The following is a 230,686-nucleotide window of genomic DNA, read 5'->3' on the forward strand; positions in this document are numbered from 1 at the left end:
GTTGGTAGAGCAATCGGCTGTTAACCGATCGGTCGTAGGTTCGAGTCCTACTCAAGGAGCCAGTTTAATGAAAACACCATTCACGCAAGTGAATGGTGTTTTATAGTTTTTAAGGATTTTAGAATGATAAGTTATGATTGCGGTCTTTTTACTATTATTGTACAATAATAGTAAAATCGATGATATAGTAAAAGATGGATTTTTTATATAAGCGGGGTGGCAGAGGATGACGTATAGTGGCTTTAAATATTGTCCTTTTTGTGGTGAAGAGTTGCCGCAAAATCATATGATGAAATTCTGTCCCTTTTGTGGAAAAAAATCTTCACTAAATGATAAGATAGCTTTAGAGGTTGCTCAACATGAAGTTATAAAAGAAAAGACGTTATCAAAGAATGTTGACCGAGAGAAAAAGATAAAGAATGAGATTTACATGAGGGATACCTTACTACAACAAATGGATGATGAATATTATAGTATTATATTAAAGTATACGACAGATAGAATGAGTCTAATAAAAGTTTTAGAAAAGATACTAGTGAGGAGTGCCTTTGCCGTTCGCTTGGCTGTGGATAATATGCCAAGTCTTATTATCTATAAGGCTAAAAGAGAAGATATTGTAAACTTACATACTGCTTTTGTCCAAGGTCAAGCAAGCGTTAGTATCATTCCCGGTGAATTTAATAATAATCCTTCATTAAAAGAATTATTTCCCATGTTTGGTAAGTTGAATTTACAAATGCGAAAAGATATTGAAAGCTTGCCAATGAAATTGTGGATAGGCGATCAAATTATCAATGTCTTTCCTATAAAATATGGGGAAAGTAAAAAAGGGATTTTGGTTATAACGAATAAAAATATATACATTATATATAAATATGCGGTTATGACAGAATTTCGATGGTTGGTAATATCCTATACATTATTATTGAAAGTTGTGAAAGACAATAAATCTCTTGAGTTCATTTATAAGAACAACAAAGTAGAACGCATTGAGTTTATTACTAATCGGGAATTAGTTGAGGCTTTTGAAGCAATTGAACATGTAGTATGACAAAAATAAGGAAAGACTTCAGTTTTATTCAAGTCTTTCCTTATTTTTTATAATCGAATTGACTAAAAAGTATTCATAAAAAAAGTCGTAGCTGTGGTACAATAAGGGATATGTCGGGGTGCAGAAGGAGAAAAAAATGACTTTTAATGTACGTGTCTTAGGAATAGATAATCTAAAGCAGGCTGAGATGGAATTAGCTAGGATAAATTATGATAAGACTAGCATTCCGGTTATGGATGATAAAGTTGTATTTAGGGTAGTAAAATTAGAAAACATTTCAACGAAAAATGCTAATCTTTTAAAACAAACATTTTTGGTTAACGGTGGAGAGGTCGCTATAGGGAGAAGCTCAATGGATCTTGGTACTGCATACGCAGATGTTTTGTTGTGTGCAACAATAAAACAATTTCAAATGGCTATTGCCCAATTGAAGATAGAACCATGGGGATTACCTACAATTGCAGAGGCTATTGAGAGAACTTTAAATAATATTGAGAGTTTTCCTCAACGCTCATATGATTGGCAGCATCATTCGCTAAAGATTATGCCAAGGCGCACTTTAATAATGGGGATTTTAAATGTTACACCAGACTCTTTCTCAGATGGCGGTAAATATAATACCATCGACAAAGCGCTGTATCATGTTGAAGAGATGATACAGTGTGGTGCCGATATTATTGATATTGGTGCTGAATCTACCAGACCCTATTTTGGAGCTGAAAAAATATCAGATGAAGAAGAAATGAATCGATTAGGTCCCTTATTAGAACGAGTCTTATCGATATCTACAGTGCCTGTTTCGGTGGATACATACAAATCCAACGTTGCGCTGGAGGCGTTAAACTTGGGGGCTCATATGATCAATGATATATGGGGACTGCAGCAAGATCATAATATGGCGAAGGTAGTAGCTGGGTACAATGTGCCTATTATTATCATGCATAATCAAGATACTACACATTATCAGCAAGACATTATGTCAGAAATATATAATTTTTTACAAAAGAGCATCTCTATAGGCATTCAAGCAGGCATTGATCCTAACAACATTATTATTGATCCGGGTATTGGATTTGGGAAGACGCCGGAACAAAATTTGATAGTAATGTCTCGTTTAGATGAGTTAAGATCATTAGGCTGTCCTATATTACTAGGTACTTCCAATAAAAGATTTATTGGTGAAGTGTTAGGCCTGCCAGTAGAAGAACGGGTAGAAGGGACAGGCGCTACCGTGTCTGTTGGAATAATGAAGGGCAGTAATATTGTTCGTGTACACAATGTACAAGCAATGGCTAGAATAGCAAAAATGACAGATGCGATGATGAGGAGTGATATATGATGAAGGATACAATACTATTAGAGAATATGGTGTTTTATGGGTTTCATGGTGTTTATGAATATGAACGTGAACAAGGGCAGCGTTTCTATGTGGATGCCCAAATACATGCGGATCTAAGTGAGGCAGCTAAAACGGATAAGCTCACTGATACAATTGACTATACGATGATTTACTCTCAAATCAAAGACGTTATGGAGAATCAAAGATTCCAACTATTAGAAGCAGTTGGCGGACATATTGCAGAATTAATTTTAAAGACAAGCATTGCTACGAATGTTACTATAAGAATTCGCAAGCCTGCTGTACCCATCCCTGGACCGCTAAATTTTGTTCAGGTAGAAATCAGCCGGAGTAAATAAGGTAATGATTATACTTGGATTAGGTTCTAATATGGGAGACCGCGAAAGTAATATAAAGTCGGCGATTTGCGAATTAAATAAGCAGAGTAAAATTACTATTAATAACATATCATCCTTATATGAAACAAAACCTGTTGGTTTTGTAAATCAACCTAACTTTTTAAACTTAGTTATTAGTATTAATACTATATTAAATCCCTATGAGTTGCTAACAGAATGTCTACATGCAGAACATCAATTAGGCAGAGTCCGTAAGCAACGCTGGGGTCCTAGAAATATAGATATTGATATTCTTGTTTATCACAGTCATATTATCCGGGATGAGGTGCTGCAATTACCTCACCTTCGCTTACATGAGAGAGCCTTTGTTCTTATACCGTTGCAAGAGATTGCTTATGATCTTCCTGTATATCAAGGATTAACTTCTAAAGAACTATTGCAAACAATGAATGACATTGATGATGTCGTATTCTATAAAAAAATGAATTTAGATTTTTTATAACGATAAGATAGGAGGCTAACGAAAGTTGGCTAAATCATGTAAAGTGTTATTTATTAGTGCTCCAATAGGGGCAGGCCATATAAAAGCAGCCCAATCAATTGCTGAAGTAATGTGCCGACAATATAATCACGTTGAAACTAAACTAGTAAATGTATTTGATTTTTTAAATATATTTGTTGGTAAAAATATGTTAGCTATTTATTTCAAAGTATTAGAATTATTTCCTAAAATGTATGGGATGGCCTATGGCTGGGGAAATGAAAGTCCGCTTGCATTAGTAGGTCGTCAGATCATTAGTCGCTATTTGGCTAAAAGAATGGAACAATACATTTTAGGGTATAATCCAGATATTATTGTATGCACTCATGCCACTCCTGCTGGGCTTATCTCTTCTTTATTAAAAGATAAGAAAATTGCCATTCCGGTAGTTGGTGTAGTTACAGATTTTGTTGTACACCGCTTGTGGGTTTATCCTGAAATTCAACATTATGTTATTGCCAATGAAAAAATGGGCAAATTCTTATTTGACCACGGAATAAATGGTAATGGTATAAAGGTTATGGGAATTCCTGTTGGTGAAAAATTCTCACGAGTATCTGATAAAGAAAAAGTAATGCAAAATTTACAGTTTTGTAGTGAGATAAAAACAATTCTTATTATGGGTGGCGGAGCAGGACTTCTGCCCATGGATAAAATTGTTCAATGTTGTGAAAATATTGGCATTCCATTACAAATGATTGTTGTTGCAGGCAAAAATAAAAAGATGTACCAGAAAGTGATGAATTTACAGCCTAAGCTGCGCAATAAGGTACAAGTTTTAGGATATGTTGATTATGTTAATGAATTAATGGCAATTGCAGATCTAATCATTTCGAAGCCAGGAGGAATAACGTGTGCAGAAACATTATGTGCAGGCATACCGATGCTCATTTATCGACCTATACCAGGACAAGAAGAAGCAAATACAAATTATTTAATTGAGCAGCAAGTAGCTTTGAGGGCAGACTCTTTATTCGATATACAGCTAATCATAGAAAGGTTGTTTATAGAGCAGCCTGACGAATTAATAAGATTACGACAAAATTCTTTGAAAATGGGACGTCCTCAAGCTGCTGTGACTATAGCTGATTACATTTATTCTCAAGCTGAAATGAGAAGGAATTGTTGATATATGTGTTAGGGTTTTTCAAATTGACATTTTTTGTTGGTGTGTATTGTGGAAGTGTGCTATAATTACCATTATTTTATACTGATTTTCCTGAATAAATATATGATTAGGTAAATGTGATCATGTTGGAGGAAAAATGGAAAAAATATACTTAGCAGCATTACAGATGGTAGCTGGAATTGGCAACGTACGTCTTAAAGGATTGGTTTCTTTTTTTGGTAGCGCTCAGCAGGCATGGCTGGCTAATAAGCGTGATTTATTGTTATGTGGGCATTTAGATGAAGCAATCTATAATAAATTACTCATACATCGGGAAAAAATAGATATATATACATTAGCATGTGATTGGGAAAGAAAAGGAATTCGGATTTGTTCTCATAATGATTCCGAATATCCTAAGCTGCTTCTAAATACTTACAATGCGCCTCAAGTTTTGTTTTATCGTGGTGCATTGCCAATTACTGATCATCTTATTGCCATTGTCGGGGCGAGGAAGGCTACATCCTATGGGAAAAATGTTGCACAGTTACTAGCAGCGGAGCTTAATGAAGCTGGAGTATGGGTAGTGAGTGGTGCTGCCCGGGGTATTGATACAGCTGCTCATCAGGGTGCATTATTGAAAGATGGAAATACAATAGCAGTTCTTGGCTGTGGAGTGGATATTAACTATCCACCGGAAAATGGTAAATTGATAAACCAAATTGCAGAGAGTGGTGCTGTAGTTTCTGAATATGCTCCTGGTACCATGGCGCATCCTGGTCATTTTCCAGCGCGAAACAGAATTATTAATGGCTTGTCCCGTGGGGTGGTAGTGGTGGAAGCTGCAGAAAGAAGCGGAGCATTAATTACAGCCGATTTTGCCTTAGAAGAAGGACGTGATGTTTTTGCTGTGCCTGGCAGTATTTTTTCACCATCTAGCAAAGGGACACACCGACTTGTAAAACAGGGTGCTAAACTTATTGATAGTACTGCTGACATATTGGAAGAATATGACATTATTGTTAAAGAGAAAGAGACGCAAAGAATCGACCTCACTAGCGAGGAAGCAATGGTTTATGATATTCTTACATATGAAAATTCTTTAGGGATTGAAGACATTGTCATGAAAACAAAGCTGAGTACCGCAGTAATTACATATATATTACTTCAGTTTGAATTACGTGGTTTAGTGACAGAGAATAGCGGGAAACGCTATTTGCGCTGCGCTAAGGAGGGAGTTAAGTGAGCAAAGCATTAGTTATAGTTGAATCTCCAGCAAAAGCAAAAACGATTGAGAAGTTTCTTGGAAAAAACTACACAGTTAAGGCTTCTATGGGACATTTAAGGGATTTGCCTAAGAGCCAATTTGGTGTAGATGTAGAGAACAATTTTGCGCCTAAATATATTAATATTCGCGGCAAAGGCGATCTTATAAAAAGTCTTAAAAATGCTGCTAAGGCAGCAGATATTGTTTATTTGGCATCTGACCCTGATAGGGAAGGCGAAGCGATTGCTTGGCATTTGTCACATATATTAAATATTCCTCAAGATAAGGCCTGTCGAATTGAGTTTAATGAAATTACAAAAACTACAATTCAAAATGCTGTAAAAAAACCTCGGCCTATTAATATGGAGAGGGTTGATGCGCAGCAAGCCAGGCGGTTATTAGACCGAATTGTTGGTTATCAATTAAGCCCTCTGCTGTGGAGGAAGGTAAGAAAAGGTCTTAGCGCAGGACGAGTGCAGTCTACAGCTGTAGGAATTATCTGTGATAGGGAAAAAGAAATCCAAGCGTTTGTCTCAGAAGAATATTGGACAGTGGTTGCAAAGTTGCGGGGAATGCCCAAAACTGCATTATTTGACGCCCAGCTTATTTTAATTGATGATCATAAGGCTAAAATCGATAACGAAGAGCAAGCTCAAAGTATACAAGAAGAATTAGAAAAGGCTGAATTTACGGTAGCGGACGTGAAGCGGCGAGAAAGGCGGCGTAATCCTGCTGCACCCTTTATTACCAGCAGTTTACAGCAAGAGGCATCACGCAAATTGGGCTTTACTTCTCGCAAAACAATGATGGTGGCTCAACAATTATATGAAGGGCTAGATCTTGGCAGTTCAGGTCCAGTCGGACTTATCACTTATATGCGTACTGATTCGGTGCGTTTAGCTGAGTCAGCTCAACAAGAAGCCGTTAAGTACATTGCAGCAACATATGGAGAAAGCTACTTACCTGAAAAGAGCCCAGTATATTCTTCGAAAAAATCCCAAGATGCACATGAAGCCATTCGTCCTACTAGTTTAGAATTTCCTCCAGAAAAGTTAATCAAGTATCTTTCACGAGATCAGTTGCGATTATATACTTTAATTTGGGAACGATTCATTGCCAGTCAAATGGCACCAGCAATATATGATACATTAACCATTGATATTGCTGCTAGTCGTTTTTCTTTACGAGCAACAGGTTCGACAGTTAAGTTTCCAGGTTTTATGGCTGTATATACGGAAAGTAAAGATGGGGAAGAAAAAGAGAAAGATATTACATTGCCTAACTTGACGATTGGAGAGAAATTAAAGGTTAGTAAGATTACTCCTAAGCAGCATTTTACAGAACCACCGCCTAGATATACAGATTCCAGCTTAGTAAAAGTACTAGAAGAAAAAGGGATTGGTCGCCCAAGTACCTATTCACCGATTGTTGAAACCATATTAGCACGAGGTTATGTAATTAAAGTAGAGAAAAAATTTCAACCAACAGAATTAGGCTTTGTCGTTCTTGATTTGTTAAAGCAATATTTTAAAGCAATCGTAGATGTTGAATTTACAGCTAAAATGGAAAATAGTCTTGATGAAATTGCCGATGGCAAAGGTTCCCGCATTGATTTATTACGAGAGTTCTATGCTTGGTTTGCTGTAGACTTAGAACAAGCAGAAAAAGAAATTGGTCATGTTGAACTTCCTGTGGAAGTATCCGATGTACCATGTGAGAATTGTGGTAGATTAATGGTGGTAAAACATGGCCGTTATGGTGATTTCTTAGCATGTCCTGGTTTCCCAGAGTGCCGTAATACAAAGCCAATTTTAAAAGAAACAGGAGTACAATGTCCCAAATGTGCTGGAAGTATTGTTGAACGGCGAACAAAACGCAGTAAAACCTTTTATGGATGTAAAAATTATCCTGCTTGTGACTTTATGACATGGGATATGCCTTTAAAAGAAAATTGTCAGGCTTGTGGTGCCTTTATGTTACGGCACAACTTAAAAAATGGAAAATTTAATATCATATGCAGTAATGAATCTTGTCAAACACGTCAAAATGATATTGAGAAAAAAGCGAATGATAGTACAAAAAAAACAAAAGATGCTAAAAAAAGCAAAACAACTTCAAGAAAATCTAAAGGTACGACACTAACTAAAAAAACTAAATCAGAATAAAAGATATAATCGGAGGAACAATCGTGTCTAAAGTAACTATTATCGGAGCAGGCTTAGCTGGCAGTGAAGCAGCTTGGCAAGTTGCGGAGGCGGGATATGAGGTGGAACTGCATGAGATGAGACCCCATGTTATGCCACCGGCTCATCATACAGATCAATTTGCAGAGTTAGTATGCAGTAATTCATTGCGGGGGGCTGCAATTGAAAATGCTGTTGGATTACTAAAGGAAGAAATGCGAAAAATGAATTCTTTAATCATGAAAGCGGCGGATGCAAGTAAAGTACCAGCGGGTGGAGCTTTAGCCGTCGATCGTGATTCATTTAGTAAATATGTAACAGATGCTCTTATAAGCCATCCAAAAGTAACAATTGTAAGTGGTGAAGTGACTGACATTCCTCAGGAACAACTACTAATTATCGCCAGTGGGCCTTTAACATCTCCAAGACTATCAGAAGCTATCGGAAAAATAACAGGTAATGAATATTTGTATTTTTACGATGCTGCGGCTCCGATCGTATTAGGGGACTCTCTTGATATGAATAAAATATATCGCGCCTCTCGTTATGGTAAAGGTGATGATGACTATTTAAATTGTCCCATGAATAAAGCTGAATATGAACGTTTCTGGCATGAGTTGACTCATGCAGAAACGGCTCCTGTCAAAAATTTTGAGAAAGCAATCTTTTTTGAAGGATGTATGCCGGTAGAAGAAATGGCGAGTCGTGGTATTGATACATTACGTTTTGGACCATTGAAACCAGTTGGGTTAGAAAATCCAATTACCGGTGAAAGACCTTACGCGGTAATACAATTACGCCAGGATAATTTTGCTGCTACCTTGTATAATATTGTTGGATTTCAAACACATTTAAAATGGTCTGAACAGGAGCGCGTTTTCCGGTTGATACCTGGTTTAGAAAAAGCAGACTTTGTTCGCCTAGGTGTTATGCATCGCAACACATTTATCAATTCACCTAAAATTCTATCTACTACATTGCAAATGATTACAAACTCCAACATATTCTTTGCAGGACAAATTACAGGTGTGGAAGGATATGTGGAGTCCGCTGCTTCCGGATTAGTTGCAGGACTTAATGCAAGTCGTTTATTATCAGGACTTGAGCCAGTGGTATTCCCCAAAGAAACAGCCCATGGAGCTTTGTGCCACTATATTACGAATGCCGAAATAAAACATTTTCAACCCATGAATATAAATTTTGGGCTATTACCACCTTGGGAGGAAAAAATACGAGATAAAAAAATAAAAAATCATTTAATTGCTCAACGCTCTTTAATTGCTATTGATAAATTTAAAGAAGAATTATACAATAATCTTGCATAATTAATGTTATTGTGCTAGTATGAATTAATAAATTTTCCTACATAGCTTGACAAACGAGAGAGCCAGTTTTAGTAGTGTTTCATGCTTCGACATATTTTAGAATCATATCATTGTTATTTCGACAATTGTACTATTTATCTTATATTTGAAGATTGAAAAGAATGCCTCACAGCACTCTGTAATGAATTATTAGGCAGATATCGAGGGATTTGTCGAATTTGCTAAATTACAAAGTGTTGAGGAGGTTCTTTTTACTCATGTAGCGAAAGAAAAATTAAAAACAGTCTATCATAATGCATATATGGTGCATAGGAGGCGGTATTTATGTTTCACGCGACAACCATTGTTGCTGTAAAAAAGCAAGGGAAAACGGCAATTGCTGGTGATGGTCAAGTTACTTTTGGTGGTAATACGATAATGAAACATAACGCTAAAAAGGTTCGACGTTTATATCATGGTCAAGTGTTAGCTGGCTTTGCCGGATCTGTGGCTGATGCATTTACCTTATTTGGAAAATTTGAAGTAAAGTTGGAAGAGTTCAATGGTAATTTAATGCGAGCTGCTGTTGAATTAGCCAAAGAGTGGCGTGTAGACAGAGTATTGCGTCGCTTGGAAGCTTTACTTATTGTTACAGATGCAGATCATATGTTAATCATATCGGGAAATGGTGAAGTTATTGAACCAGATGACAATGTTATGTCCATAGGTTCAGGTGGTCCTTATGCCTTAGCAGCAGCTCGGGCTTTAGTAAAACACTCTAATTTATCTGCTTCTGAAATTGCTCGAGAAGCGCTTCAAACTGCAGCAAGTATTTGTGTGTATACAAATGGTAATATTACAGTTGAAGAGTTATAAAAAGGGGTGACAGTATGATTGAGATGACACCTAAACAGATTGTTATAGAATTGGATAAATATATTGTGGGACAGCAGCAAGCAAAAAAATCAGTGGCGGTTGCACTTCGTAATCGTTGGCGCAGTAAACAATTAGCAGCAACCTTACAAGATGAAATTGTTCCTAAAAATATTTTGATGATCGGACCGACTGGTGTAGGCAAAACCGAAATTGCAAGGCGTCTGGCTAAGTTAGTCAATGCACCTTTTGTAAAGGTGGAAGCCACGAAATTTACTGAAGTCGGCTATGTAGGCCGTGATGTTGAATCAATGGTCCGCGACTTGGTAGAAACAGCTATTCGTATGGTTAAGCATGCGAAAATGCTAGAAGTAACAGAAAAAGCACATCAGTTTGCAGAAGAACGTATATTGGAGTTTTTTGTTCCATCGGCTAAAAAAGAAACACCGCGTAATCCTTTTGAAATATTATTTGGTGGCACAACTTCGAACAACGATGCAGCAGCAAATAAAGTAATCGACGAGAAAATTGAGGCTCCGATTTTAAATCGGGAATATTGGAAAAAACGTTTAGATAATGGTGAATTAGAAAATGAGTTTATAGAGATAATAGTAGAAGATTCTGTAAATCCTATGATGGGTGCATTCTCTGGTGCTGGCATTGAGGAAATGGGTATTAATATACAAGATATGCTTGGAAGTTTTTTGCCCAAAAAACAAAAAAAGCGAAATGTAACAATCGCTAATGCTCGTAAAATTTTTATTCAAGAAGAAGCGCAAAAGCTTATTGACATGGACGAAGTGACTAGCATCGCGTTAGATTTAGCAGAAAACTCCGGGATTATTTTCTTAGATGAAATTGATAAAATCGTAGGTCGTGGAAAATCGTCTGGTCCCGATGTATCACGGGAAGGTGTACAACGCGATATTTTGCCTATTGTAGAAGGATCTACTGTAGTTACCAAGCATGGTCCTATAAAAACGGATCACATATTATTTATGGCTGCAGGAGCTTTTCATATGGCAAAGCCTTCCGAATTGATTCCTGAATTACAGGGACGCTTTCCTATTCGAGTAGAGCTAACGAATTTATCTAAAGCTGATTTAAAACAAATTTTAACAGAACCAGCAAATGCCTTAATTAAGCAGTATATGAGCTTGTTAGAAACAGAAAATGTAAAAATTCAATTTACTGATGATGCTATTGAGGAGTTAGCGGAAATTGCTTTTGAAGTAAATGCTCAAACTGAAAATATTGGTGCTAGACGTTTGCATACTATTATGGAAAAATTATTAGAAGATTTAGCGTTTGAAGCACCTGATATAAATGAAAAATTGGTCTTAATCAATAAAGATTATGTCAAGACAAAATTAGCGCATATTGTAGTGAATCCAGATTTAAGTCATTTTATATTATAAACTAGGTTATATAACCTAATGAAGGGTAGGAGGCAGTATTATGACAACGATGTTAGAACGTACTCGTAAAATTAATAAATTATTGCAAAAATCCGAGAAAGTGGAATATGATGAAATTTCTCGCGTGCTTAGTACAGTGATGGAAGCAAATGTGTATATTGTTGCTAAAGATGGTAAAATATTTGGATATGCTTTGTTAGGTGATTTTGAATGTGATTTAATGCGTGATAAAGTGCTATTACAAGGATGTTTTCCTGAACGGTATGTAGAATGGCTACTGCGGGTTAATGAAACATCTCCAAATCTAAGCCTTGAGGGAGGTCTTTGTTCCTTTAGTGAAGAGACGGGGTGTATATTCACAGACAAATTTACCACTATAGTCCCTATTCACGGTGTAGGGGAACGAATTGGCACATTAATTGTTGCTAAATTTCATACTGAGTTTCAAGATGAAGATCTTGTTTTGGCTGAATATGGAGCAACTGTTGTTGGTATGGAGATTTTAAGAGATCGTAGTGGAAAAATTGAAGATGAAGCTCGTAAGAAAGCCACGGTGCAAGTAGCTCTTGGTACCCTTTCTTATTCTGAACTTGAAGCTGTTATTCACATTTTGAATGAGTTAGAGGGTAATGAAGGCTTATTAGTTGCAAGTAAAATTGCTGATCGTGTTGGTATTACTCGTTCCGTAATTGTTAACGCCTTACGTAAATTTGAAAGCGCAGGGGTTATTGAATCAAAATCATTAGGAATGAAGGGTACTTATATAAAAGTATTAAATGAGCGCTTATTTGAAGAACTGAAAAAACTTAAAAAGTAATATAAAAATAAAAGAACTGCTGCTATTGAGAGATGTTCAATAGCAGCAGTTCTTTTTTATCTCATGTTGTTATTTAAGAAATAAAATGATTGTTGTAAAAATTTGTAGATAGAGGGATTTCTATATCTTTTGGTAGATGTGCAAAAGAGAAAAGTATTATATCATTAACAAGGATTGATTTTTGATTATGAAGGATTTTCTGTCACTTTATAGAATTATAAGTGTGTTATAATTGTGTAAAATTTGTTGGAAATAGTATTTTAACAAAGGTATTTGAAGGGTTTTATAGAATAATAATGCTTAGTTCTACATTTTGTGTAATAAAATGTAATTATGTTACATGTAATATATAATACTGGAGGATTGTGTGTGTTAAATTCAATTCTAGCGTCGCCGCGAGTGTCTGTGTTAGAGCAAGCTTTATCAGCATCGTCTTTAAGGCAGAAGGTAATTAGTAATAATATCTCCAATGTTAACACGCCGGGTTTTAAGAAGAGTGAAGTGGTTTTTGAAGATTTTCTGCAAAATGCCATAGACGGCGGTAAATTACAGATGACAAAAACAAATAGTCAGCATTTGCCATTGCAAGGAAAAGGGATTCCAACTCCTGCAGTAAAGGTAATTGATAAAACTTCTTTTAGAAGTGATGGTAGCAATGTAGATATTGATATTGAAATGGCGAATCTGTCGAAAAATAATATCTATTACAATGCAGTGGTACAACAATTAAGTGGTTATTTCACAGGGATTAAGTCCGCGATAAAAGAAGGGAGAGGATAAGTATGGGAATGTTTGGTGCTATTGATGCAGCAGCGTCAGGTTTAACAGCAGAACGACTTAGAATGGATGTAATCTCTAATAACATTGCTAATGTTAATACCACTCGTACTAGTCAAGGAGGAGCTTATCGACGTCAAATGGTTGTGTTTTCTCCGCGAGAAAATCAAGCAACGTTTTCCCAGGTTTTATCTGAAAAGTTAGGTGCTGATGTTGGAAATGGAGTTAGGGTGGTTGGAATTACCGAAGATACTTCTGCAGCTCGCTTAATTTATGATCCCGCACATCCCGATGCAAATCAAGATGGATATGTGGAAATGCCGAATGTTAACGTTGTATCTGAAATGGTAGATATGATTACAGCTACTAGAGCTTATGAAGCAAATGTCACTACGATTAACACCGCGAAAAGTATGGCTCTTAAAGCATTAGAAATTGGAAAATAATGGAGGTTGACATTTGTGCGTATAGAGGCACTTAAATTAACGCCAGTAAATTCGAGTATGGTTGAAAAAGTTACACCTCAAATAGAAGAGGGTAAGAAAAACTTTGGAGAATTCTTAACAGAGGCGCTTGGGGAAGTTAATAGTTTGCAGCAAAATGCGGCAAAGGCTTCGTTTGATCTGGCAGCAGGGAATTTGCAAGATATTTCTCAAGTGACGATAGCGGCAGAAAAAGCAACAATCGCAATGCAGCTAACGATGCAGGTCCGTAATAAAGTGGTTGACGCATATCAAGAAATTATGCGTATGCAGGTATAATTATGACAATATTTTTGTTGATTTGAAAGGGTGGAGACAATGGCAGATTGGAAAGAGCAGTCTCTGCGCTTGTGGCAAAACCTGGGTAAAAAAGAAAGATATATGATTCTTGGCTCGGCTATACTTATATTTGCAATTATTTTAGCGTGGAGTTTTTGGTGGGGTGGTCGCCCGGATCTTGTACCTTTATTTACTGAGATGGAAGCTAAAGATGCTGGTGAGGTAAGCGCAAAATTAAAGGAAATGAAAATTACCCATGAAATTGGTGGTAATGGAAATGCAATTATGGTTCCTGCAAAAGATGTTTATCGCATACGGCTGGATTTAGCTAGTCAAGGTTTGCCACGAGGCAATAAGGGCTTTGAAATATTTGAACAAAGTAAGTTTGGTGCTACTGAATTTCAAAATAAAGTGAATTTGGTGCAGGCATTGCAAGGCGAATTAGCTCGTACAATTGAACAATTATCAGAGGTGGAAAAAGCTAGGGTACATATCGTTCTTTCGGAAGATAGTTTGTATAAGAAGAATGAAAAACCTGCAACAGCTTCTATTATGCTCAAACTGCGTACGGGGGCTCAATTATCAAAGGAACAAATAAAAGGTATTGTTAATTTAGTAGCTCATAGTATACAAGGGTTAAAACCTGAGAATATAACTGTGGTGGATCAGCTGGCTCGTGTACTTAACGAAGAGAATGACGCTAATGGAGTCTCTGGAGCAAATGTAACATTAACGCAAATTGAAATGACTAAAAAAGTACAAGACGGTTTGCAGAAAGATGTGCAGTCTCTGCTGGAACAGGTTTTAGGAGCTAATAAAGCTGCGGCAAGGGTAAATGTTGAGTTGAATTTCGATCAACGTGTTCTAGATCGACAAACTTTTGAACCAGTAGTAGATGACAAAGGAATTATACGCAGTTCTCAAGAAATGAATGAAAATTTTACAGGCAGTGCACCAAATACTCCAGGCGGAGTGCCGGGAACGACTACAAATGTACCTGGCTATGTGACGGCTAACACGAATCAGTCCAATTATGAGAAAAAAGAAGTAATCCGCAATTATGAAATTAATGAAACAAAAGAAAAAGTGGTAGCAACTCCAGGGTCTATAAAGCGACTTACTGTAGCAGTCTTAGTTGATGCTAGTGTGAATCGGGCACAGCAAGATAGCATTCTAAGGACTGTGAGTTCTGCAATTGGCATTAATAATGCAAGAGGCGATACTGTTTCCGTTGAGAGTATAACCTTTAATACAGAGGCAGCAGATAGGCAGCGCAGAGAAGAAATGGAAGCTGAAAGTCAACAAAGGCAAGCTTTATGGTTGAAGATTGCATTGGCCGCAGCGACGGTTCTAGGAATTCTATACATTCTTCGTATGCGTAGTCTTCGCAAAAGGCAAGAAGAAGAAAGAATGGAAGAAGAAATTGCTGCTGCAACTGAATCAATGTCAATAGAAACGCCTGAAATGACAGCTCAGGAAATACAATTATCTGAACAGCGTAAAGAACTTGAAAGGCTGGCCAAAGCTAAACCTGAAGAGGTAGCGCAGTTAATTAAAGTTTGGTTGTCCGAAGAGTAGAGCGGGGGTAAGTATGTACCAATCAAATGAATTAAGTAATAAGCAAAAAGCGGCTATCTTATTGATAGCCCTTGGTCCCGAGGTTTCTTCTCAGGTTTTTAAGCATCTTAAAGAGGATGAAATGGAGAAGCTTACTCTAGAAATTGCTAATCAGCGAAAAGTAACACAGGAACAGAAAGAAAAAGTGTTAGCTGAATTTCATCAAATGTTAGTGGCAAATAATTATATTTCTTCTGGTGGCTTGGATTACGCTCGTGAAATCTTGGAAAAGGCGCTTGGTGCAGAAAAAGCGGTATCTATTATTAATAGATTAACTTCAAGTTTGCAAATTAGACCTTTTGATTTTGCACGAAAAACAGATCCGGGACAATTGCTGAATTTTATTCAAAATGAGCATCCGCAAACGATTGCTTTAATCATGTCATACTTACAAGCGGAACAATCAGGAGCGATTTTGTCATCTTTACCGCCGGATCGGCAGGTTGATGTGGCAAAACGGATCGCAACGATGGATCGTACATCTCCTGATGTACTAAAAGATGTTGAACGCATTTTAGAACGTAAATTATCAGCTATGGTTACTCAAGATTTTACGTCTGCTGGTGGTGTTGATTCCATTGTAGAAATACTCAATCGAGTTGACCGATCAACAGAAAGAACAATTATGGAAAACTTAGAAGTACAAAATCCTGAGCTTGCCGAAGAAATTAAACGCCGCATGTTTGTCTTTGAAGATATTGTATTGTTGGATGACAGATCCTTGCAATTGGTACTGCGTGAGATTGAGAGTAAAGATTTGGCATTAGCGCTTAAAGCATCCTCAAATGAAGTGGCTGATAAAATTTACAAAAATATGTCAAAACGTGCTGCTGACATGTTGCGTGAAGAAATCGAATATATGGGACCTGTAAGAATAAGAGATGTTGAAGAAGCTCAACAAAAAATTGTTAATGTTATCCGTCGTCTGGAAGAATCCGGAGAAATTGTTGTGGCACGTGGTAAAGGGGACGAGATCATTGGCTAATATTATACGATTTGCTTGTATGCAAGTGGAACCTTTGATTATAAATAATAATATGGTTATAGTTGAAGAAGTTGAAGCAACTAAAGAATTAAACGAGGTTTCAGTAGATACTTCCGTGGCAGATGAAATAATAGCTTCCGCGAAAGAAGAAGCGGCTGTTATTATTAATAGAGCTAAGAAAGATGCAACTCAATGCATAGATGAAGCAAACCGGCAAGTGGAGCAATTAAAACAACAAGCTCATGATGATGGCTATCAGAAAGGCTACCAGCAAGGAATTGAACAGGGAAGACAGTCAGGATTAGAAAAAATGCAATTGCGGATTGATAATGCTGTTGAAAAAACGCAGCATATGCTAACTCTTGGGGAAAAAGAAGCTAAAGAAATGATTTTGGCTGCAGAAAGACAGATAGTCGAAATTGCACTGGCTGTTGCTGGTAAAGTGTTGGCTTGCCAAATTGAAGAGAATCCTATGACTGTACTTCCTATTGTCAAAAATGCGTTGGAGAAAGTCAAGGATCAGGAGCAAATTGTTATTAGAGTAAGTAGTAATGATTTTGATATCGTATTGCAAGCGAAACAAGAATTCCAAAAAATGGTGGGATGTGAGCAGGCGCTGACAATTGTAGCTGATCGTACGATTACAGCAGGCAGTTGTGTAATTGATACATCCTATGGTCTGGTTGATGCTAAAATTGATACTCAGTTTGATGCACTTCGCAAAGCATTGCAAGGAGTGTTGCCATGAAGTCCTTTAATAATGAGAAATACCTAGATGTCATACATAGCGCTGAGACAATGAAAATAGCTGGTAAAGTAACACAAATTGTCGGTTTAGTGATTGAATCCCAAGGTCCTAGTGTTAACTTGGGCGATTTATGCTATATAACTCCTCGAAATGCGGGAGGCGCAATTCCTGCTGAAGTCGTTGGATTTCGTCATAATAGGGTTTTATTGATGCCGATTGGTGAAATGCAAGGAATAGGACCGGGATGTGAAGTGTTTTCGGCTCATCAATCTTTAAAAGTTAATGTAGGCAATCATTTATTAGGACGTATCCTGGATGGCTTAGGTAATCCTATGGATGATAAAGGACCTTTAGCGATAAAAGAAGAGTATCCATTGCATAGTGCTCCGCCTCATCCTTTATCTCGCAGGCGTATTGAAAAAAAGTTATCAGTAGGAGTGCGGGCGATTGATGGTTTAATAACCTTAGGACGAGGGCAGCGAATTGGCATTATGGCAGGCAGTGGCGTTGGGAAGAGTACGCTGTTAGGTATGATTGCTCGCAATACGGAGGCAGATATTAATGTTATTGCTTTAGTTGGTGAGCGGGGAAGAGAAGTTAGAGAATTCATTGAACGAGATTTAGGAGAGGAAGGACTAAAGCGTTCAGTCGTTGTTGTTGCTACATCTGATCAACCTGCTTTGGTGCGTATCAAAGGTGCGATGACTGCTACAGCTATAGCAGAATATTTTCGTGATCAAGGTTTAGATGTTGTTTTAATGATGGATTCGGTTACCCGTTTTGCCATGGCACAACGAGAAGTTGGATTAACCGTTGGTGAACCTCCTGCTACTCGTGGTTACACTCCATCGGTTTTTGCGATGTTGCCCAAACTGCTGGAACGCTCTGGGACAGGTGAGAAGGGTTCAATTACTGGTATTTACACGGTTCTGGTAGACGGTGATGATATGAATGAACCCATAGCGGATGCTGTACGCAGTATTTTAGATGGACATATTGTATTAGACCGTGGTATTGCTGCACAAAATCATTATCCAGCCATTGATGTTCTGGGAAGTGTAAGCCGGGTAATGTTAGACATTGTAGAAAATGAACACTATAAGGCAGCGCAAAAAATGCGTTCCATTATGGCTACCTATCGGGAAGCTGAAGATTTAATTAATATTGGTGCATACGCAACAGGCAGTAATAGTAATATTGACAATGCGATTGTTGCTATTGATTCTGTTAAAACTTTTTTGCAACAGGATGTTTACGAAAAAATGTCTGCAGATGAAACAATTGAAAAATTGCTATCGTTAACATCTTAAGTGTAAGACTTTGAGGTGTGAAATAAGATGAAGTCATTTAAATTTCGATTAGAAGCCTTACTTAAGTTTCGCAAAATGCAAGAAGAACAGGCACAAATTTCATTTTGGCAAGCTACGAATCAATTCCGAATCGAAAAAGAAGAATTGGCAAAGTTAGAAGAAAATGTACTGGAAAATATGAATTTGCTGCGCAACTTTCAGCAGAATTTATTATCGATTGAAACCTTTAAGTCCTTTCATCATTATTTTGATAAAATGAAAAAAGAAATTCAACAGCAAAATGAATCTGTTAAACGTGCTGATGAATATAGACAAGAATGTTTAAAGAACCTTGAAGAAGCAGTAAAAAGTCATAAAGTTGTAGAAAAATTTCGCGAGAAAAAAATACAAGATTATCAAGCAGAATTACTAAAAGAAGAGCAAAAAATATTAGATGAAATAGGATTACAGCTTTATGTAAGAGAAAAGTAGGGTGAGTAAATGGAGAGTATAAGCAAAGTTTTACAACGGATTAATACCATTGAACAACGATTTAATCATTCTTCTGTGAGTGGGCATGATTTTTCTGCTGTGCTGTCAGGGGCTCAAGCAAATGACTCTATACATGGGAAAAACTTTGCTTCCGATGATATTAGTAAAATTATTGATTATACAGCTAAAAAATATGGAGTCGATTCTAAGCTGGTTATGGCTGTTGCCAAAGTAGAGTCTAATTTATCACCGGATGTAGTTTCATCGGCTGGCGCTGTGGGTGTAATGCAATTAATGCCTGAAACTGCGCAAGGATTGGGTGTTCGTAATTGTAAAGATCCACGTGACAATATTGATGGTGGTGTTCGTTATCTGAAGCAATTAATTACCTCTTTTGATGGTGATATAACGAAGGCAGTAGCTGCTTATAATGCAGGACCCCAGGCCGTAACAAAATATAATGGTATTCCTCCTTACACAGAAACAAAAGATTATGTAGCTAAAGTAATGGCATTAGTGAAATAACATGAATTACATGGGTGAAACAGTCTTCAAAGGTAGGTAACAATATGGCAAAAAAAGTGACGCCTAATTCTCAAATAAAAATAAATATGAGTACGCCTGAAAAACCTAAGAAAAAGCTAGGAACAATAGTTAAAGTATTAATTGCGATCATAATACTGTTATTCATAGCTGTCGCTGGCTTTGCCCTAGGAGTTTATTTGAATTTAATTGATATGAAGGGCATGACTGAAAAATGGAAATTAAATGAATATCCGGTGATTGGACAGTACTTTCCTCAGCCTAAAACTAATTTTGAGACTGTTGAATTAGAGGAACAAAACCAAGTGGAAACTCCTACTGAGGCAAACCTAGTGGTGCCGCCAGCAGCAGTCCCAAATCTATCTCCTGCAGTGTCGGCAATTGTGGATGACTCTGAACTGCAAAAGCAGACTAAGATAAGGCAGCAAGAAGAGGCAAAACGTATTTCTAAATTGGCAAGATTATATGGTGGGATGAAACCTGGCGAGGCCGTTGTTATTTTGAATCAGTTAGATGATCCTTCTGTATTGGCGATTTTAAATAAAATGGAAGATGAACAAGTTTCAAAAATCTTACCGTTATTTAGCCCGGAACGTGCTGCTATCCTTACTCAAGCCATGCTTAGGGGTGGAAATTTGAATTAACTTTAGCAGGTAAGTAAGTAGTGAAAGGAGGTGAAAAAAATGGCTATAATGGCAAATACAATTCCCATAGAGATTAAACCTAACACGTCCTCGCAAACATCTACGAGCAAAAAAAATAATTCTTCTAGTAATAAGTCTGGAGTGGATTTTGGCAAGGTATTAAACAATCAATCAGATAAAAGCGAAAAAGAAGACGCAAGCACTAAAAAGGATTCTGCTGCAGCCCAACTAATTTCAGGAATGATGGGCTTAAATGCACAGGTTAATGCTGTTCCAATTCAAAATAATGAGAACCTTATTGCAGAGCTGCCCGTAGATGATGTTGGAGGGCAATTGGGTAATGCCAATCAACTAACTGAATTAATAGGAAAGAATGTTATCCGATTAGATGTAGCTACTGGTATGAATACTTCTCAAAAACAATTGGCAGCCTTATTGACAAAAGGAACAGATGTAAATATGGCAGCAGGCAATAATAATACTAAGCAATTTACAATGCAGTTACAAGAAATATTGCAAAATAAGCAGCTGACAGAACAAACGCCGGTTAGTGATCCTTCTTCAAACAAAGTAAGCGCAACAACTAATAATGCATTATTAGAAACAGTACCTTCTTTTGCTCTTGTAAACAGTAATGCAGTAGGAAAAACTAATAATATGCCACAAGTTGATAACAAGAAAACAACACCAACTCAAGCAGGAGTTGCGACGCTTGATAGTACTCAGTTGCTTGATTCAGTTGATGCAAAACCGGTCATAACATCTCCCTTATTAACTAATGTTGTTAGTGCGGTGGAGAATATGAGTGAAAGCGGTACTATGTTATTAGGTGGTAAAGAACAATTAAGTGTAGAGAGTCTACTGCCAAATCAAACCACAAATACCACAGAGACTTTTGCAGGTGCCTTAAATCAGCAGACAATAAAAAATGAAAGTCAAGTTGCTGTTTCTGATGGAAAACAAGTAGCACAGCAACCAGTAAAGGATTCTTACCATGTTGCATCACAGATTGTTGATCAGGCTCGCTTAATTTCTGGTCAAAAGAATACAGAAATGATTATCCAGCTAAAACCAGAACATTTGGGAGAACTGACTCTTAAAGTAACCGTGGAGAGTGGTGTGGTTAGTGCGAGCTTCCATTCGAATAATAGTGAAGTCCGTAATATTATTGAAGCATCTCTTCCGCAATTAAAGCAAGAGTTATCGAATCAGGGATTAAAAATTGAAAATGTAGATGTATATGCGGGTTTAGGAGATTTCTTTTCTAATGGACAACATGAAAGCCGACAAAAGCCGGAAGTGAAAGTACAAAATAAAAAGATTGAAGAAGATTTTCTTGATGCACTAGATGATTCTACCGGTATAGTGGAATCTACTTCAGAGTCTGGCGTAGATTATCGTATATAAAAAGGAGATGATGTTATGTCCAATGTAATTAATAGTGCAGCCAATACTGGTACATCTACCAGTACAACAGCGGCAAGCTCAAATAGTTCTTTAGGAAAAGATGATTTTTTGAAATTGCTTGTTACACAACTTCAATATCAAAATCCGTTAGATCCTATGGATAACACAGAATTTGTTGCACAGATGGCGCAATTTTCCAGTCTGGAACAGATGCAAAATTTAAATGCTACTATGGCTAATATGCATGCCAGCAATCTGATCGGCAGTACTATCAATTTCTCAAATGACAGCGGCAATTTGATTACAGGAATAGTGGGAGGAACAAGCACCTCTTCTGGAGTGACTAGTTTGGTTGTTGGAGTAGATGCTGTACAATATCCAGCTTATCTTCCTACCACAACAGGCGACTTAGTTAATTGCGCAGTTAGTTGGACTGATAGCAGTAAGGTTTCTCATTCAGGGGTAATTCAGAGCGCAACGGTTGACAGTAATGGAACTGTGCAGATTACAGCAGTAGAAACAGATTCAAGTGGGACAACAACAACGAGTACCTTTGCATCACAGCAAATCACTAGACTGGTTGTTCCAACTACCGTTGCGCTAAGCAAAGTAACAGAGACTACAAAATAGCTAAGTTGACAGGAGGTAAAAGACATGACTGACAATAGTATATACCGCCTGCAACAGTCTATGACTCCTGTAAGTCCGATTGCTGGAAAGCTAATCAATAATGCAAAAAATAGTCAAGGGAAACAAAATATTGCACCTTTTGAACAAGTTTTATCCCAAGAGTTAGCAGGTGTAAAATTTTCTCAGCATGCTCTGCAACGGCTGCAAAGCAGGAATATTAAACTGGGGCAGACGGAGTTGCTTAAATTGAATGAGGCTGTAGAAAAAGCTTCACAAAAAGGTGCGAATGAGTCTTTGGTGTTTATGAGTAATAGTAATCTAGCTTTAGTAGTGAGTGTAAAAAATAAAACTGTGATTACAGTTATGGATGGTGCAAATACCAAAGATAATGTATTTACGAATATTGATAGTGCAGTAATTGTATAAGGCTGGACCTCTGATGGAGAGCCTTTGACTGTTGACTGATTGATACAGTCACAAATTTAAAAAAGTGAGGTTGATTTATTATGATGCGTTCTTTGTACGCTGCTGTTTCTGGTTTAAAAGGGAATCAAACTTATATGGATGTCATTGGTAATAATATTGCTAATGTAAATACAACAGGTTTTAAAGCGTCTAACGTTACATTTCAAGATATGCTGAGTCAAACACTTCAGGGAGCCTCCAGTCCTTCAGGCACTCAGGGAGGGACAAATCCCATGCAGGTAGGTCTGGGTGTGGGTGTGGGCAGTATTAGTACCAATTTTACTGACGGCAGCACACAGTCAACTGGTATATCAACAAATCTAGCGATTTCAGGTGACGGATTCTTCGTTGTAGGTACCCCTACGAATCAAATGTATACCCGGAGTGGTGATTTTACAACAGATCAGCAAGGAAATTTCGTTAATAGTGCAGGCTATAGTGTATTAGGCTGGCCGGCCGATGCTTCTGGCGTTGTTGATACTACTCAGCCAATATCAGCGTTGCAGATTCCAGTAGGTTCAACGATGCCAGCTAAAGTATCCACCACAATTACCCTTGCTGGTAATTTGAATGCTAGTGCCACGGCATTAGATCCTGCAGCAGTGGCAGCAGATGCTGCAGTTGTAGCGACTGACGCTACGACTGCAGTAACAGAAGCTACTAATGCAGTTACAGCAGCAAATACATTAAAGGCAGAGGCAGATGCAGCAGTTGCTGCTGCATCTGCAGGGGCGCCTTTAACGGCCGCATTAGCTGCTCAAGCCGCAGCTAATGATGCATTAACTGCAGCTAATGATGCTCTAACTGCAGCTAATGATGCTCTAACTGCAGCTAACGCGGCTAAAACAGCAGCAGATGCGTTGGTTGCTGGTACTGGTACTGCAGCTGAAGCTCTAACTGCAGCTAATGCATCTGCAACAGCTGCAACAACCGCAAAAACTAAAGCAGCCGCTGTAGTAACAGCAGCAACTGCAGCAGCAGCAGCAGCAACTGCATCGGCAGCTGTAACAGGCGCTGATGGAACTACTACAGGTAATGTTGTTACAGCGGCTGGAAATTTTTCTGCTGTTGCAGGTACAGCTGTAACAGCAGCTACGACACTTTCTGATGCTACAAGTACAGCTGTAACATCAGCAACTGCTGCAGCTAACAATGACTCAGCTCAACCCATTTCCTATGATTTATATGATACCCAGGGAAATAAATATACACTAACTGGTTCCATTACCAAAACGGGAGTGAATACCTGGACATTTACACCATCATCGACAATCATTGGTGGTACGGATGGGAAAACCGTAGTTGCCAATGTTAGTGGGGGATCGTCTACCATTAAATTTAATGCAGATGGCACCTTTGATACCAGTACGGTATTTAATGCCTTAACCATTGATCCAACTGGCGGTCCATATGAAGGTGCAGGTGCTTTTACCGTGCAGCCTAGTGGTTCGACGATGACTCAAAATGGCAGTGATTCTACTGCGAAAATTAGCAATACTGATGGTTATGCTGCTGGTACTTTAAATGGAAAGACCATTTCTTCTACTGGTGAGATTATTGGTAGCTTTACTAATGGTAGAACACAAGCCATTGGACGGGTCGCTTTGGCTGTATTTAATAATCCTGATGGTTTACTTTCTGCGGGCGGTAACTTATATACAAAAACCACCAATTCAGGAGAGGCTCAAATTGGTTCGGCAGGTACAGGGGGACGTGGTACATTTACTCCTGGCAGCTTGGAGATGTCCAATGTGGATTTGGCACAGCAATTTACCAATATGATTGTTGCGCAGCGTGCATTCCAGGCCAATTCTAAAATTATTACGACTGATGATAATATGTTGGAAGAACTTGTAAACCTTAAACGTTAATATTAAATAAGGGGGGTAGAAATCCCCCCCTTCTATAAAATTGGAGGATTTTTTATGATAAAAGTAGCGCGTCTTAAATCCCAAGAGGAATTTGTATTAAATGCGGAATTGATTGAAACAATTGAAGAAACTCCTGATACCGTAATTACCCTTACGAGTGGCAGAAAGTTGATTGTAGAAGAAACCATGGATGAAGTTGTGCGTAAAGTAATGGATTATCGCCGAGCTATTTTTGGTAAGTTTAGATAGATACCTATTGGTAAAGATATGATCTTTTTATCACGAATGAAAATTATATGATAAATAAAAGGTTTATTGTCATTTTAATAAGTTAAAGGATAAGTAGTAAGAGTTTGTAGTTAAATATATTAGTATTAAGTTAACTTAATGTACAGTCTAAAATGGGGGTGTAACAGTGGCTGATGGTCAAAAGAAGTTTCCGATGATGCTTATGGTAGGGATGATTGTGTTTGGTTTATTATTGGCTGGGGGAATTTCCTACTTTATTGCGACTAAAATTGTTGCTGATAAAGCGGTGGATAAGAAATCTTCCCAACGTGAACCAGGTGTTTTTGTAAAGTTGGGTGATGCAAAAGATGGGCTGCTGATTAATATTGGTGGTGCAAGTAGTGGACGTTACTTGAAAATTGGACTTATTGTAGAGTTAAGACCTGACAAAAAGGCTACTACAGCAGCTGCTACTGGAAAAATGCCTTCACCGGAAGAAATAAAACTTGCAGATACAGCTGTTTATGTATTACGATCTTTAAAAATCGAAGATTTTGATCCTCTCAAGCAAGAACAGTTAAAAGAACTTTTGAAAAATGAAATTAATAAGTCTTTTGGTGATGACCGCGTCTATGACGTATATATTACCAATTTTGTTTTGCAGTAGATTTAGAATGTATGCCGTATTATAATATGTAATAGAGTGGTGGAAAGGAGAGAACGTATTGGCAGGTTCAGATGTGTTATCCCAATCTGAAATTGATGATCTGTTATCTGCATTATCTACAGGTGTAGTATCAGCCGAAGAAATAAAAGATGAGCAGAAACAAAGAAAAATAAAAGTATATGATTTTAAGCGCCCAGATAAATTTTCTAAGGATCAAATTCGTACCTTATATATGCTGCATGAAAATTTTGCTCGTCTTATGAACACTTACCTTTCCGCACATCTTCGGACACTTGTACATATTGATGTAGCTTCTGTTGATCAATTAACGTATGAAGAATTTATTCGTTCATTACCGAATCCAAGTGTTATTGGTGTTTTTCAAATGCGCCCTCTTAAAGGGAATGCGATTCTAGAGCTGAACCCGAATGTAATTTTTTCAATTATTGATCGCTTATTTGGCGGTCCCGGCTTACCTCCCGCCAAAACAAGATCATTAACTGATATTGAAGAAGCGATTGTTAAAAGAGTAATAAACAAAACGCTAGAATGTTTTTCTGATGCTTGGAAGCAAGTGGTTGCGATTGAGCCCAAGTTAGAAATCATCGAATCCAATCCTCAATTTACTCAAATTGTTCCGCCTAATGATATGGTCGTTATTATTACATTACATGTGAAGATTGGTCAGGTAGAAGGATTAGTTAATATTTGTATTCCATATCTAGTACTTGAACCCATCATGTCGAAATTGACGACTACCTATTGGGTTGCTTCTTCCGTTGCGAAACAAGCATTGCCTGAGCATATTAATGCAATACAGCGTAAGCTAGAAAAAGCTTTTATTCCTCTATATGTAGAATTAGGAAGAACGACGGTTACTGTGCAGGAATTATTAGGTTTAGTAGTGAATGATGTATTGCAGTTAGAGAGTAAAATAGAAAATGATCTGAATGTAATTGTAGGTCAACGCGAAAAGTTTAGAGGGAAGCCAGGACTCTCAGGACATAAGGTTGCATTACAAATAACACAAGTAATTTCAGAAGGAGATGAAAATTATGACTGAAGGCTTTCTATCCCAAGACGAGATTGATGCCTTACTAAGGGGAGAAGCTACTTCATCCTCTTCAACACCTGAGTTATCCGCAATGGAACAAGATGCCCTTGGTGAAATTGGTAATATTTCTATGGGAAGTGCGGCAACTACATTGTCTGTATTGCTTGGACGCCGGGTATCTATTACTACACCACGTGTATCCGTTTCCAATTTAGAAGAGATCAAGGGGCAATATCCTTTGCCGTACTTGGTTATTGAAGTTGGATATACACATGGCATTGTAGGGACTAATGTTTTAGCGATTCGAGAACAAGATGCATTAATTATTGCAGATTTAATGATGGGAGGGGACGGACTCAATCCACCTACCGAATTAAATGAATTATACATGAGTGCTGTGAGTGAGGCTATGAATCAGATGATGGGTGGAGTAGCGACATCCATGTCAACTATGTTCCGGAAGAAAATCGACATTGCTCCGCCCAATGTAAATTTAATTGATTTTGCAGTTGCTTCCAGCATTACGAATGCTGTTGGAACCGATGATAATATTGTTCGTGTTGCTTTTCGCATGGAAGTTGAAGATTTAATTGATAGTGAAATTATGCAAATTTTACCGATTGATGTAGCAAAAGAAATGGTGGACAGCCTTATGAATGCCGTACAGCCACCACCAGCAGCTGCGCCAGTTGCAGAAGCTCCCAAGGCTGCAGATACATCGGCATCTCAGGACCAGACTGCAAAAGCCCAGCAGCAAGTGGCAGCTGCTTCAGTCGCAAAACAGCACATACAGCCTGTTAATGTACAACCTGTACAATTTGCTCCTTTAGTACAGGGGACGATGCCGGTCACGGATACGAATATTGATCTTATTATGGATGTGCCATTACAAGTGACGGTAGAACTTGGCAGAACTCGTAAATTAATTCGTGATATTCTAGAATTGGCACCTGGTTCAGTAGTAGAGCTGGATAAACTAGCTGGTGAGCCTGTAGACATACTAGTGAATGGGAAGCTGATTGCCAAGGGGGAAGTTGTAGTAATAGATGAAAATTTTGGTGTAAGAATTACTGATATTATAAGTCCATTAGAGCGGACCTATAATTTACAATAGTTATGATTGTTGATAATGGATAATAGAGTAATCAGGAGGAGATAAAATAATGGCGACTAGAGTATTGATTGTTGATGATGCTGCATTTATGCGTATGATGGTTAAAGATATTTTGAGTAAAAATGGATATGAGATCGTAGGTGAAGCGGAAAATGGAGTAAAGGCGTTGGAAAAGTATCAAGAACTAAAACCAGATCTTACGACGATGGATATTACTATGCCAGAAATGGATGGTATCACTGCAGTGAAAGAAATTAAAAAAATTGATCCTAATGCAAAAGTCATTATGTGTAGTGCTATGGGTCAACAAGCAATGGTTGTTGAAGCGATTCAGGCAGGTGCTCGCGATTTTATTGTTAAGCCTTTTCAGCCAGATCGAGTATTGGAAGCTGTTCGCAAAGCGGTTGGTTAATAATGAATAAGAACAAATATCGAGTTTTTTGGAGGATTTTCCTACTGCTATTTTGCATTGGAATCTTTTTTAATGGACAAGTTTATGCGGCAGAATCCAATGGCGACTATTTACAGTACCAAGAGCCTAAGCCTGCGAATTCAACGTCTTGGATTTCTACGGTTTCTTATGTTTTTTCTTTACTAATAACCTTTGCAGCTGTTATTGGTCTCGCATATTTCGCTTCCCGTTTTTTAGGAAAAAAATTGGGAAGCTTATCTGCTAGTGGCAGTAGTAGAGTCATTAATACATTATCATTTGGTGCAAATCGAGCTGTTTATACAGTGGAAATTGCAGGGAAATTTTTGGTGCTGGGTGTTACTGATCATGGGATTACTGTATTGCAGGAAATAACAAACCCCGAGGAAATTGAAAAAATGAAAGTAGAACAAGAAGAATTAACAGTACCCATAAATCAATTCGATACTATTTTTCAAAAGCAGCTTGCTTCTCTGCAACGATTTTCACAAACTTTTCCTACTGCTTTTGGTGATTTGCAGAGTAAACAAAAACATGAAAGTGGGAAGAGGTAAGTGGCTAAAATTCGAAATGCTATGATTGTTGTTACTGTTTTCATTAGTTTATTTGTTATACCAGCATTGGCAAATGCCGCACCTTTAGTTCCTCTTCCTAATATTAATGTTGAAGTAGGGGCTGCTACTGAGCCTAAGGATGTTGCGCTTAGTTTGCAGATTTTACTTACGATGACGGTATTAACGTTAGCTCCGTCAATTTTGATTATGATGACCTCATTTACACGCATCATTGTTGTCTTGTCTTTTCTGCGCAGTGCCCTTGCGACACAACAAATGCCGCCAAATCAAGTTCTGGTTGGTATGGCATTATTTTTAACTTTTTTTACAATGTCTCCCTATCTTGAGCAGTCAAATCAAAATGGGCTGCAGCCATATTTAGCTGGCAGCATTACTCAGGAAGCAGCAATGACGGAAGTTTTAAAACCAATGCGTGAGTTTATGTTTAAGCAGACACGGGAAAATGATTTGGCTTTGTTTGTAAATTTATCAGAAGGTGTTCGGCCTAATTCACCAGAAGATGTTCCGACAACTACGTTAATACCTTCTTTCATAATTAGTGAGCTAAAGACGGCATTTCAAATAGGATTTTTGATTTATATTCCTTTCATTGTTATTGATATGGTGGTTGCAAGCACATTGATGTCCATGGGGATGATGATGCTGCCTCCAGTCATGATCTCTCTGCCATTTAAGTTATTATTATTTATCTTAGTGGATGGTTGGCACTTGATTGTTCTCTCATTAATTAATAGTTTCCACTAAAGGAGGAAATATGTCAGGTGATTTAGCAATACAAATTGGCCGTGAGGCATTAACCATGGTAATGCTGATTGCTGCTCCCATGTTAGGATTAGGTTTGTTAGTGGGGATTTTAGTAAGTATTTTTCAAGCGACTACTCAGATTCAAGAGCAAACCTTAGTATTTATTCCTAAAATTATAGCAATTTTTATCGCGATATTGGTCTTTGGCCCGTGGATGTTAAGTTTGATGGTTGATTATACCCGCGAGATTTTTATCAACCTACCAAACTTGGTACGTTAACGTAAGGAGTAATTATTTGTGGATCTTTTTGCACTTCTGCAAAATCAAGTAGCTTTTTTCTTGTTAATTTTTGTTCGTATAACTGGCATATTCATGATGACTCCTATCTTTGGCAGCCGAAACATTCCAGTTAGTATTAAAGCTGGTTTGTCATTAATCCTTACCTATATATTATTTCCGATTGTTTTTAATGATAGTGCTGTGATACCTAATGATTTCCTTCCTTACATGTTTATGGTAATAGGAGAGCTTCTTATCGGATTAACCATAGGCTTTTTAAGTTCATTGGTTTTTTCTGCTATACAAATGGCAGGACAATTACTGGACATGCAGATTGGATTTGGAGTTGTTAATATTATTGATCCCCAATCTGGCGGTCAAGTACCTTTAGTTGGTAACTTCAAGCATATGCTGGCGTTGATTATTTTTCTAGCAACAAATGGGCATCATGTGTTACTATCTGCTTTGTTTGTCAGTTTTAAGTTAATGCCAGTCACTGGTGTGGTAATTAAAGCGGCTCTAACAAATTTTGTAGTTGATATGGTGGGAGGTACTTTTATTATCGCCATGAAAATTAGTTTGCCTGTACTTATTTCGGTGGTAATAACGGATGTAGCTCTTGGTATTTTGGCCCGTACGATGCCGCAAATGAATATATTTGTGGTTGGTGTGCCAGGGAAAATTCTTGTCGGTTTATTTGTTCTATCTTTAGCATTACCTTTTTATATATTTTTTTTGGAGATGGCGTTTAATGGGATGTATAAAGATATTTTCCGGTTTCTTTCCATGTTCTAACAAAGCACAGTTACAACCCTTTTCTAAGAGTGTATCTTTCGATTTGCAGCTGTTTGCCGGAGAAAAAACAGAAGAGGCTACAGCTAAGCGAAAGGGAGAAGCTCGTCAAAAAGGACAAGTTGCTAAAAGTACGGAAGTTAACTCGGTATTTATTATTTTAGCAGCATTTTTTACATTAAAGCTAATAGGTTCTTATATTTATGATGAGCTTACGAGATACATGCAACTTAGTTTTTCTAATGTTGCAACAGCCGATATGACGATTAATTCCATTCGGGAAATATTCCTTGGTTTTGCTATCGTGTTTATTAAGACAGCATTGCCAGTTATGTGTGTGATTTTGATTGTGTCACTAACGATTAATTTTATTCAAGTTGGCTTTCTTTTTTCTTTTGAGCCTCTTATGCCTAAACTTAGTAAACTTAATCCTATTGCAGGATTTGGACGTTTATTTTCAAAACGCTCATTAGTGGAGCTCGTAAAATCGTTATTAAAAATAACCATTATCGGCTACTTTATTTATCGATTTATGAGAAAACAAATTGAGCAGATTCCTGGCTTAATCAGTGCTGAGCTCATTGATTCGTTACATATAGCAGCATCCTTAATTTTAAATCTGGTATTTCAAATTAGTGCAGTAATGCTTGTCTTGGCTGCATTTGATTATTTTTATCAATGGTGGGAACACAAGGAAAGTTTAAAGATGAGTAAAGATGATATTAAACAGGAATTTAAGCAATCGGAAGGTGACCCACTGATTAAAGGGAAAATAAAACAGCGACAGCGAGCAATGTCCATGCAGCGCATGATGCAGGAAGTTCCAAAAGCAGATGTCATTGTAACCAATCCTACTCACTTTGCTGTTGCCTTAAAATATGAAAAAGCCATGGCGGCTCCCATTGTCGTAGCAAAAGGCCAAGATCTAATTGCCCAAAGAATTAAAGAGATTGCCAAAGAAAATAAAGTAATAATTGTTGAGAATAAAGTTTTAGCAAGAGCTTTATATGCGGCAGTAGATATTGGTTATCCTGTACCGCCAGAATTATATCAAGCTGTTGCAGAAGTTTTAGCATATGTTTATAAATTAAAAAAACGCTTGTCCTAAGTTGTAGAAGGAGTAAAAAATGGCTACGCAAACATCGCCTTTTCCAGGTTTAAGTAAACTAACTAAATATAGTGATATTATAGTAGCCCTTGGAATTATCACCATTGTTATTATGATGATCATTCCTTTGCCAACATTCTTATTAGATTTATTGTTAGCGTTAAATATTTCCTTAGCTCTTGTGATTGTAATGATTGCTGTTTACAATGTAGAACCATTGCAATTTTCAGTGTTTCCTTCTTTATTATTGATTACCACCTTATTTCGTTTAGCGCTGAATGTATCTTCTACCCGGCTTATTTTGCTGGATGGTTATGCTGGTGAAGTGATTATGGCATTTGGTAATTTTGTTGTCGGTGGAAATGCCATCGTTGGTTTTATTGTGTTTGTTATTCTCATTATTATACAATTCTTGGTAATTACTAAGGGCTCTGAGCGTGTTGCCGAAGTTGCTGCCAGATTTACATTGGATGCTATGCCTGGTAAACAAATGAGCATTGATGCTGACTTGAATTCTGGTGCTATTACCGATAATGAAGCGCGGCAGCGCCGCGTTAAGATTCAGCGGGAAGCTGATTTTTATGGCGCTATGGATGGTGCCAGTAAGTTCGTGAAAGGTGATGCGATAGCAGCAATCATTATTATTGTGATTAATATCGTTGGTGGTTTCATCATCGGTATGGTTCAGCGGGATTTAGGCGTGTTAGAAGCTTTACATAGTTACACGTTGTTGACGGTGGGGGAAGGATTAGTGAACCAGATTCCCGCGCTTTTAATATCCACAGCAACAGGTATCGTAGTAACAAGAGCTGCATCGGAATCCAATTTAGGTCACGATCTTGTAGGACAGATTTTTACGAATCCACGAGTATTTTTTATTGTTGCAGGGGTATTGGCAGTGATGGGTTTTGTTCCAGGTTTGCCTCTAATTCCCTTTATAAGTCTTGGTCTTATTTCTTTTGCAGTTGGTTATATATTGGAAAAGACAATTCAATATAAACAAGATTCACAAGAGACGGATTTAGAGGAAAAGGAAAATGAAGAAGTTCGAAATCCAGAAAACATTGTATCATTGTTACAAATTGATACAATGGAGTTAGAGATTGGGTATAGTTTAATACCGATGGTTGATATTTCTCAAGGGGGAGATTTATTAGACCGGGTAGTTATGATTCGTAGGCAATGCGCTCTAGAATTAGGACTTATCGTACCTACTATTCGCATTCGGGATAATATTCAACTAAAACCGAATGTATATGTAATAAAATTAAAAGGAATCGAGATCGCGAAAGGCGAATTATTATTAGATCATTATTTAGCGATGAACTCAGGCACTGTTTTTGAAGAAGTGAATGGGATTGAAACAGTAGAGCCGGCTTTTGGTTTACCAGCTTTATGGATTCAAGAGGCGAATCGTGAACAGGCTGAGCTTGCAGGATATACGGTAGTAGATCCTGTGTCAGTGTTGGCCACTCATTTAACAGAAGTTATTAAATCCTATGCTTTTGAGATTTTAGGCCGTCAAGAAGTTCAGACTTTAGTTGATTCTGTAAAACAACATAATCCTGCAGTAGTAGAAGAGTTGACGCCTGCCTTATTATCCATTGGCGATATTCAAAAAGTGTTAGCAAAATTATTGCATGAGCGAATCTCTATTCGAGATATGGTAACTATTTTTGAAACATTGGCTGATTACGCTCAACTTACTAAAGATACTGATATTTTAACAGAATATGTGCGTCATGCATTAGCTAGGCAAATATCGCGGCAGTATGCGCAGAATAATATGCTAACCTGCATAACCGTTGATCCGCAGCTGGAAAATCTTATCGCAGGTGCAGTCCAGCGCAATGAAAGTGGTTCTTATGTAGTACTTGAGCCACAGGTACTGCAGAGCATTATATCGAGTATATCAAAGGAATTGCCCAAAATAACAAACATCGGTTATCAACCCATTATTCTTACCAGCCCTGCAATCAGAACGTATTTTTACAAATTAGTTGAACGCAGTGTGCCTAATTTAATTGTTTTATCTTATGCGGAGCTAGAGACTAAGGTTGATGTGCAATCATTAGGGATGGTGAGAGTATAATTGAAAGTTAGAGTGTTTACTGCTGATTCTATGCAAAATGCTATCGCCCAGGCAAAAGGTGCTTTGGGGCGTGAGGCTATTATTTTACATACACGAAAATTTCGTAAAGGCGGTCTTTGGGGGTTCTTTTCTAAGGAGGAGGTAGAAGTTACAGCAGCTGTTGATACTTCCATTGCCACTATACCTCCCCAAAAGGCAGAGCCTTATGTTGAAGAAGAGGTTGCTGTACAATCTGAACTTGCTAGTATGCGTAGTTTACTTGAAAAAGTAATATCTAAAATGCCTCAAGGCAGTGAACATTCCTCTATTCTTGATCTGTTAATGAATAATGACATTGATATAAAGATTGCAGAGCAGATTATAAATGATTTACCAATGGATTATTCGCATTTTGACGTTGAGAGCCCAGAACTGAGACAGCTGCTTATTACACAGATCCAAACTTGTTTCAAAAATGTAGAAGGTATTAAAATCCCTGAACAAGGTAGAAAGATAGTGGCGTTTTTTGGACCAACGGGGGTAGGTAAGACTACTACCATTGCAAAATTGGCAGCTAAATTTGCGATTCAAGATGGATACCAAATTGCGCTAATAACCGCTGATACCTATCGTATCTCTGCTGTAGAGCAATTAAAGACGTATTCTGATATTATGGGGATACCTATTCATGTGGTGTATGCAGCTGATGAACTTAAAGCGGTATTAGATAGTAATCAGGACAAGCAGCTGATATTAATAGATACAGCTGGACGAAGTCCTCATAATGATGAGCAGTTAGACGAGTTGACAAAACTTTTACATATCGATGATGTGATTGAAAAATATTTAGTATTAAGTGCTACTACTAAGTATAAGGATGCATTAGATATTGTAAAAAAATTTTCTATATGTGTACCTCATAAAGTCATTTTCACAAAAATTGATGAAACACGAAACATTGGCACTATTGTGAATCTATTGTACCAGTTTCCAATGTCACTTTCATATGTAACCAACGGGCAAAATGTTCCCGATGACATAGAGTTAGTTGATATTAATAGGTTAACGCCACTGATTTTGAGAGATTTGTGATGATGTGGGATCAAGCGGAAAAATTACGAAAAATGGTGCAAAGTTCATCTGGAAAAAAAGGCAGCTCCGTTATTAAGGCAAATCGTACCAATGCGAGGGTTATTACGGTTACTAGTGGTAAAGGTGGTGTTGGTAAAACTAATTTTACCGTGAATTTAGCACTGGCACTGGCTAAATTAGGACAAAGAGTGTTGATCATAGATGCTGATTTGGGAATGGGGAATGTGGATGTAATATTGGGGCGTTCAACACCCTATAATATTCTGCATTTGCTAGATGGCGGATTTTCTTTAATGGATATTATAACAGAGGGGCCTCTTGGGATAAAATTTATGTCAGGTGGGTCTGGGCTTTATAATTTAGCAAATTTAGATGATTCACAGCTTACGCGTATTATTAATAAAATTACGTTATTAGATGATTTAGCAGATATCATTTTGATTGATACTGGTGCAGGCATCAGTAAAAGTGTAATGAATTTTGTAGTAGCTGCTGATGAAGTAATTATTGTAACAACTCCAGAACCAACGGCAATTACTGACGCTTATGCGATGGTGAAGACCTATGTAAGTCACTCTGGAACTGCTGTATTAAAGCTAGTGATTAATCGCGTAATGGAGCCTGATGAAGGAAAGATTGCAGCCGATAAGCTGATTAAAGTAGCACTTAAGTTTTTGGGATTAACAATCAGCAGCCTTGGTTTTGTTTATGAAGATAGTAATTTGGTTAAATCTGTAAAAAAGCAAACACCGTTATTATTGGCATTTCCTAATACTGCATCAGCACGCTGTATCGAACAGATAGCCAATCGTTTATTAGATAGGGTTGCTAGTAGTAAGACTACAGGCGTTAAGGGTTTCTTTAATAAGTTATTAGGATTAATGCGGTGAAGTTTGTGATAGTAAGGAGGAAAGAGTTATTAGCTTGGAACAGATAGTAAAAGTAAATCAACGTTTGGAAATTATGTTATCCCAAAATAGCAATACTCCACGTTTTACTAGTCGTGTTGAAGAAATCACTTCTAATGAGATGGTAATTGCCATGCCGATGCAAAAGGGACGGCCAATTTTTCTAGAAAGCGGACGTGGGTTTTATGGCAAAATCATTACTGAAAGTGGCGTTTATATCTTTAAAAGTAAATTTCTGAGTAAGAGAATGTATCCTTTACCAGTATGGATCGTTACATTGCCTTATGAAATTGAAAAAACACAGCAAAGAGCTTTCGTTCGTTTTGATGTATCTCAGCCTTTGCAGATAGAGTATTTTTTAGATGATGATTCGGAGAATGCTATTACTCTTAAGGTAATGACTCGGGACCTTAGCGGTGGCGGATTGCAAGCTATATGCGAGCAATCAATAAAAATAGGGACAAAGGTAAATATGACGCTGACTCTTCCAGAAGAAGGTGACCTTGAGGTAGACGGTGAAGTTATCCGAGTGCAGAAACCACAAGAAGATCGACAATTATTTTGGGTCAGTATCAAGTTTGTCGATACCCGTAATATTGTACGTGATAAAATAAGTAGATTTATATTTAGAAAGCAGTTGGAACATCGTCAAAGAGGTCTCTAACTTACAGGAGGTAGAATGATGATCAAAATATTAATTGTTGATGATTCTGCTTTTATGCGTAAGCTATTATCTGATCTATTTTCTGCTGAGTCAGATTTTTTGGTAGTTGGTACAGCGCGAAATGGTAAAGAAGCTGTAGAGAAAGTAAAACAATTTAAACCTGATGTAATTACCATGGACGTTGAAATGCCAATTATGAGTGGGTTGCAAGCACTAGAAATTATTATGAAGGAAATACCAACGCCTGTAGTGATGCTTAGTAGTCTTACTAGTGCTGGAGCAAATGCAACGCTAAGTGCTTTAGAGTTAGGTGCAGTTGATTTTGTGGCAAAGACTGCAGGCGTTATTTCTAATATAGCTGGTATTGGTACTGAAATAGTAACCAAAAGTCGAGCGGCAATTAAAGCAAATGTATCACAATTAAGTAAAGTAAAGGTAACAGTACCATCTATGACGAATCTTTCATTTCAGTCTTTTAAACAATCCACAAATGAGCCTATTTTAGCGATTGGTACATCTACGGGAGGTCCTAGGGCTCTCCAGGAGATTGTTACTAGATTGCCTGGTAACTTACCTTGCGGTGTAGTTATTGTTCAACATATGCCTCCAGGATTTACGCGATCCCTAGCTGAACGTTTAAATTCATTATCTTCTTTGACGGTGAAAGAGGCTGAACACAATGATATTATACGTGAGGGATTAGTTCTAATCGCCCCCGGTGATCACCATATGAGCATCGAGCGTGAAGGTAATAAAAAAGTTGTGAAATTGAATCAAAACCCTCCTATTGGTGGGCATCGACCAGCAGTAGATCCTATGATGGAATCTGTTGCCAAGGTTTATGGAGAGAGTGCTGTTGGTGTAATTCTTACGGGGATGGGTCATGATGGTGCTAAAGGTATACAGGCTATCAAGCAAAAAGGCGGCTACACTATTGCCGAAGACCAATCTACAGCGGTTGTATTTGGTATGCCTAAGTCAGCGATTGAACTAGGCGTGGTTGATAAAGTAGCGCCACTTTCAACTATTGCTGCAGAAATTGTGAAAGCTATTGTCAAATAATTATGGAGGTGGAAATGATGGATACAAATCAGTATATGGGAATGTTCTTGGAAGAATCTCGAGAACATTTGCAAACGCTTAATAGTTGTGTATTAGATTTAGAAAATGATCCTGAAAACCTATCTGTACTTAGCGAAATTTTTCGTAGTGCTCATACAATAAAAGGCATGTCAGCTACTATGGGATTTACAACCATTGCAGAGTTGACACATGAGATGGAAAATATTTTGGATTTATTGCGTAAGGGTCAATTAAAGGCAAGTCATGATATTATTGATACTATTTTTAGATGTGTTGATACGTTAGAGCAACTGGTAGAAAGTGTTGCATCAAATAATGAAAGTTCTATTGACAGCAAGCCATTAATTATTAAGCTTAAAGCCTTAGCTAAAGGAGAGGCTGTTTTAGCTACTTCTGTAAAAGCAGAAGCCATTAGCATAGCACCAGTGGCGTCTTCTTCAATCGAGCTTAGTGATACAGAAATAGCCGTTATAAAAAAAGCACGTGATCAAGGTATGCAGGCATACGAGGTACAAGTTTCTTTGCGAGAAGGTTGTCTCTTAAAGTCTGCCCGATCCTATATGGTTATGAATGCATTAGATGAAATTGGTGAAGTAATAAAAAGTATCCCGGCAGTAGAAGAACTAGAAAAAGAAAATTTTTCCCTTAGCTTCCAAGTGATTGTGATATCGGGTAGTGAGGCAGAGAAAATTCAACACACGGTATTATCGATTTCAGAGATTGACCAAGCGGTTGTTTTGCCATGTGTATTGCCTAATGATACTAAGGGAGAAGTCAGTGTTCCGAAATCGATAGAACCAATGATAAAAAAAGATGACGAAGCTGAGAAAGCCGGAAATGCCCTTGTACATACCCAAACCACTGTAGAAAAGAAAAATAAAAGCGGTCAATCAGTGCGTGTGGATATTGATAAACTAGATACCTTGTTAAATCTTGTTGGTGAGTTAGTAATTAATAAGACTCGACTGGAGCAAATTGGTCTTACCCATAAGCTAACAGATTTAGTAGAAACAATTGAACAAATGGATCGAGTAACCACTGATTTACAGGCTGTCGTCATGAAAGTGCGGATGGTTCCTGTAGGTCAAGTTTTTAACCGTTTTCCAAGAATGGTTAGAGATTTGTCTCGCGATCTTAATAAGGAGATCAATCTTATCATTCAAGGTGAAGAAACAGAGCTTGATCGTACTGTTATTGATGAAATTGGTGATCCACTTGTTCATTTATTGCGCAATTCCATTGATCATGGTATTGAGCATCCAAATGAAAGAGAAGAAAAAGGTAAAAATCCTATTGGTGAAATTCGCCTGATTGCTCGTCATGAAGGTAATAATGTAATTATTATGGTTGAAGATGATGGCAAGGGGATTAACGCTGATATTATTAAACGTAAGGCTGTTGAGAAAGGTCTTATCTCTCAAGGTGAGGCTGATGCCATGGACGCCAATGAAGCTGTTCGTTTAGTATTTCTGCCAGGTTTCTCTACAGCTGCCGTAGTTACGGATGTTTCTGGGCGCGGTGTAGGTATGGATGCTGTAAAAAATAAAATTGAATCCCTTGGTGGTATGGTCGATGTTGAGACCAAGGTTAATGAAGGCAGCAAGTTTAAAATTCGGTTGCCGTTAACACTAGCCATTATTCAAGCGTTGTTGGTAAAAGTTTCAGAAGAAATTTATGCAATTCCGTTAGGATCAATTGACAGTACTATCAATATTGTACCTTCTGACATTAAAACAGTACAAAATAAAGAAGTGATTCTGCTCCGAGGGCAAATTATCCCTATTGTACGTTTAGCAGATGTGCTTAACATACCTGATTCTGACAACAATCAGCACACGGAAGAAGAATTGTTTGTGGTTATTGTACATATTGGAGAGCAGCGTGCCGGAATTATTGTTGATAATTTAATAGGGCAGCAGGAGATTGTAATAAAATCCTTAGGAAAACTTTTAGCCGGAATTAAAATTATTGCTGGTGCAACTATTTTGGGTAATGGTCAAGTGGCACTTATATTAGATATCGGTTCATTAATCCAATAAGGAGGAGCAGCGTATGTTGGAAAAAAGTTATGCAAGCAGTGAAGTACAACTAGTTGTTTTTAAACTAGGTAAAGAAGAATACAGTGTTAGTATTTTGCAAGTGCAAGAAATAAAACGGATTACTGATATTACAAGAGTCCCTCATACACCAGATTATATTAAAGGTGTAATTAACCTGCGCGGCAGTGTTTTACCAGTTATTGATTTAAAGAAACGCTTGAATTTGCCTCAACAAGTTTTGACAGAAGATACGCGGATTATTATTGTCAAAGTAGATGAATTATCGGTTGGTATGATCGTAGATGCTGTCTCAGAAGTTATGACAATTGACCAGGAAAATATTGATTCACCAGATGTTGTAGCGGGGAGTGTAGCAGCAAGCTATCTCAGTGGAGTAGGCAAATTGGACAATCGATTACTCATTTTATTGAATTTAGAAGAGATTATTGGTGTTGGTCAAGAAACAAAAGTAGTGTAATTATTGAGTTTAAAATGAGGTGGAACTATTGTCTGATGAAATATTAAAACTATCAATGTTGCAGCTTGATGCATTAAGAGAAATTGGCAATGTTGGTGCTGGAAATTCCGCCACAGCATTATCACAAATTATTAATCGTAAAATTGATATGACAGTCCCTAAAATTGCTATTCTTCCTCTCGGGGAGGTGCCAGATGTAGTTGGTGGTCCAGATGCAATGGTTGCAGGTGTATATTTACGCGTATTTGGTCCTGCTCCCAGTAGTATTTTGTTTTTGTTACCTCGTGACAGTGCTTTTTATTTAGTCGATATGCTAATGGGGAGAGAGCAAGGGCATACAACCTCATTAAATTCTATGGATGAGTCTGCGTTGATGGAAATCGGTAATATTCTTGCAGGTGCTTATCTCAATGCGTTGTCCCACTTTACCTCTTTGACCCTATTACCGTCGATTCCAGCCTTGGCAATGGATATGGCTGGAGCTATCTTAAGCGTTATTTTGATCCAATTAGGACAAATGGGTGATCATGCACTCGTAATTGAAACCGAATTTACCACTGAGAGTGATGGCGTAAAAGGACATTTTTTCTTGATCCCTGATCCTGGTTCGTTAAATACCATTTTGGCGGCAATAGGGGTGAAGGAATAATGTCAGAACTAATAAAAGTTGGAATGGCTGATTACAAAGTTGGTAGTAACCCCTCTAGTCTTATAAGTTATGGTTTAGGATCTTGTGTTGGCATTGCACTATATGATACAGCTGCTAAAATTGGTGGCTTGGCTCATATTATGCTTCCTGATAGTACACAAGCACGTTCAGCTGAAAATCCAGCTAAGTTTGCAAATACGGCTTTGCCTTTGATGTTAGATGAAATGATCAAATTGGGCGCTGCAAAAAAACGTGTTTTAGCTAAAATTGCTGGTGGAGCTCAAATGTTTACCTTTGCAAATGCAACAGATGTTATGCGTGTTGGTGAGCGTAATACGGAAGCTGTACGTATATTATTAAAAAAAATGGATATTAAAATAATTGCAGATGATACTGGTGGGAATTATGGGCGTACTGTAGTGTTACATTTGGATACAGGCATTTATCTCATAAAAACAATTGCTAAAGGTGAAAAAGAACTATAATCAGGGAGGAATGAAGGTGCTTAAGTTGCGTACTGCTTTGTGCTTAGCACTCATTGTTGGTACCCTGACACTACTAAATGGTGTGTTGCAAGGTGCTAGGTTAGAAACGATTATTTATCGTATCATTGTCTCAGTTGCTATTTTTGGTTTTATTGGCTATGGCATAGGACTTATAGTGGAAAGATTTTTAAAAAATATTGCTTTAAAGAAGTTAGAAGAAGAGTCTCAAAAGGATAGGCTACAAGAAAATGAATCTTCAGATGACATCACCGACAATTCAGAATTTGCTCCTTTTACCTCTACTAGTTTTGAACAAATAACGCGCCCCAAAGAATAAGATATACGTGGGTTTATGGGGGTAATCATAGATGTTAGATAATAAGCAAGCTAAATTAGAAGAAATTATGAAATTGTGGTTAGAATATCAGCAAGGTAGAAAAGTGGAAATACGAGAAAAGCTGATTGAGTACTACTTATCCTTAGTTAAGTTAGTTGCGAGTCGCATTGCGATTAGCTTACCACAATATGTAGATAAAGACGATTTAATTAGTAATGGTTTTTTTGGTTTACTTGATGCAATTGAAAAATATGATCCGATGCGGGGAATTAAGTTTGAAACTTATGCTGTTGTTCGTATTCGGGGTTCTATGCTTGATGCTATTCGTGCACAAGATTGGGTACCAACCAGTATTCGCCAAAAGGCAAAACAATATGAACAAACAGTATCAAAGCTTGAAAATCAATTAGGGCGTGCTGCTACTGATAATGAAATTGCTGAAGCTCTTAGTATTTCAGTTAATGAACTATATGTTTTATTAAATCAGCTCAATGCTAGTACAATTATGCCTTTAGATGAATTTATAAAAACAGAAACCTCTTCCGCGCACCTTACGAACCCTTCTGAGCAAATTGAAATAGAAGAAGTAAAGCAAGCCTTAGCCAAAACAATTGATAAATTACCTGAAAAAGAAAGATTAGTTGTTTCTTTGTACTACTATGAAGGATTAACGTTAAAAGAGATCAGTTTAATTTTGAAATTGTCTGAAGCGCGTATTTCACAGCTGCATACTAAATCAATTTTCCGATTAAGAGGAGCATTATCACGGATTAAATCAAGTTTTATTTGACACCGTTAAGGGGGAATATCAAGCTATGATTGGTGATGAACACGTTGAAGTTCAAGATGGACAAAAAAATGATAAAATTCCTGGATTTTCAATTGATATCAATGATAGTGGTGTATTTGTAAAAATACATTCTATTGCAGATGGCACATCTGCTGTAAACGAAATAGCTATATTTGAACAATTAAATAAGCAGGGGGTAACGGATTATAATCGTAGTTTAATCATTACTGCCATAAGAGCGGCGGATGATCAGCCGGTAAAGGTAGCAGAAAAGCCTATAGTGGAGCCTCAGCCTGATCCAGAAATCCAGGTGAATTTGGCACGTGATAAAATGGAAGCAACTCTAGAAATTGTATTGCCGCCACGATGTACTCCTTTAACCATGGAATCGGTACTTGAGAAAATCAAGACTAGTGGCATTGTTTTCGGAATTGATGATAAAGCCATTCAGCAGGCCTATGAGTCTCCTGGTACAAAAGTGACATTTGCTTATGGTCAACAACCAATCCATGGTACAAATGCCCAAATTAAACATCATTTTATACTGGCTGCAAAAAGTCGTCCTCAGGAAATGGAAGATGGTAGTGTAGACTTTAAAAATTTAAATTTGTTTACGACGGTGCAGCAAGGCGATCTTTTGGCAGAAAAGATTCCAGCGACACCAGGAATTGCTGGAATGGATGTATTGGGTAATAACGTTATTGCAAAACCGGGCAAAGATATGCTGCTTCCCATAGGGAAAAATGTAAGTGTTGTAGATACGAATACCATAGTGGCTGATATAGCAGGACAAATTCTGATGATCAATAATAAAATTAATGTGATGCCCATTATTGAAATTAAAGAAGATGTAGATGTTTCGACAGGTAATATTGAATTTATCGGTAATGTCACCATACGTGGATCTGTGCAGCCGGGATTCTCAGTAAAAGCTGAAGGTAATGTGGAAATTTTTGGCACTGTTAGTGGCGGTATTGTAGAAGGAAAGAATGTAGTGATAAAAATGGGCATTCAAGGAATGCATCGCGGTTACGTTAAAGCGAAAGAAAACGTAGTTGCTAAGTTTATTGAAAATGCTACTGTTCATGCAGGAGTGGATATTCTGGTTAGTGATGTTATACTTCATTCTCGGATAACTGCGGGTAAGAAAATATTAGTAGAGGGACGCCGTGGTTTGATTACTGGTGGGACGATTATGGCTGGAGAAGAAATCCGCGCTAAAGTGATTGGCACTCAGATGTCAACGAGTACAGAACTAGAAGTTGGTGTAAACCCATCACTGCGGGAAGAATATCAACATATACGTCGTGAAATGAAAAAAGTTGAAATTAACCTTGAACAGGCACAAAAGGCGTTGAGTATTTTGCGATCAATGGATCAACATACGATACCTCCTGAGAAACGAGAAATGCTTTTGAAATTAACAAAAGCCCAATTTCATTTAGTAGGACAAGTTGAAACAATGCGTACCCGAATGGTAGCTATTGAAGGTGAGTTCGAAGAAATGCGTGCAGGACGCATAAAGGTAGCTGATATTATGTATCCTGGAGTTAAAGTTGTAATCGGTACGTTGGTTAAGCCAATACGGGATAGTTTAAAATTTAGCTCTTTATATGCAGAAGATGGTGAAATAAAAATCGGTACCTTTAAATAATAGTATAATTGGATTTTTTGTATCACGTATAAGGTGGTGGGAAAATGTCTATTAATCCAATAGAGTTGCAAGTGTTGATTCCAAAAGCTACTGAAGTAGGTAAGGCTCAAAATCTTGCCAATCGTCAAGAGACTCTACAGCAGCAACATGTTGCTGCGCAATGGAATGATATTTCTACAAATCGTCAGCACCAGGTACAAAGTACAGCTAAAAATGAAGGCGGTAAAGTTGGACGCGAGAAGGAATCTAAGGAAGAGAAGCATTCTCCGAAGGAACAAAGCCCTAGGCAGAATGATGAGAGCAGTACTGAGAAAGACAAGGTAAATCGGGCTTCTAATAATGATCCCGTTCGGGGTCATAATATTGATATAAAAACATGAAACAATGTTGTTGTTATCGAGAACTGATGAGGTGAGAGTATGTTTTCTAATCTTTTTATTGTTGTACTAGTTATTATATTTCTTATTGTTTTTGTGTTGTATAAGCGACAAATGCTGTTAAACTTATTTTCTCTTACGGTTGCATCTTCTGCGACTCAATTTCAAGAGCAGATAGAAGAAACAGCTGATGTTGTCATTCAACGACTGGAAGAAAAAATTCGTTGCTTAGAAGATATTTTATTAGCTGCTGATGTAAAGATTGCGGGATTAGATAAAAAAATTATGATGGCGGAAAAGCTTTTAGATGAAGAGATTAAGGATGATCATTTGTTTCGAAAGTTGTCGAATTTTTCAGAAAAAAAGAAAGAAGAAAATATAGAAATCTTTTCTCATCAACTAAATCCAATACAAGAGCCTATAGATAAAAACGATAAGGTGATAGATAATGATAAAGAAATCATGCGTAACCATAAGCGTAGCTCTGTATTAGCTTTGGCTGAACAAGGATATAGTAGCGTTGAAATTGCAAAAACGACAGGAATAAGTAAAAGTGAAATCATTCTGCTACTGCAGTTACATAAAAAGTAAGTGAAATATTAAAAAAATACAAAGATCTTGTATAATATCTTGTTATATAAAAATAACTATGATATAATGATTCGTATTGTAAATCCACACGCAATCCAATTTTATTTACTGTGCTAACAATAATATGTTGGTGATAAATGAAAGATGCGGATTGCGGCGGTAATTTAACAGGAGGTGTAAGTATGTCAGTAATTTCTATGAAACAGCTTTTAGAAGCAGGTGTTCATTTCGGACATCAAACTAGAAGGTGGAACCCTAAAATGGCTCCTTATATTTTTACGGAGCGTAATGGTATCTACATAATTGACTTGCAAAAAACAGTCAAGAAAGTGGAAGATGCCTATAATTTTGTGCGTGAAATTGCACAAGATAAAACAATTTTATTTGTTGGAACAAAAAAACAAGCTCAAGATGCAGTAAAAGAAGAAGCAGTTAGAAGCAACATGTACTACATTAATGAAAGATGGCTCGGTGGCATGTTGACAAACTTTCAGACCATTCAAAAACGTATTGGACGTTTAAAAGAATTGGAGAAAATGGAAGAAGAAGGGCTGTTTGAAGTACTGTCTAAAAAGGAAGTTATTACTCTTCGTCATGAGATGGAAAGATTACAAAAGTTCCTTGGCGGTATTAAAAATATGACTAAATTACCAGGAGCATTATTTATTATTGATCCTCGTAAAGAACGCATTGCTGTTGCTGAAGCAAAGAAGCTTGGTATACCTATTGTAGCGATTGTGGATACTAATTGTGATCCAGATGAAATTGACTATGTCATTCCAGGCAATGATGATGCTATTCGTGCTGTTAAATTGCTTACAGCTAAAATGGCAGATGCTGTTTTGGAAGCTAGACAAGGTGAACAAGTAGAAGAAGCTGAGTAATTGTATTTAGATAAAGGTAAGGGGAAAAATAATACTTTTCCCTCTTACCTTTAATAATAGATAGGGGGACTTTATATATGGTAACTGCTGAAATGGTAAAAGAATTGCGCCAACGTTCTGGTGCAGGCATGATGGATTGCAAAAAAGCCTTAACTGAAACAAAAGGTAATCTTGATGAAGCCATTGACTATTTACGTGAAAAAGGCTTAGCAGCTGCTGCTAAAAAAGCAGACCGAATTGCTTCGGAAGGTGTTATTGAGGCTTACATACATGGTGGCGGACGTATTGGTGTAATGGTTGAAATCAATTGTGAAACTGACTTTGTTGCAAAAACAGATAAATTCAAAGATTTAGCAAGAGATATTGCAATGCAAATTGCTGCTACGAATCCCACATGTGTACGTCGTGAAGAAGTACCTGTAGAAGTGTTAGAGCATGAAAAAGAAATTCTTAAGGCTCAGGCTCTAAATGAAGGTAAGCCTGCCAATATTGTGGAAAAAATGATTACAGGCAGGGTTGAAAAATATTACAAAGAAGTCTGTCTAATGGAACAAGTTTTTATTAAAAATCCAGATCAGACAATTACTCAACTTATTAATGAAAATATCTCTAAAATTGGTGAGAATATCTCCATTCGCAGATTTACCAGATATCAGCTTGGTGAAGGCATCGAGAAAAAAAGCAATGATTTTGCTGCTGAAGTAATGGCTGCTGTTAAAAAATAAGAGAACACTGCAGTGTTCTCTTATTTTTAAGGAATCAGAGTATATTAAATTTTGATTTCAAATGAGGAAGGACAAAGCTTATTTCTATATCTTATCAGATAAGGTAAAGGCTTTGTCTTTTCTTAAATGTATTAGAGGATTTAGTGCAGTTTTGTAGAATTCAATGGAAGGATGGAGGGGTATGTTTGCTTACATCAAAATATAAGCGTGTAATTTTGAAGCTTAGTGGTGAAGCTTTGGCTGGGCAGCAGGGATATGGTATTGATCCAGTTATTGTTGACTCTATCGCTCGCCAAATAAAAGAAATTAGAAATACAAACTTACAAGTTGCAGTGGTCGTTGGTGGCGGAAATATTTGGCGTGGCTTGTCTGGAAGTGCTAAAGGAATGGATAGGGCTGCTGCTGATTATATGGGAATGTTGGCTACTGTAATGAACTCTTTGGCTCTTCAGGATGCTTTAGAACAATGTGATGTGGACACTCGTGTGCAAACGGCAATTGAAATGCGTCAAATTGCTGAGCCATATATCCGTCGTCGGGCTGTTCGCCATTTAGAAAAAAATCGTGTAGTTATTTTTGCTGCAGGTACTGGTAATCCTTATTTTTCTACGGATACAACAGCTGCGCTTAGAGCAGCGGAAATTGAAGCAGATGTAATTCTTATGGCGAAAAAGAATACGGATGGTGTATATGATTCTGATCCTCGTTTAAATCCGGAAGCTAAAAAGTTTAAAGAGTTAGCATATATTGAGGTTTTAAAAAGAGGTTTAGGTGTTATGGATTCAACTGCCACTAGTTTATGTATGGATAATAAAATTCCCATTATTGTGTTTAGTATTGACGAGCCGGGGAATATTTTAAAGGCTGCCCTTGGAGAAGATATTGGTACTGTTGTGGGGGGATAAAAATGTTAATTAAAGAAATATATGATAGTAATACCGAAAAAATGAAGAAAGCAATTGATGCTTTGCGCAGAGAATTATCTACTTTGCGTGCAGGGCGAGCTACGCCTGCATTGTTAGATAAGATTACAGTCGATTATTATGGTACGCCGACACCTATAAATCAAGTGGCAAACATTGCTGTACCTGAACCACGGATGATTACAATTCAAGCATGGGAAAAATCGATGATTGCTCAAATTGAAAAAGCAATTTTAAAATCAGATTTAGGACTTACACCTAACAGTGATGGAGTTGTCATTCGCTTGAATATACCACAGTTGACGCAGCAGCGTCGTATAGAACTTGTGAAAGTTGTTCATAAGAAAGCTGAGGATAGTCGAATTGTGATTCGTAATTCTCGGCGCGATGCAAATGATGCAATAAAAAAACTTGAGAAAGATAAAGCGATATCCGAAGATGACGTAAAGAAAGCTCAGGATGATATGCAGAAACTGACTGATAAGTACGTAAAAGAAGTTGATGCGATTATGAATGCTAAAGAGAAAGAGATTATGGAAGTATAATATGATAGATGTAGTGGCAAAATCCTTATATGCAGCAGAAAAGCAGCTAAATGAGGCACAGATACAATATACGGTAATTGTGACTCGTCCAACACGTCACATATCGGCCTTAACAGAGGATTGCTTTTATGTTATACGGCAGCAGTTTCATGATGGCGTGTATCATCTGGTTGCTGCTGCTAAGATGGGGAAAGAAAGTGTTAAATGTTAATTTGTAGTGATAAACACAACATAACTTTGAAAATTGTTAAAAAGTAACTTTTTCTGTAAGTATATGTTTTGAATGAAGGGAATGTCATATTTACCATTTTAGCAAAATGTGTAGAATGCGGTGCCTGTGCGGCGGTTTGCCCTGTTGGTGCTATTTTGGCTCCATGACTGGAACCCCCTCGCAAGAGGGGGTTTAGTTGCTTGTTAGATTATCTTGGAGGTCATAACATGTGGGAAAAATGGTTTAACAAAAAAAATGAGAAGATTGATGTAGACAAAGTAGTGGAACAAGGAAATTTACCCCAACATGTTGCTATTATCATGGATGGAAATGGGCGATGGGCAAAACGAAAAGGATTGCCGCGCACTCTTGGCCATCGAGCAGGTGTAGAAAGTTTACGCCATATTGTTACAACGGCTGTTAATATAAATTTGAAGGTATTGACGACATATGCATTTTCTACTGAAAATTGGAAAAGACCAGAAGATGAAGTGAACTTATTAATGCGGTTATTTTCTGAATATCTTGAAAGCGAAATAGATGAATTGCATCAAAAAAATGTGCAAATTCGTTTTATTGGTAAAATAGATGAATTAGCTACTGCATTACAGCAAAAAGTTGAAAAGGCCCAGACGTATACTGAGAATAATACAGGGTTAGTTTTTAATTTGGCAGTCAATTATGGTGGGCGAGCAGAGATTGTACGTTCTGTTCAGATGATTGGTGAGAAGGTTGCTAGAGGCGAAATTTTACCTGGCGATATTAGTGAAAAAAACATAATGGAAAATTTATACACTGCCAGTTTACCTGATCCTGACTTGATCATTCGACCTAGCGGTGATTTTCGAATCAGTAATTTTTTATTATGGCAATCAGCGTATGCGGAATTCTGGTTTACTGATATTTATTGGCCTGACTTTAAGCCTGATCATTTTCTACAGGCTATTGTGGATTATCAGAAACGAGAACGAAGATTTGGGGGATTAAAAAAATAAGGCTACAGGTAGGTGCTTGAATGCTGGGAAGACGGGTTTTAACGGCAGTAATAGGTATACCTATTACTATTTATGTAATTCATTATGGTGAGTGGTTATTTGCTGCTGCTATTTTGATTCTTACATTATTGGCATGGCATGAATTTTATACAATGCTGGGTAATAAGAATGTAAAAGTATTTTATAATTTGGGAATTATAATGAATGCTTTGATACTAGGATGCGCCTGGTTGGGCAACTCTCAGGAAATGACCATGACATTGGTTTTTGCTGCTCTATTATGTCTAGTAAATATGGTAGTGTCAGGAAATAAGTCTACTGTTGTTGATGTAGCTTTTTCTATACTTGGCATAATTTATATTGGAGTAGGCTTTTCCCATTTATTGCTTTTAAGATATACGGATAATTCTTTATATATAACGACTTCTATGGGGACGTTGTCTATGGGAGCGAGCTATTTATGGCTAGCCTTTATTGGAACATGGGCGAATGATACGTTTGCTTATTTTGTGGGGTCACGTTTTGGACGGCATAAGCTATGCTCAGCAATCAGTCCAGCAAAAACAGTAGAAGGTTCTATTGGGGGACTCGCTGGCAGTATTTTAGCAATTACCCTGTTAGGAGTGTTATTTAAGTTACCAGTAAGTCATAGTATAATCATGGGTATAGTAGTTGGTGTTATTGCGCCTATTGGAGATTTAGCAGAATCTGCGATAAAACGTTTTGCAGGAGTAAAAGACTCTGGAAAATTACTGCCGGGGCATGGCGGAATTTTAGATCGGTTTGATAGCATATTATTTACAGTGCCTATTGTCTATTACTATATACATATGTTTCTATTACGTTAATTTATTTTTTATTCTAGTGTATAATTAAGTAGGTTAAGGGAGACTTTTACAATGCAATCTATAGCGATTTTAGGCAGCACTGGTTCTATTGGCACACAATCTTTAGAAGTTATTGCAGCTAACCAAGATCAATTTTGTGTAACTGCATTAGCTGCTTATCATAATGATATTTTATTAGAGAAGCAAATTGAATATTTTAACCCCAAAATAGCTGTATTGGTAGAGAAGAATGCAGCAGACAGGCTTACTAGAAGGTATTCGGGGTCAACAGTTATTTTAACTGGTGAGGAAGGATTATTAGAAGCAGCTATTCACGACAATGTGAATACCGTATTGACATCTTTAGTTGGGTTTGCTGGTTTAAAACCTACTCTGGCAGCAATCAAGGCTGGCAAACATATTGCATTAGCAAATAAAGAGACATTGGTAGCTGCCGGTGAGCTGGTAACTCAGCTTGCACAAGACAATCATGTAAGGATTCTTCCCGTAGACAGTGAACATAGTGCAATTTTTCAATGTCTGCAGGGGGAAAGTAGAAAAAAGATCAATCGCATTCTTCTTACAGCTTCGGGCGGTCCTTTTTATGGTTTGAAAAGAGAAGAATTAGAGCATGTTACTATAGAGGATTGCTTACGGCATCCGAATTGGTCAATGGGGAAAAAAATTACAGTGGATTCTTCTACGCTAGCCAATAAAGGATTAGAAGTAATTGAAGCTCGATGGTTATTTGATGTCCCATATTCTCAAATTGAGGTTGTTGTACATCCTCAAAGTATTGTTCATTCCATGGTTGAATTTGTAGATGGATCTGTTATGGCTCAGTTAGGAAAACCGGATATGAGAGTGCCGATTCAATATGCCTTTACTTATCCTGAAAGAGTTGCTGCAGAGTATCCTAAACTTGATTTTACAACACTATCTGCATTAACTTTTTCCGCACCTGATATGGTTAACTTCCCCATATTACCACTTGCTTTTGCTGCAGGGAATACAGGAGGAACATTGCCATGTGTATTCAATGCAGCCAATGAGGAAGCCGTTTATGCCTTCCTGCAAGGAAAAATTCGTTATCTTGATATTTTCTTGGTGATAAAAAGTGTAATGGAAAATCATAAGGTCACTATGATGCCTGATCTAAATGACATTTGTAGTGCTGATTTGTGGTCGCGCGTAAAGGCTCAAGAAATTCTAAAAGCTATTAAATAGGTTTATAATAAGAAAATAGGAGTGATTCTATTGTTGATGACAACCGTTGCTACCATTTTTGTATTTGGACTGTTGGTATTTGTTCATGAATTAGGACATTTCGTTACCGCAAAAATGACTGGTATGCGAGTAGACGAGTTTGCGATTGGCTTTGGTCCTAAAGTAATTAGTTATAAGCATGGTGAGACGCTATATTCTTGGCGTATTATACCATTAGGCGGTTTCAATAAAATTGCAGGTATGGATCCTGATGAGGAGCAAGATGAGCGCTCTTTTAATGCAAAATCAATTCCTGCCAGGATGTTAGTAATTGTAGCTGGATCAACAATGAATTTTGTGTTGCCAATCTTATTATTCTTGACAATTTTTTTGAGCTCAGGTATTGATACTCCTTCAAGTTCTCCCATTGTCGGTAATGTTTTTGCTGATAAGCCTGCAGCGCAGGCAGGATTATCCCTTGGTGATACAATCATTGCAGTAAATAATCAAGAAATTACATCATGGAGAGAATTTGTAAATATTGTACAAATAAATGCTGGTAATAAACTATCATTAAAATATCAACATAATGGTGAAGTTAAAACAACGGTAGTAACTCCGGAATTTGACGAAAAAGCCAATCGAGGCATTATTGGTGTGATGCCGCAAATTGAAAAATATCATCCCGGTTTTATTGAAGCATTTGGCTTAGCTGCTAAGCAAACATATGTAGTAGCGAGCAGTATGGTGGTTGGCATTGCCCAAATGATTACAGGAAAGGTTGCTGCTGAAGTAGCTGGACCAATTGGTGTGGCGCAAATGGCGGGTGAAGTAGCGCAATTAGGCTTGATTCCTCTACTGCAGTTTGCTGCATTTTTGAGCATTAACTTAGGACTGATTAATTTGTTACCAGTACCCATGCTTGATGGCGGGCATCTTGTAACCTTAGTTGTAGAGGGATTAAGAGGGAAGCCTTTAGAGAAAAAGCATATGCAATTTATACAAATGATTGGCTTTGCCTTATTAATGCTTTTATTTTTAGTAGCTACCTTTAAAGATATTTCCAGATTAAAGATTTTCTAAGAATGAGATAACTTTTTAGAAGGATAAAATCAAGGCTGAATTTAAGTAATTGCTGCCTAGATCGTAGACTTTGAGGTGAAGAAATGACAGAATTTATGCAACGAAGAATGACCAATCCTGTATATGTTGGCAAGGTAATGGTTGGCGGCAGGGCCCCCATATCTGTTCAATCCATGACAAATACTAAAACCGATGATGTAGCAGGTACAGTAGCTCAAATTATGCAGCTGGGTTCAGCAGGGTGTGATATAGTACGTTTAGCGGTACCCGATATGTCAGCAGCACTAGCAATAAAAGAAATTAAATCAAAAGTACAGATACCTCTAATTGCAGATATACATTTTGATTATCGTTTTGCAATTGCTGCAATGGAAAATGGTGTTGATGCTCTGCGAATTAATCCTGGCAATATTGCCGATGCAACTCATGTTGCAATCATTGTGAAAGAAGCAAAAAAACGAAGCATTCCGATTCGTATAGGGGTGAATGCTGGCTCTTTAGAAAAAAGCATTCTAGAGAAATATGGCGGGCACCCTACGCCTGCTGGCATGGTAGAAAGTGCGATGCAGCATATTGCTATCTTAGAAAAATTAGACTTTCGAGATATTAAAATATCGTTAAAAGCCAACGATGTTCCTATGACTATTAATGCGTATCAGTTGATGTCTGAAACAGTTAACTATCCTTTGCACTTGGGAATTACGGAAGCTGGAACCATTAAATCGGGAATGATTAAATCAGCGGTAGGTATTGGTGCTTTATTAGCACAAGGAATTGGCGATACCATTCGTGTATCCCTAACAGGTGATCCAGTGGAAGAAATAAAGGCTGCAAATGAAATATTAAAGTCTTTAGGATTAAAGGAATATGGACCAACTTTAATTTCATGCCCTACTTGTGGACGGTGTAATATCAATTTGGCAGAAATTGCAGAACAAGTTGAGCAAAAACTTAGCCAAGTACGTAAGCCATTTAAAGTTGCTGTTATGGGATGTGTTGTGAATGGCCCTGGTGAAGCAAAGGAAGCGGATGTTGGAATTGCAGGCGGCAAGGGGCAAGGATTGGTATTTCGTAAAGGTGAAATCGTAAAAAGAGTTTCAGAAGATCAGTTAGTAACAGCATTATTCACAGAAATTGACAAACTCATCGAGGAGGACAATTAACTATGCTTGTATCACAATTATATGCTCCCACATTACGGGAAACTCCAGCGGAAGCCGAAATAGTAAGCCATCAGCTTATGCTGCGGTCCGGTATGATTCGCAAAGCGGCTGGTGGAGTTTATACATATATGCCATTGGCTTTGAGAGTACTTAGAAAAATTGAAAATATTGTGCGCCAAGAAATGGATGCTAAAGGAGGTCAGGAATTATTGATGCCTATTATCCAGCCAGCAGAAATGTGGCAGGAAACTGGGCGCTGGGATGTATACGGTGATGAAATGTTCAGGTTGAAGGACCGGCATAACCGGGATTTCTGTCTTGGGCCTACTCATGAAGAAATGATTACTACATTGGTACGCTCAGATGTACGCTCGTACCGGCAATTGCCTTTGAAGCTTTATCAAATTCAAAATAAATATCGTGATGAACGACGTCCCCGTTTTGGATTAATGCGTGGTCGCGAATTTATTATGAAAGATTTATATTCCTTTGATAAAGATGAGGACGGTCTTGCCAAAAGCTATGATCAAATGTATGAAGCCTATACTGCTATCTTTAATCGTTGCGGGTTAACCTTTAGGGCTGTGGAAGCTGATGGTGGGGCAATTGGCGGCAGTGGTACGCATGAGTTCATGGTTATTGCTGATTCAGGTGAAGCTGCTATTGTATATTGTCCATCATGTGAATATGCAGCTAATGTAGAAAAAGCGGAATTAGAAGCGATCTCAATACCAAAAGAGGAATTAAAAACCTTAAGTATCGTTGATACACCAGGGACCAAATCGATAGAAGCCGTAACAACTCTATTAGGAATTACCGCTGATAAGGTAATTAAGACTCTTGTGTATAATACTGATAAGGGAGTTGTAGTAGCCTTAGTTCGTGGTGACCATGAAGTCAATGAAATTAAATTGCAGAATCTAGTGGATTGTTTAACAATTGAGTTAGCAGATGAAAAGACAATAGTGGAAACCCTGGGTAGTATTCCGGGCTTCATTGGTCCTGTTGGAATAAAAACTCCAATGCTGATTGCTGATTCTACTGTTATGAACCAATATAATGCTGTTTGTGGGGCAAATACTTCTGATAAACATTACTGCAACGTAAATGCTAAACGTGATTTTTCTCCTACGATCATTGCTGATATTCGTTTAATTCAGGAGAATGATCCTTGCCCTCATTGCAGCTTACCAGTGAAAACTGCCAGAGGGATTGAAGTCGGTCAGGTATTCAAACTGCATACTAAATATAGTAATGCATTAAAAGCTACCTATCTAGATATGAATGGCAGAGAGCAGCTTATGGTTATGGGGTGCTACGGCATAGGCGTGAGTCGCACTATGGCTGCAACAATTGAGCAAAATAACGATGAGTATGGAATTATTTGGCCAGCAGCGATAGCACCATATCATGTTGTCATTGTACCGATTAGCTCTAAAGATGAGGCACAGATGTCTTTAGCAAATTCAATCTATAAAACGTTAAATGCGTCAGGTATTGAGGCTGTCTTTGATGATCGTAATGAACGACCTGGAGTGAAATTTAAAGATGCTGACCTGATTGGATATCCTTTAAAAGTTACTGTTGGACCTAAAACAATTAATGAAAATATCATTGAAGTGAAAGTAAGACGTACAGGAGAAGTATTGTATTTCGATGTAAATAACTACTTAGAAGAAATAAAATCTTTATTGGCAAGATTATAAGCAAAATTATTTTCCTGCCTTGGTTATCGAAAAGAATATAAAAAAGAGCCACAAAGGTGCTGTCTTTTACATGTTACTCATATGAGCATCAGGTAAGATTGCACCTTTATGGTTTCTTTATTAGAAAATTAGTGGTTTAAGCTTGCCACTGTTTCCAAACCTCGGGACAGTATCCAATTGTTGCAGCCTTTGAAGTGTTTCTTACGATAGGTGTTTTAAGTAATAAAGGATTGTTTAGTAAAATATCCTCTGTATTATGGATGATATATCTTAAATTACTTGCCTCATATTCTTTACTTTCCGTATTAATTAAATCCTTCAAAGCAATAAATCTTTTTATACTGCTTAACTCTCCCTTGCTTAAGGCCTTTAAAGTTAAGTCAATGAATTGATAGGGGATTTTTCGTTCTTTGAAATATCGTTCAGCTTTACGAGTATTTTGGCATTTTTTTGTACCAAAGATTTGAATGTTCATAAATAGACCTCTCTTTATGGTTAGTATCTATATAATAAAATATCCTATTATACAGAGAAAAGCAATTATAACTAAATCAATAGGTTGTTTTAAGAATGACCTATTACATGGGGTAAAATAGCAGAAGTAGCTCAAATGGAGAGTGAGATCATGGCTGAAACGGAGTTTAAAGCAATTGTTCTAAATAATGAAATTAATTTAAATAAAATTTCTCAACATTTTGGTAGTAATCGTAAACTAAAATGGGAAGAATATTTAATATTAAAAGGTACTGAATTACAAGGCATTGTTCGTGAAATAGAAATGAAAAGAGTCTATTTATTTCATTTTGGCAGTATTGTATTTTTAAACTTTCAATATCATGAAATTATGGATGTTATCAATTATTTAAAAACGATTGAAAACGGTATACATGATACAAATACATTTAAGTATGTTGATGAATATAAGATTGAAATTAATTCAGAAAGTGAATCGGCTATTAATAATGATTATATGGTTACGAAGCAAATAGCCGAATATCAATTTGATATTGTTTCTACGGTATTGGCAAAATCTGTAGCTTTAGAAAAAATTGAATCTGATATTTCTCGGGTTTTAGATGAGATTGAAGAAGTTGTCAATAATTTATACCGTGGAGAGTTAACAGTATCAGATGAAAAACTAGCAAAAATGTCAGCGAGTATTTTAGAATTTAAGTTAAGCACCATTTCGTATGTTATGTTATTGGACAAACCAGCAATTACTTGGAATAATGAGGAGGCTAGCGAACTATTTGATGAACTTACCATATTATTTGAATTAACGGATCGTTATGAAAAACTTCGTCATAAAATAGATACATTAATGGATATTATAGAAGTTTTTTCAGGATTGGCTCATTCCAAAAGGGGAACTCGCTTAGAATGGGCGGTTATCATATTAATTGGTATTGAAATTTGTTTATCCTTATTCGCCTTATTTTTTGAAAAATAATCATAGGTTGACCAGAAATACCCAAAGGTAATATAATGTAAGTAAAAGTTAATATAAGGAGGTAAATCTTTGAGTAACATTGACACTATGCTAAACTTAAAAACTTGGGCAGTGGTTGGAGCAACTGATAATAAAGAAAAATTTGGATATAAAATCTTCAAAGTAATGTTAGAGGCTGGAATTGAAGTATATCCTATTAATACTGGTGTTGCAGAGATCCTTGGACAAAAATGTTATCCAACACTAAAGGATTTGCCAATAAAGCCAGAGGCTGTAGATATAGTAGTACCTCCTAAAGTTGGCGAAAAAATTATGCATGAATGTGCAGAAATTGGTATAAATAATGTTTGGTTGCAGCCTGGAGCAGATGCTCCTCAGGTTATTCAAGCAGCAGAAGAGTTAGGACTTAATGTTGTTCATCATGCATGTGTCATGGTAGAAATGAGGAAAAAGGAGGCATAATCAATGGCAAATGTAATTCATGTGAATGAGGAAAATTTTCAGAGTGAAGTAATGGAGTCAAAATTACCTGTATTAGCAGATTTTTGGGCACCTTGGTGTGGTCATTGTACGAAGTTATCTCCAATACTTGACGAATTAGCTGCTGATTTGGGAGATAAGGTTAAAGTGGTAAAGATTAGTGTAGATGAAAATAGAGCACTGGCGCAGCAATATAGTGTAATGAGTTTACCCACTATGATTCTAATTAAAGATGGAGAAAAGGTGGATAAATTATTAGGGTTTATGCCGAAAGCTGCTATTAGTGATAAAATTTCATCAATATTATAAAGTAGGACAACCAATAACAGTAAATGCTGTTATTGGTTGTTTTTTTGTTCTAATTATGTTGCTGATGGAATAGACAATAGCAACATAATTTTTAAGAGTGGGGGGCCGGAACTATTGGCAAAAGTAGTTTTAGTTGGTTCGCCTAACGTTGGTAAAAGTGTAATATTTAACTACCTAACTGGTCAATATGTGGCAGTATCCAATTATCCAGGAACCACAGTTGATATTTCTCGGGGATATAGCAAAATAAATGGAAAAGTATATGAATTTATTGATACTCCGGGTATGTACTCTCTTATACCCATTACAGAGGAAGAGAGAGTATCACGAATGTTATTGTGCCAGGAGAAGCCGGATATTGTATTACATGTAATTGATGCTAAAAATATTCGTAGAATGCTACATCTTACGCTGCAGCTTATTGATATGGGCTTCCCTGTTATATTAGTTGTAAATTTGATAGATGAAGCAAAGAAAAATGGTATTTATTTAAAACTAGAGTGTTTATCTGAAATTTTGGGAATTCCAGTTATTGCTACCATTGCCACAAAAGGTCTTGGTCTAGGAAAGATTAAAGAAGAAGTTCAAGAGTATTCGTGTGGTAAACCTCGCTTTTCTTTACTGTTTTCTCCTAATATAGAACAAGCTATTCATTCTATCAGTGCTAAAATAAAAGGAGAGTATGGCTTATCTCGTCGTATGACAGCTCTTTTACTTATACAAGGCGATAAAATATTGTATGCATTGGCAAATCATAAGGAACGTGCATTTCCAGAAATTTTAGCAGAGGTCAATAAGCTTAATTCTTATTACCAATATGATATGGAATATGTTCTAGCTGTAGAGCGGCAGCGTGCAATTGATCGTATTTGTGACTCTGTTCTGGAGGAAAGAAAGATATATTCGCGAGGTGTGGGCGAAACATTAAGCCGTTTAACTAGGGAGCCTGCTACAGGCATACCTATTTTATGTTTAGTAATATTTTTTGGAATCTATCAATTTGTAGGGAAATTTGGAGCAGGGTTTTTAGTTGAGTATTTAGATCTGAATCTCTTTGTTCCTTATATAAATCCTTTAATGGAATATTATGTATATCAATATATGCCTTGGGATTGGTTACAATCATTAATAATGGGGAAATATGGATTTTTTACTTTAGGGTTCCGCTATGCATTTATTATTATTTTACCGATTGTTAGTACCTTTTTCTTTATGTTTGCCATTCTAGAAGATAGTGGATATTTACCTCGCTTAGCCATGTTAATGGATTTTATATTTAAAAAAATTGGATTAAATGGCAGAGCTGTAATTCCTTTCGCCTTGGGATTAGGCTGCGGCACAATGGCAGTTATGGTGAGAAGTAAAAGATAAAAATTCTGATAAAGACTACACCTTAAAACGGATTTTTATCGGTGCCACGCGATGATCAATGTAGAATTTCCAACCTAGTTTTTCAATGATAGCCCGCCGTTCAATAAAGGATTTTGCGGCAAAAAATTCTTCAGGATGTATTTTTGCAGTACTTTTAGGATTCGAAGAAAGTTTAATAAGCGACTCAGAAAGCGTTTGAAGTTCTTTTTTCAAATGATTAAGTTCTTTTTCTGCATCATTAGAAGTTAGCATGCCTTCACTAAACCATCGAAGAATTGTTGTTTGTTTCTTTTGAAGTTCACTTTGGTGATTTTTGATAGATTTTATTTGGCCAGCGTTAGACGCCGTACTATTTTGTGGGACAAGCAAAAGCTGTTCTTTATTATTCTTTATAATAGTACAGAGATGTTTCCATACGACTTCATCAATTTCAAGTGATGAAATCGCTGGGTTACCACAGGGGACTAGCGATTTATCACTTCCTCCTGAGTTACATTTATACCAGGTATATTCTTTACCAGATGAATGTTTCTTAGAATGAGCAGACAAGCTATAACCGCAAACTGAACATTTAAGGAAGTTGCGCAGCAGATATTCATGCTTTGTGTTACGTGGGCTTTTACGTTTATTTTCAGTTAGAATCTGTCGTACTTTTTGGAATTGATCAATTGTTACAATCGGAGTAATAGGGATTGGAATCCAATCTTCTTGTGGTCTAGATATCTTTTTACGTTTATATTGACTGATTTTCTTTTCATATTTATTAAAAGACCATTTGGTGCCAGCGTATTTTTCATCCGTTAAGATTCGATAAATCATAGAAAGAGTAAAAGGCTTATCCCGCTGGTTCGTGATGTTTTGCTGACGCAGAAAGATAGCAATATCTTTAATTGTAACTTTCTTGCTAAGATACAAATCATAGATCATTTGTACGACTGCAGCTTCAGCTTGGTGGACGATATATGTACTATTCTCATCATCCCAGTCGTAGCCATAGGCACGACTTTTCTGAATCATCTTGCCGCTCCGTGCTTTGGCACGTTTACCACGTAATGTACGTTCACGAATTTTAGCTTTTTCAAAGGCACTGATGGCGCCACGAATCGAGAAGAATAAACGCCCTTCAGGTGAAGCATCGTAGCTGCCAGTTACAAAATATAGCTTTGTATTCAATTTTTCGATTTCATCAGCTAATAGCAATTGATTCGTTAAGTTGCGGCTAAGACGATCAGGATCATAAACAATGACATTTTTTATTTTTTTATTATGCAGATCATCTCTTAGACGATCGAGGGCAGGTCTTTCTAAATATTCGCCACTATAACCATCATCAATATATTCGGAGCTGCTAGAGGTTTCCAATCCAAGTTTAGCAGCATGCTCATGGCAAGTGCGAATTTGGTCACCAATCGAATAGCCTATTTCTGCTTGAAGGTCTGTACTTACACGGCAGTAAATCGCATTCATTGCATCCTCCCGAAAAGTAAGATTTATTAGAAAGGCGGTATATAGATTAGAGGAAATTGTATTTTTTTGTAGGGTATAACAGGAAATCGTAAATTAAAATAGAAAATAATTATAGAGTGGTGTTGTAAAGCAAGGGATTATTTCTGCATAAAATTGATATTTTTTATCCTACTATAAATCGTATTGCTGTAGGAATAAGGGGAAATACATATGGGAGGAGCGTTTTATGTTAAAAAAAAGAAAATTACTGATAGAAAAATTTAAGAAGTATATCATGCTTTTTATCGGATCTATCTTTACCGCTGTGGGATTAGAGGAATTTTTGGTTCCAAATCAAATCATTGATGGCGGTATTGTGGGCATATCAATTATGGCAAGTCATTTGACTTCAATGCCTTTAAGTATATTTCTGGTATTGTTAAATCTACCTTTTATATATTTAGGTTATACACAGATCGGAAAAACATTTGCCATATCAACTATTTTTTCAATATTTTCCTTAGCCTATTGGGTTTCTATTTTTCATCCTATATCAGAAGTTACGAGAGATCCTTTTTTGTCAGCTGTTTTTGGCGGGATTATTATTGGAATTGGAGTTGGCTTAATTATTCGATATGGTGGATCTTTAGATGGCACGGAAATTGTGGCTATTATATTAGATAAAAAAACGGGGTTTTCTATAGGTGAAATAGTCATGTTTTTTAATATTTTTATCTTAGCTAGTGCAGGGTTTATTTTTAGCTGGGATAAAGCAATGTATTCTTTGGTAGCCTATTTTATTGCTTTTAAGGTTATAGACATAACCATTGAAGGGTTAGATGAGTCAAAAGGCATCCTGATTGTTTCGGATAATCCAGATGAAATAGCTGATGCTTTAATGGCTCGTTTAGGAAGGGGAGTGACAATTCTTCATGGTGAAGGTGGATACTCAGGTGATTATAAAAAAATTCTTTATTCTGTTCTTACTCGACTTGAAATTGCTAAACTCAAAGCGATTGTAAAGGAGAAGGACGAAAATGCTTTCATTACAATAACAGATGTACATGATGCCATGGGCGGCAGAGTAAAGAAAAAAGCAATACATTAGTAAGACTTTTATTGTCACACCAAATATATATTAGATTGCATGATAAAATATACTTGAAGACGTATGTTGATAAAGGAAGACACAGCTGCTAAAGCTGTCTCTTCCTTTATCAACATACGTCTTCATTTATAGAATAACATCTGGTGATGTTTTCACCAATTTATTAATATTAGACAAGGAGCAGAGCATATACCCTATGGGGGGATGAAAATGGAGGTTGTTTTTGAGTATGAATTTGATGGTATTGTATATCCGGAAAATAATCCACCACCAAAACTCATTAATGATTTACTAGATGCTTTAGAACCTTTTCTGCTACCTACTCTTAATCTGAATCAAGCCGAGTAATATCGGCTGAAATGAAAATGGACAAGGGCAAAGCTTTTTCTTGGAGAGTAAGAGCTTTTTATGATTTTGTATGTTACGTGTGGTAACGCGAACATTGGAAACACGCCGAGAAAGAATATTAGCTACTTTCTTATTGTCTTTAACCATACCTTGTTCGGCACAGCTTGGTGTTATATTAGCATTATTGTCGGATTCATTTTTATCTCTAACTATATGGGGGTGTTATGTCCTCATCATTTTTGGAATCGTTGGAAGGTTGTCAGGAAGTTTGTTACCTGGCAATTCTAGTTCATTTTATATGGAAATACCACCTTTGCGCCTGCCGATGTTATCAAATGTATTACATAAGGCTTTTATTCGTATGTGGTGGTATTTTATAGAAATCCTGCCGATTTTCATAATAACTAGCATTGTTTTATGGATTGGTGATCGAGCTGGCGTTCTAACCTATATCATATATTCGATGCAGCCGGTTATGAGTTCACTTAGTTTGCCAATCGAAACAGCTCAACCATTTCTACTGGGGTTTTTCCGCAGAGATTATGGTGCTGCTGGGTTATATGAAATGGTTACTAGTCATAGTTTAAGTAAAGAGCAGCTTTTAATTGCTAGTGTAACATTGACCTTATTTGTACCTTGTATTGCGCAAGCAGCGGTAATGATAAAAGAACGAGGGTTATTTATTTCAATTATAATGTTATTTGCGATTATCTTTTTGGCCTTTATGGGAGGTTTGCTGCTTTCTAAAATATTACCGATTCTTAATCTTACTTTGTAGAATATATTCTTTACTCTGAAAAAGGGAGTGGACGATATGGCTCACCTTATACCAATTGTTAGGTGTAAAAAAAATACGATGGTACATGTTGTGCGTCTATTATCAACAAGTGGGGATCATTTACGCAAACTAACAGCTTTAGGGGTATTGCCTGGGGTGAAAATAGAAATTTTACAAACCTATCCTGCCTATGTGTTAAAAATAGGATATACACAAATTGCTTTAGATTATGAAATAGCAAAGAATATTATTGTTGTTCCATAATTAAAAGGGAATGTGCTTGATGCTAGTGGTTTTAGATTATACCAAGTCTTAATCAGAAGCGTTATTTTCTATAGCTTTATTTAAAGCGCTGATTAATGTCGTTATGTCGATGCCGTGAGCTGCTGCTCCTTGTCCAATATTCTCAAATCGTGCAGCTGCACAACCAAAACATCCCATACCATGATCGCGAAAAACAGCAACCGTCTGGGGATATTGTTCAACAACTTCTGAAATTCTCATATTTTCGGTAATAAGCATAAACAACCTCCTAATATATAATTATTAATACATAGTTTTAGCGAACGATACTATTTTATACGAACTAGAGGCTAGTATTTTTTGCAAAAGAGAGGTAGAATATTGTAGATAAAGATAAAATAGGGGTCATATGATAAAAGGCGGTGGCAAAAATTGAATATAAAAAAGGGGCAAATTAATATTGTAATAGGTTTAATAATTATTTTTTTCTTGATTGCCCTTTCTAAAATCGGTACCCATTCAGTAGTAGCAAGCTATAATAAAAACAATCCTATTAATCTTCAAGAAGTACCTATTTTAAATTATCATAAAGTGGATATATTAAATCATGCTTTATCTATTTCACCACGAGAGTTTGAAGACCAAATGGAGTATTTATATCAAAATGGTTATCATACGATTACTCCTGATCAACTTATGGCTTATTTAAAATCGGGTAAACCATTGCCGGACAAACCGATTTTGATTACCTTTGATGATGGCTATCTTGATAATTATACAAATGCATATCCTATTTTGAAAAAATACGGTTTTACAGGAACTATTTTTATTGTCACGAATTTTATTAGTAAAGATGAGCGGTTTATGACTTGGGATCAAATAAAAGAAATGCAGCAAAACGGTATGATTTTTGGCTCTCATACTGCAAATCATAAATCCCTTACAGGTCTTACGAAGGAACAAGTTCTAGATGAACTTAGCCAATCCCGTGATGAAATAGCCCGCCAATTAGGTAAGGCTCCCAAGTATTTTGCCTATCCAACGGGCACTTATAATGAAGAAATTGAAGACATGGTGAGAAAAACAGGATATAAGGCCGCATTCACCATTGAATATGGGCAGGTTAGTGCTGATAGCGATGTGTTTCTTTTGCAGCGTATTCCTATTTTTAAAGGGCAAAAAACGTTTCGAAGTTTCTTCATTCGCTTAAACGGTGCACCCGTCTTAGAAGAACTGGGTATTATAAAAAATTAAATATTTCAGATAAGAACTAGGACAAAAGACTTTGAAGATGGGTCTTTTGTCTTTTATTTTTAAATGATGAAGAATTCCTTAAGGATTAAGAAGGATTTTATTTTATAAAGATAGAACACTAAAAGTGGGTAATTGTGGTGGGAAGTGGTAGAGGAATCAAAATGGTGGTGGTAAAATTATGTTAATGGGTGAGTACCTTCATACGATTGATGATAAGGGAAGACTCATTTTACCTGCCAAGTTCCGTGAGGAGTTGGGAGAAAATTTTATTGTTACCAAAGGCCTTGATAATTGTTTGTTTATATATGAAAAAAAGGAATGGGATATTTTAGCAAGCAAGCTAAAGCAATTACCGCTAGCAAAACCTGAAGCCAGAGCCTTCGTACGATTCTTTTTTTCTGGTGGAGCGGAGATCTCTTGTGATAAACAAGGGCGAATATTACTGCCTAATACTCTTAGGGAATATGCCCAACTTGATAAAGATGTCACAGTGATTGGCGTTTCAAATCGTATTGAACTTTGGAATCGCAGCAGCTGGGATGCTTATAATGAAAAGATTGCTCCTACAGTAGCCCAAATTGCTGAAAGCTTAGTTGATTTAGGTATATAAAGTTGAATATAGTGTGAAAATATAGTGCTTATGAATTTGAATGGGGTGAGTGACTACTGTGGAATTTCATCATGTTAGTGTGTTATTAAAAGAGAGTGTGTCTGCATTGGTAACGAATCCTGAAGGTATTTATGTTGATTGTACATTAGGTGGAAGTGGACATGCTGAACATGTTGTCAAACAATTGGGGACATCGGGGCGATTCATTGGCATTGATCAGGATCCAGCTGCGATAGAAACGGGAAAAATTAAGTTGTCCAATTCCAAGTGCAGAGTCGATATCGTACAGAATAATTTTCAAAATATTGGACTTGTCTTAGATGAGTTAGAAGTAAATAAGGTGGACGGCGTATTATTTGATTTAGGGGTATCGTCACATCAGCTGGATATTGCTGAAAGAGGATTTTCTTATATGCAAGATGCACCTTTAGATATGCGTATGAATCCAAATAGTGATTTTTCTGCTTATGATATTGTGAATAATTATTCGGAAAATCAATTGACAGATATTATTATTACTTATGGAGAAGAGCGTTGGGCCAAGAGAATTGCGAAGTTCATCATTGAATTTCGAAGTGGTAAAGCGATAGAAACTACTGGAGAATTAGTAGATATCATAAAAAGGGCGATTCCGTCAGCAGCAAGGCGCGATGGACCACATCCAGCGAAAAGAACATTTCAGGCCATACGTATTGAAGTAAACAATGAGCTGGGAATTCTAAAAGATGCTTTTACAACTTCCATAGAGAGACTTGCTTTGGGCGGGAGATTGTGTATTATTACATTTCATTCCTTGGAAGACCGGATTGCGAAGCAGACTTTACAGATGATGGCAAAAGGATGTATTTGTCCAAAAGCATTGCCGATATGTATGTGTAATAATAAACCGCAGATTAAAATCTTAGGTAAACCGATTGTTCCATCAGTGAATGAGTTAGAAGAGAATCCACGGGCGCGGAGTGCTAAGCTGCGCGTAGCGGAAAAAATAAATTTATAAAAATTGGTGTAATATCATGGGAACTACAATTGTTCTAATTTTAAGGAAGGGGAATATACATGTTAGTAAATAAAAAACAAGATTGGGATATTTATCAACAACCAGAAGTCCCATCCATTAAAAAAAAGTATTTAGTAAAACCTGATATTGCGCTACGAGTGAAATGCTTAACAATAGTTACTATGATTATAGTAGCAGCCATGTTTTTAACTGCATCAAGCGAAGCAATTATACGCTCTGGTTATGAGTTAGTGCAAATGAAAGTAGAAGTCATTAAACTGGAAAAAGAAAATGAATTATTGCAATTAGAGATTGCGAAATTAAAGTCACCGCAGCGTATTCAGAGTATAGCTACAACTCAGCTAGGTATGGTAATGCCGCAAAATATATATTGTGCGGAAAGTTCATCAAAAAGTTCTAATTTGAATACCGAAGGAGAAAAAAGTATAGTAAGTATGCTGCTAAATCGTAAGAGTCAATAATTAAAAATTGGGGGAGTGCCCATTGGCGTCATCATCACATGTTACCATTAGGAAAAGGGTGGCCTGTCTTTTTCTACTGATTGCGGTAATTATGTCAGGACTTGGTTTTCGTCTAATGTATCTCCAATTTTACAGAAGCAATTGGTTAACAGAAAATGCTATCGACCAGCGGGTGAGAGATATTCCCGTAGAGGCAAAGCGGGGTACTATTTTTGATCGTAATGGGAGAGAGCTTGGTGTGAGTATAAGTTCTGAATCTGTATACGCAATACCAGCTGAAATAGTAGATGTAGAAGGAACGGCAGCCAGATTGGCTGCTATTTTGACGTTAGACAGGGATAAATTAACGGCAAAATTGAAAAGACGTCAGGCATTTACTTGGGTGAAGCGGAAAGTAGATGGAGAAATCGCCAAAGAAATACATATGCTTAATTTACCAGGAATCGGATTGACCCAGGAAAATCAGCGTTATTATCCTAATGATAATCTAGCAGCTCATATACTGGGGTTTACGGGAATTGATAGTCAAGGGTTAGACGGAGTAGAATTAACTTTTGACAGCTATTTGAAGGGACGCAGCGGAAGTATTGTGGTGGAGTATGATGCTCGAGGACAGGAAATACCTTATGCATCTCATCAATTTATAAAGCCGGTAGAAGGGCATAATATTTATCTAACCATTGATATTGTAATTCAACAAATTATTGAACGAGAGCTTGAAAAAGTAATGCAAGACACCAAGGCGCAGGCAGCTACGATTATTGCTATAGAACCTAGTACTGGGGAAATACTAGCCTTGGCGAATCGACCGGATTATAATCCAAATCGTTTTGCAGAATTTTCACCAAAACTATGGAGAAATATTGCTGTTTCTAATGCTTATGAGCCAGGATCTACCTTTAAGATTCTTACCACAACAGCAGCATTAGGAGAGAAAGTAGTGAGTCTTAATGAACGCTTTTTTGATCCAGGATCTGTAGAGGTTCAGGGACGAACCATTCATTGCTGGAAAGATGGCGGGCATGGCAGCCAAACCTTTCAAGAGGTAGTTGAAAACTCTTGTAATGTAGGTTTTGTAAATGTTGGTCTTCGATTAGGTGTTGATTCTTTTTACAAATATTTTACTGCTTTTGGTTTAGGAAAACATACGAATGTTGATTTACCAGGGGAAGCAAAAGGGATCGTTATTGAGAAATCACAGGTTAAGCCGATTAATATTGCTACCATGTCTATGGGGCAAAGTATAGCTGTAACGCCGCTGCAGTTAGTAACAGCAGTAGCAGCAGTGGCTAATGACGGGCAGAGGCTTAGACCCCAGATTGTTCGGGAGGTAAAAGGGAAAGATGGCGAAATTATACGCAGCTTCACCCCGGATATTATCAATCAAGTTGTTGATGTGGCAACTGCTCAGGAAGTTAAAAAAGTATTAGAGAGTGTTGTAGCAAATGGTACGGGGAAGAATGCTTATATCGAAGGATTCCGTATTGCAGGTAAGACTGGTACCGCTCAGAAAGTCGGAGCCGGAGGATATATGCCAGGCAAATACGTCGCTTCTTTTGTTGGGTTTGCGCCAGCTGATAAGCCGCAGATTGTAATGGTTGTCATTATTGATGAACCTGTAGGCTTATATTATGGCGGCCAAATAGCAGCTCCTGTTTTTACTGGCATAATGAATGATGTCTTACAATATTTAAAGATTGCACCAAAAATTGCAGAAGCAGATGCAAATACAACAAAGGAAACTCACGTAGTTGTGCCAAGTGTTATAAACTTATTAGTTGCAGAAGCAACGCAGGAACTGAAAAAATCAGGCTTATCTGTAAGAGTTGAGGAGTCAGGTGAACGTGTGGCGGATCAGATACCAAAACCGGGTAGCCGTATGCCAAAAGATTCTAGTGTCTTATTATATACGATGACCCCAAGATACGGTGCAGGAGAGATTACAGTTCCTGATTGTACCGGACAGTCGCTGCGTGAGGCGGCAGATACATTAGCTGAGGTGGGACTACGAATCAAACCTATAGGGGTGGGAACAAAAGCGATAAAACAAGAACCTTTAGCAGGCACTAAGGTATTGCCTGGAAGTGAAATTACAATGTTCTTTGAATAACTTTTTAAAAAGTAAAAAGAGAAAAATATGTACTGGAAAAGGATAAATAAGTAATTTTAAGTAATAGAAAGTTTGCTGATATGGTAATCTGCACATGGTTATGATAATATTGGTAACAATGGTAATAATAGTTGACATATAGGAGGTATTCTCATGAAAAAAAAATTGCAAGAATTAATTGATTTATTACCAAATGCGATAATAGAAGGAAATGAGAAAGTCGCAGAAACAGTAATTGCAGATTTAGCTCAGGACTCTCGTAAAATCACACCAGGAACTTTATTTGTTTGCTTATCTGGTGCTAAAACAGATGGTCACGATTATATTGTGCAGGCCTGTCACCAAGGCGCAGTAGCCGTTTTGGTTGAAAAAGATATTGATATCATTCCTCAGGGGTTAACAGTTATAAAAGTAGCGAATACTCGAGAAGCGATGATCAAGATTGCTCCATATTTTTTTGAATATCCAAGTTGCAAATTACGCATGATTGGAGTTACAGGGACAAATGGTAAAACCACCACCACTTATTTAATCAGAAGTATCTTACAACAGGCTGGGTTTCATGTAGGAGTGATCGGGACGATTCAAAACAGTATTGGTGATAAAATAATACCTACTCAAAATACTACGCCTGATGTTATTGATTTACAAAGACTGTTAGCCGAGATGGCAGAGGCTAATATGGATTACGTAGTTATGGAAGTGTCTTCCCATGCTCTTGCTCTTAATCGAGTGGCTGGTTGTGAATTTGATGTTGGTATCTTTACGAATATGACTCGCGATCATTTAGATTTTCATGTAACCTTTGAGGGGTATTTAGAAGCGAAAACAAGATTATTTCAATTACTTAGTAGTAAGGATAATCAGAAAGAGGGCAAGACAGCTATTATTAATACAGATGATAAGGCTGCTGCATTTATATTAGAACGTACGGGATGCAACACAATTACATACGGTATTGAAAATTATGCGGATTTACAGGCTAAAAATACGAATATTCAAGCGAAAGGCGCGGAATTTGATATTATTGGTTCTTTTGGCATTATGCCATTGCAACTCAAAATAACGGGATTGTTTAATGTTTATAATGTTTTGTCAGCAGTAGGTGCAGCTTTGGCTGAGGGTATTGATGTTCCTATTATTAAAGCTGCTTTGGAAGCGTTTCAAAGCGTATCAGGCAGATTTGAGCTGGTAGATGGAGGGCAACCTTTTAGTATCATTGTAGATTATGCTCATACGCCGGATGGGCTGGAAAATATTTTAAAAACTGCCAAACAAATCGCTAAAAAACGTATTATTGTAGTCTTTGGTTGTGGTGGCGATCGCGATAAGACGAAAAGACCAATTATGGGGAAATTAGCTGTACAATATGGCAATATTGTAATTGCTACATCTGACAATCCTCGAACGGAAGATCCCCAGAGTATCTTGAGTGAGATTGAAGTAGGTATTCAGGATTCGCTGACACCAGGAAAGATTTATGAGAAAATTGTTGATAGGCGCCAAGCAATTGAGCGTGCCCTATCTGTAGCTGAAACGGATGATATTGTAATTATTGCTGGTAAGGGACATGAGAACTACCAGATTCTAAAAGATAGAACCATTCCATTTGATGATAAAGAAGTAGTAAAAGCCATCATCAAGGAGATGAAATAATGGCAGGATTTACAGTTGAAGAAGTTTGTCTTGCTACAAAAGGAACGCTAATTGTTTCTGCACAACCAAAGGGATTTACAGGCGTTTCTACAGATACGCGTACGGTGCAAAAAGGTGACTTATTTATTCCGCTAATTGGTGAAAATTTTGATGGCCATGAGTTTATTCAACAAGCGATAGAAAAGGGTGCGAGTGGTGTTGTTTTTAGCCATAAAGGTATGACACTGCCCCAGTATATTACGGCTATATTCGTTACCGATACTTTATTGGCGTTACAAGATTTGGCACGTTTTCACCGCCAGCGCTTTACTATTCCTGTCGTGGCGATTACCGGATCCAATGGCAAGACGACTACAAAAGATATGGCTGCAGCTGTTTTATCCAATCAGTTTCATGTATTAAAAACAGAGGCAAATTATAATAATGAAATCGGGTTGCCTTTGACATTGCTGCAGCTTACCCAGGAACATGAGGTGGCAGTGGTGGAAATGGGGATGCGAGGCAAGGGGCAAATTCGCCAATTAGCCAATATTGCATTGCCCACAATTGCTATCATAACAAATGTTGGTGAGACTCATCTTGAATTGCTGGGATCCATGGAAGAGATTGCTGCAGCTAAAGCGGAATTACTGGAGGCAATACCAGAAAATGGTGTGTCGATATTAAATGGTGATAATGTTTATGTGCGGGAAAAGGCCAAAGAAGCAAAGAGTCGTATTGTATTTTTTGGGCTGCAAGAAGGCGATATTAGGGCGGATAACATTCATATAAACGCCCAGAGTATAGATTTTGTGTGCCGCACGAATAATAATGCTTTTACAGTAGGCATACCAACGACTGGTAAACATAATGTTTATAATGCTTTAGCTGCAATTGCACTGGGCATGGAATTAGGAATGAATGCTGATAGTATCTCTTCCGGATTTAGAGCTTTTAATGCCAGCCCTATGAGGTTACACATTGAAAAATTTGGTGATTACTTAGTTGTGAATGATGCATATAATGCGAGTCCCATGTCTATGGCAGCCGCTATTGATACAATGCTTGAAGTTGCAAAAGGCCGCAAAGTGGCTGTGCTTGGCGATATGTTAGAATTAGGACCGATTGCAGTATCCGCTCATGAAGCCATTGGGGAAAAACTAGCTCAATGCGGGATTGAAATTGTTGTAACAGTCGGAGAGTTAGCAGCCAGCATTGCTAATAAAGCGAGTTCTTGCGGTATAAGTCAGGTTGTGGACTGCTCTGATCATGAGCAAGCGCAAGCAGAATTAAAGAAGCTGCTTATGCCTGGTGATACGATCTTGATAAAAGGATCAAGAGGAATGAAGATGGAAAAGATTATTAATATGTTCTTATAAAAGCTGTTTTAAGAATGCAGAGATGCTAAGCGTCTAATAAAAATATTTTTAAAACAGGATCTGAAGGGTTTGGAGGTTGAATATGCAGGAGTTGTTATATGCTTCAGCGATGGCATTCATCATAGCTTTAATTATCGGACCCCTGATAATTCCTGTACTTAGCAGGTTGAAGTTTGGGCAAAGTATTAGACAAGAAGGTCCTGAAAGTCATTATGCTAAAGCTGGTACACCGACAATGGGCGGTATTATTATCTTAATTGCTCTTATTATTCCTGTTCTTATCTATGGTGGTAAGAGCCCGGAAATTTGGTTAGCCTTATTTATAACCATTGGGCATGGGTTAATTGGTTTTTTAGATGACTTTATTAAAGTTGTCTTAAAACGTTCGTTAGGGCTAAAAGCAAGGCAAAAACTATTAGGGCAAATTTTTATGGCTGTTGCCTTAGCATATATTGTTACTACTTATATGGGACGGGGTACTGATGTATGGGTACCATTATTAGGCTTTACTGTTGATTTTGGTCCATTGTACTATGTGTTAATTTTTTTAGTGTTGATAGGTACTACTAATGCTGTGAATCTTACAGACGGGCTTGATGGCTTGGCTGCTGGAACGACTACGGTGGCAGCAGTAGCATATGCGGTTATTGCTATGAGCTTTGCAAAACCTGACTTGGCTATTTTTTGTGTAGCATTAGCTGGTGCAAGCCTTGGTTTTTTGAAATATAATGCAAATCCTGCCAAAGTATTTATGGGGGATACTGGTTCATTGGCTTTAGGGGGAGCCTTGGCTGCTGTGGCAGTGATGACGAAAACGGAACTATTGCTTGTTATTGTTGGGGGAGTTTTTGTACTTGAAGCCTGTTCTGTAATTATTCAAGTGGTTTCATTTAAGTTGACAGGCAAGCGCGTATTTCGTATGAGTCCCATACATCATCATTTCGAATTGTCAGGTTGGTCTGAAAAAAAAGTAGTTACGGTATTTTGGTTAGCAGGCGTTGTTTGCAGTCTTATTGCTTTAATTATTCTAGTCGCTAGTCAAACTGGAGGAATATAAAATGCATTTTAAGGGAAAAAAGATCTTAGTACTTGGTGCTGGTATCAGTGGTATCTCTGTTGCCTGTGTTTTACAAAACCGTGGAGCACAGGTAACATTAAGCGATTCTAAATCAGCAGAATTATTAAAGAATAAGGATTTATCGGCTATACATCAATGTGGAGTAACTCTGGCGTTGGGTCAACAGGGAGAGGAATTGCTTCAGGATATAGACTACATCGTACTGTCTCCTGGGATATCAATTGAAATTCCATTAGTAAAAATAGCTAAAGCTAAAAATATTACAGTCATGAGTGAAATTGAAGTAGCATATCAATTGTGTACAGCGCCTATTGTGGCGATTACAGGTACAAATGGTAAGACGACAACAACAACATTGATCGGTGAAATGGTAAAAACAACAGATCGCAATGTAGTTGTAGGGGGAAATATTGGTTTAGCCTTGTCACAAGAAGTGGCTGAAGTGGGGGAAAATGGTATAGTTGTAGCTGAAATATCCAGCTTTCAATTAGAAGGCAGTATTCATTTTAGGCCTCGTGTGGCTGCTATTTTAAATATAACCCCTGATCATTTGGATCGCCATCATTCGCTAGAGAATTATATTGCGATGAAAGAACGTATTTTTGCAAATCAAACAAAAGACGATTATATCGTTCTAAATTATGATGATATAATTGTACGGGAAATGGCGAATAAAGTTCCCTCTAAAGTTTTCTTTTTTAGCAGGAAGGTAGAATTAGATTCAGGAATATTTGTAAAAGATGGAATGATTATTATTAGGTGGCAAGAAAAAACATATATTGTATGTCCAATTAGTAAAATACAACTTAGAGGTGGACATAATATTGAAAATGTTCTCGCTGCTTGCGGTGTTGCCTTCTTTGCAGGTGTTACTTTAATTTCTATGGTGCAGACCTTATTCAATTTTACAGGTGTTGAACATCGAATTGAAAAAGTAACAGTGGTTAATGGTGTGCCTTACTATAATGACTCGAAAGCAACGAATCCTGAGTCATCAATTAAAGCTTTAGAGGCTTTTGAAGAGCCTATCATATTAATTGCAGGCGGACGGGATAAAAATACGGATTTAACTGCTTTTATGAAATTGATCAAAGAAAAGGTGGAGCATTTAATTTTATTAGGTGAGGCTCAAGAGCGATTTGAAGCAGCGGCATTTCAGCATGATGTATCGCAAATCCATAATGTAAATAGTTTGTCTGAAGCTGTACAATTAGCATATCACCTTGCAAAGGAACCGCAAGTCGTGTTATTATCTCCGGCATGTGCCAGTTATGATATGTTTACTAGCTATGAAGAACGGGGAAAAGTATTCAAAAGATTAGTTTATGAATTATAAGAAAATATCATTGGATAATTTTGTTGAGTTGAATGTGAGTGGCATTCAATGATGGGAGGGAATTCCTTTGGCGGTTAGACCTAAGTCGCCGGATTTTATTCTTTTTTTTGCTGTTATTGCATTATTAAGCTTTGGTGTTGTAATGGTGTATAGTTCGAGCGCAGTCTCAGCCTATGTCAACTTTGATGATAGTTATTATTTTTTAAAGAGACAGCTTATTTGGGTAACTCTGGGAATCACGGTAATGCTGGTAACTCTAAATGTGGATTATCATGTATGGCGCAAATTTGCAAAACCTACATTGCTATTAACAATAGTACTTTTAATCTTGGTACTTGTACCTGGATTTGGTAAAGTCGTAAATGGAGCGCGCAGGTGGCTTGGATTTGGTTCCTTATATTTACAACCATCGGAAATTGCCAAACTAAGCATGGTTTTATATTCTTCCGCTAGTTTAGCTCGCAATCAAGAAAAAATAAGCTCATTTATCAAAGGGGTTGTACCTCAATTACTTATCTTATTAGTTATTTTTGGCTTAATTCTAAAAGAGCCTGATCTTGGGACAGCATTAGCAATTGGTGGGACAGTGTTTATATTGTTGTTTACTGCAGGTGCAAGATTATCTCACTTAACCTCTCTAGGTCTTGTTGGTGTTACTGGAATTATTGCAGCCATTATCTTAGAGCCTTATCGTCTAAAACGATTACTGGCTTTTAATGATCCTTGGGCTGATCCTCTCAATACGGGTTATCATATTATCCAATCTCTTTATGCTCTTGGTTCAGGTGGTTTGTTCGGTGTGGGACTTGGACGCAGTAGAGAAAAGTTTTTATATCTGCCAGAGCCTCATACCGATTTTATTTTTGCGATTCTAGGTGAGGAGCTTGGTTTCATTGGTACAGTAACTGTAATTTTATTGTTCTTTTTATTCGCTTGGCGTGGATTTAAAATAGCTATTTCTGCACCAGATATTTATGGAAGTTTATTAGCTGCTGGTTTAACTACAATGATTATTATGCAAGCGTTGATGAATATAGCTGTGGTTACAGCTTCTATGCCGGTAACAGGAATCCCCTTACCATTTATTAGCTTTGGTGGATCTGCATTAATTTTCACTTTGCTCGGGGTAGGAATATTATTAAATGTATCAAGGTATATTCATGATAAATAGGGTGGCAGGTGGTAAGAATTTCTGATAAAATAATTGAAGTTTTTAGAGTTAAGGGGGCAAGTCCGATATGCGGATTATTATGTCTGGCGGGGGAACAGGTGGCCACATCTACCCCGCCATTACTATCGCTAAGGCGTTACGAGAGAAAGTTAAATACTGCGAAGTATTGTTTATAGGTACCCAAAGTGGTTTAGAAGCTGACATTATACCTAAAGAAGGATTTACGATTCAGTTTATAGATGTAGCAGGATTTGAGAGGCGCTTGTCGGTAAAGAATATACAAACGATAGCTAAAACAATAGGAAGTATTTGGCAGTCGCAGAAAATTATCCGGCAGTTTAAGCCCGATATTGTTATTGGGACAGGCGGTTATGTTTGTGGGCCTGTTTTATTGGCAGCCAGTCTGCTTAAAATTCCAACAATGATTCAGGAACAAAATGTAATTCCTGGTATTACGAATAAGATTTTATCTCGTTTTGTCGATAAAATCGCTTTAGGGTTTACAGAAGCAAGTGAAAACTTTCCAAATCAAAATAAACTGTTTTTTACTGGAAATCCCATACGGCAAGAAGTTATATCTGCCAGCCGAGAAGAAAGCATAGCGGCTCTTGGTCTTGACCCGAACAAACGTACGATAATAATATCCGGCGGCAGCAGAGGTGCTCGCAGCATTAACCAGGCCATGATAAAGGTTCATCAGTTTTTTGCAGGCAGCAAGGAGATACAACTATTGCATGTTACTGGGCAAAGCGAGTATAATGGCATAGTTGGAAAATTTACGCAATGTGGTATAGATATAACGGCAGCTGGTAATATTATCATCAAACCATATTTATACAATATGCCTCAAGCACTAGCCGTAGCAGATCTTGCGATCTTTAGAGCGGGTGCCCTGGGATTAGCTGAATTAACAGCAAGAGGGGTTCCATCGATATTAGTTCCTTATCCATTCGCCGCAGAAAACCATCAGGAGTATAACGCTAGGGTGATGGAGCGGCAAGGAGCTGCCATTCTCATTCATGACAAAGAACTCAATCCTGATATATTAATTAATAGTATTAATGAATTAATTAATAATCCGCAAAAATTAGATATGATGTCTCTGGCAAGCAAAAAAATAGGTCGTCCTAAGGCTGCTGAGAGTATTGCCCAGATGGCTCTTAATCTGATTAAATAACATTATACATTAAGCTGTAACACCCTTGTGATGATCTGCATACTATAAAACACGCATAAGAGCTGATAGGTAAGGGTGCCCAAGAAAGGGGAGACATTTTTTGCTAAAAGATATAAAAAAAATTCACTTTGTTGGCATAGGTGGTGCTGGTATGAGCGCAATTGCCAAAGTCTTACTACAAATGGGATATATTGTTTCAGGGTCTGACCTTACTAAATCTGAGACTACTGCTAAACTAGAAAAAATAGGAGCTCATATATATTTAGGACACAATGAAGAGAATCTTCAAGATTCTCAAGCAATCGTAATATCAACAGCTATTCCTGAGACCAATCCTGAAGTTAAATTGGCAAGGAAAAAACAAATTCCGGTTTTTCATCGTGCAGATATTGTGGCATATTTAATGTTGCAGTATAAGGGAATTGCTGTTGCTGGTGCTCATGGTAAGACGACAACGACATCGATGATTGCCGTTATGCTTGAACATGCAGGAGTGGACCCGACTGTAATTATTGGTGGTGAAGTTGATTATTTAAATGGTAATGCGAAACTGGGATCAGGTCAATATTTAGTCGCTGAGGCAGATGAGAGCGACGGTTCCTTCTTGAAATTTTCACCCCATATTGCCGTAGTTACGAATATTGAGAATGATCATATGGACTTTTATAAAACGATGGAAAATGTGTTAGATACTTTCAAAAAATTCTTACATAAATTGCCACCAAATATAGGATTGGGTATTGTATGCTTTGATAATGAGAATATTCGAAATTTAGTAAATGAAGTAGATCGTCCCTATATTTCTTATGGAATTGATCATACTGCTCAATATATGGCGCGGAATCTTTCAACTCAAGGAGCCACGACTACTTATGATGTATATCATAATGAACAGTTATTAGGGTCTATTAAAATAAATGTTCCAGGAAGACATAATGTAGGGAATTCTTTAGCAGCTGTCATTGTTGGTTTAAATATTGGTCTTACTTTCCAGGAAATTGCAGAAGGATTGGCTCATTTTCAAGGCGCTAAACGCCGCTTTCAAACGAAGGCTAGGATTAATGGAGTTTGGATCATTGACGATTATGCTCATCATCCTACTGAAATTGCAACTACGTTATTGGCAGCCCGCCAGACAGAGCCGAATCGGTTAATTTGTGTATTCCAGCCTCATCGTTATTCACGTACTGCATTTTTACGTAATGAATTTGGCTCTGCTTTTCAATCAAGTGATATATTAGTTCTTACTGATGTGTATTCAGCGGGAGAAGCACCAATTCCGGGGATTACAGGTGAGGTCTTGAAAGAGGAGGTTGAAAGCCAAACGAGTAAGAAGGTAATTTATATTGCGGATAAAGATAAAATAGCTAGGTATCTTAGTCAAATTGTGGAACCTGGTGATCTGGTTATTACCATGGGAGCTGGAAATGTTTACTGTGTAGGGGAAGAACTAATTGAAACCTTAGTGCAAAAACAGTAGTTATAGAATTTGTCTCCCCTAAGGGAGACATTTGTTTCTATGAAAAGTGGGTTTCTATAATATCATTTAATACATAATTAAGTGATTGTTTAAATTTGTGATGATACTTGGTGTAAGCCAAGTTTTCTAATTGATGTATAGGGTGATTGTACTTTTCTAGGAGGGGGAAGACGGTGGAGAAATTTATCGTCAAGGGGGAAGTACAGTTAAATGGAACGATTAGGATAAGTGGAGCCAAGAATGCGATATTGCCGATTATGGCAGCAACACTATTATGTTCTGGTGTAAGCATTATTCATGACGTTCCTTACTTACGAGATATTAAAGTTATGCAAGATATTCTAACCTTATTTGGGGCTAAAATTATTAGAGAACAGGATACATTGTTAATTGATACATCCAATATACAGGATGCGGATATTCCAGAACATTTAATGCGAGAGATGAGAGCATCTATCTTTTTGATGGGACCATTGTTAGGCCGATTTCATAAAGTAAAACTTTCTTATCCTGGAGGCTGTGCGATTGGCCCAAGGCCCATTGATCTGCACATAAAGGCATTGGAAAAAATTGGGGCATCCGTTAAAGAAAATTTTGGATTTATTGAAGCACAAGCTGCTTGCCTGACTGGTGGTGAAATTAATTTTGATTATCCTAGTGTAGGTGCTACAGAAAATGCTATGATGGCGGCAGTACTAGCTAATGGTGCAACGATAATTCGAAATGCAGCCCGCGAACCAGAAATATATGATTTGCAAGTATTTCTTAATAAGATGGGTGCTAAAGTAATCGGCGCTGGTACTGATACTATTAGAATTGATGGTATAAAGAAATTAACGCCTGCTGAACATATTGTAATGTCTGATCGCATTCAGGCAGGTACGTTTCTGATTGCAGCAGCCATTACCCATGGTGACGTAGTTGTAGAGAATATATTATCAGAACATATTTTTTCCGTGACAGATAAGCTAAAAGATATTGGTGTAAAAATTACAACAGGAAACAATTCAATCCGGGTAAGAGGGGGAGATTTGCGTGGTGTTGATATTAAAACATTGCCATATCCAGGCTTTCCCACGGATCTGCAAGCACCGATGTTATCTCTAGTAACAAATGCCAAAGGAACGAGTATTATAACAGAAACAATTTTTGAAAATCGTTTTAAACATGTAGATGAATTAATGCGTATGGGAGCTAAAATAAAAGTAGAAGGTCGTACTGCTATTATACGCGGTATACCCAAATTAACAGGAGCCATCGTTGCTGCCCATGATCTTAGGGCTGGTGGAGCATTAGTTCTAGCGGCTTTAGCAGCAGAAGGCGTTTCTGAAATAGAAAATGTATATCATATCGATCGGGGATATGAAGCATTAGAAGAAAAACTTAGAAGTTTAGGTGCAAATATTTCACGCCATAAAAAGGACTAGGGGGATTTATAGTATGAAGAGCAAAAGAATTGCAGTGGTAATGGGGGGCCATCAGCGGAAAGAGAGGTTTCTTTAAATACAGGTAAAGCCATTTTAACAGCACTTCAGGAAAGCGGATATAAAGGTGCAGTAGGTATTGATCTTGATCCTGCACGTTTTGTAGAACAGTTAACTAAAGAAAAAATTGAAATTGTTTTTAATGCGATTCATGGTCAATATGGTGAAGATGGAGTATTACAAGGAGCACTTGAATTGTTAGGTATCCCTTATACTGGGTCAGGAGTGTTAGCTAGTGCGATGGCTATGGATAAAGGTATCTCTAAACGAATATTTTTGTCGGCCTCCATTCCGACACCTCGTTCTCTTTTATTTACAAAAGCCGACTTAAGCCGTGATTTAGTAACAGAAATTATTGCTGGTTTTAGCATACCGGTTGTAGTAAAATCTTCATCTCAGGGATCTAGCATTGGTGTTGTCATTGTTGAAAAAAGTGCAGATTTGTCTCAGGCAATTGAGCAGGCTTTCCAATACAGCGATACCATTTTAGTTGAGGAATTTATAAAAGGAAGAGAACTTACCGTTGCAATCTTAGGCAATAATGACTTAAAGGCATTGCCTGTGATTGAAATAGTTCCTTTTTCAGGGAGGTATGATTATCATTCTAAATATACAAAGGGAACTACTGAATATATTGTGCCAGCTCAATTATCAGAGGAAACCACTTTCCTTGTGCAAAAAGTGGCTTTAGAGGCTTTTCATGCATTAAGATGCTGTGGCATTGCCAGAGTGGATATCATGCTTGATGATGATAATAATCCGTATGTGCTAGAAGTGAATACGATACCTGGAATGACAGGTACTAGTTTAGTACCGAAAGCAGCAGCGGCTGCAGGAATGTCATTTAGTGCATTATGTGAAGAATTACTGTGTCTAGTAGAGACTAAATAATATAAAATATTATTTCCTTGTAGGTGCAAGACAGTATTTGTATGGATTCAATAATATTCAGTTAGCTAAGGAGGTATGCTTCTTTTCATAGCTAACTGAATCGGTAATTATTGGAGACCGTATCAACATACTGTCTGCTTTTTTATAATTGTATTATGCTTAGAATTGTTGTATCATTACTTTTATACTTATAGTTATTAACGTTATTTCAAGGAGCGATTATATGGGGGATCTAGAATCATTGCAGTATACACCGAAAGATAAAAGCCTTAGGCCGAATCAAGGGTTTATTGGATTAATTTTAGTACTGGTTATACTGATTGCTGGACTATTATTTATCAAGTCATCTTACTTTACTATAGGGGAAGTAGTAGTTGAAGGCAATAATTATGTAACTGTGGATGATGTATACCATATCGCCGACATTCCTGAAAAATTGAATATATTTAATTTAAACACATCGGATATAAGAAATCGCTTACTTAATGACTTAAGAATTGCAGAGGTTGAAATTTCACGACGCTTTCCAGGAACTATAGTCATTCATATAAAGGAACGAAAGCCGATCGTGTATGTCACTAGTAGCTATGGATTCTTAGAATTGGATTCCCAAGGCATTGTACTAGCCGCTTTCAAAAATTTAAAAAATATGAATGTGCCTATGATAACAGGAATTCGATTAGATAATGAGTATGTAAGTGACAAAATTGAAAATCCAACGATTCAAAGTGTTGTACACTATTTATCATTGCTGGATGAACCAGTTTTGAATCAAATCTCTGAGGTAAATGTAATATCACCAGAGCAAATCAGTGCTTATACAGTTGCATCCGTGCAGATACGTTTGGGCAGTAGTGAAAGATTGTCTGATAAAGTTAAATTAACAAATACTATTTTACATGAAATTAGTGATAAAAAAATAAATGTAGAATATATTGATCTTACCTACGCTTCGCCTTTTATTAAATTAAAACCTTAGAAGGTGAGGAACTTCAAGAATACTAAAAATATAGTTTAAAAAAAGGAGAGCGAGAAATTGCTGAAGCTTAGACAAGGACAAGCTGCTATTGCCTTGGTATGCGTGGTACTGGGGTTTATGTTAGCGGTACAATTTCGTACGGCCCAGGATATCCGATCAAGTATTCCTTTTCAGCGTATTGAGGACTTATCGCAACGCTTAAGTCAAACTGAAAAAGAACGTGATGTACTACTTAAACAAGTATATGAATTAAGACAGACGACAGGAGCCGAATCTGCGACGAAAGAAAGCGAAAATATTAAAATGGGTGCTGGTGTAGTGGCTGTAAGAGGCACGGGTCTTAGTATAACAATTGACGATAGCAAAAGATTATCGAAACCAGGAGAAAATCCGAACTTATATTTAATTCATGATGAAGATATGTTAAAGGTAATTAATGAATTGTGGGCAGCTGGTGCAGAGGCGATCTCTATTAATGGGCAGAGGCTAATTGCCACATCAGAAGTACGTTGTGCTGGGCCAACGCTATCGGTAAATAATACACGCTATTCGCCACCATATGAAATATTGGTGATTGGTGAACCGCAAACCTTAGAAAATTCCCTTAAGATGAGAGGCGGAGTAATAGAGACATTGCAATTTTGGGGGATTCAAGTCAGTCTGAAAAAACAAGATGTAGTAGATGTTCCTGCATATAAAGGCGCATTTCGCTTTGAATATGCCAAGCCAATAAAGGATGGTGGTAAATAGTGGCTTTACCATTGGTTGGACTTATTATTGGTATTAGTTTAGGTGTTTTTTTCCCTCTTACTATACCTGTTGAATATGCAAAATTCATGTCAGTTGCTTTATTAGCTTCTTTGGACTCTGTATTTGGCGGATTACGGGCTGGAGCGGAAGAAAAATTTGATAATACTGTATTTATTACAGGTTTTTTTACAAATGCATTAATGGCTGCTGGATTAGTGTACATTGGTGAAGGTTTGGGTATTGATTTATATTATGTTGCACTATTAGCTTTTGGTTTACGGATATTCCAGAACTTAGCAATCATTCGACGCTATTTTTTAAGGAAATAATAAGGAGTTAGAATCGTTAGAGCTTCTGAAGACTTGGCCTACGCCAAGTCTTTTTTAAATATAAAAGGATAATCAAGGTGCTAATTTGCTATAATGAGACTTTTAAAAAATATTAGTAGGATAATTGTCTCTTTATTACAATAAAAAAAGGAAATTTAGTATTTATGTTGAAATAGGAGTATGGTGTAGAATACTTCAAACGAGGTTAGCCATGGATAGCAAAAATATCTTAGGAATTGATATCGGTACAAGTAATATTAAAATATTTGTTGGAAAAATTGGTCTAGATGGACATGTAACAATCGCTGGTAGCGGCCAAATGACAACAAATGGCTTTGCAAAAGGTGTAATTTCCAATTGTAATCTATTGGTTAAGTCTATTGAACAAGCTGTTGACTGTGCAGTAATGGCTACTGATCTTTCTGTTAAGGATGCTTATATCGGCATTGGCGGTATGGAACTTAATGCAGTAAATAGTATTGGCAGCATTGCTCCTTCAGCTCCAAGTAGCATTACAATAGATGACGTGAATCGTGTGTATCGAGCTGCAGCATTGGTTGCTATTCCTGATGATCATGAAGTGTTACATGTATTGCCACAGAAGATTTTTGTTGATAAACAAAGAAAAAATGGATTGCCACTACAGGAAAAAGGTTCTCACTTAGAAGTGGAGGCTCATGTTGTAAGTATACCTAAAATGACACTCAATGATCTGGTCAGAGAAATTGAAACGTTAGGTATACATGTTGTTAGTGTAATTGCTAATGCTGTTGCTGTTACAGAAGCTATAATTCCAGTGCCTGCTAAAAACTTTTTAGTGATAGATATAGGAGCGGGGAGTACAGAGTTAATCTTGTACCAAGAGGGGCATATCGATTTCACTACAGCGTTACCTCTAGGTGGAAATTATATTACAAGTGATATTATGCGAGGATTAGCTATTTCCTGGGAACATGCTGAGGAGATTAAGAAATATTATGCAAAGCTAAATAAACAACTACAGGGGCAGGAGATCATTTTAGATTGTAACGCGTATGGTACTACAGACAAGCATGTTTCTTATGACTTTTTATATAAAATTGTTGAGAGTCGTATCTGTGAACTTGTTTATTTAATGCATGAGCATAGTAAAATATTTTTGGCAGAAAATAAAATTGAAAAGATTTTTCTTACTGGTGGTTGTGGGGCTATGTCTGGTTTTGTTCAGAGCATAGAAGCAACCTTTGGTATACCGGTTCAAGTTGTCATTCATCAAGAACTGCCTTTAGAATATCGTTCTCCTGAAAATGCAGCTTGTTATGGGATATTAAAATATGCAGGAAAGAATTTGCCAAAACCCCAAGTTATTCTAGAGAGTAATCCTTGGCGGTCATTGATGAGTAAGTGTAGAAATTTTTTAAAAAACTAAATCTTGTGACTATAAGGGGGAAATTCCATGCTTGAATTAGATATGGATTTAGATCAATTTGCTGCAATTAAAGTAATTGGTGTTGGCGGTGGTGGAAATAATGCTGTAAATCGGATGATTGCTGCTGGTCTACATGGCGTAGAATTTATAACAGTAAATACAGATGCACAAGCATTAATGCATTCTCAGGCAGCTTATCGAATACAAATTGGCGAAAAACTTACCAAAGGACTTGGAGCAGGTGCCAATCCGGACATTGGTGAAAAAGCTGCTCAAGAAAGTCGTGAAGAAATTATAAAGGCATTGCGTGGTGCTGATATGGTTTTTGTAACTGCAGGAATGGGAGGCGGTACGGGTACTGGTGCAGCTCCTGTTGTTGCTGAGTGTGCTAAAGAGGTAGGGGCATTAACGGTTGGTGTTGTCACGAAACCCTTTTCTTTTGAAGGTCGGAGACGTCAGGCGCAAGCTGAAAGTGGAACCGCAAAGTTGAAAGAAAAAGTAGATACTCTGATTACCATACCGAATGATCGCTTATTGCAAGTCGCTGATAAGCGTACTTCTATGATCGATGCTTTTCGCATTGCTGATGATGTATTACGACAAGGGGTACAAGGGATTTCGGATCTAATTGCTGTACCAGGGCTTATTAATTTGGATTTTGCAGATGTGAAGACCATTATGACTGATACGGGTTCAGCCCTAATGGGGATTGGATATGGTTCAGGCGATAATCGAGCAGTAGCTGCAGCTGAAGCGGCAATAAAGAGTCCTTTGCTAGAAACTTCGATTGAAGGCGCCAGGGGAGTTCTTTTGAATATTACAGGAGGGCCGAGTTTAGGTTTACTAGAGGTAAATGAGGCTGCTGCGATTATTTCTGATGCAGTTGATCCTGAAGCAAATATTATTTTTGGCGCAGTCATTGATGAAAATTTTCAGGATGAAGTTCGTGTAACTGTAATTGCTACAGGGTTTGACGGTAAGCCTCTTAGTGTAGTAAAAGGAAAATTGGAGAGTACAACGATAGAACCTTTTAAAGTACGTGATTTAGATATACCAACATGGATGAGACGTTAATATTAACCTCTTCTCTTATGTTAATGCGAGAATATAAATGAATAATGTAATAAAAAAAGCATGCAAAATTAAATTTTGTATGCTTTTTTGTTTAGGATTAAAAAAATAAGCAGCAATTGATGCAACAAATAAGTTGGAAGAAAAAACCATATTTCTACAAAAAAATAAAGATCACCTTGTTATAATAAGAATAACTTATGCAATGAAACAATAGATTATTATTAAAATGTATATTGCTGTTACGTTTATGATGATAGGAAGGTTATTGATGTATATCTATGCTGATGTGCTTTTTATTATTAATATAATGATGAATAGTATGATTCTAATGTTAACGGCTTGGACGGTAGGGGCTACATATAAATTTTGGCGGATAGTATTAGCAGCTGCAGTAGGGGGTTGCTACGTCTTAATCGGTATGCTGCCTAGTATGGAGTTCTGTCATACCGCTATCGCTAAATTAGTAATGTCATGCCTGCTGATTTATATAGCGTTTGGCTATACATCTAAACGCAGATCATTTTTATTGTTAGCATCTTTTTATGTTGTATCCTTTATTTTAGGTGGTTCTATTGTTGGATGGGTTTATTTCTGGCAAGTGAATCATTATTCTCATACGCTGATCAGAATTCTTACAACTTTATCCTGGGAAAATGTATTATGGGGAAGTTGTTTAGGATCTATTTTGATTGTTACTATCATACGGCGTATGTTATCGAGTACAACTCGGCAGCAAAGTCTATATCAAGTGAAAATTGAATATAATGGGCAGGTGGTTGAGTTAACAGCCATGCTTGATACAGGTAACAGTTTATATACTACAATAGGCCATAAACCAGTGGTTTTAGTTAGTCAATATGTTATAGCGTCAATTTTAAGTGAGGATGTGGTAACTTTTTTACAAGAAAATGTACCAGAAATGTGGTTGGTGAACTTATCCCAGTGTACTGATGAAAAATGGCTATCACGTACACAAATAATTCCTTACCATGGCATTGGAAGCCGCAGTATGTTGCTCGCTTTTAGAGCTGATGCCTTACTTGTATCGCTATCAGGTACAGCAGAAATAAGGATTCAGAATGTGGTAATTGGAATTTATAGTGGTGCTCTATCAGAGGATGGAACATATGCTGGCTTATTACATCCTCAGATAATCAATGAGTTATACAAAAAAGAGGGGGCAAGTATATGCGCATAACATGGTCTATCATTAAAATAGTGATCAAACTAAAGACGATCTGTTTGTTGCAAAGATTGGGAATATTAGCGGCTGATGAGGTTTTTTATGTCGGTAGTACAGAAGTATTGCCTCCCCCTTTAAGTAATGACGAAGAAGTATTTTTATTAACTCGCTTGCAAAAAGGCGACTTAGGGGTTAAAAGTATTTTTATTGAAAGAAATTTACGTCTAGTCGTGTACATTGCCCGCAAGTTTGAAAATACAGGGGTGGGAATAGAAGATCTTGTTAGTATAGGGACAATTGGTTTGATTAAGGCTGTAAATACTTTTGATCCTGTAAAACGCATAAAGTTAGCGACATATGCATCGAGATGCATTGAAAATGAGATTTTGATGTATCTTAGGCGTAATAGCAAAACCAGAGCGGAAGTATCTTTTGATGAACCTTTGAACATCGACTGGGATGGTAATGAGTTACTCTTATCGGATGTGTTAGGTACAGAAAACGATATTATTTATAAATCTGTTGAAGAAGAAGTGGATAAGACTTTGCTGCATACCGCTATGAATAAACTATGCGGACGAGAAAGGCGTATTATGGAGCTGCGATTTGGCTTGCATGATGACGGAGCAGAGCGTACCCAAAAAGAAGTTGCAGATATGTTGGGAATATCTCAGTCTTATATATCTAGACTCGAAAAGAGAATTATCAAGCGCTTGCGTAAAGAAATTATGCGTATGGAATAACGATAAGATAAAGATTTTGTCTATATGCAATGCGTTGAGAAACCTGAATATAGATTTTAGTCTGCCAGGATGGAATATGGGGGTTCGCTTGCTTCCGACGTAACGCCGTTCACCCCTAGCTTCCATCCCTGATGATTGCCATGTAGAAGATTGATTTCAACTTATCCAATACACCTCTGATGAGGTGTATTTTTATTTTTATGAGAAATATAGCTGCAAGGCTTATTTTGGTAAGAGCTCGTTGGTTTTCATAACATTTGTTTATCTATTGTAGCAAGGATGAATAAAACTAACTATCCATGGCAATAATGCTCATGTATGGTAATAATTCAAATGGACTATGGAAACCAATGGGGGGAATAAAATGATTATTAATAAAGTAGAAATTTGCGGCGTAAATACAGCGAAACTCCCGGTGCTTTCCGCCACTAAGATGCGTGAACTATTTGTGGTGCTTCAAAATGGAGAATTGTCTGTAAGAGAACAATTAATATATGGTAATCTACGATTGGTACTGAGTGTTATTCAACGATTTAATAACCGAGGCGAATATGTAGATGATTTATTCCAGGTCGGTTGTATTGGTTTGATGAAAGCCATTGATAATTTTGACCTGTCGCAAAATGTGAAATTTTCCACCTATGCCGTGCCTATGATTATTGGTGAGATACGTCGGTATTTACGAGATAATAATCCAATTCGTGTTAGTCGCTCAATGCGAGACATTGCTTATAAGGCTCTGCAGGTAAGGGATTCTTTGGTCAACAGACATTCACGTGAGCCGTCCATCAAAGAAATTGCTGATGAGCTTAAAATTCAACGAGAAGAAATCATTTTTGCCCTCGATGCAATTCAAGAACCAATATCTTTATTTGAACCAATTTATCATGATGGTGGAGATCCTATTTTTGTAATGGATCAGATTAGTGATGATAAACAGCTAGATTTTAATTGGCTAGAAGGGGTGGCAATCAAAGAAGCAATGCATAGATTAAGCGATAGGGAAAAACATATACTTAATTTGCGCTTCTTTGAAGGAAAAACACAAATGGAAGTGGCTGATGAGATCGGAATTTCTCAGGCGCAAGTTTCACGATTAGAAAAAGCGGCTCTTAGCCATATGCGCAAATATATATAAATGAATAGGGGAGAAATTGATTGTGAAGTATAATACAGTATGGGGAAGAGGTTTGCTAATCGTTCTTTTCATTGTGGCTGGATGGGGTTTTTTGCTTTACTATGGACAAGACAATTTACCCGTATCGCTCGGTAAGGAAAATCTCATACGTTTACATGTACTCGCGAATAGTGATAGTGCATCTGATCAACAGCTAAAGTTAAAAGTGCGTGATGCCGTTATTGCTTATTTAGCACCGCATTTAGAAACTGTTATTGATAAAGAAATGGCAAGGCAGGTTGTATTGGAACATCAGGGCGAGCTTACTGCAGTGGCGGAAAAGGTCGTGGCAATGAATGGATCCCATGAGTCAGTAGCGATAGAGTTAGGCATGTTTGATTTTCCTATAAAATCATATGGTAATTTGGTATTGCCGGCTGGAAAATATGAGGCAGTGCGTGTACTTATAGGGAAGGCGCAAGGGAAAAATTGGTGGTGCGTATTATTTCCTCCTCTTTGTTTTATTGATATTACTAACGCGACTGCATTGCCGCCAAAGGAAGTTATTAGTGGTACAGAACAGAAAGACGAAAAAGTTGAATTTCGCTGGAAATTAGCTGAACTTTGGAAAGAGGGGCTAAAGTGAATTCATTTACCTGCGACATTCCTGACACCTTTACTCTTTAACTTCATATACTATATGGAACAAGCAGAGGTGTAGGGGGGAAAAATATGATAAAGACGTCAGATCTTAACATGTCAGATATTCAAATGGTAAAAACAAACATGGCTTTTTTAATCGGTACTCATAAAAGAGATGTTGGCGGTTTTTTTCATTAAATTTATTTTTCAAGGTAAAATTCGAAAGAATCATTAAGTCTTACGGCAAAAATACGATACGAGAGTTTAAGTAATACATTGCGTTTTTCTGTAAAAGTTTTAGCAGTGATTAAATCAGCTGGTGATGTTACCAGCTGATTTATTTTTTCTTGGAGAGTTCTCAGCTCAGATATATCGTGATGGATAGTAGTTAGCTCCTTATTTAGGGTTTGTAATTCTCTTTCTACTGTTTCGCTATCAATCAAATTCTCCTGATACCAACGCAGGGTATTTATTTTTTTCTTCTTTAGTTCAACTTGGAGAGCATGTAAATTTGTTATTTGTTCTGAATAGTTAAAATTGGTGTTGGTAAGTATGGATTCTTGTAAATGATCTTTAGCAGTTGCTAGGGTAACGAGGCATTGCCAGACAGCTTGTTCTAAATCTTCCACGGGTATTCGGCGACACTGGCAAGAGGTGCCATTGACTGCATAGGTATTTGATTCTTTGGAAATACAGGAATAATAATAGTAGATTTTATCACTACCATTTTTTCGCTTAGCAGGACGAGCATAGGCTGTCATGGAACGTCCGCAGAGAGCACAGTGCAGCAATCCTCGTAAAAGATAATTATGTTTATTATTACGTGTTGCCAATTTCTTATTTCGTTGGATCTGCAATTGGGCAGATTCCCACATTTCACGAGTGACTATTGCAGGTATTGTAACAGGAATCCAAGCTTCAGGAGGATTATCTTTGATTTCGCGGCTATTCTGACCTGTTTTACAAGTTTTTTGCTTAAAAAGATAATGCTGTCCATGATACATTTCTTTAGTAAGAATGCGTGAGACAGTGCAGATCGAGAGCGGGCGATTATTTGTGCCGACAATACCAAGACGTGCTAACTCTAAAGTAATCCGCCTTGATCCATAGCCTTGATGAATGCATAAATGATAAATGAATTGAATGGTTTTACTTGCCTCTTCGTTGATGACATACATGCTATTTTTTTTGTCCCAGTCATAGCCAAAGGGGCGGGCATTGGAGACGATTTTTCCTTGATTTGCTTTCGCTCGGCGGCCGCGGGAAGTTCTTTCACGAATTTTTGATTTTTCATAAGCAGAAATAGCGCCTTTCATACTGAAGAATAAGCGGCCTTCTGGTGAGGAATCATAATCGCCGGTAACAAAAGTAATTCTGGCACCTGTTTTTTCTATTTCATCAGCAATAATCAATTGATTGGTAAGATTACGGGAAAGACGGTCAGGATCATAAATAGCTACGATTTTTATGATCCCGTTTTGTAAATCATTTCGTAGTTTATCAAGGCCGGGTCGCTCTAAATATTCTCCGCTATAGCCATCGTCAATATATTCTTTTATTCTGGTGTGATCTATCGCTAATAAATGATTGCGACAGGCAGCGATTTGGTCGTTTAAAGAATAACCTTTGCGGGCTTGGTCATCTGTTGACACTCTCACATATAGCGCATTCATAATATCCTCCATTATTATTGAGTGTTATCTATTTTTATGTGAGGATAAAAGAAAAATGACAGAACACATGTTCTGCCATCTTAGAAGAATGTATCCAATGACTAAAAACACCCTAAGATTCCATCTTCTATAAGTGGGACTAAGACTAGCATTCCATCCATATCTTAGTCTTTTTTATTTGAAACTTATTTTCCTCTGCCGGCTTTTCTCATGGGCATTTGATGGCTGGTATTGTTAGCTTTTCCTTTAGCCGCCTTTAAGAATGATTTATTGTTTTCATTTGCTTTTTTCTTCTTATCAAGTAATAGAGCCTGTAAATCCAAAGTGCATTCCTCCTTTGCTCGATTGTTGCATCTTGTAAGAGATAAGTCTATTATACCATGGCTTTTTAACTAGTCCAAATGTTAAAACGCATAAAAACGTATTTTTGCAAGAGACATAGTACACTACTGCGATTCTTTGATAATTAATATCAATGAATGTACTAAAAATAAAAACATTTGTTTTTATTTCCGGCAGGATTTTATGATTTGTCCGACGAATTAACGATAATCCTAAAATTTTGTAAGTATAGTCTTAGATGTACTTGGAGGTGGATCTGTATAACATCTGGATAGAGCTGCAAGCTGGCTAGTCGGTGGGGAGCCAAATACACGCTGGATATCTATCGGTACCGAAGAAGCCATAGGGGAACAATAATATTGGGGGAAATATGATGAAGAAAATAATTACTACTGCTCTTGCTGCCGCTATGGTTTTAACTACAGGAGCTGCCTTTGCCGCTCCTGTAGAACTTGATGGTCAAGTCAAAGTACAATACCGTTCTAATACTGCTGATGGTGATCCTGATACTCAAGGCGGCATATATAGTTTTCGCCTAAATGCCAAAACAGCCTTAAGCAATAATGTTGATTTGTTTGCCCGTTTTGCTGCACAATCTCTTAGCGGAGACAAAATTGGTCCGGATTTTTCCAAAGCTAAATATGGTAATAGCGTAGCTGTTATTGATCAATATGGAATTATCGTAAAGGAAAACGATTTTCAATATAAAGTAGGACGCCAGGGGCTTTCTATTAGCCCTACCGCTCTTTTATATAGTAGTGAAGGATATATTGGAGAAGATATGGTACTTTTTGATGGTGTAGTCGCTACTGGAAAATCTGGTGTAACTTCATTACAAATTGTTGCTGGTAAAAGTGATAAAGATACTAAAGATAAGGTTTATTCGGTTCATGCTTCTTATAGTCCTGTAAAAGATTGGACTGTAGGAGGTACCATTGCAAAGGCTAATCCTAATGCGGGTAGTGATAGAACTTTTTGGGGAACTGATGTCCAATATACTACTGGTAAAGCCAGCTTTGTAGCGGATTATATTAAATCTGATGCTGATACTAAAAATGATGCTCTCGTCCTTGGGGTAACATATGCCTTTGATGATAAAAATAACTTATCCGCTTATTCCCACAGAACTGATGCTAATGCAGATATTTATACTGATTGGGATCGTGGAGAAAAAGGTGCATACTATATTTATAACCACAAATTTGATAAAACCACTTCACTGAACTTATTATATAAAAGCAATTCTGCAATTGACACTGATGCTGATAATACTTCTTTCCGTGCTGCAGTTGCATATAAATTTTAAATTGCTGTCTTACAGGAGAGAACGCGAATCGTTAGGTTCGTGTTCTCTTCTTTATTATTGACAAAGGTATCAATAGTAGTGTTCTCACATAGATTTAGATGAGGTGATCAATATGTCACGTGAGAGAAAGCCCTGTAAAGGCATATTTCGTGGTCTAATTATTGGCAGGACGAATCAGAATGGTGGACCATACTCTGCCATTGAAAATGGTGAATGCAGAGTTATTGAGTATGTGGAACAGAGTAATATACCTGAATTAGTAACTCTTGAAAGAGCGGTTGCCAATGCTTTTATTCAGACAGGTATCTGTCAGTACAATAGCAGAGAAGAAATAGAAAAATATATGGAAATTCACGATAAATAATGTAAAGAATATTTTAAGGCTTAAAGAGGATTTATTGACAGGTATATCAGAGCATGTTTTAATAAGTGTATAGAAGTATATTAGGCGGTGATTGGTATGAAAAGAGATGAACGAATTCCACCAATTGAAGCAGTTGAAAAAGCATTGCGAGTGAAGCCTATTGGACGTATACAACTATTCAAAAGACCTGAATATATGCCGAAAGAAAAGACAAACAATCAATCGCTAAAGAAAAAAGAAGATAAAGAAGAAAAGAAAGATGAGATTGTCAATCGAGCGAGTCATGCTGCTGGACGAGTTGGTGTAACGGTAGATTATAAAGTGTAAATGAATCGTATTGTTTTTACAAGTATGGATGGTTTGACTGCCTTAGAGGTGATAGAAATTATATGCAAAAACCCATATGTAGTAAGTGTGTGTATCTTTATACAACTTGGGATCGAAATTTTCCCTATGGATGTAGGGCTATGGGGATTAAAAGTGCATCATCGCCTTCCAAGGTGGTTAGAGGGGCCTCTGGGCAGAATTGTTTAGCATATACTGCAAAGCAGAGCAAGGAAAAATAGAATAGGGAAATAGCAAGCTTAGGTGTTCATCAAATAAACTTTATTAAAATGGGATATCATAAATCTTCTTGTCCCTCATAGAATGTATTGGGGGTGTGGATGATATGAAAGGCATTACCAATTGCGTATCAGATCTTAAACTTAAAGAAGTAATTAATATTGTTGATGGTAAAAGGTTAGGGGCGATTACAGATATTGAAATTGATGTGGAAAGTGGAAGATTAACAGCTATCGTAGTTCCGGGAAATGGCAGGTTTTTAGGCTTATTTGGCCGCAGCGAGGATGTTGTAATTCCTTGGGATAAAATTAATAAAATAGGGTTTGATGTTATTTTAGTAGAGGCTACTGCTTTTGCCGAAATCAAACACCTGGATAAATAAGGATTAGTAAATATGTTACGTACATATGATATAATGATAACGATTGCAGCTTTTTTATAAAGTTGGCAGTCGTTTTCTTTTGTTGTTTTTATTAAAATTAAATTTTATTAAAAAGCTAAGCAGGAGAAGCACAATATATGGCGTAAAGTAAATAATAGAGCACAATATCTAGTAAGACAATGTAACAGCAAAATTTTGTAGTGAGCTGGTGGGTATTAGCTCGTTAAAAATATCGTTGAGAATACATCAGGAAAAGGCTGTTACTTTATGAAGCTTGTTGAATGATTATCAAAAGGGGGAATTCCTATGCGTTGTCCATTTTGTGGTTGTGTAGAAAGTCGAGTGATTGATTCACGAGCAGCGGAAGAGGGGAGTACAATTCGGCGTAGGCGTGAGTGTTTGGAATGTATGCGCCGCTTTACTACATATGAAATGATCGAACAATCCCCCTTAATGGTAATAAAAAAAGATGGTCGTCGTGTAATCTTTGAACAGAGTAAATTATTAAATGGGATTGTAAGGGCTTGTGAGAAACGCTATATACCAATTAATGAAATAGAAGCTTTAGGAGAGCGGGTAGAGCGAGATATTCGCAATACGATGGAACGAGAAATCTCTACGCAACAAATTGGCGAAATTGTAATGAAACATTTAAAAGATCTTGACCAAGTAGCATATGTTCGATTTGCTTCAGTGTATAGGCAATTTGCAGATATTAATAATTTTATGGAAGAATTGCAAGCATTGATGAAAAATAAACAATAATTACAGTATAACCTATATAAAGTGAGGAATTGGTATCATTATGAAAATTAAAAAGCGAGATGGACGTGAGGTCTCCTTTGATGAAAATAAAATTACGGAAGCTATTTTTAAAGCTGCTAAAGCTGTAGGTGGAGCGGATAAACAATTAGCAATGGAATTAACATTAGATGTCCTGCGCTTTTTAAAACAAGAATATAATGGAGGAACATTTGGTGTTGAAGAGGTCCAGGATGCTGTAGAAAAAATCTTAATTGAAAAAGGACATGCAAAAACGGCGAAAGCCTATATTTTGTATAGAGATAAACGAACTCGTATGCGCGATGGCCAATCCTATTTGATGGATGCTGTTGCAGAAATCTTAGTAGAAACCAATCGAGAAAATGCTAATATTTCTAATTCTCCTTCAGCCAAAATGCTGCAGATTGCCAGCGCTGCCAGTAAATCTTATTATTTGAATCGCTTACTTCCTGAACACATGGCTAATGCTCATATAAAAGGAGACATTCATATTCATGATTTAGACTTTTATGGAACAACATTAACTTGTGTACAAATTCCTCTTGGTAAATTATTAAAAGATGGTTTTAATAATGGGCATGGCTATATTCGGCCACCGAAGCGCCCAGCATCTGCAGCGGCTTTAGCTGCTATTATTTTGCAAAGTTCGCAAAATGATATGCATGGTGGTCAGTCTTTTGCTTTCTTTGATTCGGATATGGCTCCTTTTATGGAAGGCATTAAAGAAGAAGAGGTTTATCAGGCAATGGAAGCATTTATTTATAATCTCAATTCTATGCATAGCAGGGCAGGAGCACAAGTTCCATTTTCTAGTCTGAATATCGGTACAGATACGACACCAGCGGGACGTAGAGTAACAAAAAATCTTTTATTAGCATATGAGAAGGGGTTAGGCCATGGAGAGAACCCTATATTCCCCAATATTATTTTTCGTGTAAAAGAAGGTATTAACTTTAATAAGAAAGACCCTAATTATGATTTATTTAAGCTGGCAATCCGTGTAGCTTCTCAGCGCTTGAATCCTACTTTTAGTTTCATGGATGCTTCATTTAACAAACCTTATGGTGATCAAATTGGTTATATGGGATGCCGTACTAGAGTTATGTCTAATAAATGCGGACCGGAAGTAACGAATGGACGGGGAAATCTTAGTTTTACCACGGTCAATTTACCTAGGCTTGCGATTCAGGCAGAACGAAATTTAATGAAGTTTTATCAGAGCTTATCCGATCTCATTGATTTAACTTGTGAACAGTTGTTTCATCGTTATCAGGTGCAAGGGAAATTAAGAGTAAAAGATATGCCATTTTTAATGGGGCAAGGCTTATATTTGGATTCAGATAAATTAGCTGCAAATGACATGATTGCAGATGTGATCAAACATGGCACGTTATCAGTAGGCTTCATTGGCTTAGCTGAAGCTTTGATTGCCTTAACGGGCTATCATCATGGTGAAGGTGAGGAATCCCAAATATTGGGTGAGGAAATTGTGGCATTTATGCGCAACAAAGTTGATAAGGCTACGGATAAATACATGTTGAATTATACGTTGCTGGCAACACCGGCAGAAGGATTAGCAGGACGTTTTGTCAAAATGGATTGCCGTGAATATGGCTTGATCCCTGGTGTAACAGATAAAGATTATTATACTAACTCCTTTCATATTCCTGTCAATTATTCCATTAGTGTATATGATAAAATAAAAATAGAAGCGATTTATCATAAATATACAAATGCAGGTCATATTAGTTATGTGGAGTTTACAGCACCTCCTGTAAATAACCTCAAGGCAGTTGAAGATGTGATTCGTTACATGCAGCAATGTGATATTGGATATGCAGGTATTAATTTCCCCGTAGATTTTTGTGAAGGTTGTGGCTATCTCGGTGTAATTGGTGGGGATACATGCCCTGTATGTTCTATGTCTGACATCAAAAGAGTACGACGCATCACTGGTTATCTGAGTACCATTGATCGCTTTAATGACGCAAAGCATGAAGAATTAGAGCAGCGTGTAGCACATCTGTAATAAGATGGTTAAAAGGAATGTATCGTATTTAAGATGGAGTGATAAGTTTTGACTTGGCAATTAAAAGAAAAGTTACAGAAAACTTTGGCAGAAGAACAGGGGGCGATGGTTTTTCCTCCTGGATCACGTCGAGGCTTTGCATTAGTGTATCCAAATACATATCATGTAGGAATGTCCAATTTAGGATTTCAAATTATTTATCAACAAGTCAATTCTAGGGGAGATACAGCCTGTGAAAGGTTATTTTTACCTGACAGAAAAACAGAGCCTGAATATATTCGTACGAATACACCGTTAATGACCATCGAAACGCAACGTCCATTATATGGATTTTCTTTAATCGGCTTTGCTCTAACATTTGAAATGGATTATTTTAATGTAGTAAGTATTTTACAGCTTGGAAAGGTTCCTGTATTAGCTGCTGATCGGGGAGAAAAAGATCCTTTGGTTATTGCAGGCGGTCCTTGTGCGACCTTTAATCCAGAACCTTTAGCTGATTTATTTGATGTGTTTATCATTGGTGAAGGCGAAGAAATCATACACGAAATATTAGATGTCTATTATCAGGCACGTGATAATAATATCTCTAGGCAGGAAATTTTATTTCAAATAGCACAAATTCCTGGTGCATATGTGCCTTGTTTTTATCAAGTGGAATATAAAGCAGATGGTACGATTAAAAAAGTATCTTGTTCTGAGGGAGTGCCCCAGCATGTACAGCGGCGCTGGATTCAAGAGTTGGATCAATATGAGGCGCAGACGGTGGTTGTAACTCCAAATACTGAGTTTAAAGATATGTTTTTGATTGAGGTAGCTCGTGGCTGTGGCCGCCATTGCCGCTTTTGTATGGCAGGGTATTGCTATCGAAATCCTCGAGTAAGATCGCTAAAGACATTAGAAGCCGCCGTTGTAAAGGCAAAAGCATATCGCAGTAAGGTTGGATTAATGGGGGCTGCGATTTCTGATTATCCTGAGATTGATTCGTTATGTAATATTATTTTAGAACAAGGAATGCATATGTCTGTGGCCTCTTTAAGAGCCGATACTCTTACCTTGGATTTGGTAAGTGCATTGGCTGTTAGCAAACATCGAACAATTACTTTAGCGCCGGAAGCTGCGAGTATCCGTTTGCGCAAAGTGATTAATAAAACCATTACAGATGAGCATCTATTTAATTCCATTAAAATGGCGGTTAACGCAGGGATACCCCATATTCGACTCTATATTATGATTGGATTACCTTATGAGGAAGACGAAGACATTGAAGAAATCGTTACCATGGCAATAACTATTAAAGAGTATATGGAATCTTTAGGCAGTAGAGGACGGTTAACCTTAAGTATTAATCCCTTTATTCCGAAACCCTTTACACCTTTTCAGTGGATGCCCATGACACAGGTTTCAGTAGTGGAAAAAAGGCTAAAGTATATTAGCTCTAGTTTGCGGCAACAAAGAGGAATAGAAGTATTGGTTGAATCGCCAAAAGAAGCTTATATTCAAGGTGTTTTAGCTAGAGGAGATCGGCGGTTGTCTGCTGTATTGCTAGATGCTCACGAGAAGGGCGGCAGTAAAGGTTTTAAGCAGGCGATGAAAAAGAACATGCTTCGTGAGGAAGATTACTTATATCGTCAGCGGGAGCCAGAAAGTGAAATTCTGCCTTGGAAAGTGCTGGATATGGGGCTGGATTCATTGTACTTAGAACGAGAATTAGAAGAGGCTAAAAAAGAAGAATTTACTGCTCCATGTGCGCAAGGCTGTACTCGGTGTGGAATATGTAAAAAGGCTGATAGGAGTGTGTAGTGATGGAGCGATTTATTTTAAACTATGGAACTAGAGGGCAATGGTATGGAACGTTTACCCATTTCAGTGCATTAGCTATTAAACATGGTATATCTAGTCGGTTTGGCGGGGTAAGTAAGCCGCCATTTCATTCCTTGAATGTAGCGCTGCATACAGGCGATTGTGATGAGAGTGTTATTATAAATCGGCAGCTGTTTTGTCAAGGGATTGGGATTCATTCAGAACATATTGTGACCGCTCAACAGCTTCATACGGATCATATTGCAGTGGTAACCCAAGAAGCAAAAGGAAGAGGCGCAGGCAGCTACGAGGATGCAATTCCAAATACAGATGCTCTGATAACTAATGTTCCGGGAATTCCTTTAATGTTATTTTTTGCTGACTGTGTTCCAGTGCTAATTGTAGATCCGGTACAGCGGGCTATTGGCGCAGTTCATGCAGGTTGGAGAGGAACGTTGGAAAAGATTGCGCAAAAAACAATCCTTTCCATGCAATCTAATTTTGGTACGAAACCTGAGGATTGTCTGGTTGGAATAGCTCCTTCTATTGGTCCTTGCTGCTATGTTGTTGATGAAATCGTAATTAATAAACTAAAAAAACAATTCAATAATTGGGAAGAACTAATAAAAGAAGCCAATGAAAAAGGCAAATGGTATTTTGATTTGTGGAAAGCCAATGTACACCAATTGGAAGAAATTGGTGTGAAAGGAAGTAACGTGGTAACCAGTGGAGTGTGTACTGCTTGTAATCATGAATTATTTTTTTCTTATCGAAAAGAAAATGGGGCTACTGGAAGAATCGGAGCTGTTATTGTCTTGTAAGCGAATGCTTACAAGATTTTTTTTAGAATTTATAAGTTTTGCAAGTGAAAACATATAAGAAATTATGAGCCACAAAGGCACAATGCCGCAGCTGCGGCACACAAAGGAGAGCACAAAAAATATAAATACCCACCCTTTGTGTCCTGTGCGTCTTTGTGGTTCGATTCGTTTTATCTGTTTTAAAGGATGCGGAGCGTTTTTCTTATTATTGTAATGTCAATATATTTTTTATGTTTAGGAGATACTTAAGAGGAAATTAATGTTTATTCGCGAATAATGCATATAATGGAGGGTTTACCATGTCTATTCGAACAAACTTAACCCAAGTTATAGAAAATATTCATAGTGCTGTACATAAGAGAAGTAAGACATTAATTAATGAATCTAAAAATGTTAAATTGGTAGCTGTAACAAAGAATCATGATGTAGCAGCCATTCAAGAAGCGGTTGCTGCTGGAGTGCTGGCAATTGGCGAAAATAGAATACAAGAAGCCGCTAAAAAAGCTCAAATACTTCAAAAACAAGTGGAATGGCATCTTATCGGTCATTTGCAGACCAATAAGGTTCGTCAAGCAGTCCAGCTGTTTGATCTGATTCATTCTGTAGATAGTAAAAAAGTGGCTCTGGAAATTGATCGTATTGCCGGTGCCTTAGGGAAAAGGCAAGATATTCTGATCCAGGTTAATATGGCTAATGAAGATACCAAATTTGGGATCGCTTCCAAAGATGCTTTAACATTAGCGAAGTCTATTAGCAATCTAGAGCATGTCCGATTATGCGGAGCGATGACGATTGCCCCTTTTTATGACAATGCAGAGCAAGCCAGACCTCTATTTCGCAATATGTGCCAATTATTTATGGAACTAAAAGATATGAATTTGGCGAATACAAATATAGAGTGGCTATCTATGGGAATGACAAATGATTATATCGTAGGTGTTGAAGAGGGAGCAAATTTAGTACGTATTGGTACTGGGATATTTGGACAGCGTCAATATTAAAGGGAGGTATAAAGGAACATGAAGTTTATGGAAAAAGTCTGGGGAAGCTTAGGCTTATTTGAACCTGTAGAGGCTGAGGAAGATCCAAAGCAAAAAGTAGAAGAATTAGAAGTAGGGAAAGGAAAAAAAAATAGTAACCTAGTAAATTTACCCACTGCTCAGAAACAAATGAAAGTTATGGTAGTGGAGCCATTCTCTTTTGATGATGCTCAACATGTAGCTGATCATTTGAAAAATCGAAAACCTGTTGTTGTGAATTTTGAGAATTGTGATAAAGAAGTTGCTAAGCGCATGATTGACTTTATTAGTGGGACTACCTATGCTTTAGCTGGGAGCATTCAAAAAATTGGTAACAATATATTTCTCTGTGCTCCTAATAATGTAGATGTTACTTATAGCCCTCATGAAGAAGGCAGTGATAAAGAATTTTTACCATGGAATAAATAAAGAGTTAAAATACGGGGGATTACCAGATGTTGCAGAATAAAAAAATCGGTTTTATCGGTAGCGGAGCTATGGCTGAAGCCTTAATTGATGGAATATTAAAAGCTAATTTAGTTACGCCGAGTCAAATTATCGTAAATGATATTTCACAGAATCGTCTAGAGCATATGGCTGGGAAATTTGGTGTACTTACGACGTTAAGTATTAAGGATACTGTAAAAGCAGCAGATATATTGTTTTTAACTGTGAAGCCTCAGATTATTAATGGTGTATTAGATGCCATTGCACCACTGCTTTCACCTACAACCTTAGTTGTATCAATTGCAGCGGGAATTACAATTGGAATACTTGAGAGCAAATTGATACGGATTCCAATTGTAAGAGTTATGCCAAACACTCCGGTGTCAGTAGGGGAAGGGATGTCTGTTCTTGCTTTGGGGCATTATGCAGGTGAAGAAAATGGCGAATTAGTATTAACTATTTTTGCTTCTGTAGGTAGAGCCATTATTATGGATGAAAATGCTATGGATGCAGTAACGGGATTATCAGGTAGTGGTCCGGGATACGTCTTTGTACTTATTGATGCATTAACAGATGCAGGTGTCCGGGTTGGCTTGTCCAGACAAAATTCATTGGTTATGGCAGCTCAGACCTTATTGGGAGCAGCTAAGATGGTTCTGGAAACAGGGGAACATCCCGCAAGATTAAGGGATATGGTAACTTCTCCAGGTGGAACTGCTATTGCGGGTATACATGTATTAGAGCAAAAGGGTGTAAGAGCAGCTTTAATTGATGCAGTACAAGCAGCTACAAAACGTTCACAGGAGATGGGGAAAAAATCACATGGGTGACCGAGAAAAAATTATACGATATTATCAGGCTAGCGGTGAAGGTGAATTAGCAGCTAAATTATTGGATTTAGCTGAAGCGGCATTGCGTAATCGAAAGTACAAAGTAACAGAGTTTCTGGATCCTTACGGTTATAGCATTGCAGAAACGATTGGTGCACATTATGATCGATTAAAGCTGGTAGCCAGCGGTGGTTATGATGGGGCGGAGCGAGTTAAAGCTGTTTTTATAAATGAAGAGTTTCGGGGTACCCCTGATGCTGCAGTAGAGGCTGTCTCCGTAACATGGGATGAGAGATATTATCAAATCACTCATCGAGATGTGCTGGGGGCATTGATGGCATTAGGTATCAAGCGAGAAATTATTGGTGATATCATTATGTGTGGGCATGGATGCCAAATTATTATCGATTCATCTTTCTTCAATTTTCTTATGCAAAATTTCAGTAAGATTGGTGCGGCGCCTATCAGTATTACGCAATTGAAGATCGCAGATATTGCTCCTCGAGAAGAAAAAGTAAAGGAAATCAAAACGACTGTAGCTTCTCTTCGATTGGACGTCATAGCAGCAGCTGGTTTTGGAACTTCCCGCAGCAGAATGTCAGAGGAAATCGTGGCAGGTAAACTAAAAATAAACTGGCAGGAAGCTAAAAATAGTGCTCAGTCCATTAAAGAAAATGATGTTATTTCAATGCGTGGACGGGGGAGAGTCGAAGTTTGTGAAGTACTGGGGCAAACCAGAAAAGGACGAATGAGTGTTGTATTAAAACGTTTTATGTAGATACGTGGAGGTGTATTCATGCTAACCCCTTTAGATATTCATAATAAAGAATTTAAGAGAAGTTTTCGAGGATATAACGAAGAAGATGTTGATGAATTCCTTGACCGAGTCATAAAAGATTATGAGCTATTATATCGGGAAAATATTGAGTTGAAAGAGAATATGGACCGACTTAATAGTAAATTAGAACATTTTCAACATATGGAAAACACTTTGCATAATACGTTAATTGTTGCTCAGGAAACAGCGGAAGAAGTAAAGTTAAATGCTAAAAAGACAACAGAACTAATGATAAAAGAAGCAGAGATCAACGCTCAGAAACTCGTAGAGGAAGCTGCCAACAAAGTACGTCGTATGGCTAGTGAATATCAGGATTTGAAAAAACAAGTTGATGTATATCGTGTTCGTATGCGTACCCTTGTACAAGCACAGTTGGAGATATTAGGTGAATCTGGTGAGGATGAATAGGTAATTTGACAATGTACCTTTTATTGGTTATAATCAACTTTATTGTAGAATGTTAATACTAATACAAGTTATGATGGAGACAGTAGCTAAAAAACTGATTTTACAGCGAGTTAGGAATAGTGTAAGCCTAATAGTAATCAAGTTTAGTGAAGATCACTCCTGAACTGCAAACTGAAATACAGTAAGATTTGCCGTTTAACGAGCGTTATATCGTTACAAAAGTGGCTGTAACAGTCATTAGGGTGGTACCACGGGAAACAACCTCTCGTCCCTTCAGGGATGAAGAGGTTTTATTTTTTTGGAGGTGTTATTGTTGGATTATAGTAAAACCCTTAATTTACCGCAAACTGAATTTCCAATGCGAGGAAATTTACCAGAAAGAGAGCCTGAAATGCTCAATTACTGGAAGCAACAAAAAATTTATGAGAAACGTACAACGCAGGTGGAAAAGCCTAAATTTATCTTACATGATGGGCCTCCTTATGCGAATGGTGATATTCATATTGGTCATGCTTTAAATAAGATTTTAAAAGATATGATTTTGAAATACAAATCATTACGCGGATTTAATACTCCTTATGTGCCTGGTTGGGATACTCATGGTCTACCGATTGAACATGCTGCCATAAAAATACTCGGTCTAAATAGGCATGAACTAAAACCATTGGATTTACGTCGTGAATGTAAAGATTATGCTTTGAAATTTGTTGATACCCAGCGTCAAGACTTCAAACGTTTAGGTATTGGTGCTGATTGGGACAATCCATATGTAACATTGCGGCCTGTCTATGAAGCAAAGCAGATCGAGGTCTTTGGGGAAATGGCTAAGAAAGGTCATATTTATAAGGGTTTAAAATCGGTGTATTGGTGTACTTCATGTGAGACTGCTTTGGCAGAAGCTGAAATTGAATATGCAGAAAAAAAATCTCATACCATTTATGTTAAATTTCCTTTAGTGGATGATAAAGGGACTTTGCCTGTAGGAATAAATGCTGAAAATGTATATGGTGTCATTTGGACAACCACGCCTTGGACAATGCCGGCCAATGTTGCCATTGCTGTTCATCCGGAATTAGAATACGCATGGGTGGAATCCCAAGGTGAAATTTATCTTTTAGCAGTAGAATTAATTGAAGCGGTAGCAAAAGATAATAAACTAGAAAGCTATACGATATTGTCCACTTTAAAGGGGGCTGATCTTGAAGGTGTGGTTTTCTCCCATCCCTTTATCGAGCGGGAGTCTATAATTGTTTTGGCCGACTATGTTACCCTAGAACAAGGTACTGGCTGTGTACATACGGCTCCAGGACACGGCCCAGACGATTTTGAAACGGGTATAAGGCACGGATTGCCAATCATTAATCCCGTGGACCATGCAGGGCGCTTTACAGCTGAAGGTGGCATATTTGAAGGCATGTTAATACATGATGCTGATGTCCCTGTAATCAAAGAACTAGCAGCACGTGGTATGTTGCTTGGCAAGGGTAAAATCAAACACCAATACGCTCATTGCTGGCGTTGCAAAAATCCTGTTATTTATCGGGCAACGGAACAGTGGTTTGCATCAGTAGATGGGTTTAGGGAACAAGCATTGCAAGCGATTAAAGATGTACAATGGATTCCTGGCTGGGGTGAAGACCGGATACATAATATGGTGGCGGATCGTCATGACTGGTGTATTTCCCGTCAAAGGGTATGGGGAGTTCCAATTCCTATTTTTTATTGTACACAATGTAATGAACATGTTATCAATGATATAACAATTACTGCTGTTAAGAATTTATTTCGTCAAGAAGGTTCTGATGCATGGTGGGCCAAAGACTCAAGTGAAATATTGCCAGAAGGCTTTACTTGTTCCCATTGCGGTCACGATAGTTTTCGCAAAGAAACGGATATTATGGATGTTTGGTTTGATAGCGGGTCAAGTCATGCAGCTGTACTAGAGCAGCATGAAGAACTTGCATGGCCGGCTGACTTATACTTAGAGGGAAGTGATCAGCATCGAGGGTGGTTTCAGTCATCTTTATTAACATCAGTGGCAACAAAGGGAATTGCCCCTTATAAAGCGGTTCTTACTCATGGTTTTGTGGTAGATGGTGATGGTCGTAAAATGTCTAAATCCGTTGGTAATGTTATTTTTCCACAGGATGTTATCAAAAAATATGGGGCTGACATTTTGCGTTTATGGGTAGCCTCTGCTGACTATCAGGCGGATGTTCGTGTTTCGAACGATATCTTGAAACAATTGTCTGAAGTATATCGAAAAATACGCAACACCTTCCGCTACATTCTGGGCAGTATTCATGATTTTAACCCAGATACAGATAGAGTGGGTTATAATGAGTTATTAGAGATCGATCGGTGGGCACTTTTACGATTAGAACAAGTTCGTGAGAAAGTTACAAAAGCGTATGAAGAGTATGAGTTCCATTTAATCTATCATACAGTACATAATTTTTGTACTGTTGATTTAAGCTCAATTTACTTAGACATATTAAAAGATCGCGTATACACAGCTTTGCCTGCTTCCAAAGAGCGGCGAGCAGCACAAACTGTTATGTATGAACTCGTAAGTACTTTGGTACGTCTTATTTCACCTGTTCTTACCTTTACTGCTGAAGAAGTGTGGCAGCATATGAAACAAGAACAGAATATGCCAGAAAGTGTGCAGTTGGCTGATTGGCCAATGGTTCATGATGAATATCTTAATGCTGACTTAGAAGCAAAATGGACTTCTATATTGGCAATGCGCAGTGAGATTACGAAAGCGTTAGAAACTGCTAGACGTAATAAGGTGATTGGACATTCTTTGGATGCAGAGGTTACACTGTATGCAAATGATAAGATATTTACTCAATTATCAGCTATGGATAAAGAGTGGGCAAATATTTTGATTGTATCAAAGATTCATGTTGTAGAAGATACTTCAAAAGCACCGGAAAGTGCATATCAAGTAGAGGATATGGCATTGTCAATTGTCGTATCACAAGCGGAAGGTCAAAAATGTGAACGCTGCTGGATTTATAGTGATACTGTAGGCAAGATGGAGAAGCACGAAACACTATGCAGCCGCTGCAACGATGTAGTAGTCAAATTATAAAATGAACGTAAAAAACCGGAACTTGTTTCCGGTTTTTTTTTTATAAGATGGAGATAATAGAATTGGAGGTATGTTTAGTGGAACAACAAGAAAAGCAAGATGTAATTTCAGTACAATTAAAAAGATTGATATGTCATTTAGAGTCAATGCGCATTGCTGAATATATGGAACTTCTCGAGCGGCCAGGAAAACTGATACTCATCAATTTTATTGCTGGAATCGCACGGGGATTAGGCATTGCCATTGGAGCATCTGTATTTTTTGCCATGGTATTAAACTTATTACATCAACTTATTTTACTCAACATACCGGGTATTGGAAACTTTGTAGCAGATATTATACACATTGTAGAAATGAAGAATGGAAAATTTTAAAGAAATAGGAGTGTTTATGTATGACGAAAGATGTTTTTGATTGTATGAGGGAAAGTCATAGCGTTCGAAATTTTCTGCAGCAGGATATACCTGAACCTACCCTAACAAGAATCTTAGAGGCGGGTTGCTGGGCTCCTAGTGCAGGAAATTTGCAGCCATGGTATTTTTATGTAATAAAAAATCAGGAAATTAAAAGAAAAGTTGCTGAAGCTTGTTTTGAGCAAAATCAAATTGAAAATTCACCGGTGAGTATTGTTATATTAGCTGACCCAGCTCGCTCTAATGAAAAATATGGTGAGCGTGGTGCTCAATTATATTGTTTGCAAGATACTGCGGTTGCCGCAGAAAATATGATTTTAGCAGCTTATGGACTGGGGATTTCTACTTGTTGGATTGGCGCTTTTGATGAAATCAAAATCCAGCAAGCAGTTGAAGCTCCTCCTAGACTTCGAGCAGTGGCTATTCTTTGTTTAGGGTATAGCAACGAAGCCGATAGACCTGCCAAAGAAAGACTCAGAATCGGTGAAGTAACGAAGATTATTCATTAGGAGAGGGTACTTTGGATGCTGCAAAATATAAAGAGTTAGCAAAACGATTATACGAAGAGAAGCAGGACTTACTAAAGCAAATTACTTCTTTGGAAGAATCAGGGTTAGAAACAAGTTTATCCTATTCAACGGGAGAATTATCAGTCTGTGATAATCATCCTGCTGATATTGGCGATGAATTATTTGAACGCAGTAAAGATATTGCTTTAAAAGATAATGCCCGGGTTTTATTGTCGCGAGTGGAAAAAGCTCTTAAGAAAATGGATAATGGAAACTATGAATATTGTAGTACCTGTGGCAAAGAAATACCTGTAGCTAGGTTAGAGGCTATTCCTTGGGCTAACGAATGTATACAATGTCAGGAGCAATACGATATTGTAGATTCTATCCCAAGACCTTTAGAAGAAGAGGTGCTAACGCCACCTTTTCAACAAAATTTTTTAGATCATGATAAAAATGAATTTATTGGTTTTGATGGTGAGGATGCTTTACAAGCGGTCATGCGTTATGGCAGCTCTGATACACCCCAGGATATTCCTGGAAGCCGCAATTACAAAAAGTTGTTCAATAATAGTGATGAGCAGCAAGGAATTGTTGATCCGGCAGACGCTATTCCTGTAAAAGAAAGAGATGGAAGTCCATGAAAGAAATAATTACAGAATTCATTGCTTCAAAAAATAAACGTATGAGTTAAATTAAAAAACTGGGCGATAATTTTTAGCCCAGTTTTTTAATTCGCAGCAGGAGTTACGTGTGTCAAAGTAAAAAGATAGTAGCGTAATATATTATAGAATCCATCGGTGAAGGGGTAGTTTTGCTGGGAGGTGTTTTTATGGCAACACCAATGATGATAGCGAAAGGTGTTATATATCGACTTGGGGTATTGGTTATTGCTGTAATAGGATATTTATATTTGCCTGGCATACAAGAATTTTTTGAAAGTGGATTTTCCTTACTATGGGATCGTGACTTTGACGGATTACGTCAATTTATTTTGTCCTATGGTTTTTGGGCACCTTTGTGCAGTATTCTGTTAATGACTCTGCAGTCGCTAATCCCCTTTGTTCCAGGATTAGCAATCACTATTACTAATGCTTGGATTTTTGGCTGGCAGTATGGGGCAGTCTATTCCTGGCTGGGAGCATTACTTGGAGCATGTTTAGATTTTGCTATTGCAAGATGGTATGGACGACCAATTGTTGAAAAATTCATAAATAACAAGTTTTTAAAGATAGCAGATGCATTTCTTCATAAGCATGGTATATTTGCTGTATTTATTACTCGCTTGACACCCATTATTCCCTTTAAGGTGATAAGCTATGGTGTTGGATTAACGACTCTTTCTTTTTGTCAATTTGCAATAGCAACGGCAATTGGCCAAGCGCCTGCGATTTTCATATATTCGGTTATCGGTGAAAATCTTACACATAGTATTCGTGCCACGGTTATTATTACTTCTTTGTTGCTTGCCACCGGTGCTTTTGGGTATTATTTCAGCGAGGATATAGAACGAAGGTTTTTTCCTGATAAAGAATAACCATGGGAAATGTATATAATAAATTTTATAAGTTTCTAGAAGGAAAGTATAAGTATAATGTAAAAATATCATATTAAATATGATATTAGTTATGTGATTTCTTGTTAGTATATAGTATAATGGTATACAGTGATCTACATAGGAGGTGAATTTCATGTATAAAATTGATAGTAGCTGTATTTCATGTGGCGCTTGTGCTTCCGTTTGCCCGGTTGAAGCTATTTCTGAAGGCGATACTCAATATAGTATCGATGAAAAATGTATTGACTGTGGTTCTTGTGCTGCAACCTGTCCAGTGGGAGCAATTAGCCCAGAATAAGTAACATAATTAAAGCAAATGACTTGGGATATACTAAGTCATAGACATAGGCACCAGCCTTAGTCATCTTTGAGTGAAATTAAAAATGATTTCACTAGAAAAGCTCAGAATTTCTGAGCTTTTCTTTTTGCCAAAAGTTCAGTCACCAATTGGCCGGAGGTAACGATACGTAAGGAGTAAAAACTTTACCTTTGACCAATTTTTGTTTATTATATATAGTAAGCTTATAATTGTGATAACAATTAGTAGATGAAAATTTATTTTATATGCAATAAAAATGTTATGTACAGGATAGGAGAGAAGATTAGTGCCTATATTAATAGTAGTATTCGTGGTGATAATGGATCAGTTGTCTAAATTTTACATTCAAACACATATGACTTTGGGGATGTCTATACCTGTGATTAATGATATTTTCCATATTACCTATGTTTTAAATCCAGGAGCTGCCTTTGGGTTGTTTGAGCATCAAACGTTATTTTTTTTAATAGTGGCAATTATCCTAGTATCAGCTGCGATTTATTTTTATCCGCGGATACCAAAGAAATATAGCTTACTGCGCTTTGGTACTGGTTTGCTGGTAGGGGGAGCAATTGGGAATGTGATTGATCGCATCAAAACAGGTTACGTAATTGATTTTTTTGATTTTCGTATTTGGCCTGTTTTTAATATTGCTGATGCGGCCATTGTATGTGGCGTAGGTTGTATTATTTTTACTATGGTTTATTTACATAAAGAGGATGAAGCAAATGGGGAATGAAATGTACTATCATATAAGTGAATCCCAAGCAGGAGAGCGTTTAGATATATTTTTAACTAAACAAATGCCTGGTATATCTCGTTCTGCAGTACAAAGACTTATCAGTAGTGGAGACGTTACAGTCAATAAAAAAATAGCAAAAGCCAATTATAAGGTGCAAGAGTTAGATGACATTCAAGTAAGTATACCTGAGATTAAAACGTTAGAATTAACAGCGGAAGAAATTCCACTTGCCATTTTATATGAGGATAATGATATTATTATTATTAATAAATCCCGGGGGATGGTTGTACATCCTGCTCCGGGGAATTATAATGGTACATTAGTAAATGCTTTATTAGAACATTGTGAAGATTTGTCAGGCATCAATGGTGTCGCCCGTCCGGGGATTGTCCATCGTCTAGATAAAGATACTTCAGGTGTTATGGCGGTTGCAAAGAGTGATAGAGCACATGTGAGCTTGGCTAAGCAAATCAAGGAGCGTACGGCCAGTCGGCGTTATTTGGCAATTGTATATGGAAATATTAAGGAGGATCATGGTGTTATTAAGGCACCAATTGGGCGTCATCCTAGTGAACGCAAAAAAATGGCAGTAACCTTTACTAATAGTAAGGAAGCAACTACGAAATTTCGTGTGATGGAACGATTTGGTGATTATACCTTAGTAGAATGTAAATTACTCACAGGGCGTACACATCAAATTAGGGTGCATATGACCTATATTGGACACTCCGTTGTTGGCGATCCGAAATATGGGCCTGGACGCATGCCTTTTTCGATTATTGGGCAGGCTTTGCATTCTGCTGAACTTAGAATCTCTCATCCTGTTACGGAAGAAAGTATGACGTTTACAGCGCCTTTACCGGAAGATATGGAAATGATTTTAAAAGAATTACGGCAAAAGACATATAATTAGGAAGGGGTAGGATTATGAGTACTTTAATAGAAAAAACTGTGATTATGGACGAGCAAGCCATAAGACGGGGGCTCATTCGTATTGCTCACGAAATTATTGAGAATAACAAAGGGATTAAGGACTTAATTTTAGTAGGAATAAGAACTCGCGGTGTCCCTTTAGCAGAACGATTAGCAGCTGAAATAAAGCGCATTGAAGGTGCGCAGCTGCCTGTAGGAATTTTAGATATTACTTTATATCGTGATGATTTATCTACACTTAGCTATCAGCCGATCGTGCATGAGACGCAAATACCTGTTGATATTAGTGGTAAAACAATTGTACTGATTGATGATGTATTATACACTGGACGTACTGTACGTGCTGCTCTTGATGCGATTATTGATATTGGACGGCCTAAAGTTATTCAGTTAGCCGTTCTTGTGGATCGTGGTCATCGTGAACTTCCTATTCGTGCGGATTATGTAGGAAAGAATGTACCTACTTCCAGTAAAGAAGTGGTTGGGGTACAATTAATGCCTGTGGATGATGCTGACAAAGTAGTAATTAAGGAATTTGCCGAGTAAAAAAGATAGATTTTAAATAATACCAAAGACCTTTGCTGTTACAATCACGAGCAAAGGTCTTTGGTATTTGACAATTTTAATTAAAAGACTTGATTTGAGTTTTGAGAAAGAGAATTACTTTTTTACTAATGAGGCGACTATTCTTTCATCAGGTGTAATATATATGGTATTTTGGTGATCATAAATAACAAAGCCAGGCTTAGCACCAGATGGTTTTTTTACATAACGTCGTTGGGTATAGTCAACAGGTACATTTGATGATTGACTCGCTTTACTATAGTAGGCAGCTAAATGAGCAGCTGCTTCAATGGATTGCAGAGAAGGATGTTGAGAACCTGATCTTAGGATAACATGAGATCCTGGGATATCTTTAGTGTGAAACCAGATGTCATTATGTTGTGCCTGCTTAAAGGTAACAATATCATTTTGGCGATTGTTTTTTCCAATGAGTATCGTTAATCCATCCGGGGTTACGGCTGTTAGAGGAGAAGAAGGAGGGATAGGCATACGACGTTTTATCGTACGTTTTAGATAGCCAGTGCTAATCAATTCTTCTCGAATATCACCAAGCTCAGAACTATTTGTGGCGTGCTCAAGAGAAACGGTGATACTCTCAAGATAGGCTATTTCTTCTATGCATTGACGCAGTTGTCCATCCAAGGATTCTTTAGCACGTTTTAATTTGTTATATTTTGTATAATAAGACTGAGCATTTTCTAATGGCGAAAGCCTTGTATCAAAATTTATAATTATATTGTTGCCTTCTAGTGAGTGGCTATATAAATTTTCCAAGGTAACTGTATCTTGGTCTTGCGGTAGGTTGTAGAGGTTTGCCATTAGAATATCGCCACATTCACGAAAAAAATCGGCATTGGCTGCATCAGCTAATTCTTGTACAAGAATTAGCTTTTTGCGCTGCAAACGATTATTTTCTTCGATGACAAGCTTTGATAAAATAGTCTGTTCAGGGAGCTGCTTTTTGCCGGAAAGGCTGTCTGTAAATTCAACGGCCTGACTCATAGTAGAGAAGTTATGAGCTGTGTATTTAGAAGCTAAATGTTCTAATGGAAAAGACGCGATGCCAGCCAGTTCGTTTTCTAAACCTGTCATTACAGTGGGGAGTGATTCCCCCGATTTTATGTAAGTAATAATGCTTTTTGTTGCTTCATTTAATGCAAGTATGTCTGCATTGTCTAAGCTATGAGTGGCAATATCACTAGGTAAACCTGCTCGCCAAAGAATTTCCTTGGCAGTTATAGGACCAATGCCGATTCCTACCTGAATCATAGCTTTCGTAACAAGAAGTGTTTCTAGAGTCGTTATTGCGTTAAAAAAATCAGATATGGGCGCAGTCAGTAAATTTAAACGCATTTGCCCAGGAGGAAATGTGTATTCCATTCGAGGTAAAACTTGTCGTGAACGACTTAAATTTGCGCCAATTCTTTTTATCGCATCCAGTATAATGTTATTTTGTGTGAGAATAATGTTACTATGTTTACCCATTAATTCAACAGTTAAATCTTTTGTTGTAATCGTGCCGTCTTCACCACGAAAATCAATAGAAATTAGTGCAATGCGATCAAGGCTATGCTGGTTGATGTTAGCAATACGGCCGCCTTCTAGATGTTTTCGTAATAACATACAAAAAGCTGGCGGTGTTGCTGGATTCTCCAAGGATGCTTCAGTTAAATGGATACGGGGATGCTTAGGATTAACAGAGATGAGTAAGCGTAGATTTTCATTGGTCTGCCTAACCCACAAAAGCAATGTATATTTATCGGGCTGAAAGATTTTATCAATTCTGCCACCTGTAAGTTTGTTATTTAATTCGATTAGCAATGTTGATAGAGATAATCCATCTAGAGCCATATGATAGCCTCCATTTAATAAAATACGTATTATGATTCCTATTGATAACTATGTTTTGTAATTTTCACTAGTATACCATTTTGCTATTGGACGGTCAATTTAGGTCTAATTAGAGGGTGAAAGGAATAACATGAATAAAAAAAGCACATGGTAGCGAGGTGGCATAGTGGCTGATAAATGGTATACGCGTACAGCGCAAGAAGCAATTGAATTTTGGAGAACAGATCCACATGATGGCTTGACTTCAAGTGAAGTAAAAAGTAGAATCGCTGAATTTGGCTATAATGAAATGGTTGAAAAAGAAAAGACGCCATGGTGGAAACGATTTTTTGCCCAATTTCAGGATTTTATGGTTTTAGTCTTGCTAGCGGCTACGCTCATTTCAGCATTCTTAGGAGAATATGTCGATTCAGCAACGATTTTAGCAATTGTAATGATCAATGCCATATTAGGCTTTGTTCAGGAACATCGAGCAGAAAAATCAATGGCAGCGTTAAGAACAATGGTGGCGCCGGTGGCTCATGTGATTCGTAATGGTATACTGCAGCAAGTAAAAGCGCGGGAAATGGTGCCAGGTGACATTATGGCTTTAGAATCTGGGGATCGCATTGCTGCTGATGCCAGATTAATAGATGTAAAAAATATGGAAGTGGATGAAGCTACTTTAACCGGTGAGTCCCTGCCTGTACGTAAAATCGTAGATAAAGAATATAAGGAAAGCAGTTCTTTGGGTGATCGTAAGAATATGGTGTATGCTGGAACCAGTATTGTTAAAGGGCGAGGCAAGGCTGTAGTCTGCGCTACAGGCATGGCAACTGAGGTGGGACATATTGCTCATATGATTCAGGATGTGGAACATGAAAGTACACCGCTGGAACGACGCCTAGAGTCTTTAGGGCGTTGGTTAGTATGGGGATGTTTACTGATTTGTGTAGTAGTTGTTGTGACAGGCGTGCTCAAAGGGGAACCATTATTATTAATGTGTATGGCAGGAATTAGTTTGGCAGTGGCTGCGATTCCCGAAGGATTGCCAGCCATCGTTACAGTTGCATTGGCTTTAGGTGTACAACGTATGATAAAGCGCAATGCTATTATCAGAAAATTGCCTGCTGTTGAGACGCTTGGTTGTACAACGGTGATTTGTTCCGACAAAACTGGAACTCTTACTCAAAATGCTATGACCGTAAAAAGAATTTTTACATCTGGAAATATTTATGAAGTAACCGGTACTGGCTATGAAATAAAGGGAAATTTTTTATTAAACAAGCAGGAATTTGATCCTACAAAGGATAAATGTTTATTACATTGCCTAGAAATTGGTGTATTGTGTAATAATAGTATTTTAAAGCATAATAATATAGGGATAACTGGTTTATGGCGTCGTGAAGCGAAGGGCGGCTGGTCCATTGAAGGCGATCCAACAGAAGGTGCTATTGTGATTGCTGCTGCTAAAGCCAACATATGGCGTTCAGGGGCAGAAAAACATCAGCAGCGATTAGCTGAAATACCCTTTGAATCAGAACGTTGCCGAATGTCAGTTATTTATGAAAAAAACAATCGAAACATTATTTATGTGAAGGGTGCCCCGGATATCATTTTAGATATGTGCCAGCATTATAGCACCAATAAAGGGGAAGTTCTGCTGACGTCAGAAGCAAAAGCTGAAATACTGACAGCCAATGAAAGAATGACAGACCAGGCCCTGAGAGTATTAGCTGTAGCATATCGTCAGCTAACTAAGATGGAAGCCAGCCATGTGAGTGAAGAACTGGAAAAAGATCTGGTTTTCGTGGGTCTAATCGGGATGATCGATCCTCCGCGTCAAGAAGTCAAGCCTGCGATTGCATTATGCCGGCAAGCTGGCATAAAGACCGTTATGATTACGGGGGATCATCGCAACACGGCTGTAGCGATTGCCAAAGAGCTGCAAATTTTTAAAGAAGACAAAAACCAGGCTCTGACTGGTAACGAACTTGATGAATTAGACGATACGGAGTTAACTAACATTATTAATCGTGTTACCGTCTATGCACGTGTATCTCCTGCACATAAATTACGTATTGTAAAAGCTTTAAAGCGGCAGGGGCATATCGTTGCAATGACTGGTGATGGTGTGAATGATGCACCGGCAATAAAAGAAGCGGACATTGGCATTGCAATGGGAACAGCTGGGACTGATGTTACAAAAGAAGCTGCTTCTATGGTGCTAGCCGATGATAATTTTGCAACGATTGTTGCTGCTGTGGAAGAGGGGCGTGGCATTTATGATAATATTCGTAAATTTATTCGCTATTTGCTATCATGTAATTTAGGTGAAGTCCTTACGATGTTTATTGCGACCATTGCAGGATTACCATTACCCTTATTGCCAGTACAAATTTTATGGGTTAATTTAGTGACAGATGGTTTGCCAGCCATGGCATTAGGTGTTGATCCTAATAATCATGACATTATGAATCGGCCGCCGAGAAATCCAAAAGAAAGTGTATTTTCTCGTGGACTCAGCCGTAAGATTATTACCCGAGGTTTACAAATTGGTCTGAGTACAGTATTTGTTTTTGCTATAGTGTACTTTTTAAAGAATGATTTAGCAGAAGCGAGAACGATGGCTTTTTGTACGTTGGTTTTCTCTCAAATGTTCCATGTTTTTGATTGTCGTTCAGAAGTTTATAATGTCTTTGAAATTGGGATATTTAAAAATCAATACTTGATAGTAGCAACCTTTTGTTCTCTTTTAATGCAGTTACTAGTTATTTATCATCCATTTATGCAAGAGATTTTTGCTACTGTTCCACTAGGGTTAGACGATTGGGTCGTTATCTTAGTTGTCTCAGGCTGGACCTTTATCATAAGTGCTGCAAGACATTTATTTTTCCGCAGACGTGTATCACGTTCTGTTTTGGGGCGGGTACATTAAATAATTTATTTAATTCATAATGAGGAGAATATAATATGAAGTTTAATTTTAGCAAATGGCATGGACTAGGTAATGATTTTGTAATTGTTAATGGACTTGAAGAAAAGATTGACAATTACAATGAAATGGCAATTCAGGTTTGTGATCGATATTTTGGAATCGGTGCTGATGGGCTAGTTGTTATTTTGCCTTCAGCAGTAGCGGATTTTCAAATGCGAATTTTTAATTCAGATGGCAGTGAGGCTGAAATGTGTGGCAATGTTACAAGATGCATTGCTCGATATGTTTTTGAATATGGTTTAACGAATAAGAAAAAAATTACACTAGAAACAAAAGCAGGTCTTATTAAGCCAGAATTAATCTTTATGGATGATGTGCTTAGCACTATACGGGTTGATATGGGAGAACCGCGTCTGAAACGTGGGGAATTACCTATGGTTGGTAATGAAGATGAACAGGTTGTTAATGAAGTTTTAGAAATAGATGGCACTGAACATAGGATCACTGGTGTATCAATGGGCAATCCTCATTGTATCCTTTTCGTTGACGATATTACTGGCATTAACCTAAGCGATATCGGCGCTAAAATTGAAACGCATGCTGCCTTTCCAAAGAAAACAAATGTAGAATTTGTGCAAGTATTAAATAAACAAAACTTACGTATGCGCGTTTGGGAAAGAGGAGCTGGTGTTACGATGGCTTGTGGTACAGGTGCCTGCGCTACCTTAGTTGCAGCCGTTTTAAATGGAAAAACAGACCGTCAGGCTACTGTTGAATTAGATGGGGGACAGTTGCTGATTGAATGGGGGTCAGATAATCATATTTATATGTCTGGTCCTGCAGTGGAAGTTTTCCGGGGAACATACTTATAAATCCAATCTGGTCAAGGTTTGTATAGAAAGTAAGAATCCAACTTCTCTGCATGTATGAAGTTGGATTTCTTTATCCACTTGTTGTTGTGATAAAGAGATTGTTATGATTTATCATTTGCAGTAAATAATATGCTTCATAAAGTGAGGTGCTTAAAATGAGATTTATTATTTTGACAATTATTTTCTTAGTACTATTCGTTACCCAAACATTAGCAATTTCTTCTATTAATTTAGATGTAATTAAAGAGGCGCAGGATCATGGCAAATTAAGGAGTAAAGATTCATTACAAGAGTTTTTGTTGCCATGGATCTCTTATGAAGAAAAAGCTGAAAAATTAAATGGCGTGACTGAGCGCTCCTATTTATATACTTCTTATTTGTTAATTGCTACAGATGCTAGGGAGAAAAGCTTAAATGGTCATGATATTGCCATACTAGACAGCGAAGAAGTATTAGAAAATTACTCAGGCTTATTGAGTTTTAGCACAGTTTTGTTTGGAGATAAAGAGGATTTTGCAAAAGATGCTAGTGTTATTGTCAAACAAAATAATAACGTCATTAAGGCATACCAAATGATAATACCGGCAGAGGGAGAAAAAGTGCATCTGGATAAAGGACAAACCACATTTAATGCTCAATGTTATTTTTATTTTTTTGAAAAAGATATTGTGCCTGACCTTCCTATAATATTATCGGTTAGAACGAATGATCAGAAAGAACATAATTTTTACTTTGACTTGGAGAAAATAAAATAGTCATATTAAAACCTTTATGTGTAGATATTCAATGAAAAAGGGATTTAAGAGAAGCATGGAGAAGTATTTATAAAAGAATTGGATAATTGTGATTTTATCGTTAATAATAAAATCCGTAAAGAGAGGAGCCATTTTACGTGATTAAAAGTATGACTGGTTTTGGTCGTGGAGAATTTCAGGATAATGAGCATCGACTCATTGTAGAAATTAAAGCAGTAAATCATCGTTATAATGAAATTGTTATCCGGATGCCGAAAAATCTGGGGCCACTTGAAGATAAAATCCGGCGTAGTGTATCAAACCTGCTAGCAAGAGGCCGGATTGATGTTTTTATAACGATGGATGAATATGGGCAAAAGAAAAAGGCTGTGCGAATTGACAAAGAGTTAGCAATAGCCTATAATAAGGCTTTAAAAGATTTAGGGGATTTATTTTCTATAGCAGTAAATGATAATATTCAGCAGATTGCTAAATTTCCAGATGTGATTAAGGTTGAAGAAGTAACGGAAGATGTTTTAATCTTGTGGCCGAAGCTAACCCAGGCAGTTGATATGGCACTTACTAATCTCATGAGTATGCGTTTAGCGGAAGGGCGAAACATTCAGCAGGACTTAGTCTTGCGTATTACGGATATTGAATCATATATTACTGCCGTAGAAAAACGTGCACCCCAGGTTTTGGTTGAATATAAAGAGAAAATACTGAGTCGCATGCGAGAATTGCTGGCTACAATCGGTGAAGAACCTGATGCTGGTCGCCTACTACAAGAAACGGCTATATTTGCGGATCGTACCAGTATTACAGAAGAGTTAGTGCGCTTAAAAAGTCATTTAACGCAGTTTCGGGCTGCATTGAATGCCGATGATGCAGTTGGCAGAAAATTAGATTTTATTGTGCAGGAAATTAACCGTGAAACCAATACAATTGCCTCTAAAGCCAATGATTTTAATGTTGCTAATATCATAGTCGAAATTAAAAGTGAAATTGAGAAGGTCAGAGAGCAAATTCAAAACATAGAGTAATATAAGATATATTGGGATACAAACGTAAGGGGGATTTTTTGTGGAAATTAAACTTATTAATATTGGGTTTGGTAACATTGTGTCTGCTAATCGAATTATTTCGATTGTGAGTCCTGAATCTGCACCCATTAAAAGGATTATCCAAGAGGCCCGTGATCGGGGGATGTTGATTGATGCAACTTATGGACGCCGTACCCGAGCCGTGATCATAACCGATAGTGATCATGTTATTTTATCCGCTGTGCAACCAGAAACGGTAGCGCATCGTCTTGCCAGTAAAGAAACGAGTGAAGACACTGCAGAATAGCAGAAAATGAAAGGAGTCGCAGTTGTGGCAAAAGAAGGAATTTTACTTGTGTTATCTGGTCCGTCGGGAGCAGGTAAGGGGACAATTTGTCAAGAATTGCTGCGTACTTATCCTGGGTTGCATTATTCTATATCGGCTACTACACGCAAAGCCCGTGTTGGAGAAGAACATGGAGTTAACTACTGGTTTGTATCTCATGACGAGTTTCAGAATATGATTCAAGATGATGAACTATTAGAGTGGGCTGAGGTTTATGGGAACTTTTATGGAACACCCTGTCGCCAAGTAAAACAATTACTAAATGATGGCAAGGATGTTGTTTTAGAAATTGATGCACAGGGAGCTACGCAGATTAAAAGAAAATTTCCGCAAGGTGTATTTGTCTATATAGCACCGCCATCTTTAGATGAATTGGCTAATCGCATACATAAACGAGGGACAGATAGCTTAGATGCAATCAAAAATAGGTTAAGTTGTGCTAATAATGAATTGTCATATGTACATAATTATAATTATGTAGTAGTCAATGATAAGGTCCAAGTAGCAACGAATAAAGTGGCTGCCATTATTACAGCGGAAAAGTGTCAAGTAGTACGAAACTGTAATATAGTAAAAGAAATTTTAACAAATATCAAATAAATAAAAATTAGGGGGACTACTATGATATATCCATCATTAGATGTATTAGTTACTAAAGTTGATAGTAAATACACTTTAGTAGTACTTGCGGCAAAACGGGCTCGTGAGATTATGGACGGGGCGACTTCTTTAGTTGAGAGTAAATCCAATAAGCAGGTGACGATCGCTTTAGAAGAAGTTGCACAAGATAAAATTTCCTATGAACGGACCAAAAGTGGTATAAAATAGGAGGTTTCCATGTTGAAAGGAAAAAATATTGTAGTTGGTGTTGCTGGCGGCATTGCTGCTTATAAAATAGTAGATCTTGTAAGTCAATTAAAAAAGCAAGGTGCCAATATATATGTTATCATGACTCAGTCAGCGGCTAACTTTGTTACGCCGTTGACTTTTCGTGAAATAAGTGGACAGCCAGTTGTTGTTGATATGTGGGCTGAAACTACCAACTGGAATGTTGAGCACATTGCCTTAGCAAGTAGAGCGGATTTATTTTTATTAGCGCCTGCTACAGGCAATGTGATTGGTAAAATAGCAAATGGTATTGCTGATGATATGTTAACAACTACGGTAATGGCAACAACGGCTCCGGTTTTATTTGTTCCGGCTATGAATACCAATATGTATTTAAATCCGATCGTTCAAAAAAATATCAGTAGTTTAATAGAGTTAGGATATCATTTTATGATACCAGAGAGCGGGATGCTAGCATGTGGTGTAGAGGGAATAGGACGCTTACCTGATTCTAAAACAATTTTAGAGAAAGTTCATCAGTTGATAGTTGTTCAAAATGATTTTCGAGGAAAGAAAATCTTGATTACGGCTGGCGGCACGAAAGAAGCGATTGATCCTGTAAGATATATTGGCAATCGCTCTAGCGGGAAGATGGGATATGCTTTAGCAAGTGCTGCTGCTGCAAGAGGAGCAACTGTTACGTTAATATCAGGACCTACCAATTTAAAAGCTGCCTGCGGAATTAAAGTCGAATATGTAGAAGCCGCATCAGATATGAGGGCGGCTGTATTGGCGCATTATAATGAGAGTGACATTGTAATCAAAGCTGCTGCTGTAGCCGATTATCGTCCACAAAGTACTGCAGAACACAAAATTAAGAAGACTGGCGATACATTACAGCTTGTCTTAGAAAGAAACCCTGATATATTATTAGAACTTGGTCAGTTGAAAAAACAGCAGATGCTAATTGGCTTTGCTGCGGAAACTCAGCAGCTGGTTCTTCATGCGCAGGAGAAACTAGCTAAAAAAAATCTGGATATGATTATTGCTAATGATGTATCTGTTCCAGGCGTTGGGTTTAATGCAGATCACAATATAGCGAAAGTGTTATACCGTGATGGGCGGATTGAAGAGTTATCCAAAATGTCCAAAGAACACATGGCAAACATTATTTTGGATAAAATTCTCGCAGAATGTCGAAAATAGGTTGATTTTTTCATTATTTTACATTAGTATTTAATTTGATACAATTTTATATGATATGCTCATCAAGAGTTGGTGGAGGGATTGGCCCAATGAAACCGCGGCAACCATTTGGAAATCCAAAACGGTGCCAATTCCTGCGGAATAATCCGCAAGATGGGAGAGTGTAACACCCTCCCTATGGGTGTTTTTTATTGTTTATTAAAAATGGGGGTATGATTTGTGAAAAAAAAGAGAGTTTTATTTACATCAGAATCAGTTACTGAAGGTCATCCAGATAAAATAGCAGATCAAATTTCAGATAGTGTATTAGATGCAATCATGGCAAAAGATCCAATGGGACGTGTAGCTTGTGAAACGCTTATTACGACAGGGCAAGTACATGTAGTTGGTGAAATCACTACAAGTTGTTATGTGGATATTCCAAAAATTGTACGGGACACGGTGAAAGAAATTGGCTATACTCGTGCAAAGTATGGTTTTGATGGAGATACATGCGGTGTGCTGGTTTCCATTGGAGAACAATCAGCTGATATTGCTTTAGGCGTTGATAAGTCTTTAGAGGCTAAACGAGGTCAAATGGACGAAATTGAATCCATTGGGGCTGGTGACCAAGGAATGATGTTTGGTTATGCTACCAATGAAACTCCTGAATACATGCCATTGACAATTGCTCTGGCTCATAAATTGGCTCGGCGTTTAGCAGAGGTGCGCAAAAATGAGGAAGTAAGTTATCTGCGTCCTGATGGTAAAACTCAAGTTACAGTAGAATACGAAGACGGTAAACCTCTTCGTGTTGATACCATTGTTATATCAACTCAGCATGGTCCTGAAGTTGAACTGGCAACCATTGAAAAAGATCTGATTGAGAAAGTAATTGCTCCGATTGTTCCAGCAGAATTATTAGATGAGAAAACCAAATACTATATCAATCCGACAGGTCGTTTTGTAATCGGTGGACCACAAGGTGATGCTGGTTTGACTGGTCGCAAAATAATTGTTGATACCTATGGCGGAATGGCTCGTCATGGTGGTGGTGCCTTCTCTGGTAAAGATTGTACCAAAGTTGACCGCTCTGCCGCTTATGCTGCACGTTATGTAGCTAAAAATGTTGTTGCAGCAGGATTGGCAGATAAATGTGAAATTCAGCTAGCCTATGCGATTGGTATGGCTCATCCAGTATCGATTATGGTAGAAACTTTTGGGACTGCTAAGGTGGATGAAGATGTAATTGCTGAGCTTATTAAAAAACATTTCGATTTGCGTCCGGCTGGTATTATTAAAGCGTTAGATTTACGTCGCCCTATCTACCGCCAAACAGCAGCTTACGGGCATTTTGGTCGTACGGATGTGGATTTACCATGGGAAAGGACCGATAAAGCAGAAACCCTTCGTAAAGAGGCTAATCTATAATTGGGATGTTAGCTGTTTTAGCAGGATTTTTCTGAATTTCATGGGAATTGTATATGCTATAGCCAAAAAAGAGGGAACAATGAGCTTCCCTCTTTTTAATTTTATGATAATTATGAAGGTAAAAATGCAGTTATATGCTATAAAATCGTGTTAAGATATAAATAGGCAAGCTGAATCCTCTAAAAGAAATACCTTTAAAAGACTATTAATAGCGAATGGTGGTAAATATGCAACGTATTGCTCAAGTCTTAATAAACATTACAACTAAAAATATTAATAAAGCTTTTTCTTATAGCATCCCTGATCATTTGGATTATGTTGATGCAGGGTGGCGTGTTTTAGTACCTTTTGGTAATCGTAAATTAGAAGGTTTTGTTATTGATATTATAATAGAGGAAGACTCGAATCGTATTGAGTTAAAGCCAATTATCGATATACTAGATAATGACAAATGGTTTGACGAGCATATGATGCATACAGCTAGATGGATTAGTGAATATTATCTTTGTAATTTAGTAGATGCCATGCGTTTATTTATTCCAGGAAAATCCGGTGTGAAAAGTGTTGTTGCTTATTCTGTCGAGATGGAAGTGGATACAGAAACAACACTGGTTGCCTTATCTGCTAAATATCCAGAATATAGCCAAGTGCTGTCATATATAGAGACGCACAGCCCTATTCTGTCTGTTAAACTGGAAAAGAAATTTGGCCCAAGCGTTTTGAAAGCAATAAGATACTTAGTGAGAAATAAGATCATAATCGCTGAATCAATTGCAAAAAAAATGGGTACACACCGTTATAAAACGATAATGAGTTTACTAATGGATGCTGAAGCAACTCGAGAACAAATTAGCAAGTTGGCAAAAAAGCCAGCACAATGCCGTTTGCTCCAATACTTGATAGATCACGGGCAATTGGCATCTGATGAATTGAAAAAGAGTAATACCAGTCATGAAACTGTAAAAAAATTAGTACAGGACGGTCTTATAAAACTTGAAAAAGTTCAAGTGGTACGTGATAGTTATGCGGATATATGTAAAGCAAAGAATGATATATCATTAACAGCAGAGCAGCAGCAAGTATTAGAAAAAATTATGCCAAAGATGGAAGCAAGAAAGTTTCAATCGTTTTTACTGCATGGTATTACTGGCAGTGGAAAGACACAGGTGTATATTGAAGCGGTAGCGGCTGCGCGTCAAAAGAATCGCCAAGCTATTGTTCTTGTTCCTGAGATTGCTCTTACCAGTCAAATTGTCTCAAGATTTAAAGCTAGATTTGGAGATGATGTTGTTGTGATGCATAGTAAATTGTCTACTGGCGAACGTTATGATGCTTGGCAGCGACTTCGAGGCAAGCAAGCTGGCATTGTAATTGGTGCACGTTCTGCTATTTTTGCACCCTTGCCAGATGTCGGTATTATTATTATGGATGAAGAACATGAATTTACGTACAAACAAGAAGAAACACCTCGTTATCATACAAGACAAGTCGCTATTACGAGAGCTACTTTGTCTGGTGCGGTGGTCATCATGGGCAGCGCTACGCCAGCAATCGAGACTTATTTTCAGACTCAAATGGGCCAACATACCTTGCTACTTATGTCAAAGCGCATAGCTAATGCAAATTTGCCCGCAGTCACTATCGTTGATATGCGGGAAGAATTGCGTAAGAAGAGACGAAGTGTCATATCACTTCCCTTGCAAGAACTGCTGCAAGAGACTATAAGTCGTGGCGAACAAGCTATTATTTTACTGAATCGTCGTGGTTATGCTACCTTCGTCATGTGTCGGGAATGTGGACATATTGTACGTTGTAAGCATTGCGATATTTCTCTGGTGTATCATTCTGTAGGGAAGAAGCTGAAGTGTCACTATTGCCAGTGTATTGAAACGGTTCCGGATATTTGCCCTGAATGTAATAGCCGCTATATTCGTTTTTTTGGAACCGGCACACAAAAGCTGCAAGAGGAAATAGTAACATTGTTTCCCCATATCCGCGTAGTGCGGATGGATCAGGATACAACAGGTGGAAGAATGGCCTATGATCGTATTTTAGAGGCATTTGCTAAAGGCGAATATGATCTTTTACTGGGGACACAGATGGTGGCTAAAGGGCATGACGTGAAAAATGTGACGGCCGTTGGCATTATAGCAGCTGATAGTATATTAAATTTACCAGACTTTAGAGCAGCGGAGCGCGTATATGCGTTGCTAACTCAGGCGGCAGGTCGTGCAGGCCGCGGTGATAAGGCAGGAAAGGTCGTAGTACAGACTTATAATCCTGAGCATTATGCAGTACAGGCAGGAGCTAATCAGGATTATCAAAGTTTTTATGAATCTGAGATTGTGTACCGCAAAGCGCTTTGTTATCCACCTTATGGACAAATCATAAAATTAACAGTTCAGGCTAAAGAAGAAAGTATGGCTCGCAATCAGGCTGAGCAAATAATCAAAGAATTGCGAAGCTTAATGGCGGAAAGTAAGACTGTAGAAATAATAGGGCCGTTTCCCGCTCCGATTGCTAAAGTTAATGATATATTTCGTATGAATATCATTATAAAAGCAAAGGATCTCACGAATGTGAGGGCTTACATAACATCTATGGGATTAACCATACGTCCAGATGTTATGATTGATGTGGAACCTGTTAGTATCATGTAGAATAATTTGTTTAGTATAGGCGTGGATTTTTGTATAGTTCTATGATAAAATTTGGGCAGGATTTATCCAAGGTAGGAGGGTATTATAACTGTATGGAAATTAGAAAAGCTGGTGACAAAGTATTAAAAGAAATAGCTGAGCCTGTAGCTCGCGTTGATAAAAAAATAAGGAAACTTATTGATGATATGGCCCAAACTATGTATAATGCTGATGGAGTTGGATTAGCCGCTCCGCAGGTTGGCGTATCTCTTAGGGTTATTGTTTTGGATGTGGATGATGAACTCATCGAATTAATAAATCCAATTATTATAAAAAAAAGTGAAGACTGTGAATTGGGTAATGAAGGATGTTTAAGTGTTCCTGGGGTTTTTGGTGAAGTTGAGAGGTTTTCTGAAGTTACCGTTACAGGCTTAAATCGTTTTGGTAAAAATATAACGATTACAGGAACTGGTTTGTTAGCTAGGGCCCTGCAGCATGAAATCGATCATTTGGATGGCATATTATTTATCGAAAAAGCAAAAACCATTCATAAGGGGTAATTGATATGTCAAAATTAAGAGTCGTATTTATGGGGACGCCAGATTTTGCTGTTCCTTGTTTAGATGCATTAGTTAAAGAAGAATATAATGTTGTTGCAGTGGTAACCCAGCCTGATCGCCCTAAAGGGCGAGGACAAAAACTGGCAGAGTCCCCGGTGAAGCAGGCCGCGATTTCCTATGACATACCTGTATTGCAGCCTAATAAAGTAAAAGATCCTGTATTTCAAGATGTGTTGTTCTCTTTAAAACCTGATATCATTGTTGTTGTTGCTTTTGGGCAGTTATTGCCCAAAACGCTATTAGATTTACCCCCTTTGGGTTGTATAAATGTGCACGCATCTTTATTACCTTTATATCGGGGAGCTGCACCCATCCATTGGTCAATTATTAAAGGTGATAAAGTAACTGGTGTCACCACAATGTTTATGGATATTGGCATGGATACAGGGGACATGATATTAAAGGAGAAGATATCTATTTCTGAAATGGATACTACTGGCGATATCCATGATAAGTTAAAAAATATTGGAGCCAATGTGCTTAGTGAGACAATGAAATTAATTGTGGATAAAAAAGCTCCACGTATTGCACAAAATAATGAAGAGGCTACCTATGCTTCTATGTTGACAAGGGAATTAGAACGTATCAATTGGCAAGTACCGGCAGTTGCCATTCATAATTTGGTTAGAGGTCTCAATCCCTGGCCTGGCGCTTATTGTTTCTATCAAGATAAAAACTTGAAAATCTGGCAAACTAGGACGTATCCAACAGATGATATAGTAACTCAGCCAGGGAGAATCGCAGAGATTACTGCAGAAGGTTTTGCAGTAGAAACAAGACAGGGCTTGCTGGAAATTTTAGAAGTTCAGCCTGCTAGTAAGCGTCGTATGAGGGCAATTGATTTTATATGTGGTTATGGGTTAAGTGTTGGCGATATCTTAGAATAGAAGGTGAATTTTCATGATAGAGGTGATGGCTCGTCCCAAGAAACGCTTGTTTTTGGCACTTATAGTAGCTAGTTTGTTAGTGGCTACTCTTTCTACTTATGGATTGTGGATGGTAAGCTTCCCAGGATTAGCAAATATCAGCACTCACTTGCCGATTATTCTTGGCGTTTTCTTGGCATTATTTATCTTGGCCATTGGAATTGGAGTTGGTGGAATCATTCTAGCCATTTTAGGTTTTTCTACTCTAGCTTTATTCCAAGGACCTGCTTGGTCTGCTATTAATTTATTATTTCCCCTTGCCATTCGAATTGGTAAAATCTTTGATGTGGAAAAAGAAAGAGTCGAACGTTCCTTTATTGAAGTTAGTAATTACTTAATACAGCAAAAAAGAATTAAGGTTGCACCTGAGAAACTCTTAATTCTTACACCACATTGTATTCAACAAGAGATGTGTCAATATAAAGTGACTCACGATATTAGTAATTGTCGAAAATGTGGTGCTTGTCAGGTAGGCGATTTACTGACGATTTCAGAAAAATTTGGGGTGCATGTAGCAATTTCTAATGGCGGGACATTAGCTCGTAAGGTGGTAAAAACATTGCGTCCCCATGCCATTCTAGCCATTGCCTGTGAACGAGATTTGACAAGTGGTATTCAAGATGTGTTTCCGATTCCTGTTATTGGTGTTTTGAATGAAAGGCCAAATGGACCATGTTGTAATACGCGAATTGATATGAAGCGAGTTGAGAAAGCGGTACAAGATTTTATTCTTAAAAAATAAAGGTAGTAAAGGTGAACAAATGGATGCACGTGAAATTGCTCTTAAAATTATCAATGATGTGACAAGTAATCATGCTTATGCAAACATAGCCTTAGTGAGAGAGCTCAATCGTCACAAGATTTCTGATCAAGATCGTCGATTTATTACAGAATTAGTATATGGTACGATTAAGGCCGGTGAAACCTTGGATTGGATTATCGGTCACTATGTAACTAGGTCATTAAACAAAGTTGCGCCAGTGATTTTGAATATTTTGCGTATTGGAATGTATCAGATCTTCTTCTTGTCCAAAGTTCCTGTATCAGCAGCTTGCAATCAAGCAGTAGAATTAACAAAAAAATATGGACATGCTGGTACTGTGAAATTTGTAAATGCGGTGTTAAGAAACGCTGGACGTGGACCTGAAAAAGTAATTTATCCAGACAGAGAAAAGAATATTGTCCAATTTTTAGCCTTAAAATATTTTCATCCCCAATGGATGGTGGCTCGATGGGCGAAACGTTTAGGTGCTGATGCTGCCGAAGAGTTGTGCCAGATTAATAATGTGACTCCAGGTCTTTCATTACGTACCAATACGCTGAAGAATACCAGAGAAGAACTGTTAGAGATTTTAAATCTAGAAGGTGTGAGTGCGGAAGCATCGGCATGGACTCCAGAAGGAATTGTATGTCATAGTTATCCAGCGCTTAGTACATTAAAATCGTTACGTGATGGATTATTTCAAATACAAGATGAAAGCTCTATGTTAGTTGCTCACGTTCTGGCTCCTAAACCAGGCGAGTTTATTATTGATGCTTGTGGCGCACCTGGAGGTAAAAGTACCCATATCGCAACATTAATGGGAAATAAGGGGCGCGTTTTGTCAACGGATATTTATGATCATAAATTAGCTCTAACTCAGGAGAACGCTCAGCGGCTAGGTCTGACGATTATTGATGTGCAGAGTTTGGATGCGACAACCTTAGGTGATAACTATGCAAGACAAGCGGATAAAGTATTAGTGGATGCGCCTTGTTCTGGATTAGGAGTCTTACGGCGAAAAGCTGATTCTCGCTGGCGAAAGACCGAGGATATGTTTAAGGAATTACCAATATTACAGATGGCCATTTTAAAAAGTGCTGCACAGTGCGTAAAATTGGGTGGCACCTTAGTATATAGTACTTGCACAACCGAGCCGGAAGAAAACCAAGATGTTGTTAACAATTTTTTGCAGGAAAATCCGGATTTTGCCTTGCAGCACGCCGGGGAAATGTTTCCAGTTACAGAAAATAAGGCTGAGATGGTGCAGCTATGGCCACATATTGATCATGTAGATGGATTTTTCATTTCTCGTTTAGTGCGAGTGAAATAGGTGAACTAAAATGAGTAATAATATTTTTGGAATGTTTATAGAGGAGATTGCAGCGGTCATCCAGCCCTATGGTTTGCCTAAATACAGCGCTGGGCAAATTGCAAAATGGATGTATCAGGATGGAGTTTATGATTTTAAAGATATGACGAATATATCCAAGAAACATAGGACATTATTAACAGAGCACTTTGTTATTCATTCTGTAATAGCGCGAGCTGTTGAACAATCGTCAGACGGTAAGACTAGTAAATATTTGTTGGAGTTTCATGACGGCATGGCTGTGGAAACTGTTTTAATGCGCCAGCATTATGGTAATAGTGTGTGTATATCAACTCAGGTTGGATGCGCCATGGGCTGTGTATTTTGTGCATCCACTTTAAATGGTGTTTCAAGAAATTTAACTGGTGGCGAAATGTTGGCGCAAGTTTTATTTATTAATAAAGTATTGCAGCAGGAAGGAAGCGCTGTGAATACCATTGTTATTATGGGATCAGGTGAACCCTTGGCCAATTATGACAATGTTTTAAAATTCATTAAATTATGCCATGCTGAATATAGCCTTCACTTAAGCTATCGAGGCATAACATTATCTACATCTGGTTTAGTACCAGAAATAAACAGATTAGCAGCAGAAGGATTGCCGCTGACGCTGTCTATTTCTCTGCATGCATCGAATAACGAATTACGTTCTTTGTTAATGCCAATTAATAATCGCTATTCCCTACCGGAGGTTATGGCTGCAGGGGATTTTTATGCCGAACAAACAGGCAGGCGAGTGACATACGAATATATATTAATTGCAGATCTAAATGATAAGATAGAGCATGCTAAAGAGTTGGCGATTTTGATGAGGGGACGTCTGGCTAATGTCAATTTGATTCCCGTTAATCCAGTAATTGAGCGTGGATTATTACGACCTGACAGCAAAACAATTCAACACTTTGAGAAGATACTTCTTGAAAGAAGAATTAACGTTACAGTTCGTCGTGAAATGGGAACAGATATACGTGCTGCCTGTGGACAGCTTCGAAATAAAGTTTTAAATGAAAAATAAATAGTATCCTGACTTTCTAATAAGCAAAAGTATCATATAAATTGCCTAAAGAAATGGTTGAGATCTATACCTGCCAAATAAGGACTTGGTACAAGCCAGGTCCTTTTATGTTACATTTAAATAAAATGGGATAATATTACCTTATTTTGACTATGCTGATAATATAACGTATAATAAAATAGATTAAATTGTTGGTGAGGTAATAACATGAAGTTTGTGAGAAGTTTAGAAAATATGTTTGAAAAATATATTGAAGGCTTTTTTAACAATAAATTTTCCAGTGGGTTACAGCCTATTGAAATTGGTAAGCAATTAGTTAGGACAATGGATGATGAAAAAACGGTGGGTATTTCTAAAACCTATGTTCCTAATTTATACATCGTTTATTTAAATAATGCAGATTACAGTCGAATCGTTTCTTATAGCCAGACGATTTGTAAAGAGCTATCCCTTTACATAGCAGGTCAGGCAGAGCAAAGGCAATATACGATTATCGGTACACCTGTAATCGAGTTTAATGAGGATATAGGGATTACAAAAGGTAATTTTCGCGTGGTTAGTTTCTTTAGTGAACCACTGCCAGAAGAAAATAAGTTAGAAAGTGAAGATCCCGGATGTCATCTTGACTCTGATACTCGTGTGTTTGATAAAGTAGAATGTAATATGATGGGTAAGGAGCCATGTTTATTAGGGACATTAACAGTTCTGGAAGGGCCTGATATAGGAGTAAAAGTTGATGTAAAGAACAACCGAGTGAATATTGGTCGACGGGCCAGTAATGAATTACCACTTACGGATTTAAATACATCTCGTTTACAGGCTTATGTGATCGTAGAGGATAAAAATCATATCTTATATGATGCTAAAAGCCTTAATGGCACATATGTTAATGATCATCGGATTATGCGTAAAGAATTAGAAAATGGTGATCATATAAAAATAGGTAATACTGTTATTTTATATGAGGTGAATTAAATGCCCAATAAGGAGGCTTTTTTCAACTATATTGGAATAGTATTACAATATAGTTTACTTGGATTAATCTATTATTTTTTAAGCAAAGTAATAAAAATTATATATACTGATTTAGACCGAGCAGGACAAAAAAAATCATCAATAGGAAATGAAGGTAATCAATTTAATTTTCATAAGCGGGCTAATTTGCTTGTTGTTGATAGCGGACACATTAAATTATCTCAGAATAGTTTTTCTTTAGATGATATTACATACCTTGGACGTAATGAGCAAAATGGAATTATCATTGATGATTCATTTGTATCTCATGAACATGCGAGTATTAATAAAGGACAGCAGGGATATTTGCTGACAGACTTGAACAGTACCAATAAAACGTATTTAAATGGTCAGCCTATAGTGGAGGCGACTTTATTGAAAAATGGTGATTTAATTAAAATTGGAGCGGTAACATTTAGCTTTAAGGGGTGAGGGGTATTGCTAGCACATGTAATTTCTGATATTGGGTTGGTTAGAGAAACAAATGAAGATAGCTATATCTGTGATCCGCCGCATTTATTTATTGTGGCGGATGGCATGGGAGGTCATGTAGCTGGAGAAATTGCAAGTAAGCTTGCAATAAGTACAGTTAATGCTTATATTCAAGAGCATGTGGGGAAGGATAATCTTGAAATATTGTTAAAAGACGCAATAATACAGGCAAACACCTCAATATATCAAATGGCACTGTCTAAAGAAGAGTTCAGTGGTATGGGTACTACTGTCACAGCCTCTTATATAGATGGAGATATAATATACTGGGGGCATGTTGGTGATAGTCGTATGTATCTCTTGCGTAATGGGAAACTTAATCAACTGACAAATGATCATTCCTTAGTTTGGGAATTGGTTCAAAGTGGTAACATAACTAGAGATGAAGCCTATGTTCATCCTAAAAGGAATTTGTTGACTCGTGCAGTTGGTACTAGTTGCCTTATTACAGTTGATACTGGTTTTGTACAATGGAAGCCAGGTGATATTGTATTAATGTGTACAGATGGGCTAACCAATATGGTCAGTGAGCAGAATATCTGTACTCTAATGCAGAGAACAGATTGTGAAATTTCTTCTATTGTAGAACAATTAGTAAATCAGGCTAAAGATGCTGGTGGGTTTGATAATATTACTGTGATCTTGTTAAAAAATGAGGACATATAGGCATGATTAACACACGACAACTGGAGCGTAACTTGCTTGTAGTTGCAGGTATAATTATGTTAAATGGAATTTTAGCAGTTAACTTAGCTCATAGTGTTCTAAATTATCAGACACTAGGGGCAGTCACTTTCATCTTTGCCGGATTTATGGCTGTCAATATAGTATTATGCAAAATTGGACATACTGGTGATCCTTTGTTTTTACCTTTGGCATCTTTATTAGTTGGAATAGGGCTAATCATCATTTTGAGACTTAAACCAGAGCTTTTCATGCTGCAAGTGATGTGGGTAGGTGTGGGTTTAAGTGCTTTTCTAATCTCAGCAATTCTTGCTAAGCGGTTAGAACAAATAGCTTACTTTAAGTATATTTGTGGTTTTATTGGTGTTGGATTATTATTATCAGCGATATTATTTGGAGTAGACATTGGCGGGAATAAGAATTGGATCATCATGGGACCTGTTCGGTTTCAGCCTTCTGAGTTTGCAAAGATCTTTATCGTATTGTTTTTAGCAGCCTATTTGAGTGAAAGGCGGGAATTACTCACTCTTGCTACGAAGCATTATGGCCCCTTTGTATTGCCCCATCCAAGATTTATTGCACCTCTTATAGCAGTGTGGGGTCTTGGAATGTTAATGTTTGTTTTGCAGCGGGATATGGGTGCCGCTTTATTATATTTTGGTCTTGCCATTATCATGACATATATGGTTAGCGGCAGATCCAGTTATGTAATAATTGGCATGATCTCATTTCTAGTTGGTTCTGTAATCTGTTATAATTTATATTCTCATATTCAACTGCGAGTTGATATTTGGCTTAATCCTTGGAGTGATCCCTCGGGCGGGGCTTATCAAATTGTTCAATCTTTATTTGCTTTAGGGTCGGGAGGAATCATGGGAAGTGGTCTCACTTATGGATTTCCTACGATGATTCCTGAGGTTCATACAGACTTTATTTTTGCAGCGATTGGAGAAGAAATGGGGCTTATCGGTGCGGGAGCTGTCATCTTGCTTTATATCCTTATGATTTACCGTGCCTTTCGAACATCTTTGTTGTCTTTAATGCCCTTTAGTATGATGGTTGCTGCTGGGCTGGCAGTTTCCATGGCGTTGCAGACTTTTTTAATTATTGCTGGTGTCATTAAATTTTTCCCTCTAACAGGTATTACTTTACCTTTCATTAGCTATGGCGGGAGTTCCATTGTTTCTAATTTTATTTTACTCGGTATGTTATTTTCCATATCGGAAGTGAGAGGCTGCGATGCGAAATGACATGAATGATTTGGCTACGAATATTCGTAAGGTTGCTTTTGGACTATTAAGTTTATTGGTTGTTTTACTTTTTTATTTAACTTATATTCAAGTGGTTCAAAGTGATTTTTTAATAGCGCATCCCTTAAATCGCCGTACTCTTGAAGCTTCTCGTATGATTCCCCAGGGGATGATACTCGATAAGAGTGGTGAAAAGCTAGCATATAGTAAAAAAGTAGGAGAGAGTTTTAAGCGGGAATATCCTTATGGAGCAATTGCTGCTCAGGTAGTGGGTTATGATAGTATTACCTATGGCCGGAGTGGTGTTGAGAGTACTTTTAGTAGAGACTTAACAGGAAATAATACCTCCATTGCTCATTTAGGTGCTGTAAGCCATTTATTAACGAACAGGTCTGGTAATAATGTAGTGTTAACATTGGATGCCACTGTGCAGGAAACAGCCTATAGAGCACTTGGTAATCATAAAGGTGCAATTGTGGCGATCAATCCTAATACAGGAGCTATATTAGCGATGGTAAGCAAACCAAGCTTTGACCCTAATGAAATTGATCAGCAATGGAAACATATTTCTACTGATAAAAGCAGTCCTTTGTTAAACCGAGTAACCCAGGGATTATATCCTCCAGGGTCTACGCTTAAGGTTATGATTGCAGAGGCAGCACGCAAGGAAAAGGTAATCGATTTAAAAGAAAAAATATATTGTGAAGCGGCTTTAAAAATTCCACCAGACTATAGTTTACAAGAAAGCCATTTAGAAGCTTATGGGAATATTAATTTAGAAGAAGCATTAGCTGTTTCGTCCAATGTATTTTTTGGTACATTATCTTTAAAATTAGGGTATAAAAAAATGGAAAATATCTTTGAGCGATTTGGATTTAAACGTTCTGTTGGTCAAGAATTGCAAGAAGTTGCTTCTCATTTGCCTGATTTTTCTTCTTTAGGAGATGGAGATCTAGCGCAAACAGGTATTGGACAAGGAAGTTTATTAGTTACTCCTTTGCGGATGGCTATGTTAGCAAGCAGTTTCGCAAATGAGGGGAAAATTATGAGACCCTATCTTGTTGACAAAATAACAGGCTTAGATGGAAGTCTTATAAAAACGTTTGCACCTGAAGAATGGCTTACTCCCACAACTCCTCAACTTGCTGATGAAATTAATAAGATGATGGTGAGGGTAGTTCGCAATGGTACAGGTACAGCAGCCTCTTTGCCAGGAGTATTAGTAGCAGGTAAGACTGGTACAGCAGAGAATTCCCAAGGCGATTCTCATGCTTGGTTTATTGGTTTTGCACCAGCAGATAATCCACAAGTTGCAATTGCGGTAATTGTTGAGAACGCTGGATTTGGTGGAAGCATTGCAGCGCCGATGGCTCGTCAAGTATTTAAGGCGGCATTACAATAAGGAGGTGATAGTTCACCATGATTGATCGAACTCTTGATAAAAGATATACTATTTTGGAACATATTGGCGGCGGCGGTATGGCTGATGTTTATCGTGCTCATGATAAACTATTAGATCGCTCTGTAGCTGTAAAAGTGCTACGCTCGCAATTTGCTAATGATGAAGAATTTGTTACTCGTTTTCGTCGCGAAGCGCAGGCTGCTGCCCGACTATCTCATCATAATATTGTGAATATGTATGATGTTGGCAAAGACGATGAAGTACATTATATTGTTATGGAATATATTTCAGGTGAAACTCTTAAGGAACGTATTTTGCGAGAGCCAGTGCCGATAGAAATGGCTGTGAGAATTGCTGCAGATATTGCAGACGCATTAGAACACGCTCATCAGAATAATTTAGTGCATTGTGATATAAAGCCTCATAATATCCTTATGACTCGTGCAGGACGTATTAAAGTTACAGACTTTGGTATTGCAAGAGCTGTAAGTTCTGTGACGATGCATCATACTGCGACGATTATTGGATCGGTGCATTATTTTTCGCCAGAACAAGCGAAAGGAACTGCAGTTGGAGCAAAATCCGATATTTATTCTTTAGGGGTAGTCCTTTACGAAATGCTGACAGGTACAGTGCCTTTTAATGGTGAGACACCGATTAGTATTGCATTAAAGCACTTACAAGAAGAGCCTCGTCCTATACGAGAATTAAAACCAGAGGTACCGCCATTGTTAGAAGCTATTGTATTAAAGGCAATGGCTAAAGATGTGTCTAATCGTTATAATGATATTGGTGAAATGATTACGGACTTAAAGTCCGTACAAAATTATTTCAGAGATGATCATACGCGGCGCTTATCAAGAGGAGATTTCCCTACACAGATATTGCCGCGTTTAGATGAACCCATAATATCTCAAGCCAATTCGGGGACTGCGCTAGAAGCGGATAATAATCATTTGCAGAAAAAAAATCATTCCAAACGAGTAGTATGGGGACTGGTATTATTACTGCTATTTGGTTTTATGATCGGTGCCTTTTTCGCATTTGGTAAGTTCTGGAGCAACAATGAAGTTACTGTGCCTAATGTTATTGGTAAGCAAGTTGAGGTTGCCCGCAGTCTTTTAGTAGATCAAAACTTGCGAGTGAATGTATCCGAATCATTTAGTGATAAAATACCAGCCGGACATGTTATTTCTCAATCTCCAGAAGCTGGCAACGTTGTAAAAGAGCAGCGTATGATTAATCTTGTCGTTAGTAAGGGTGGCGAAATTACTGTAGTTCCTGATCTTAGAGGACTTAGCCGGCGAGATGCAGAGCTGCAAATTAAAAATGCAGGACTTGTGGTAGGGAGAATTGATGAGCAGTTTAATGCTGATACGCCTGTTGATGTTATTATTAATCAGCAGCCGCGGCCACCTGCACAGGTTAATAAAAATACAGCGATTGATCTTGTTGTAAGTAAAGGTGCTGGTCCGCGCAAATTTGCTTTGCCAGATTTCCGTGGAACGCCAATTAATACTGTAAATACTCAAATTGAAAGCCTAAAATTAAAGGTTGGTAAAGTAACAGAAGAAGTGAGTGACAAATATCCTTCTGGAACGATTATTGGGCAAAACCCCAGTCCTGCTGCTGAGATTACAGAAGGTGCATCTGTTGATTTAACGGTTGCAAAGGGTAATACTAGTGCTACCAAGAAGGCTGTAGTGCAGATCACTGTTCCTGAAGGAGCAATACGGCAGGCAGTACAAATCGTCATAACAGATACAAATGGACGGCGTGTAGTTTATGAAAATGTACACAAGCCTGGTGATAAGGTTGAAAAAACAGTTGATGGTGTAGGACAGGTTAGAGTACAAGTATATATAAATGGTGTATTGTTGCAAGAGCAAACAATATAACAGGAGGCAAAAAAGTGCAGCATGGGGTGATATTGAAAACATATAATAGTTTTTATTATGTGAAGACCAATGCGAAAGTAACAATGTGTACTTTGCGAGGACGTTTTAAGAAAGAACGCTTTTCTCTTCTAGTAGGGGATGAAGTAGAATATAATATAACAGAAAATGGCAAGGGAATCATTGAAAAGATTTTACCGCGTCGTAGTATGCTGCAACGGCCGATGATTGCGAATATCGATCAAGTGATCATCACTTTTGCAGCAGTAAGCCCAGATATTAATACCGTATTAATAGACCGATTTCTAGTATTGGCTGAAATGTCAGATTTAGATATTGTTATCTGTATTAATAAAATTGATTTAGCAGATAGTGAGGAATTACGACCGATTCTCGAACTATATCGTAGCATTGGCTATTGTGTGATTACGATATCTGCTAAGATGGGTGTTGGCATAGAAGAGTTACGTAATCAACTAGCTGGGAAGATTAGCGTATTTGCCGGTCCCTCTGGGGCTGGTAAGTCTACAATCTTAAATACTGTAGAAGAGGGGCTTACATTGGTAACTGGCCAAGTCAGTGAAAAGATAGGACGTGGTAAACATACGACTCGCTTTGCTGAATTGCTGCCTCTTTCTAGTGGGGGATTTGTAGTAGATACGCCAGGTTTTAGCTTCACTGAGTTTGAGAATGTGAAAAAAAATGAATTGATGTACTATTTTCCTGAAATTGCAGCTGTGGTGCATGAGTGTAAATTTAACACTTGCCTGCATTTAAAAGAGCCTCAGTGTGCTGTAAAGCAGTTAGTGGCAGAGGGGCGCATTCAGGAGCAACGCTATCATTCCTATACTGAAATATTGGCAGAAATTCAAGATAAGAAGAAAGGATTTTAAATAGTATGATTAAAATTTCACCATCAATTCTTTCAGCTGATTTCTCGAAGTTAGCTGAAGATATAAAACTAGTAGAGGCAGCAGGTGCTGATATGTTGCACATCGACATAATGGATGGTCATTTTGTGCCGAATCTTACTTTTGGACCACCTGTTGTAGCTGCGATTCGCAAGGTTACTACATTGTTATTTGATGTACATTTAATGGTTAATAATCCTCAAGATTTCATTGAACCCTTTGCTAAAGCAGGAGCCGATCTTTTAACAATCCATGTTGAAACAGCTCCACACTTACATAGAATCTTGCAATGTGTTCGAGAACTAGGGCTAAAAACGGGAGTATCCCTTAATCCGGCAACACCGCTATCTTCAATCGAAGAAGTACTTGGAGAAGTGGATATGGTCTTATTAATGACTGTAAATCCGGGATTTGGCGGTCAAAAATTTATCCCTAGTATGATTCCTAAAATAGCGAAACTAAAAAGAATGATTGATGAACGTAATCTGAAGGTTGATATACAAGTTGATGGAGGCATAAATCCAGTAACGGCTAGAGAAGTTGTAGCAGCAGGTGCCAATATTTTAGTAGCAGGTTCTGCGATATATCAGGCAGATGACATAAAAAAAGCGATTTGTGAAATTAGAGGGACTTGATTATTTTCCTTAATGCTGGTAACATATACAGTAATTGAATAAGTAAGCCTTTGGGGCAAGGTGAAAAAGAGCGATCTTTTAACTCCTTACCGGCGGTGATTAGCCCGCGAGCCGTATGGCTGATCCGGTGGAATTCCGGAGCCGACAGTATAGTCTGGATGGAAAAAGGTGATGATTTAAGTCTTATATAAGGCTTAATCAATGTTGCATTCTTCTAATGTTCTATGAGGCTGTTAAAAAGTTTTTAAACTTTTTTAACAGCTTAATTTTTTTGGAGGGTCAATTATGGATGAAAAGTATATGGGGCAGGCATTAGCTTTAGCTCAGTATGCCAAAGGTCGTACCAGTCCAAATCCTATGGTTGGAGCGGTGATTGTTCGTGATGGACGAGTGGTTGGCGAAGGATGGCATAGAAAAGCCGGTACGCCCCATGCTGAAATTAATGCATTGCAGCAAGCTGGAGATTTAGCCTATGATGCGAGTATCTATGTTACATTAGAGCCTTGCTCTCATCATGGCAGAACAGGACCATGTGTGGAAGCTTTAATTGCAGCTGGTATTAAAAAAGTAATTATTGCCATGACAGATCCTAATCCCTTAGTAGCCGGTCAAGGCATTTCTAGGCTGCGTGAGGCTGGGATTGAAGTAGTAGAGGGCGTCTTGGCAAAGGAAGCAGCAAAGCTAAATGAAACGTTTATTAAATGGATTTCTACGAAAAAGCCCTTTGTACTTTTGAAAAGTGCCATGTCTTTAGATGGGAAAATTGCTTCTTATACAGGACATTCTAAATGGATTACAGGGGCAGAATCACGAATTTATGTTCATCAATTACGAGACACTTATGACGCTATCTTAGTCGGGATTGGTACGGTGCTCGCTGATAACCCCACTTTAACTACTCGTCTGACGTATCAGGGGAAAAATCCGATTCGTGTGGTCGTTGACAGTATGGCACGCACACCAATTCATTCTAATGTCGTTACGGATGGATTAGCGCGAACGATGATTGCTGTTACCGATAAAGCACCTCAAGAAAAAATTGATACCCTCAGAGCTTGTGGTGTGGAAGTAATCGAGTGTGAGAAGACAACGGCTGGTGTGAATTTGTCTCATTTATTTAACATATTAGGTGAGCAGCAAATTACGAGTATTTTGATTGAGGGCGGAGCTGCCATCAATGCTTCTGTTCTAGAAGATAATTTGGTTGATAAAATCAATTGGTTTATTGCTCCTAAAATAGTTGGTGGCGCAGATGCTCCAGGCCCAGTTGGCGGAAAAGGGATAGCCGATGTAAATGACGCCAAAGGATTTGAAGATATACATATGGAATCAATTGGAAAAGATATATTAATCAGCGCATATCTGCGTAACCGGGAGGGACGAGATGTTTACCGGACTTGTGGAAGAATTAGGTAAAGTCAAAGCCATTGCACGTGGTGTAAAATCTGTGCGTTTAACGGTAGCTGCAAAGAAGGTCTTACAAGATGTTAAATTAGGCGATAGTATTGCTGTTAATGGAACTTGTCTTACGGTAGTTGAATATGATGCAAATTACTTTACGGCTGATGTTATGCCAGAAACAGTGGATAGTACAGCTCTGGCAAATTTACAAATTGGTTCTAAGGTAAATCTTGAGAGAACTCTTAGTATTGGTGATCGCTTTGGCGGTCATATCGTAAGCGGGCATATTGATGGTATTGGAATCATTCGAGCTAAAGATAATAATGATAATGCCGTAATTATTAAAATAGAGGCTGGTTCCGAGGTTATGCGTTATATTGTAAAAAAAGGTTCCATTGCAATTGATGGTATCAGTCTCACTATCGTAGATTATGGACAGGATTGGTTTACTGTATCATTAATACCTCATAGCGCCTCTGCCACTACATTAGGATTTAAGAAAACGGGGGATGTCGTAAATCTAGAAGCAGATGTTATTGGAAAATATGTAGAGAAGCTGCTAAATTTAGACTCAGCTCAACAACAATCTAAAACTTCTGCTATTAACATGAATTTTCTAGAAAAAAATGGGTTTACACTATAAATTGGAGGACTGAACATGAAATTTAATACGATTGAAGAAGCAATTGAAGACATTAAAAATGGTAAAATCATCGTGGTGGTTGATGATGATGATAGAGAAAATGAGGGCGACTTATTAATGGCTGCGGATAAAGTGACTCCTGAGGCTATTAATTTTATGGCGACTCATGGACGTGGGCTTATTTGTATGCCAGTTATTGGTTCTAAATTGGACGAACTGGGTATTGGCGCGATGGTATGTGACAATACGGATCCAAATTGTACTGCTTTTACAGTATCGGTTGATGCACATACTGTGACAACAGGTATTTCAGCCCATGAAAGAGCAGAAACGATTAGGGCCATGTTAGACCCCAATGCTCTTCCAGAACATTTTAGAAGACCAGGTCATATTTTCCCATTGCGGTATGTGGAAGGCGGGGTCTTAAGACGTGCAGGGCATACGGAAGCTGCAGTTGACTTACCAAAGTTAGCTGGATGTTACCCTGCAGGTGTAATTTGCGAAATTATGAATGATGATGGCAGAATGGCTAGAGTTCCAGACCTGCTGGAATTCGTTGCGAAGCATAATCTGAAGATCATTTCCATTGCAGAATTAATTAAGTATCGGAAGGCTAATGAATCATTTATCATACGCGGTGCAGAAACAAAAATGCCAACTAAATATGGCGATTTTCAATTAGTTGCTTATGAAAGCAAATTAGATAATCAATGTCATGTTGCTTTAGTAAAAGGTGAAGTGGCAGGTAAAGAAAATGTACTGGTGCGTATACATTCAGAATGCTTAACGGGTGATGTATTAGGATCAATGCGCTGTGATTGCGGCGAACAACTAGATAATGCATTAAAGCGTATTAGTCAGGAAGAAGCAGGAGTCCTGGTTTATATGCGCCAAGAAGGTCGTGGAATTGGTCTTGCCAATAAAATCCGCGCTTATGCATTGCAGGATCAGGGCAAGGATACAGTAGAAGCAAATGAAATATTGGGTTTTGCACCAGATCTCAGAGATTATGGGATTGGAGCTCAAATATTAGTTGATTTGGGGTTAACAAGTATCAAGCTGCTTACCAATAATCCAAAAAAAAGAGCTGGTTTAGAAGGTTATGGATTAACGATTACGGAAAGAGTGCCTGTGGAAATTAAAGCGAATAAATTCAATCAACGTTACTTATCGGTTAAAAAAGTAAAGTTAGGGCATTTACTTAAACAATATGGGGAGGAATAAGAATATGGTAAAATTTATTGAAGGACAATTAGTAGCTGAAGGATTAAAAATTGGTGTTGTAGTGGCGAGATTCAATGAGTTTATAAACAGTAAGCTGCTGGATGGAGCATTAGATGGTCTTAAAAGACATGGTGTAAAGGAAGAAGATATTGAAGTTGCTTGGGTACCTGGTGCATTTGAAATACCCTTAGTAGCACAGAAAATGGCTAACAGCAATAAATATCAAGCTGTGATATGCTTAGGTACTGTTATAAGAGGCAGTACTAGTCATTATGATTATGTATGTGCAGAAGTATCTAAAGGAGTAGCTCACGTAGGTATGGCTACAGGTGTTCCTACTATCTTTGGTGTTCTTACCACAGAAAGCATTGAACAAGCAATTGAAAGAGCAGGTACGAAAGCAGGAAATAAAGGTTTTGAGTCTGCAGTAACCGCTATTGAAATGGCTAATTTATTAAGACAAATATAGTAAAAGTAAAATATTTCCAGGGAAATGGTGAGTGATTACATGAATATTGGTATTATCAGTGATACTCATGGTTGTGCAAAAACATGGGAAACAATTTATGAAAAATATTTTACGCAGTGTGATTTTATTATTCACGCTGGAGATATACTATATCATGGTCCACGAAATGATATTCCTGCAGAATACAATCCTAAGCAATTAGCAAATGTACTGAATAATTGTCCTATTCCCATCATAGCAGCGTGTGGTAATTGCGATGCTGAGGTTGATAGCATGGTATTAACTATGCCCATACAGTCACCCTACGCTTATATGGTGGTAGATGGTTTACATATTATTGCTACGCATGGACATAATCTTACAGAGGATGCTAAAAAGGAAATGGCGATCAAGTTTAAGGCGAATTTATTTATTACAGGGCATACTCATGTCGCAGTACTGGAAAAAAATAATAATATTGTGTATTTGAATCCGGGATCGCCAGCGATGTCCAAGAGAGCCGATGGACTTGGTACATTTGCTAGGTTAACAGGAGATACTATTGAGGTTTTAGATGCTGCGAGTGGGCAAGTTTTAATGTCAGAAAGGTTATAAAGGGAGGGAATCATGGGAGACCATATTACAAGGGCAACTATAGTGGGGGGAGTGCGGGCTTTTGCTGCAGTGACTACAACCCTAGTAGAAGAGGCTAGAAAACGCCATGATTGTTATCCAGTAGCAGCTGCTGCTTTAGGACGGACTATGACTGGAGCTCTATTATTAGCTGCAAATCTTAAAACAAATGAGAGCATTACAATAAAAATTAGTGGAGATGGTTCTCTAGGTGAGGTTGTTACTGATGCTCATGCCAATGGAAGCGTTCGTGGATATGTTAAAAATCCACATGTCCACTTACCCTTACGAGAGGGGAAGTTAGATGTTGGTCATGCCGTTGGTAAAGGGCAGATATCTGTTACTCGATTTACAGGTTTAAAACAGCCTTTTACAGGTAGTGCAGAATTAGTGAGTGGTGAAATAGCTGAAGATATTACTAATTACTTATATATTTCAGAGCAAACTCCGTCAACAGTAGCTTTAGGTGTCTTAGTGCAGCCGGATATGATTGTTACTGCGGCTGGAGGATTTATGGTACAGGCGTTACCCAATGCTGATGATGAGGTTTTAAGTAAGATTGAAAAAAATATAGCTTTATTACCGTCCATTTCCCAATTGATAAGCGAGGGATTAGATGCAGCTGGTATTATAAATCGAATATTTGCTGGATTAGCAGTTACCATTTATGAAGAATTTCCTTTGGAATTTAAATGTACTTGTTCCTTGGAAAAAGTACAGAAAGTGCTGGTTAGTCTCGGTGCAGAAGAGATCAACGACATTTTAGCTGAAGATGGAGAAGCTGAAGTTTGTTGCCCTTTTTGTAGTGCTAAATATCAATTTAATAAAAGTAGTTTAGAAGAAATAATTGACATAATTGAAAAACAATAGAAAGACTGGGGTGTACAATGAAAAAAGTACTTTATGCTTTGCGTAAAGTACTTTTTCATTGTATAATTAAATTTTCTAAAGTAATTTAGAAATATCAGCAAGAGGAAAAATCATCAGATGAACAGCAGAAAAATAACAAAATGATGATGATGATAATAATAGACCAATTACCACCACGGCCGTTGCCATTACCTCCAAACCCGAAGCCCATAATTATTCCTCCTTTTTTCATGCGTATTCTTGTGACTTACTACATTGTATGCTTACTAGACAGAGTAGGTGATAATTGAACGAATAATCTTAGTTAAAGGAAAGCAACATTAGGTATACATATGCAGGAGTTTATAATTTCTCGACGAATCTTGTACATACAATTAGGAAGGAAGAGAGAGTTGCAGATGATAGTTAAAAATGCTTTAGAACAGATTGAGGTCTTAGTACGTAATCTCAAAAAGGAAAATAATACGGAAAGGCTATTATGCTATTCTGCGGTTATTACCATACTTAATCGCATAGAAGATATTACAAAAGAAGAGAGGATACCCAATTACGTAATCTATAAAAAGGATTTATTGGAAAATTGCGAAAAAATTTGCGAATTAGAGGACAACATTGGAGATGTTGGTCAACTTATTGGAAAGGCATTAGTAGCAATCCGTAATTTAAAGTCCTATCAATGTTTTAATGTGGATAATCATCATATTTAATTGTTGAATCAATATAAGATTAAAAATTTTCATTGGGTTATCCTAGCGATGGGATAACCTTTTTACGATTTAGAATGGGTATGGTGGGATTAGTAAGTACATTTATTAGCTCTTTTATGAATTAAAGTAGGCAAAAGAGGAATTTTATTATGCGAAATAGAAAACAATACCAGGAGAAATCTGTTTTCTTTTTGGGGTGTATGTATTGCAATAGAAGATATTATAGATGGAATCATTGAAAAATAAGAATAGCGATTAATCCGCCATTTCTAAACTATTTCACTATATGGGTTTATCAATCGTGAATGTATAGTTGTTTTTTTGAAAGTACACTTATAGAAATAAAGGAGGATATTGTGGATAAGACATTAGTATGGTTAAAGAAAATATCGGAGGTTCCTGGAGTATCGGGATTTGAGCAACGTGTAAAGGATTTACTGTTAGAAAAAGTCAATAATCATGTAACGGTATCCTATGATAAGTTAGGCAGTATCATATTTGAAAAAGAAGGTCAACAACCTGGGCCTAAAATTATGCTAGCCAGTCATATGGATGAAATTGGATTTATGGTAAAAAATATTACCAAAGAAGGTTTTATTAAATTTGTCACTCTAGGCGGTTGGTGGGAACAAGTTATGCTAGGGCAAAAAGTTACATTATTATCTGCCAAAGGCGATATTCCAGGTGTTATTGGTAGTAAGCCGCCTCATGTTCTGACTCCTGAAGACCGCAAGAAGGTCGTACAAAAGCGTGAGATGTATATTGATGTTGGGGCTAGTAGTGAAGAAGAGGCTAAAGTTAAATTTGGAATTCGTCCTGGTGATGCGATTGTTCCATATAGCGAATTTACTGTTATGGCAAATGAAAAACTTTTAATGGCTAAAGCCTGGGACAATCGAATTGGTTGTGCCATAATGGCGGAGGTTATGGAGCAACTTGCTTTAGAAAAACATTCAAATACTGTATATGGGGTAGGAACTGTCCAAGAAGAAGTTGGTTTACGGGGCGCAACAACTAGTGCAGGTGTTGTCAATCCAGATCTTTCATTTGCGATTGACACTTGTATTGCTGGGGATACACCAGGTATTTCTGAAGATCAGGCATCGAGTAAATTAGGTAAAGGTGTTGCGATTTGTATTTATGATGCTAGTATGATTCCACATACAAAATTGCGCGATTTGGTTATTGAAATTGCTAATGAAAATCAAATTCCTTATCAACTGCAATTTACAGAAGGGGGTGGGACTGATGCTGGGCGTATTCATGTTCATGCGAAGGGAGTACCTAGCTTGGTATTAAGTATTCCTACACGTTACATACATAGTCATCACAGTATTATCCATCAGGATGATTATCAGTCTGCAATTAAGTTATTAATGGCAATCATAAAGAAGTTAGATGCTACTATATATAATAAGTTGGTGAATTAAAGGGTGAAAGATAATATAATACCTTATAAGGGAACCGTTCCTCAAATTAATGATAATGTATTTTTGGCTGGTGGCGCATATATTATAGGTGACGTTACAATTTCCTCCCATGCCAGTATCTGGTTTAATACTGTAATACGCGGTGATGTTCATCCTATCAGCATTGGCAGCTTTACGAACATACAGGATAATTCCACGATTCATGCAATGCATGACTATGAAACGATTATTGAGGATTATGTTACTGTTGGTCATGGAGTTATTTTACATGCTTGTCATATAGGCAGTAATTGTCTTATAGGTATGGGATCTACGATATTAAGTTATGCAGAAATCGGAGAAAATTGTATTATCGGTGCAGGATGCCTCATCACAGAGCATAAGAAAATTCCTCCTAATTCTTTGGTGATGGGAGCACCAGGAAAAGTGATCAGAACAGTAACCGAAAAGGAAATTGAAAACATTAGACAATCTGCTCTTAATTATTATAACGAATCATTACACTATCGTTAAGAAATTGAAGAGGTGATATTTATGGAAAAAACCTTACTTCTATTAAAACCTGATGCTGTTGTTAAAGGTGTATGTGGGCAAATTATTGATCGCTTTGAAAAACGTGGTTTTGAAATTGCTGCAATAAAGATGGTGCAATTAACCAGGAAGCAAGCTGAAATTCATTATTATGAACACACTGATAAACCATTTTTTCAAGAATTAGTCGATTTTATTACCTCTAGTCCTCTTATTGCTATGGTAATAGCAGGAGAAAATGCGATTAAAGTTTCAAGAATTATGATGGGGTCGACTAATCCTATTGATGCAGCAGCAGGTACGATTCGTGGAGATTTCGCGTTAAATATTAGAAAAAATATCATTCATGGCTCTGATAGTTTGATAAGTGCAGAAAGAGAAATTAAGAATTTTTTCACTGAGAAAGAACTTTATTTATAAGGTTTCTCTCGGATAAGCAATCATTCGTTGACGTCTAAATGAAACGTTAGACTATTATAAGATTTAAGGAGGAATTTTTCCATGAAAGTATATACAAAAACTGGCGATAAAGGAACTACAGGTTTATTGACGGGGGAGCGCATTGACAAAGATAGTTTGAGAGTAGAAGCTTATGGTATAGTTGATGAAATTAACTCTGCTTTAGGATTAGCAAGGGTGTGGTGCTGTAAAAATGATAATAAAGAAGTTATTTATAGCGTACAGAAAATGCTAATGATGGTCATGGCAGATCTTGCTAGTGTTAATAAGGAATCATATTATATTACGGAAGCTCATGTAAAACAATTGGAGCAATATATTGATGCAATTGATGCTAAGCTGCCCCCATTAAAAGAATTTATTATTCCTGGTGGAAGTGCCGGGGCTGCTGCTTTGGATTTAGCTCGTACTACTGCTAGAAGAGGAGAACGGCAAGCTATTAAATTGTCAAAGCAAGAAGATGTAAACGAACAAGTATTAATTGCTTTAAATCGGTTATCTGATCTATGCTTTATGTTATCTCGAGCAGAACTTGCGCAAAATCAATAATAAATATCAGATACACCAATGCCTCCATCGCAGCATACAATATAAGTATATAATGTGTGTATCATGTTAAGTAATGAGGGAGGCGAACGCGGTGAAACCTTTAAAAATCTATGTTATGTCAGTACCTAAGCCACTGCGTAAAATTATGCAGCTGTTTTGTAAAAGTTCGTAAGCTGATTAAAGAATAACCGCCTATAATAGGCGGTTATTAATTTTTATAATGAATAAACTGAAAAGAAGGAATGTTCAGTATTCGCGGAGAAGTGTAAAAAAAGTTATATTAATTAGTATGGGTAGAAGGCTAAATTAATATAGGGGGAATTAATTTGAAAGAGTACAGAAGTGATAAGCTTAGAAGCGTGGGGATTGTGGCTCATGGTGGGGCAGGGAAAACAAGTGTTGCTGAAGCTTTATTATTTAATACAGGAGCTATAACTCGCATCGGACGTGTGGATGACGGGACAACGACCACAGATTTCGAACCAGAAGAAATTAAACGAAAAGTAACGATTAGTGCGGCGTTAGCGCCGTGTGAATGGCGTGATCATAAAATTAATTTTATTGATACTCCTGGATATGCTGACTTTGTTGGAGAAGTAAAAAGTACATTAAGGGCTGTAGACAGTGCTTTAGTTGTAGTATGCGCTGCATCAGGAGTTGAAGTAGAAACCGAAAAAGCGTGGCAATATATTAGTGAACTAAACTTACCTCGTATTGTTTTTATTAACAAAATGGATCGTGAAAATGCGGATTTTCATAATGTAATTCAGGAGATGAAAGATAAATTTGGTTCCACTATTCTGCCAATTCAACTACCTATTGGCGCAGAAGAAAACTTTAAGGGCATTATCGATTTAGTAAAAATGAAAGCAATTTTATCTTCTCCTAATCAACGTTCCCAGGGAGCAGAGGCAGATATTCCAGAAAATTTAAGAGAAACGGCTTTGGAACTTCGTCAGAAATTGATTGAAGTTGTCGCTGAGTCAGATGATGATCTTTTAGCTAAATACCTGGATGGAGAAGAATTATCGGATGAAGAAATAAAAATAGGGATATTAAAAGGTGCCTTTCAAGGAAATATAATTCCCGTTATGTGCGGTGCAGCCTATAAAAATATCGGAATACAACAAATTATGAATGCAGTATTGGATTATACTCCATCTTCTGAAGCTAGTCGTTTCTTAGGGACTCATCCTGTGTCAAAGGAAATTGTGGAGAGAAAAGCTTCGGATGGTTTTTCAGCATTAGTATTTAAAACAACTGCCGATCCTTTCGTTGGGCGTCTTAGTTATATACGCATATTTTCAGGATCTATGAAACCTGACAGTATGATATATAATGCATCTAAGGAAAAAATAGAGAGGTTTGGAAATCTTTTTACATTGCGTGGCAAACATCAAGAACCTTTAAATGCTATATATGCTGGTGATATTGCTGTTGTGGCAAAACTGCAGGAGACAGGAACAGGTGATACACTATGTGAGAAAGATAAGCCTATAATTTTTGAACCGATAACGTATCCTAAACCGATGTTTACGATGAGCATTGAAGCGAAGAATAAAGGCGATGAAGACAAAATTGGAAATGCTTTAAATCGTCTTATGGATGAAGATAGAACATTTAAAGTTGTAAAAAATGTGGAAACGAAACAATTATTGGTTAGTGGCATCGGGGAATTACATACGGACATTATGGCAGAACGTATGAAACGTAAATTTGGTGTAGATGTAATATTATCGGATCCTAAGGTTCCTTATAGGGAAACCATTCGTGGTTCTGTCAAAGTAGAAGGAAAGCATAAAAAGCAAAGTGGTGGTCATGGGCAATACGGGCATGTATGGTTACAATTAGATCCATTACCAATGGGGACTAATTTCGAATTTGTTGATTCCATTTTTGGTGGAGCTGTACCGCGTCAATATATTCCTGCTGTTGAAAAAGGAGTGCGTGAAGCACTCGTAGGTGGTATTTTAGGTGGCTATCCAATGGTAGATGTTAAAGTAACTCTATATGATGGTTCGTATCATAATGTTGATTCTTCAGAAATGGCATTTAAAATTGCCAGTACAATGGCTTTACGTAAAGGCGCTTTACAGGCAAAGCCGGCATTATTAGAGCCAATTTGCAATGTTAATATAAATGTACCAGATTCTTTTATGGGAGATGTAATTGCTGATTTAAATGGTAAACGTGGACGAATTCAAGGAATGGAACCTATTACTCAAGGAGCTGGGGTTATTAAAGCACAAGTTCCCATGTCCGAAATGTTTCGTTACGCAATTGATTTACGTTCTATTACCCAAGGACGCGGCTATTTTGATTTAAACTTTTCTCACTACGAAGAAGTGCCTCAACGCATAGCAGAAATGATAATCGCTACTAGCAAAAATGAAGAACATTAATTACATTTAGAAAAGCAGGCTAAAGGTCTGCTTTTTATTTTATGTCAGATCATGGTTAAAAATAAAATTTTATAAATTGAAGGAATTTTTAGATTATTTAACTAATATTATATATGGAAATAAATATGCAAAGGAGTACTTGTCTTTTGTTCGAAATTAGAATAAGCTATAAGTATGTGATAATTGGGATAAATATGTAAAAAAGTTAGTAAAATAGCATCCAGTAAAATACTGAATGCTATTGGAGTTATATTTTAAGTTATAAATGGCAGGGGCAGCTGGACTCGAACCAACGGATGCGGGAGTCAAAGTCCCGTGCCTTACCAACTTGGCTATGCCCCTGTAAATGGATACCTTAAGAAATATATAATATTATATTCTTTACCCACGAATATTAATTATACGTATCTAATATAGATATGTCAATAAAATTTAAGGAGAATCTATGATAAAAATATCGAAAAATATAATACGTTTAGTTGTATGCTGCGTAATGTTTTTTATCATATATGGCTCTGCTGAAGCACAGAGTTTAAAATTGCAACTAGGTATGTCTGGGGAAGCTGTGTATTTATTACAAAGTAAGCTGCAGGAACTTGGGTTTTACTCGGGAGAACTTGATGAAAAATTTGGTTCTGGTACATTAAATGCTGTTATCCGGTTCCAAGAAGCCTGCGACCTTGAGGCTGATGGTATTGTAGGCACTCAAACACTTGTTGCGCTGCATCAGTATAAAACAAGCAGCATAAGCAGTCGAGGCCAGATGACAAGAAGACCAGAAAAAAACATTGGTTCTTTTGCACAAAAGTTTATTAATATTCCTTATCAATGGGGTGGTTCTTCTCCGAGTGGATTTGATTGTTCGGGATTTATATACTATATTTATAACCAATATGGTATCTTTATGCCTCGTATGGCTGATGAACAATTTAAAGTTGGACTGGTAATCCATGTATCTGAGCTACAAGCTGGAGATTTAGTTTTTTTTAGCACTTATGAGCCAGGTCCATCCCACGTGGGAATATATATTGGTAATGATCAGTTTATTCATGCCAGCTCTGCTGCAGAAAGAGTAACAATAACAGCTTTATCAAAGCCTTATTATCAAGCAAGATACCTTGGTGCGCGAAGAATACTATAATGATGAACGAAATCCAAACGAAGAAAGCAACCATTAGCCTGGTTGCTTTTTTATTATATCGATCGCTGGCTAAAGTAAGACTCCATCTTCTCCAAGCGGGAATTAAGAGGCTAAGTAAGTCAAATATAGTGTAATTAGATCAGTCAGAAAGTTAAAAGTCTATCGCCATTAACTCTTCTTTACAACAGTGAGTGCTAATGTTGGTTTTATCCATATTTCAAATGTACGCTGCCAAGGTAAATAGGTTTGTATTTCTAAGTCGGTTATAACAATTTGTTCTAATCCTTGATCCGTACGAATTGTTATGGGAGAAATTCTTAATCCTTCACGTAATAAATGCTTACCTTTACTAGCCATCATTTTTTGCACTTGGGTATTCGTTTGATAATAAGCAGTTTGTAAATGATAAGGGTCTATCTTTCGTCCTTGTAATTGTTTGTTAATGTATGGATTAATTTCTTTTTGGTAATATAAATCATCTAAGAACCTTGCTGTTAAAAATTCTAAATTTTCTTTGTATACAGCTATTGCTTCTGCTAAGTTACTTTCTTTCTTTAATGCTTTCGTAAAGATACTAGCTTGAGTGACAGCGGTTCCAATTGAGTTACTGGTAGTATTCCATCCTGCGTAAGCAATAAGTTTAGAAATAGCAACCTCCTGTGCTAACAACACAGGCAATAATGTTTCAGAAACTTGAAAACTCTCTGTTAAGTCAACTAAGGCTACTTGATAGCCTTGATCTAATAGATTACTAACTTGTTCAGCCGAAGATGAAAAGGTTGATTGATTATTCGCAGTACCAACATGTACATAAAGAATAAAATCAGCTTGATCTATCTTTCCTGCCTCTACGGCACCAGCAATCCTTATTTTTTCTTGTACTGTTTTGGCTACAGTATGAGGCATAAAGGGCATAATAAGCTGTGCAGCATCGTGATTGGAATACATCACAAAGATTTTTGGAGGATCGTTGGAATACTCCATTGCAATGTGTCCTAAAAGGCTTATTGCTACTTCATCGGTACCACGAGTAATAAATACTTTATTTGCGAGTGAAGGTTTCTGTATCAGTTGATGCTGTAATTGTTGTTTGTTCATGTTGGGAATGCCAAAGGGTTGACCATCATCTTGCCCAATTACTAAGCCAGCGAGCACTCCTTGTTCTACCATATTCATTAGTGTTAGATTTAGTGCAGTATTCTTTTCATATAGAGCCGTATAATGTTGTATAACATTATACGGCAGTTGCTTTTCTAACGAATATATTGTATTGATATCTTCAGTATTTTCGAAAGTATAAACTTGGTCTTTGATTAATGAGTATTTCAGCATATTCTTTTGATAAGCAATATTTTCTTGATTATCTGCAATCAATAATCGAGGAATAATATTAAAAGCATATATCTTCAAATGAGGACTTTCTTGGTGTATAACGGTTAGCAGATCAAGGACTTCATTCGTGTCTTCAGTGCTTCCCATAGATAGGCGCGATGCTAATAAACTCCCGTGAATTAGCATGTCAGTTGAAATAATAGCTGCATCTGCCTGCGGGCATACTTGCTTTAACCAGATGCGCAGTTCCTTTTTATTAGCGGTAGTTTCATAATTATCCAATAATTCTGCTTGAGGAAGTAATACTCGAATTCCAGCGATTTGACCTAATTGTTCCACGAATTGTGTACAGGGTGGCCGACTATCTAAAGGAAGTAAAACTACCGTTAACCAATAATTTGTATTCGATTTCCATGTCATAATAGGATCAGATTTCCAAGGGGAAATATGTAAAATAATAGTAGCTGCAATAAAGAAAGGGATGATGAGAATAAAAAATTTAAAGTTCTTGGACATAAGGGCCACCTCGTTATGAAAATATACTCCATAATCATACCATATGTTTTGTAAATCACAAAAGATGATAGCAATGTGTGATCTATCAAAAAAATACAAAATATAAAAGTATTATAGTTGTATAGTAAAAAATATGTAGTATACTATAAAAATATGTTACAATAAAAGATGTGATTATAGGTGATTTAAGATGAGAATAATTACAGGAAGTGCCAAGGGGATAAAATTAAGTGCGCCACGCGGTCTTGGAACGAGACCTACAGCTGATCGAGTTAAAGAAGCGGTCTTTAATATACTGGGAGATATTGTTGTTGATGCTCAGGTGCTGGATATTTTTGCAGGTACAGGGAATTTAGGATTGGAAGCATTGAGCCGTGGTGCGTCAACTGCCGTTTTTATTGACAGCAGCATTGATAGCATTACAAGCATCAAAGAAAATGCCCAGCGTACTAAATTGATTGGACAAGCGGAGATTCTTAAAAATGACGTAATAAGGGCTTTAGATCGATTTGCAGGAATTGGTCGTTCATTTGATTTAATTTTTTGCGATCCTCCATATAATAAAGGTTTTGTTCAAAAAGTATTAGAAAAAATTGAAACAAATTCAATAGTAAATCCAGAGGGGATACTTGTTATTGAACACTCTAAGCATGAAGAAATAACAAATCAATGGGATCACTTGCAACTAAGACGTGTTGAGAAATATGGAGAAACATTAATCAGTTTTTTATTATATAATACCAATCAGGAGGTTAGATAGTGCGCATTGCAGTTTGTCCAGGAAGTTTTGACCCAGTAACCAACGGTCATATTGATATCTTTGAAAGGGCTAGCAAATTATTTGATGTATTAATTATAGCCGTATTTCATAATCCCAATAAAAAACCTCTTTTTGATATGGCGGAGAGAGTCGAATTATTAACATTAACAACTAAGCATATCCCTAATATTCGAATTGATTCTTTTTCAGGTTTACTGAATGAATATGCTCATCAACAAAATGCTAATATTATTGTTAGAGGTTTGCGGGCATTAAGTGATTTTGAATATGAATTCCAGCGGGCGTTATTAATAAAAAAAATCGATCCGACGTTGGAAACGGTGTTTATTATGACTAGTAGTGAATATTCATTCATAAGTTCAAGTGGAATAAAAGAATTGGCTAGCTTTGGTGGCTGTATAACAGGATTGGTGCCTAAGGGCGTAGAAGATAGAATTGGCAGTCGGATTAAAAAAGTCTAATTTATCCGATGACTAAACCATTCCAAGACTCCCACCTTCTTGCAAGTAGGAGTTAAGAGCGTTAAAGTCCTAAGGATATAAGTGTGACTAAGACTCAGGTGGAGTTTAAACTCCATCTGAATCTAGTTTTCTTTATCATAGCACTAGCGTTGTGATATACACGGAATTTACACCAAAACATTTTTAATGAAGAATGTATTGCAAGTAATACCGAATGGGGAGAGGTTTTATGAGTATTGAAGGAATATTAGATGAATTAGAGGGCCTATTAATTGATGCTGCACGTGTGCCTTTTACGAATAAAAGAGTTTTAGAAGAAGATGATGTTGCCCGGTTGCTTGATGAATTACGGGAGGCATTGCCAAAAGCAATTTCTGATGCTAGTAAGATCATGGAAGAACGGCAGCGTATTTTAGAAGATGCTCAAAAAGAAGCTCAACATATTGTTGAAAAAGCTAAAAGCTATACAATTAAATTAACTGATGAAAATATGATTACAAAACAAGCACAAGAGCAGAGTGCCGAGATTCTCACCCAAGCGCATAAGCAAGCAGCTGATTTGCACGATGATGCAGTAAAATATGCTGATCAAGTTTTTAAGCATCTTTCAGGGAATTTAGAAAAAGCGTTAGAAGTTGTTAAACAGGGGCACAGTGAACTTCACCAACAACAAAAAAAATAAAAATAAAAAGATTTACTAGCAAGGCAGCTGTAAAAATAAGGAGGAGTATGTTTTTCCTTATTTTTATGGCTGCTTTGTTTTGCAAATCTTATAGTGTTATAGATTCTAAAGAATTAATAGCTTTTTTTTCTTATATATCCATATAACTCTCTACTAATGTGTATCGCAATCGATAAGGCAATCATAATACTTAACAATACTAAAATCTGATAACTTACTTGTTCAATTCTTGTAAGAAATGAACTAACAGGCGTTGAATTAGGAGTCAGTAGAACTGGTAAGATAAATAGTTGTGTGGCATTGATAAAGGAAGATTTCATTAAGAATATTGTGATGACCGCTGCTAAAATTGCGTGCAAAAGCCTTCCTACCATATAAGGGAACATCCGAATACCCGACTCAATAACGATGCTGGCTACTTGCCCGTGTACTGAAAGGCCGCTCCATGCAATGATTATACTTGCGACTACTGTTTTCTCAAGTAACGATCCATCGGCTTGACTTGCTGCTAGTGCACCTAAATCGATTTCGAATAAACCGCTCACTAAAGCAGGAGCAAGATTTGTGGTGAAGCCGATTAAGCCTAATAAGCCTGCAAAAACAGTTGTTAATATATCAGTAATGCCGACAATAGATAAAATGCGCAAAAAGACGGAGAAAAGAATAATAAAGCCACCAATTAATAAAATGGTATTCATCGAATTCTTTACTGAATCGCCCAATAATTGCCCCATAGAGCGTTTATCTTCCTGTTTAGCAGCGTATAGAGCCCGAAAGGCTCTTATCAAGATATTTCCCTTTACTATTTTTGTTTCGTTAGTATAATTATCTCGTTCGCGGCCATGAAAACGAAAGATGATTCCAACAAGGAAACTAGAAAGATAATGTGCCAGTGCAATGACTGCACCTAATTCCGGCATTCCAAACATGCCAACAGCAACGGCACCAAACATAAATAGAGGATCTGCTGTATTGGTAAAAGATAATAGCCGTTCTGCTTCAACAGCAGTACAGAGTCGATTTTTTCGAAAATTGCCTGTTATTACAGCATCCATAGGATATCCAGAGGCTAATCCCATAGATAAAGCAAAAGCTCCCACCCCTGGGACATTAAAAACAGGTCTCATTAATGGTTCTAGTAAAATACCGATAAAATGAACTACACCCAATCCCATTAGAAGTTCGGATAAAATAAAAAAAGGTAATAAGGAAGGGAAAACAACAGTCCACCATAAATTTAGTCCCATAATCGCAGAATCAAATGCTTCTTTTGGGTAATTCACCATAGAAATAGTAATAAAGACTACACTAAACGCCATAAAATATGCTAGTAGACGCGAATGGTACCGTTTTCCTCTGCCGAAAATTCTCATATAATTATCTCCTCTCCTATCAGGCGGTCTTTAATATATATTGAAATATGAGAGATAATATAACTATATGAGATAGGAATTAATAAAATAGCTGGGGATGTATTTTTTACTATTTTCTAAGGAGTGGTTTGATGCGGCCGAAAATTGGCGTTGCTCTTGGATCTGGTGGATTAAGAGGGTTAGCACATATTGGTGTGCTCAAGGTCTTAGAAAGGGAAAAAATTCCTATTGATTATATTGCAGGTTGTAGTATTGGTAGCTTAATTGGAGCTTTATATTGTTCAGGACAAACGCCAGAAACTATTTTACGATTAGCGAAACACTTGAAGCCTCGTCATTGGATGGATTTTATGATTTCAAAAATGGGAATTGTTTCTGGTGACAAAGTATTGAAAATTATACATTTGTTAACAAAAGGAAAAAGTTTTTCGGATTTGAGGATTCCGCTAGCTATCGTTGCTACGGATATAAAACAAGGCAAGGAAATTATCTTTACGGAAGGTAATGTAGCTGTTGCTGTAAGAGCAAGTACTTCGGTACCAGGATTTTTTGTGCCCTTTATCTTAGAAGATATGCTACTCGTTGATGGTGCAGTGCTAAATCCTACTCCCATTGATATAGTACGAAAAATGGGGGCTGATATTGTCATTGCTGTAGATTTGGCACATGCAGGAACGATATGTAACATTACGAATATTTTTGATGTTATTATTCAGTCAATCGACATTATGGAACGAGAGTTATTCAAATATCGACAACACAATTGGGATATATTAATTCGGCCAGATGTTGCTCATATTCAACCAAGTTCTTTTGAATATATGGATGAAAGCGTATTGTTAGGAGAGCAAGCAGCAGAGAAGATGATTTTAGATATTAAGCATTTATTAAATCATTCTATGTTGGAATATAAAGAGCTGGATAACGAAAATCCCATGCACCCATACTCCAACTAGAGGAAGGGATTCCTAAACTATAAATATCACTAGCTAAAGTGTCAACAGACAGCATTTGTTGCAGCGGAGTTAGGGTATCTATATCACGTTGTTTGCTGCTTAAATAATGAGTGGTTTTAGTTATTAGAGGGATTGCATGAATTTGGTTCATTTTTTTTAAAAGTAAACGTCCATTTTGATTGAAGGCTAAAATTCGAGCGTATAAAGGACCTTCTTTATCAAAACTTGCTAATTGATCCTGTGTAGTTCCTAATAATGCGTGAATCAGGATACGCTGTAAACGTGTATAAGTATAACGCTTGCTTTTTAGTAGTGCTAACAAATCCTCTATATTTGCTGCCAATAGAGAAGAGTCACGGATTTTGTAATGCAGCCCTTCAGACACATTCGGTAATTTTTCTAATTGTTTTGAACTTGTTATTCTTAATTGGGCCAATATAATAGAAGAGAAGTTAGATAGAGTAACTGGTCCACGCTTTTGAGACAGAAGGTCATAAAGTATTTTCGACGTTGTTTCAGGGACAGACATTTTTATTTCATCAGTAATAGTCATATGATCGATAATTGCTTGCCTTATGGCTGTGGCACTGGCAAAGGATGACGTAATCGTAGTATCATTATATTTTGACTGTTGCCTAGTAACTGCAATTGGCTGCAATATAGGTGAATATTTTTTTATAGCACGTAAATATTCTACAGCTAAAATATTATTAGAAGAAGATATAATATTGCCCGCAATATTATATTGTTTTTCCAAGGCTTGTCCTAATGCGGAGGCATACGTATTACCTAATTGCAAGTTTATATGCATTTGATTCATGATATTTACATCATTTGCAGCTGTGGCAATTTTATTCAATAGTTCCAAGTCGGCGTGCTCCGCTCCAAAACACACATGGCTGACAATTCCTAAAGAATGCAGAAGGCGAATACCTCCAGCAGCGAAATACTGAGCACTGCGAACTGCAAATACAGTGGGAAGTTCAATAATAAGATCTACACCACCCCGAATTGCTATTTCGGCTCGTTTCCATTTATCAAACATTGCTGGTTCGCCTCTTTGTACAAAGTTTCCACTCATAACACCTATGACAAAGGGACAGCCAGATCTTTTTTTTGCAGCATCTATATGCCATTTATGACCATTATGAAAAGGATTGTATTCAACAATTACACCAACTGCTTGCATAATGATATGGTCACTCCAATTTCAAAAGATTATTATAACTATATGTTAAGTTATAATATCCATTATACTGATAAAACTCTACAAAAATAAATAAAAAACACCCAAATCTTTGCTTCTTTTTGCAATTTATAAAAGAAAATTGCTAATACTATAGGAAAACAGTTTTTTTTAGTAACTTTATATAAAATTAAAGGAAAATATAGTACTGTGTCGAAACTTAAGTACTTGTATGATCGTATAAAAGAGAATAATAAAGAAGAGAAGAATACGAGGAGGAATTGAATATGAAAGTTTTAGTAGTGAATTGCGGAAGCTCTTCTATCAAATATCAATTATTTGAGATGAATGATGAGTCAGTAGTAGCAAAGGGGTTAGTTGAACGTATCGGTTTAGATGGAGCAGTGTTAACTCATCAGCCTGCTGACAAAGAAAAAGTTGTTATTAATGCTAATATTTCAAATCATACAATCGGTATTAGCTTAGTATTAGAAGCATTAACGGATGCCAAACATGGAGTCATCTCTAGTATGAAGGAAATTGATGCGATTGGACATCGTGGTATCCATGGCGGTGAAAAATTTTCTGACTCTGTGCTGGTAGATGCAGGTGTAATTAAGGCAATTGAAGATTGTATCGAAATGGCACCTCTTCATAACCCGCCAAGTATTGCAGGAATTAATGCTTGCACTGAATTAATGCCAGGAATACCACAAGTTGTAGTTTTTGATACTGCTTTTCATCAAACAATGCCTAAGAAAGCTTTCATGTATGGATTGCCTTATGAAGCATATGAGAAATACGGCATTCGACGTTATGGATTCCATGGAACTTCTCATAAGTATGTGTCACAGCGTGTTGCGGACTTAATGGGTAAAGATTATAATGATTTAAAAATTATTACTTGTCATTTAGGTAACGGTTCTAGCGTAGCTGCCATTGAAAATGGTAAATGTGTTGACACCAGCATGGGATTCACGCCGCTAGAAGGACTTTTAATGGGAACCCGCTGTGGTAATATCGATCCAGCTATTATTCCATTTTTGATGAAAAAAGAAAATATGACTATGGAAGAAATTGATACTTACATTAATAAAAAATCAGGTGTTTTAGGAGTTTCTGGAGTATCAAGTGACTTTAGAGATATTGAAAAAGCCGCCAAAGAGGGGAACGAACGTGCTCAATTGGCATTGGATATGTTTACATATGAGGTTGTTAAGTTTGTTGGCAGCTATGCAGCGGCAATGAATGGCGTTGATGCAATTATCTTTACAGCTGGTGTTGGTGAGAACTCTATCGAAATGCGTGCAAACATTTCAAAGGGTTTGGAATATTTGAATACTAAAATTGACAATGAAAAAAATAATGTTCGTGGTAAAGAAAGAGAAATTAGTACTGACGACTCTAAAGTAAAATTGTTTGTAATCCCTACGAATGAAGAATTAATGATCGCTCGGGATACAAAAAGTATTTGTACTAAGTAATATTATTGCCGATAAGAAAAGACTTGGTGTTAGCCAAGCCTTTTCTTGTTGACAAAATATAGAGGGGTAGCTATAATTAATGAAGGTTGAGGTGGAAAATGATGAAAATTAATGTCTTGCAGGCTAAAAAGGCTATTGGTAATGAACAAACATTTGAGTTTGTCACTTCTGCTGAAGAACTAGCTATCGAGGGTGAAACTCCCTGGAAGAGTAGTGTTATACACGTTGAAGGCAATTTGATAAATAATGGGCGAGCAATAGCTGTTGAAGGTATGATCTCTGCTAATGCCCAATATCAATGTAGTTGTTGTTTAGAAGATTTTTCTGCAAATATAGAAATTCCTTTTAGTGATAACTATCAGCAAGCTAATGATGAAGCTATCGATGATGAAGCTGATTTGGCTTATTATACTGGTGATGAAATTGATATTGCCGATTTAGTGCGTGAAAGCTTAATATTAGCAGAACCATTGAAAAGCGTATGCAGTGAAACTTGTCGAGGATTGTGTCCTCATTGTGGTATTAATCTTAATACTGCGCAATGCGATTGTCAGGGAAACTTAATCGATCCAAGACTCGCAGTACTGCAAAAACTTTTAAAGTGAAAATTAAAGGTTTTTTTAATTGCGTTGCTTGATTTTTCTTTATCCGATAACCATCTTGAAACCCTGTTAAGGAGGTGTGTAGTAAATGGCAGTACCTAAGCGTAAGATGTCCAAAGCTCGTCGTGACAAACGTCGTGCGAATTGGAAATTAACCGTTCCTGGCTTTGTAGCATGTCCACAATGTCACGAATTGAAAATGCCTCATAGAGTTTGTCCTGAATGTGGTCATTACAATGGTAAGGTAGTTATAAAAGCAAAAGCAGAATAAGATCTTACTTAGTGAGCAAGATAAGAGTTACTCGAACTTTTTTCTTGCTCACTGTTTTTTTCTTGCTTTTTATTTGCTAAGTGATTATAATAGTAACTGGTTATAGTAGCAACTACTAAAAACTAGTGTAATGAAATAAAACTGGGTGATATGATGGCGCGAATTCATAAAAAACTACGACAAGAAATACTTAAGGAAAAAATAGAGTCAAACCCATTTCTTACGGATGGCGAATTAGCAGTATTGCTAAATGTAAGTATTCAAACTTTGCGACTAGATCGCTTGGAGTTAGGTATTCCTGAATTGCGAGAACGTACGAAACAAATGGCAGAACGTGCTCAAGATAAATTAAAGGCAATTGCCAGCAATGAAATTGTAGGCGATTTAATTGATTTAGAGTTGGATAAACAAGGAATCTCCATTTTACATATAACGCCTGAAATGGTTTTTGAAAAAACGCAGATTGCTCGTGGGCATTATGTGTTCTCGCAAGCAAATTCCTTAGCTCTTGCCGTTATTGATGCGCCTACAGCACTGACTGGTGTTGCGAATGTAAAATATAAAATGCCAATTCACGTTGGAGAAAAGTTAATAGCGAAAGCTGAAGTAATCAGAAAACGTGGAAATAAATCGTTTATTTGGGTAAAAACTAGAAATGAAAAGCAGGAAGTATTTCGTGCTAAATTTATTATGGTATCTTTAGAGCCATGAAAGGGAGACTATCAATGAAAGTTGCCGTTGATGCCATGGGTAGCGACTATGCGCCGGAAGAAATTGTATTAGGAGCAATACAAGCCGCTAGCGAGTATCAATGTGAAATTGTTTTAGTTGGAGACGAAATCCAAATTAAAAAAGTATTGGATAAAGCAGGGCAGTGGAAACATTTAAATATCAGTGTCCAGCACGCTAGCGAAACAATTGAAATGCATGAACATCCTGGAGCAGCAGCTCGTAAGAAAAAGGATGCATCGATTGTTGTGGCTACACGTTTAGTAAAAGAGGGTTTATGTGATGCCGTTGTTTCAGCGGGTAGTACAGGTGCCGCAGTAGCGGCTGCATTATTTGGACTTGGACGCATCCCTGGTGTGGAAAGACCCACCATTGCTACTCCTATTCCGAATCTTACGGGTACTACTATATTATTAGATTCTGGTGCTAATGTGGATTGTAAGCCAAAACATTTAGTACAAAGTGCAATTATGGGCTCTATTTATGCTCAATATATTTTGGATATAAAAACTCCTCGTGTGGGTTTGTTAAATATAGGTGAAGAAGAAACAAAGGGGAATGAGCAAGCTTTAGCTACATACCCGCTTTTAAAGCAATTGCAAACAATTAACTTTATTGGCAATGTAGAGGGAAGAGATATTCCTAAAGGAACTGTTGATGTAGTTGTGTGTGATGGTTTTGTAGGTAATGTAGTATTAAAATTAGGAGAAGGTTTAAGTAGTGCTATAATGCAGTTGATAAAAGAGAGTATTAAAAGTAGCGGTATTTTAACTAAAATGGCATCATTAATGGTTTTGCCTGCATTAAAAGGTTTAAAACGAAAGCTTGATTATGCAGAATACGGAGGAGCTCCTCTTTTGGGTGTTAATGGATGTTTTATTATTTGTCATGGTAGCTCTAAGGCAAAAGCTATAAAAAATGCAATTAGGGTTGCGACTGAATTTACACAAAATAATGTTGTTGAACATATAAGTGAAAATATTGCACAGGAAGGAGTTGTTACGAATGCAGGAGATGAATAAAGGGGTAGGAATTATTGGTATCGGCAGCTATGCCCCTGAGAAAATAGTTACAAATAAAGATTTGGAAAAAATAGTCGAGACTTCTGATGAATGGATTTTTAGCAGAACTGGAATAAAGCAACGTCATATTGTTGAACCAGGGGTTGCTACTTCTTCTTTGGCAGCTGAGGCAGCTGAAAGAGCTTTACTGGATGCTGGTGTAACTGCAGATGAAATTGATTTGATTATTGTGGCTACGGCTACTCCTGACATGTTGTTTCCTTCTACTGCATGTCTGGTACAAGATAAAATCAAGGCTAATAAAGCAGCTGCTTTTGATTTATCAGCAGGATGTTCTGGTTTTGCCTATAGCCTGGTAACCGGTAGTCAATTTATTAAATCTGGATTGTATAAAAAGATTTTAGTTATTGGAGCTGAAACATTATCAACTATTCTTGACTGGAATGACCGCAATACTTGCGTTCTATTCGGTGATGGTGCTGGAGCTGTAGTTTTAGGGGAGGTTCCTGCAGGTTATGGTATTTTAGGAGTTGAACTTGGTGCTGATGGCTCAGGTGGAGATCTTTTGAAAATGCCTGCAGGTGGTTCACGTATACCAGCTACAAATGAAAGCATTGGGCAGCGTTTGCATTATCTTCAAATGAGCGGCAATGATGTTTTTAAATTTGCTGTTAAAGTAATGGGAGAAGCTGCGGTTAAAGCTTTAGAAAATTCAGGTTTATCTCATACGGATGTAGATTGTTTAATTCCTCATCAAGCAAATATTAGAATTATTCAATCCGCTGCTAAACGATTAAAGCTACCTATGGAGAAAGTTGTTATAAATGTTGATAATTATGGAAATACTTCTGCTGCATCCATTCCTCTTGCAATGGATGAAGCAATGAAAAATGGTAGGCTTAAAAATGATGATATAGTTGTATTAGTTGGATTTGGTGCAGGACTTACATGGGCATCTTGTGTCATCAAATGGTACAAGGAGGATAAAGCTGTTGAAAAATAAACTTTGCCAAATATTAAATATTAAGTATCCTATATTACAAGGTGGGATGGCTTGGGTAGCGACTGCTGAACTTGCTGCTGCTGTTTCTAATGCTGGCGGCCTAGGCATTATTGGTGCTGGTCATATGCCGCCAGATGTGCTTCGTATGGAGATACAGAAAACAAAAGCGTTGACCAAAAAAGTTTTTGGTGTTAATATCATGCTTATGTCACCATTTGTAAAAGAAGTGATGCAAGTAGTGATTGATGAGAAAGTAGCAGTAATTACTACGGGTGCTGGTAATCCTGCAGAGTATATACCAGCTTTAAAAGAGATTGGTAGTAAAATTATACCTGTGGTCGCTTCAGTAGCATTAGCTAAAAGATTGGAGCGGACGGGTGTAGATGCTATTATTGCTGAGGGACAGGAAAGTGGCGGTCATGTTGGCGAAATCAGTACCATGTCTTTGATTCCTCAAATTGTCGATGCAGTAAGTGTACCTGTAATCGCAGCAGGTGGTATTGCCGATAGTCGAGGCATGGCAGCAGCTTTAGCCTTAGGGGCTCAAGGTGTTCAAATCGGTACTCGTTTTGTAGTATCTTTAGAGTGCATTGCACATTCTAATTATAAAAATGCTATTTTGAAAGCAAAAGATCGTTCTACAATTGTAACTGGCATTGCAACTGGTCATCCTGTAAGGGTGCTTGCTAATAAATTTACCCGTGAATATCATGCCATGGAAAAGAATGGATCTTCTCCTGAAGAGCTTGAACAGTTAGGTGCAGGTAAGCTACGCATCGCTGCTCGTGAAGGCGATGTAGACCATGGTTCTGTTATGGTTGGACAAATTTCTGGTATGATTACAGATATTAAGTCTGTAGAAGAGATTATTCAGGATTTGGTTAACGGTTTACCAAAGGTTTTATCTGGTATATCTGATAATATTTAACTATAGTTAAAGGGAAGGTATAATATGAAAAAGATAGCTTTTGTTTTTCCTGGTCAAGGCTCGCAAACTGTAGGAATGGGAAAAGAATTATATGAAAACTTTGATGTAGCTAAAAAGGTATTTCAGGCGGCAGATGAGGCATTAGGATTTTCAATTACTCATATGTGCTTTAATGGTCCAGAGGATGAATTGCGAAAAACAGTGAATACACAACCTGCCATTTTGACAGTCAGTATTGCTTTATATGAAGTACTAAAAGAACATGGTATCGTACCTGCAATTGTTGCTGGACATAGCCTAGGTGAATATTCTGCTTTAGTAGCAGCTGGTGCTATCTCTTTTAGTGATGCTGTACAATTGGTCCGCAAACGTGGATTGTTTATGCAAGAAGCAGTTCCATTGGGAGAGGGTAGTATGGCAGCAATACTTGGCAGCGATCGTCAAATTGTTATAGATATTTGCCAAAAAGCAGAGGCTGAATTTGGTGCTGTCCAAGCTGTGAATTTTAATTGTCCGGGGCAAATCGTTATTGCCGGAAAAACTAAGGCCGTTGAAAAAGCAGCTGAAATGTTAAAAGCGGCTGGTGCGAAACGAGCTGTAATACTACCAGTAAGCGCTCCTTTCCATAGTACATTAATGAAACCAGCTGCTGAGAAGTTAGCAGTAGAGTTAAGTAAAATAACGATCAACGACGCAGCAATCCCAGTTGTAGCTAATGTTAATGGACAAACTCTTACCAAGAGTCAGGAGCTTGAAGTTTCTTTAGTGAAGCAAGCAGATCATCCTGTAGAGTGGGAAGAATGTGTAGCCGAGATTGTGAAGTTTGGGGCTGATACGTTTATTGAAGTGGGCCCTGGAAAAGTATTATCATCTTTTACTAAAAAAATTGCTAAAGAAATAGCGAATTTAAATGTAGAAGATAGTAGTAGTTTAGAAAAAACCCTTGATTATTTCAAGGAGGTTCGTTAAAATGCATTTAGATGGAAAAGTTGCAATTATCACTGGTGCTTCCAGAGGTATTGGTCGTTCTGTTGCAATTGAATTAGCAAAATTAGGCGCTAAAGTTGTAATTAACTATGCTGGTAATGAAGCAGCAGCAGAGGAAGTTAAAAACATAATAGTCGCTGCTGGTGGTCAAGGGATTGTTATAAAAGCAGACGTTGGTGATGTGGAAGCAGTAGATGCGATGGTTAAAGAAACAATTAGTACTTTTGGTAAAATTGATATTTTAGTAAATAATGCTGGAATTACTCGTGACAATCTTTTAATGCGTATGAAAGAGGAAGATTGGGATGCAGTTATGAACATCAATTTAAAAGGTGTCTTTGTTTGTACAAAAGCTGTTTCTCGCATTATGATGAAGCAAAGAGCTGGTAAAATTATCAATATGACATCTGTTGTTGGCTTAATGGGGAACGCAGGTCAGGCAAATTATGCTGCAGCTAAAGCTGGCGTCATTGGATTTACTAAGTCTATGGCTAAAGAATTGGCTTCAAGAGGCATTACTGTAAATGCAATTGCCCCAGGGTTTATTGGTACTGACATGACTGCGGTTTTATCTGATCAAGTTAAGACAGAATTAACCGAAAAAATACCTGCCGGAAGATTAGGTAGTCCTGAAGATGTTGCAGCTGCTGTGACGTTCTTAGCGTCAGACTCGGCAAATTATATTACGGGTCAAACATTGAACGTTGATGGTGGTATGTTAATGTAAATCCTTGCCTTTGAAAGGAGGTGAATATCGTGACAACATTTGACAAAGTTAAACAAATTTCAGTAGAACAACTTGGTGTTGATGAAGCTGATGTTACTATGGATTCTACTTTTATAGATGATTTAGGTGCTGACTCTCTTGACATCGTTGAGTTAATTATGGCCTTTGAAGAGGAATTTAACATTGAGATTCCTGATGAAATTGCTGAAAAAATTAAAGCTGTAAAAGATGCGGTAGAGTACATAGAAAAAGAAAAGCAAGGTTAATTTTCTGGTATTAAAAATGGAAAGTCCCGTGAAATAATGATTTTTTCGCGGGACTTTCTTAAAAGACAATGTCCTATCGAATGGAGGAGTTATAACTTGAAACTTCCAGAACTTAAAATAGGTAATTTAGTAGCAAAAATACCCATCATACAGGGTGGAATGGCAATTCGAATTTCGACAGCTCCTTTAGCAGCTGCTGTCGGTGAAGCTGGTGGTATTGGACTAATTGCTGCTTCTGGTATGAGTTTTGATGAATTGCGCAAAGAAATTCGCTTAGCGCGTTCACTAACTAGCACAGGTATCATTGGTATCAATGCAATGGTTGCAGCAAGAGAATTTGCAGGTCTTGTAAAAACTGCAATTGAAGAAGGCATTGATTTGGTAGTTGCAGGTGCGGGGTTTTCTCGCGATATGTTTGGATTAGGAAAAGAATCAGGTACACCGATTGTACCCATTGTCTCTTCTGCAAAATTAGCAAAAATTTCGGAATCATTAGGTGCTTCTGCCGTAATTGTTGAAGGTAAAGAAGCTGGTGGACATTTAGGTACAGATCAACCCCTGCATTCATTACTCCCTAGTATAAAAAATGCAGTAAAAATACCAGTGATTGGGGCTGGTGGCATTATTAGCGGTCAAGATATTGTTGATACACTAAGGCTGGGTGCAGATGGCGTGCAAATGGGAACGAGATTTGCTGCCAGTGAAGAATCAAATGCTGCTCCTGCTTTAAAAGAATTTTATTTAAAAGCTAAGCATGAAGATATTGTTTTAATTAACAGTCCAGTAGGATTACCTGGTCGTGCTTTGAAAAATCCATTTGCAGAGAAAATTATTGGAAGTACTGCACCTGTTCCTGAAAGTTGTGATGGATGTTTAAAACATTGTGCAAGAAACTTTTGCATTATTAAGGCATTAATTCGCGCTCAACAGGGTGATGTAGAAACTGGATTAGTATTTACCGGTGAGTACATTCATAAGATAGATGAAATACTACCTGTTAAAGAGATTTTCAATAGACTTCTTGCAGAGGTTGAAGTTATAAATTAACGTGAGGTGATTCCGTTTGAAAAAACGAGTTGTGGTAACAGGATTAGGTGCGATAACACCTATCGGAATTGGTAAAGATGAATTTTGGCAGTCTCTTTTAAACGGTAAATCTGGTATTGGTAAGATCACTCATTTTGATGCGAGTGAATATACTACCCAGATTGCTGGTGAGGTTAAAGATTTTGATCCCGCAAAATATATCGATAAGAAAGAAGCAAAACGCATGGATCCCTTTACTCAATTTGCTGTTGCTGCTAGCAAAATGGCATTTGAAGATTCAGGTATTAATTTGGAAACCGAAGATCGTACCCGTATTGGCACTATGATTGGTACTGGCATTGGTGGAATGGATACATTAAATGAACAATACAAAAATTTGTTTGATAAAGGACCAAATCGTATCAGTCCGTTTTTTATCCCAATGATGATTGGTAACATGGCTGCTGGACAAACATCGATTACCTTTGGTTTACAAGGTCCATGTAGTTGTGTAACTACAGCTTGTGCAACAGGCACCAATGCAATTGGTGATGCTTTTAAAGTCATTCATCGCGGCGATGCAGATGTCATGGTGGCTGGTGGTACGGAAGCGGCTATTTCTCCTATTGCAGTGGCTGGCTTTTGCTCAATGAAAGCCCTGTCAACGCGTAATGATGAACCAGAAAAAGCTTCACGCCCTTTTGACAAAGATCGTAATGGCTTTGTAATGGGTGAAGGAGCAGGTGTAGTTATTCTTGAATCTTTAGAACACGCAGTTGCCAGAGGCGCACATATTTACGCAGAAGTTATCGGTTATGGTTTTAATGCTGATGCTTATCACATTACTGCACCTGCCCCTGAAGGAGCACAGGCAGCAAAATGTATGGAGATGGCCCTTAGAGATGCCGGTATTGCTCCAGAAGCTGTTGATTACATTAATGCCCATGGTACTTCGACTCCTCTTAATGACAAAAATGAAACATTGGCAATCAAATCATTATTTGGTGAGCATGCATATAAATTAGCTGTTAGCTCAATCAAATCCATGACTGGACATTTGCTAGGTGCAGCAGGTGGTATCGAATGTATTGCTACTGTTTTAACCTTGGAAAATGATATGATTCCTCCTACTATTAATTGTGATGCGCCTGATGAAGAAATGGACTTGGATTATGTTCCTCATACATCTCGTAAACAAGTCGTAAATGTAGCATTATCTAATTCTTTAGGTTTTGGCGGGCATAACGCAACTATCTTATTAAAAAAATTCGAAAATTAATACGATATGATTGAAGTACTTACGAAAAAAAGATTGGACGCATTATCCAGGTTATCGAATACATTAGGTGTGCAATTTACAGATATCAATTTATTGCATCAAGCTCTAACCCACACTTCTTATGCCAATGAGTGTAAAAAATCACTTATTTCTCATAATGAGCGATTGGAATTTCTCGGTGATGCTGTATTAGATTTGATTGTTAGTGAATATTTATTTCGCCAATTTAGTCACCTTCCTGAAGGGGAATTGACAAAGGCTCGAGCAGTAATTGTCTGCGAGCCTACTTTGGCTCGGTGTGCTGCTGAACTTGGTATTGGAGAATATTTATTTTTAGGAAAAGGTGAGACTAGCTCAGGTGGCCGTGAACGCGTGTCTATTTTGGCAGATTCATTTGAAGCTGTAATTGGTGCTATATACTTAGATAGCGGTTTTCTTCAGGTTAGTAATTTTGTATTAAAACAGCTTCAAGCTGATTTAAACTTGGTTGCGCGTGGCGAATACGTGAAGGACTATAAGACCGTACTGCAAGAGGTTGTTCAAAAGAAAAACGACAGTAGGATCACCTATGAGATTATCTCTGAAAATGGTCCTGATCATAATAAACTATTTGAAGTAATTGTTTTAGTAAATACAGATTTATTTGGTAAGGGTTTAGGTAAAAGTAAAAAAGAGGCTGAACAATATGCTGCAAAGCAAGCATTAGTGAAGTTAGGAATTATAAATAATAATTAATGTAGGCGACCATATGGTCGTCTATATTAATTATTATTTATAATAAAGATAAGATCATCTGAGAATTGATTGAGTCTTGCCTTGGAAAATAGCGAAGGAGTGTTTATGAGACATTATATTATACCTATATTTATTCCACACTATGGTTGTAAACATAGCTGTATTTTTTGTAATCAACGAAAAATTACGGGTAGAGATACTCCTGTAAGGCATCAGGAAGTACAGGCTATCATTGATGAACATTTGGCAAGAATTACAGAAAAAAGGCACATCGAAGTGGCCTTTTATGGTGGCAGTTTTACTGCCTTGCCTCTTAGTATGCAGTCAGAATTATTAGAACCAGCATATACAGCTTTAATAAACAAGAAAATTCATGGGATTCGTCTTTCAACCCGTCCGGATTGTATTACATATGAGATTTTGGAAAATCTTAAGAAGTTTGGAGTATCTACCATCGAATTGGGAGTGCAATCTTTGGATAATACTGTATTGGAAGCGAGCGCTCGGGGGCATAATTCGTTACATGTATATCAGGCAATGAACCTTATAAAAAAAATGAATATAACCTGCGGCATTCAATTAATGCCAGGTTTACCTTTAGAAAATTGGAACAGTTTGATTCATACTGCATATGGTGTTATTAAGCTTGCTCCAGACTTTGTGCGTATTTATCCTACTTTAGTTATTGCCAATACTCAACTGGCTACTAGGTATGATGATGGAAGTTATAAGGCATTATCTTTATCAGCAGGAATTATTCGTAGCGCCTATTTAAAATTATTTTTTGCACAGCAGGGGATATTAACGATTCGTACTGGCCTGCAAGCAACAGAAGATTTGGATAAAGGCAATATTGTACTGGCTGGACCCTATCATCCTGCATTTGGAGAAATGGTAGATTCTTATATTTTTTATTGCATGCTAGCCCATTTTATAGAGTCTATTCTTCCAATGGACAAAAATAATCCTGTCATTATCCATCATCATTTTCGTGATACTTCTAAAATTAGAGGCGTTTCTAATCAAAATATAATACAAGTAAAGCGTATCTATGGTATTGACCATTTTATTCTAAAACAAGATGGTCATAATAAGAATGAAATAGGATTTGAGTATAACAATCTATATTATGTACTTAATAAAAAAATGATATTTTATATTTAAATTATAAAAAAAGGTATTTCTGGAAAATCCAGAGAATATCATGTATTGTAATACGTCCTGATACCAAAAGGAGGTTAGCTAATGGATGTGCTCAAAGTATCTGCACAGTCAAATCCTAAATCGGTAGCAGGTGCCTTAGCTGCAGTGTTAAGAGAAAAAGGTTCTGCGGAAGTCCAAGCAGTAGGTGCCGGCGCAGTGAATCAAGCCATCAAAGCAATTGCAATTTCTCGTGGATTTGTTGCACCCAATGGTATTAATCTAATTGCAATTCCTGCCTTTGCCGAAATCATTATTGATGGTGAACAGCGCACTGCGATTCGTTTTATTGTGGAACCCAGGTAATAATTAAATTTTAGTGCTAAATTCCTAAGCGTAATCAGGGACCTAATCGAAGTTGAAATTAATATAGCTTTTTAATTTCGTAAATATGCCTGCTTGCTCAGCAAGCAGGTTTTTTACTTAAGTTTATTGTATAAACAACCAACGCATGGTAAAATTCTAAAGTTAGATATAATAATATTGTGTGGTGATTTAGTTTGCTGTTACGTAGACTTGAAGCATATGGGTTTAAATCTTTTGCAGATAAAACAGAAATAGAATTTGGCAATGGCATTACTGCTATTGTAGGTCCAAATGGCAGCGGAAAAAGTAATATTTCCGATGCCATACGCTGGGTTCTTGGTGAACAAAGTGTTCGCAATTTACGCAGCACAAAAATGGAAGATGTAATATTTTCGGGTAGTTTAGGTCGCAGACCTTTAGGTGCAGCTGAAGTTTCTGTAATTTTTGATAACAGTGATGGTACTCTACCCTTAGATTTTAGTGAAGTTATCATTACTAGGCGAGTCTTCCGATCTGGTGATAGTGAATATTTCATCAATAAAGCAGCATGCCGATTAAAAGACATATATGAATTATTAGCTGATACAGGCCTAGGCAGGGATGCGATGACTGTCATTGGACAAAATAAAGTCGATGAAGTTTTAAATAGCAAGCCAGAAGAACGGCGTTTATTATTTGAAGAATCAGCTGGTATCTCCAAATACAAACAACGAAAAAAAGATGCAATGCGGAAATTAGAAGATACTACTCAAAATCTCATTCGAGTATCCGATATTACAAATGAAATTGAAGATCAACTTGTTCCACTTAGAGAAAGTGCTGAAAAGACAAAGCAGTATAATACCCTTAAGACCGAACTAACATCTTGTCAAGTGACATTACTACTTAGCACATTAGACAAGTCTGAGAAAATAATAGAAAGTGCCAACTTGCAGAAAGAGCATTTAACAGAAAATGAACTTACTGTGAGTACAAATTTGAATTTAAAAGAAACTGATAAAGAAAAATTGGCAACTGAGTTAATACAAGTAGAAGAAAAACTTATTTCTTATACGACTTTTATAAATGAGGCAGAAACAGAACTAGAAAGAATTCGTGGTAAGGTTGCTGTACTGGAAGAACGAATCAGTCAGGGAAAACGTAATCAAGAGCGCATAAGAGATGAAGAAATCCGTGTCGGAAAACAAAAAGATGAACTTGAGAAAAAAAATAGTGAAGTGAATGAAATTCTAATTGAGAAAAAAAAGTTCACAGAAAATCTGCAACAAATCTTAATTGACAAAAATGTGCTCTATCAAAATGTAGTTACTAATTTAGAACAAGCAGAAAAGCAGTTAGAATCTAGTAAAGACAAAACTCTTACATTTTTACAAGAAATTGTTGAAGAACGAAATAGACTTGTGACAATTAAAAATGATATTGTAAGAAGCGAAACCCGGGAACGTAGCTTTGATCAAGAATATCAGGATTACCAGACTCAGTTACAGCAAGCAGAATCAGCATATACATCTCTCTTAGCAGAGCAAGAGGCAATACAAGTTAAGATTACACAATTAAATCAAGAAAATAACGCCTTGCATATCAAGAAAAAAAGTACTGAGGATACCTTACAACAATTCTTGCATCAAGAACAACAATTGACTAGACAGGTAAACGAACTACAATCTCGGTTCAAAATTTTATCGAATATGCAAAATGACTATGAAGGCTTTGCTCGTGGAATAAAAAGCATTCTAAAAAGTAACGCTCCTTGGCAGAAAGGAATTTGGGGTGCAGTGGCGCAAACGATTACCGTGCCTGATGAATATGTTATGGCTATTGAAATTGCATTAGGTGGGGCGTTACAATACATTATTACGGAGGATTCCGATATCGCTAAAGAAGCCATGCATTTTCTAAAGACGGAGCGCTTAGGAAGAGCTACCTTTTTGCCCTTAAATACGATTAAACCTTTTAAACCTAGAGATACAGAAATAACTGCTGCTAAAATGAAGGGCTCATTAGGATTTGCTGCTGATCTTGTAACTTGTGATTCACGTTATCGCAAAGTAATTGAATTTTTACTGGGACGTACGATTATTGCAAAGGACGTTGACATTGCTCTTACCATTGCCAATCAATCTGGTTTTTCCGTAAAAATCGTTACATTAGATGGAGAAGTATTAAATCCAGGGGGTTCAATGACAGGTGGCAGCACGGGTAAGCGAGAAACTAGTTTTTTAGGGCGTAATAATGAAATTGCTGCCATTAAGTTAAAATTAGATGAAGGGCGAAAGAGTTTCGAGGCAATACAGGAAAAGGTAATAAATGTTAGAGCTGAGGTGCAAAATATCAATTATGAGCTGGCTGCGATTCAGGAACAGCGCCAGCAGATGGATGTTCGTCAAGCTGAAATTACGGTTCATACAGATAAAATGCAATTTGATATAAAGCGGGTCACTTTAGCAATTACTACTATTAATACTGATAGAGCTGCATGCTCACGAGAAAAAGAACAGTTAGAGGTTACTTTATCTCAGTGTAAAGCAAGGATTGTTTCTTTAGAAAACCGTGATGGTCAGCACAAGCAGACGATTGCCCTAGAACAGCAAAAATGTAAAGAGTTGCAAGCTTCCAAAGATATATTGCAGGAGAGCCTAACCGATCTTAAAATTAACATTACAACAGTGCAGCAAGAAATTGCTGGGTTTGTTGCTAATTGTGAGCAAGCAGAACAAGCTAAGCAATTACTACAAGAGCAGCTTCAACAATTGTTTGCAGAACGTACTGACATTGCAGCGCAAATATTACAGTCCAGTCAAGAATTATCTGATACTTCTTCGAAATTTAAAACGCTCACAGAAGAGAAAATCAACTATGAGCAACATAATAAAAATCATTATGGAATAAAGCTTAATTTATTGGTAGAAATGCAACAACTGGAAAAAGAACTAAAAGATTTGAGGCGTAACCACCATGAAGTACAAACTCGTCTACATGAGAGTGAACTTTTGGCAACTAAATATAGTTTTGAAGTTACACGCTGTTTAGAACAGCTAGAGCAAAAGTTCTGCCTTACGATTGATCAGGCAAAAGAACTTTGCCGTACTGAAAGCTTGGATTCTATAAATAAGTTAATAAAAAACTTAGAAAAAGAACTTATGATACTAGGGCCAGTGAATCATGGTGCAGTAGAAGATTATATTCGTTTACAAGAGCGATGTGATTTTCTTAAAAACCAATTTCAAGATTTAACGTCTGCTAAAGAATACTTGGCCTCGATTATTGCCGATATTGACAAAACAATGTCAACTAAATTTTTAATCGCTTTTACCAAAATTAATGAACATTTCTGCGATATTTTTTCTCGTTTGTTTGGTGGTGGACAAGCTCAATTAAAATTAGTTGACCCTGATAATATTTTACATACAGGTATAGAAATTAGCGTACAGCCACCCGGGAAAAAAATGCAGAACTTAATATTACTATCAGGCGGTGAACGAGCTCTTACGGTGATTGCTCTCTTATTTTCTTTCTTAGCTTATCGTCCTGCTCCATTTATTGTGGTAGATGAAATCGACGCACCTCTAGATGAAGCAAATATCGATCGATTACGTGAGTTTTTACGTGATTATGCTCGCCATACTCAATTCATCGTTGTTACTCACCGCAAGGGGACAATGGAGGCTGCTGATATTATACATGGAATTACGATGGAACAATCAGGTATATCACGTTTAGTTTCTGTTAAATTAACAGATGAAATAAAGTAGTTAAACTGGAGGTAAATAATATGGGTTTTTTCGGTAAGTTAAAAGCTGGTTTAGAAAAGACTAGAAAGAATTTCACGGAGAAGATTGAACAATTGGTGGTTGGTTATGCAACCATTGATGATGAGTTTCTTGACGATTTGGAGGCTGTATTATTATCGGCGGATGTGGGTGTGCATACAACTGCCAAATTAATGACTGATATCAAAAAAGGCATCAAGAGTAAAGATATTAATGGTCCTGAGGATTTAAAACCTTTTTTACAAAATAAAATCAGCGAAATGCTGACAGAAGATAGTAATGAGATCAAACTTGCTGCTGCTCCTCCTACTGTAATTGTTGTTGTTGGTGTGAATGGCGTAGGTAAGACGACAACGATAGGAAAGTTAGGTCAATATTATAAAGAACAGGGGTATAAAGTAATATTGGCAGCAGCGGATACTTTTCGTGCAGCTGCTATTGATCAGTTAGAAATATGGGGAACGAGAACGGGTTCTGAAATCATTAAGCATAAGGAAGGTTCTGATCCTGCTGCGGTAGCTTTTGACGCAGTGCAATCCGCTAGAGCTAAGAAAGCTGATATTGTTATTATTGATACAGCTGGAAGACTACATACAAAATCGAATTTAATGGAAGAATTAAAAAAAATCGGACGCGTAACCAGCCGTGAGATTCCCGATGCTCCTCATGAAACCCTGCTAGTCTTGGATGCAACAACGGGGCAAAATGCTATTAATCAAGCAAAACTATTTGGAGAAGCAATACCTTTGACAGGAATTGTACTTACTAAGCTAGATGGTACTGCAAAAGGCGGAGTAGTCATTGCGATTAAGTCTGAGCTGAATGTACCTGTAAAATGGATTGGAGTAGGAGAAGGCGCCGGTGACTTGCGGCCTTTCGTGCCTCAGGAATTTGCAGAGGCATTATTTGGTGACAAGTAAAAACACTTGACACTAAATACATTTTATTTTATAATATGATCTGTAAAGTATTTTCCCTTGTCAGACAAGAGGTGATAAGAACTGTTAGATAAAATATTGCGTATTATTTTATTATTTGATTTTTATGGTGCTTTGTTGACTAAGAAACAACAACTTGCTATAGAAATGCATCACCTAAATGATTTATCGCTGGCTGAAATTGCTGATGAATTAGGGGTAACAAGACAAGCAGTCCATGATATTTTAAAAAGGGCTGAACAGGTGCTTATAGAATATGAAGAAAAACTTAAGTTTGTTGAAAAACACCAACGTGAACAACAGACTATACAACATATATATGAATTGATGCATGAGTTGCCAAAAGAAGTACAGCAAGTACCTGCGTTACGTTTGGCACTACAAGAATTGAATTGTTTATTAGACTATTCAAAAGAGGTGTAGCATGGTTTTTGAAGGGTTAGCCGACAAGTTACAAGAAACGTTTAAGAAACTGCGGGGTAAAGGTAAGTTATCGGAAACAGATATTAATGAGGCAATGCGTGAAGTCCGAATGGCTTTATTAGAGGCCGATGTTAACTTTAAAGTTGTTAAAGATTTTATCGCGAAAATAAAAGAAAAAGCAATTGGACAAGAAGTGATGCAAAGCCTAACACCTGCCCAATTTGTAGTAAAAATAGTTAATGATGAACTGACTGCTCTTATGGGTGGTACGCAAAGCCGCATTACGGTTTCTTCACGTCCTCCGACGATCATTATGCTTGTTGGGTTACAAGGTGCTGGTAAGACAACCACTGCAGGTAAATTAGCTCACTTACTTAAAAAGCAAAGCAAACGACCTTTATTAGTAGCTGCGGATATATACCGCCCTGCTGCTATAAAACAATTGCAAGTTCTAGGCGGACAATTGGATATACCTGTCTTTACGGTGGATGAATGCAAAGATGCGGTGCTGATTGCACAAAAAGCAGTCGAATATGCCACTTCTTATGCTAGAGATACAGTGATTATTGATACTGCTGGTCGTTTACACATTAATGAAGACTTAATGCAGGAATTAAAATCAATCAAAACAAAAGTAAAGCCACATGAAATCTTATTAGTAGTGGATGCTATGACAGGGCAAGACTCTGTTACAGTGGCAGAGTCTTTTAATAAGGATTTAGGATTAGATGGTGTGATTCTTACTAAATTAGATGGTGATGCCCGTGGTGGCGCAGCATTATCCATTAAAGCCGTTACCGGCTGTCCAATTAAATTTACGGGTATGGGTGAAAAATTAGATGCTCTTGAAATCTTTCATCCAGATCGTATGGCATCACGTATCTTGGGGATGGGGGATGTCCTTAGCTTAATCGAAAAGGCTGGCACTTCTATTGATTTGGAACAAGCCAAAGAGATGGAAAAGAAGTTGCGTAAAGATGATTTTAATTTAGATGATTTCTTAAGCCAATTACAGCAAGTACGCAAGCTAGGTCCTTTAGACCAAATCCTAGGTATGTTACCTGGCATGGGCGATTTGAAAAAATTAAAAGATGTTGAAATTGATGAAAAAGAACTAACACGTACAGAAGCTATCATACGTTCGATGACTAAGAAAGAAAGACGCGACGCTTCGCTTATAAATGGCAGTCGTCGTAAGCGTATTGCCATGGGTAGTGGCACTAGGGTGCAAGATGTCAATAAATTACTCAAACAATTTGCGGAAGCAAAAAAAATGATGAAACGTTTTCAAGATATGCAGAAAAGTGGTAAAAAATCTTTTGGTGGTTTTAAATTACCCTTTATGAAATAATTAAAAAATGGATATTCTATGAAGGAGGTGATTTTTGTGGCAGTAAAAATTCGTTTAATGCGTATGGGTGCGAAGAAAAACCCTTTCTACCGTGTAGTTGTGGCTGATTCTCGTGCTCCTCGTGATGGACGTTCTATTGAGACTTTAGGACATTATGATTCCACTGTTGAACCTGCAATTGTTAAAATTGATGAAGATAAAGCCATCAGTTGGATGCAAAAAGGTGCGCAACCTACTGATACCGTTAAAGCTCTTTTCAGCAAAGCTGGTATTATGAAAAAATGGGATGAACTAAAGCGTACGAAGAAAGAGGCGTAATGAACTATGAAAACATTAGTTGGGGTTATCGCCAAAGCGTTAGTTAAAAATCAGGAACAAGTGAGTGTCACAGAGTCTGTCGATGCTGATACCACTATTTATGAGTTGCATGTAGCCCCTGAAGATATGGGGAAAGTGATTGGCAAGCAGGGACGTATCGCTAAAGCAATGCGTACTGTTGTCAAAGCTGCAGCTACTCGTGAAAATAAGAAAATAATGATAGAAATCATTTAATATGTATAATTACACTATTAAATGATACAAACTATTAGAAAAGGTTCAGATGCAAGTTGCGTATAGAAGTACTGTGTAGTAAAATACATTTCTTCAGCGTAGCATTGCAGATGAGCCTTTTCCAACAACATTAGGAGAGTGAGCACACATGGATAGTATTACGTTAAAATGTCCAGTCACGATTAAAGCTAAAGTTACAGAGCAGCTCAAAAAGAACCTAGCTGCTGAAATTCAAGAAAATATTCGCAAGGCTGACGTAGAACTACAACAGATTGAATTTCATGCAAAACGTATGATGAGTGAACAAGCAAAGCAAGATGCTCAAGGACTGACTGCACTTCGACAGCAAATTGATGGTGAAACACAAAAACGTCTTGAATTTAAAAATCATATGACGGAGAAACTAAAAGAAACAGCCAAATTAGAACTTGGTGCAGAAATTTCTCAAGGAACTTTAGAACAAATCGTTACGGTAAAAGTAGGCGATGACTTACATACATATATGAATGCTGAAATTTTGCTAGAAGATGGCAAAGTTATCGCTTTTAGAAACTAATCATTATGAATGATAATATGATAGTTATTGGGAAAATTATTGCTCCTCAAGGAGTGCGTGGTGAAGTTCGTGTTATGCCGCTTACCGATTTTCCTGAGCGATTTCGTGAATTGAAAAGTGCAGAGCTTGATGATGGAACGAATTTACCAATTGAAAGTGTCAGATATCACCAACAGTTTGTTTTATTGAAATTTCGTGATATGAATGATCGAAATGCAATAGAACATTTACGAGGAAAACTAATCCAAATAGAGCATAAGGATTTAGTTCCGTTACCTACGGGACATTATTATATCTTTGATATTGTTGGTTTAGAAGTGTTTACGGAAGAAAATGAATATCTGGGAAAAGTTACAGATGTTTTGGAAACAGGTAGTAATGATGTATACATTGTTGAGCAAAAAGATAAAAAGCCGTTACTAATTCCAGCACTAAAAACAGTTGTTTTAAAAATTGATATCCCAGATGGAAAAATGATTGTAAAATTACAGGAAGTATGGGAAAGCGATGCAGATTGACATTGTTTCTTTATTTCCTGAAATGTTTACTGGTCCTTTGGGATATAGTATATTAAAACGAGCGCAAGAAGCTGATGTATTAAAGATTAATGTAACAAATCCTCGTGATTTTGCTTTTAATAAACACAATATTGTTGATGACTATCCTTTCGGTGGAGGAGCGGGTATGGTAATGAAGCCAGATCCCATCTTTCGAGCCGTGGAGAATATCATTACCTCAACTAATATCACCAATCGGCGAGTGATTCTAATGTGTCCAGGAGGCTATAGACTGGATCAAGAAAAAGTTAAAGAATTAGCTGGCTATGAGCAACTTATTTTATTATGCGGGCATTATGAGGGAATTGATGAGCGAGTACGCTTGCACTTAGTTGATGAAAGCATATCCATTGGTGATTACGTATTAACTGGTGGAGAATTGCCAGCGATGGTAATTGTTGATTCAGTAGCTAGAATGTTACCAGGTGTGCTTGGATCTAGCAGCTCAGCTCTCCAAGATTCTTTTTATAATGGTTTGCTGGAATATCCCCAATATACTCGTCCACGGGATTTTGAAGGAATGGTAGCTCCTGAGGTATTATTATCAGGGGATCATGCAAAAATTAAGAGATGGCGTAATAAACAAGCGCTAAAAAATACTCTTGAACGTAGACCCGAGTTGTTGAAAAATAAAGAGTTAAGCCCAGATGATGCTAAATTATTAGCAGAAATCATAGCTGAGCAGACTGGAGACTAATATATGGCTTTACCAATTTATCTCGGCTTGGTACACCATCCTATATACAATAAAAATAATGAAATTATTACTACGGCCATTACTAATTTTGATATTCATGACATTGCTCGCACTTCACGAACCTATGATATAAAGAAATATTTTATTATCCATCCACATGAAAGCCAAACAATGTTAGCACGAGAGATTATGGATTACTGGCAGCATGGTTATGGTGGCGAATATAATCCCGATCGTCGTGAAGCGTTTCGTGTTCTAGAAATTAAGACTGATATTCAAAGTGCTGTAGAATACATTGCAGAGTCTGAAGGTGTAAAACCGTTTATTATTACTACTGATGCCCGTACATTTCCCAATACCATATCGTATAAGAAGATGCGGAAGCAGATTGAACTGGCAGACCGTCCTTATCTCATTTTATTTGGTACTGGCTGGGGGATTGAAAAGTCTGTAATGGAAAAGTTTGATTTTACATTAGAACCCATTTATGGTCCCGGTGATTATAATCACTTGCCAGTAAGAGCTGCAGTCGCGATTATTTTGGATCGATTATTAGGTGAGAAATGGTGGGAATCATAATATATACTATAACCTTATAATCTGCTTGAGTTTATAGTATTGGTATGTTATAATTTTTAAGGTGTGACGGACGGTCCTCTGCACAATGTAATAGTCGATTGGCATGAACGTCTAGGATAAGGAGGAAAAATAGATATGAATATGATTCAAGCATTAGAACAAGAACAATTACGTCAGGATATTCCGGATTTTAAACCGGGAGATACTGTACGAGTCCACGTTAAGGTTGTTGAGGGTACCCGTGAACGTGTCCAATTGTTTGAAGGTGTTGTTATTGCCAGAAATAATGGTGGTATCCGGGAAACTTTCACCGTTAGACGTGTTTCTTATAACATCGGGGTAGAACGTACTTTCCCTGTACATTCTCCACGTTTGGAAAAAATTGAAGTAGTACGTAAAGGTATCGTACGCCGTGCAAAATTATACTATCTGCGTAAACTTAAAGGTAAAGCAGCTCGTATTAAAGAAAGACGGTAGTTTTTATTTGGGACTGTTTTCAGTCCCTTTTCTTCATTTGCGAAGGAGGATTAATCATGAGTAATACTAATTTAGGTGAAGAGGTAAAAGATTGGATAGTTTCGATACTTATTGCTGTCGTATTAGCGTTTTTTATTCGCTATTTTATCGTTGAGCTCTATATGGTCGAAGGTCCTTCTATGCGCCCGACACTGGTAAATAGTGAGAGATTAGTAGTGAATAAATTCATTTATCGCTTTAAAGCACCTGAAAAAGGTGATGTATTAGTATTCCGCTATCCTAAAGACCCAAGTCGTGATTTTATTAAGAGAGTAATTGCGGTAGCTGGTGATACTATTGAAATAAAAGAAGGCCGTGTATTTTTAAATGGTCAATTATTGAATGAAACTTATATTTTAGAAAAAACCCGTGGATCCTACCCTATGGCTACTGTGCCTGCAGGGCATGTCTTTGTTATGGGGGACAATCGTAACAATTCGGAGGATAGTCGTTTCCGTGATGTTGGTTTTGTGCCTCTGGAAATGATAAAAGGAAAAGCGGTTATGATATTTTGGCCGATTGATCAATTAAAAACTCTCCCATAGCTGCATAATGGTTTTACACAAGTGAAGAAGAAAAATAGCGTTATAGAGAGTGATAATAATGGATAATTTGAATATTAATTGGTTCCCTGGTCATATGACAAAAGCCCTGCGTATGATTCAGGCAAATCTAAAATTAGTTGACGTAGTCATTGAATTATTAGATGCTCGTATTCCCGTAAGTAGTGCAAATCCGGTAATTCATCAAATTTTAGAAGGCAAACCAAGAGTGGTAGCCTTAAATAAGATCGATTTGGCGGAACCGGAATGGACTAAACAATGGGTAGATACTTTTCATGCACAAGGCCTGCAAGTGGTCACTATAGATTCTATGACCGGAAGAGGTACTAAAGCATTAGTTAGCCAAGTGGAACAATTAGGCAGTGCAAAAGCAGCCAAATTAGTAGCAAAAGGTGTTAATCCACGAGCAGTTCGAGCGATGATTCTAGGTATTCCTAATGTAGGTAAATCTTCGTTGATTAATCGTTTATTGGGTACAAAAGCAGTACGTACTGCTGATAAACCAGGCGTTACTCGAGGTAAACAATGGATTACTATCGGAAAAAATCTGGAGCTTTTAGACACACCGGGTGTTTTATGGCCCAAATTTGAGGACCCTGAAGTCGGATTTAAACTAGCAATGACAGGTGCTATCAATGATGATATCTATGATGTCGAAACAGCCATGTCAAAGCTGTTACTATTTTTACGTGAGAATTATAGTGATCGTTTAATTGAAAGATATAATTTATCTTCTCCATTACCTGAAGACTCCACGGAGTTATTAGGCCTAATCGGAGCGCGTCGTGGTTGTCTACGCAGTGGCGGTTTAATTGATTATGAAAAAGCAAGACGTATTATTCTCAATGAATTTCGTGGCAGCAAGTTAGGTAATTTCACCTTGGATCGTCCCAAGCAGTGAAAAGAATATAAGGAAGAGACTATCTCAAAATTATCGAGATAGTCTCTTCCTTATATAATACAAGATATGATTTCTTAGGAACCCACATCTTGTATTGTATAAAGAATTTCCAGTTCAAGAATTGCTCAAAAAGTAGGCAGTGCAGTTGAGAATTAAAAGATCATTTTATAGACGGCCCAATTTTTTTTATTCATATAAGAAAAAACTACATTTTGGATCAAATTTTCATCAACTTTTTGTTTGAATAATTTTCCAAGTTTCAATCGTGAAGAATTAGGTACTTCAAACCATTCCTCTTCTGAAAAGAGATCAGGTAGTGAAAATTCAGAAGTATCTTCATTGCTACGCCTTTGTCGCATTTCCGATAGGATTTTGATATATAAAATATGTTCATCTTCTTGGAGAGTCATTAAGAATATCATCCTTTCATTACTGTATATTCTATTTTAATTCTTTACCATATAGCAATAATCCTTTGTTTACATAAGAAAATATTAAAACAATAGTATTGTAGCTTGATAAAAGTGCCTATTATCGTAACTATTTGTGAAAGGTACGGAAAGTATAAGAGATTTAATGTTCAGCATTGGCAGAATGTCAGAAACATGGTAGGTATACTTTTGTCGTAACAATATAATAGTGGAAGAATATTGAGCTGCTTAAAAGTAAGTGATTTATTACGTTGCAGGAATTTAGGCTCCCTTGACGAACTATGTATTAAAATGGCAAAGGAGGGATATATGTGCATGTTAATAACCAAATAATTGATATCAACTCAGAAGAACATTTCTTTGCAATCATTAAAAACAGCTTTATAAAATATAAAAATGAAAAAAACAAAAGTGTCGAACTATTACTATTTATTATTATGGGGTTAAATCATTTAAATGAATGGATAACACCAGGCTATGCTCCCTTTACAAAGAGTGGAAATATAAACGTCCCTAAAACGAAGTATGAGCAATTCTCAAATGATGTCTATCTTACAAATGAACATAGAATAATAAGAGAAATATGCAGTAAATCAAAGCAAATGGAGCCTAGCCTTAATACATCAACCAGTCATACAATGTCATTTGATGATGTAGATAACGGACCAGTTACTTGTTATACGGTAGATGGGATGGATATTGAAGAAATTATAGAAAAGTTAATCTTGTTTTATCAAACAAGATGGTTTAATTAATTACTGGCTATATGCTAAGCGATAATATTCAATGGGAAAGTGCCGTCTAATAGGGTCTCACTTATAGAGTGAGTGCTACTAAAGGAAAATATCTTATTTCATTCATAGATACGTCCTACGGGGCGTTTTTCTTATGTTCAATAAGAAGAAAAACGCTGCTGCTAAGCACCCTTTCACGAATTTCTGCTAATTATTTTCCGTATTACTTCCGTTACCCGCATATAATCATCATTTCCAACGGGATAGGATGGAGGTCTACGATCAGCTATTTTCCCATCATAAACCATCTGGACTTTTACTACTCTATGATTTTCTCCACCCCAAGTTTCAAGTCCTACTGAAACTCGATATTGAGTATTAGGAGGATGGGGTGAACTTGCTGGTACCATAGCCGCTGCTTCGGGGTAATATACTTTTGCCATATGCTCACACTCATTTCTAAATTTAAAATACCTTTGGATTACCTTTAGTATACCTTTAGAAACTGTATTTTTCAAGCTAAAAAATACAGTTGAGTAAGTGCTAGACGTTTTGTAAACGTATAGCTTCTAATTGATTATCGTTTAGTACTAATTGTACATATTCCCAAACATCTTAAATGACAATAATATAATTGGATTTACTTAAAGTATGAGCATTGTTTTACATTTCAGGAAAATTGTAAAACTTTAGTAGGAATTAGCGACCTAGAAAGAGAATTAACTGTAATTAATAACTATATTTTTATCCTGTTAGATGCTGGATATGCCAACTTAGTCGTTTCAGAGAATGTTTAACCTATTCAAACTGTTATGACCATACCTTTTGGCGCATGGCAGTACGTACATAAAGAGGTTATAGGACCGTTTCTTTCATAATATAGCATAGTTGCTTTCCAAATATAAAAAAATAGGAGTGTGTTAATTATGAAAAATTTCGAATATTATGCCCCTACTAAAGTGATTTTTGGTAAGGATGCACAAATGCAGACGGGAAGCCTTATTCAAGCCCTGAATTGTAAAAAAGTGTTGGTTCACTTTGGAGGCGGCAGTGCTAAAAAATCTGGTTTACTGGATAACGTTTTTGCTTCCCTCACAGCAGCAGGGATTGATTATGTAACTTTGGGTGGAGTTGTACCCAATCCCAGGCTTTCTAAAGTGTACGAAGGCATTGAACTGTGCAAAAAAGAGAAGGTTGACTTTATTTTAGCTGTGGGCGGTGGCAGCGTTATTGATTCAGCCAAAGCCATCGGTTACGGCATAACAAATGACTGTGACGTGTGGGATTTATATGATGGCAAGGCACAGGCGACTGGCTGCCTGCCAATCGGCGTCATTTTGACTATTTCGGCTGCAGGTAGTGAAATGAGCAATTCCTCTGTAATAACCAAGGAAGAAGGGGGGCTAAAAAGAGGCTGTAATACTGACTATGCACGATGTAAATTTGCTATTATGAATCCGGAGTTAACCTATACGTTACCTCAGTATCAGACGGAAAGTGGTTGTACCGATATCTTGATGCATACCATGGAGCGTTACTTCACTATGGAAAGAAGTATGGAAGTAACAGATAGTATCAGCGAAGGCTTAATGAGGACCGTGATACGAAATGCAAAGATACTAATGAAGGAACCCCAAAATTATGATGCACGAGCAGAAATCATGTGGGCTGGAAGTCTTTCTCATAACGGTTTGACAGGGTGCGGTTCTGTTGGTGACTGGGCGTGTCATCAATTAGAGCATGAGTTAGGCGGCATGTTTGATGTAGCGCATGGCGCAGGCCTGTCAGCAGTGTGGGGAAGTTGGGCGCGTTATGTATACAAGACAAATGCAATGCGTTTTGCACAGTTTGCGGTGAATGTACTAGGCATGCTCAATGATTTCAGTAATCCCGAAAAGACCGCTTTAGAAGGTATCAATGCTATGGAGGATTTTTATCGATTTATCGGTATGCCTACCTCTATCCGGGAAATGGGTGTTGAGCTAACAGACGAGCAGATTCATGAATTGGCTTATAAGTGCAGCTTTAAAAATACCAGAACCATCGGCAATTTCCAGATTCTCAATATGGAGGATATCGGCAAAATTTATTCCATGGCTCGATAAATTACAAACAAAAATGAGCAGAAGGCTAATCAATGAATGATTAGCCTTCTGCTCTGGCATGCCTGGTTGGGTAATTAAACAGTACAAGTTTCGTAGTAGTACGAGAATCGATAGTATGCTCCGTCTGGTCTGTAATACCCAGTTTCAGGACAGTCGCTTTTGCGGTTACATGGGATGAACGCTTATTTTAAACTGCTCTATCCAGCTTCTGTTCTATTCGCAACTTAGCATTTCTTTTTATTTTTATAGTGCCGACAATAATCTCGGGAAGTAAGACAAAGAATAGGCCGATATAACCAACAGAACCATATCCTTTGACAACGATATTCGTTAAACCAAATACAGAGATACCTGTGCATAGAGCAATGGTAACAAGAGAAATGAAAATCCTACGAGTGCTCAAGCTTTTAAAAATATTTCTTTTAATCAATACAGGCTCAAAACGAGCAACTGTAGAAAATATCAAAGATATTGCGGTACCTAACAATGCCACAAACAAAATGACACTGTATAAGATTTTTAGCCAAGGCAAATCAAGTTTTGTAGTCACAAAATATACCGGCAGAGTCTGGTTGAGAACTTCTGGGGAGAAACCTAATAGCATGATACAAATAATTGCCAGAAAAGCGCCATTTAAAAGGGTGCCAAATAGCATAAATCTATTGCAGTCTTTAGTAGTTTTAATATTATGAGAGACAGAGATTATAGGCAGTACTGTAAAGGCTTGAAAGCCAATATAGATTAGCATATACCAAACTGCGTCCCCAAAACTAGTGCCAAATGTTTCATGATTAGCCAAAACGTGTTGGAAATTAAATGCCCCCATTTGAATACCTAATACGCAGAGAATAAGAAGGGTAACGATTATGAAATAAGTCTTGAGATTTAAGACTTTCACAATTAGTTCGCTACCAAATATAGTTAGTAACAGTAAAATAGTTCCTACAGTTACTATGCCTACTCCATAAGGAATTGCCAAGGAACTCATTAATAGGGCACCTGAACCTGCAATTGAAGTACTTACGCCACAAATAATCAACATGATAAATCCCAACTCAAAGACGATAGAAAAATATTTTTCATAAGGATGAAAAAGGGCATCACAGAAGCTTTTATAATCATAAGTCTTATAGTCTTTAGCTAAGACAAGTGCATTCCGATGACCCCAGCCTAAAAGCAGCATGGCAATTAATGGGAGAAAAACTGAGTACCAACCATATTTTACAAAATAGTTAACTTCTTGGTTGCCGGTGGCAAAGCCTCCACCGCTATGCGTTGCAAACCACACGGCTGCCATCGCAAATGATGTTCCAATTGAACTGGATTTCTGATTTTCCATAATTATTGTTCCTTCCTTTATTATTTTCAGTACTTAAGATTTCATGCCAGAGATAAGCCTAGGATTTATCAAGTGGTACTAATCAAAGAATTTTAGGACACAGAAAAGCCCCTATTGACATACACGTCAATAGGGGCGACAATATCGCGGTACCACCCTACATTAGGCTCATAATTCAGCCAAATTAAGTACAACGGCTGATATCCTATAACGCGGATGCACGCTTTTACCTAAATAAGTTCAATTCTTACATTCAGCAAAAGAATTCATGGGTGAGTTTCGCAATAAATATCTGTACCGGTTTTCACCAGCCACCGGATCTCTGAAACAGAATACGAATTGCTTTTTCCCAATCATTATTTTTATCAATTTAAATTTTAGTAAGCATTACACGCCTGCAGGACGAAGTGATTATTATAATATTACACTTATTGCCCTTTTGTCAATGTAATAATAAAGATTTGTAACTTTTAATTAGTGGTTTTAATATACTACATTTTAGAAGGGAAAGATAATTCTAGCTAGGTAAATAGCTAATGTCAGTGTCACAGCACTAAAAATAGTTGACACCATGACAGCTTGAGAGGCAAAATCCTGACAGCTCTCGCATTCGACAGCGATTAACGCTGTGTTGACAGCCGTTGGAACGGAATATGCAATAAATATGGTTTGCGCTACAACGCCATGGAAACCCATAATGTATATAAAGAATCCTGCTAATATCGGACCAATGATAAGCCGTGTAAATACAGATAAATGAACATCGACACTTTTGAAATCAAACGTAGTTTTAGCAAGTTGTGCTCCTAGTGTTAGTAATGAGATTGGAACGAGCCCGTTCTTAAGATATACGAGGGCAGGCCAGAGAGCAGTTTGGATCATATCGAATTCAAAATGTTTCAATATGAATACAATGGGTATTGCATAAATGGATGGCATTGCAAAAACTCTCAAAAGAGAATCCTTAACAGTCATTGTAGCTCGTCCTGCATTGAAAAATCCGATAGTATTACTTGAGATGTTTTGTAGTACTAGTATCATGAGCTGTGCAGTAATAGCCTCATCAAGATAAGGAGTTTTTCCTTCAACAACAAAAGGAGCACTTGAAAAAATGAGTATGATTAAAGATAATCCGATATTCCCTGAATTGTTAAACATTATTGAATTTTTAAAGGCATTTTTCATACCTACATCGTAGTTGCGAATTTGTGAAACGATTCGTCCTAGAATATCATTGGCAATCAACAATAATACTCCGCAAAAGAAGATTTTAAGCATTTCTATTTTAAGAATTGCTTCGTAAAGATTAACAAATATAAAAGACGGTACTAATAAATAAAATAGCAATTTACTAAGACTTGGGATATCTAAAGTGAATTTTTTACTTAAAATAAAACCTAAGGTAATTAATATAAATATCGGTGTAATATTGTGATTCAGTATATGAAAAAAAATAGGCATATAAAATCCTTTCTGCATATGAATAATTACTATATCTATGTATTTTGTCAGTATTTACCTCGGAAGTCAAACTTTATTTTGTTAGATATACTTTTTGCTAATGGAATGAAATTCTAGTAAAAATAACACAATCATTCCATAGTTTTATATTTAATTAGGTCAGCAAATGCATGTCTAGACGACATTAACTGTAATTTTAATAAGGCAAAAAAATAAACCACGTCTTGGTGGAACGTGGTTGCAAGAGAAACGGTTTGGTGGATTAGTTCAAAGAAATTAACAACTAGAAGAACACTCGTCATTGCAGCAGAAAAATAATAAGAGGATAATTATGATAATAATACAGCCGGAACCACCGAAGCCATTGCGGCCGCCTCCGAAACCTAGGCCCATATGTATCCCTCCTTTGTCGTCGATTAATTTATTATATGATAGATAATTAGAAGAGGTGAGTATCAAGTAGCGGTAATTATTGACAAAATTAGAGCTAAGGGGCTGTCGCAAAACGTTTTTTGAAAAAATGTAATGCGGCGCCCCTTTTTTTGTGCAAGCAGATAGAAAACAGGCGGATGAACACAGAAAAATAAACCGTCAGGCGATTTTTGGACATAATGAAATAGAGGAAGTCTCTTCCCCTAAGAAAAAGTCTGTATGTGGTTGTCAGGCCGTTTTGGGAATATGTAGATACTTTCCACAGCGGCTGCTTTGGGTTTTGTTGTGGAGTTTGTTTAGATTATACCCCATACACAACAACAAGAACTCGATCTTCACCTTGACGCTGCCCCTCATCAGAAACCGCCGGAAGCCCATGTCCTGTTTGAGCACCCCAAAAGCCCCCTCTACCTGAATGGAACGGTTGATGCGCAACAAGATCCCTTCTTCGCTTTGGATCCGCTCCTGCATTTGTTCGCGCTGGCGCAAAAAGGTTTTGGAGATATACAGGTTTTTGCTCCGCTGCTCAAGCGGCGTCTTGCTTGCTCCTTTGAAGCATTGGGCTTTATGCGGACAGTCAGTACATTCCGAGCAGGTGTACACCGTTGTTACAATCGGATAACCGGCTTTAGACTTGGTCTTTTTCTCATATGCTGCCCGGATGGGCCGACCCATGTGGCATAGATAGCTATCGGTGTTTGCGTCGTAGCGCATGTTTTCCCGTTTGCCGATGTTCGTCCTGTATTTCTTCGTCTTGGCTGTATCATGGTTGCGCGGCTTAATAAACGCGAATTGTCCGTTTTTCTCGCACCAAGTGTAGTTCTCCTCACTCTCGTAACCCGCGTCCGCTACCGGCTTTGTATACCCCAGTCCCTTGAGCGTCTCCAGCATCGGGATCAATGTTTGGCTGTCGCTGCGCTCCTGACTGATCATGGCGGCTACAATATATTCGGCGTCCACTGCCAGGGTAGCGTTGTAGCCTGGTTTAAGCTGACCATTTTTCATATGATCCTCTTTCATCCGCATGAACGTCGCATCTCTATCCGTCTTGGAAAAGCTGTTGCGTTCCCCAAAGCTGTGATTGTAGTCGTCGTACTGCTTCTGCCGGGTAAGGCAGTCCTCTACCTTCTCCAGAGCCCGCTGCAGCGGACTTTTGCGTTGCCCTTTGCCGTGAACAAAGACAATGCCGCGTTCGGCTTGCAGGGCTTTTAGCCGTTTGCGCAGTTTCTTTAGGTCCTTGGCCTTAATTTTCTGACCAACATGAAAACGCAGACCGAACTCTGCTGCTAGCGTCGGCAGATCTGATTTCATCCTTGCCTGTAGCTTCTGTTCGTTCATTTGCGTGGATTTCTTCCAGACAAAGCTGTAGCGGTTAGCATTGGCCTCCAGCTTGGTTCCGTCGATGAATACACTTGAGAGCGACAGTTCGCCCGCTTCTTCCAACAGCCGTACAAGCTGGGAGAACAGATCGTCTATAACCGCTGGCAGTCGCTCGCTGCGAAAGCGTGCGATGGTGGCGTGATTGGGTGCTTTCTCCCGACCTAAGAGATACATGAAGTTGACGTCTCGCCGGCAAGCCTGTTCGAGCTTGCGGCTCGAATAGATACCGTTCATATATCCATATACGACGATTTTAAATAGACGTCTCGGTGAAATCTCGATTCTCCCCATCCGAGAGTACGCGGCGTACAGTTTGCTATAATCCATCCTTTCTAACACCACGCTGAGTAGCCGTACCGAATCATCTACCGGGATCATCTCTCCAATGTCCATCGGGAATACCAGTTGATATACATTTCCGTCTGCTGTATAATTTAAAGGTAATTTCTTGTTTTTCACAATCTTGATTTTACAACAAAAGACGGCTTTCAGCTACTGCTGACTGCCGTCTTTTGTTTTTAGGGCTGTCTTAGCGCGACAGCCCCTTAGGTGCGCCCAGCATGGGCGCTTACTAGTCGGTGCAAGTCCGATACGGGGGTTGATAGTGCCAACCGTTAGCTTAAGACAAGGGTGTCCACCGCGAGGTGGAATCTGAAGGAAGTCGGCGGCAAAGCTCTGGTCTGAGGAACACGAACTACATATAAGGCATATGTCTGCCGGGTGAGTTTGCCTAACAAAACAAAGCCCTAAACTATTCGAAGCGGACGGTATAAATGTAGCAGATAGATGGAGTGAAAGTAAGCGTTCTTACCTGGGGAGATCTGACAGACAAGCTGTGGACATAGACTTGGAAACGGCAACCCATGCAGTGATGTATGGCTGAACTGTCAGAAGTCAGCAGAGGTCATAGTACCATAGCGGATATATACGCTGTGGGAAGGACTGAACAATAGGAGGTTTTGGAATTTTGAGAGACACGATGAAATGCGTTGAAAGCAGACAACTTCAAAAAGAAGACTGCCTACAGGAGATAAGAGTGGAACTTAGAGGTAATGTAGGAGTGCAGAGTATTTCATCCACGTCAGGAAAAGGAAGAAACGATGTAAATGAATATGCCAGTAGACTGCTAGAGGAAATCCTTGCCCCAAGTAATATGAATTTAGCATATAAAAAGGTGAAGGCAAATAAAGGGAGTCATGGAGTTGATGGAATGACAGTAAATGAACTATTACAATTCCTAAAACAAAATGGCAAGCAGCTCAGACAGTCTCTGCTGGAAGGAAAATATAAACCACAACCTGTCAGAAGGGTAGAAATACCAAAAGCAGATGGTGGAGTAAGATTGCTAGGAATACCTACTGTAGTAGATAGAGTAATTCAACAATCCATAGCTCAAATACTAAGCCCTATATATGAGCAAAAATTCTCGAAAACCAGCTACGGATTCAGACCTAACAAAAGTGCAAAAGATGCAGTATTAAAATGTAAGGAATACATCGATGCAGGTTATAAATGGGCTGTAGACATTGACCTTGCCAAGTATTTCGATACCGTAAGTCATGACAAACTAATGCGCCTGCTATCGGAGACCATTAAAGATGGTCGCGTATTATCGCTGATACGAAAATATTTACAATCAGGAGTCATGATAAATGGAACGGTAGAAGAAACAGCAGTCGGTTGCCCTCAAGGGGGCAACTTGTCTCCACTTTTGAGCAACGTTATGTTAAATGAGTTGGATAAAGAGCTTGCCCAGAGGGACTTAAAGTTTTGTCGTTATGCGGATGATGAGAACATATATGTCAAAAGCAAAAAGTCAGCAGAGCGAGTTATGGCAAGTATTACACGATTTATTGAAGAAAAGCTAAAGCTTAGAGTCAATAAAGAAAAGAGTGCAGTAGATAGACCATGGAAACTGAAATTTTTAGGATTCTCGTTCTACCACAAAAAAGGTGGAACTGGAATTCGGGTGCATCCAAAACCTGTTGAGAAGTTTAAGCAAAAGCTTAAAGAGATAACAGGGAGAAGCAAGAGTATGAGTATGGAGCAAAGAATGGAGAAGCTCAGACAGTGCATAATCGGCTGGGTGAACTACTTTAATATGGCAGATATGAATAAACTTGCGAAAACGTTGGATAAGTGGCTCAGAAGAAGGATTAGGATGTGCTTCTGGAAGCAATGGAAGAAAATCAAGACCAAGCATGATAATCTTGTGAAGTTGGGTATTGCCAAGCACAAAGCATGGGAATATGCCAATACAAGAAAGAGCTACTGGCATACAGCCAATAGCCCAATTCTTTCAAGAGCACTAACCAACGAATATCTAAAGAAAATAGGTTTCATATCAATCAGTGAAAGATATTCATTAGGACATTAATTCTATTGAACCGCCGTATACCGATCGGTACGTACGGTGGTGTGAGAGGTCGCCGGATAAAATAATTATTCAGCTCCTACTCGATTATTATAAAGAGCTATTGGTTTTCAGTTATCTGTAAAATAAAAGGATGGTCTAATGACCTTCAAATACTTTGCAAATTATCCATATAAGTGCGACGGTTGCTGCTGGAGTAATCATAAGCAGAATTGAATTTTGAATAATTTCAATCACCAAGCTGATCCCCCCCTGAATCCAATGTATGTATAGAAATCAACGTATAGAACATACGCTTTAAGCATTGAAAAGGCGGAAAGCCATAACAGGACGGGGGGAGGATAACAAGAGAATTTTATACCTATCACTAGTGACAATAAAGTGTAGTGATCCCTTGGCTTCTATAAGTGAACGCACATGGGGCTGGTTTTTATGATAGTAATGTAAGTATATGTAAAGAACGTTAGGCTGTCCTGTTGCGATTTTTATATTGCAGGAATTTATTGTCTTTTGCCGAAGTATAGTCAAAAATAGAGGAGATGATAGTATGGCTGGGGCTTTGATTATATGGATAAATAGCGATAAGAGTGAACAAATAGCATATTTCAACAATGAATATGTCTTTATAACAATAACCGATATGAAGAGAGTAGTACTTGGGGAAACCTTGGAAGATGCGAAAGAAAAATTAAAAGAAATTGGTAGACATGATATCTATAAAGAAATATAAGAGATACCCCAGAGTAGGCACTTAAAAAGCCTGCTCTATGGGGTATCTTTTATTGATGGACAAGTCTTTTGTCGCTTAAACAAAGATATAATGGTGGTATTGTGAATGTGCGAGAAGGAAATTTGTATTCCTACCGGTGTAGGAAATAATATCAAACACACGAAAGCACTTTCGTACATCTCCGATAAACCATATATGTTAGAGCAATTTTTGAAAATAAATCATCCGATATCTTTATGCGGTAAGCCGGATGTAGTGTGGGAAACTCGTGACGGTACTTTGATCGTTGGAGATTACAAAAGTCGTGAGAATCAACGGTAATTACTAAAAACTCATTCAAGGATTATATTGTAATAAACAAAAAAAATAAAGAATTTAAGATATGCAACATGTTGGGGTTCTGAGAGAGTATTAATTATTATAGGAGGTGTAATGTATTATGAAAGTAACTGATTTAACACATATTATTCATTCGGATATGCCAGTTTTTCCAGGAACTGAACAGCCAATTTTTGAAAAAGCAAATACATTGGAAAATGATGGTTTCCAAGAGGCGAAAATAACTATGTACTCACATACAGGTACACATATAGATGCACCTGCACATATGTTGAGTAATGGATCTTATTTAGATAACTTAAATATAGAACATTTTATTGGAAATGCTACTATTCTCGATTTTTCAGATGGAAAGATGAAATTAATAGATGTTGATAGTTTAAAGTCCTATGAGGAAAAAATAAAAAATGTTGAGTTCATTATAATAAAAACAGGATGGAGTAAATATTGGGGTGATAAAAAGTATTATGAAGACTTTCCTTCTTTGAGTGAAGAATCGGCCAAATGGTTGTCAGAATTTAATTTAAAGGGCATTGGCATTGATGCAATTTCAGTTGATGATATAGAATCAACCACGTTTGCAGTTCATAAAATATTAATGATGAAGAACATCATAATTATTGAGAATCTAACAAATTTAGATTTCATTAGCGAGGAATATTTTGTTTTAAGTATTATGCCACTGAAACATAAAAACGCTGATGGTTCACCAGTACGGGCTATTTCCATAGAAAATATATAGCAAACTCAAGTCACAATTATATATCAAAGATAACTGGCAGAGGATTTTTGACGCAGAGATAGATCCAAGAGAATCGGATCTATCTAACGTAAGTTTTCCAAAAAAAATCGAGGAATGAAAGTTGGCCTTCTGTAAAAAAGGACTTTTTTGTTCATTAAAGAACTATGGATCTATACGATAAAATTTGGAGGAGAATTCTTGTGGAGAGCAAAATACCAGAAACTTCAATTAAATGCGAAGCAAGACGTGCGTTTCTCGCGCTCTGTTCGCCTAAAACACGACGTTTACATGATCCTGTTTCCGACCCCTATGTGGTTTGTGGACATCCAAATCCATCTGGTCTTGGAGATGCAGACTGCTTTTCGCAAATGGGTTCTTGGGGGCAAAGTTCAGTTTTGTTTTCTAAGCTTGAGACCTACCGTACAGCTGATGAATGCGGCAGAGCACCTTATGGCGGAGCGGAATATGGCATTCCGCAGACACCAGAAGCCGACGCTGTATGTAGAAAAATTGCGGCATTGCATAAAGGTTATGGTGCCGTCATCTGTCCATCGGGATTATCCGCGTTTGCAACAACTTTAGACGCGTTTTCACCGAAAGCAGTTCTTATCCCTGATAATGTATATGGACCAATGCTTCGGTTTCTAAACCGGCGACGCATACAACAAATCCGTTATCCAGCAGGTGCTTCGGCAGATGAATTTCGCTCGGTTCTATTAAAAGCGCGTAGCGAATATTCTCAACATGAAGACTTGATTGTCTATATCGAGGCTCCAGGCAGCGGTACTTTTGAAATCCCCGATATCGATGGTATGATAGCTATAGCACAAAATGCCAAGTTACGTACTATTATGGACAACACGTGGGCAAGCCACGTTCGTTTTCAACCTCTTGAATACGGCATTGATATTGTTGTGCAAGCGACGACAAAATACGAAGGCGGATATGGAGATACGCCATCGGGGATTGTTATCGCCAGGCGCCCACAAGATCTGCAGATCATCGCCGACGAATTGCGCGCAACCGGTAACGGCGCAGTCGCACCAACGACTTGCTCGCGACTTTATCACAGAATTGATTCGACCGAAGAACGTCTCAATCAACACGCCGAAACCGCTCAACGGCTGATCGAATGGTTTTTGAAACAGCCTTTTGTCACCAACATCCTTTCGCCGACTTTGGAAACCTCACCTTATCATGAACGTTTCCAGCACTATTTCGGCAAAGGAAATGGTCTTTTTAGCGTCGTTTTCCGAAAGGACCTGCCGGCAGAGCATGTCGAGGCTTTTATCGATGCATTAAACCTGTTCTGGGTTGCTGAAAGCTGGGGCGGGCATCTGTCGCTTGTATTGCCGGTGCATGCCAAGCGCGAAGTTACACCCTTGCCTGATGGGTATATTTTACGCTTCCATGCCGGACTCGAAGACTACCAGGATCTTTTACGTGATCTCAACCAAGCGGCAAGATGTTTAAAAGTAATTAAGTAGGCTGTTAAGCGGGGGAGACCAGAGAGTAAATTAATCAGCGTATACTTGGCTTGACTAAAAAAGATTGAAATATGTATGTTCTACAGTCAGAAAAAACAATAAAGATAAGAGAAATTATGTGTAACCATAACGAAGTTGGGTGGCGTAGTAGCCCTAGCTCCAGACTTTGTGGAGTGGGGAATCTCAACTATCATTTTGTACTTTTTTTATCTCCATCTGAAATTCAATTTTTTCTAGGTTATGGTTTGCACACTTGTCTATGGACATCAAAACCTAGGAGAAAACGAACTTTAGCGTGTATATTTACATCTGGTCTATCTTTCCCTTTTCTATATGTTCCGTGCAAACAATTACTTCACGTATGAGCTGCTTAACAATGCTTCGTTTAGTTTCGAGAGTTTCCCCCTTAAATCATTTAAAAGTATGATAGTGTTCCTCTTGCGATTAACTTCATCATTAGTCGCAAGAAGGGCATTTTTTAATTTTTTCTGTCGGGCTTCGAGAGCAACACGTTCATTGATAATTTAGAAAGCTGTACTTCAACATCTTTAGAGGCTACGAGTTGCTTTTTATATAAATCAAGAATGGATTGAGAGAGGGAAGACTTGATCAGCTGTAATTCATGATCTATCGAAATATTGCTTTTTTCTATTTCTGGTGTAAGGTCAGTTATTAATTGTCCAGGATTGTTAAATTATAACAATCGCTATAGTGTTGATGATGATATAGTAGAGTTTGAAAGAGTGTATATGGTTGATGAAAACAAATTTAATAGTGAAACCATATGAGGAGTTAGGAAAGGTATATAAAAGTTTACCCCATTATATTGGCAATTCAACATACCTTCCTTGTTGGTATGGAGATGAGGAAAAAGGAGATAAGTATTTTTTATCAGTCTCATTTGAATTATCAGGATTGCAATTTTGGGGTAAATTACCTATACGGGATTTCTTACAATGGGAAACTAAATTTAACAAGTTAATTGAACAATTTCCATTTAAGTATCAGAAATAATAGGAAATAGAAGACGACTCTGTAGAGTTGAGACGCAACGAGTTTATAAGTAATCGATCCCCTTATTTTTCTGAGAGTTGATCGAAAAAACAATATTATACAGGAGTAAAGACAGCCCATCCATTAGTGGAACAGGGCTGTTTTTTATTTTACTTACATATTATTGTAAAATATGGTTATTTTAGTTGTAGATAGAAAGGAAAACAGTTACCTTGATGACCTCTAACGACAATAAGAAAAATTATCCATTGATACCGCCTCCACTTTATCGATATAATATAAGCTAAGCTTTAAGATATCATTTGAAGGAGTGATAGGATGAGACTAAAATTGACTATCGGCACGATTATAATAGCCTTACTACTTGGCGTTAGCATCAACTACAAAACAATCATTGATCAAAAGCAAGCAGATGAAGCACGAATAGCACAAATAACGTCTGAGGCTCAAATGAACCAGCAAAAGGTTGAGGACATGCAAAAAGACATAGCAATTCTAAGGCGTGAGCTGGCACTCCAGCGTGATGTCTACCCAACAAGCCGTGGTGGACACCGAGTGGCTCGCTACATAGATGGTGCACAGGTGACTTGGTACAACGATATGGGTAAAACAGCATCAGGCACAGTAGCTACCTCGGGCAGGACTGTAGCCGTTGACCCGGACGTAGTTCCACTAGGTTCAGAGGTTGAGATTGTTATGCCTGACGGCAGAGTTTTCCGACGTATCGCAGAAGATACCGGGGGAGCGGTTAAAGGTAAAGTGTTTGACGTTCATATAGACGCTTCAGACGAAGAACTATATGAGCTAGGGCGTACCCATGGGGTGAGAGTATTTGTTCTTGATAGGTAGGAATAGTCGGTGGACTTCGGTGAATACCAAAAGTCATAAAAGCAAGTCCCAAAAAAAATGAACTTAGCATTCACGAGGATTATGAGTTGGAGCTTTTTAAAAAATATACAAACTATCTTGTACTAGGATACCAGATGTTAGCAGAAGTCAATAAATACAAGGAGTGCCACTTTGGACATGCCATTGATGTCACGTAATGGAACAAGTCTTAATGGGAATAGAATATATGAATGAGCCAGGTAAAGTTTATCACGACAAGCAATAAGTGATTTAAAAAATACACAGCATCTCCATTAGTGGAGTAGTGCTGTGTGTTTTTTCCTATACCCAACCAGCTCCACAATCCCTTCCTCCCTCACATACCTGCCAAGATCATATTCAACCCGACAAGCCTCTTCATTAAACAACAGCTGCCAAGTAAATTCATTTGCTTCACGTTCAAAGCAGCCAGGGGAGAAGAAGGTATGCTCCTCAATCATAAAGTAATAGCCCCAACCTTTGTGGAGTAAGGCATGTCCTAATTCATGAGCGCAAACTTGTCTCTGTATATGTTCAGGTAGAGAGCTATTGATTATAATAAATTTATGTCTAAAAACTTTATCATAAAAGCCTCGTACGCCGGACTTTATAGGATAGAATATAACCGTAATGTTTAGAAAATCAGCTAATTCGAATGGATTTCTAGTATTATATTTCTTCATAAGATTTCGCACACGGTGCGGTATGCTTATCCCCTCATGCTACTAGCGAGAGGATTGTCACAGGAGCGCTAGATGTTGCTAGGGGCGGAAATAGTACTAGTGGAGTACATTGCAAGGGAGGTTGAAACTAAGAGCCGTAGAGGCCGCAAAGGAAGAGAGGGATTTGATATAAAACAGTTTATTCTTGCGTTGCTCCTTGTTGCAATGCAATATACAGTAAACCCTGGTGATACGTTGTACTGCCAGGGGGATGATCCTCGGCAGGTTGCAGAGTATCGAGAGGGGATCAGGGAGCTGAATTATGACGTGATTGGTGAGAGTGATGTGTGAGCAGGGTTGGTTTTAGAAATTAATCGTTGGGAGTGATATTTGTTATTAGAGCGTGAGGAATAAAAGAAAAAGCCCGAAGGCTTTCTAATAAAAAATAAGTACCTGCGAAGCTAGCGCGGCCAGCAATCTTGTTTAGGCCAGCAACTTCGTCTAGGCCTACAACCCCGTCTAGGACAACAAGATCGTCTAGGACAGCAACTATCATTAGGCCAGCAATACCAATAACAAGAGTAAATAGGGTAGCAGCCTAGGCCGAATTTCCATAAGTCTTTTGCATAAAGTTTTTTTCTCGAATTAGGATCTTCTTCCCAGTTTTCAATTTCAGGGTGATCCCATTTACGATAGTCCATATTTATAGATTACCTCCTAGCTTATCAATAGAAACTCTTCTGCTACATAATATGATCTATGGTAAATAAAGGTGATTCTGCGGTTATCAATTTATCATCAATTGTCCTGGATACTTGCTAATGTCCAGCAGATTGATCCAGTACCAGCAAAGGGTAAACAGCGACTATGGGACTGGGAGCAGTGAGATCTAGATTAATAAGATAAACAAGGGTGGGGAGAAGAAATATGTACATTCATATAGCCTGCTTATATGCGGCTATTTTACTCGGCTGCCTAATTGGATTTTAATAGCTGGACTATGCGCAGCAGCTAAACGTGGAGATCAACATCTTCAAGGAGATAGGCATGACACTAAGCAATGAACTTATACAGCAGATTAAGAAAGCACAGCACCAGCTAGATTCCCTCAAGTTTGGGAATGTAGATTTTATCATACAAAACGGTGAAGTCACCCGAGTCGATATACGGCAGAGTATTCGTCTGGAGAAAAAAGAATAATTGGTTGACCGACGAACGGAAGCCGACACTACCTGGTGATGCTAGGAGTGTCGGCATTTTATATTTTATGAGTGAGGTGGAGACGTGCAAGCGAAAAGAATAAACCATGGGAAACATTAATAGGAAAAGTACTTGTAAAATATTATCATAAACAGTCCAGATTAGAGCGACTGCTAGGTATTGAGGTCATTCTATTAGGTGATATCCGTGAGATGGAAGAAACAATAAAATGTATGATGGACACCCCAAAAATGACAGCTAAATATGGCTATTCACCAGGTAGTAGTAGTGATTGTAAAGCTATTGCGCTTAAACATAGCATTGAGGTAACTCGAAGCATTGAGCTTGACAAGTTAAATTTAAGCAAAGTTAGATTATTGTTTGATATGGAAAAGGCCAAAGGGGAAAGCAAGGGTAATGAACATGTGGACCCTCTGCGACAGAAGATGCAAGAGAGGTTAAGTTTATTGTTCAAGCAAATGCTTCGGCTAGATCCATAAGTGTGTTAGTTAATGGTTCTATATTTATTGGGTCACAAGCGACTACTACAAATGGGGTAAATACATATGGATTAAATGTAGGAAGCATATACAATTTTAAAAAAGGTGATTACGTTGAATTAGGTGTATACCAATTTAGTGGAGAGACAATAAAAATTATAAGTGATAGTAAGTAAGTGCCGGCTTTGTCAATTTATAAAATTTCAGATTAATAAGTAGGAATAGCCGTAAGTTATGAACATCACTTTGGTGGTAATAGTTCAGGTTAGGAAGTAAAATATACGAGGAAAGCGGATAAGTTGTTTATTATATTTTAAATCGGCAAGCGCTTGTCATTTTGAAAGTCCCCAGGGACGGCCGTAAAAAAGTATAGATAGCTATCCAGCACCGTCTTACCTTAATTGGTAGGGCGGTACTTTTTATTTTCTGCCTTTATCTCTCAATAATTTCTGATATTCCACTAACAAAGCATCTAGTTTTTCGCTAGCCTTAATAACTTGTGGATCGGTTAACAACCTTCCCATAGATACGCCATGCAATTCAGTTCGTAGCTGTTCAATCATTTCCTCAAGACGTTTTAAATCAGACATAGTCTTCTCCTTCGCGAACTATTGCAATTAGCTTGTCACTAATAGGAGAAGTTATAGCGTGTAAATATTGGAGATGGATTTCAGTTACCATCATTTACAACTTGATTTCCTTCTGTGTAAAACCTATAATTTAACACGAACGCATGTTCTGTTTATGGGTGGTGAATTTATCATGAGTCGTACAATTCTACATATCGATCTAAATAACTAGTACGCCAGCGTAGAATGCCTAATTCGTGATAAGCCTGTGATTGTATGCGGTGATGCTGAAGCACGTCATGGTATCATCCTCGCTAAAAATTATATTGCTAAGAACCTCGGAGTCAAGACTGGAGAAGCAAATTTGGGAGGCAAAGCAAAAGTGCCTTGGCTTAGTGTTAGTACGAGCAGATTTTCAAAAGTATTTACGGTTTTCTCGGTTAGCGCGAGAGAGTTATGCGGATTATAGTGACAAAATTGAGCCTTATGGAATTGATGAATATTGGATTGATGTTTCCGGAACAGAGAAAATATTTGGAACTGGTCAAGATATTGCAAATCAAATCAGGCAACGCTTGCGGGATAAACTAGCCTTACTGGATCGGTTGGCGTATCCTATACTAAAATTTTTGCGAAGCTTGGTAGTGACATGAAGAAGCCAGATGCTACTACGGTTATAACGGAAGAAAATTATTGTGATAAAGTTTGGCCACTACCTATTAGTGAATTGTTGTATGTTGGTCCCTCTACTAGGCGAAAGCTTCAAAATCGCGCCATCTATACCATTGGTGACCTCGCGAACCGCGATATTAAAAGTCTACGTTTACTACTAGGCATATGGGGAGAAACGCTGCATAGCTTTGCAAATGTTATCCATCCAATATCATATTTTAAATAAGCAGGTGAAGGGTATGAATAGTAAAGTCTTTGTGGAAGTTACAGCCAAACATGATATATATGGTAATGTTAGACCGATGTCAATCGAATGGGAAGATGGCAGAGTCTTTGAAGTGGATCGTCTTATCGATGTGCGTCAAGCTGCTTCTCTTAAAGGTGGAGGTGTTGGTTATGTGCAGTCAATAATTATGCAAAGATAGATGGCTAGAGGCTTAATATACCGCTACTTGTAAGGTACTCGGCTCTACATAATTATTCCATAGTATAATACCGATATCTGGGATTCTCCAGATAAAATTAAGCTATGGAGGAATATGTATGGAAAGAGTTACATTGAGCAAGTTGATTTTGCAAGTGCGAGACACCATGAATTATCTACGTTACCCTGAGAATCATATCAAGCGAAATATGCGAATATGGGAGAAATTTCAGCAATACTCTCAAAAACACTCACAGGAGTGTTTTTCGGAAGAATTGGGAGAGCGGTACTTAAAAGAAACCTACAATTACCCGTATCCTCACACCGGCAGGATGCCTGATTCCATTCAAAGAGGAGTCCGAGCGATCCGAATGCTGGGCGACTATCAACAACATGGACACATTAGGCGTTCCAGCAGGAGACCAGCTCCTTTATATCCTACGGAGTTCAACGAAATGATGGAGCAGTATGGGAAACGTTTACTGGAAAGTGGACTTTCAGTTGCTACTGTCAAGAATCGTAATGCCCATACCGGACACTTTTTAGCTTTTATTCACATAAAGAAGAAATTGTCTCTATTAGAGGTAGATGCACAGTTAATTAGCAATTATGTCACCTCATTGACTGGATATGCCAATTCGACGATGGGCGGCATGCTTTCAAATTTGAGAGGTTTCTTAGAATTTCTTTTTGAAACCGGCAGAATCAAGATAAATTTGTCCTTAAATGTCCCTCCGGTGAAGCGGGACTTCTCTTATCGACTTCCTTCAACATGGAAAGAAGAAGAAGTTAGAACTCTGCTTGCTGCCGTGGATCGTGGAAGTCCCATAGGCAAGCGGGATTACGCAATCATGTTACTGATTACTCGCCTTGGTCTGCGAAGATCTGATGCTGAAAATCTCAAGCTGAATCAAATTGACTGGGAAAAATCCTGTGTAGAGTTTGTACAAATCAAAACGAAACGCCCTCTTCTACTGCCGATGCCGGAAGATGTGGGTGAAGCAATTATTGACTATCTCCGGTATGGAAGACCTCAAACTAATGCCGAGACCCTGTTCGTTCAACATGTTCCGCCTTATTATGGCTCCATTTGTGCCGGAAACATCATGGCCAAGTATATTACCCTCTCCGGTGTCAATATCGAAAACAAGAGGCATGGGCTTCATACATTGCGACATACTCTGGCTAGTCGTCTTTTGGAACAGCATGTCTCCGTGCACCTTATTTCGGATATTTTGGGACACGCCAACATCTACGCCACCAACGACTATCTCCATCTGAATTTGGAGCAATTGAAACAATGCGCGATTGAAGTTGGAGAGGTATCCCCCCCATGAGTAAGCAGTATTCTATGAAGCAATATACATTTTCAAGTGTTTTGGCGCCTTGGATAGAGCAATTCATCGCAGAAAAGCGAAGCCTTAAATATCAATATAACACGGAAAGCAAAATGCTGGCGCGGTTTGATAAGTATCTTGTATCAGAGCAATATGATCGGTCTAGTCTTACCAAAGAAATTATAGAAAAGTATACAGCAAAGACGCCATACGAAAGTGTGCGGAATCATAAAGCCCGATATCAGATTATCCAGCAATTTAGTAAATATTTATGTCGTTTGGGTGTGGAGACCTATGTGTCTCCACTTATTTTCAAAGGCAACAAATCCGAAAATTTTGTCCCATATATTTTTTCAGATCGTGAAATAGCGGCCATTTTGTGGCAAGTAGATCACTACCCCTATGTTTACAAATGTCCCCATAGGCATTTGGTAGTCCCGTTGCTGCTGCGAATGTTGTAAGGATGCGGTCTAAGAGTATCGGAAGCTCTGAATTTAATGGTTGGGGATGTGGATTTCCAAAACGGTGTAATTTGTATTCGGCAGGGAAAGTTTGACAAGGACAGATTAGTACCAATGTCAGAATCTCTCCGGGTATATGTACAAGAATATATTGTTAAGGTATATTCGGCTCTAGATCCCAAAGTTCCATTTCTTCCATCTTCTCGTGGAACACCTTATAGTCCTGGAACAATTAATACTTTATTTCATAATATCTTGTTTAATGCAGGTATCTCTCATGGTGGCAAGGGAAAAGGGCCACGAGTACACGATCTCCGGCACACCTTTGCTGTTCATTGCCTTAGAAACTGGTTTAAAAAAGGAATTGATGTGTCGGCGGCACTGCCCTACCTGTCTACTTATTTGGGACACAAAAATATGCAGGGAACGCAACAATATCTTAGGTTGACCGCAGAAATATTTCCACATATCACGGATTTATTAGAGAAAGCGTATGGAGAAATTATACCTAGAGGTGATAAGCATGAAAACCTCTAGTATTTCCAGTTACATTACCAATTTTCTGAGTGTTTATCTTCCTACCCAACGCAATGTAAGCCAAAACACTATTTTTTCATACTGTGATGCCTTCCGGCTGTTTCTGACGTATTGCAGGGATCAACGTGGAATAGCTCCTGAACGTTTTTCGATTGAACAGTTTGATTCTAGCTTAGTTGGTGGATTTCTCGGCTGGTTGGAAACTGAACGAGGCTGTGGGGTTTCCACCAGAAATCAAAGGCAGGCCGCAATCCAATCATTTTCACGGTATGTGTTAGTAGAAGCACCCCAGTATATGACGGCATGCCAAAAAATACTTCAAATCCCAATCAAAAAGAAGCCCCACCCGACAGTCCATTATTTGACAACTAATGATATGCAGCTACTACTATCGCTACCTGACACAGCAAAAAGGTCTGGGAAAAGAGATTTGGTTTTGTTAAGCGTGCTGTATGATACAGGGGCAAGGGTACAGGAAAATGCGGATTTGACTATTCGGGATATCCGGCTGGATGTGCCTGCCCATGTTCATCTGACAGGGAAAGGTCGAAAGTCAAGAGATATTCCCCTTTTATCACAAACGGCAAATCTCATCAAGGAATATCTGGATGAATATCATCTCAATACTAGAGAAAACCTGAGTCATCCTTTATTCAAAAACCGTCATGGAAATCAATTGACTCGCTCCGGAATCGCTTACATCCTAAAAAAGTATGCTGTAACAGTTTCAAAACAATCTCCGCTAATGTCTCAAAATATCACTCCACATACATTACGGCACACCAAAGCTATGCATCTTTTACAGGCTGGTGTTCACCTCGTTTACATTCGTGATATCCTTGGACATGTAGATGTTGCAACAACGGGTATCTATGCAAAAGCCGATACAGAGATGAAACGAAAAGCACTGGAGAAAGTCGGTTCTATAATCCCTGTAGATGGACCTTCTTGGAGTAAGGATGCTGAACTAATTAATTGGCTAAAGAATTTCGGCAAGAACAAGTAATGGTCTTTGTTATGTAGAGTAAATGAAGAAAATTCAGGCCCAATCAACCTGTTTATTTTCATTCACTCCGCATAACTACTAGCTGCACATAACCTACATTATGTGCAGCTATACATAATGTTGGTGTAAGATATACCTGTAATATTATGGGCAAGCAAGTCTATTTATTTGACGATATGGGAAAATGGTTTATGGAAAGAAAAACCTCCGGCTAAGGCTAAGCCGGGGGTTTTTTTGATGGTGCGCCACGCATGGCGCGTAACTTGGCGGTGAAAGTCCGCTATGGGGGCTGGCAGTTGCCAACCATTAGCCAAGCGCAAGGGTGTCCACCGCAAGGTGGAATCTAAAGGAAGCGTGATGAGCAAAATCTCGGCCCGAGGAACACAAATCGTATTAGGCATTCGAAGTGGGATGAGTCTGCCATACAAGACAAAATCCAATAAACTGCACGGACACGGGGATGTATATGCGGCGGGTATATGGGATGAAGGTTACGTGTCTTACCGTGGGAGATCTTACGGACGCATGAAGCAAATTTGTGAAATGCGGTTGAAATAAGATTTGCCGTGAGAAGTCAGCAGATACCATATTAGTAACGCAGTCGACGGCGTTATGAAGGGTTGAACCCAAGGAGGTGTTAAGTCAATGAAGGTTACCAAAGTCGGGATAAAAGAAGGCAGAATACCTTGCTGTGGTAAGGACTGCCCGCAAAGAGATAATGCGGAACATGAAGGGTATGCGGGAGTGCTTACTGACAAGCGGATAACTGAAAACAACAACACCGATGCCGACAGTAAAGAGAAAAGACTTTTAGAGAGAATCTTGAGCCTGGATAGCCTTAACACAGCCTATAAGCAGGTTAAGAGTAAGAAAGGCGCGCACGGAATTGATGGGATGGAAGTGGAGCATCTTCTACAATATCTCAAAGTTAACGGGGAGGAACTTACCAAGTCAATTCTGGAAGGGAAATACCATCCGAATCCGGTACGAAGAGTAGAAATACCCAAGGACAGCGGAAAAATGCGGACGTTAGGGATACCAACGGCAGTAGACAGAGTCATTCAGCAGGCAATAGCCCAGGAGCTTGAACCCATCTTCGAACCTCAATTCGCAGAGACCAGCTATGGTTTCAGGCCGAAGAGGAGTGCCCATGACGCCTTGAGAAGTGTAAGGAATACGCGAACCAAGGGTATACTTATGTCGTTGATATGGACCTTGAAAAATTTTTCGATACAGTAAACCAATCGAAGATGATTGAAATACTATCAAGGACGGTCAAAGACGGCAGAGTCGTATCGCTTATACACAAATATCTTAGGGCAGGAGCCATGAATAGGGGACGATTTGAGGAAACGAAGCTTGGTCTTGTTCAAGGGGGTAACATTAGCCCCTTATGCAGCAACATCATGCTGAACGAACTTGACCATGAACTGGAACGCAGAGGAATCTGGTTTGTTCGATATGCGGATGATAGTGCGCCACGAAGGCGTGTTCAAGTAGCGTAGCTACTGAAGGCAGCCATGCTGTACAGATGATGGTGGTAGGTCCACCGAAATCGCCATACAGGTGGAGGTTTCAAACTACCTTAAGGTGCTGTGGCCAAAATCCATGGTATTGAGCGTTAAGGAAAAGGCAGTGATAAAACTGTCAAGTGCGTATTAAGGAGATGAATGAACAAGTGAACCACTTACGAAAATGTCGATAGCGTAGAGATTCCATCAAAACCAGGGGGTAGTCGTTAATCTGGGATAAGTCTAGGGGAAACCTGTTTACTGCCTAGACGGTGGGCGGCATAAAGGTGGCATGAACTTAATACAGGCGTCTGTACGGAACGTGGGAACCCACGGGCTGATGTTAAGGGAGTATATCAAGCGGAAGAACCGCAAGATAAGAGTACCAATGCAGTCATGGGGGCAGATTGGGTTGTAGTAGTGATGAAGTTTCTGTAATGGGAATGGAGCGAAGAACCCGAATTATTCAGTTTCAAGAATAAGTCAACTTTGAAAGGAGGAGGAACTTATGCAAGAAACAAAGCCATACAGTATTTCCAAAAGAGCAGTAATTACTGCTTATGAAAGAGTGAAAGCAAATAAGGGAACCTATGGAGTGGATGAGCAATCTATTGAGGATTTTGAGAGAAAGCTAAATAATAATCTCTATAAGATTTGGAATAGAATGTCGTCAGGAAGTTATTTGCCGAAACCTGTAAAGGCAGTAGCAATTCCAAAGAAGAATGGTGGAACTCGTATTTTAGGAATACCAACCGTAGAGGACAGGATAGCGCAGATGGTAGCGAAGTTATACTTTGAGCCATGCGTGGAGCCGATATTTTACGAAGATTCCTATGGATACAGACCGAATAAATCAGCAATACAAGCAATAGAAGTAACAAGGAGAAGGTGTTGGAGAAAAGACTGGGTTTTAGAGTTTGATATAAAGGGTCTATTTGATAACATCAGACATGATTACTTAATAGAAATGGTAAAACACCAAACAAAAGAAGAATGGATTCTTCTTTATGTACCAAGGTGGTTGACAGCACCGTTTCAAATGGAGGATGGAACGATTGTTCTAAGAACTTCAGGAACGCCACAAGGTGGGGTAATCAGTCCTGTACTTGCCAATCTATTTTTACACTATGTATTTGATGATTATATGACGAAAGAGTTTCCAACAATACCGTGGGCAAGATATGCGGATGATGGAATTGCACACTGTGCGTCTCTTAAACAAGCGAAATATTTGCAACGCAGGCTACAGGAACGTTTTGAGCGTTTTGGATTAGAATTAAATTTGGATAAGACAAGAATTGTATATTGTAAAGATGATGACCGAATAGGAAATCATGAATACACCTCTTTTGATTTTCTGGGATATACATTCAGACCAAGACATGCAAAGAATAAATGTGGAAAGTTCTTCACTAACTTTCTGCCAGCAATGGGAGAAAAGGCGAAGAAATCCATAAGAAAAGTAGTTAGAAAGTGGAAGTTGCAGTTGAAACCGGATAAGGACTTATTGGACATAGCAAATATGTTCAATAGCCAAATACAGGGATGGATTAATTACTACACGCATTTTTATAAATCAGAGATATATGAAGTATTAAGATATATTAATGGACGTCTTGTTTACTGGGTTCGCAAGAAATACAAGAATCGAAAATCAAGACAAAGAGCTGAACATTGGCTTGGAGAAATAGCAAAGCGTGATAGAAAACTGTTTGCACACTGGAAATTTGGGATACTGCCAACGGCTGGATAATGGGAGCTGTATGAGCTGAGAGGTTCACGTACAGTTCTGAGAGAGACTTAGGGGGAAGTTCCCTAGGTCTACTTGCTTGCTCCTCTTTGCCAAGACAAAACGGTCGGCGCAAAGAATACTTGAGAATATTGTTCCGGTCATTGAGGAGAAACTGCTTCTTAAGGTCAACACAGAGAAGACAGTCGTAGCCTATATCGGTAAGGTCAAATTTCTGGGATATGGATTCTATCCGTCAAAAGAAGGAATCAAAAACCGTGTCCACGCCAAGAGCATTAGCAAAATGAAAGCAAAAGTAAAAGAGCTCACATCAAGAAGCAACGCACTTGGATATGAAATGTTAAAGGTAAAACTGAAACAATTCATAACGGGGTGGGTAAATTACTTCAAGCTTGCGGATATGAAGAAACTGCTTCAGACAACCGATGAATGGTTGAGAAGGAGAGTGCGCATGTATATCTGGAAACGGTGGAAGAAAATCCGTACCAGATATGCCATGCTGAAGAAACTCGGACTTAATCATAGCACTGCCTTTAAGTTTGCCTGCACAAGAAAAGGCTACTGGCGGATAGCCAATAGCCAAATACTAAAAGTCACTGTAACCGATGCCCGCCTAAGACAGGCTGGCTATACATTTTTCTCGGATTACTTTAAAACTGTTATGGCGTAAACTTGGGAACCGCCACTTGCGGAACCGCTTGAGTGGTGGTGTGAGAGGTCGGCTACTCAAATAATGGGTAGCCTCTACTCGATAGCATATGGCCTATACTACGAGCCACACTAAATGGGGATTGACCATTTGTCAGTTATTTCTTACTAACGCACATAAACCTTAAATTCATATAAAACATTAAATTTATTTGGGAATCTATATCTTTTGGTTGAGGTAATTATTTCTATATGGGTTATAATGTATTTATTGTAAATAGATTCATTATAAGGAAATTATTATTAAAATGGAATGCGATTGCGAAAGTTGAATTGTTTAAAAGTTGAAAAACACTGATACCTTGATGATTGAATAAGGAGGATATTCTTTGAAGAAAACACATCGTAATGATCAAGCGATTTCAAAAAGAACAATATATATTATTGGACTTGCTTTACTGGTCATGTTTATTGGGTTTGTATTTTACCATACCAAAGGTTTGACAACAGAGGGTACTGTTAAAAAAGAGGCATTAATGGTCGAATATAATTTGCTTCAACAATTACCAGGTGCAATTAGGAATGACTTGTCATCATATAATAAAACTACTTCGGCTCTCGTTAGTGCAGGCTATCGTTCAAGCAAAAGTTATAATGAGATTCGTTCATTCTATATCGCAGAAGCAGAAAAAAACGGATGGATATTTATAAGCGAAGAAACTGTGAGAGGTGGGGGACAGGACTTAGGAGGAAAAACAATATATTTTCGTAAAGGTGACTATACGCTATCTATTCAATATGCTGGTGCAAAGGCTGACTATGGATGGGATTTTGCAGTTGGTTTGTCATGGCATTACCTTAAATGAATCTCCTATATAAGGGATGGCGAAAGAATTAGAGTAATGTATAGAATTATGGAGTTTATTTTATTTGCAGGTTAATATGTGGCTTTGAGGAGAGATTTTAAAAAATGGATAGATCAGATTTACCAAATAGAACACCTGATTATTACACCATTTCTGTTTGTGAAGGTCCTGGTGTGGGGTCAATCCAATCAATTACAATAGATTACTATGGTAATGTGTATGGAGGCGTTGGTATGGCACTGGGCAAATCTGGGACATTTTTTACAGGCAGTGTTATTGTGGGATGGTTGAGTACTCCTGAGAGACCGAAGGAAGATACCCTAAAAGGCTTTTGTAATGGTGCCGCAAACAATGTTAGCGCAGGAGCTCTATTTGGCTACGGTAGGACATATAGTAATGGAATAACAGGTACGGAGTTTGGCTTTTTTGCGCCACAGATCGGTACATCTCATATGGATTCTACGTCGATAGGTTCAGTTAAATCGTTTATTGATAGTTTGTCTGGGTTTATTCCTGGACAAGATGAGTAACGCAATGTATATTATTGCCTAGGCAAAAATACAGAATTAAAATTTTAAAAGGTTATGGAGGTTTCATAATGGGATTTAGATTAACGGTTAAAGGAAAAGATACCATTTATTTAGGTGAAAATATAATTCGTCTTGTAAATGTGCAACTAAGTACGCCAACTGACTCAAAAGCTAAGTCAACTGATGTTGCTGCTACAATGTGGGTAACAGGAAAACTTCTTCATACTGAAGGACCTAGTAACAGTGACACCTTAAAACTATTTGAATGGGCGCAAGTTCCAGCACAAAGTTCAGAGGCCTATAGTGATGTAATTGTCGAGGTGGTTTCTTCTGATAAGATATTTAGAAAAGTATATTTCCCTAATGCCTTTGTAGTTGATTACAGTGAAAGATATAATGATACTGCGGGTGTTGGTGAATTTTCAATGACTTTAAGGCAGAAAGCAGATCGATTGCTTCAGGTAAAAGCTGAAGGCGGTCTAAGTTTAGGAGTATAGTGCAAGATGGATTCTTACATACACTATAAGGTTTAGTAAAATAGCTCCCTAGACTTAGTTGTTAGTGAGTTATAGTTCATCGCAAATAAAAAAGTCTATGTTGTGATGATGAACTGTAAACGAAGATATTGCATTGGTCAAAAGAAAATAATTACTACTGATTAGATAATTTTTGGAGAAGAGATGAAGACATGATCATACGTATCTTGATGGCTATTGTTATTGGCTTAATGATTTGCAGTAACACAATTTTGGTATCAGCAGCAGAGAGCTCAGCATTAATTATTCATCAAACACCTTTTGAGTATCCAAGGGAAGCTGCTAAGAATAATTGGGAGGGGAAAGTCACACTGCTTATAAGTATAACTAATAAAGGGAATGTAAGTGAGGTCATAATCCAGAAGAGTTCCGGTTATGAGATTCTTGATGATGCGGCAAAGGATAATGTGAAAAAGTGGAGGTTTATTCCTGCGCGAAATCAGGATAATCAGTCAATCGCCTCTGAAATGCCTTTAGATGTATCGTTTTATTTAAAATAGAAAATTAGCTTAAATAAATGACGCCCTAGGCTTAATTGCTTAGGGCATATTACGTTCTATATATATTAAGAAAATTCTCGGTTTAATCACCATGGAAACATTATTATGATTAGGTAATAAAAGAAAGTCGTATTCAGTGAATAAGGCTAAAAGTACTATTGATTTATTGAGATCTACTTAATAAAGAAAGATAGAAAATTTTGCAGAATTATAGCAAAATTAGAATAAATATTATAGGGGTGAATTAATTGGTTATTAGTTTTATAAAAAAGGTTATAATTGTGATATGTTTGGTTGTTCTTAATAGTTCAAATGTAATTAAAGATAATAGTATTCTCTTACTAACTAGTAAAATAAGCGTAAAAGCAAAATAGAAAGGATCTTCTTTTTTACATAACTCCCCATAATGCTATATAATAGGAACATACTATTTTCTCGGAGGTCCCAAATTGCGTCAAACCAGTGCTACAGAACTCGCCAAAATGGGAAAATGCGAACGCCAAGTCTACCTTGACTACCATCATGGCGAAGATACATCACTTACAGCAACATTCATCAAACGAGGCAACCAAGAGCACGAACAATTTAATCGCCAGCTTTCTGGTAGAGATAATCGCTGTTTTATTGCAACATCAGTCTTTGGTATTGATGCCATAGAAACGAATATCCTGCGTCAATTTAGGGATATGTATCTAATGCCTTACAGCCCTGGGCGAATGATTACTTCATTATATTATAATATATCACCACATATAGTTATCGTAATTGAAAGGTACCCTGTATTGAGGATTCCAATCCGTGCAGTATTACGTTGGTTTATTAGATCCTGGAGGTAGACATGTCATTCTTTATATTAGTTGTAGTTATTATTCTTTATTGGTGGTTGCGCTCAAGACGAAAACCCAAGCTATCACCATATATGTTAGAGCGATTCTTAAAAATAGCTGATCCGGTGCCTTTATGCGGTAAGCCGGATGTAGTGTGGGAAACTCGTGACGGTTCTTTGATAGTTGGAGATTACAAAAGTCGTGAGAATCAACAAGTATATGAATCTGAGATTATTCAGCTATCTGTATATAAACTATTGGTTGAAAGAACACAAAATAGGTCAGTTGCTGATTATGGTTTTATTCATTTCAAGAATCGAAGTATGAAAAAGGTATCTTTAATGAAGGAAAAAGAAATTATTACTTTGTATTATCGGTATTGGAATGTGATAGGAGGTGAGGTGGTCGCTTGTGTTGCTAATAATAAAAACTATTGTAGATATTGTTCGCACAAGCATGAGTGTAACTAAAATAAATCCCCTGATAAGTTTGGACTTACTAAGGGATTTGCTTTATACTATAGCGTAAAGGAAAAATAATCTAAAATTGTACAATACAATAAAGCCTTCTCTTTAATAATTTGACTAGGATCTTTATCCTTTCAATAAAAAATAGTACGTGGATGTATTCCGAGTTCTGTAGCCAGTTCGATCTTAGTGTGTCCATGATAACAACGAGCTTTTTCCAGCTTTTCGAAAAAAGTATCCTCAGGCATATTTTCAAAGCATCCCAAATACCAAATTGGTTGTTCAAGAATACCAGCCAGCTTACGTAAGGTTTTTCATCACCGACATACCAACAGATTTTCTTTCTATGATACTCAAACCCATCGGGTAATTCCAGCCTTAGCCGCAAGTGTCTTGATTAACCAACCTTTTTGCCTACGAGCCCATCGAATACGTTCACCTGGGGTGTTGCAAGCCAGTGTTTCTGTAGCATGATTAACTGACCATTCGAATGTTGTTTTATCAAGATTATTATCTGAACGCTTGTCCGTGCACATCATAACCTGGGAGCAAACAAACCTTACGTGTATATTTACATCTGGTCTATCTTTCCCTTCTATATGTTCCGTGCAAACAATTACTTCACGTACGAGCTGCTTAACAATGCTTCGTTTAGTTTCATACGTAACTTCACCTGAGATTCTCTTCTTTAAATCATTAAAAAGCATAATAGCGTCCTTTTTGCGATTAACTTCATCATTAGTCGCAAGAAGGGCATTTTTTAATACTTTCTGTCGGTCTTCGAGAGCAATTCGTTTGTTGATGATTTGGAAAGCTGTTCTTCAACATCTTTAGCGGCTACAAGCTGTTTTCTATATAAATCAAAAATAGATTGTTTTCTGTATCCTCTTTTGACCGAGTCAATAATTTGAGATTTGCTCTTTATACAGAGGAATTTTGCTACGGTTCTATAGATATATTTTTCTTCTTTGCATAAGCGAACTGCTTCGGCTTTAAATTCCAGTGTATAGCTAGAAAATTTTTTCCCTTTTTAGCCATGAAAAATCCCCTCCTTGTTAACGAGTCTAGTCCATTATACCAAATGGACTTTTTAAACTCTGTCTACCTAGAGGGGATAATACCATCATTGATGATCCTGTTCTAAAAGAAAATAGGTACTGCCATAAATTCTAATATGCATGCCTAGATATAATGTTACAGCTTAATGCCCTGCCAGGAAAAGCTGTAATAAAGTGAACTAAACAGTAAGTGATTAATGCGAAGTTAAGAGGAGATGACGATGGGAATGAAACAGTTTATTCTTGAGTTATAGTTACAATGCAATATCTCGGCAAGTTGTGGAGTTTCGCGAGGGGATCAGGGAGCTGAATTATGATGTGATTGTTGAGAGTGAAATGTGAGCCGGGCTAGAAATTATGTTAATCGGTGAGAGTGATATTATTCTACAAAAAGAAAAGCTCGAAAGCTTTTTTTGAATAGTATCTAAAAAGTTATCTCGGCCAACAGCCTTGTCTAGGCCAACAATATCGTCTAGGGTTACAATGGCGACGGGGAGAACAGGTAAATCCGAAACCTAAGCCTAAACCTAGGGCTAAACCTAAGCCGAAAAGTGCTTGGCGCTCATCTTCTGATCTGTTTTCCCAATCTTCAATTTGAGGATCTTCCCAATTGCGATAGTCCATTTTTATTGATCACCTCCTAGATTACTAATGAAGACCCCTTCTATACATAATATGATCTATGGTAAATAAAGGTGATTAAGCAGTTATCAATTTATCATCAATTGTTATTAGAGCGTGAGGGATGGATAATAAAATTTTTTGACAGATTTACTCCCCAAGGAGGCTGAAAAATGTGATGAAGGCTATAACCATATTACAGTCGTGGGCGAGTCTAATCGCCTGCGGTGCTAAACTGATTGAGACAAGATCATGGGCAACGAAGTACAGAGGAAAGATTGCCATAAACGTAGCCAAAAGCTGCAAGAAGTGGCATATTAGAATTAGCAACATATGCGCCCTTAGATTGCGGAGTAGCTAGCGATATCCTCCATCCGAACGGTGATGGACCTGCTAATCCGAGCATGTGTGATATTATGGCGTTTATTGTGGTGTTGGCCTTAGTTACAATGCAGTCGTAAGCCCTGGTGACACGCTGCAGTTAATTGCTGAGTAGTATTGCCAGGGGGATTATCCTCAAGAGGTTGCGGAGTTTCGTAAGGGGAACCGGGAGCTGAATTATGATGTGATTGGTGAGAGTGATGTGTGGGCGGGGGTGAAGATTGTCATAATCGGTGGGGGTAAATTAAAATGGCTGCTCTAAAAAGAACAACCACTCCTTATCAATTAAGGCTTTTTAGGTTTCGGCTGTGTTTTATCGGTCTGGTCACTTGTTTGCTTGGAACTATCTTTTCGACCGCCATAAGTGATCTTTATAGAATTAGCGGTAGCCTTTTTCCGTTGTTTATTATCCACAAAAATCCCTCCCGGTATTTGTTTATCTATCAGTTAATAATTAACTTGGAGAAAAGAATATGAGATTCATTGATTAACGAATTAGCGATTCTTTATACATAATATGTAATGTGTCGAATAGAGGTGATTAAGCGGTTATCAATTGTTATTAGAGCGAGAGGAATAAAAGAAAAAGCCCGAAGGCTTGATAATAGAAAATAAATATAGAATAAACTAACGTGGACAGCAACCTTGTCGAGGCCAACAAGCTTTCCAAGGCCAACAATTCCCTCTAGGCCAGCAGGATTGTCTGGGCCAACAGAAGTATCTAGGCCAACAACCATTATATTGATGATGATGATCATTACAATGATCATTATACCAGTAGTCTTGTCTAGGCCAGCATGAACAAGATTTACGATTCGAACTAGTATTATATCCTAGTTCGAATCCATTTCTATCGTTTAAGATTTCTCTCCACTCTTCAATTTCAGGGTCTTCCCAATTATAGTCCATTTTGTAGTATCACCTCCTAAATTTATCTATAGGAGCATCTATTATACATAATATGATCTATGGTAAATAAAGGTGATTAAGCGGTTATTAATTTATCATCAATTGTTATCAGAGCGTGAGGGATGGATGTTAAAAGTAGTTTATAAAAAAAAGCAACCACGTCTTGGTGGAAACGTGGTTGCAAGAGTATATGGTTTGGCGGATAGTTTAAAAAATTAACAACCAGAGGAACAATCGTTATTATCGAAGCAGAAAAATAATAAGATGATAATTATAATAATAATGCAGCCAGAACCGCCGAAGCCATTGCGACCGCCTCCAAAACCTAAACCCATAAGTATTCCTCCTTTATCGTCAATTAATGTATTGTATGATAGCGAAACCGAGAGGTGAGTATTATACAAAATAAATATTGATGAGAGCCTGCAATTGCAAACTTTTTTTATGCAAATTTTCATTAAATACTGTATTATCTAAGGTTGTGGTTTGCACGCATGTCCGTTAGATCATAACTCAGGGTAAGATAAACTTGGTAAGAATAGTTATTTCAGATCAATTTCTCTCGTCAGGGTGTACTGTGCAAACAATTATTATTTCTTAATTATTTTATTAAGATTATCCAACAAGGATTTAACAAGTTTTGCGAGAATATATACTATATTCATTTTATATGTTCCACTGGAGGTTTAGAATATTGAATGTAGAGCAAATGACAGTAGTCGAGATCGCTAAACTTTTAGAAGAAAATAATCTGTCAATAACTATAATAAATAGTTTAAAACAAGATTCGCGAGTTTCAGTATCTCGCTTATTTACTAAATGGCAAAAAAGGCAGGAACAAAACTTACTAGAGAAGCAGCGTATTCAAGGTCTTTATAAGCAAGAACGAATGCTTACAGCTAAGGGATATAATTTAATTGCAGGTGTTGATGAAGCAGGTCGTGGCCCTTTAGCAGGCCCATTAGTAGTTGGTGCTGTTATCTTGCCTATCGGCTGTCACTTACCATCTATTAATGACTCAAAAAAGCTGTCAGCTAAGCAACGGGAGTATTTGTATCATGAGATAAAAGAAGTTGCTATTAGTGTGCAGCATATCGTCATAGATATTGATGTAATTGATCATCTGAATATTTATAACGCAACTATATCTGGTATGTATGAAGCTATTAATGAACTTCATCAAAGACCTCATGCCGTATTAATTGATGCTGTTCCCTTACCTGATTTAGAAATGCACTCCCTGTCATTAATTGGTGGGGACGCTATTAGTGCTTCCATTGGAGCAGCTTCTATTATTGCAAAAGTAGAAAGGGATAATTTAATGCGAGAATATGATAAGCAGTTTCCGCAATATGGATTCGCAAAGCATAAAGGCTATGGTACAGCAGAACATCTAAAGGCATTGCAACAATATGGTCCATGTCCTATACATAGAAGAAGTTTCGAGCCGATTAAGTCATGGGGAAGAATAGAAATATGAAGAAGGAAAAATCGGATAAACCGCAGCAAGCCATTGCAATAAGCTATCAGTCCAACACGGATGCGCCAAGAGTTGTAGCCAAAGGTACAGGTTATACGGCTGATAAAATACTCTCTACAGCAAGCCAACATTCAGTTCCCGTATATCAAAATAAGACATTAGCCAGTATGTTAATGGCAGTTGAATTAGATAGGGAAATTCCTCCTGAATTATATCAGGCTGTAGCCGAGGTATTGGCATACCTTTACTATATCGATAAAAAAATGCATAAATTTTAGATAAGAATAGATAAATTTATTTAATTTACTGTAAAAACAACATCAAGATAGCAGGATGTTGTTTTTTTTCGGGGAATATTGTAGCGAGGTGTATTAATGTGAATACGAGTAAAGTGGGGGATATTGGAGAACAAGCTGCAGCAAATTACTTGTATGATGCGGGATATGAGATAGTAGAACGAAAATATCGTAGTAAAATTGGAGAAATTGATATTATTGCAAGGATAAAGAATATTTTAGTTTTCATTGAAGTAAAAACTCGAAGGAATGCTACTTATGGTTTTCCAGCAGAAGCTGTAACCTATCGGAAACAGCAAAAAATAATCAATACTGCATCTTGTTATCTTCAATATATACATAATACCAATATACATTGTCGCTTTGATGTAATCGAGGTATATCTAACTGGAAATAATAAAATAACGTGTAACCATATTACAAATGCATTTATGAGATGATTAAGTCTTTTTTTATTAAATGGAGGTAGGTGGAATTCTTTATGCGAATTATTGTTGGCATTACTGGCGCTAGTGGTGCCATTTATGGATTTAGATTGATTGAAGTGCTAAAAGAAGCAGGGTGTGAAATTCATGCTGTAGTATCAGAGCATGGTTGGCAAGTTCTAGATTATGAGTGTGGTATTAGTCCACAAGAAATTAGGGAAAAAGTAGATTTCTTACATGACATAAAGAACATTGGAGCATGTATTGCTAGTGGATCATTTAAAACAGATGCGATGGTGGTAGTTCCTTGTTCTATGAGGACCTTAAGTAGTATTTCTAATGGAATTGCTGATAATTTACTCAGTCGCGCAGCTGACGTTATATTAAAAGAAGGACGGAAATTGATTATTGTTCCTCGGGAGACACCTCTTAATGCGATACATTTGGCTAATATGTTAAAACTATCTCAGTTAGGGGTTAGAATTCTCCCTGCTAGCCCTGGATTTTATCATCGTCCTACTACTTTAAACCAAATGATTGATATGATGGTTGGTAAAATATCTGATTCCATTGGTATTGACCATGATCTATTTCCCAGATGGCAAGGTGAATAACTTTCGGAGGTAACGTTGTGTTTTCACAAACATTTGGATCGACTACAATCGGATTAAATGGTATTGTAATAACTGTAGAAGTAGATATATCTAATGGTCTGCCAGCATTAGATATCGTTGGCTTACCTGATACTGCCGTAAGAGAATCAAAAGAACGAGTACGGGCAGCTATAAAGAATTCTGGATTTGAGTTTCCCTCACGGCGTATCACGATTAATCTCGCACCTGCTGATCTCAAAAAAGATAGCTCAGGGTTAGATTTGCCTATTGCGATTGCGATCTTGGCAGCCAGTGGACAAATTATCTTACATCATTATCAACAGTATGTATTTGTCAGTGAATTATCTTTAGAGGGAAAGTTACGAGGCATTTCAGGAGTATTGCCGATGGCAATTCATTGCTCTGAGCAAGGAATAGACCAAATGATTGTTGCTCCTGATAATACGCAAGAGGCCTTACTGGTAAAAGGGTTAACAGTATATGCACCAACAACTTTGGAACAATTGGTATTACATCTCAATCAAGTCACTCAGCTGCTCCCTGCAACGAAAGAACCTTTTTCTCCTCCAATGAGCAATGATAGTGAGGATTTTGCTGACGTACAAGGACAATTTGTTGCAAAGCGGGCTTTGGAAGTAGCTGCATCTGGAGGTCACAATCTGCTCATGACTGGTCCACCAGGATCAGGTAAAACCATGTTAGCCAGACGAATTACATCCATTTTGCCAGTCATGTCACCTCGTGAAGCATTAGAAGTCACAAAAATATATAGTATTGCAGAGCTATTGCCTACTCATACTGGATTAATAAGCACAAGACCTTTTAGAAGCCCACACCATACCATTTCTGCTGCAAGTATGGTAGGAGGTGGGCGTATCCCCAGGCCAGGTGAAGTAACATTAAGCCATAATGGCGTATTATTTTTAGATGAGCTGGCAGAATTCCCTAGAACCGTATTAGAGGTATTACGACAGCCTTTAGAAGATGGACAAGTAACAATTTCTAGAGTGAACGCTTCTTTTTCCTATCCGGCAAGGTTTATGCTATTATGTGCTAAAAATCCATGTCCGTGTGGATTTTTAGGAGATAATAATAAAGATTGTACTTGTAGTACAGGTGATATTAAGCGATATCGCAAGAAAATATCTGGACCTTTATTAGATCGAATGGATATACATGTGCATGTGCCACGTTTAGAATATAGTGAAATGACTACTAGCATACCAACGGAATCTTCCGCTGACATCCGCCAGAGAGTAACTGCCGCAAGGGCTATACAATATTCTCGTTTGCAGAAATACAATATATTTTGTAATGCCCAAATGGGGCGTAGACATGTAAAAACAACTTGTCATATGACTCAAGGTGCACAAGTCATGCTAAAACAAGCGTTTGAAGCAATGAACCTTAGCGCTCGAGGCTATGATCGTATATTAAAAGTAGCACGTACCATTGCTGATTTGGCTAGTTCGGAACAGATTAGTGATATACACGTTGCAGAAGCGATTCATTTTCGAAATAATATTCAAGAACTTTCGTAGCTAATTAATTCGTAGCTAATTAATATAGAGAATGCTCATTTTGATCTGGAGGTAAAAATTTTTGTATAACCTTTTATGTCCTCGTATGATATTAAATTCTTTACATGATCTTGAGTACCATCAATTAAAAGAACTAGGAATTGAGGGAATTATTTTTGATTTAGATAATACGATTATTCCTTGGGATCAACAGCAGATGTCACCTGAGATTATTGAATGGGTAAATGCTTTGTTAAAGGAAGGGTTTAAAATTTGTTTGTTATCGAACAATATGGGGAAGAGAGTAAAAGATATAGCTGAAATTTTTAACGTTCCTTTTGTCTCTAGAGCTTATAAGCCAGCAAAATCAGGATTTCGCCATGCAATAGCAGCTATGGAATTATCTCAGGATCGGGTAGCGGTGATCGGTGACCAATTATTTACAGACATACTTGGTGGTAATCGTATTGGTTTAGTTACGATTTGGGTTCGTCCATTAAGTTCACAGGAATTTATTGGTACTAAAATTACCCGGCGCTTGGAACGATTAGCTGTACGAGTTTTAAAGTCTAAAGGACTTATAAATAAAAGCGCGATTATTAAAAATAATAATTATTGAAAGGAGCTAGTAAAATGATTACGAGTAAAACCAAAAAAATAGGTATATTAGGATGGCCCTTAGGACATTCCTTATCACCTATAATGCATAATGCAGCTTTTAAATCCCTTCATCTTGATTATGTATATATTCCACTGCCTGTTCATCCGGAGAATTTAGCTCAGGCTGTTGCAGGTCTAAAAGCTATGGAATTTACGGGTGTAAATGTTACCATACCTCATAAGGTGGAGATAATGTCTTATCTTGATGAAATTGATTTCAGTGCCCAGCTAGTTGGGGCTGTAAATACAGTTGTAATAAAAGACGGTAAAACAATTGGATATAATACAGATGCTCAAGGATTTGTCCAATCAATACTTTCAAATGGTATTAAAATTACGGAACAAACAGCGATCATATTAGGGGCTGGCGGGGCTGCAAGGGCCGTTGCATGTGGTCTTTTTCAAAATGGAATAAAAAATATTATAATTGGTGCAAGAAACCTTGAAAAAGCGCAGCAATTCGTAAAACTTTTCTCAACCAATGTAGATATACAAGCTTTTGATTGGGAGGATTCCGGTTTTCAAAATTTGTTGCAAGAATGTGATATTCTGATAAATAGCACTCCAATTGGTATGTCAGTTCATGATACAGAAGTGCTGCCTATACCTTGGGAGACCTTAAATCCAGAGGCTGCTGTTTGCGATTTAATCTATAATCCATCCAAGACTCAACTGTTACTTTCAGCTGAAGAACACGGTCATATAGCCATAAATGGTTTGGGAATGCTAATTGAACAAGGTGCCTTGGCTTTTGAACTTTGGACAAGTGAGCAAGGTCCCCGACAAATTATGTCTGAAGCATTAACAGAATATCTGTAAGTATTATTTTTATAAATCATTAAACTTACTAAAGCAAGAATCTCCCAAATTAGTAGAATATACTTAATTAGGACATTGAGGCTTAGGTCCTAGGATCTGAGCCTTTTGTTGTGCCATATAAATTGGACAGGGTAATATTCTGGGAATATTATTGCAGTTGCTTTATAATCAATGAATTAGGAGTGGGCAAATTTTGGAGAAATTAAAGCAATTAGAAAAACTTACAGCAAAGCAGCGTCTAAGAATAATGTTTGTAATTGGAGTGACAGCCATAATTGTAACCTTTTTTTTTATACCTTCAAAGCATCTAGTTGCTCCTAGTGTTGTTAATAAGACGACCACACCCACTGTTAGAAATACGGATAAAGTAGTTATGTCTGTTGAACATCAACATAATGGCCAACTGAAACGTGATCCTTTTGCCTCTCCTTCTATCGTCACGGATAATTTAAAAACGCAGAAAGACAATACATCTCCTGCAAAATCTAACAATGAATCTGTGACAGCCGCAAATCCAACTTCTTCTCTTAATAGAAAAGAGAAGATAAGGCTTACTGGAATTATTAATACAAAGAATCAGCATGTTGCAGTTATACAATCGGATAATAAAAGCAAGACTTATCAGTTAGATGAATTTATTGGTACCTACCAACTTATTTCAATACAAGAAGATTCTATTATTCTAAAAAGTGGTAATAGTCAAATGTTCTTGTCATTAGAGCCAGCGGGAAAAGGGAGGGTACTAAATAATGAATAGGACACATCTCTGTGTAATGATATTGTTACTGTCAATCACAATCTGTGGTATTGCTATGGCAGAGCCGCAAAGTATTGATCTTAGTTTCGTAGATGAAGATGTGCGGGTAATATTACATACACTCGCTATTATTAGCAATGTTGATATCATTATTGATGAATCGATAAAAGGTAATATTACGCTGAAACTTAAGAGTACAACTTTCGAGAATGCCCTAATTCTAATTACGTCAGCTAAGGGGCTATCCTATCGAAAAATAGGTGAGTCCTTTATTATAGAACCTGTGGATATGGGGACAACAGAGATATATAAGTTGCGTTATATTCGTGCTGTTGATATAAAAAAAACATTGGAACCTATTATGAATAGTCTTAAATTAAAAGCTGAAATTGATGAGATATCAAATAGTTTGATATTTAGTGGTTCACCTACAGGTTGTGCTCGCATTAAAATATTATTAACAGATCTTGATGTTCCTCAGCAACAAGTGGTTATCGAGGCTAAAGTTGTGGCTATTAACAAAGCGAAGACAAAAGAGCTAGGGATCGATTGGTCATGGGACGTTACACCTCAATACGCAGAATATAGTGCAGAACAAGTCAATATTGCTAATGGTGTAACGACTATTGAGCCAGGTAAAGTTACGCGTGATACTGGAAAAGGAATTATTCAATTTGGTCGTAATCCTGAAGGCCATCCTTATGAATTTTACTATCAAGCAAAAATTAATGCTCTCATTAGTAATGGTAATGCTAAAATCTTAGCTAGTCCTAAAGTAACTACCATTAATGGAAATGAGGCTCGGATTTTAATTGGTGATCATATTCCAGTACTTACTGAGAGAATGGAAGACGGGAAAACGACTACTACAGTAGAATATATTGATACGGGCATAAAACTTACCTATACCCCTACGATTACTGCTGATGGAACTATTACAGCAAAAGTACATACAGAGGTTAGTACTCCTAGCTTAGTAACGGATATTAAGAACTATCGCATTACGACCCGTGAGGTAGAAAGTATGGTCTGCATGAAAGATGGTGAGACGATGGTGATTGGTGGTCTCATTGGCAGTGAAGAATCTAAAACAAATAATAAAATACCTTTCTTAAGCGAACTACCATTAATTGGTACGCTGTTTAAAAGTGTACATAATTCAAAAGTAGAAACGGAAGTAATCATCTTTTTGACAGCAAAACTAGTTAAATGACATAAAAAGCAGAAAATAGATTGTAATTTGGTATTATATAGTATGTTTAGCAGGAACTTATTGTAAAATGTAGAAGAATAAGTATTAAAATAGATGTGAAAACATTCGCAATAATATTGGAACTTGATCCTGGATTGAGTAGTGCAATCGGCTGGTAAATATGCATTTACAATTTTAATAAATGTATTTGAAGTTTGGTTGCTTTTCTGTATAAGAGGCGGTGTAAAAGTATGAAATGTGAAGTCTTAAAAACTCGATTAGGTATACCTCAGATTGATTTGTCAGGTATCTGCATTAAACCAGAGTTAGCAGAACTGATTCCAGCGACATTAGCGGAGCGGCATCAAGTGATTCCGGTAAAAGTTGCTGGTAATAAGATTGTTTTAGCAATGACTGATCCAACAAATTTTTATGCGATTGATGATATTCGTATGGTTTCAGGTTTTGACGTAGAGCCTGTTATCGCTGCAGAAAAAGATATATTACGAGCTATCAGAGAATGCTACGGTGTACAAGACTTAGTTGAAAAGGCCATTAATAAAATGCGCCCAGAAGATATAAGGCTAACAGCGAAGCTCCAGACAGCAGATGATGCTCCAATCATTGGATTAGTTAATTCTCTTATGGATCAAGCCATTAAAGATATGGCTAGTGATATACATATTGAACCTCAAGATACATCATTGCGTGTCCGTTTTCGCATTGATGGTATGCTGCGAGAAATCGGCAGCTTTCCCCGTGAGATTCACCCCGCGATTGTTGCTCGAATTAAGATTATTAGTGATATGGATATTGCAGAAAAACGCATACCGCAAGATGGGCGAATTAAAATAAAAGGAGCAGAGAGTGATATTGATATTCGAGTGTCTACCTTGCCTACTATTATGGGTGAAAAAGTGGTGATGCGTTTGTTAGATCAACAGACAGTTATTTTGGATATTAATAAACTTGGTTTTTCTACTGAAAATAGTAAAAATTATCACAAAATATATTCTCAATCTTATGGCATGGTGCTAGTCACTGGTCCTACAGGTTCGGGGAAAACGACTACTTTATATTCTACTTTGAATCAAGTGAATTCGCCAAATCAGAATATCATCACTTTAGAAGATCCTGTCGAGTATCATTTAGGAGGAGTCAATCAGGTACAGGTTCACCCAAAAGCAGGCTTAACTTTTGCCAGTGGACTTCGGTCTGCATTGCGGCAAGACCCGAATATCTTATTAGTGGGAGAGATACGAGATAGTGAAACTGCTGATATTGCCATTAGAGCGGCATTAACTGGTCATCTTGTCTTTAGCACTTTGCATACAAATGATGCGGCAGGAACAATTACTCGTTTACTTGATATGGATGTTGAACCTTTTATAGTGGCTTCATCAGTTCTAGGGGTGGTTGCACAACGACTTGTCAGAAGACTTTGTCCCAAGTGTCGAGAAAGTTACATACCTTCTACTGATGCTTTAGAGCGTTTATTTTTAGGTGTTGAGCCTGACGTATCTATTAGATTGTATCAAGGAGCCGGGTGTGCTCATTGTAATCATACAGGTTATCAAGGTCGTATGGCAATTCATGAAGTCATGCCCATAACTTCTCAAATTAGAGAGGCTATTAACCGTAGAGCTTCTAGTGATGAAATTTGCAATATTGCTATCGCACAAGGCATGATAACCATGCGTCAGGATGGTATTGAAAAAGCATGTACTGGTTTGACAGATGTAAAAGAAATTATGCGTGTAGCATATGCTGAAGCTAGTGGAGGACAATTGTAATGAATCAGCTATTGGATCAAGCTGTACATAGCCGAGCATCTGACTTGCACATTACAGTAGGCGCACCACCCATATTCAGAATCGATGGTCAACTTGTACCTACTAACCATCAGTTACTAAACGTAAAAAATACAGAAAGATTGCTTAAAGACATTACAACGCAGGAGCAACAGCAATATTTTAATGAACATGGTGAAATTGACTTTTCCTTTGCAGTTCCTGGTCTTAGCCGTTTTCGAGTCAATGCTTTTTACCAACGTGGTTCAGTGGCTATTGTGATTCGGGTTATAGATGAAAATATACCTACATTAGAAGAGCTGGGACATCCAAGCGTTATAAGAACTCTTGCTTGTCATGCTAAAGGTTTAGTTCTAGTTACCGGTCCCACAGGTAGCGGCAAATCAACAACTTTGGCGGCAATGATTAATATGATTAACCAGGAACGATTCTGTCATATTATTACGCTAGAAGATCCTATTGAATTTTTACATAAGCATAATAAGTCAATTGTTAATCAGCGGGAAATCAATACTGATACCAAATCGTTTACGGTTGCTCTCAGAGCTGCTTTAAGGGCAGATCCAGATGTTATTTTGATAGGAGAAATGCGTGATTCAGAAACTATTGCTACAGCCATTACGGCAGCAGAAACAGGACACTTAGTCTTTGCTACTTTACACACTGGCAGTGCTGTTCAAACCATAGATCGCATTATTGATGCTTTCCCTTCACATCAACAACCGCAAATCCGTATACAGCTGTCCGTTACCCTGCAGGGAATTATCGCTCAACAGTTATTACCTCGAATGGATCAGATTGGCAGAGTATCTGCTTTAGAAATCCTGGTAGCTACTCCTGCAGTGCGTAACATAATTCGTGAGGGAAAGACCCATCAACTGACTTCTGTCATCCAAACAGGTGCAAAATTTGGTATGCAAACGATGGATAGTGCTTTACGGGATTTATACCGTCGTGGAATCATCTCGTATGGTGAAGCTATAATACACGCCATAGATGAAGAGAATTTCGCTCGTTTCGCCAATAATTAAACAAAAGGAAAGTAGGAGAGGATAATGGCGAAAATTTTCGGATATAGAGCTAAAGATCGTAATGGACAAGTGCTGACCGGCAGTATTTTGGCTGAAAGCGAGTCGGCAGTGGCAGATCATATCCGAGAAAAAGGCTATTTTATTACTCAGATTAAGGAGGAAGGTGGTGCACGTTTCTATAATGCCTTCATAGATCACTTAAGAAGTAGCAGCTTAAAAGAGATTTCGATTCTTTGTCGTTTATTTGCCACTATGATCAATGCAGGTTTACCATTAATAGCCTCTCTTGATGTTCTCATTGCACAAACAAATAATCGACGAATGAAAAAAGCGTTACAAAATGTCTATAAAAAGGTCAAGGAAGGAGAAACATTATCCCGTTCTTTAGGTGATTATCCTACCATATTCCCTAATCTTATGGTTAATATGGTAGAAGTTGGAGAAGTGGGCGGGTTACTAGATGATGTACTCAATCGTTTAGCCAATCACTTTGAAAAAGAACATAAATTAAATGAGAAGATTAAATCAGCTCTGACCTATCCGACAGTAGTCAGTGCTATGGCAAGTGTATCTGTTGTTTTTATTTTAACCTTTGTTTTACCGACTTTTGTACAAATGTTTGATAATTTAAAAATGGAGTTGCCATTACTTACACGTATATTGCTGGCGACTAGTAATATTCTGCATAAGTATGCTTTATTTTTGATTGCTTTTATTGTAGTGGGAACATATGGGATAAGGATTGCATATCAACGAGAATCATCCAGAAAAATGATTGATAAATTAATACTTTCAATTCCTGTTGTAGGTATGCTATCTCGTAAAATTGGTATTGCTCGTTTCAGCCGTACCTTAAGCACTCTGCTTCATGGTGGTGTACCGATTATTACTGCCTTAGACGTTGTGAAAAAAACTACTGGAAATCTTAGTATAATGGAAGCGTTAGAGCAAGCACAAGCTGGTATCAAAGAAGGGATGGCGCTAGCATCTACTTTGGCACAAAGTAAAGTTTTTACTCCTATGGTCATTCAGATGGTTTCTATCGGTGAAGAAAGTGGTGCATTGGACAAGATGCTCGAAAAGATCGCCGATTTCTATGAAAGTGATGTAGATGATATAGTTGGTCGTTTAAGTAGTATTATTGAACCTGTTATTATTGGAACGTTGGGAATAGTCATTGGCTTAATTGTGATATCCATTATGATACCTATATTTGATATTATAACGAATCCTGGGGACCTATAACTGTTAATGATGGACTTTAGTAGAATATAAGCATAAAAGAGGTAATTATATGTTTATCAAATTAAAGAATCAAATGAGAGATCAAAAGGGATTTACATTAATTGAATTGATGGTCGTAATTGCTATTATTGGAGTTTTGGCGGCTATTGCGATGCCGAAACTCACTGCTTCGACTGCGTCGGCAAGAGATGGAAGGCTTAAAGCTGATCTTCGTACGGTTGACAGTGCTCTTATATTGTATCGTGCAAATAATAATATGTATCCAGCTACTAAAGCAGATCTAGCAACTTACATTAATGTTTGGCCTAAGGATGCCCAAGCCATCTCTGCTGATTTGATTTATACGAAAGGGAGTAGTGATGATTATAAATTAACTGGTGTATCTTCAAATGGTACGACAAGAAAATCCCCTGGCAGTTCAGATTATACTTCTACTGATATATGGTAACAAATCATAAAGACCGCTTGTGTTACCTTCTGATATTTCGATTCAGATATAAGGAGAAATATAGTGTTTATAATAGTAATCCTATTAGGTCTTCTTATCGGCAGCTTTCTTAATGTCTGCATCTATCGTTTACCACAAAATCAATCCATTATCTTTCCGCCGTCTCACTGCAGCACTTGCGGTACACATCTTAAGCCATGGGATCTAATCCCAGCAATTAGTTATCTGTTATTAAAAGGCAGATGCCGGTATTGTAAAGTTACGTTTTCCCCACGCTATCTTTTAGTAGAGATAGTAACGGCTATTTTATTTGCTTGGTGCTTTCAAATATATGGATTATCTTTTCTGTTCATAAAAGCCATTGTTTTTACAGCTTTTTTACTTATCATTACGTTTATTGACTACGATCACCAGCTGATATTAGATAAAGTTCTCCTATGGTTTTCTGGAGCTGGTATTGTTATAAATTTGGGGACGCATAGTTTGGACTTTTGGGACATGCTGCTGGCTAGTTTCCTTGGGGGTGGATTGCTGCTTTTAATTGCACTCGTCAGTCGCGGTGGAATGGGAGATGGTGATATCAAGTTTGCTGCAGCTCTTGGTATGTGGCTAAGCTGGAAATGTTTATTACTTGCGTTACTACTATCCTTTGTCTGTGGTGGAATATGTGGTTTGCTGTTAGTGCTTTTCAAATTAAAAAGCCGTAAAGATTTTATTCCCTTTGGTCCTTTTATAGCTCTTAGTGCCTTTGTTATTATGTTATATGGCAGTGAAGTGATTATTTGGTATATAGAAAAGCTATATTGAGGTGGACATATGCAACGAGGTGTTACCTTAATTGAACTTCTAGTATGTATTGCTATCCTTAGTATTTTTGCGAGTGGGATAATACCAACTCTGGGACAATCATTAGAGAAACAAGAGCTAGAGAGTACATCTTGTCAATTAGCAGCTGATATTCGCTGGCTGCAACAAATTTCAATTAACGCTGGGGTAGATACAACGGCGTATGCAATGTTCTTTTATAATACTACACCTTATGGCTATTACGTTACTGCAAATACTGTCAGAATAAAGAATATTATATTTCCGGAATCCGTGACCCTTTCTGGCAGCCATTCTTACATTTCATTTGCACAGAGTGGAGCACCAAAAACTGGTGCGCAGACGATTTCCATGCGGAGTAAGAAATTAAAAAAATGGAAATTTGTTATCCTTGCACCGATTACTGGACGTGTCCGTATAAGCGATTTTATAAATACACAACGTGAAGAATAGAAGGTAATCTATAATGTCTAGGCTGAAGGGAAGTCAAGGTTTTGTTTTAGCAGATGTAACGCTGGGACTTTTTATTATCAGTGTCGCGTTACTTTGTATTTCTATGTTGTTTACCCAAGCATTACAATTAGAAGAAATCGCATGGGATTATACACTAGCCACGTATCTAGCACAGAAACAATTAGAGTTATTAAAAAATAAATCTCCAGTATATTGGGCAGAGTTGCAGTTGCCTTGCACCATACCTTGGGAAGATGAGGGGGTTCCTCCTCCGGCAGACTACGAACTGGCAACCTATGCTGTCCCATCCACGCGCGGTAGTCATCTTGTGCAAGTAACTGTAATCGTTACTTGGCAAGAGCGACAAAAAGATTATGGTATCCAGCTTGTGACTTTTTATTCCAAGATGAATTAAAGTTATTCTTATTATTGAAGGTGAATTAATGAAGCGAAAATACTTTGTAGCGCAACATGGACTAACCTTAATAGAACTGGTAATTGGTATGGCTTTAATACTATGTTTGCTTTCTGGTATCGTAGGTTTATTTTCTGGCTCTTTAAAGGTTTGGGTATTTGGTAAGCAGCAAAGTCATATCAATCAAACAGCGCGCATTGCGATGGATTCTATTGTTAAGGAGATACGATATGCTCAGCAAATAACCTTAAAGAATACTTCATCTTTAGTAGTAGCAAAGGTAAACGGAGACATTAGAATGTTACAATTAGGCGAAGGCCTTCATTCCAAAACATTATATGTTATTATAGATAAGACAAAGTCAATTCCTCCTGGTGGTATTTCTAGCAGCCCAATAACAGAAAATCTTGTGACAAACCTGCAGTTTGCTCAGCATGGAAAGGGCAAGGCTGTACTGGTAACTTTAGAAGTCACTAATGAGAGTACCGGGGAAAGAAAGTTGCTTCAGACCGCCTGTTATCCTTTAAATTTACAGTGACCCATTATAGAGAAGGGGATGTTACCTTGGTATATATCGTGAGAAATGAGCGTGGTTTGGCTGCCGTGCTAGCGCTAATTGCTATGATGTTATTAGGGATAATGGGGATTGGTCTTATGGGATTAAGTAAAATAGACATAGAAATAGCGGCGAATCATCGTGATGGTGTTGCTGCACAGTATGTTGCCGAAGGAGGAATACAATGGGCAATTGTTCAGCTTAAGACAGATCCAGATTTTGTTATTGAAACTAAAACTCAAAAAAATGTAACAACGTATGTTATTGATAAAAATGGATCTACTTTTGCCAGTTGTACTGTTACAACCACACTCAAATCAACAACGAATGATGAGAATCTAAGAGTGGTCACATCCATCGGGAGTGTTAACAAGGCCAAGCGCCAAATAAGCACGCAAATACGATTGCCGGCTGGTAAAGAAAATCCGCTTGAGGTTATTTGGGATGATTAAGGAGAGTGGTTACTATGGAACTTAAAAATTATATGGAAAAATTAGTAATGGAAAAACTGGATATCGTTATAAAGGCCAATCGTACAACGTGTAATTGTGAGCGCTGTCGATATGACATCGCTGCATTAGCCTTGAATTCGCTGCCTACACGTTATGTTGCAACCTCTTCAGGTGCAACCTATTCCAAAATAGATTCATTGGATCAACAATTTCATGTTGATATTGTTTCTGCTATTACTCAAGCAATTACAATTGTAAAGAAAACTCCTCATCATTAAGAAAATAGGTGATTTTCATGTGGAAGAGAATCCAAAACTTCTTATTAAATAGGAAACAGGATGTAGTTGGAATTGATATAGGGACAGGTGCTATTAAAATTGTAGAAATTTCTTGGAACAAGGATCAACCTGTACTTAAAAATCTGGGTATCGAAATGCTGCCTCCTGAAATTATTGAAGATGGACAAGTTTTTAGTAGTAAAGGATTAACCGATATTCTCATTCAATTGCTTGCAAAGACTCCTATATCAAGCAAACATGCCATTATAGCTGTTGGCGGTCGCGGAATGCTTGCTCGCGAATTGATCCTTCCAGTAATGACAAAAGAAGAGTTGCAGGAAGCTGTTAAATGGGAGTTGGGAAAATATATTTCTTATCCACCCAACAGTTTTTATTTTGATTTTTCAATAATGGGTAAAGGTGATATTGAATCAGAAATAAGGGTATTATTAGTGGCATCACCTCATGAATTCATTAATACGATTACCAGCATTGTCAAAAATGTAGGTCTTATACCAGTCGCTATTGACGTGGAGCCCTTGGCTTTATATCGTACTTTTACTGACGCAGAAAATGCTATGATTATCGACATTGGTAAACGATTGTCTCAAATTACCGTATTTCAAAAAGGTATCCCTGCTATCATTCGTAATATTCCTTTAGGCGGTCAAGGCATGACTGAAGTTATCATGCAAGTACAGAGAATTTCATTTTATGAGGCAGAGCAATTAAAGAAAAAACATATCGATTTATTTAATTTTGACTCTCTCAAAGAGCATAATGAAACAAAGCAGCAATTAGAATTATTTTTCGCTGATTTTCTCAGAGATGTACGAAGAACAGCTGAGTATTATCAATTGCAAAATGAAATGGTGTCTATTGATAAAGTTTATCTTACTGGTGGTGGATCTCAAATAAAGAATTTGGTCTCCTATTTGAGTAGACTACTAGATCTGCCTGTAGTTATGCATGATCCATTCGTTAGATTAGAAATCCCAAAGTCCTTTGATAAATCATATCTGCAAAAAATCGCCCCTCAATTGGGTGTTGCAATTGGTTTGTCCTTACGTGGAGGTGGAAAGTGAATCCGATCAATCTCTTACCTTTTGTTGAACGCCAACCTAAATGGTCTATTGATAAGTTGATTTTCATCTTCAGTATGTTATTGGTATTAATCTATAGTAGTATATATACATATAATGAATTTAAGATTTTCAAAATAGAGAAAGAGCTGCAAGCAATTGGTAACCAATATGAATTATTGCAACCAACATTGGAGATTATGCAAAAGAGCAATGATAAGCTGCAATTAATTGACACAAAAAATAAAATTGCAGCGCTTTTAACAAATGAACGTCATCCTTTGTATACTTTGATTCAACGCATTGTAGCAATAATGCCGCAGCAATTGTGGTTTACTAATCTGAGTAAATCTGATAATGGTCTATTAGAAATGAAAGGAGCAGCAACAACCTATTCTGTTGTTGCTGAATTTATAGAAAATATGGAAAAGGATACTTTTTTTCTTGATCCGACTTTGGTTAAAGTTGAATTTGATACAGCTGCATCGCTTCTTATATTTGAAATAACAGTAAAATCTAAGGGGATGTAACAATGATTTCTTTTTCATGGAATAAAATGCTGGTTAAGTATAAACTATCTTTAGTGACTGTGAGTATGATAGCAGTAACTTGGTTAGTTTATTTGTCTTTATTGTTGCCTCAATGGGATAGGATTGATCAATTAACAACTCAATTTGACAAAGAGTATCAACAGGTAAAAGTCATTGAAGATTTTCTGCTCATTCATCCTAATCCAGAACAATATATACTTGAATTAGATCAGAAATTAATGCAGATTGATAGAATTCTTCCTGACAACCCTGAGAGTAGTTCTTTTATAGTGCAAGTAGAAGAACTTTCAAAAGAATGTGG

253 protein-coding genes, 2 tRNA genes, 3 pseudogenes, 2 riboswitches and 2 other annotated features (2 of these 262 running past the window's edge) are annotated in these 230,686 nt (G+C 37.6%); of the genes and pseudogenes, 237 read left to right on the forward strand and 21 right to left on the reverse strand.

What is annotated here, in order from left to right; genetic code table 11:
- From FR7_RS10190 to FR7_RS10490, 62 genes are all read left to right on the forward strand, one after another.
- Nucleotides 1–62: transfer RNA gene (locus tag FR7_RS10190), tRNA-Asn, on the forward strand; it begins 14 nt to the left of the window's first position.
- A 164-nt stretch (nucleotides 63–226) separates the two neighbouring features.
- Entirely contained in the window at nucleotides 227–1,051 is an 825-nt protein-coding gene (locus FR7_RS10195) for a zinc ribbon domain-containing protein (protein WP_007934887.1), read from the forward strand.
- 136 nt (nucleotides 1,052–1,187) lie between these two features.
- Nucleotides 1,188–2,390 carry a dihydropteroate synthase gene (gene folP, locus FR7_RS10200; RefSeq protein WP_007934886.1) on the forward strand — a complete coding sequence of 401 codons (1,203 nt, stop codon included), beginning with the start codon at nucleotides 1,188–1,190 and terminating at the stop codon, nucleotides 2,388–2,390.
- On the forward strand, nucleotides 2,387–2,749 hold the full coding sequence (gene folB, locus FR7_RS10205; RefSeq protein WP_007934885.1) for a dihydroneopterin aldolase: 363 nt from the start codon (nucleotides 2,387–2,389) through the stop codon (nucleotides 2,747–2,749). Before folP ends, folB begins: the two co-directional genes overlap by 4 nt.
- 4 nt (nucleotides 2,750–2,753) lie before the next feature.
- Entirely contained in the window at nucleotides 2,754–3,251 is a 498-nt protein-coding gene (gene folK, locus FR7_RS10210; protein WP_007934883.1) for a 2-amino-4-hydroxy-6-hydroxymethyldihydropteridine diphosphokinase, read from the forward strand.
- A 25-nt stretch (nucleotides 3,252–3,276) separates the two neighbouring features.
- Nucleotides 3,277–4,419: an MGDG synthase family glycosyltransferase gene (locus FR7_RS10215; RefSeq protein ID WP_007934882.1), complete on the forward strand. Its 1,143-nt coding sequence runs from the start codon at nucleotides 3,277–3,279 to the stop codon at nucleotides 4,417–4,419.
- A gap of 136 nt (nucleotides 4,420–4,555) precedes the next feature.
- Nucleotides 4,556–5,644, forward strand: a complete 1,089-nt coding sequence (gene dprA, locus FR7_RS10220) for a DNA-processing protein DprA (protein WP_007934881.1) — start codon at nucleotides 4,556–4,558, stop codon at nucleotides 5,642–5,644.
- The gene (gene topA, locus FR7_RS10225; RefSeq protein WP_007934880.1) at nucleotides 5,641–7,830 is read left to right on the forward strand and encodes a type I DNA topoisomerase; all 2,190 of its coding nucleotides are present in this window, start codon (nucleotides 5,641–5,643) and stop codon (nucleotides 7,828–7,830) included. The genes dprA and topA overlap by 4 nt, the downstream gene beginning before the upstream one ends.
- Before the next feature lie 23 nt (nucleotides 7,831–7,853).
- Nucleotides 7,854–9,173 carry a methylenetetrahydrofolate--tRNA-(uracil(54)-C(5))-methyltransferase (FADH(2)-oxidizing) TrmFO gene (trmFO, locus tag FR7_RS10230; RefSeq protein WP_007934879.1) on the forward strand — a complete coding sequence of 440 codons (1,320 nt, stop codon included), beginning with the start codon at nucleotides 7,854–7,856 and terminating at the stop codon, nucleotides 9,171–9,173.
- A 324-nt stretch (nucleotides 9,174–9,497) separates the two neighbouring features.
- Nucleotides 9,498–10,028, forward strand: coding sequence for an ATP-dependent protease subunit HslV (hslV, locus tag FR7_RS10235; protein WP_007934878.1), 531 nt, complete (start codon nucleotides 9,498–9,500; stop codon nucleotides 10,026–10,028).
- A gap of 14 nt (nucleotides 10,029–10,042) precedes the next feature.
- Nucleotides 10,043–11,443 (forward strand): ATP-dependent protease ATPase subunit HslU, encoded by a 1,401-nt coding sequence (hslU, locus tag FR7_RS10240; protein WP_007934877.1) that lies wholly within the window; start codon nucleotides 10,043–10,045, stop codon nucleotides 11,441–11,443.
- 40 nt (nucleotides 11,444–11,483) lie between these two features.
- Nucleotides 11,484–12,260, forward strand: a complete 777-nt coding sequence (codY, locus tag FR7_RS10245) for a GTP-sensing pleiotropic transcriptional regulator CodY (RefSeq protein WP_007934876.1) — start codon at nucleotides 11,484–11,486, stop codon at nucleotides 12,258–12,260.
- A 369-nt stretch (nucleotides 12,261–12,629) separates the two neighbouring features.
- Nucleotides 12,630–13,040: a flagellar basal body rod protein FlgB gene (flgB, locus tag FR7_RS10250; protein ID WP_007934875.1), complete on the forward strand. Its 411-nt coding sequence runs from the start codon at nucleotides 12,630–12,632 to the stop codon at nucleotides 13,038–13,040.
- A 2-nt stretch (nucleotides 13,041–13,042) separates the two neighbouring features.
- Nucleotides 13,043–13,483 (forward strand): flagellar basal body rod protein FlgC, encoded by a 441-nt coding sequence (gene flgC, locus FR7_RS10255; protein WP_007934874.1) that lies wholly within the window; start codon nucleotides 13,043–13,045, stop codon nucleotides 13,481–13,483.
- Nucleotides 13,484–13,498: 15 nt separating this feature from the next.
- Complete coding sequence (gene fliE / locus FR7_RS10260; protein ID WP_007934873.1) at nucleotides 13,499–13,798, forward strand: flagellar hook-basal body complex protein FliE; 300 nt, start codon at nucleotides 13,499–13,501, stop codon at nucleotides 13,796–13,798.
- A 39-nt stretch (nucleotides 13,799–13,837) separates the two neighbouring features.
- Complete coding sequence (gene fliF / locus FR7_RS10265; protein ID WP_007934872.1) at nucleotides 13,838–15,376, forward strand: flagellar basal-body MS-ring/collar protein FliF; 1,539 nt, start codon at nucleotides 13,838–13,840, stop codon at nucleotides 15,374–15,376.
- 13 nt (nucleotides 15,377–15,389) lie between these two features.
- Nucleotides 15,390–16,400: a flagellar motor switch protein FliG gene (fliG, locus tag FR7_RS10270; protein ID WP_007934871.1), complete on the forward strand. Its 1,011-nt coding sequence runs from the start codon at nucleotides 15,390–15,392 to the stop codon at nucleotides 16,398–16,400.
- Entirely contained in the window at nucleotides 16,393–17,148 is a 756-nt protein-coding gene (locus tag FR7_RS10275; RefSeq protein ID WP_017531418.1) for a FliH/SctL family protein, read from the forward strand. Before fliG ends, FR7_RS10275 begins: the two co-directional genes overlap by 8 nt.
- Nucleotides 17,145–18,458: a flagellar protein export ATPase FliI gene (fliI, locus tag FR7_RS10280; RefSeq protein WP_007934869.1), complete on the forward strand. Its 1,314-nt coding sequence runs from the start codon at nucleotides 17,145–17,147 to the stop codon at nucleotides 18,456–18,458. The genes FR7_RS10275 and fliI overlap by 4 nt, the downstream gene beginning before the upstream one ends.
- Nucleotides 18,459–18,485: 27 nt before the next feature.
- Complete coding sequence (gene fliJ, locus FR7_RS10285) at nucleotides 18,486–18,929, forward strand: flagellar export protein FliJ (protein WP_007934867.1); 444 nt, start codon at nucleotides 18,486–18,488, stop codon at nucleotides 18,927–18,929.
- Between the two features lie 9 nt (nucleotides 18,930–18,938).
- The gene (locus tag FR7_RS10290; RefSeq protein WP_007934866.1) at nucleotides 18,939–19,454 is read left to right on the forward strand and encodes a lytic transglycosylase domain-containing protein; all 516 of its coding nucleotides are present in this window, start codon (nucleotides 18,939–18,941) and stop codon (nucleotides 19,452–19,454) included.
- Nucleotides 19,455–19,498: 44 nt separating this feature from the next.
- Complete coding sequence (locus FR7_RS10295) at nucleotides 19,499–20,116, forward strand: MotE family protein (RefSeq protein ID WP_007934864.1); 618 nt, start codon at nucleotides 19,499–19,501, stop codon at nucleotides 20,114–20,116.
- 39 nt (nucleotides 20,117–20,155) lie between these two features.
- Nucleotides 20,156–21,523 carry a flagellar hook-length control protein FliK gene (locus FR7_RS10300; protein WP_007934863.1) on the forward strand — a complete coding sequence of 456 codons (1,368 nt, stop codon included), beginning with the start codon at nucleotides 20,156–20,158 and terminating at the stop codon, nucleotides 21,521–21,523.
- A 15-nt stretch (nucleotides 21,524–21,538) separates the two neighbouring features.
- Nucleotides 21,539–22,153, forward strand: coding sequence for a flagellar hook capping FlgD N-terminal domain-containing protein (locus tag FR7_RS10305; RefSeq protein ID WP_007934861.1), 615 nt, complete (start codon nucleotides 21,539–21,541; stop codon nucleotides 22,151–22,153).
- 24 nt (nucleotides 22,154–22,177) lie between these two features.
- A complete protein-coding gene (locus FR7_RS10310; protein WP_007934859.1) occupies nucleotides 22,178–22,579 on the forward strand; it encodes a TIGR02530 family flagellar biosynthesis protein in 402 nt (133 codons plus the stop codon).
- An 80-nt stretch (nucleotides 22,580–22,659) separates the two neighbouring features.
- Complete coding sequence (locus FR7_RS10315; protein ID WP_007934857.1) at nucleotides 22,660–24,489, forward strand: flagellar hook protein FlgE; 1,830 nt, start codon at nucleotides 22,660–22,662, stop codon at nucleotides 24,487–24,489.
- 54 nt (nucleotides 24,490–24,543) lie between these two features.
- Entirely contained in the window at nucleotides 24,544–24,738 is a 195-nt protein-coding gene (locus tag FR7_RS10320) for a flagellar FlbD family protein (RefSeq protein WP_007934855.1), read from the forward strand.
- A 166-nt stretch (nucleotides 24,739–24,904) separates the two neighbouring features.
- Nucleotides 24,905–25,384 carry a flagellar basal body-associated FliL family protein gene (locus tag FR7_RS10325; RefSeq protein WP_007934853.1) on the forward strand — a complete coding sequence of 160 codons (480 nt, stop codon included), beginning with the start codon at nucleotides 24,905–24,907 and terminating at the stop codon, nucleotides 25,382–25,384.
- Nucleotides 25,385–25,442: 58 nt separating this feature from the next.
- A complete protein-coding gene (fliM, locus tag FR7_RS10330; protein ID WP_007934851.1) occupies nucleotides 25,443–26,447 on the forward strand; it encodes a flagellar motor switch protein FliM in 1,005 nt (334 codons plus the stop codon).
- On the forward strand, nucleotides 26,440–27,552 hold the full coding sequence (gene fliY, locus FR7_RS10335) for a flagellar motor switch phosphatase FliY (protein ID WP_007934849.1): 1,113 nt from the start codon (nucleotides 26,440–26,442) through the stop codon (nucleotides 27,550–27,552). The genes fliM and fliY overlap by 8 nt, the downstream gene beginning before the upstream one ends.
- 49 nt (nucleotides 27,553–27,601) lie before the next feature.
- Nucleotides 27,602–27,964 (forward strand): response regulator, encoded by a 363-nt coding sequence (locus tag FR7_RS10340; RefSeq protein ID WP_007934847.1) that lies wholly within the window; start codon nucleotides 27,602–27,604, stop codon nucleotides 27,962–27,964.
- Nucleotides 27,965–27,966: 2 nt separating this feature from the next.
- Nucleotides 27,967–28,536, forward strand: a complete 570-nt coding sequence (locus FR7_RS10345) for a FliO/MopB family protein (RefSeq protein ID WP_007934845.1) — start codon at nucleotides 27,967–27,969, stop codon at nucleotides 28,534–28,536.
- On the forward strand, nucleotides 28,537–29,301 hold the full coding sequence (gene fliP / locus FR7_RS10350; protein ID WP_007934844.1) for a flagellar type III secretion system pore protein FliP: 765 nt from the start codon (nucleotides 28,537–28,539) through the stop codon (nucleotides 29,299–29,301).
- A gap of 10 nt (nucleotides 29,302–29,311) precedes the next feature.
- Nucleotides 29,312–29,581, forward strand: a complete 270-nt coding sequence (gene fliQ / locus FR7_RS10355) for a flagellar biosynthesis protein FliQ (protein WP_007934842.1) — start codon at nucleotides 29,312–29,314, stop codon at nucleotides 29,579–29,581.
- Nucleotides 29,582–29,599: 18 nt separating this feature from the next.
- Nucleotides 29,600–30,376, forward strand: coding sequence for a flagellar biosynthetic protein FliR (gene fliR / locus FR7_RS10360; RefSeq protein WP_007934840.1), 777 nt, complete (start codon nucleotides 29,600–29,602; stop codon nucleotides 30,374–30,376).
- On the forward strand, nucleotides 30,333–31,481 hold the full coding sequence (flhB, locus tag FR7_RS10365) for a flagellar biosynthesis protein FlhB (RefSeq protein WP_007934838.1): 1,149 nt from the start codon (nucleotides 30,333–30,335) through the stop codon (nucleotides 31,479–31,481). Before fliR ends, flhB begins: the two co-directional genes overlap by 44 nt.
- 19 nt (nucleotides 31,482–31,500) lie before the next feature.
- Nucleotides 31,501–33,573 (forward strand): flagellar biosynthesis protein FlhA, encoded by a 2,073-nt coding sequence (flhA, locus tag FR7_RS10370; protein ID WP_007934836.1) that lies wholly within the window; start codon nucleotides 31,501–31,503, stop codon nucleotides 33,571–33,573.
- Nucleotides 33,574–34,644 carry a flagellar biosynthesis GTPase FlhF gene (gene flhF / locus FR7_RS10375; protein ID WP_007934834.1) on the forward strand — a complete coding sequence of 357 codons (1,071 nt, stop codon included), beginning with the start codon at nucleotides 33,574–33,576 and terminating at the stop codon, nucleotides 34,642–34,644.
- Nucleotides 34,644–35,534 carry a MinD/ParA family protein gene (locus FR7_RS10380; protein ID WP_007934831.1) on the forward strand — a complete coding sequence of 297 codons (891 nt, stop codon included), beginning with the start codon at nucleotides 34,644–34,646 and terminating at the stop codon, nucleotides 35,532–35,534. The genes flhF and FR7_RS10380 overlap by 1 nt, the downstream gene beginning before the upstream one ends.
- Before the next feature lie 34 nt (nucleotides 35,535–35,568).
- A complete protein-coding gene (locus tag FR7_RS10385; RefSeq protein ID WP_007934830.1) occupies nucleotides 35,569–36,216 on the forward strand; it encodes a flagellar brake protein in 648 nt (215 codons plus the stop codon).
- Nucleotides 36,217–36,234: 18 nt separating this feature from the next.
- On the forward strand, nucleotides 36,235–37,278 hold the full coding sequence (locus tag FR7_RS10390; protein WP_007934827.1) for a protein-glutamate methylesterase/protein-glutamine glutaminase: 1,044 nt from the start codon (nucleotides 36,235–36,237) through the stop codon (nucleotides 37,276–37,278).
- A 14-nt stretch (nucleotides 37,279–37,292) separates the two neighbouring features.
- Entirely contained in the window at nucleotides 37,293–39,338 is a 2,046-nt protein-coding gene (locus FR7_RS10395) for a chemotaxis protein CheA (protein ID WP_007934825.1), read from the forward strand.
- 13 nt (nucleotides 39,339–39,351) lie between these two features.
- A complete protein-coding gene (locus FR7_RS10400; protein WP_007934823.1) occupies nucleotides 39,352–39,816 on the forward strand; it encodes a chemotaxis protein CheW in 465 nt (154 codons plus the stop codon).
- A 28-nt stretch (nucleotides 39,817–39,844) separates the two neighbouring features.
- Nucleotides 39,845–40,465 carry a chemotaxis protein CheC gene (locus tag FR7_RS10405; RefSeq protein WP_007934818.1) on the forward strand — a complete coding sequence of 207 codons (621 nt, stop codon included), beginning with the start codon at nucleotides 39,845–39,847 and terminating at the stop codon, nucleotides 40,463–40,465.
- Entirely contained in the window at nucleotides 40,465–40,950 is a 486-nt protein-coding gene (locus FR7_RS10410; RefSeq protein WP_007934816.1) for a chemotaxis protein CheD, read from the forward strand. Before FR7_RS10405 ends, FR7_RS10410 begins: the two co-directional genes overlap by 1 nt.
- A gap of 10 nt (nucleotides 40,951–40,960) precedes the next feature.
- Complete coding sequence (locus tag FR7_RS10415; protein ID WP_237769580.1) at nucleotides 40,961–41,287, forward strand: hypothetical protein; 327 nt, start codon at nucleotides 40,961–40,963, stop codon at nucleotides 41,285–41,287.
- A gap of 31 nt (nucleotides 41,288–41,318) precedes the next feature.
- The gene (locus FR7_RS10420) at nucleotides 41,319–42,077 is read left to right on the forward strand and encodes a FliA/WhiG family RNA polymerase sigma factor (RefSeq protein WP_007934812.1); all 759 of its coding nucleotides are present in this window, start codon (nucleotides 41,319–41,321) and stop codon (nucleotides 42,075–42,077) included.
- A gap of 25 nt (nucleotides 42,078–42,102) precedes the next feature.
- Nucleotides 42,103–43,731 (forward strand): DUF342 domain-containing protein, encoded by a 1,629-nt coding sequence (locus FR7_RS10425; protein WP_007934811.1) that lies wholly within the window; start codon nucleotides 42,103–42,105, stop codon nucleotides 43,729–43,731.
- 44 nt (nucleotides 43,732–43,775) lie between these two features.
- The gene (locus tag FR7_RS10430; protein WP_007934810.1) at nucleotides 43,776–44,111 is read left to right on the forward strand and encodes a hypothetical protein; all 336 of its coding nucleotides are present in this window, start codon (nucleotides 43,776–43,778) and stop codon (nucleotides 44,109–44,111) included.
- A 39-nt stretch (nucleotides 44,112–44,150) separates the two neighbouring features.
- The gene (locus FR7_RS10435) at nucleotides 44,151–44,699 is read left to right on the forward strand and encodes a hypothetical protein (RefSeq protein ID WP_007934809.1); all 549 of its coding nucleotides are present in this window, start codon (nucleotides 44,151–44,153) and stop codon (nucleotides 44,697–44,699) included.
- A gap of 182 nt (nucleotides 44,700–44,881) precedes the next feature.
- Nucleotides 44,882–45,583, forward strand: coding sequence for a 30S ribosomal protein S2 (gene rpsB / locus FR7_RS10440; RefSeq protein ID WP_007934808.1), 702 nt, complete (start codon nucleotides 44,882–44,884; stop codon nucleotides 45,581–45,583).
- A gap of 77 nt (nucleotides 45,584–45,660) precedes the next feature.
- Complete coding sequence (tsf, locus tag FR7_RS10445) at nucleotides 45,661–46,308, forward strand: translation elongation factor Ts (protein ID WP_007934807.1); 648 nt, start codon at nucleotides 45,661–45,663, stop codon at nucleotides 46,306–46,308.
- 185 nt (nucleotides 46,309–46,493) lie between these two features.
- On the forward strand, nucleotides 46,494–47,213 hold the full coding sequence (pyrH, locus tag FR7_RS10450) for a UMP kinase (RefSeq protein WP_007934806.1): 720 nt from the start codon (nucleotides 46,494–46,496) through the stop codon (nucleotides 47,211–47,213).
- A 2-nt stretch (nucleotides 47,214–47,215) separates the two neighbouring features.
- The gene (frr, locus tag FR7_RS10455; RefSeq protein ID WP_007934804.1) at nucleotides 47,216–47,776 is read left to right on the forward strand and encodes a ribosome recycling factor; all 561 of its coding nucleotides are present in this window, start codon (nucleotides 47,216–47,218) and stop codon (nucleotides 47,774–47,776) included.
- Between the two features lies 1 nt (nucleotide 47,777).
- The gene (locus FR7_RS10460; protein WP_007934802.1) at nucleotides 47,778–47,987 is read left to right on the forward strand and encodes a hypothetical protein; all 210 of its coding nucleotides are present in this window, start codon (nucleotides 47,778–47,780) and stop codon (nucleotides 47,985–47,987) included.
- A 68-nt stretch (nucleotides 47,988–48,055) separates the two neighbouring features.
- Nucleotides 48,056–48,154 (forward strand): 4Fe-4S binding protein, encoded by a 99-nt coding sequence (locus FR7_RS23205; RefSeq protein WP_081490002.1) that lies wholly within the window; start codon nucleotides 48,056–48,058, stop codon nucleotides 48,152–48,154.
- A gap of 60 nt (nucleotides 48,155–48,214) precedes the next feature.
- On the forward strand, nucleotides 48,215–48,982 hold the full coding sequence (locus tag FR7_RS10465) for an isoprenyl transferase (protein ID WP_007934800.1): 768 nt from the start codon (nucleotides 48,215–48,217) through the stop codon (nucleotides 48,980–48,982).
- Nucleotides 48,983–49,002: 20 nt separating this feature from the next.
- Nucleotides 49,003–49,830, forward strand: a complete 828-nt coding sequence (locus FR7_RS10470) for a phosphatidate cytidylyltransferase (RefSeq protein ID WP_007934797.1) — start codon at nucleotides 49,003–49,005, stop codon at nucleotides 49,828–49,830.
- A 51-nt stretch (nucleotides 49,831–49,881) separates the two neighbouring features.
- On the forward strand, nucleotides 49,882–51,036 hold the full coding sequence (locus FR7_RS10475) for a 1-deoxy-D-xylulose-5-phosphate reductoisomerase (protein ID WP_007934795.1): 1,155 nt from the start codon (nucleotides 49,882–49,884) through the stop codon (nucleotides 51,034–51,036).
- Nucleotides 51,037–51,066: 30 nt separating this feature from the next.
- Nucleotides 51,067–52,098: an RIP metalloprotease RseP gene (rseP, locus tag FR7_RS10480; RefSeq protein WP_007934794.1), complete on the forward strand. Its 1,032-nt coding sequence runs from the start codon at nucleotides 51,067–51,069 to the stop codon at nucleotides 52,096–52,098.
- An 83-nt stretch (nucleotides 52,099–52,181) separates the two neighbouring features.
- Complete coding sequence (ispG, locus tag FR7_RS10485; protein WP_007934793.1) at nucleotides 52,182–53,261, forward strand: flavodoxin-dependent (E)-4-hydroxy-3-methylbut-2-enyl-diphosphate synthase; 1,080 nt, start codon at nucleotides 52,182–52,184, stop codon at nucleotides 53,259–53,261.
- Between the two features lie 2 nt (nucleotides 53,262–53,263).
- A complete protein-coding gene (locus tag FR7_RS10490) occupies nucleotides 53,264–54,967 on the forward strand; it encodes a proline--tRNA ligase (protein ID WP_007934791.1) in 1,704 nt (567 codons plus the stop codon).
- Nucleotides 54,968–55,103: 136 nt separating this feature from the next.
- On the opposite strand, the gene FR7_RS10495 is transcribed toward FR7_RS10490, so the two are convergent.
- Nucleotides 55,104–55,442: an arsenate reductase family protein gene (locus tag FR7_RS10495; RefSeq protein WP_007934789.1), complete on the reverse strand. Its 339-nt coding sequence runs from the start codon at nucleotides 55,440–55,442 to the stop codon at nucleotides 55,104–55,106.
- 150 nt (nucleotides 55,443–55,592) lie between these two features.
- Between FR7_RS10495 and FR7_RS10500 the strand changes: the two genes are divergently transcribed.
- The 4 genes from FR7_RS10500 to FR7_RS10515 all read left to right on the forward strand — a co-directional run bounded on the left by FR7_RS10500 (nucleotide 55,593) and on the right by FR7_RS10515 (nucleotide 58,577).
- On the forward strand, nucleotides 55,593–56,417 hold the full coding sequence (locus FR7_RS10500; RefSeq protein ID WP_007934787.1) for an RMD1 family protein: 825 nt from the start codon (nucleotides 55,593–55,595) through the stop codon (nucleotides 56,415–56,417).
- A 69-nt stretch (nucleotides 56,418–56,486) separates the two neighbouring features.
- Entirely contained in the window at nucleotides 56,487–56,879 is a 393-nt protein-coding gene (locus tag FR7_RS10505; protein WP_007934785.1) for a CoA-binding protein, read from the forward strand.
- A gap of 3 nt (nucleotides 56,880–56,882) precedes the next feature.
- A complete protein-coding gene (gene trxA, locus FR7_RS10510) occupies nucleotides 56,883–57,206 on the forward strand; it encodes a thioredoxin (RefSeq protein ID WP_007934783.1) in 324 nt (107 codons plus the stop codon).
- 114 nt (nucleotides 57,207–57,320) lie between these two features.
- The gene (locus FR7_RS10515) at nucleotides 57,321–58,577 is read left to right on the forward strand and encodes a ferrous iron transporter B (RefSeq protein ID WP_007934781.1); all 1,257 of its coding nucleotides are present in this window, start codon (nucleotides 57,321–57,323) and stop codon (nucleotides 58,575–58,577) included.
- Between the two features lie 15 nt (nucleotides 58,578–58,592).
- Here the strand turns inward: FR7_RS10515 and FR7_RS10520 are convergent, their stop codons facing one another.
- Nucleotides 58,593–60,044 (reverse strand): recombinase family protein, encoded by a 1,452-nt coding sequence (locus FR7_RS10520; protein ID WP_007934779.1) that lies wholly within the window; start codon nucleotides 60,042–60,044, stop codon nucleotides 58,593–58,595.
- 226 nt (nucleotides 60,045–60,270) lie between these two features.
- On the opposite strand from FR7_RS10520, the gene FR7_RS10525 reads away from it, so the two are divergent.
- From FR7_RS10525 to FR7_RS10535, 4 genes are all read left to right on the forward strand, one after another.
- A complete protein-coding gene (locus FR7_RS10525; protein WP_007934777.1) occupies nucleotides 60,271–61,131 on the forward strand; it encodes a YitT family protein in 861 nt (286 codons plus the stop codon).
- A 210-nt stretch (nucleotides 61,132–61,341) separates the two neighbouring features.
- A complete protein-coding gene (locus FR7_RS23840; protein WP_007934775.1) occupies nucleotides 61,342–61,479 on the forward strand; it encodes a hypothetical protein in 138 nt (45 codons plus the stop codon).
- Between the two features lie 70 nt (nucleotides 61,480–61,549).
- A complete protein-coding gene (locus FR7_RS10530; protein ID WP_007934772.1) occupies nucleotides 61,550–62,257 on the forward strand; it encodes a nucleoside recognition domain-containing protein in 708 nt (235 codons plus the stop codon).
- 36 nt (nucleotides 62,258–62,293) lie between these two features.
- Nucleotides 62,294–62,521, forward strand: coding sequence for a FeoA family protein (locus tag FR7_RS10535; protein ID WP_007934771.1), 228 nt, complete (start codon nucleotides 62,294–62,296; stop codon nucleotides 62,519–62,521).
- A gap of 48 nt (nucleotides 62,522–62,569) precedes the next feature.
- On the opposite strand, the gene FR7_RS10540 is transcribed toward FR7_RS10535, so the two are convergent.
- The gene (locus tag FR7_RS10540) at nucleotides 62,570–62,779 is read right to left on the reverse strand and encodes a DUF1858 domain-containing protein (protein ID WP_007934769.1); all 210 of its coding nucleotides are present in this window, start codon (nucleotides 62,777–62,779) and stop codon (nucleotides 62,570–62,572) included.
- Nucleotides 62,780–62,932: 153 nt separating this feature from the next.
- Here FR7_RS10540 and FR7_RS10545 point away from each other — a divergent pair, with 153 nt between their 5' ends.
- The 23 genes and pseudogenes from FR7_RS10545 (at nucleotide 62,933) to spoIIR (ending at nucleotide 87,813) form a co-directional block, all read left to right on the forward strand.
- Complete coding sequence (locus tag FR7_RS10545; protein ID WP_007934768.1) at nucleotides 62,933–63,754, forward strand: polysaccharide deacetylase family protein; 822 nt, start codon at nucleotides 62,933–62,935, stop codon at nucleotides 63,752–63,754.
- Nucleotides 63,755–63,932: 178 nt separating this feature from the next.
- On the forward strand, nucleotides 63,933–64,364 hold the full coding sequence (gene mraZ / locus FR7_RS10550; RefSeq protein WP_007934767.1) for a division/cell wall cluster transcriptional repressor MraZ: 432 nt from the start codon (nucleotides 63,933–63,935) through the stop codon (nucleotides 64,362–64,364).
- Between the two features lie 58 nt (nucleotides 64,365–64,422).
- Nucleotides 64,423–65,361, forward strand: a complete 939-nt coding sequence (rsmH, locus tag FR7_RS10555) for a 16S rRNA (cytosine(1402)-N(4))-methyltransferase RsmH (RefSeq protein ID WP_007934766.1) — start codon at nucleotides 64,423–64,425, stop codon at nucleotides 65,359–65,361.
- Between the two features lie 59 nt (nucleotides 65,362–65,420).
- On the forward strand, nucleotides 65,421–65,843 hold the full coding sequence (gene ftsL / locus FR7_RS10560; RefSeq protein WP_007934765.1) for a cell division protein FtsL: 423 nt from the start codon (nucleotides 65,421–65,423) through the stop codon (nucleotides 65,841–65,843).
- Nucleotides 65,844–65,865: 22 nt separating this feature from the next.
- On the forward strand, nucleotides 65,866–67,953 hold the full coding sequence (locus FR7_RS10565) for a stage V sporulation protein D (RefSeq protein ID WP_007934764.1): 2,088 nt from the start codon (nucleotides 65,866–65,868) through the stop codon (nucleotides 67,951–67,953).
- 153 nt (nucleotides 67,954–68,106) lie between these two features.
- Nucleotides 68,107–69,609 (forward strand): UDP-N-acetylmuramoyl-L-alanyl-D-glutamate--2,6-diaminopimelate ligase, encoded by a 1,503-nt coding sequence (locus FR7_RS10570; protein WP_007934762.1) that lies wholly within the window; start codon nucleotides 68,107–68,109, stop codon nucleotides 69,607–69,609.
- Nucleotides 69,609–70,967 carry a UDP-N-acetylmuramoyl-tripeptide--D-alanyl-D-alanine ligase gene (locus FR7_RS10575; RefSeq protein ID WP_007934760.1) on the forward strand — a complete coding sequence of 453 codons (1,359 nt, stop codon included), beginning with the start codon at nucleotides 69,609–69,611 and terminating at the stop codon, nucleotides 70,965–70,967. The genes FR7_RS10570 and FR7_RS10575 overlap by 1 nt, the downstream gene beginning before the upstream one ends.
- A gap of 82 nt (nucleotides 70,968–71,049) precedes the next feature.
- Nucleotides 71,050–72,024, forward strand: coding sequence for a phospho-N-acetylmuramoyl-pentapeptide-transferase (mraY, locus tag FR7_RS10580; RefSeq protein ID WP_007934759.1), 975 nt, complete (start codon nucleotides 71,050–71,052; stop codon nucleotides 72,022–72,024).
- 1 nt (nucleotide 72,025) lies between these two features.
- A complete protein-coding gene (murD, locus tag FR7_RS10585; RefSeq protein WP_007934757.1) occupies nucleotides 72,026–73,381 on the forward strand; it encodes a UDP-N-acetylmuramoyl-L-alanine--D-glutamate ligase in 1,356 nt (451 codons plus the stop codon).
- Between the two features lie 67 nt (nucleotides 73,382–73,448).
- Nucleotides 73,449–74,552, forward strand: coding sequence for a stage V sporulation protein E (gene spoVE / locus FR7_RS10590; RefSeq protein WP_007934756.1), 1,104 nt, complete (start codon nucleotides 73,449–73,451; stop codon nucleotides 74,550–74,552).
- A 67-nt stretch (nucleotides 74,553–74,619) separates the two neighbouring features.
- On the forward strand, nucleotides 74,620–75,729 hold the full coding sequence (gene murG, locus FR7_RS10595) for an undecaprenyldiphospho-muramoylpentapeptide beta-N-acetylglucosaminyltransferase (RefSeq protein WP_007934754.1): 1,110 nt from the start codon (nucleotides 74,620–74,622) through the stop codon (nucleotides 75,727–75,729).
- Between the two features lie 100 nt (nucleotides 75,730–75,829).
- Nucleotides 75,830–77,209 carry a UDP-N-acetylmuramate--L-alanine ligase gene (gene murC, locus FR7_RS10600; protein WP_007934752.1) on the forward strand — a complete coding sequence of 460 codons (1,380 nt, stop codon included), beginning with the start codon at nucleotides 75,830–75,832 and terminating at the stop codon, nucleotides 77,207–77,209.
- A 173-nt stretch (nucleotides 77,210–77,382) separates the two neighbouring features.
- Nucleotides 77,383–78,636: a UDP-N-acetylglucosamine 1-carboxyvinyltransferase gene (gene murA, locus FR7_RS10605; protein ID WP_007934750.1), complete on the forward strand. Its 1,254-nt coding sequence runs from the start codon at nucleotides 77,383–77,385 to the stop codon at nucleotides 78,634–78,636.
- 13 nt (nucleotides 78,637–78,649) lie between these two features.
- Nucleotides 78,650–79,584: pseudogene (locus FR7_RS10610) on the forward strand (D-alanine--D-alanine ligase).
- Nucleotides 79,585–79,807: 223 nt separating this feature from the next.
- On the forward strand, nucleotides 79,808–80,563 hold the full coding sequence (locus FR7_RS10615; protein ID WP_007934747.1) for a cell division protein FtsQ/DivIB: 756 nt from the start codon (nucleotides 79,808–79,810) through the stop codon (nucleotides 80,561–80,563).
- A gap of 57 nt (nucleotides 80,564–80,620) precedes the next feature.
- Complete coding sequence (locus FR7_RS10620; protein WP_007934745.1) at nucleotides 80,621–81,313, forward strand: DUF881 domain-containing protein; 693 nt, start codon at nucleotides 80,621–80,623, stop codon at nucleotides 81,311–81,313.
- The gene (locus FR7_RS10625; RefSeq protein ID WP_007934743.1) at nucleotides 81,313–81,642 is read left to right on the forward strand and encodes a small basic family protein; all 330 of its coding nucleotides are present in this window, start codon (nucleotides 81,313–81,315) and stop codon (nucleotides 81,640–81,642) included. Before FR7_RS10620 ends, FR7_RS10625 begins: the two co-directional genes overlap by 1 nt.
- 211 nt (nucleotides 81,643–81,853) lie before the next feature.
- A complete protein-coding gene (gene ftsA / locus FR7_RS10630; protein ID WP_007934740.1) occupies nucleotides 81,854–83,050 on the forward strand; it encodes a cell division protein FtsA in 1,197 nt (398 codons plus the stop codon).
- Nucleotides 83,051–83,077: 27 nt separating this feature from the next.
- A complete protein-coding gene (gene ftsZ, locus FR7_RS10635; RefSeq protein ID WP_007934738.1) occupies nucleotides 83,078–84,124 on the forward strand; it encodes a cell division protein FtsZ in 1,047 nt (348 codons plus the stop codon).
- A 268-nt stretch (nucleotides 84,125–84,392) separates the two neighbouring features.
- Entirely contained in the window at nucleotides 84,393–85,322 is a 930-nt protein-coding gene (gene spoIIGA / locus FR7_RS10640; RefSeq protein WP_007934736.1) for a sigma-E processing peptidase SpoIIGA, read from the forward strand.
- Nucleotides 85,313–86,050, forward strand: a complete 738-nt coding sequence (gene sigE, locus FR7_RS10645) for an RNA polymerase sporulation sigma factor SigE (protein WP_007934734.1) — start codon at nucleotides 85,313–85,315, stop codon at nucleotides 86,048–86,050. Before spoIIGA ends, sigE begins: the two co-directional genes overlap by 10 nt.
- Before the next feature lie 364 nt (nucleotides 86,051–86,414).
- The gene (gene sigG / locus FR7_RS10650) at nucleotides 86,415–87,188 is read left to right on the forward strand and encodes an RNA polymerase sporulation sigma factor SigG (protein ID WP_007934732.1); all 774 of its coding nucleotides are present in this window, start codon (nucleotides 86,415–86,417) and stop codon (nucleotides 87,186–87,188) included.
- A gap of 22 nt (nucleotides 87,189–87,210) precedes the next feature.
- Nucleotides 87,211–87,813 (forward strand): stage II sporulation protein R, encoded by a 603-nt coding sequence (gene spoIIR, locus FR7_RS10655; RefSeq protein ID WP_007934731.1) that lies wholly within the window; start codon nucleotides 87,211–87,213, stop codon nucleotides 87,811–87,813.
- Between the two features lie 196 nt (nucleotides 87,814–88,009).
- Here the strand turns inward: spoIIR and FR7_RS10660 are convergent, their stop codons facing one another.
- A complete protein-coding gene (locus FR7_RS10660) occupies nucleotides 88,010–89,494 on the reverse strand; it encodes a recombinase family protein (RefSeq protein WP_237715567.1) in 1,485 nt (494 codons plus the stop codon).
- Between the two features lie 173 nt (nucleotides 89,495–89,667).
- Nucleotides 89,668–89,805, reverse strand: coding sequence for a hypothetical protein (locus FR7_RS23480; protein ID WP_017531399.1), 138 nt, complete (start codon nucleotides 89,803–89,805; stop codon nucleotides 89,668–89,670).
- A 392-nt stretch (nucleotides 89,806–90,197) separates the two neighbouring features.
- On the opposite strand from FR7_RS23480, the gene FR7_RS10665 reads away from it, so the two are divergent.
- The 23 genes from FR7_RS10665 (at nucleotide 90,198) to pyrR (ending at nucleotide 109,535) form a co-directional block, all read left to right on the forward strand.
- On the forward strand, nucleotides 90,198–91,130 hold the full coding sequence (locus FR7_RS10665) for a porin (protein ID WP_007934728.1): 933 nt from the start codon (nucleotides 90,198–90,200) through the stop codon (nucleotides 91,128–91,130).
- A gap of 112 nt (nucleotides 91,131–91,242) precedes the next feature.
- Nucleotides 91,243–91,494, forward strand: a complete 252-nt coding sequence (locus FR7_RS10670) for a hypothetical protein (protein ID WP_007934726.1) — start codon at nucleotides 91,243–91,245, stop codon at nucleotides 91,492–91,494.
- A 96-nt stretch (nucleotides 91,495–91,590) separates the two neighbouring features.
- On the forward strand, nucleotides 91,591–91,821 hold the full coding sequence (locus FR7_RS10675; protein ID WP_007934724.1) for a hypothetical protein: 231 nt from the start codon (nucleotides 91,591–91,593) through the stop codon (nucleotides 91,819–91,821).
- Complete coding sequence (locus FR7_RS24175; protein ID WP_017531400.1) at nucleotides 91,822–92,028, forward strand: hypothetical protein; 207 nt, start codon at nucleotides 91,822–91,824, stop codon at nucleotides 92,026–92,028.
- Nucleotides 92,029–92,164: 136 nt separating this feature from the next.
- Complete coding sequence (locus FR7_RS10685) at nucleotides 92,165–92,440, forward strand: YlmC/YmxH family sporulation protein (protein ID WP_007934722.1); 276 nt, start codon at nucleotides 92,165–92,167, stop codon at nucleotides 92,438–92,440.
- A 306-nt stretch (nucleotides 92,441–92,746) separates the two neighbouring features.
- Entirely contained in the window at nucleotides 92,747–93,205 is a 459-nt protein-coding gene (gene nrdR, locus FR7_RS10690) for a transcriptional regulator NrdR (protein ID WP_007934721.1), read from the forward strand.
- Between the two features lie 40 nt (nucleotides 93,206–93,245).
- Nucleotides 93,246–95,252 carry an anaerobic ribonucleoside-triphosphate reductase gene (gene nrdD / locus FR7_RS10695; protein ID WP_007934719.1) on the forward strand — a complete coding sequence of 669 codons (2,007 nt, stop codon included), beginning with the start codon at nucleotides 93,246–93,248 and terminating at the stop codon, nucleotides 95,250–95,252.
- A 48-nt stretch (nucleotides 95,253–95,300) separates the two neighbouring features.
- On the forward strand, nucleotides 95,301–97,052 hold the full coding sequence (locus FR7_RS10700; protein WP_007934717.1) for a TIGR03960 family B12-binding radical SAM protein: 1,752 nt from the start codon (nucleotides 95,301–95,303) through the stop codon (nucleotides 97,050–97,052).
- 2 nt (nucleotides 97,053–97,054) lie between these two features.
- Nucleotides 97,055–97,873: a peptidoglycan editing factor PgeF gene (gene pgeF, locus FR7_RS10705; RefSeq protein WP_007934716.1), complete on the forward strand. Its 819-nt coding sequence runs from the start codon at nucleotides 97,055–97,057 to the stop codon at nucleotides 97,871–97,873.
- A gap of 299 nt (nucleotides 97,874–98,172) precedes the next feature.
- The gene (locus FR7_RS10710; protein WP_007934713.1) at nucleotides 98,173–98,874 is read left to right on the forward strand and encodes a YggS family pyridoxal phosphate-dependent enzyme; all 702 of its coding nucleotides are present in this window, start codon (nucleotides 98,173–98,175) and stop codon (nucleotides 98,872–98,874) included.
- Between the two features lie 18 nt (nucleotides 98,875–98,892).
- The gene (locus FR7_RS10715; protein ID WP_007943784.1) at nucleotides 98,893–99,321 is read left to right on the forward strand and encodes a cell division protein SepF; all 429 of its coding nucleotides are present in this window, start codon (nucleotides 98,893–98,895) and stop codon (nucleotides 99,319–99,321) included.
- Between the two features lie 26 nt (nucleotides 99,322–99,347).
- The gene (proC, locus tag FR7_RS10720) at nucleotides 99,348–100,169 is read left to right on the forward strand and encodes a pyrroline-5-carboxylate reductase (protein ID WP_007934708.1); all 822 of its coding nucleotides are present in this window, start codon (nucleotides 99,348–99,350) and stop codon (nucleotides 100,167–100,169) included.
- On the forward strand, nucleotides 100,162–100,947 hold the full coding sequence (locus tag FR7_RS10725; protein ID WP_007934705.1) for a YlmH family RNA-binding protein: 786 nt from the start codon (nucleotides 100,162–100,164) through the stop codon (nucleotides 100,945–100,947). Before proC ends, FR7_RS10725 begins: the two co-directional genes overlap by 8 nt.
- 18 nt (nucleotides 100,948–100,965) lie before the next feature.
- A complete protein-coding gene (locus FR7_RS10730; protein WP_007934703.1) occupies nucleotides 100,966–101,415 on the forward strand; it encodes a DivIVA domain-containing protein in 450 nt (149 codons plus the stop codon).
- Nucleotides 101,416–101,476: 61 nt separating this feature from the next.
- Nucleotides 101,477–101,691 (forward strand) — a binding site (T-box leader).
- A gap of 28 nt (nucleotides 101,692–101,719) precedes the next feature.
- Nucleotides 101,720–104,515, forward strand: a complete 2,796-nt coding sequence (gene ileS / locus FR7_RS10735) for an isoleucine--tRNA ligase (protein WP_272942556.1) — start codon at nucleotides 101,720–101,722, stop codon at nucleotides 104,513–104,515.
- Between the two features lie 77 nt (nucleotides 104,516–104,592).
- Nucleotides 104,593–104,889 carry a DUF5665 domain-containing protein gene (locus FR7_RS10740; RefSeq protein WP_007934699.1) on the forward strand — a complete coding sequence of 99 codons (297 nt, stop codon included), beginning with the start codon at nucleotides 104,593–104,595 and terminating at the stop codon, nucleotides 104,887–104,889.
- 20 nt (nucleotides 104,890–104,909) lie between these two features.
- Nucleotides 104,910–105,437, forward strand: coding sequence for a nitroreductase family protein (locus FR7_RS10745; protein ID WP_007934696.1), 528 nt, complete (start codon nucleotides 104,910–104,912; stop codon nucleotides 105,435–105,437).
- 11 nt (nucleotides 105,438–105,448) lie between these two features.
- A complete protein-coding gene (locus FR7_RS10750; protein ID WP_007934695.1) occupies nucleotides 105,449–106,081 on the forward strand; it encodes a TraR/DksA C4-type zinc finger protein in 633 nt (210 codons plus the stop codon).
- Between the two features lie 188 nt (nucleotides 106,082–106,269).
- The gene (locus tag FR7_RS10755) at nucleotides 106,270–106,974 is read left to right on the forward strand and encodes a TVP38/TMEM64 family protein (protein ID WP_007934693.1); all 705 of its coding nucleotides are present in this window, start codon (nucleotides 106,270–106,272) and stop codon (nucleotides 106,972–106,974) included.
- A 154-nt stretch (nucleotides 106,975–107,128) separates the two neighbouring features.
- On the forward strand, nucleotides 107,129–107,293 hold the full coding sequence (locus FR7_RS10760; RefSeq protein WP_007934692.1) for a DUF362 domain-containing protein: 165 nt from the start codon (nucleotides 107,129–107,131) through the stop codon (nucleotides 107,291–107,293).
- A gap of 307 nt (nucleotides 107,294–107,600) precedes the next feature.
- Nucleotides 107,601–108,053 carry a signal peptidase II gene (gene lspA, locus FR7_RS10765; protein ID WP_007934690.1) on the forward strand — a complete coding sequence of 151 codons (453 nt, stop codon included), beginning with the start codon at nucleotides 107,601–107,603 and terminating at the stop codon, nucleotides 108,051–108,053.
- On the forward strand, nucleotides 108,043–108,969 hold the full coding sequence (locus FR7_RS10770; RefSeq protein ID WP_007934682.1) for an RluA family pseudouridine synthase: 927 nt from the start codon (nucleotides 108,043–108,045) through the stop codon (nucleotides 108,967–108,969). Before lspA ends, FR7_RS10770 begins: the two co-directional genes overlap by 11 nt.
- Before the next feature lie 14 nt (nucleotides 108,970–108,983).
- Nucleotides 108,984–109,535, forward strand: a complete 552-nt coding sequence (gene pyrR / locus FR7_RS10775) for a bifunctional pyr operon transcriptional regulator/uracil phosphoribosyltransferase PyrR (RefSeq protein WP_007934680.1) — start codon at nucleotides 108,984–108,986, stop codon at nucleotides 109,533–109,535.
- Between the two features lie 114 nt (nucleotides 109,536–109,649).
- Here the strand turns inward: pyrR and FR7_RS10780 are convergent, their stop codons facing one another.
- Nucleotides 109,650–111,404, reverse strand: a complete 1,755-nt coding sequence (locus FR7_RS10780; protein ID WP_007934678.1) for an Rqc2 family fibronectin-binding protein — start codon at nucleotides 111,402–111,404, stop codon at nucleotides 109,650–109,652.
- 166 nt (nucleotides 111,405–111,570) lie between these two features.
- Here FR7_RS10780 and FR7_RS10785 point away from each other — a divergent pair, with 166 nt between their 5' ends.
- The 35 genes from FR7_RS10785 to fusA all read left to right on the forward strand — a co-directional run bounded on the left by FR7_RS10785 (nucleotide 111,571) and on the right by fusA (nucleotide 147,672).
- Nucleotides 111,571–114,321 (forward strand): calcium-transporting P-type ATPase, PMR1-type, encoded by a 2,751-nt coding sequence (locus FR7_RS10785; RefSeq protein WP_007934676.1) that lies wholly within the window; start codon nucleotides 111,571–111,573, stop codon nucleotides 114,319–114,321.
- A gap of 35 nt (nucleotides 114,322–114,356) precedes the next feature.
- Complete coding sequence (gene dapF, locus FR7_RS10790; RefSeq protein WP_007934673.1) at nucleotides 114,357–115,193, forward strand: diaminopimelate epimerase; 837 nt, start codon at nucleotides 114,357–114,359, stop codon at nucleotides 115,191–115,193.
- Between the two features lie 155 nt (nucleotides 115,194–115,348).
- A complete protein-coding gene (locus FR7_RS10795; RefSeq protein ID WP_007934672.1) occupies nucleotides 115,349–115,948 on the forward strand; it encodes a hypothetical protein in 600 nt (199 codons plus the stop codon).
- Nucleotides 115,949–116,085: 137 nt separating this feature from the next.
- Nucleotides 116,086–116,970: a YicC/YloC family endoribonuclease gene (locus FR7_RS10800; RefSeq protein WP_007934671.1), complete on the forward strand. Its 885-nt coding sequence runs from the start codon at nucleotides 116,086–116,088 to the stop codon at nucleotides 116,968–116,970.
- Between the two features lie 40 nt (nucleotides 116,971–117,010).
- Nucleotides 117,011–117,277: an extracellular matrix/biofilm regulator RemA gene (gene remA / locus FR7_RS10805; RefSeq protein WP_007934670.1), complete on the forward strand. Its 267-nt coding sequence runs from the start codon at nucleotides 117,011–117,013 to the stop codon at nucleotides 117,275–117,277.
- A gap of 24 nt (nucleotides 117,278–117,301) precedes the next feature.
- Nucleotides 117,302–117,916, forward strand: coding sequence for a guanylate kinase (gmk, locus tag FR7_RS10810; RefSeq protein WP_007934669.1), 615 nt, complete (start codon nucleotides 117,302–117,304; stop codon nucleotides 117,914–117,916).
- A gap of 21 nt (nucleotides 117,917–117,937) precedes the next feature.
- Nucleotides 117,938–118,144 carry a DNA-directed RNA polymerase subunit omega gene (gene rpoZ / locus FR7_RS10815; protein ID WP_007934668.1) on the forward strand — a complete coding sequence of 69 codons (207 nt, stop codon included), beginning with the start codon at nucleotides 117,938–117,940 and terminating at the stop codon, nucleotides 118,142–118,144.
- Between the two features lie 9 nt (nucleotides 118,145–118,153).
- Entirely contained in the window at nucleotides 118,154–119,350 is a 1,197-nt protein-coding gene (gene coaBC / locus FR7_RS10820) for a bifunctional phosphopantothenoylcysteine decarboxylase/phosphopantothenate--cysteine ligase CoaBC (protein ID WP_007934667.1), read from the forward strand.
- A 56-nt stretch (nucleotides 119,351–119,406) separates the two neighbouring features.
- Nucleotides 119,407–119,510: riboswitch (SAM riboswitch) on the forward strand.
- 59 nt (nucleotides 119,511–119,569) lie between these two features.
- A complete protein-coding gene (gene metK / locus FR7_RS10825) occupies nucleotides 119,570–120,760 on the forward strand; it encodes a methionine adenosyltransferase (RefSeq protein ID WP_007934666.1) in 1,191 nt (396 codons plus the stop codon).
- A 227-nt stretch (nucleotides 120,761–120,987) separates the two neighbouring features.
- Nucleotides 120,988–123,420, forward strand: coding sequence for a primosomal protein N' (gene priA / locus FR7_RS10830; RefSeq protein ID WP_007934665.1), 2,433 nt, complete (start codon nucleotides 120,988–120,990; stop codon nucleotides 123,418–123,420).
- A 41-nt stretch (nucleotides 123,421–123,461) separates the two neighbouring features.
- Entirely contained in the window at nucleotides 123,462–123,959 is a 498-nt protein-coding gene (gene def / locus FR7_RS10835) for a peptide deformylase (RefSeq protein WP_007943171.1), read from the forward strand.
- A gap of 5 nt (nucleotides 123,960–123,964) precedes the next feature.
- Nucleotides 123,965–124,906 carry a methionyl-tRNA formyltransferase gene (gene fmt, locus FR7_RS10840; RefSeq protein WP_007934663.1) on the forward strand — a complete coding sequence of 314 codons (942 nt, stop codon included), beginning with the start codon at nucleotides 123,965–123,967 and terminating at the stop codon, nucleotides 124,904–124,906.
- 13 nt (nucleotides 124,907–124,919) lie between these two features.
- Nucleotides 124,920–125,687 (forward strand): DUF116 domain-containing protein, encoded by a 768-nt coding sequence (locus tag FR7_RS10845; RefSeq protein WP_007934662.1) that lies wholly within the window; start codon nucleotides 124,920–124,922, stop codon nucleotides 125,685–125,687.
- 19 nt (nucleotides 125,688–125,706) lie between these two features.
- Nucleotides 125,707–127,038 (forward strand): 16S rRNA (cytosine(967)-C(5))-methyltransferase RsmB, encoded by a 1,332-nt coding sequence (rsmB, locus tag FR7_RS10850; protein ID WP_007934661.1) that lies wholly within the window; start codon nucleotides 125,707–125,709, stop codon nucleotides 127,036–127,038.
- Nucleotides 127,039–127,048: 10 nt separating this feature from the next.
- Nucleotides 127,049–128,092, forward strand: coding sequence for a dual-specificity RNA methyltransferase RlmN (gene rlmN / locus FR7_RS10855; protein WP_007934660.1), 1,044 nt, complete (start codon nucleotides 127,049–127,051; stop codon nucleotides 128,090–128,092).
- Between the two features lie 207 nt (nucleotides 128,093–128,299).
- Nucleotides 128,300–129,067 carry an FhaA domain-containing protein gene (locus FR7_RS10860; protein WP_007934659.1) on the forward strand — a complete coding sequence of 256 codons (768 nt, stop codon included), beginning with the start codon at nucleotides 128,300–128,302 and terminating at the stop codon, nucleotides 129,065–129,067.
- Nucleotides 129,068–129,538: an FHA domain-containing protein gene (locus tag FR7_RS10865; protein ID WP_007934654.1), complete on the forward strand. Its 471-nt coding sequence runs from the start codon at nucleotides 129,068–129,070 to the stop codon at nucleotides 129,536–129,538.
- Between the two features lie 6 nt (nucleotides 129,539–129,544).
- Nucleotides 129,545–130,264 carry a Stp1/IreP family PP2C-type Ser/Thr phosphatase gene (locus FR7_RS10870; RefSeq protein WP_007934653.1) on the forward strand — a complete coding sequence of 240 codons (720 nt, stop codon included), beginning with the start codon at nucleotides 129,545–129,547 and terminating at the stop codon, nucleotides 130,262–130,264.
- 2 nt (nucleotides 130,265–130,266) lie between these two features.
- The gene (locus tag FR7_RS10875; RefSeq protein ID WP_007934651.1) at nucleotides 130,267–131,532 is read left to right on the forward strand and encodes an FtsW/RodA/SpoVE family cell cycle protein; all 1,266 of its coding nucleotides are present in this window, start codon (nucleotides 130,267–130,269) and stop codon (nucleotides 131,530–131,532) included.
- Nucleotides 131,522–132,934, forward strand: a complete 1,413-nt coding sequence (locus FR7_RS10880; protein ID WP_007934650.1) for a peptidoglycan D,D-transpeptidase FtsI family protein — start codon at nucleotides 131,522–131,524, stop codon at nucleotides 132,932–132,934. Before FR7_RS10875 ends, FR7_RS10880 begins: the two co-directional genes overlap by 11 nt.
- A 17-nt stretch (nucleotides 132,935–132,951) precedes the next feature.
- Nucleotides 132,952–134,832, forward strand: coding sequence for a Stk1 family PASTA domain-containing Ser/Thr kinase (pknB, locus tag FR7_RS10885; RefSeq protein ID WP_007934644.1), 1,881 nt, complete (start codon nucleotides 132,952–132,954; stop codon nucleotides 134,830–134,832).
- Between the two features lie 14 nt (nucleotides 134,833–134,846).
- Complete coding sequence (rsgA, locus tag FR7_RS10890) at nucleotides 134,847–135,722, forward strand: ribosome small subunit-dependent GTPase A (protein WP_007934642.1); 876 nt, start codon at nucleotides 134,847–134,849, stop codon at nucleotides 135,720–135,722.
- Between the two features lie 5 nt (nucleotides 135,723–135,727).
- Nucleotides 135,728–136,375: a ribulose-phosphate 3-epimerase gene (rpe, locus tag FR7_RS10895; RefSeq protein ID WP_007934641.1), complete on the forward strand. Its 648-nt coding sequence runs from the start codon at nucleotides 135,728–135,730 to the stop codon at nucleotides 136,373–136,375.
- 42 nt (nucleotides 136,376–136,417) lie between these two features.
- Nucleotides 136,418–136,549: riboswitch (FMN riboswitch) on the forward strand.
- A 111-nt stretch (nucleotides 136,550–136,660) separates the two neighbouring features.
- Entirely contained in the window at nucleotides 136,661–137,791 is a 1,131-nt protein-coding gene (ribD, locus tag FR7_RS10900) for a bifunctional diaminohydroxyphosphoribosylaminopyrimidine deaminase/5-amino-6-(5-phosphoribosylamino)uracil reductase RibD (RefSeq protein WP_007934640.1), read from the forward strand.
- On the forward strand, nucleotides 137,760–138,419 hold the full coding sequence (gene ribE, locus FR7_RS10905; protein ID WP_007934639.1) for a riboflavin synthase: 660 nt from the start codon (nucleotides 137,760–137,762) through the stop codon (nucleotides 138,417–138,419). Before ribD ends, ribE begins: the two co-directional genes overlap by 32 nt.
- Before the next feature lie 15 nt (nucleotides 138,420–138,434).
- Nucleotides 138,435–139,643, forward strand: a complete 1,209-nt coding sequence (locus FR7_RS10910; protein WP_007934638.1) for a bifunctional 3,4-dihydroxy-2-butanone-4-phosphate synthase/GTP cyclohydrolase II — start codon at nucleotides 138,435–138,437, stop codon at nucleotides 139,641–139,643.
- 4 nt (nucleotides 139,644–139,647) lie between these two features.
- Nucleotides 139,648–140,112, forward strand: a complete 465-nt coding sequence (gene ribH, locus FR7_RS10915) for a 6,7-dimethyl-8-ribityllumazine synthase (protein WP_007934637.1) — start codon at nucleotides 139,648–139,650, stop codon at nucleotides 140,110–140,112.
- Between the two features lie 39 nt (nucleotides 140,113–140,151).
- Nucleotides 140,152–140,706, forward strand: coding sequence for a phosphodiesterase (gene yfcE, locus FR7_RS10920; protein WP_007934636.1), 555 nt, complete (start codon nucleotides 140,152–140,154; stop codon nucleotides 140,704–140,706).
- 12 nt (nucleotides 140,707–140,718) lie between these two features.
- Nucleotides 140,719–141,594 (forward strand): Hsp33 family molecular chaperone HslO, encoded by an 876-nt coding sequence (gene hslO, locus FR7_RS10925; RefSeq protein WP_007934634.1) that lies wholly within the window; start codon nucleotides 140,719–140,721, stop codon nucleotides 141,592–141,594.
- Nucleotides 141,595–141,992: 398 nt separating this feature from the next.
- The gene (locus tag FR7_RS10930; protein ID WP_017531403.1) at nucleotides 141,993–142,301 is read left to right on the forward strand and encodes a hypothetical protein; all 309 of its coding nucleotides are present in this window, start codon (nucleotides 141,993–141,995) and stop codon (nucleotides 142,299–142,301) included.
- A gap of 356 nt (nucleotides 142,302–142,657) precedes the next feature.
- Complete coding sequence (locus FR7_RS10935) at nucleotides 142,658–143,731, forward strand: M42 family metallopeptidase (protein ID WP_007934631.1); 1,074 nt, start codon at nucleotides 142,658–142,660, stop codon at nucleotides 143,729–143,731.
- 3 nt (nucleotides 143,732–143,734) lie between these two features.
- Complete coding sequence (locus FR7_RS10940; RefSeq protein ID WP_007934629.1) at nucleotides 143,735–144,244, forward strand: gamma carbonic anhydrase family protein; 510 nt, start codon at nucleotides 143,735–143,737, stop codon at nucleotides 144,242–144,244.
- A 21-nt stretch (nucleotides 144,245–144,265) separates the two neighbouring features.
- Nucleotides 144,266–144,682, forward strand: coding sequence for a nucleoside-diphosphate kinase (ndk, locus tag FR7_RS10945; protein ID WP_007934628.1), 417 nt, complete (start codon nucleotides 144,266–144,268; stop codon nucleotides 144,680–144,682).
- An 81-nt stretch (nucleotides 144,683–144,763) separates the two neighbouring features.
- Nucleotides 144,764–145,270, forward strand: coding sequence for a cob(I)yrinic acid a,c-diamide adenosyltransferase (locus tag FR7_RS10950; RefSeq protein WP_007934619.1), 507 nt, complete (start codon nucleotides 144,764–144,766; stop codon nucleotides 145,268–145,270).
- A gap of 326 nt (nucleotides 145,271–145,596) precedes the next feature.
- Entirely contained in the window at nucleotides 145,597–147,672 is a 2,076-nt protein-coding gene (fusA, locus tag FR7_RS10955) for an elongation factor G (RefSeq protein ID WP_007934617.1), read from the forward strand.
- A gap of 266 nt (nucleotides 147,673–147,938) precedes the next feature.
- Here fusA and FR7_RS10960 read toward each other — a convergent pair.
- Nucleotides 147,939–148,014, reverse strand: a tRNA-Gln gene (locus FR7_RS10960).
- Between the two features lie 103 nt (nucleotides 148,015–148,117).
- Between FR7_RS10960 and FR7_RS10965 the strand changes: the two genes are divergently transcribed.
- On the forward strand, nucleotides 148,118–148,813 hold the full coding sequence (locus FR7_RS10965; protein ID WP_007934615.1) for a C40 family peptidase: 696 nt from the start codon (nucleotides 148,118–148,120) through the stop codon (nucleotides 148,811–148,813).
- A gap of 168 nt (nucleotides 148,814–148,981) precedes the next feature.
- Here FR7_RS10965 and FR7_RS10970 read toward each other — a convergent pair whose 3' ends face one another.
- The gene (locus tag FR7_RS10970; protein ID WP_007934606.1) at nucleotides 148,982–150,661 is read right to left on the reverse strand and encodes a DUF4127 family protein; all 1,680 of its coding nucleotides are present in this window, start codon (nucleotides 150,659–150,661) and stop codon (nucleotides 148,982–148,984) included.
- A gap of 190 nt (nucleotides 150,662–150,851) precedes the next feature.
- On the opposite strand from FR7_RS10970, the gene rsmD reads away from it, so the two are divergent.
- The 3 genes from rsmD to FR7_RS10985 all read left to right on the forward strand — a co-directional run bounded on the left by rsmD (nucleotide 150,852) and on the right by FR7_RS10985 (nucleotide 152,585).
- Nucleotides 150,852–151,421, forward strand: coding sequence for a 16S rRNA (guanine(966)-N(2))-methyltransferase RsmD (gene rsmD, locus FR7_RS10975; protein ID WP_007934605.1), 570 nt, complete (start codon nucleotides 150,852–150,854; stop codon nucleotides 151,419–151,421).
- Nucleotides 151,421–151,903 (forward strand): pantetheine-phosphate adenylyltransferase, encoded by a 483-nt coding sequence (gene coaD / locus FR7_RS10980; protein ID WP_007934604.1) that lies wholly within the window; start codon nucleotides 151,421–151,423, stop codon nucleotides 151,901–151,903. The genes rsmD and coaD overlap by 1 nt, the downstream gene beginning before the upstream one ends.
- Before the next feature lie 229 nt (nucleotides 151,904–152,132).
- Entirely contained in the window at nucleotides 152,133–152,585 is a 453-nt protein-coding gene (locus tag FR7_RS10985) for an ATP synthase subunit B family protein (protein ID WP_007934603.1), read from the forward strand.
- A gap of 113 nt (nucleotides 152,586–152,698) precedes the next feature.
- Here the strand turns inward: FR7_RS10985 and ylbJ are convergent, their stop codons facing one another.
- On the reverse strand, nucleotides 152,699–153,958 hold the full coding sequence (ylbJ, locus tag FR7_RS10990) for a sporulation integral membrane protein YlbJ (protein WP_007934602.1): 1,260 nt from the start codon (nucleotides 153,956–153,958) through the stop codon (nucleotides 152,699–152,701).
- Between the two features lie 131 nt (nucleotides 153,959–154,089).
- Here ylbJ and FR7_RS10995 point away from each other — a divergent pair, with 131 nt between their 5' ends.
- Entirely contained in the window at nucleotides 154,090–154,914 is an 825-nt protein-coding gene (locus tag FR7_RS10995; RefSeq protein ID WP_007934601.1) for a patatin-like phospholipase family protein, read from the forward strand.
- On the opposite strand, the gene FR7_RS11000 is transcribed toward FR7_RS10995, so the two are convergent.
- Nucleotides 154,856–156,103, reverse strand: a complete 1,248-nt coding sequence (locus tag FR7_RS11000) for a nucleotidyltransferase (RefSeq protein WP_007934599.1) — start codon at nucleotides 156,101–156,103, stop codon at nucleotides 154,856–154,858. The genes FR7_RS10995 and FR7_RS11000 overlap by 59 nt on opposite strands.
- A 284-nt stretch (nucleotides 156,104–156,387) precedes the next feature.
- Here FR7_RS11000 and FR7_RS11005 point away from each other — a divergent pair, with 284 nt between their 5' ends.
- The 28 genes from FR7_RS11005 (at nucleotide 156,388) to ylqF (ending at nucleotide 180,068) form a co-directional block, all read left to right on the forward strand.
- Complete coding sequence (locus FR7_RS11005) at nucleotides 156,388–157,584, forward strand: acetate/propionate family kinase (protein WP_007934597.1); 1,197 nt, start codon at nucleotides 156,388–156,390, stop codon at nucleotides 157,582–157,584.
- Between the two features lie 98 nt (nucleotides 157,585–157,682).
- A complete protein-coding gene (locus FR7_RS11010) occupies nucleotides 157,683–158,189 on the forward strand; it encodes a YceD family protein (protein WP_237714853.1) in 507 nt (168 codons plus the stop codon).
- 85 nt (nucleotides 158,190–158,274) lie between these two features.
- Complete coding sequence (gene rpmF, locus FR7_RS11015) at nucleotides 158,275–158,457, forward strand: 50S ribosomal protein L32 (RefSeq protein WP_007934595.1); 183 nt, start codon at nucleotides 158,275–158,277, stop codon at nucleotides 158,455–158,457.
- Nucleotides 158,458–158,607: 150 nt separating this feature from the next.
- On the forward strand, nucleotides 158,608–159,168 hold the full coding sequence (gene fapR, locus FR7_RS11020; RefSeq protein ID WP_007934593.1) for a transcription factor FapR: 561 nt from the start codon (nucleotides 158,608–158,610) through the stop codon (nucleotides 159,166–159,168).
- Nucleotides 159,169–159,182: 14 nt separating this feature from the next.
- Entirely contained in the window at nucleotides 159,183–160,208 is a 1,026-nt protein-coding gene (plsX, locus tag FR7_RS11025) for a phosphate acyltransferase PlsX (RefSeq protein WP_007934591.1), read from the forward strand.
- A complete protein-coding gene (locus FR7_RS11030; protein ID WP_007934587.1) occupies nucleotides 160,192–161,211 on the forward strand; it encodes a beta-ketoacyl-ACP synthase III in 1,020 nt (339 codons plus the stop codon). Before plsX ends, FR7_RS11030 begins: the two co-directional genes overlap by 17 nt.
- Complete coding sequence (gene fabK / locus FR7_RS11035; protein ID WP_007934586.1) at nucleotides 161,201–162,139, forward strand: enoyl-[acyl-carrier-protein] reductase FabK; 939 nt, start codon at nucleotides 161,201–161,203, stop codon at nucleotides 162,137–162,139. The genes FR7_RS11030 and fabK overlap by 11 nt, the downstream gene beginning before the upstream one ends.
- A gap of 24 nt (nucleotides 162,140–162,163) precedes the next feature.
- A complete protein-coding gene (gene fabD / locus FR7_RS11040; protein WP_007934584.1) occupies nucleotides 162,164–163,108 on the forward strand; it encodes an ACP S-malonyltransferase in 945 nt (314 codons plus the stop codon).
- A gap of 1 nt (nucleotide 163,109) precedes the next feature.
- Nucleotides 163,110–163,853 (forward strand): 3-oxoacyl-[acyl-carrier-protein] reductase, encoded by a 744-nt coding sequence (gene fabG / locus FR7_RS11045; RefSeq protein WP_007934582.1) that lies wholly within the window; start codon nucleotides 163,110–163,112, stop codon nucleotides 163,851–163,853.
- Between the two features lie 29 nt (nucleotides 163,854–163,882).
- The gene (locus FR7_RS11050; RefSeq protein ID WP_007934581.1) at nucleotides 163,883–164,119 is read left to right on the forward strand and encodes an acyl carrier protein; all 237 of its coding nucleotides are present in this window, start codon (nucleotides 163,883–163,885) and stop codon (nucleotides 164,117–164,119) included.
- A gap of 96 nt (nucleotides 164,120–164,215) precedes the next feature.
- Nucleotides 164,216–165,166 carry an NAD(P)H-dependent flavin oxidoreductase gene (locus FR7_RS11055; RefSeq protein ID WP_007934578.1) on the forward strand — a complete coding sequence of 317 codons (951 nt, stop codon included), beginning with the start codon at nucleotides 164,216–164,218 and terminating at the stop codon, nucleotides 165,164–165,166.
- Nucleotides 165,167–165,182: 16 nt separating this feature from the next.
- The gene (gene fabF, locus FR7_RS11060) at nucleotides 165,183–166,424 is read left to right on the forward strand and encodes a beta-ketoacyl-ACP synthase II (RefSeq protein ID WP_007950917.1); all 1,242 of its coding nucleotides are present in this window, start codon (nucleotides 165,183–165,185) and stop codon (nucleotides 166,422–166,424) included.
- A gap of 6 nt (nucleotides 166,425–166,430) precedes the next feature.
- Nucleotides 166,431–167,159 carry a ribonuclease III gene (gene rnc / locus FR7_RS11065; RefSeq protein WP_007934574.1) on the forward strand — a complete coding sequence of 243 codons (729 nt, stop codon included), beginning with the start codon at nucleotides 166,431–166,433 and terminating at the stop codon, nucleotides 167,157–167,159.
- Nucleotides 167,160–167,264: 105 nt separating this feature from the next.
- Nucleotides 167,265–168,323 carry an elongator complex protein 3 gene (locus FR7_RS11070; protein WP_007934572.1) on the forward strand — a complete coding sequence of 353 codons (1,059 nt, stop codon included), beginning with the start codon at nucleotides 167,265–167,267 and terminating at the stop codon, nucleotides 168,321–168,323.
- Between the two features lie 81 nt (nucleotides 168,324–168,404).
- Nucleotides 168,405–168,665, forward strand: a complete 261-nt coding sequence (locus FR7_RS11075) for a stage V sporulation protein S (protein WP_007934571.1) — start codon at nucleotides 168,405–168,407, stop codon at nucleotides 168,663–168,665.
- A 194-nt stretch (nucleotides 168,666–168,859) separates the two neighbouring features.
- Nucleotides 168,860–172,417, forward strand: coding sequence for a chromosome segregation protein SMC (gene smc / locus FR7_RS11080; protein ID WP_007934569.1), 3,558 nt, complete (start codon nucleotides 168,860–168,862; stop codon nucleotides 172,415–172,417).
- Between the two features lie 20 nt (nucleotides 172,418–172,437).
- Nucleotides 172,438–173,355, forward strand: a complete 918-nt coding sequence (gene ftsY, locus FR7_RS11085; protein WP_007934568.1) for a signal recognition particle-docking protein FtsY — start codon at nucleotides 172,438–172,440, stop codon at nucleotides 173,353–173,355.
- 96 nt (nucleotides 173,356–173,451) lie between these two features.
- Nucleotides 173,452–173,796 carry a YlxM family DNA-binding protein gene (gene ylxM, locus FR7_RS11090; protein ID WP_007934567.1) on the forward strand — a complete coding sequence of 115 codons (345 nt, stop codon included), beginning with the start codon at nucleotides 173,452–173,454 and terminating at the stop codon, nucleotides 173,794–173,796.
- Between the two features lies 1 nt (nucleotide 173,797).
- A complete protein-coding gene (gene ffh / locus FR7_RS11095; protein WP_007934560.1) occupies nucleotides 173,798–175,147 on the forward strand; it encodes a signal recognition particle protein in 1,350 nt (449 codons plus the stop codon).
- A gap of 36 nt (nucleotides 175,148–175,183) precedes the next feature.
- Nucleotides 175,184–175,465, forward strand: coding sequence for a 30S ribosomal protein S16 (rpsP, locus tag FR7_RS11100; protein ID WP_007934559.1), 282 nt, complete (start codon nucleotides 175,184–175,186; stop codon nucleotides 175,463–175,465).
- Between the two features lie 6 nt (nucleotides 175,466–175,471).
- Nucleotides 175,472–175,699: a KH domain-containing protein gene (locus FR7_RS11105; protein ID WP_007934558.1), complete on the forward strand. Its 228-nt coding sequence runs from the start codon at nucleotides 175,472–175,474 to the stop codon at nucleotides 175,697–175,699.
- 148 nt (nucleotides 175,700–175,847) lie between these two features.
- Nucleotides 175,848–176,255: a YlqD family protein gene (locus tag FR7_RS11110; RefSeq protein WP_007934553.1), complete on the forward strand. Its 408-nt coding sequence runs from the start codon at nucleotides 175,848–175,850 to the stop codon at nucleotides 176,253–176,255.
- A 5-nt stretch (nucleotides 176,256–176,260) separates the two neighbouring features.
- Nucleotides 176,261–176,773 (forward strand): ribosome maturation factor RimM, encoded by a 513-nt coding sequence (gene rimM, locus FR7_RS11115; protein ID WP_007934546.1) that lies wholly within the window; start codon nucleotides 176,261–176,263, stop codon nucleotides 176,771–176,773.
- Nucleotides 176,763–177,509 carry a tRNA (guanosine(37)-N1)-methyltransferase TrmD gene (gene trmD / locus FR7_RS11120; protein WP_007934544.1) on the forward strand — a complete coding sequence of 249 codons (747 nt, stop codon included), beginning with the start codon at nucleotides 176,763–176,765 and terminating at the stop codon, nucleotides 177,507–177,509. Before rimM ends, trmD begins: the two co-directional genes overlap by 11 nt.
- 3 nt (nucleotides 177,510–177,512) lie before the next feature.
- The gene (locus FR7_RS11125; RefSeq protein WP_007934542.1) at nucleotides 177,513–178,088 is read left to right on the forward strand and encodes an RNA methyltransferase; all 576 of its coding nucleotides are present in this window, start codon (nucleotides 177,513–177,515) and stop codon (nucleotides 178,086–178,088) included.
- A 135-nt stretch (nucleotides 178,089–178,223) separates the two neighbouring features.
- Nucleotides 178,224–178,565 (forward strand): 50S ribosomal protein L19, encoded by a 342-nt coding sequence (rplS, locus tag FR7_RS11130; RefSeq protein ID WP_007934541.1) that lies wholly within the window; start codon nucleotides 178,224–178,226, stop codon nucleotides 178,563–178,565.
- Between the two features lie 56 nt (nucleotides 178,566–178,621).
- Nucleotides 178,622–179,149, forward strand: coding sequence for a signal peptidase I (lepB, locus tag FR7_RS11135; protein ID WP_007934539.1), 528 nt, complete (start codon nucleotides 178,622–178,624; stop codon nucleotides 179,147–179,149).
- 58 nt (nucleotides 179,150–179,207) lie between these two features.
- On the forward strand, nucleotides 179,208–180,068 hold the full coding sequence (ylqF, locus tag FR7_RS11140; RefSeq protein ID WP_007934537.1) for a ribosome biogenesis GTPase YlqF: 861 nt from the start codon (nucleotides 179,208–179,210) through the stop codon (nucleotides 180,066–180,068).
- A gap of 152 nt (nucleotides 180,069–180,220) precedes the next feature.
- Here ylqF and FR7_RS11145 read toward each other — a convergent pair whose 3' ends face one another.
- Nucleotides 180,221–180,478 carry a DUF1413 domain-containing protein gene (locus FR7_RS11145; RefSeq protein WP_007934535.1) on the reverse strand — a complete coding sequence of 86 codons (258 nt, stop codon included), beginning with the start codon at nucleotides 180,476–180,478 and terminating at the stop codon, nucleotides 180,221–180,223.
- Nucleotides 180,479–180,810: 332 nt separating this feature from the next.
- On the opposite strand from FR7_RS11145, the gene FR7_RS11150 reads away from it, so the two are divergent.
- Entirely contained in the window at nucleotides 180,811–181,254 is a 444-nt protein-coding gene (locus FR7_RS11150; protein ID WP_007934533.1) for a hypothetical protein, read from the forward strand.
- A gap of 173 nt (nucleotides 181,255–181,427) precedes the next feature.
- On the opposite strand, the gene FR7_RS11155 is transcribed toward FR7_RS11150, so the two are convergent.
- Entirely contained in the window at nucleotides 181,428–181,676 is a 249-nt protein-coding gene (locus FR7_RS11155) for a hypothetical protein (RefSeq protein ID WP_007934531.1), read from the reverse strand.
- Between the two features lie 483 nt (nucleotides 181,677–182,159).
- On the opposite strand from FR7_RS11155, the gene FR7_RS11160 reads away from it, so the two are divergent.
- Nucleotides 182,160–183,338, forward strand: coding sequence for an iron-containing alcohol dehydrogenase (locus FR7_RS11160; protein WP_007934530.1), 1,179 nt, complete (start codon nucleotides 182,160–182,162; stop codon nucleotides 183,336–183,338).
- Between the two features lie 187 nt (nucleotides 183,339–183,525).
- Here the strand turns inward: FR7_RS11160 and FR7_RS11165 are convergent, their stop codons facing one another.
- The 3 genes from FR7_RS11165 to FR7_RS11175 form a co-directional block, all read right to left on the reverse strand.
- Nucleotides 183,526–184,677 (reverse strand): YkvI family membrane protein, encoded by a 1,152-nt coding sequence (locus FR7_RS11165; protein WP_007934528.1) that lies wholly within the window; start codon nucleotides 184,675–184,677, stop codon nucleotides 183,526–183,528.
- A gap of 128 nt (nucleotides 184,678–184,805) precedes the next feature.
- Nucleotides 184,806–185,043 (reverse strand) — a binding site (T-box leader).
- 132 nt (nucleotides 185,044–185,175) lie between these two features.
- Entirely contained in the window at nucleotides 185,176–186,156 is a 981-nt protein-coding gene (locus tag FR7_RS11170; protein ID WP_237715566.1) for an AEC family transporter, read from the reverse strand.
- A 642-nt stretch (nucleotides 186,157–186,798) separates the two neighbouring features.
- Complete coding sequence (locus FR7_RS11175; protein ID WP_139181573.1) at nucleotides 186,799–188,343, reverse strand: IS1182 family transposase; 1,545 nt, start codon at nucleotides 188,341–188,343, stop codon at nucleotides 186,799–186,801.
- Between the two features lie 574 nt (nucleotides 188,344–188,917).
- Between FR7_RS11175 and ltrA (FR7_RS11180) the strand changes: the two genes are divergently transcribed.
- The 7 genes from ltrA (FR7_RS11180) (at nucleotide 188,918) to FR7_RS11210 (ending at nucleotide 195,485) form a co-directional block, all read left to right on the forward strand.
- Nucleotides 188,918–190,327, forward strand: a complete 1,410-nt coding sequence (gene ltrA, locus FR7_RS11180) for a group II intron reverse transcriptase/maturase (RefSeq protein WP_007934514.1) — start codon at nucleotides 188,918–188,920, stop codon at nucleotides 190,325–190,327.
- Between the two features lie 544 nt (nucleotides 190,328–190,871).
- On the forward strand, nucleotides 190,872–191,054 hold the full coding sequence (locus FR7_RS11185; RefSeq protein ID WP_007934512.1) for a hypothetical protein: 183 nt from the start codon (nucleotides 190,872–190,874) through the stop codon (nucleotides 191,052–191,054).
- 105 nt (nucleotides 191,055–191,159) lie between these two features.
- On the forward strand, nucleotides 191,160–191,375 hold the full coding sequence (locus tag FR7_RS11190; RefSeq protein WP_007934511.1) for a hypothetical protein: 216 nt from the start codon (nucleotides 191,160–191,162) through the stop codon (nucleotides 191,373–191,375).
- 118 nt (nucleotides 191,376–191,493) lie between these two features.
- Nucleotides 191,494–192,135, forward strand: coding sequence for a cyclase family protein (locus FR7_RS11195; protein WP_007934508.1), 642 nt, complete (start codon nucleotides 191,494–191,496; stop codon nucleotides 192,133–192,135).
- Between the two features lie 200 nt (nucleotides 192,136–192,335).
- Nucleotides 192,336–193,622, forward strand: coding sequence for a trans-sulfuration enzyme family protein (locus tag FR7_RS11200; RefSeq protein ID WP_007934506.1), 1,287 nt, complete (start codon nucleotides 192,336–192,338; stop codon nucleotides 193,620–193,622).
- A 756-nt stretch (nucleotides 193,623–194,378) separates the two neighbouring features.
- Complete coding sequence (locus FR7_RS11205) at nucleotides 194,379–194,636, forward strand: hypothetical protein (protein WP_007934505.1); 258 nt, start codon at nucleotides 194,379–194,381, stop codon at nucleotides 194,634–194,636.
- 318 nt (nucleotides 194,637–194,954) lie between these two features.
- Nucleotides 194,955–195,485, forward strand: a complete 531-nt coding sequence (locus FR7_RS11210; protein ID WP_007934503.1) for a 3D domain-containing protein — start codon at nucleotides 194,955–194,957, stop codon at nucleotides 195,483–195,485.
- A gap of 293 nt (nucleotides 195,486–195,778) precedes the next feature.
- Here the strand turns inward: FR7_RS11210 and FR7_RS11215 are convergent, their stop codons facing one another.
- On the reverse strand, nucleotides 195,779–196,186 hold the full coding sequence (locus tag FR7_RS11215) for an ImmA/IrrE family metallo-endopeptidase (RefSeq protein WP_007940760.1): 408 nt from the start codon (nucleotides 196,184–196,186) through the stop codon (nucleotides 195,779–195,781).
- 72 nt (nucleotides 196,187–196,258) lie between these two features.
- Here FR7_RS11215 and FR7_RS11220 point away from each other — a divergent pair, with 72 nt between their 5' ends.
- The 4 genes from FR7_RS11220 (at nucleotide 196,259) to FR7_RS24180 (ending at nucleotide 198,041) form a co-directional block, all read left to right on the forward strand.
- Nucleotides 196,259–196,516 (forward strand): hypothetical protein, encoded by a 258-nt coding sequence (locus FR7_RS11220; RefSeq protein WP_007934501.1) that lies wholly within the window; start codon nucleotides 196,259–196,261, stop codon nucleotides 196,514–196,516.
- A 696-nt stretch (nucleotides 196,517–197,212) separates the two neighbouring features.
- Complete coding sequence (locus FR7_RS23215) at nucleotides 197,213–197,365, forward strand: DUF2292 domain-containing protein (RefSeq protein ID WP_007934499.1); 153 nt, start codon at nucleotides 197,213–197,215, stop codon at nucleotides 197,363–197,365.
- Nucleotides 197,366–197,436: 71 nt separating this feature from the next.
- The gene (locus tag FR7_RS11230; protein WP_007934496.1) at nucleotides 197,437–197,865 is read left to right on the forward strand and encodes a hypothetical protein; all 429 of its coding nucleotides are present in this window, start codon (nucleotides 197,437–197,439) and stop codon (nucleotides 197,863–197,865) included.
- A 2-nt stretch (nucleotides 197,866–197,867) separates the two neighbouring features.
- A complete protein-coding gene (locus FR7_RS24180) occupies nucleotides 197,868–198,041 on the forward strand; it encodes a hypothetical protein (protein WP_157781525.1) in 174 nt (57 codons plus the stop codon).
- Nucleotides 198,042–198,284: 243 nt separating this feature from the next.
- Here the strand turns inward: FR7_RS24180 and FR7_RS11235 are convergent, their stop codons facing one another.
- Nucleotides 198,285–198,455 carry an aspartyl-phosphate phosphatase Spo0E family protein gene (locus FR7_RS11235; protein WP_007934495.1) on the reverse strand — a complete coding sequence of 57 codons (171 nt, stop codon included), beginning with the start codon at nucleotides 198,453–198,455 and terminating at the stop codon, nucleotides 198,285–198,287.
- 223 nt (nucleotides 198,456–198,678) lie between these two features.
- On the opposite strand from FR7_RS11235, the pseudogene FR7_RS24450 reads away from it, so the two are divergent.
- The 18 genes and pseudogenes from FR7_RS24450 to FR7_RS11325 all read left to right on the forward strand — a co-directional run.
- Nucleotides 198,679–198,903: pseudogene (locus FR7_RS24450) on the forward strand (Y-family DNA polymerase); the annotation flags it as partial.
- Nucleotides 198,830–199,087, forward strand: coding sequence for a Y-family DNA polymerase (locus FR7_RS11240; protein ID WP_237714849.1), 258 nt, complete (start codon nucleotides 198,830–198,832; stop codon nucleotides 199,085–199,087). The pseudogene FR7_RS24450 and the gene FR7_RS11240, both read left to right, overlap by 74 nt.
- A gap of 258 nt (nucleotides 199,088–199,345) precedes the next feature.
- Complete coding sequence (locus FR7_RS11250) at nucleotides 199,346–199,531, forward strand: hypothetical protein (RefSeq protein ID WP_007934483.1); 186 nt, start codon at nucleotides 199,346–199,348, stop codon at nucleotides 199,529–199,531.
- A gap of 118 nt (nucleotides 199,532–199,649) precedes the next feature.
- A complete protein-coding gene (locus tag FR7_RS11255) occupies nucleotides 199,650–200,867 on the forward strand; it encodes a tyrosine-type recombinase/integrase (RefSeq protein WP_007934481.1) in 1,218 nt (405 codons plus the stop codon).
- Complete coding sequence (locus FR7_RS11260) at nucleotides 200,864–201,328, forward strand: hypothetical protein (RefSeq protein ID WP_007934479.1); 465 nt, start codon at nucleotides 200,864–200,866, stop codon at nucleotides 201,326–201,328. The genes FR7_RS11255 and FR7_RS11260 overlap by 4 nt, the downstream gene beginning before the upstream one ends.
- Before the next feature lie 15 nt (nucleotides 201,329–201,343).
- Nucleotides 201,344–201,865, forward strand: a pseudogene (locus tag FR7_RS11265) (tyrosine-type recombinase/integrase); the annotation flags it as partial.
- Nucleotides 201,852–202,871, forward strand: coding sequence for a site-specific integrase (locus FR7_RS11270; protein ID WP_007934476.1), 1,020 nt, complete (start codon nucleotides 201,852–201,854; stop codon nucleotides 202,869–202,871). The pseudogene FR7_RS11265 and the gene FR7_RS11270, both read left to right, overlap by 14 nt.
- 357 nt (nucleotides 202,872–203,228) lie before the next feature.
- Nucleotides 203,229–203,429: a hypothetical protein gene (locus tag FR7_RS11275; RefSeq protein ID WP_237714848.1), complete on the forward strand. Its 201-nt coding sequence runs from the start codon at nucleotides 203,229–203,231 to the stop codon at nucleotides 203,427–203,429.
- Between the two features lie 87 nt (nucleotides 203,430–203,516).
- A complete protein-coding gene (locus FR7_RS24715; protein ID WP_007934472.1) occupies nucleotides 203,517–204,110 on the forward strand; it encodes a reverse transcriptase domain-containing protein in 594 nt (197 codons plus the stop codon).
- Nucleotides 204,080–204,376, forward strand: coding sequence for a reverse transcriptase domain-containing protein (locus tag FR7_RS24720; RefSeq protein ID WP_007941873.1), 297 nt, complete (start codon nucleotides 204,080–204,082; stop codon nucleotides 204,374–204,376). Before FR7_RS24715 ends, FR7_RS24720 begins: the two co-directional genes overlap by 31 nt.
- A gap of 514 nt (nucleotides 204,377–204,890) precedes the next feature.
- Entirely contained in the window at nucleotides 204,891–206,135 is a 1,245-nt protein-coding gene (gene ltrA, locus FR7_RS11290; RefSeq protein ID WP_007934470.1) for a group II intron reverse transcriptase/maturase, read from the forward strand.
- 76 nt (nucleotides 206,136–206,211) lie between these two features.
- Nucleotides 206,212–206,802, forward strand: a complete 591-nt coding sequence (locus FR7_RS11295) for a group II intron maturase-specific domain-containing protein (RefSeq protein ID WP_007934468.1) — start codon at nucleotides 206,212–206,214, stop codon at nucleotides 206,800–206,802.
- A gap of 367 nt (nucleotides 206,803–207,169) precedes the next feature.
- Complete coding sequence (locus FR7_RS11300; protein WP_007934466.1) at nucleotides 207,170–207,646, forward strand: hypothetical protein; 477 nt, start codon at nucleotides 207,170–207,172, stop codon at nucleotides 207,644–207,646.
- A 104-nt stretch (nucleotides 207,647–207,750) separates the two neighbouring features.
- The gene (locus tag FR7_RS11305; RefSeq protein WP_007934464.1) at nucleotides 207,751–208,176 is read left to right on the forward strand and encodes a hypothetical protein; all 426 of its coding nucleotides are present in this window, start codon (nucleotides 207,751–207,753) and stop codon (nucleotides 208,174–208,176) included.
- Between the two features lie 68 nt (nucleotides 208,177–208,244).
- Complete coding sequence (locus tag FR7_RS11310) at nucleotides 208,245–208,673, forward strand: hypothetical protein (protein ID WP_007934462.1); 429 nt, start codon at nucleotides 208,245–208,247, stop codon at nucleotides 208,671–208,673.
- A 191-nt stretch (nucleotides 208,674–208,864) separates the two neighbouring features.
- A complete protein-coding gene (locus tag FR7_RS11315; protein ID WP_007934460.1) occupies nucleotides 208,865–209,212 on the forward strand; it encodes an energy transducer TonB in 348 nt (115 codons plus the stop codon).
- A 449-nt stretch (nucleotides 209,213–209,661) separates the two neighbouring features.
- Complete coding sequence (locus tag FR7_RS11320) at nucleotides 209,662–210,048, forward strand: CFI-box-CTERM domain-containing protein (protein ID WP_007934458.1); 387 nt, start codon at nucleotides 209,662–209,664, stop codon at nucleotides 210,046–210,048.
- A gap of 2 nt (nucleotides 210,049–210,050) precedes the next feature.
- The gene (locus FR7_RS11325; RefSeq protein ID WP_007934456.1) at nucleotides 210,051–210,509 is read left to right on the forward strand and encodes a PD-(D/E)XK nuclease family protein; all 459 of its coding nucleotides are present in this window, start codon (nucleotides 210,051–210,053) and stop codon (nucleotides 210,507–210,509) included.
- 350 nt (nucleotides 210,510–210,859) lie between these two features.
- Here the strand turns inward: FR7_RS11325 and FR7_RS24190 are convergent, their stop codons facing one another.
- From FR7_RS24190 to FR7_RS24195, 4 genes are all read right to left on the reverse strand, one after another.
- Nucleotides 210,860–211,045, reverse strand: coding sequence for a helix-turn-helix domain-containing protein (locus tag FR7_RS24190; protein ID WP_237769517.1), 186 nt, complete (start codon nucleotides 211,043–211,045; stop codon nucleotides 210,860–210,862).
- A gap of 951 nt (nucleotides 211,046–211,996) precedes the next feature.
- Nucleotides 211,997–212,188, reverse strand: a complete 192-nt coding sequence (locus FR7_RS11335; protein WP_007934451.1) for a hypothetical protein — start codon at nucleotides 212,186–212,188, stop codon at nucleotides 211,997–211,999.
- Nucleotides 212,189–212,851: 663 nt separating this feature from the next.
- On the reverse strand, nucleotides 212,852–212,980 hold the full coding sequence (locus FR7_RS24455) for a hypothetical protein (RefSeq protein WP_007934449.1): 129 nt from the start codon (nucleotides 212,978–212,980) through the stop codon (nucleotides 212,852–212,854).
- 92 nt (nucleotides 212,981–213,072) lie between these two features.
- Nucleotides 213,073–213,336, reverse strand: a complete 264-nt coding sequence (locus tag FR7_RS24195) for a hypothetical protein (protein ID WP_157221782.1) — start codon at nucleotides 213,334–213,336, stop codon at nucleotides 213,073–213,075.
- Nucleotides 213,337–214,169: 833 nt separating this feature from the next.
- Here FR7_RS24195 and FR7_RS11345 point away from each other — a divergent pair.
- The 22 genes from FR7_RS11345 to FR7_RS11450 form a co-directional block, all read left to right on the forward strand.
- A complete protein-coding gene (locus FR7_RS11345) occupies nucleotides 214,170–214,955 on the forward strand; it encodes a ribonuclease HII (protein WP_007934446.1) in 786 nt (261 codons plus the stop codon).
- Nucleotides 214,952–215,233, forward strand: coding sequence for an EscU/YscU/HrcU family type III secretion system export apparatus switch protein (locus FR7_RS11350; RefSeq protein WP_007934445.1), 282 nt, complete (start codon nucleotides 214,952–214,954; stop codon nucleotides 215,231–215,233). The genes FR7_RS11345 and FR7_RS11350 overlap by 4 nt, the downstream gene beginning before the upstream one ends.
- A 98-nt stretch (nucleotides 215,234–215,331) precedes the next feature.
- Nucleotides 215,332–215,691 carry a YraN family protein gene (locus tag FR7_RS11355; RefSeq protein ID WP_007934444.1) on the forward strand — a complete coding sequence of 120 codons (360 nt, stop codon included), beginning with the start codon at nucleotides 215,332–215,334 and terminating at the stop codon, nucleotides 215,689–215,691.
- Between the two features lie 41 nt (nucleotides 215,692–215,732).
- Nucleotides 215,733–216,290 (forward strand): UbiX family flavin prenyltransferase, encoded by a 558-nt coding sequence (locus FR7_RS11360; protein WP_007934443.1) that lies wholly within the window; start codon nucleotides 215,733–215,735, stop codon nucleotides 216,288–216,290.
- 17 nt (nucleotides 216,291–216,307) lie between these two features.
- Entirely contained in the window at nucleotides 216,308–217,831 is a 1,524-nt protein-coding gene (locus tag FR7_RS11365) for a YifB family Mg chelatase-like AAA ATPase (RefSeq protein WP_007934442.1), read from the forward strand.
- Between the two features lie 61 nt (nucleotides 217,832–217,892).
- The gene (locus FR7_RS11370) at nucleotides 217,893–218,429 is read left to right on the forward strand and encodes a YqeG family HAD IIIA-type phosphatase (protein ID WP_007934441.1); all 537 of its coding nucleotides are present in this window, start codon (nucleotides 217,893–217,895) and stop codon (nucleotides 218,427–218,429) included.
- Nucleotides 218,430–218,443: 14 nt separating this feature from the next.
- Complete coding sequence (locus FR7_RS11375) at nucleotides 218,444–219,289, forward strand: shikimate dehydrogenase (protein WP_007934439.1); 846 nt, start codon at nucleotides 218,444–218,446, stop codon at nucleotides 219,287–219,289.
- Between the two features lie 193 nt (nucleotides 219,290–219,482).
- Nucleotides 219,483–220,046, forward strand: coding sequence for a hypothetical protein (locus FR7_RS11380; RefSeq protein ID WP_007934437.1), 564 nt, complete (start codon nucleotides 219,483–219,485; stop codon nucleotides 220,044–220,046).
- The gene (locus FR7_RS11385) at nucleotides 220,039–221,259 is read left to right on the forward strand and encodes a type II secretion system protein GspD (protein WP_007934435.1); all 1,221 of its coding nucleotides are present in this window, start codon (nucleotides 220,039–220,041) and stop codon (nucleotides 221,257–221,259) included. Before FR7_RS11380 ends, FR7_RS11385 begins: the two co-directional genes overlap by 8 nt.
- A 230-nt stretch (nucleotides 221,260–221,489) precedes the next feature.
- On the forward strand, nucleotides 221,490–223,031 hold the full coding sequence (locus FR7_RS11390) for a GspE/PulE family protein (protein WP_007934433.1): 1,542 nt from the start codon (nucleotides 221,490–221,492) through the stop codon (nucleotides 223,029–223,031).
- Nucleotides 223,031–224,080, forward strand: a complete 1,050-nt coding sequence (locus tag FR7_RS11395) for a type IV pilus twitching motility protein PilT (RefSeq protein ID WP_007934427.1) — start codon at nucleotides 223,031–223,033, stop codon at nucleotides 224,078–224,080. The genes FR7_RS11390 and FR7_RS11395 overlap by 1 nt, the downstream gene beginning before the upstream one ends.
- A gap of 24 nt (nucleotides 224,081–224,104) precedes the next feature.
- Nucleotides 224,105–225,325, forward strand: a complete 1,221-nt coding sequence (locus FR7_RS11400) for a type II secretion system F family protein (RefSeq protein WP_007934426.1) — start codon at nucleotides 224,105–224,107, stop codon at nucleotides 225,323–225,325.
- A 49-nt stretch (nucleotides 225,326–225,374) separates the two neighbouring features.
- Nucleotides 225,375–225,773, forward strand: a complete 399-nt coding sequence (locus FR7_RS11405; RefSeq protein WP_007934424.1) for a type II secretion system protein — start codon at nucleotides 225,375–225,377, stop codon at nucleotides 225,771–225,773.
- A 63-nt stretch (nucleotides 225,774–225,836) separates the two neighbouring features.
- Entirely contained in the window at nucleotides 225,837–226,580 is a 744-nt protein-coding gene (locus tag FR7_RS11410) for a prepilin peptidase (RefSeq protein WP_007934423.1), read from the forward strand.
- 9 nt (nucleotides 226,581–226,589) lie between these two features.
- Complete coding sequence (locus tag FR7_RS11415; RefSeq protein WP_007934421.1) at nucleotides 226,590–227,051, forward strand: pilus assembly FimT family protein; 462 nt, start codon at nucleotides 226,590–226,592, stop codon at nucleotides 227,049–227,051.
- Nucleotides 227,052–227,064: 13 nt separating this feature from the next.
- On the forward strand, nucleotides 227,065–227,466 hold the full coding sequence (locus tag FR7_RS11420) for a hypothetical protein (protein ID WP_007934420.1): 402 nt from the start codon (nucleotides 227,065–227,067) through the stop codon (nucleotides 227,464–227,466).
- A 28-nt stretch (nucleotides 227,467–227,494) separates the two neighbouring features.
- Nucleotides 227,495–228,004: a PilW family protein gene (locus FR7_RS11425; protein ID WP_007934418.1), complete on the forward strand. Its 510-nt coding sequence runs from the start codon at nucleotides 227,495–227,497 to the stop codon at nucleotides 228,002–228,004.
- A gap of 38 nt (nucleotides 228,005–228,042) precedes the next feature.
- A complete protein-coding gene (locus tag FR7_RS11430; protein WP_237769519.1) occupies nucleotides 228,043–228,474 on the forward strand; it encodes a pilus assembly PilX family protein in 432 nt (143 codons plus the stop codon).
- A 14-nt stretch (nucleotides 228,475–228,488) separates the two neighbouring features.
- Complete coding sequence (locus tag FR7_RS11435; protein ID WP_007934415.1) at nucleotides 228,489–228,752, forward strand: late competence development ComFB family protein; 264 nt, start codon at nucleotides 228,489–228,491, stop codon at nucleotides 228,750–228,752.
- Nucleotides 228,753–228,769: 17 nt separating this feature from the next.
- Entirely contained in the window at nucleotides 228,770–229,837 is a 1,068-nt protein-coding gene (pilM, locus tag FR7_RS11440; RefSeq protein ID WP_007934413.1) for a type IV pilus assembly protein PilM, read from the forward strand.
- Nucleotides 229,834–230,364, forward strand: coding sequence for a PilN domain-containing protein (locus tag FR7_RS11445; RefSeq protein ID WP_007934411.1), 531 nt, complete (start codon nucleotides 229,834–229,836; stop codon nucleotides 230,362–230,364). Before pilM ends, FR7_RS11445 begins: the two co-directional genes overlap by 4 nt.
- Nucleotides 230,365–230,366: 2 nt before the next feature.
- Nucleotides 230,367–230,686: the 5' portion of a type IV pilus inner membrane component PilO gene (locus tag FR7_RS11450; RefSeq protein WP_007934410.1), read on the forward strand. The gene runs 259 nt beyond the window's last position; only the first 320 of its 579 coding nucleotides appear in the window; the start codon lies at nucleotides 230,367–230,369; its stop codon lies beyond the right edge, outside the window.

The sequence above is a fragment of the Pelosinus fermentans DSM 17108 genome, assembly GCF_000271485.2.
In the GTDB taxonomy this organism is placed as follows: Bacteria; Bacillota; Negativicutes; order DSM-13327; family DSM-13327; genus Pelosinus; species Pelosinus fermentans.

What these genes read in the sequence shown, in the direction of transcription:
- FR7_RS10195 (WP_007934887.1), top strand. Translation starts at nt 227, where the DNA reads ATGACGTATAGTGGCTTTAAATATTGTCCTTTTTGTGGTGAAGAGTTG.
- folP (WP_007934886.1), top strand. Translation starts at nt 1,188, where the DNA reads ATGACTTTTAATGTACGTGTCTTAGGAATAGATAATCTAAAGCAGGCT.
- folB (WP_007934885.1), top strand. Translation starts at nt 2,387, where the DNA reads ATGATGAAGGATACAATACTATTAGAGAATATGGTGTTTTATGGGTTT.
- folK (WP_007934883.1), top strand. Translation starts at nt 2,754, where the DNA reads ATGATTATACTTGGATTAGGTTCTAATATGGGAGACCGCGAAAGTAAT.
- dprA (WP_007934881.1), top strand. Translation starts at nt 4,556, where the DNA reads ATGGAAAAAATATACTTAGCAGCATTACAGATGGTAGCTGGAATTGGC.
- hslV (WP_007934878.1), top strand. Translation starts at nt 9,498, where the DNA reads ATGTTTCACGCGACAACCATTGTTGCTGTAAAAAAGCAAGGGAAAACG.
- hslU (WP_007934877.1), top strand. Translation starts at nt 10,043, where the DNA reads ATGATTGAGATGACACCTAAACAGATTGTTATAGAATTGGATAAATAT.
- codY (WP_007934876.1), top strand. Translation starts at nt 11,484, where the DNA reads ATGACAACGATGTTAGAACGTACTCGTAAAATTAATAAATTATTGCAA.
- flgC (WP_007934874.1), top strand. Translation starts at nt 13,043, where the DNA reads ATGGGAATGTTTGGTGCTATTGATGCAGCAGCGTCAGGTTTAACAGCA.
- fliF (WP_007934872.1), top strand. Translation starts at nt 13,838, where the DNA reads ATGGCAGATTGGAAAGAGCAGTCTCTGCGCTTGTGGCAAAACCTGGGT.
- fliG (WP_007934871.1), top strand. Translation starts at nt 15,390, where the DNA reads ATGTACCAATCAAATGAATTAAGTAATAAGCAAAAAGCGGCTATCTTA.
- fliI (WP_007934869.1), top strand. Translation starts at nt 17,145, where the DNA reads ATGAAGTCCTTTAATAATGAGAAATACCTAGATGTCATACATAGCGCT.
- fliJ (WP_007934867.1), top strand. Translation starts at nt 18,486, where the DNA reads ATGAAGTCATTTAAATTTCGATTAGAAGCCTTACTTAAGTTTCGCAAA.
- FR7_RS10290 (WP_007934866.1), top strand. Translation starts at nt 18,939, where the DNA reads ATGGAGAGTATAAGCAAAGTTTTACAACGGATTAATACCATTGAACAA.
- FR7_RS10295 (WP_007934864.1), top strand. Translation starts at nt 19,499, where the DNA reads ATGGCAAAAAAAGTGACGCCTAATTCTCAAATAAAAATAAATATGAGT.
- FR7_RS10300 (WP_007934863.1), top strand. Translation starts at nt 20,156, where the DNA reads ATGGCTATAATGGCAAATACAATTCCCATAGAGATTAAACCTAACACG.
- FR7_RS10305 (WP_007934861.1), top strand. Translation starts at nt 21,539, where the DNA reads ATGTCCAATGTAATTAATAGTGCAGCCAATACTGGTACATCTACCAGT.
- FR7_RS10310 (WP_007934859.1), top strand. Translation starts at nt 22,178, where the DNA reads ATGACTGACAATAGTATATACCGCCTGCAACAGTCTATGACTCCTGTA.
- FR7_RS10315 (WP_007934857.1), top strand. Translation starts at nt 22,660, where the DNA reads ATGATGCGTTCTTTGTACGCTGCTGTTTCTGGTTTAAAAGGGAATCAA.
- FR7_RS10320 (WP_007934855.1), top strand. Translation starts at nt 24,544, where the DNA reads ATGATAAAAGTAGCGCGTCTTAAATCCCAAGAGGAATTTGTATTAAAT.
- fliY (WP_007934849.1), top strand. Translation starts at nt 26,440, where the DNA reads ATGACTGAAGGCTTTCTATCCCAAGACGAGATTGATGCCTTACTAAGG.
- FR7_RS10340 (WP_007934847.1), top strand. Translation starts at nt 27,602, where the DNA reads ATGGCGACTAGAGTATTGATTGTTGATGATGCTGCATTTATGCGTATG.
- FR7_RS10345 (WP_007934845.1), top strand. Translation starts at nt 27,967, where the DNA reads ATGAATAAGAACAAATATCGAGTTTTTTGGAGGATTTTCCTACTGCTA.
- fliQ (WP_007934842.1), top strand. Translation starts at nt 29,312, where the DNA reads ATGTCAGGTGATTTAGCAATACAAATTGGCCGTGAGGCATTAACCATG.
- flhB (WP_007934838.1), top strand. Translation starts at nt 30,333, where the DNA reads ATGGGATGTATAAAGATATTTTCCGGTTTCTTTCCATGTTCTAACAAA.
- flhA (WP_007934836.1), top strand. Translation starts at nt 31,501, where the DNA reads ATGGCTACGCAAACATCGCCTTTTCCAGGTTTAAGTAAACTAACTAAA.
- FR7_RS10380 (WP_007934831.1), top strand. Translation starts at nt 34,644, where the DNA reads ATGATGTGGGATCAAGCGGAAAAATTACGAAAAATGGTGCAAAGTTCA.
- FR7_RS10390 (WP_007934827.1), top strand. Translation starts at nt 36,235, where the DNA reads ATGATCAAAATATTAATTGTTGATGATTCTGCTTTTATGCGTAAGCTA.
- FR7_RS10395 (WP_007934825.1), top strand. Translation starts at nt 37,293, where the DNA reads ATGATGGATACAAATCAGTATATGGGAATGTTCTTGGAAGAATCTCGA.
- FR7_RS10400 (WP_007934823.1), top strand. Translation starts at nt 39,352, where the DNA reads ATGTTGGAAAAAAGTTATGCAAGCAGTGAAGTACAACTAGTTGTTTTT.
- FR7_RS10410 (WP_007934816.1), top strand. Translation starts at nt 40,465, where the DNA reads ATGTCAGAACTAATAAAAGTTGGAATGGCTGATTACAAAGTTGGTAGT.
- FR7_RS10415 (WP_237769580.1), top strand. Translation starts at nt 40,961, where the DNA reads ATGAAGGTGCTTAAGTTGCGTACTGCTTTGTGCTTAGCACTCATTGTT.
- FR7_RS10420 (WP_007934812.1), top strand. Translation starts at nt 41,319, where the DNA reads ATGTTAGATAATAAGCAAGCTAAATTAGAAGAAATTATGAAATTGTGG.
- FR7_RS10425 (WP_007934811.1), top strand. Translation starts at nt 42,103, where the DNA reads ATGATTGGTGATGAACACGTTGAAGTTCAAGATGGACAAAAAAATGAT.
- FR7_RS10430 (WP_007934810.1), top strand. Translation starts at nt 43,776, where the DNA reads ATGTCTATTAATCCAATAGAGTTGCAAGTGTTGATTCCAAAAGCTACT.
- FR7_RS10435 (WP_007934809.1), top strand. Translation starts at nt 44,151, where the DNA reads ATGTTTTCTAATCTTTTTATTGTTGTACTAGTTATTATATTTCTTATT.
- rpsB (WP_007934808.1), top strand. Translation starts at nt 44,882, where the DNA reads ATGTCAGTAATTTCTATGAAACAGCTTTTAGAAGCAGGTGTTCATTTC.
- tsf (WP_007934807.1), top strand. Translation starts at nt 45,661, where the DNA reads ATGGTAACTGCTGAAATGGTAAAAGAATTGCGCCAACGTTCTGGTGCA.
- frr (WP_007934804.1), top strand. Translation starts at nt 47,216, where the DNA reads ATGTTAATTAAAGAAATATATGATAGTAATACCGAAAAAATGAAGAAA.
- FR7_RS10460 (WP_007934802.1), top strand. Translation starts at nt 47,778, where the DNA reads ATGATAGATGTAGTGGCAAAATCCTTATATGCAGCAGAAAAGCAGCTA.
- FR7_RS10465 (WP_007934800.1), top strand. Translation starts at nt 48,215, where the DNA reads ATGTGGGAAAAATGGTTTAACAAAAAAAATGAGAAGATTGATGTAGAC.
- FR7_RS10470 (WP_007934797.1), top strand. Translation starts at nt 49,003, where the DNA reads ATGCTGGGAAGACGGGTTTTAACGGCAGTAATAGGTATACCTATTACT.
- FR7_RS10475 (WP_007934795.1), top strand. Translation starts at nt 49,882, where the DNA reads ATGCAATCTATAGCGATTTTAGGCAGCACTGGTTCTATTGGCACACAA.
- ispG (WP_007934793.1), top strand. Translation starts at nt 52,182, where the DNA reads ATGACAGAATTTATGCAACGAAGAATGACCAATCCTGTATATGTTGGC.
- FR7_RS10490 (WP_007934791.1), top strand. Translation starts at nt 53,264, where the DNA reads ATGCTTGTATCACAATTATATGCTCCCACATTACGGGAAACTCCAGCG.
- FR7_RS10495 (WP_007934789.1), bottom strand. Translation starts at nt 55,442, where the DNA reads ATGAACATTCAAATCTTTGGTACAAAAAAATGCCAAAATACTCGTAAA.
- FR7_RS10500 (WP_007934787.1), top strand. Translation starts at nt 55,593, where the DNA reads ATGGCTGAAACGGAGTTTAAAGCAATTGTTCTAAATAATGAAATTAAT.
- trxA (WP_007934783.1), top strand. Translation starts at nt 56,883, where the DNA reads ATGGCAAATGTAATTCATGTGAATGAGGAAAATTTTCAGAGTGAAGTA.
- FR7_RS10520 (WP_007934779.1), bottom strand. Translation starts at nt 60,044, where the DNA reads ATGAATGCGATTTACTGCCGTGTAAGTACAGACCTTCAAGCAGAAATA.
- FR7_RS10525 (WP_007934777.1), top strand. Translation starts at nt 60,271, where the DNA reads ATGTTAAAAAAAAGAAAATTACTGATAGAAAAATTTAAGAAGTATATC.
- FR7_RS23840 (WP_007934775.1), top strand. Translation starts at nt 61,342, where the DNA reads ATGGAGGTTGTTTTTGAGTATGAATTTGATGGTATTGTATATCCGGAA.
- FR7_RS10530 (WP_007934772.1), top strand. Translation starts at nt 61,550, where the DNA reads ATGTTACGTGTGGTAACGCGAACATTGGAAACACGCCGAGAAAGAATA.
- FR7_RS10535 (WP_007934771.1), top strand. Translation starts at nt 62,294, where the DNA reads ATGGCTCACCTTATACCAATTGTTAGGTGTAAAAAAAATACGATGGTA.
- FR7_RS10540 (WP_007934769.1), bottom strand. Translation starts at nt 62,779, where the DNA reads ATGCTTATTACCGAAAATATGAGAATTTCAGAAGTTGTTGAACAATAT.
- mraZ (WP_007934767.1), top strand. Translation starts at nt 63,933, where the DNA reads ATGTTAATGGGTGAGTACCTTCATACGATTGATGATAAGGGAAGACTC.
- ftsL (WP_007934765.1), top strand. Translation starts at nt 65,421, where the DNA reads ATGTTAGTAAATAAAAAACAAGATTGGGATATTTATCAACAACCAGAA.
- FR7_RS10570 (WP_007934762.1), top strand. Translation starts at nt 68,107, where the DNA reads ATGAAAAAAAAATTGCAAGAATTAATTGATTTATTACCAAATGCGATA.
- FR7_RS10575 (WP_007934760.1), top strand. Translation starts at nt 69,609, where the DNA reads ATGGCAGGATTTACAGTTGAAGAAGTTTGTCTTGCTACAAAAGGAACG.
- mraY (WP_007934759.1), top strand. Translation starts at nt 71,050, where the DNA reads ATGCAGGAGTTGTTATATGCTTCAGCGATGGCATTCATCATAGCTTTA.
- murD (WP_007934757.1), top strand. Translation starts at nt 72,026, where the DNA reads ATGCATTTTAAGGGAAAAAAGATCTTAGTACTTGGTGCTGGTATCAGT.
- murG (WP_007934754.1), top strand. Translation starts at nt 74,620, where the DNA reads ATGCGGATTATTATGTCTGGCGGGGGAACAGGTGGCCACATCTACCCC.
- FR7_RS10615 (WP_007934747.1), top strand. Translation starts at nt 79,808, where the DNA reads ATGGGGGATCTAGAATCATTGCAGTATACACCGAAAGATAAAAGCCTT.
- ftsA (WP_007934740.1), top strand. Translation starts at nt 81,854, where the DNA reads ATGGATAGCAAAAATATCTTAGGAATTGATATCGGTACAAGTAATATT.
- ftsZ (WP_007934738.1), top strand. Translation starts at nt 83,078, where the DNA reads ATGCTTGAATTAGATATGGATTTAGATCAATTTGCTGCAATTAAAGTA.
- spoIIGA (WP_007934736.1), top strand. Translation starts at nt 84,393, where the DNA reads ATGTATATCTATGCTGATGTGCTTTTTATTATTAATATAATGATGAAT.
- sigE (WP_007934734.1), top strand. Translation starts at nt 85,313, where the DNA reads ATGCGCATAACATGGTCTATCATTAAAATAGTGATCAAACTAAAGACG.
- sigG (WP_007934732.1), top strand. Translation starts at nt 86,415, where the DNA reads ATGATTATTAATAAAGTAGAAATTTGCGGCGTAAATACAGCGAAACTC.
- FR7_RS10660 (WP_237715567.1), bottom strand. Translation starts at nt 89,494, where the DNA reads ATGGAGGATATTATGAATGCGCTATATGTGAGAGTGTCAACAGATGAC.
- FR7_RS10665 (WP_007934728.1), top strand. Translation starts at nt 90,198, where the DNA reads ATGAAGAAAATAATTACTACTGCTCTTGCTGCCGCTATGGTTTTAACT.
- FR7_RS10670 (WP_007934726.1), top strand. Translation starts at nt 91,243, where the DNA reads ATGTCACGTGAGAGAAAGCCCTGTAAAGGCATATTTCGTGGTCTAATT.
- FR7_RS10675 (WP_007934724.1), top strand. Translation starts at nt 91,591, where the DNA reads ATGAAAAGAGATGAACGAATTCCACCAATTGAAGCAGTTGAAAAAGCA.
- FR7_RS24175 (WP_017531400.1), top strand. Translation starts at nt 91,822, where the DNA reads ATGAATCGTATTGTTTTTACAAGTATGGATGGTTTGACTGCCTTAGAG.
- FR7_RS10685 (WP_007934722.1), top strand. Translation starts at nt 92,165, where the DNA reads ATGAAAGGCATTACCAATTGCGTATCAGATCTTAAACTTAAAGAAGTA.
- nrdR (WP_007934721.1), top strand. Translation starts at nt 92,747, where the DNA reads ATGCGTTGTCCATTTTGTGGTTGTGTAGAAAGTCGAGTGATTGATTCA.
- nrdD (WP_007934719.1), top strand. Translation starts at nt 93,246, where the DNA reads ATGAAAATTAAAAAGCGAGATGGACGTGAGGTCTCCTTTGATGAAAAT.
- pgeF (WP_007934716.1), top strand. Translation starts at nt 97,055, where the DNA reads ATGGAGCGATTTATTTTAAACTATGGAACTAGAGGGCAATGGTATGGA.
- FR7_RS10710 (WP_007934713.1), top strand. Translation starts at nt 98,173, where the DNA reads ATGTCTATTCGAACAAACTTAACCCAAGTTATAGAAAATATTCATAGT.
- FR7_RS10715 (WP_007943784.1), top strand. Translation starts at nt 98,893, where the DNA reads ATGAAGTTTATGGAAAAAGTCTGGGGAAGCTTAGGCTTATTTGAACCT.
- proC (WP_007934708.1), top strand. Translation starts at nt 99,348, where the DNA reads ATGTTGCAGAATAAAAAAATCGGTTTTATCGGTAGCGGAGCTATGGCT.
- FR7_RS10725 (WP_007934705.1), top strand. Translation starts at nt 100,162, where the DNA reads ATGGGTGACCGAGAAAAAATTATACGATATTATCAGGCTAGCGGTGAA.
- FR7_RS10730 (WP_007934703.1), top strand. Translation starts at nt 100,966, where the DNA reads ATGCTAACCCCTTTAGATATTCATAATAAAGAATTTAAGAGAAGTTTT.
- FR7_RS10745 (WP_007934696.1), top strand. Translation starts at nt 104,910, where the DNA reads ATGACGAAAGATGTTTTTGATTGTATGAGGGAAAGTCATAGCGTTCGA.
- FR7_RS10755 (WP_007934693.1), top strand. Translation starts at nt 106,270, where the DNA reads ATGGCAACACCAATGATGATAGCGAAAGGTGTTATATATCGACTTGGG.
- FR7_RS10760 (WP_007934692.1), top strand. Translation starts at nt 107,129, where the DNA reads ATGTATAAAATTGATAGTAGCTGTATTTCATGTGGCGCTTGTGCTTCC.
- FR7_RS10770 (WP_007934682.1), top strand. Translation starts at nt 108,043, where the DNA reads ATGGGGAATGAAATGTACTATCATATAAGTGAATCCCAAGCAGGAGAG.
- pyrR (WP_007934680.1), top strand. Translation starts at nt 108,984, where the DNA reads ATGAGTACTTTAATAGAAAAAACTGTGATTATGGACGAGCAAGCCATA.
- FR7_RS10780 (WP_007934678.1), bottom strand. Translation starts at nt 111,404, where the DNA reads ATGGCTCTAGATGGATTATCTCTATCAACATTGCTAATCGAATTAAAT.
- dapF (WP_007934673.1), top strand. Translation starts at nt 114,357, where the DNA reads ATGAAGTTTAATTTTAGCAAATGGCATGGACTAGGTAATGATTTTGTA.
- FR7_RS10795 (WP_007934672.1), top strand. Translation starts at nt 115,349, where the DNA reads ATGAGATTTATTATTTTGACAATTATTTTCTTAGTACTATTCGTTACC.
- rpoZ (WP_007934668.1), top strand. Translation starts at nt 117,938, where the DNA reads ATGATATATCCATCATTAGATGTATTAGTTACTAAAGTTGATAGTAAA.
- coaBC (WP_007934667.1), top strand. Translation starts at nt 118,154, where the DNA reads ATGTTGAAAGGAAAAAATATTGTAGTTGGTGTTGCTGGCGGCATTGCT.
- priA (WP_007934665.1), top strand. Translation starts at nt 120,988, where the DNA reads ATGCAACGTATTGCTCAAGTCTTAATAAACATTACAACTAAAAATATT.
- def (WP_007943171.1), top strand. Translation starts at nt 123,462, where the DNA reads ATGATAAAATTTGGGCAGGATTTATCCAAGGTAGGAGGGTATTATAAC.
- fmt (WP_007934663.1), top strand. Translation starts at nt 123,965, where the DNA reads ATGTCAAAATTAAGAGTCGTATTTATGGGGACGCCAGATTTTGCTGTT.
- FR7_RS10845 (WP_007934662.1), top strand. Translation starts at nt 124,920, where the DNA reads ATGATAGAGGTGATGGCTCGTCCCAAGAAACGCTTGTTTTTGGCACTT.
- rsmB (WP_007934661.1), top strand. Translation starts at nt 125,707, where the DNA reads ATGGATGCACGTGAAATTGCTCTTAAAATTATCAATGATGTGACAAGT.
- rlmN (WP_007934660.1), top strand. Translation starts at nt 127,049, where the DNA reads ATGAGTAATAATATTTTTGGAATGTTTATAGAGGAGATTGCAGCGGTC.
- FR7_RS10860 (WP_007934659.1), top strand. Translation starts at nt 128,300, where the DNA reads ATGAAGTTTGTGAGAAGTTTAGAAAATATGTTTGAAAAATATATTGAA.
- FR7_RS10865 (WP_007934654.1), top strand. Translation starts at nt 129,068, where the DNA reads ATGCCCAATAAGGAGGCTTTTTTCAACTATATTGGAATAGTATTACAA.
- FR7_RS10875 (WP_007934651.1), top strand. Translation starts at nt 130,267, where the DNA reads ATGATTAACACACGACAACTGGAGCGTAACTTGCTTGTAGTTGCAGGT.
- FR7_RS10880 (WP_007934650.1), top strand. Translation starts at nt 131,522, where the DNA reads ATGCGAAATGACATGAATGATTTGGCTACGAATATTCGTAAGGTTGCT.
- pknB (WP_007934644.1), top strand. Translation starts at nt 132,952, where the DNA reads ATGATTGATCGAACTCTTGATAAAAGATATACTATTTTGGAACATATT.
- rpe (WP_007934641.1), top strand. Translation starts at nt 135,728, where the DNA reads ATGATTAAAATTTCACCATCAATTCTTTCAGCTGATTTCTCGAAGTTA.
- ribD (WP_007934640.1), top strand. Translation starts at nt 136,661, where the DNA reads ATGGATGAAAAGTATATGGGGCAGGCATTAGCTTTAGCTCAGTATGCC.
- ribE (WP_007934639.1), top strand. Translation starts at nt 137,760, where the DNA reads ATGTTTACCGGACTTGTGGAAGAATTAGGTAAAGTCAAAGCCATTGCA.
- FR7_RS10910 (WP_007934638.1), top strand. Translation starts at nt 138,435, where the DNA reads ATGAAATTTAATACGATTGAAGAAGCAATTGAAGACATTAAAAATGGT.
- ribH (WP_007934637.1), top strand. Translation starts at nt 139,648, where the DNA reads ATGGTAAAATTTATTGAAGGACAATTAGTAGCTGAAGGATTAAAAATT.
- yfcE (WP_007934636.1), top strand. Translation starts at nt 140,152, where the DNA reads ATGAATATTGGTATTATCAGTGATACTCATGGTTGTGCAAAAACATGG.
- hslO (WP_007934634.1), top strand. Translation starts at nt 140,719, where the DNA reads ATGGGAGACCATATTACAAGGGCAACTATAGTGGGGGGAGTGCGGGCT.
- FR7_RS10930 (WP_017531403.1), top strand. Translation starts at nt 141,993, where the DNA reads ATGATAGTTAAAAATGCTTTAGAACAGATTGAGGTCTTAGTACGTAAT.
- ndk (WP_007934628.1), top strand. Translation starts at nt 144,266, where the DNA reads ATGGAAAAAACCTTACTTCTATTAAAACCTGATGCTGTTGTTAAAGGT.
- FR7_RS10950 (WP_007934619.1), top strand. Translation starts at nt 144,764, where the DNA reads ATGAAAGTATATACAAAAACTGGCGATAAAGGAACTACAGGTTTATTG.
- FR7_RS10965 (WP_007934615.1), top strand. Translation starts at nt 148,118, where the DNA reads ATGATAAAAATATCGAAAAATATAATACGTTTAGTTGTATGCTGCGTA.
- FR7_RS10970 (WP_007934606.1), bottom strand. Translation starts at nt 150,661, where the DNA reads ATGTCCAAGAACTTTAAATTTTTTATTCTCATCATCCCTTTCTTTATT.
- rsmD (WP_007934605.1), top strand. Translation starts at nt 150,852, where the DNA reads ATGAGAATAATTACAGGAAGTGCCAAGGGGATAAAATTAAGTGCGCCA.
- FR7_RS10985 (WP_007934603.1), top strand. Translation starts at nt 152,133, where the DNA reads ATGAGTATTGAAGGAATATTAGATGAATTAGAGGGCCTATTAATTGAT.
- ylbJ (WP_007934602.1), bottom strand. Translation starts at nt 153,958, where the DNA reads ATGAGAATTTTCGGCAGAGGAAAACGGTACCATTCGCGTCTACTAGCA.
- FR7_RS10995 (WP_007934601.1), top strand. Translation starts at nt 154,090, where the DNA reads ATGCGGCCGAAAATTGGCGTTGCTCTTGGATCTGGTGGATTAAGAGGG.
- FR7_RS11000 (WP_007934599.1), bottom strand. Translation starts at nt 156,103, where the DNA reads ATGCAAGCAGTTGGTGTAATTGTTGAATACAATCCTTTTCATAATGGT.
- FR7_RS11005 (WP_007934597.1), top strand. Translation starts at nt 156,388, where the DNA reads ATGAAAGTTTTAGTAGTGAATTGCGGAAGCTCTTCTATCAAATATCAA.
- FR7_RS11010 (WP_237714853.1), top strand. Translation starts at nt 157,683, where the DNA reads ATGATGAAAATTAATGTCTTGCAGGCTAAAAAGGCTATTGGTAATGAA.
- rpmF (WP_007934595.1), top strand. Translation starts at nt 158,275, where the DNA reads ATGGCAGTACCTAAGCGTAAGATGTCCAAAGCTCGTCGTGACAAACGT.
- fapR (WP_007934593.1), top strand. Translation starts at nt 158,608, where the DNA reads ATGATGGCGCGAATTCATAAAAAACTACGACAAGAAATACTTAAGGAA.
- plsX (WP_007934591.1), top strand. Translation starts at nt 159,183, where the DNA reads ATGAAAGTTGCCGTTGATGCCATGGGTAGCGACTATGCGCCGGAAGAA.
- FR7_RS11030 (WP_007934587.1), top strand. Translation starts at nt 160,192, where the DNA reads ATGCAGGAGATGAATAAAGGGGTAGGAATTATTGGTATCGGCAGCTAT.
- fabD (WP_007934584.1), top strand. Translation starts at nt 162,164, where the DNA reads ATGAAAAAGATAGCTTTTGTTTTTCCTGGTCAAGGCTCGCAAACTGTA.
- fabG (WP_007934582.1), top strand. Translation starts at nt 163,110, where the DNA reads ATGCATTTAGATGGAAAAGTTGCAATTATCACTGGTGCTTCCAGAGGT.
- rnc (WP_007934574.1), top strand. Translation starts at nt 166,431, where the DNA reads ATGATTGAAGTACTTACGAAAAAAAGATTGGACGCATTATCCAGGTTA.
- FR7_RS11070 (WP_007934572.1), top strand. Translation starts at nt 167,265, where the DNA reads ATGAGACATTATATTATACCTATATTTATTCCACACTATGGTTGTAAA.
- FR7_RS11075 (WP_007934571.1), top strand. Translation starts at nt 168,405, where the DNA reads ATGGATGTGCTCAAAGTATCTGCACAGTCAAATCCTAAATCGGTAGCA.
- ftsY (WP_007934568.1), top strand. Translation starts at nt 172,438, where the DNA reads ATGGGTTTTTTCGGTAAGTTAAAAGCTGGTTTAGAAAAGACTAGAAAG.
- ffh (WP_007934560.1), top strand. Translation starts at nt 173,798, where the DNA reads ATGGTTTTTGAAGGGTTAGCCGACAAGTTACAAGAAACGTTTAAGAAA.
- FR7_RS11105 (WP_007934558.1), top strand. Translation starts at nt 175,472, where the DNA reads ATGAAAACATTAGTTGGGGTTATCGCCAAAGCGTTAGTTAAAAATCAG.
- FR7_RS11110 (WP_007934553.1), top strand. Translation starts at nt 175,848, where the DNA reads ATGGATAGTATTACGTTAAAATGTCCAGTCACGATTAAAGCTAAAGTT.
- rimM (WP_007934546.1), top strand. Translation starts at nt 176,261, where the DNA reads ATGAATGATAATATGATAGTTATTGGGAAAATTATTGCTCCTCAAGGA.
- trmD (WP_007934544.1), top strand. Translation starts at nt 176,763, where the DNA reads ATGCAGATTGACATTGTTTCTTTATTTCCTGAAATGTTTACTGGTCCT.
- FR7_RS11125 (WP_007934542.1), top strand. Translation starts at nt 177,513, where the DNA reads ATGGCTTTACCAATTTATCTCGGCTTGGTACACCATCCTATATACAAT.
- rplS (WP_007934541.1), top strand. Translation starts at nt 178,224, where the DNA reads ATGAATATGATTCAAGCATTAGAACAAGAACAATTACGTCAGGATATT.
- lepB (WP_007934539.1), top strand. Translation starts at nt 178,622, where the DNA reads ATGAGTAATACTAATTTAGGTGAAGAGGTAAAAGATTGGATAGTTTCG.
- ylqF (WP_007934537.1), top strand. Translation starts at nt 179,208, where the DNA reads ATGGATAATTTGAATATTAATTGGTTCCCTGGTCATATGACAAAAGCC.
- FR7_RS11145 (WP_007934535.1), bottom strand. Translation starts at nt 180,478, where the DNA reads ATGACTCTCCAAGAAGATGAACATATTTTATATATCAAAATCCTATCG.
- FR7_RS11155 (WP_007934531.1), bottom strand. Translation starts at nt 181,676, where the DNA reads ATGGCAAAAGTATATTACCCCGAAGCAGCGGCTATGGTACCAGCAAGT.
- FR7_RS11160 (WP_007934530.1), top strand. Translation starts at nt 182,160, where the DNA reads ATGAAAAATTTCGAATATTATGCCCCTACTAAAGTGATTTTTGGTAAG.
- FR7_RS11165 (WP_007934528.1), bottom strand. Translation starts at nt 184,677, where the DNA reads ATGGAAAATCAGAAATCCAGTTCAATTGGAACATCATTTGCGATGGCA.
- FR7_RS11170 (WP_237715566.1), bottom strand. Translation starts at nt 186,156, where the DNA reads ATGCAGAAAGGATTTTATATGCCTATTTTTTTTCATATACTGAATCAC.
- FR7_RS11175 (WP_139181573.1), bottom strand. Translation starts at nt 188,343, where the DNA reads ATGGACATTGGAGAGATGATCCCGGTAGATGATTCGGTACGGCTACTC.
- FR7_RS11185 (WP_007934512.1), top strand. Translation starts at nt 190,872, where the DNA reads ATGGCTGGGGCTTTGATTATATGGATAAATAGCGATAAGAGTGAACAA.
- FR7_RS11190 (WP_007934511.1), top strand. Translation starts at nt 191,160, where the DNA reads ATGTGCGAGAAGGAAATTTGTATTCCTACCGGTGTAGGAAATAATATC.
- FR7_RS11195 (WP_007934508.1), top strand. Translation starts at nt 191,494, where the DNA reads ATGAAAGTAACTGATTTAACACATATTATTCATTCGGATATGCCAGTT.
- FR7_RS11205 (WP_007934505.1), top strand. Translation starts at nt 194,379, where the DNA reads ATGAAAACAAATTTAATAGTGAAACCATATGAGGAGTTAGGAAAGGTA.
- FR7_RS11210 (WP_007934503.1), top strand. Translation starts at nt 194,955, where the DNA reads ATGAGACTAAAATTGACTATCGGCACGATTATAATAGCCTTACTACTT.
- FR7_RS11215 (WP_007940760.1), bottom strand. Translation starts at nt 196,186, where the DNA reads ATGAAGAAATATAATACTAGAAATCCATTCGAATTAGCTGATTTTCTA.
- FR7_RS11220 (WP_007934501.1), top strand. Translation starts at nt 196,259, where the DNA reads ATGTTGCTAGGGGCGGAAATAGTACTAGTGGAGTACATTGCAAGGGAG.
- FR7_RS23215 (WP_007934499.1), top strand. Translation starts at nt 197,213, where the DNA reads ATGACACTAAGCAATGAACTTATACAGCAGATTAAGAAAGCACAGCAC.
- FR7_RS11235 (WP_007934495.1), bottom strand. Translation starts at nt 198,455, where the DNA reads ATGTCTGATTTAAAACGTCTTGAGGAAATGATTGAACAGCTACGAACT.
- FR7_RS11250 (WP_007934483.1), top strand. Translation starts at nt 199,346, where the DNA reads ATGAATAGTAAAGTCTTTGTGGAAGTTACAGCCAAACATGATATATAT.
- FR7_RS11255 (WP_007934481.1), top strand. Translation starts at nt 199,650, where the DNA reads ATGGAAAGAGTTACATTGAGCAAGTTGATTTTGCAAGTGCGAGACACC.
- FR7_RS11260 (WP_007934479.1), top strand. Translation starts at nt 200,864, where the DNA reads ATGAGTAAGCAGTATTCTATGAAGCAATATACATTTTCAAGTGTTTTG.
- FR7_RS11270 (WP_007934476.1), top strand. Translation starts at nt 201,852, where the DNA reads ATGAAAACCTCTAGTATTTCCAGTTACATTACCAATTTTCTGAGTGTT.
- FR7_RS11275 (WP_237714848.1), top strand. Translation starts at nt 203,229, where the DNA reads ATGAGCAAAATCTCGGCCCGAGGAACACAAATCGTATTAGGCATTCGA.
- FR7_RS24715 (WP_007934472.1), top strand. Translation starts at nt 203,517, where the DNA reads ATGAAGGTTACCAAAGTCGGGATAAAAGAAGGCAGAATACCTTGCTGT.
- FR7_RS24720 (WP_007941873.1), top strand. Translation starts at nt 204,080, where the DNA reads ATGGACCTTGAAAAATTTTTCGATACAGTAAACCAATCGAAGATGATT.
- ltrA (WP_007934470.1), top strand. Translation starts at nt 204,891, where the DNA reads ATGCAAGAAACAAAGCCATACAGTATTTCCAAAAGAGCAGTAATTACT.
- FR7_RS11305 (WP_007934464.1), top strand. Translation starts at nt 207,751, where the DNA reads ATGGATAGATCAGATTTACCAAATAGAACACCTGATTATTACACCATT.
- FR7_RS11310 (WP_007934462.1), top strand. Translation starts at nt 208,245, where the DNA reads ATGGGATTTAGATTAACGGTTAAAGGAAAAGATACCATTTATTTAGGT.
- FR7_RS11315 (WP_007934460.1), top strand. Translation starts at nt 208,865, where the DNA reads ATGATCATACGTATCTTGATGGCTATTGTTATTGGCTTAATGATTTGC.
- FR7_RS11325 (WP_007934456.1), top strand. Translation starts at nt 210,051, where the DNA reads ATGTCATTCTTTATATTAGTTGTAGTTATTATTCTTTATTGGTGGTTG.
- FR7_RS24190 (WP_237769517.1), bottom strand. Translation starts at nt 211,045, where the DNA reads ATGATGTGCACGGACAAGCGTTCAGATAATAATCTTGATAAAACAACA.
- FR7_RS11335 (WP_007934451.1), bottom strand. Translation starts at nt 212,188, where the DNA reads ATGGACTATCGCAATTGGGAAGATCCTCAAATTGAAGATTGGGAAAAC.
- FR7_RS24195 (WP_157221782.1), bottom strand. Translation starts at nt 213,336, where the DNA reads ATGATCATTGTAATGATCATCATCATCAATATAATGGTTGTTGGCCTA.
- FR7_RS11350 (WP_007934445.1), top strand. Translation starts at nt 214,952, where the DNA reads ATGAAGAAGGAAAAATCGGATAAACCGCAGCAAGCCATTGCAATAAGC.
- FR7_RS11360 (WP_007934443.1), top strand. Translation starts at nt 215,733, where the DNA reads ATGCGAATTATTGTTGGCATTACTGGCGCTAGTGGTGCCATTTATGGA.
- FR7_RS11375 (WP_007934439.1), top strand. Translation starts at nt 218,444, where the DNA reads ATGATTACGAGTAAAACCAAAAAAATAGGTATATTAGGATGGCCCTTA.
- FR7_RS11385 (WP_007934435.1), top strand. Translation starts at nt 220,039, where the DNA reads ATGAATAGGACACATCTCTGTGTAATGATATTGTTACTGTCAATCACA.
- FR7_RS11390 (WP_007934433.1), top strand. Translation starts at nt 221,490, where the DNA reads ATGAAATGTGAAGTCTTAAAAACTCGATTAGGTATACCTCAGATTGAT.
- FR7_RS11395 (WP_007934427.1), top strand. Translation starts at nt 223,031, where the DNA reads ATGAATCAGCTATTGGATCAAGCTGTACATAGCCGAGCATCTGACTTG.
- FR7_RS11400 (WP_007934426.1), top strand. Translation starts at nt 224,105, where the DNA reads ATGGCGAAAATTTTCGGATATAGAGCTAAAGATCGTAATGGACAAGTG.
- FR7_RS11405 (WP_007934424.1), top strand. Translation starts at nt 225,375, where the DNA reads ATGTTTATCAAATTAAAGAATCAAATGAGAGATCAAAAGGGATTTACA.
- FR7_RS11415 (WP_007934421.1), top strand. Translation starts at nt 226,590, where the DNA reads ATGCAACGAGGTGTTACCTTAATTGAACTTCTAGTATGTATTGCTATC.
- FR7_RS11420 (WP_007934420.1), top strand. Translation starts at nt 227,065, where the DNA reads ATGTCTAGGCTGAAGGGAAGTCAAGGTTTTGTTTTAGCAGATGTAACG.
- FR7_RS11425 (WP_007934418.1), top strand. Translation starts at nt 227,495, where the DNA reads ATGAAGCGAAAATACTTTGTAGCGCAACATGGACTAACCTTAATAGAA.
- FR7_RS11435 (WP_007934415.1), top strand. Translation starts at nt 228,489, where the DNA reads ATGGAACTTAAAAATTATATGGAAAAATTAGTAATGGAAAAACTGGAT.
- pilM (WP_007934413.1), top strand. Translation starts at nt 228,770, where the DNA reads ATGTGGAAGAGAATCCAAAACTTCTTATTAAATAGGAAACAGGATGTA.